General features: G+C 45.3%; 186 protein-coding genes, 9 tRNA genes, 1 other RNA gene and 4 riboswitches. Of the genes, 120 read left to right on the forward strand and 76 right to left on the reverse strand.

The genetic code is table 11. The features are described from left to right. The first annotated feature begins 187 nt into the window (after positions 1-187). Positions 188-1,462, forward strand: coding sequence for a peptide MFS transporter (locus H8K55_RS12570; protein WP_222612464.1), 1,275 nt, complete (start codon positions 188-190; stop codon positions 1,460-1,462). 420 nt (positions 1,463-1,882) lie between these two features. On the opposite strand, the gene H8K55_RS12575 is transcribed toward H8K55_RS12570, so the two are convergent. Beyond that, positions 1,883-2,662, reverse strand: a complete 780-nt coding sequence (locus H8K55_RS12575) for a hypothetical protein (RefSeq protein ID WP_186942426.1) — start codon at positions 2,660-2,662, stop codon at positions 1,883-1,885. Positions 2,663-3,058: 396 nt separating this feature from the next. Here H8K55_RS12575 and H8K55_RS12580 point away from each other — a divergent pair, with 396 nt between their 5' ends. Both H8K55_RS12580 and H8K55_RS12585 read left to right on the forward strand, forming a co-directional pair. Beyond that, a complete protein-coding gene (locus H8K55_RS12580; RefSeq protein WP_186942427.1) occupies positions 3,059-4,648 on the forward strand; it encodes a phage tail sheath family protein in 1,590 nt (529 codons plus the stop codon). 107 nt (positions 4,649-4,755) lie between these two features. After that, positions 4,756-5,334 (forward strand): hypothetical protein, encoded by a 579-nt coding sequence (locus H8K55_RS12585; RefSeq protein WP_186942428.1) that lies wholly within the window; start codon positions 4,756-4,758, stop codon positions 5,332-5,334. A 167-nt stretch (positions 5,335-5,501) separates the two neighbouring features. Here H8K55_RS12585 and H8K55_RS12590 read toward each other — a convergent pair. The 3 genes from H8K55_RS12590 to H8K55_RS12600 form a co-directional block, all read right to left on the reverse strand. Further along, positions 5,502-5,586, reverse strand: a tRNA-Leu gene (locus tag H8K55_RS12590). A 146-nt stretch (positions 5,587-5,732) separates the two neighbouring features. Continuing rightward, on the reverse strand, positions 5,733-7,460 hold the full coding sequence (locus H8K55_RS12595; RefSeq protein ID WP_186942429.1) for an ArnT family glycosyltransferase: 1,728 nt from the start codon (positions 7,458-7,460) through the stop codon (positions 5,733-5,735). 94 nt (positions 7,461-7,554) lie between these two features. After that, entirely contained in the window at positions 7,555-7,824 is a 270-nt protein-coding gene (locus H8K55_RS12600) for a type B 50S ribosomal protein L31 (RefSeq protein WP_186942430.1), read from the reverse strand. Between the two features lie 192 nt (positions 7,825-8,016). On the opposite strand from H8K55_RS12600, the gene H8K55_RS12605 reads away from it, so the two are divergent. After that, positions 8,017-8,649 carry a trimeric intracellular cation channel family protein gene (locus H8K55_RS12605; protein ID WP_230408602.1) on the forward strand — a complete coding sequence of 211 codons (633 nt, stop codon included), beginning with the start codon at positions 8,017-8,019 and terminating at the stop codon, positions 8,647-8,649. Between the two features lie 21 nt (positions 8,650-8,670). Here the strand turns inward: H8K55_RS12605 and H8K55_RS12610 are convergent, their stop codons facing one another. Beyond that, complete coding sequence (locus tag H8K55_RS12610; RefSeq protein WP_186942431.1) at positions 8,671-9,309, reverse strand: TetR family transcriptional regulator; 639 nt, start codon at positions 9,307-9,309, stop codon at positions 8,671-8,673. Between the two features lie 285 nt (positions 9,310-9,594). On the opposite strand from H8K55_RS12610, the gene H8K55_RS12615 reads away from it, so the two are divergent. The 4 genes from H8K55_RS12615 (at position 9,595) to H8K55_RS12630 (ending at position 16,766) form a co-directional block, all read left to right on the forward strand. Beyond that, positions 9,595-10,899, forward strand: coding sequence for an efflux RND transporter periplasmic adaptor subunit (locus H8K55_RS12615; protein ID WP_222612465.1), 1,305 nt, complete (start codon positions 9,595-9,597; stop codon positions 10,897-10,899). Between the two features lie 20 nt (positions 10,900-10,919). Continuing rightward, positions 10,920-14,135, forward strand: coding sequence for an efflux RND transporter permease subunit (locus H8K55_RS12620; protein WP_186942432.1), 3,216 nt, complete (start codon positions 10,920-10,922; stop codon positions 14,133-14,135). Next, complete coding sequence (locus H8K55_RS12625; RefSeq protein ID WP_186942433.1) at positions 14,132-15,574, forward strand: efflux transporter outer membrane subunit; 1,443 nt, start codon at positions 14,132-14,134, stop codon at positions 15,572-15,574. The genes H8K55_RS12620 and H8K55_RS12625 overlap by 4 nt, the downstream gene beginning before the upstream one ends. 994 nt (positions 15,575-16,568) lie before the next feature. After that, positions 16,569-16,766: a hypothetical protein gene (locus tag H8K55_RS12630; RefSeq protein WP_186942434.1), complete on the forward strand. Its 198-nt coding sequence runs from the start codon at positions 16,569-16,571 to the stop codon at positions 16,764-16,766. A gap of 242 nt (positions 16,767-17,008) precedes the next feature. Here the strand turns inward: H8K55_RS12630 and rho are convergent, their stop codons facing one another. Next, positions 17,009-18,271: a transcription termination factor Rho gene (gene rho / locus H8K55_RS12635; protein ID WP_186889913.1), complete on the reverse strand. Its 1,263-nt coding sequence runs from the start codon at positions 18,269-18,271 to the stop codon at positions 17,009-17,011. 379 nt (positions 18,272-18,650) lie between these two features. Further along, positions 18,651-19,073 carry a thioredoxin TrxA gene (gene trxA, locus H8K55_RS12640; RefSeq protein ID WP_268978006.1) on the reverse strand — a complete coding sequence of 141 codons (423 nt, stop codon included), beginning with the start codon at positions 19,071-19,073 and terminating at the stop codon, positions 18,651-18,653. A 190-nt stretch (positions 19,074-19,263) separates the two neighbouring features. Here trxA and H8K55_RS12645 point away from each other — a divergent pair, with 190 nt between their 5' ends. The 17 genes from H8K55_RS12645 to H8K55_RS12725 all read left to right on the forward strand — a co-directional run bounded on the left by H8K55_RS12645 (position 19,264) and on the right by H8K55_RS12725 (position 38,821). Then, on the forward strand, positions 19,264-22,158 hold the full coding sequence (locus H8K55_RS12645) for a PD-(D/E)XK nuclease family protein (protein ID WP_186942436.1): 2,895 nt from the start codon (positions 19,264-19,266) through the stop codon (positions 22,156-22,158). Further along, positions 22,158-25,565: a UvrD-helicase domain-containing protein gene (locus tag H8K55_RS12650; protein ID WP_230408603.1), complete on the forward strand. Its 3,408-nt coding sequence runs from the start codon at positions 22,158-22,160 to the stop codon at positions 25,563-25,565. The genes H8K55_RS12645 and H8K55_RS12650 overlap by 1 nt, the downstream gene beginning before the upstream one ends. 218 nt (positions 25,566-25,783) lie before the next feature. Beyond that, entirely contained in the window at positions 25,784-25,996 is a 213-nt protein-coding gene (locus H8K55_RS12655) for a DUF904 domain-containing protein (RefSeq protein ID WP_186942438.1), read from the forward strand. Then, complete coding sequence (locus H8K55_RS12660; protein ID WP_186942439.1) at positions 25,993-26,319, forward strand: cell division protein ZapA; 327 nt, start codon at positions 25,993-25,995, stop codon at positions 26,317-26,319. The genes H8K55_RS12655 and H8K55_RS12660 overlap by 4 nt, the downstream gene beginning before the upstream one ends. 87 nt (positions 26,320-26,406) lie before the next feature. Continuing rightward, positions 26,407-26,585, forward strand: a non-coding RNA gene (ssrS, locus tag H8K55_RS12665) — 6S RNA. Between the two features lie 280 nt (positions 26,586-26,865). Continuing rightward, positions 26,866-27,107: riboswitch (cobalamin riboswitch) on the forward strand. A 327-nt stretch (positions 27,108-27,434) separates the two neighbouring features. Continuing rightward, positions 27,435-29,339, forward strand: coding sequence for a TonB-dependent receptor domain-containing protein (locus H8K55_RS12670; protein ID WP_186942440.1), 1,905 nt, complete (start codon positions 27,435-27,437; stop codon positions 29,337-29,339). 5 nt (positions 29,340-29,344) lie between these two features. Then, entirely contained in the window at positions 29,345-29,935 is a 591-nt protein-coding gene (locus tag H8K55_RS12675) for a bifunctional adenosylcobinamide kinase/adenosylcobinamide-phosphate guanylyltransferase (RefSeq protein WP_186942441.1), read from the forward strand. 16 nt (positions 29,936-29,951) lie between these two features. Then, positions 29,952-30,851: an ABC transporter substrate-binding protein gene (locus H8K55_RS12680; protein WP_186942442.1), complete on the forward strand. Its 900-nt coding sequence runs from the start codon at positions 29,952-29,954 to the stop codon at positions 30,849-30,851. Positions 30,852-30,973: 122 nt separating this feature from the next. Continuing rightward, a complete protein-coding gene (locus tag H8K55_RS12685) occupies positions 30,974-31,945 on the forward strand; it encodes a FecCD family ABC transporter permease (protein WP_230408610.1) in 972 nt (323 codons plus the stop codon). A gap of 31 nt (positions 31,946-31,976) precedes the next feature. Then, a complete protein-coding gene (locus H8K55_RS12690; protein WP_186942443.1) occupies positions 31,977-32,747 on the forward strand; it encodes an ABC transporter ATP-binding protein in 771 nt (256 codons plus the stop codon). A 172-nt stretch (positions 32,748-32,919) separates the two neighbouring features. Beyond that, entirely contained in the window at positions 32,920-33,489 is a 570-nt protein-coding gene (gene cobO / locus H8K55_RS12695) for a cob(I)yrinic acid a,c-diamide adenosyltransferase (protein ID WP_186942444.1), read from the forward strand. Positions 33,490-33,504: 15 nt separating this feature from the next. Beyond that, positions 33,505-34,509: an adenosylcobinamide-phosphate synthase CbiB gene (gene cbiB, locus H8K55_RS12700; RefSeq protein ID WP_186942445.1), complete on the forward strand. Its 1,005-nt coding sequence runs from the start codon at positions 33,505-33,507 to the stop codon at positions 34,507-34,509. Next, positions 34,502-35,593 (forward strand): aminotransferase class I/II-fold pyridoxal phosphate-dependent enzyme, encoded by a 1,092-nt coding sequence (locus H8K55_RS12705; protein ID WP_230408604.1) that lies wholly within the window; start codon positions 34,502-34,504, stop codon positions 35,591-35,593. Before cbiB ends, H8K55_RS12705 begins: the two co-directional genes overlap by 8 nt. A gap of 38 nt (positions 35,594-35,631) precedes the next feature. Continuing rightward, positions 35,632-36,678 carry a nicotinate-nucleotide--dimethylbenzimidazole phosphoribosyltransferase gene (gene cobT, locus H8K55_RS12710; protein WP_186942446.1) on the forward strand — a complete coding sequence of 349 codons (1,047 nt, stop codon included), beginning with the start codon at positions 35,632-35,634 and terminating at the stop codon, positions 36,676-36,678. A gap of 30 nt (positions 36,679-36,708) precedes the next feature. Next, positions 36,709-37,518, forward strand: coding sequence for an adenosylcobinamide-GDP ribazoletransferase (gene cobS, locus H8K55_RS12715; protein ID WP_186942447.1), 810 nt, complete (start codon positions 36,709-36,711; stop codon positions 37,516-37,518). Positions 37,519-37,534: 16 nt separating this feature from the next. Further along, positions 37,535-38,134: a histidine phosphatase family protein gene (locus H8K55_RS12720; RefSeq protein WP_186942448.1), complete on the forward strand. Its 600-nt coding sequence runs from the start codon at positions 37,535-37,537 to the stop codon at positions 38,132-38,134. A 90-nt stretch (positions 38,135-38,224) separates the two neighbouring features. Beyond that, positions 38,225-38,821: an acyl carrier protein phosphodiesterase gene (locus H8K55_RS12725; protein WP_186942449.1), complete on the forward strand. Its 597-nt coding sequence runs from the start codon at positions 38,225-38,227 to the stop codon at positions 38,819-38,821. Positions 38,822-38,978: 157 nt separating this feature from the next. Here H8K55_RS12725 and H8K55_RS12730 read toward each other — a convergent pair whose 3' ends face one another. Further along, a complete protein-coding gene (locus H8K55_RS12730) occupies positions 38,979-39,944 on the reverse strand; it encodes an IS110 family RNA-guided transposase (RefSeq protein ID WP_186942450.1) in 966 nt (321 codons plus the stop codon). 491 nt (positions 39,945-40,435) lie between these two features. Here H8K55_RS12730 and H8K55_RS12735 point away from each other — a divergent pair, with 491 nt between their 5' ends. The 7 genes from H8K55_RS12735 (at position 40,436) to H8K55_RS12760 (ending at position 49,198) form a co-directional block, all read left to right on the forward strand. Next, positions 40,436-41,668: an MFS transporter gene (locus tag H8K55_RS12735; RefSeq protein ID WP_186942451.1), complete on the forward strand. Its 1,233-nt coding sequence runs from the start codon at positions 40,436-40,438 to the stop codon at positions 41,666-41,668. A gap of 440 nt (positions 41,669-42,108) precedes the next feature. Further along, positions 42,109-42,474 (forward strand): hypothetical protein, encoded by a 366-nt coding sequence (locus H8K55_RS12740; protein ID WP_186942452.1) that lies wholly within the window; start codon positions 42,109-42,111, stop codon positions 42,472-42,474. 4 nt (positions 42,475-42,478) lie between these two features. Next, positions 42,479-42,607 carry a hypothetical protein gene (locus tag H8K55_RS22050; RefSeq protein ID WP_268978007.1) on the forward strand — a complete coding sequence of 43 codons (129 nt, stop codon included), beginning with the start codon at positions 42,479-42,481 and terminating at the stop codon, positions 42,605-42,607. Positions 42,608-42,640: 33 nt separating this feature from the next. Further along, complete coding sequence (locus H8K55_RS12745; protein ID WP_186942453.1) at positions 42,641-43,003, forward strand: hypothetical protein; 363 nt, start codon at positions 42,641-42,643, stop codon at positions 43,001-43,003. 153 nt (positions 43,004-43,156) lie between these two features. Beyond that, positions 43,157-43,738: a dihydrofolate reductase family protein gene (locus tag H8K55_RS12750; RefSeq protein WP_186942454.1), complete on the forward strand. Its 582-nt coding sequence runs from the start codon at positions 43,157-43,159 to the stop codon at positions 43,736-43,738. Positions 43,739-44,258: 520 nt separating this feature from the next. Further along, positions 44,259-48,248, forward strand: a complete 3,990-nt coding sequence (locus tag H8K55_RS12755; protein WP_186942455.1) for an FAD-dependent oxidoreductase — start codon at positions 44,259-44,261, stop codon at positions 48,246-48,248. A gap of 167 nt (positions 48,249-48,415) precedes the next feature. Further along, a complete protein-coding gene (locus H8K55_RS12760; protein ID WP_186942456.1) occupies positions 48,416-49,198 on the forward strand; it encodes an HNH endonuclease in 783 nt (260 codons plus the stop codon). 136 nt (positions 49,199-49,334) lie between these two features. Here H8K55_RS12760 and H8K55_RS12765 read toward each other — a convergent pair whose 3' ends face one another. The 8 genes from H8K55_RS12765 to H8K55_RS12800 all read right to left on the reverse strand — a co-directional run bounded on the left by H8K55_RS12765 (position 49,335) and on the right by H8K55_RS12800 (position 59,092). Next, positions 49,335-49,922, reverse strand: coding sequence for a hypothetical protein (locus H8K55_RS12765; RefSeq protein WP_186942457.1), 588 nt, complete (start codon positions 49,920-49,922; stop codon positions 49,335-49,337). Positions 49,923-50,022: 100 nt separating this feature from the next. After that, positions 50,023-50,736, reverse strand: coding sequence for an RES family NAD+ phosphorylase (locus tag H8K55_RS12770; RefSeq protein WP_186942458.1), 714 nt, complete (start codon positions 50,734-50,736; stop codon positions 50,023-50,025). A gap of 75 nt (positions 50,737-50,811) precedes the next feature. Beyond that, the gene (locus tag H8K55_RS12775) at positions 50,812-51,216 is read right to left on the reverse strand and encodes an MbcA/ParS/Xre antitoxin family protein (protein ID WP_186942459.1); all 405 of its coding nucleotides are present in this window, start codon (positions 51,214-51,216) and stop codon (positions 50,812-50,814) included. Positions 51,217-51,412: 196 nt separating this feature from the next. Next, positions 51,413-52,564, reverse strand: a complete 1,152-nt coding sequence (locus H8K55_RS12780) for a VWA domain-containing protein (protein WP_186942460.1) — start codon at positions 52,562-52,564, stop codon at positions 51,413-51,415. Then, positions 52,561-54,918: a DUF5682 family protein gene (locus H8K55_RS12785; RefSeq protein WP_186942461.1), complete on the reverse strand. Its 2,358-nt coding sequence runs from the start codon at positions 54,916-54,918 to the stop codon at positions 52,561-52,563. The genes H8K55_RS12780 and H8K55_RS12785 overlap by 4 nt, the downstream gene beginning before the upstream one ends. Before the next feature lie 10 nt (positions 54,919-54,928). Then, positions 54,929-56,023, reverse strand: a complete 1,095-nt coding sequence (locus H8K55_RS12790; RefSeq protein WP_186942462.1) for an ATP-binding protein — start codon at positions 56,021-56,023, stop codon at positions 54,929-54,931. Further along, on the reverse strand, positions 56,020-57,708 hold the full coding sequence (locus H8K55_RS12795; RefSeq protein ID WP_186942463.1) for a DUF5691 domain-containing protein: 1,689 nt from the start codon (positions 57,706-57,708) through the stop codon (positions 56,020-56,022). Before H8K55_RS12795 ends, H8K55_RS12790 begins: the two co-directional genes overlap by 4 nt. 4 nt (positions 57,709-57,712) lie before the next feature. Further along, positions 57,713-59,092: an SWIM zinc finger family protein gene (locus H8K55_RS12800; protein WP_186942464.1), complete on the reverse strand. Its 1,380-nt coding sequence runs from the start codon at positions 59,090-59,092 to the stop codon at positions 57,713-57,715. Between the two features lie 232 nt (positions 59,093-59,324). On the opposite strand from H8K55_RS12800, the gene H8K55_RS12805 reads away from it, so the two are divergent. The 8 genes from H8K55_RS12805 to H8K55_RS12840 all read left to right on the forward strand — a co-directional run bounded on the left by H8K55_RS12805 (position 59,325) and on the right by H8K55_RS12840 (position 72,356). Further along, the gene (locus H8K55_RS12805) at positions 59,325-61,043 is read left to right on the forward strand and encodes a molecular chaperone HscC (protein WP_186942465.1); all 1,719 of its coding nucleotides are present in this window, start codon (positions 59,325-59,327) and stop codon (positions 61,041-61,043) included. A gap of 14 nt (positions 61,044-61,057) precedes the next feature. Then, on the forward strand, positions 61,058-62,452 hold the full coding sequence (locus H8K55_RS12810; RefSeq protein ID WP_186942466.1) for a sel1 repeat family protein: 1,395 nt from the start codon (positions 61,058-61,060) through the stop codon (positions 62,450-62,452). Between the two features lie 152 nt (positions 62,453-62,604). Further along, complete coding sequence (locus tag H8K55_RS12815) at positions 62,605-63,063, forward strand: EVE domain-containing protein (RefSeq protein ID WP_186942467.1); 459 nt, start codon at positions 62,605-62,607, stop codon at positions 63,061-63,063. A 347-nt stretch (positions 63,064-63,410) separates the two neighbouring features. Further along, positions 63,411-63,508: riboswitch (glycine riboswitch) on the forward strand. An 11-nt stretch (positions 63,509-63,519) separates the two neighbouring features. After that, positions 63,520-63,660, forward strand: a riboswitch (glycine riboswitch). A gap of 206 nt (positions 63,661-63,866) precedes the next feature. Then, on the forward strand, positions 63,867-64,991 hold the full coding sequence (gcvT, locus tag H8K55_RS12820; protein ID WP_186942468.1) for a glycine cleavage system aminomethyltransferase GcvT: 1,125 nt from the start codon (positions 63,867-63,869) through the stop codon (positions 64,989-64,991). A gap of 184 nt (positions 64,992-65,175) precedes the next feature. Further along, positions 65,176-65,553 (forward strand): glycine cleavage system protein GcvH, encoded by a 378-nt coding sequence (gene gcvH, locus H8K55_RS12825; RefSeq protein WP_186889835.1) that lies wholly within the window; start codon positions 65,176-65,178, stop codon positions 65,551-65,553. Between the two features lie 249 nt (positions 65,554-65,802). Further along, positions 65,803-68,682 (forward strand): aminomethyl-transferring glycine dehydrogenase, encoded by a 2,880-nt coding sequence (gcvP, locus tag H8K55_RS12830; RefSeq protein ID WP_186942469.1) that lies wholly within the window; start codon positions 65,803-65,805, stop codon positions 68,680-68,682. Between the two features lie 750 nt (positions 68,683-69,432). Then, positions 69,433-71,715: a M9 family metallopeptidase gene (locus H8K55_RS12835; RefSeq protein WP_186942470.1), complete on the forward strand. Its 2,283-nt coding sequence runs from the start codon at positions 69,433-69,435 to the stop codon at positions 71,713-71,715. A 308-nt stretch (positions 71,716-72,023) separates the two neighbouring features. After that, positions 72,024-72,356: an energy transducer TonB gene (locus H8K55_RS12840; RefSeq protein ID WP_186942471.1), complete on the forward strand. Its 333-nt coding sequence runs from the start codon at positions 72,024-72,026 to the stop codon at positions 72,354-72,356. Positions 72,357-72,486: 130 nt separating this feature from the next. Here the strand turns inward: H8K55_RS12840 and H8K55_RS12845 are convergent, their stop codons facing one another. The 4 genes from H8K55_RS12845 to H8K55_RS12860 all read right to left on the reverse strand — a co-directional run bounded on the left by H8K55_RS12845 (position 72,487) and on the right by H8K55_RS12860 (position 78,521). Next, complete coding sequence (locus H8K55_RS12845) at positions 72,487-72,957, reverse strand: Mpo1 family 2-hydroxy fatty acid dioxygenase (RefSeq protein ID WP_186942472.1); 471 nt, start codon at positions 72,955-72,957, stop codon at positions 72,487-72,489. Between the two features lie 165 nt (positions 72,958-73,122). Further along, a complete protein-coding gene (locus H8K55_RS12850; RefSeq protein WP_186942473.1) occupies positions 73,123-74,463 on the reverse strand; it encodes a cyanophycinase in 1,341 nt (446 codons plus the stop codon). A gap of 233 nt (positions 74,464-74,696) precedes the next feature. After that, the gene (locus H8K55_RS12855; protein WP_186942474.1) at positions 74,697-77,399 is read right to left on the reverse strand and encodes a TonB-dependent receptor plug domain-containing protein; all 2,703 of its coding nucleotides are present in this window, start codon (positions 77,397-77,399) and stop codon (positions 74,697-74,699) included. Positions 77,400-77,567: 168 nt separating this feature from the next. Beyond that, on the reverse strand, positions 77,568-78,521 hold the full coding sequence (locus H8K55_RS12860; RefSeq protein WP_186942475.1) for a MurR/RpiR family transcriptional regulator: 954 nt from the start codon (positions 78,519-78,521) through the stop codon (positions 77,568-77,570). A gap of 361 nt (positions 78,522-78,882) precedes the next feature. Here H8K55_RS12860 and H8K55_RS12865 point away from each other — a divergent pair, with 361 nt between their 5' ends. Continuing rightward, complete coding sequence (locus H8K55_RS12865; protein ID WP_186942476.1) at positions 78,883-80,001, forward strand: succinylglutamate desuccinylase/aspartoacylase family protein; 1,119 nt, start codon at positions 78,883-78,885, stop codon at positions 79,999-80,001. Between the two features lie 33 nt (positions 80,002-80,034). Next, on the forward strand, positions 80,035-81,426 hold the full coding sequence (locus H8K55_RS12870) for a YfcC family protein (RefSeq protein ID WP_186942477.1): 1,392 nt from the start codon (positions 80,035-80,037) through the stop codon (positions 81,424-81,426). A 120-nt stretch (positions 81,427-81,546) separates the two neighbouring features. Here the strand turns inward: H8K55_RS12870 and H8K55_RS12875 are convergent, their stop codons facing one another. Then, positions 81,547-83,958 carry a S8 family serine peptidase gene (locus H8K55_RS12875; RefSeq protein ID WP_222612466.1) on the reverse strand — a complete coding sequence of 804 codons (2,412 nt, stop codon included), beginning with the start codon at positions 83,956-83,958 and terminating at the stop codon, positions 81,547-81,549. Positions 83,959-84,100: 142 nt separating this feature from the next. Here H8K55_RS12875 and H8K55_RS12880 point away from each other — a divergent pair, with 142 nt between their 5' ends. Further along, on the forward strand, positions 84,101-84,238 hold the full coding sequence (locus tag H8K55_RS12880) for a hypothetical protein (protein ID WP_186942479.1): 138 nt from the start codon (positions 84,101-84,103) through the stop codon (positions 84,236-84,238). Positions 84,239-84,807: 569 nt separating this feature from the next. Here H8K55_RS12880 and H8K55_RS12885 read toward each other — a convergent pair. The 5 genes from H8K55_RS12885 to moaA all read right to left on the reverse strand — a co-directional run bounded on the left by H8K55_RS12885 (position 84,808) and on the right by moaA (position 90,001). Beyond that, a complete protein-coding gene (locus H8K55_RS12885; protein WP_230408605.1) occupies positions 84,808-85,650 on the reverse strand; it encodes a peptidylprolyl isomerase in 843 nt (280 codons plus the stop codon). A gap of 128 nt (positions 85,651-85,778) precedes the next feature. Further along, entirely contained in the window at positions 85,779-86,474 is a 696-nt protein-coding gene (locus H8K55_RS12890; RefSeq protein ID WP_186942480.1) for a substrate-binding periplasmic protein, read from the reverse strand. A gap of 340 nt (positions 86,475-86,814) precedes the next feature. After that, entirely contained in the window at positions 86,815-88,092 is a 1,278-nt protein-coding gene (moeA, locus tag H8K55_RS12895) for a molybdopterin molybdotransferase MoeA (protein WP_186942481.1), read from the reverse strand. 61 nt (positions 88,093-88,153) lie between these two features. After that, positions 88,154-88,801 carry a molybdenum cofactor guanylyltransferase MobA gene (mobA, locus tag H8K55_RS12900; RefSeq protein WP_186942482.1) on the reverse strand — a complete coding sequence of 216 codons (648 nt, stop codon included), beginning with the start codon at positions 88,799-88,801 and terminating at the stop codon, positions 88,154-88,156. A gap of 42 nt (positions 88,802-88,843) precedes the next feature. Further along, positions 88,844-90,001: a GTP 3',8-cyclase MoaA gene (gene moaA, locus H8K55_RS12905; RefSeq protein ID WP_186942483.1), complete on the reverse strand. Its 1,158-nt coding sequence runs from the start codon at positions 89,999-90,001 to the stop codon at positions 88,844-88,846. Positions 90,002-90,030: 29 nt separating this feature from the next. Here moaA and H8K55_RS12910 point away from each other — a divergent pair, with 29 nt between their 5' ends. Continuing rightward, complete coding sequence (locus H8K55_RS12910; protein ID WP_186942484.1) at positions 90,031-90,186, forward strand: hypothetical protein; 156 nt, start codon at positions 90,031-90,033, stop codon at positions 90,184-90,186. 33 nt (positions 90,187-90,219) lie between these two features. Here the strand turns inward: H8K55_RS12910 and H8K55_RS12915 are convergent, their stop codons facing one another. Further along, positions 90,220-93,390 (reverse strand): Rne/Rng family ribonuclease, encoded by a 3,171-nt coding sequence (locus H8K55_RS12915; RefSeq protein ID WP_186942485.1) that lies wholly within the window; start codon positions 93,388-93,390, stop codon positions 90,220-90,222. Positions 93,391-94,097: 707 nt separating this feature from the next. Here H8K55_RS12915 and H8K55_RS12920 point away from each other — a divergent pair. The 6 genes from H8K55_RS12920 (at position 94,098) to ccoS (ending at position 99,501) form a co-directional block, all read left to right on the forward strand. After that, entirely contained in the window at positions 94,098-95,084 is a 987-nt protein-coding gene (locus tag H8K55_RS12920; RefSeq protein WP_408057974.1) for an RluA family pseudouridine synthase, read from the forward strand. 109 nt (positions 95,085-95,193) lie between these two features. Continuing rightward, entirely contained in the window at positions 95,194-95,853 is a 660-nt protein-coding gene (locus tag H8K55_RS12925; protein ID WP_186942487.1) for an HAD-IIIA family hydrolase, read from the forward strand. Positions 95,854-95,936: 83 nt separating this feature from the next. Beyond that, positions 95,937-96,329, forward strand: coding sequence for a Rieske (2Fe-2S) protein (locus tag H8K55_RS12930; RefSeq protein ID WP_186942488.1), 393 nt, complete (start codon positions 95,937-95,939; stop codon positions 96,327-96,329). A gap of 463 nt (positions 96,330-96,792) precedes the next feature. Next, positions 96,793-97,041, forward strand: coding sequence for a heavy metal translocating P-type ATPase metal-binding domain-containing protein (locus H8K55_RS22055; RefSeq protein ID WP_268978008.1), 249 nt, complete (start codon positions 96,793-96,795; stop codon positions 97,039-97,041). Then, entirely contained in the window at positions 97,038-99,338 is a 2,301-nt protein-coding gene (locus tag H8K55_RS12940) for a heavy metal translocating P-type ATPase (protein WP_186942490.1), read from the forward strand. Before H8K55_RS22055 ends, H8K55_RS12940 begins: the two co-directional genes overlap by 4 nt. 19 nt (positions 99,339-99,357) lie before the next feature. Then, positions 99,358-99,501, forward strand: a complete 144-nt coding sequence (gene ccoS, locus H8K55_RS12945) for a cbb3-type cytochrome oxidase assembly protein CcoS (RefSeq protein ID WP_186942491.1) — start codon at positions 99,358-99,360, stop codon at positions 99,499-99,501. 22 nt (positions 99,502-99,523) lie between these two features. Here the strand turns inward: ccoS and mnmH are convergent, their stop codons facing one another. Continuing rightward, entirely contained in the window at positions 99,524-100,585 is a 1,062-nt protein-coding gene (mnmH, locus tag H8K55_RS12950) for a tRNA 2-selenouridine(34) synthase MnmH (RefSeq protein WP_186942492.1), read from the reverse strand. Next, positions 100,582-101,211 carry an arylesterase gene (locus H8K55_RS12955; RefSeq protein ID WP_186942493.1) on the reverse strand — a complete coding sequence of 210 codons (630 nt, stop codon included), beginning with the start codon at positions 101,209-101,211 and terminating at the stop codon, positions 100,582-100,584. Before H8K55_RS12955 ends, mnmH begins: the two co-directional genes overlap by 4 nt. Positions 101,212-101,235: 24 nt before the next feature. Here H8K55_RS12955 and H8K55_RS12960 point away from each other — a divergent pair, with 24 nt between their 5' ends. Continuing rightward, a complete protein-coding gene (locus H8K55_RS12960; protein ID WP_186942494.1) occupies positions 101,236-101,937 on the forward strand; it encodes an ABC transporter ATP-binding protein in 702 nt (233 codons plus the stop codon). Positions 101,938-102,040: 103 nt separating this feature from the next. Here the strand turns inward: H8K55_RS12960 and H8K55_RS12965 are convergent, their stop codons facing one another. From H8K55_RS12965 to fumC, 16 genes are all read right to left on the reverse strand, one after another. Continuing rightward, the gene (locus H8K55_RS12965) at positions 102,041-102,880 is read right to left on the reverse strand and encodes a hypothetical protein (protein ID WP_186942495.1); all 840 of its coding nucleotides are present in this window, start codon (positions 102,878-102,880) and stop codon (positions 102,041-102,043) included. 14 nt (positions 102,881-102,894) lie between these two features. Then, positions 102,895-103,464: a DUF4337 domain-containing protein gene (locus tag H8K55_RS12970; RefSeq protein ID WP_186942496.1), complete on the reverse strand. Its 570-nt coding sequence runs from the start codon at positions 103,462-103,464 to the stop codon at positions 102,895-102,897. An 8-nt stretch (positions 103,465-103,472) separates the two neighbouring features. Next, positions 103,473-103,955: a dihydrofolate reductase gene (locus H8K55_RS12975; protein WP_186942497.1), complete on the reverse strand. Its 483-nt coding sequence runs from the start codon at positions 103,953-103,955 to the stop codon at positions 103,473-103,475. An 11-nt stretch (positions 103,956-103,966) separates the two neighbouring features. Further along, positions 103,967-104,761, reverse strand: coding sequence for a thymidylate synthase (locus tag H8K55_RS12980; RefSeq protein ID WP_186942498.1), 795 nt, complete (start codon positions 104,759-104,761; stop codon positions 103,967-103,969). 117 nt (positions 104,762-104,878) lie between these two features. Next, positions 104,879-106,486 (reverse strand): sensor histidine kinase, encoded by a 1,608-nt coding sequence (locus H8K55_RS12985; protein WP_186942499.1) that lies wholly within the window; start codon positions 106,484-106,486, stop codon positions 104,879-104,881. Between the two features lie 291 nt (positions 106,487-106,777). Further along, positions 106,778-107,116 carry an ISC system 2Fe-2S type ferredoxin gene (fdx, locus tag H8K55_RS12990; RefSeq protein WP_186942500.1) on the reverse strand — a complete coding sequence of 113 codons (339 nt, stop codon included), beginning with the start codon at positions 107,114-107,116 and terminating at the stop codon, positions 106,778-106,780. 20 nt (positions 107,117-107,136) lie between these two features. Next, positions 107,137-109,002, reverse strand: a complete 1,866-nt coding sequence (gene hscA / locus H8K55_RS12995; protein ID WP_186942501.1) for a Fe-S protein assembly chaperone HscA — start codon at positions 109,000-109,002, stop codon at positions 107,137-107,139. 81 nt (positions 109,003-109,083) lie between these two features. After that, positions 109,084-109,587: a Fe-S protein assembly co-chaperone HscB gene (gene hscB, locus H8K55_RS13000; protein ID WP_186942593.1), complete on the reverse strand. Its 504-nt coding sequence runs from the start codon at positions 109,585-109,587 to the stop codon at positions 109,084-109,086. A gap of 36 nt (positions 109,588-109,623) precedes the next feature. Further along, complete coding sequence (gene iscA / locus H8K55_RS13005; protein ID WP_186889176.1) at positions 109,624-109,947, reverse strand: iron-sulfur cluster assembly protein IscA; 324 nt, start codon at positions 109,945-109,947, stop codon at positions 109,624-109,626. 49 nt (positions 109,948-109,996) lie between these two features. Continuing rightward, positions 109,997-110,383, reverse strand: coding sequence for a Fe-S cluster assembly scaffold IscU (gene iscU / locus H8K55_RS13010; protein ID WP_186889177.1), 387 nt, complete (start codon positions 110,381-110,383; stop codon positions 109,997-109,999). Positions 110,384-110,408: 25 nt separating this feature from the next. Continuing rightward, positions 110,409-111,677, reverse strand: coding sequence for an IscS subfamily cysteine desulfurase (locus tag H8K55_RS13015; RefSeq protein ID WP_186942502.1), 1,269 nt, complete (start codon positions 111,675-111,677; stop codon positions 110,409-110,411). 15 nt (positions 111,678-111,692) lie between these two features. Further along, positions 111,693-112,175, reverse strand: a complete 483-nt coding sequence (gene iscR / locus H8K55_RS13020; RefSeq protein ID WP_186889179.1) for a Fe-S cluster assembly transcriptional regulator IscR — start codon at positions 112,173-112,175, stop codon at positions 111,693-111,695. Between the two features lie 186 nt (positions 112,176-112,361). Next, on the reverse strand, positions 112,362-114,488 hold the full coding sequence (locus H8K55_RS13025; protein ID WP_186942503.1) for a TonB-dependent siderophore receptor: 2,127 nt from the start codon (positions 114,486-114,488) through the stop codon (positions 112,362-112,364). A gap of 59 nt (positions 114,489-114,547) precedes the next feature. Continuing rightward, positions 114,548-114,645, reverse strand: a riboswitch (TPP riboswitch). Positions 114,646-114,775: 130 nt separating this feature from the next. After that, positions 114,776-114,851: transfer RNA gene (locus tag H8K55_RS13030), tRNA-Asn, on the reverse strand. A gap of 64 nt (positions 114,852-114,915) precedes the next feature. Next, positions 114,916-114,991: transfer RNA gene (locus H8K55_RS13035), tRNA-Asn, on the reverse strand. Between the two features lie 174 nt (positions 114,992-115,165). After that, on the reverse strand, positions 115,166-116,560 hold the full coding sequence (gene fumC / locus H8K55_RS13040; protein ID WP_186942504.1) for a class II fumarate hydratase: 1,395 nt from the start codon (positions 116,558-116,560) through the stop codon (positions 115,166-115,168). A gap of 174 nt (positions 116,561-116,734) precedes the next feature. Here fumC and H8K55_RS13045 point away from each other — a divergent pair, with 174 nt between their 5' ends. The 3 genes from H8K55_RS13045 (at position 116,735) to uvrB (ending at position 120,438) form a co-directional block, all read left to right on the forward strand. After that, positions 116,735-116,893, forward strand: a complete 159-nt coding sequence (locus H8K55_RS13045) for a DUF3309 domain-containing protein (protein ID WP_186942505.1) — start codon at positions 116,735-116,737, stop codon at positions 116,891-116,893. Between the two features lie 46 nt (positions 116,894-116,939). Then, entirely contained in the window at positions 116,940-118,136 is a 1,197-nt protein-coding gene (locus H8K55_RS13050; protein ID WP_230408606.1) for an AI-2E family transporter, read from the forward strand. A gap of 208 nt (positions 118,137-118,344) precedes the next feature. Continuing rightward, positions 118,345-120,438 (forward strand): excinuclease ABC subunit UvrB, encoded by a 2,094-nt coding sequence (gene uvrB / locus H8K55_RS13055; RefSeq protein WP_186942506.1) that lies wholly within the window; start codon positions 118,345-118,347, stop codon positions 120,436-120,438. A gap of 76 nt (positions 120,439-120,514) precedes the next feature. On the opposite strand, the gene cphA is transcribed toward uvrB, so the two are convergent. From cphA to H8K55_RS13070, 3 genes are all read right to left on the reverse strand, one after another. Beyond that, on the reverse strand, positions 120,515-123,085 hold the full coding sequence (gene cphA, locus H8K55_RS13060; protein WP_186942507.1) for a cyanophycin synthetase: 2,571 nt from the start codon (positions 123,083-123,085) through the stop codon (positions 120,515-120,517). A 90-nt stretch (positions 123,086-123,175) separates the two neighbouring features. Then, complete coding sequence (locus H8K55_RS13065; protein WP_186942508.1) at positions 123,176-125,356, reverse strand: cyanophycin synthetase; 2,181 nt, start codon at positions 125,354-125,356, stop codon at positions 123,176-123,178. Positions 125,357-125,478: 122 nt separating this feature from the next. Beyond that, positions 125,479-125,778, reverse strand: coding sequence for a hypothetical protein (locus H8K55_RS13070; RefSeq protein ID WP_186942509.1), 300 nt, complete (start codon positions 125,776-125,778; stop codon positions 125,479-125,481). A 19-nt stretch (positions 125,779-125,797) separates the two neighbouring features. Here H8K55_RS13070 and H8K55_RS13075 point away from each other — a divergent pair, with 19 nt between their 5' ends. Beyond that, the gene (locus H8K55_RS13075; RefSeq protein WP_186942510.1) at positions 125,798-128,062 is read left to right on the forward strand and encodes a cyanophycin metabolism-associated ABC transporter; all 2,265 of its coding nucleotides are present in this window, start codon (positions 125,798-125,800) and stop codon (positions 128,060-128,062) included. A 3-nt stretch (positions 128,063-128,065) separates the two neighbouring features. After that, a complete protein-coding gene (locus H8K55_RS13080; protein WP_186942511.1) occupies positions 128,066-128,533 on the forward strand; it encodes a cyanophycin metabolism-associated DUF1854 family protein in 468 nt (155 codons plus the stop codon). Positions 128,534-128,586: 53 nt separating this feature from the next. Here H8K55_RS13080 and H8K55_RS13085 read toward each other — a convergent pair whose 3' ends face one another. Both H8K55_RS13085 and H8K55_RS22185 read right to left on the reverse strand, forming a co-directional pair. Then, entirely contained in the window at positions 128,587-129,105 is a 519-nt protein-coding gene (locus H8K55_RS13085) for a GNAT family N-acetyltransferase (protein WP_329605040.1), read from the reverse strand. A gap of 94 nt (positions 129,106-129,199) precedes the next feature. Continuing rightward, entirely contained in the window at positions 129,200-130,798 is a 1,599-nt protein-coding gene (locus tag H8K55_RS22185; protein ID WP_186942512.1) for a methyl-accepting chemotaxis protein, read from the reverse strand. A gap of 215 nt (positions 130,799-131,013) precedes the next feature. Here H8K55_RS22185 and H8K55_RS13095 point away from each other — a divergent pair, with 215 nt between their 5' ends. From H8K55_RS13095 to H8K55_RS13115, 5 genes are all read left to right on the forward strand, one after another. Next, entirely contained in the window at positions 131,014-132,003 is a 990-nt protein-coding gene (locus tag H8K55_RS13095) for a fumarylacetoacetate hydrolase family protein (protein ID WP_186942513.1), read from the forward strand. A 229-nt stretch (positions 132,004-132,232) separates the two neighbouring features. Continuing rightward, a complete protein-coding gene (locus tag H8K55_RS13100) occupies positions 132,233-133,174 on the forward strand; it encodes a CysB family HTH-type transcriptional regulator (RefSeq protein ID WP_186942514.1) in 942 nt (313 codons plus the stop codon). 98 nt (positions 133,175-133,272) lie between these two features. After that, positions 133,273-133,926: a class I SAM-dependent methyltransferase gene (locus tag H8K55_RS13105; RefSeq protein WP_186942515.1), complete on the forward strand. Its 654-nt coding sequence runs from the start codon at positions 133,273-133,275 to the stop codon at positions 133,924-133,926. A 33-nt stretch (positions 133,927-133,959) separates the two neighbouring features. Next, positions 133,960-134,256, forward strand: a complete 297-nt coding sequence (locus H8K55_RS13110) for an SCP2 sterol-binding domain-containing protein (RefSeq protein WP_186942516.1) — start codon at positions 133,960-133,962, stop codon at positions 134,254-134,256. Positions 134,257-134,303: 47 nt separating this feature from the next. Continuing rightward, a complete protein-coding gene (locus tag H8K55_RS13115) occupies positions 134,304-134,606 on the forward strand; it encodes a 2Fe-2S iron-sulfur cluster-binding protein (protein ID WP_329605041.1) in 303 nt (100 codons plus the stop codon). A gap of 102 nt (positions 134,607-134,708) precedes the next feature. Here the strand turns inward: H8K55_RS13115 and H8K55_RS13120 are convergent, their stop codons facing one another. Together H8K55_RS13120 and H8K55_RS13125 are read right to left on the reverse strand one after the other, a co-directional pair. Further along, positions 134,709-135,731: a CapA family protein gene (locus H8K55_RS13120; protein ID WP_186942517.1), complete on the reverse strand. Its 1,023-nt coding sequence runs from the start codon at positions 135,729-135,731 to the stop codon at positions 134,709-134,711. Beyond that, entirely contained in the window at positions 135,728-136,186 is a 459-nt protein-coding gene (locus tag H8K55_RS13125) for a hypothetical protein (protein ID WP_230408607.1), read from the reverse strand. Before H8K55_RS13125 ends, H8K55_RS13120 begins: the two co-directional genes overlap by 4 nt. Positions 136,187-136,515: 329 nt before the next feature. Between H8K55_RS13125 and H8K55_RS13130 the strand changes: the two genes are divergently transcribed. Together H8K55_RS13130 and H8K55_RS22190 are read left to right on the forward strand one after the other, a co-directional pair. Continuing rightward, positions 136,516-136,719, forward strand: a complete 204-nt coding sequence (locus tag H8K55_RS13130) for a cold-shock protein (RefSeq protein WP_186916917.1) — start codon at positions 136,516-136,518, stop codon at positions 136,717-136,719. Positions 136,720-136,964: 245 nt separating this feature from the next. Further along, a complete protein-coding gene (locus H8K55_RS22190) occupies positions 136,965-138,674 on the forward strand; it encodes a methyl-accepting chemotaxis protein (protein ID WP_186942518.1) in 1,710 nt (569 codons plus the stop codon). 155 nt (positions 138,675-138,829) lie between these two features. Here H8K55_RS22190 and H8K55_RS13140 read toward each other — a convergent pair whose 3' ends face one another. Further along, on the reverse strand, positions 138,830-139,738 hold the full coding sequence (locus H8K55_RS13140) for a LysR family transcriptional regulator (protein WP_186942519.1): 909 nt from the start codon (positions 139,736-139,738) through the stop codon (positions 138,830-138,832). Positions 139,739-140,179: 441 nt separating this feature from the next. Between H8K55_RS13140 and aceB the strand changes: the two genes are divergently transcribed. After that, complete coding sequence (gene aceB / locus H8K55_RS13145) at positions 140,180-141,766, forward strand: malate synthase A (protein ID WP_186942520.1); 1,587 nt, start codon at positions 140,180-140,182, stop codon at positions 141,764-141,766. 393 nt (positions 141,767-142,159) lie between these two features. On the opposite strand, the gene H8K55_RS13150 is transcribed toward aceB, so the two are convergent. Together H8K55_RS13150 and argA are read right to left on the reverse strand one after the other, a co-directional pair. After that, complete coding sequence (locus H8K55_RS13150) at positions 142,160-142,432, reverse strand: oxidative damage protection protein (protein WP_186942521.1); 273 nt, start codon at positions 142,430-142,432, stop codon at positions 142,160-142,162. Positions 142,433-142,643: 211 nt separating this feature from the next. After that, positions 142,644-143,954 (reverse strand): amino-acid N-acetyltransferase, encoded by a 1,311-nt coding sequence (gene argA, locus H8K55_RS13155; protein ID WP_186942522.1) that lies wholly within the window; start codon positions 143,952-143,954, stop codon positions 142,644-142,646. Positions 143,955-144,209: 255 nt separating this feature from the next. On the opposite strand from argA, the gene hrpA reads away from it, so the two are divergent. Further along, on the forward strand, positions 144,210-148,088 hold the full coding sequence (gene hrpA / locus H8K55_RS13160) for an ATP-dependent RNA helicase HrpA (protein ID WP_186942598.1): 3,879 nt from the start codon (positions 144,210-144,212) through the stop codon (positions 148,086-148,088). A 124-nt stretch (positions 148,089-148,212) separates the two neighbouring features. After that, entirely contained in the window at positions 148,213-149,331 is a 1,119-nt protein-coding gene (locus H8K55_RS13165; RefSeq protein ID WP_186942523.1) for a PIN domain-containing protein, read from the forward strand. An 831-nt stretch (positions 149,332-150,162) separates the two neighbouring features. Here H8K55_RS13165 and H8K55_RS13170 read toward each other — a convergent pair. Continuing rightward, positions 150,163-151,545, reverse strand: coding sequence for a hypothetical protein (locus H8K55_RS13170; RefSeq protein WP_186942524.1), 1,383 nt, complete (start codon positions 151,543-151,545; stop codon positions 150,163-150,165). A gap of 182 nt (positions 151,546-151,727) precedes the next feature. After that, positions 151,728-151,931: a hypothetical protein gene (locus tag H8K55_RS13175; protein ID WP_186942525.1), complete on the reverse strand. Its 204-nt coding sequence runs from the start codon at positions 151,929-151,931 to the stop codon at positions 151,728-151,730. Positions 151,932-152,458: 527 nt separating this feature from the next. On the opposite strand from H8K55_RS13175, the gene H8K55_RS13180 reads away from it, so the two are divergent. The 4 genes from H8K55_RS13180 to H8K55_RS13195 all read left to right on the forward strand — a co-directional run bounded on the left by H8K55_RS13180 (position 152,459) and on the right by H8K55_RS13195 (position 154,831). Beyond that, entirely contained in the window at positions 152,459-152,812 is a 354-nt protein-coding gene (locus H8K55_RS13180; RefSeq protein WP_186942526.1) for a hypothetical protein, read from the forward strand. Positions 152,813-152,866: 54 nt separating this feature from the next. Beyond that, a complete protein-coding gene (locus tag H8K55_RS13185; protein WP_186942527.1) occupies positions 152,867-153,607 on the forward strand; it encodes a TMEM175 family protein in 741 nt (246 codons plus the stop codon). Positions 153,608-153,737: 130 nt separating this feature from the next. Then, positions 153,738-154,367, forward strand: coding sequence for a class I SAM-dependent methyltransferase (locus H8K55_RS13190; RefSeq protein WP_186942528.1), 630 nt, complete (start codon positions 153,738-153,740; stop codon positions 154,365-154,367). Positions 154,368-154,399: 32 nt separating this feature from the next. After that, a complete protein-coding gene (locus H8K55_RS13195) occupies positions 154,400-154,831 on the forward strand; it encodes an ACT domain-containing protein (protein WP_186942529.1) in 432 nt (143 codons plus the stop codon). A 437-nt stretch (positions 154,832-155,268) separates the two neighbouring features. Here H8K55_RS13195 and H8K55_RS22060 read toward each other — a convergent pair whose 3' ends face one another. Further along, on the reverse strand, positions 155,269-155,403 hold the full coding sequence (locus H8K55_RS22060) for a hypothetical protein (RefSeq protein WP_268978010.1): 135 nt from the start codon (positions 155,401-155,403) through the stop codon (positions 155,269-155,271). A gap of 459 nt (positions 155,404-155,862) precedes the next feature. On the opposite strand from H8K55_RS22060, the gene H8K55_RS13200 reads away from it, so the two are divergent. Next, on the forward strand, positions 155,863-157,272 hold the full coding sequence (locus tag H8K55_RS13200; RefSeq protein ID WP_186942530.1) for an AAA family ATPase: 1,410 nt from the start codon (positions 155,863-155,865) through the stop codon (positions 157,270-157,272). Then, on the forward strand, positions 157,273-157,854 hold the full coding sequence (locus H8K55_RS13205; protein WP_186942531.1) for a hypothetical protein: 582 nt from the start codon (positions 157,273-157,275) through the stop codon (positions 157,852-157,854). It begins immediately after the preceding gene. A gap of 218 nt (positions 157,855-158,072) precedes the next feature. Here the strand turns inward: H8K55_RS13205 and H8K55_RS13210 are convergent, their stop codons facing one another. The 6 genes from H8K55_RS13210 to H8K55_RS13235 form a co-directional block, all read right to left on the reverse strand. After that, entirely contained in the window at positions 158,073-159,107 is a 1,035-nt protein-coding gene (locus tag H8K55_RS13210; RefSeq protein WP_186942532.1) for a cytochrome d ubiquinol oxidase subunit II, read from the reverse strand. Between the two features lie 9 nt (positions 159,108-159,116). Further along, positions 159,117-160,457 (reverse strand): cytochrome ubiquinol oxidase subunit I, encoded by a 1,341-nt coding sequence (locus H8K55_RS13215; protein ID WP_186942533.1) that lies wholly within the window; start codon positions 160,455-160,457, stop codon positions 159,117-159,119. 50 nt (positions 160,458-160,507) lie between these two features. Further along, positions 160,508-161,065 carry a GbsR/MarR family transcriptional regulator gene (locus H8K55_RS13220; RefSeq protein ID WP_230408608.1) on the reverse strand — a complete coding sequence of 186 codons (558 nt, stop codon included), beginning with the start codon at positions 161,063-161,065 and terminating at the stop codon, positions 160,508-160,510. A gap of 276 nt (positions 161,066-161,341) precedes the next feature. Then, positions 161,342-161,920, reverse strand: a complete 579-nt coding sequence (locus H8K55_RS13225) for an SAM-dependent methyltransferase (protein WP_186942535.1) — start codon at positions 161,918-161,920, stop codon at positions 161,342-161,344. 85 nt (positions 161,921-162,005) lie between these two features. Then, on the reverse strand, positions 162,006-162,614 hold the full coding sequence (locus H8K55_RS13230; RefSeq protein WP_186942536.1) for a DUF6882 domain-containing protein: 609 nt from the start codon (positions 162,612-162,614) through the stop codon (positions 162,006-162,008). Between the two features lie 139 nt (positions 162,615-162,753). After that, on the reverse strand, positions 162,754-163,974 hold the full coding sequence (locus H8K55_RS13235; protein ID WP_186942537.1) for a DUF5009 domain-containing protein: 1,221 nt from the start codon (positions 163,972-163,974) through the stop codon (positions 162,754-162,756). A gap of 428 nt (positions 163,975-164,402) precedes the next feature. Here H8K55_RS13235 and H8K55_RS13240 point away from each other — a divergent pair, with 428 nt between their 5' ends. Next, a complete protein-coding gene (locus tag H8K55_RS13240) occupies positions 164,403-165,689 on the forward strand; it encodes a sugar ABC transporter substrate-binding protein (protein ID WP_186942538.1) in 1,287 nt (428 codons plus the stop codon). A gap of 346 nt (positions 165,690-166,035) precedes the next feature. On the opposite strand, the gene H8K55_RS13245 is transcribed toward H8K55_RS13240, so the two are convergent. From H8K55_RS13245 to hpnD, 5 genes are all read right to left on the reverse strand, one after another. Then, positions 166,036-166,695, reverse strand: a complete 660-nt coding sequence (locus H8K55_RS13245) for a response regulator transcription factor (protein ID WP_186942539.1) — start codon at positions 166,693-166,695, stop codon at positions 166,036-166,038. 34 nt (positions 166,696-166,729) lie between these two features. Then, positions 166,730-168,481 carry a sensor histidine kinase gene (locus H8K55_RS13250; RefSeq protein WP_186942540.1) on the reverse strand — a complete coding sequence of 584 codons (1,752 nt, stop codon included), beginning with the start codon at positions 168,479-168,481 and terminating at the stop codon, positions 166,730-166,732. 421 nt (positions 168,482-168,902) lie between these two features. Then, positions 168,903-171,581, reverse strand: coding sequence for a TonB-dependent receptor (locus H8K55_RS13255; RefSeq protein WP_230408609.1), 2,679 nt, complete (start codon positions 171,579-171,581; stop codon positions 168,903-168,905). Between the two features lie 300 nt (positions 171,582-171,881). Then, on the reverse strand, positions 171,882-173,270 hold the full coding sequence (hpnE, locus tag H8K55_RS13260; protein WP_186942541.1) for a hydroxysqualene dehydroxylase HpnE: 1,389 nt from the start codon (positions 173,268-173,270) through the stop codon (positions 171,882-171,884). 4 nt (positions 173,271-173,274) lie between these two features. Beyond that, positions 173,275-174,108 (reverse strand): presqualene diphosphate synthase HpnD, encoded by an 834-nt coding sequence (gene hpnD, locus H8K55_RS13265; protein WP_186942542.1) that lies wholly within the window; start codon positions 174,106-174,108, stop codon positions 173,275-173,277. Positions 174,109-174,347: 239 nt separating this feature from the next. On the opposite strand from hpnD, the gene H8K55_RS13270 reads away from it, so the two are divergent. Then, on the forward strand, positions 174,348-175,202 hold the full coding sequence (locus H8K55_RS13270; RefSeq protein ID WP_186942543.1) for a hypothetical protein: 855 nt from the start codon (positions 174,348-174,350) through the stop codon (positions 175,200-175,202). A gap of 67 nt (positions 175,203-175,269) precedes the next feature. Here the strand turns inward: H8K55_RS13270 and H8K55_RS13275 are convergent, their stop codons facing one another. After that, entirely contained in the window at positions 175,270-175,974 is a 705-nt protein-coding gene (locus H8K55_RS13275) for a M24 family metallopeptidase (RefSeq protein WP_186942544.1), read from the reverse strand. A gap of 29 nt (positions 175,975-176,003) precedes the next feature. Continuing rightward, positions 176,004-176,822: a squalene synthase HpnC gene (gene hpnC / locus H8K55_RS13280; protein ID WP_186942545.1), complete on the reverse strand. Its 819-nt coding sequence runs from the start codon at positions 176,820-176,822 to the stop codon at positions 176,004-176,006. A gap of 399 nt (positions 176,823-177,221) precedes the next feature. Between hpnC and H8K55_RS13285 the strand changes: the two genes are divergently transcribed. The 7 genes from H8K55_RS13285 to lon all read left to right on the forward strand — a co-directional run bounded on the left by H8K55_RS13285 (position 177,222) and on the right by lon (position 187,973). Beyond that, positions 177,222-178,409 carry an efflux RND transporter periplasmic adaptor subunit gene (locus H8K55_RS13285; protein ID WP_186942546.1) on the forward strand — a complete coding sequence of 396 codons (1,188 nt, stop codon included), beginning with the start codon at positions 177,222-177,224 and terminating at the stop codon, positions 178,407-178,409. Then, positions 178,406-181,516: an efflux RND transporter permease subunit gene (locus H8K55_RS13290; RefSeq protein WP_186942547.1), complete on the forward strand. Its 3,111-nt coding sequence runs from the start codon at positions 178,406-178,408 to the stop codon at positions 181,514-181,516. Before H8K55_RS13285 ends, H8K55_RS13290 begins: the two co-directional genes overlap by 4 nt. A 262-nt stretch (positions 181,517-181,778) precedes the next feature. Next, positions 181,779-181,865: transfer RNA gene (locus H8K55_RS13295), tRNA-Leu, on the forward strand. Positions 181,866-181,892: 27 nt separating this feature from the next. After that, on the forward strand, positions 181,893-183,236 hold the full coding sequence (gene tig, locus H8K55_RS13300; protein WP_186942548.1) for a trigger factor: 1,344 nt from the start codon (positions 181,893-181,895) through the stop codon (positions 183,234-183,236). A 13-nt stretch (positions 183,237-183,249) separates the two neighbouring features. Continuing rightward, positions 183,250-183,876 carry an ATP-dependent Clp endopeptidase proteolytic subunit ClpP gene (clpP, locus tag H8K55_RS13305; RefSeq protein WP_329605042.1) on the forward strand — a complete coding sequence of 209 codons (627 nt, stop codon included), beginning with the start codon at positions 183,250-183,252 and terminating at the stop codon, positions 183,874-183,876. A gap of 188 nt (positions 183,877-184,064) precedes the next feature. Then, positions 184,065-185,330, forward strand: a complete 1,266-nt coding sequence (gene clpX, locus H8K55_RS13310; RefSeq protein ID WP_186942549.1) for an ATP-dependent Clp protease ATP-binding subunit ClpX — start codon at positions 184,065-184,067, stop codon at positions 185,328-185,330. A gap of 234 nt (positions 185,331-185,564) precedes the next feature. Further along, the gene (gene lon / locus H8K55_RS13315; protein WP_186942550.1) at positions 185,565-187,973 is read left to right on the forward strand and encodes an endopeptidase La; all 2,409 of its coding nucleotides are present in this window, start codon (positions 185,565-185,567) and stop codon (positions 187,971-187,973) included. Between the two features lie 152 nt (positions 187,974-188,125). Here the strand turns inward: lon and lexA are convergent, their stop codons facing one another. After that, positions 188,126-188,779 (reverse strand): transcriptional repressor LexA, encoded by a 654-nt coding sequence (lexA, locus tag H8K55_RS13320; protein ID WP_186942551.1) that lies wholly within the window; start codon positions 188,777-188,779, stop codon positions 188,126-188,128. A gap of 345 nt (positions 188,780-189,124) precedes the next feature. Here lexA and rpsF point away from each other — a divergent pair, with 345 nt between their 5' ends. The 7 genes from rpsF (at position 189,125) to H8K55_RS13355 (ending at position 194,044) form a co-directional block, all read left to right on the forward strand. Next, a complete protein-coding gene (gene rpsF / locus H8K55_RS13325; RefSeq protein WP_186942552.1) occupies positions 189,125-189,493 on the forward strand; it encodes a 30S ribosomal protein S6 in 369 nt (122 codons plus the stop codon). Between the two features lie 54 nt (positions 189,494-189,547). Then, entirely contained in the window at positions 189,548-189,874 is a 327-nt protein-coding gene (priB, locus tag H8K55_RS13330) for a primosomal replication protein N (protein WP_186942553.1), read from the forward strand. Between the two features lie 9 nt (positions 189,875-189,883). Beyond that, the gene (gene rpsR, locus H8K55_RS13335; protein ID WP_186889822.1) at positions 189,884-190,168 is read left to right on the forward strand and encodes a 30S ribosomal protein S18; all 285 of its coding nucleotides are present in this window, start codon (positions 189,884-189,886) and stop codon (positions 190,166-190,168) included. Between the two features lie 37 nt (positions 190,169-190,205). Then, positions 190,206-190,658, forward strand: coding sequence for a 50S ribosomal protein L9 (gene rplI, locus H8K55_RS13340; RefSeq protein WP_186942554.1), 453 nt, complete (start codon positions 190,206-190,208; stop codon positions 190,656-190,658). Positions 190,659-190,837: 179 nt separating this feature from the next. Then, positions 190,838-192,226, forward strand: a complete 1,389-nt coding sequence (locus H8K55_RS13345; protein WP_408057975.1) for a replicative DNA helicase — start codon at positions 190,838-190,840, stop codon at positions 192,224-192,226. A gap of 121 nt (positions 192,227-192,347) precedes the next feature. Further along, positions 192,348-192,974 carry a DUF47 domain-containing protein gene (locus H8K55_RS13350; RefSeq protein WP_186942556.1) on the forward strand — a complete coding sequence of 209 codons (627 nt, stop codon included), beginning with the start codon at positions 192,348-192,350 and terminating at the stop codon, positions 192,972-192,974. Positions 192,975-193,048: 74 nt separating this feature from the next. Beyond that, positions 193,049-194,044: an inorganic phosphate transporter gene (locus H8K55_RS13355; protein WP_186942601.1), complete on the forward strand. Its 996-nt coding sequence runs from the start codon at positions 193,049-193,051 to the stop codon at positions 194,042-194,044. Between the two features lie 66 nt (positions 194,045-194,110). Here H8K55_RS13355 and H8K55_RS13360 read toward each other — a convergent pair whose 3' ends face one another. The 4 genes from H8K55_RS13360 to H8K55_RS13375 form a co-directional block, all read right to left on the reverse strand. After that, positions 194,111-194,809: a hypothetical protein gene (locus H8K55_RS13360; RefSeq protein WP_186942557.1), complete on the reverse strand. Its 699-nt coding sequence runs from the start codon at positions 194,807-194,809 to the stop codon at positions 194,111-194,113. Between the two features lie 46 nt (positions 194,810-194,855). Continuing rightward, positions 194,856-195,614: a LytR/AlgR family response regulator transcription factor gene (locus tag H8K55_RS13365; protein ID WP_186942558.1), complete on the reverse strand. Its 759-nt coding sequence runs from the start codon at positions 195,612-195,614 to the stop codon at positions 194,856-194,858. A 35-nt stretch (positions 195,615-195,649) separates the two neighbouring features. Next, positions 195,650-196,972, reverse strand: coding sequence for a sensor histidine kinase (locus H8K55_RS13370; protein ID WP_186942559.1), 1,323 nt, complete (start codon positions 196,970-196,972; stop codon positions 195,650-195,652). Between the two features lie 315 nt (positions 196,973-197,287). Continuing rightward, complete coding sequence (locus H8K55_RS13375; RefSeq protein WP_329605043.1) at positions 197,288-199,519, reverse strand: bifunctional diguanylate cyclase/phosphodiesterase; 2,232 nt, start codon at positions 199,517-199,519, stop codon at positions 197,288-197,290. Positions 199,520-199,770: 251 nt separating this feature from the next. On the opposite strand from H8K55_RS13375, the gene aroC reads away from it, so the two are divergent. The 32 genes from aroC to nadC all read left to right on the forward strand — a co-directional run bounded on the left by aroC (position 199,771) and on the right by nadC (position 227,491). After that, entirely contained in the window at positions 199,771-200,850 is a 1,080-nt protein-coding gene (gene aroC / locus H8K55_RS13380) for a chorismate synthase (protein WP_186942560.1), read from the forward strand. Between the two features lie 276 nt (positions 200,851-201,126). Beyond that, positions 201,127-202,530, forward strand: a complete 1,404-nt coding sequence (gene leuC, locus H8K55_RS13385; RefSeq protein WP_186942561.1) for a 3-isopropylmalate dehydratase large subunit — start codon at positions 201,127-201,129, stop codon at positions 202,528-202,530. Between the two features lie 24 nt (positions 202,531-202,554). Further along, on the forward strand, positions 202,555-202,686 hold the full coding sequence (locus tag H8K55_RS13390) for an entericidin A/B family lipoprotein (RefSeq protein ID WP_186942562.1): 132 nt from the start codon (positions 202,555-202,557) through the stop codon (positions 202,684-202,686). Positions 202,687-202,688: 2 nt separating this feature from the next. Beyond that, positions 202,689-203,336: a 3-isopropylmalate dehydratase small subunit gene (leuD, locus tag H8K55_RS13395; protein ID WP_186942563.1), complete on the forward strand. Its 648-nt coding sequence runs from the start codon at positions 202,689-202,691 to the stop codon at positions 203,334-203,336. 34 nt (positions 203,337-203,370) lie between these two features. Further along, positions 203,371-204,441, forward strand: a complete 1,071-nt coding sequence (gene leuB / locus H8K55_RS13400) for a 3-isopropylmalate dehydrogenase (protein ID WP_186942564.1) — start codon at positions 203,371-203,373, stop codon at positions 204,439-204,441. Between the two features lie 54 nt (positions 204,442-204,495). Then, on the forward strand, positions 204,496-205,623 hold the full coding sequence (gene asd / locus H8K55_RS13405) for an aspartate-semialdehyde dehydrogenase (RefSeq protein WP_186942565.1): 1,128 nt from the start codon (positions 204,496-204,498) through the stop codon (positions 205,621-205,623). Positions 205,624-205,905: 282 nt separating this feature from the next. Continuing rightward, the gene (locus H8K55_RS13410; protein ID WP_186942566.1) at positions 205,906-208,707 is read left to right on the forward strand and encodes a motility hub landmark protein FimV; all 2,802 of its coding nucleotides are present in this window, start codon (positions 205,906-205,908) and stop codon (positions 208,705-208,707) included. Positions 208,708-208,798: 91 nt separating this feature from the next. Then, positions 208,799-209,617 (forward strand): tRNA pseudouridine(38-40) synthase TruA, encoded by an 819-nt coding sequence (gene truA, locus H8K55_RS13415; protein ID WP_186942567.1) that lies wholly within the window; start codon positions 208,799-208,801, stop codon positions 209,615-209,617. 199 nt (positions 209,618-209,816) lie between these two features. Then, positions 209,817-211,610: a translation elongation factor 4 gene (gene lepA / locus H8K55_RS13420; RefSeq protein ID WP_186942568.1), complete on the forward strand. Its 1,794-nt coding sequence runs from the start codon at positions 209,817-209,819 to the stop codon at positions 211,608-211,610. Continuing rightward, on the forward strand, positions 211,607-212,503 hold the full coding sequence (lepB, locus tag H8K55_RS13425; RefSeq protein WP_186942569.1) for a signal peptidase I: 897 nt from the start codon (positions 211,607-211,609) through the stop codon (positions 212,501-212,503). Before lepA ends, lepB begins: the two co-directional genes overlap by 4 nt. Before the next feature lie 15 nt (positions 212,504-212,518). Next, positions 212,519-212,917: a DUF4845 domain-containing protein gene (locus H8K55_RS13430; RefSeq protein WP_186942570.1), complete on the forward strand. Its 399-nt coding sequence runs from the start codon at positions 212,519-212,521 to the stop codon at positions 212,915-212,917. A 9-nt stretch (positions 212,918-212,926) separates the two neighbouring features. After that, the gene (gene rnc, locus H8K55_RS13435; protein WP_186942571.1) at positions 212,927-213,775 is read left to right on the forward strand and encodes a ribonuclease III; all 849 of its coding nucleotides are present in this window, start codon (positions 212,927-212,929) and stop codon (positions 213,773-213,775) included. A 6-nt stretch (positions 213,776-213,781) separates the two neighbouring features. Beyond that, positions 213,782-214,684, forward strand: coding sequence for a GTPase Era (era, locus tag H8K55_RS13440; RefSeq protein ID WP_186942572.1), 903 nt, complete (start codon positions 213,782-213,784; stop codon positions 214,682-214,684). A gap of 22 nt (positions 214,685-214,706) precedes the next feature. After that, positions 214,707-215,528 (forward strand): DNA repair protein RecO, encoded by an 822-nt coding sequence (gene recO, locus H8K55_RS13445; RefSeq protein WP_186942573.1) that lies wholly within the window; start codon positions 214,707-214,709, stop codon positions 215,526-215,528. Continuing rightward, entirely contained in the window at positions 215,525-216,283 is a 759-nt protein-coding gene (gene pdxJ, locus H8K55_RS13450; protein WP_186942574.1) for a pyridoxine 5'-phosphate synthase, read from the forward strand. The genes recO and pdxJ overlap by 4 nt, the downstream gene beginning before the upstream one ends. Then, entirely contained in the window at positions 216,280-216,693 is a 414-nt protein-coding gene (acpS, locus tag H8K55_RS13455; protein ID WP_186942575.1) for a holo-ACP synthase, read from the forward strand. Before pdxJ ends, acpS begins: the two co-directional genes overlap by 4 nt. After that, positions 216,686-218,578, forward strand: coding sequence for an excinuclease ABC subunit UvrC (gene uvrC / locus H8K55_RS13460; protein WP_186942576.1), 1,893 nt, complete (start codon positions 216,686-216,688; stop codon positions 218,576-218,578). The genes acpS and uvrC overlap by 8 nt, the downstream gene beginning before the upstream one ends. A gap of 100 nt (positions 218,579-218,678) precedes the next feature. Continuing rightward, positions 218,679-219,275, forward strand: a complete 597-nt coding sequence (gene pgsA / locus H8K55_RS13465) for a CDP-diacylglycerol--glycerol-3-phosphate 3-phosphatidyltransferase (protein ID WP_186942577.1) — start codon at positions 218,679-218,681, stop codon at positions 219,273-219,275. A 43-nt stretch (positions 219,276-219,318) separates the two neighbouring features. After that, positions 219,319-219,394: transfer RNA gene (locus H8K55_RS13470), tRNA-Gly, on the forward strand. A 40-nt stretch (positions 219,395-219,434) separates the two neighbouring features. Then, positions 219,435-219,510: transfer RNA gene (locus tag H8K55_RS13475), tRNA-Gly, on the forward strand. Between the two features lie 36 nt (positions 219,511-219,546). After that, a tRNA-Gly gene (locus H8K55_RS13480) sits at positions 219,547-219,622 on the forward strand. A 103-nt stretch (positions 219,623-219,725) separates the two neighbouring features. After that, a tRNA-Cys gene (locus tag H8K55_RS13485) sits at positions 219,726-219,799 on the forward strand. Positions 219,800-219,869: 70 nt separating this feature from the next. Further along, a tRNA-Leu gene (locus tag H8K55_RS13490) sits at positions 219,870-219,962 on the forward strand. Positions 219,963-220,148: 186 nt separating this feature from the next. Beyond that, entirely contained in the window at positions 220,149-221,372 is a 1,224-nt protein-coding gene (locus tag H8K55_RS13495) for a tyrosine-type recombinase/integrase (RefSeq protein ID WP_186942578.1), read from the forward strand. Continuing rightward, positions 221,372-221,929, forward strand: coding sequence for a hypothetical protein (locus tag H8K55_RS13500; protein WP_186942579.1), 558 nt, complete (start codon positions 221,372-221,374; stop codon positions 221,927-221,929). Before H8K55_RS13495 ends, H8K55_RS13500 begins: the two co-directional genes overlap by 1 nt. A gap of 97 nt (positions 221,930-222,026) precedes the next feature. Then, positions 222,027-222,281 (forward strand): helix-turn-helix transcriptional regulator, encoded by a 255-nt coding sequence (locus H8K55_RS13505; protein WP_186942580.1) that lies wholly within the window; start codon positions 222,027-222,029, stop codon positions 222,279-222,281. Further along, positions 222,281-222,478: a hypothetical protein gene (locus H8K55_RS13510; RefSeq protein ID WP_186942581.1), complete on the forward strand. Its 198-nt coding sequence runs from the start codon at positions 222,281-222,283 to the stop codon at positions 222,476-222,478. Before H8K55_RS13505 ends, H8K55_RS13510 begins: the two co-directional genes overlap by 1 nt. Before the next feature lie 256 nt (positions 222,479-222,734). After that, positions 222,735-223,067, forward strand: coding sequence for a hypothetical protein (locus H8K55_RS13515; RefSeq protein WP_186942582.1), 333 nt, complete (start codon positions 222,735-222,737; stop codon positions 223,065-223,067). Further along, positions 223,068-223,880 carry a hypothetical protein gene (locus H8K55_RS13520; RefSeq protein ID WP_186942583.1) on the forward strand — a complete coding sequence of 271 codons (813 nt, stop codon included), beginning with the start codon at positions 223,068-223,070 and terminating at the stop codon, positions 223,878-223,880. 688 nt (positions 223,881-224,568) lie between these two features. After that, on the forward strand, positions 224,569-225,087 hold the full coding sequence (locus H8K55_RS13525; protein WP_186942584.1) for a hypothetical protein: 519 nt from the start codon (positions 224,569-224,571) through the stop codon (positions 225,085-225,087). Positions 225,088-225,458: 371 nt separating this feature from the next. Continuing rightward, on the forward strand, positions 225,459-226,592 hold the full coding sequence (gene nadA, locus H8K55_RS13530) for a quinolinate synthase NadA (RefSeq protein ID WP_186942585.1): 1,134 nt from the start codon (positions 225,459-225,461) through the stop codon (positions 226,590-226,592). A 2-nt stretch (positions 226,593-226,594) separates the two neighbouring features. Continuing rightward, on the forward strand, positions 226,595-227,491 hold the full coding sequence (nadC, locus tag H8K55_RS13535) for a carboxylating nicotinate-nucleotide diphosphorylase (RefSeq protein ID WP_186942586.1): 897 nt from the start codon (positions 226,595-226,597) through the stop codon (positions 227,489-227,491). Positions 227,492-227,997 lie beyond the last annotated feature (506 nt).

Genomic DNA, 227,997 nt, shown 5'->3' on the forward strand with positions numbered 1-227,997 from the left:
GTCATCTTAGCGCGCAGCGCATGCAGAATTAGGCTGGTCGAAAACGCCAGCGGATAGAAGGTGGTGAAACCTAAGTTTCACGAGCCAATGACCAGAGACTTATTACGACTAGTGAACGTACTACACAGCGAAGCAGGAGTGAGAAATGATGAATGAAAATTGAATACATTTCATTTGCAAGTCGTACTTGACATGCTTCATAGAAGGTGGGTACATCGCAGATCGAATTTTGGGTTATCAGCATTCAATTTTGTTGGGTGCTGTTTTTATGTCAATAGGACTATTTTTAATTGCCTATCCAGATCCCAAAATATTTAAGTTAGGTTTGGCAACTATCATTATTGGTAACGGCTTATTCAAACCAAATATCTCCACACTAGTGGGTAAACTTTATGACGCGACAGATTCGCGTCGAGATATTGGCTTCACGATTTTTTATATGGGTATCAATACAGGCGGCTGCATTGCACCACTTTTTACAGGCTTATTAGCAGAGAAAATATTCGGTTCTAGTGCGATGCCTGCATATAAGGCTGTTTTCATTGCTGGTGGCTTTGGGATGGTGATGTGCTTGGTGTGGTTTTCTATTGGCAGGCGGATGCTAAAGGGAATCGGTAGACCAATGGTAGAAGCTGGGAATTTATTGCGACTCTTTGGCGTAACTGTCGGTGTACTCATTGCGATACCAGTGACCTATGCGTTGCTTTCCTACAGTGCCGGAACAATACAATGGGTATTGGGTGGAATGTTCATCGCCTTGTCTGTGGCATTACTGGTAGAGGGATTTCGCAATGGTAAGGTTGCTAGAGACAAAGTTTTGGCGATGCTTTGTATTTTTACTTTTAACATTATTTTCTTTATGTTTTTTGAGCAGGCGGGAAGCTCCTTTACCTTTTTAGCGAGTGATATTGTTGATCGAAACCTGAATGGATTTATTTTCCCAACTGGTTGGTTTCAAAGCGTCAATTCCTTAGTCATCGTTTTATTGGCACCGGTGGTCGCTGGTATTTGGATTTTTCTGACGCGCCGCAAAATGGAAGTATCAGTGCCGCAGAAATTCGCATTAGGATTAATAGGCAATGCCTTGGCATTTGGGTTATTGATGTTTGTATTATCAAGCCTGGTTGATGCCAATAATAAGATACCGTTTTGGTCTTTGATTATGGTGTACGTTTTTCAATCAATTGGTGAGTTATGTCTTTCGCCAATTGGATTATCTATGGTGACAAAATTAGCGCCGGTACGTTTAGTTGGACTTGGTATGGGAGGGTGGTTTCTTTCGACAGGTATAGGTAATAATCTATCGGGAATTTTCGCGGGTTATGTGAGTGGTACAAATGGTTTGTCTATTGCTTCAGCATTACAGGGATACACTTTTGGTTTCTATTCTTTACTTGGCGCAGGAATATTCTTATTGCTGATCGCACATTTGGTACAAAAATTAATGCACGGAGTAAAGTGAACCGTTGTCGTCGGTTCTCTTTTCTAAATGGGGTTTTTTGTCGATACTTTGATCGAATGAAAACTCAATCCTCATCCCTTATCTACATAGATCCAATCAAAAAATAAGGGCTCGCCTTGGATCATTTTGTCTGCATGGCGAGTCGTTATTTGCGAATGAATCCCTGTAATGAATCGGCAGGATTGCTCTCTGCGCACATTTTTAACATGAAATTGTTTTCGATGACGACACCGTCTTTTAATGCATAGATTGAGTGTCCATTCATTTTAAGGTTGTGGGAATATACGCGAGTAGTTGTCCGGAAGTCGTTCTGCGATTTGTTCAGGATGGATGATGGAGTTCTAGCCTAGCCAATTGGGTATACAAAGGATTGACGTAGTATTGTCCGTTCTTTTTCAGAGTATTGCCCTCATTGCATTCTCATCGTGCACCAGCGCATTTCGACCATTCAGCCGATGTTTGTGACATTGAAGTTGATATGAGATTCGACATTTCAGCAAGTACAATAGCTTGCATTTCTGATCTGGTTTTTTCATCTGGGCCGTTAGCCATATCGATAGTCCAGTCTGAGTAAATTGCTGGAATTTTTTTTCGAGTGACTGGATTTAATTGGGTGCAGAGACTGATTGAGGTTAATGAATATATTTCGACGCGGGGCATTGTGAAAATATAAGTCGCCTTGTCAATGCCAAACATCCCGATTTTTGTCATAACCGCCAATCCTTCTAGGAATCGTTCTGAAGAAGTTTTTCCTGGACTGACAATAATAACTATGTCTGCCAACTCTTGAGATTTAAGGTTGGAGAGCAGCGGTGCCATTTTTTCGGCGACAGATGGGGAGAAAAACTTCCGTGGTTGTGGCTTCACAATATCAGCTCGCGCCTGAATAAAATCTCGCGGTGCATCAACAAAGAGAATATTTAAGCCTTGACTGGCGAACTCTCGATTGATCGAGGTTTTTGTGGTTTCAGCAATTGAGGTATCTATTACAGGGATCAGTTTTTTTTCACGGATAAAATCACCAAATCCTTGGTCATAATAGGTAATTCCTTCCGGTAGTTCAGAAAGAAATATTACTCTTAATTCGTTTGGATTGGTATTCATGTTTTGTGCTTGCAGGTTGCCGAAGGAACTGGCGAAAAATACGAGCAACAAAGGAAATGATAGCCTGCCAACTTTACTTATGAACTTAAATGTCATTTATTTTCTTTCTTGATTAGGCAAATATTTATGGTTGGAAATAACAGTTATAAGTGCGATGAGTAGTTTAAAGTGATGCACTTGGTGCTCGCGCTATTTGATTAAGTAATGTTTCTTTTCTTGTCGCTCAATCAGCTAATAATACAATTTGGATCAATTTTTTAGTGTAATACTTGTTGAACAGGATGAAAATATTGTTGTCGAACATGTGATTTTGTTTGATCCGAATACGCTATTTTATCTATACAGCAACGTGCATTTGTTTTTTAAATCGTGGTGTTTGGGGATGCAGGGGAATGACTCTTAACTCGATATATTCGGACACTAATGTAAAGCAGTCAATATGAAACTTGGATCAAATGCTTGACTTAGTACGCACATTGAAACGGAAAAACTATGACCCAACAATACCAAACCCCAGGCGTCTACATCAGCGAGATCAACGCCTTCCCCAATTCCGTAACCCCAGTCCCCACCGCCATACCAGCCTTTATCGGCTACACCCCCAAAGCAGAATATCAAGGCAAGTCCTATCTCAACACGCCGCAAAAGATATCTTCATTTGCTGAGTTTGCGGCGATTTATTTGTTGGATAATCCTGCGCCGCCCGCTGATCCAGTGAAGCAATATAGCCCTGAATATTATCTGGTGGCACAAACATCGCAAGCTAGTGTTGGGCTGTATGTGAATATTGATGGTGTGGATTATGCGATCTTGCCTGATCCGAATACGCTCTATTATTTGTACAACAGTGTGCGTTTGTTTTATCAAAATGGTGGCGGTGATGCTTACATCGTTTCTGTCGGCACCTATGGTGCGCCGAGTAAAACGTCGTTGACTGATCCTACTGTGCAGGTGGTGAATCCGAATGTGCGTTTGAATGATTTGACTGTGGGTTTGGCTGTATTAAAGAATGAGCCAGAACCGACGATGATGATCTTTCCCGAGGCGACTTTGTTGTCTTTGTCAGACAATGCGACCTTGATGCAAGCGGCTTTGTTGCAAGCATCGACGATGCAGACGGCGGTGTGTATTTTCGATGTGATTGGTGGTGCCGATGTTTACACTGCGGTTCATCCTGTTCTGAATACGGCAGATATAGAAAATTTTCGGAATGCGACTGGCAATCAAGGTTTGGATTATGGTGTTTGCTATTATCCGTTCATCGGTACTACGATCATGCAAAACAGTGATATCAATTTTACGAACTTGTTTGGTGGCGACATCCCACAGCTTGGCGCGCTCTTGAATCCCACCAACAATCCTAACCCCGCTGCGGCACAGATTTTGGATGTGATACAAAATCCGCCAGCTAACCCACTAGCGAATAGTCAGTTACAAGCAGCTTTGCTGATAGCAAGTCCGACTTATCAGCAAATCGTCAATGGGGTGTTAGCCTGCGCGAATATTCTGCCCACTAGCGGCGCGATGGCGGGTGTCTACACTGTCAACGATAATCAAAATGGCGTATGGAATGCGCCAGCCAATACCAGTATCGTGGGTGCGGTGTCATTGCCGATTAATTTAACGGATGCGCAGCAAGCGAATTTGAATGTAGATGCGGTGTCCGGTAAATCCATCAATGCGATTCGGTTTTTTAATGGACAAGGAATTTTGATCTGGGGAGCTCGTACGCTTGATGGTAACAGTCAAGATTGGCGCTACATATCTGTTCGTCGTACAGCAACTTACATTGAACAATCTATTCGTTCAACGATGGGAGCCTATGTCTTTGAGGCAAATGACGCTAACACCTGGAGTACATTGACAGCCATGATAGACAATTTCTTGAGAAGTATTTGGCAGGCAGGCGGCCTTCAGGGAGCCACCCCTGCTGATGCGTATGACGTGAAATGTGGACTTGGAGTGACGATGACAGCAGACGATATCTTGAATGGCATTATCAAAGCTACAGTCATGCTAGCGGTAGTAAGGCCTGCCGAATTTATTATTCTAAATTTCCAGCAACAGCAAGCAATAAGTTAACATGAATCACGATACATCCTCAGTCGAATGTGGAAATATCTTTTTATGCAGCATGAACAAGAATCAGCGCAATCACAAGCAAAAGCTATCTCAAAGGATTTCTCATCATGACTAAATTAATTATTTTGACTTCTCTGGTGGCTCAATTTTGTGTTGCTAGCGCATCCGGCGCTTCCACGGCGCCAATGAAACCTGCAATGCTCGCGGAAACTGCATTGGTCGCGGAGCAGAGTGCAGTCGCCCAAAACAGTAATCGTATTCTGGTCGAAGACATGCAAAAAATTGCTGGGACACTTTGGCGTGGTAAATTAACTTATCTAGACTACAGTGCGAACGTGTTACGTAGTATTCCATCCAATTTATTAGTTGCTGAGTCTAAAGACGACTCTTCGATTTGGCTATGGAGTTATGGCTACGACGATGAGCCGCATGCGAATGCGAAGGATGGTATCAAATTGAGTGCAGATGGCCGTCAACTAGGCGATGAGAATCTGATTGAACGACGTGTCACCGAGGATGGCACATTAATTTTAGTCACCAGTATGTCAGGGCAGGATGACAAGCGACAGGCACAATTTCGTTTCACCTACACCATCACGAAGAATGCATTCACGCGCCAAAAAGAAGTGAAGCTAGAGAGCGGTGGGGATTATTTTGTGCGACACACTTACGCTTGGACGCGATAATCGAATTCAAACATTGAATTGCCTAAGCTCCTGAAAATCTCAAGCATTTGTCGACTCCTTGATTTACAAGATTGTTGAGTATCTCCAACAAAGAAGCTTCTAACAACGAAGTTTCAAACGTCACAAAGCAAAAAGCCTCTTGATTTCTCAAGAGGCTTGAATACTTTTGGTGCCGAGAGCCGGAATCGAACCGGCACGCCTTGCGGCGCTGGATTTTGAGTCCAGTGCGTCTACCAGTTCCGCCATCTCGGCAACGCATGAACAGAATTATGACAGGCTGATCCGATTATTGCAAGCACCTGATCGAAATTGCTGTTATATTTTATGGTTTCGCTCTTCAAAAATGCCTGTTTGCTTAATTCTTCAGCAAAATCGGTATTTTTACTTTCCTGCCGTTTTTATCTTTTCTCTATCTTGCGATACAGGGTAAAAAATTCATCTTTATCGGCTGCGCGTTGGCCTTCCCAGATCATTTCCCAATTGCCTGGAAAATCTTTATCGATAGGCTCTTTGGTTTTACCTTGAAAGCGTCGATTGCCTTGAGTCAGTAATAAGTCACAGTTTTGTTCGTTAAATCCGGCAAAATGTACTTTGCTGAAATAGGCGAAAGATGCGCGTTGTGATGCGCCGAGTTTGCTATCGATACAGCGGTAAGGCGCAGTAATTTTTGCGGCCATGTCTTCGGCGACGACCGAGTAACTCACACGGTGATTGACTAGGGGCAGCCAAAGAGACATCAGTAAGAACCAGCATAAGATAACGCCGCCGCTAGATAACACGACTGCCCGCCACAGAACGGATGGCTGACGTGAAATGCGCCAGTACACGATCCGAAACCAGATGACGGTAATGACCAGTGCGATGATGAAGGTGAAAGCATTAAATGTTGGCATGTAGCCAGGTGCCCAACTTAATACTTTGTGACTGGTGCGAATTGGCCAGCCCGATTGAAACGCAATCCAGCCGAACCAGAATAAACCTGCAGCGCCCGTCATGACCATGACCGCGAACCAATCAACCGCGTTAATTGCACTACGCTTCATGGTTGGTAAGCCAAAGGCGGCAAGGGTTGCCAGCGGCGGCAGGAGTGGTAATAAATAGCCTTCTTCGTGGGTGCGATTAAGTAGCGCTAACAGCGTGACGCAGGCGAGAAAGCATAGCGGTAATGAAATGTGCAATGTGCGCTCTTGTTTACGCCAGGCGTAAATCGCCCATGCAGCAAACGGCCAGGCTGGCCATGCGAACCAGATCCCGTAACGGAAAAAGTGAATAATATTTTCAAGGATGGGGAAGCCGATTTGATGATAGTTCCACTCCATCCAGCCTTGATAGGGAGAACTGGAAAACGGCTGCACAGTTTGTATGCTCATGACCCATAAGCCAGCCGTTATCAGCGTTAAAGGTAGGCTGATTAACAGTAATTGTGCAGCTAATTTTTGTTGTCGGTAGGTGTTAAGCATGAGCAGTGATAGCAAGATTCCAAGTGGGATCACCCAGCCGCGCGTTAAGATTAATAGCCCTAGGGTGATGCCAATTTTTACCGCATTGATTTTTGTTGGAGTATCGAAAAATCTTACGCACAAGTAGAGACAATAAGCGATCAGGGCGATGTGCAGTGGGCCGCTACTAGTTGTGTGGCTTGGCAATAATAAGCCCAGGCAGCCCAGATAAATGAGTAGCGCACCATCTGCCAGCGTGCGGCCGAAATCGCGTGGTTCGGGTTGACCGCCAAAGGCGAGTTTGAGTGGTTGTGCTTCAGCACGACGACCTAATAGATAGGTCGTGTACCAAACGGAGATAGATCCCAGTAAAAATGCGAGACCAGTAGAAATTCGTGCCGCCATCGGATCGCCTATCAGGCCACCAAATAATTTAATGCAGAGCGCGCCTAACCAAAATGCGAGAGGACCTTCTTCAGGGACAGGTAGTCCGACTACATGTGGCCATAACCAGTCATTTAGTGTGCCATGCGCCATTGTCCACATCACGCCAAAGCCTGCGGCATCAGCACCTTTCCAAGGATCGCGACCGATTAAACCTGGCAGAATATAGAGTAAGCAGAGCGCGAAAATGCTCCAGCGGGGAAGGGCAAGCGTAGCAGCGGCGGGGAGTCGGACTGGCTTCATAGTTTTTTTATTAGATAAAACTCGGTAAAACTTGATGATACAAAAAAGGCAGCCTGAGCTGCCTTTTTTCTTACTGCTGATGCGAATAAACCGATTATTGGTTAGAAATGGCTGTCTTAGAACCAACAGTACCAAATTTCTTACGGAATTTATCAACGCGACCTGCAGTATCAACAATTTTGTGTTTACCAGTGTAGAAAGGATGAGATTCAGCAGAAACCTCGATCTTTACTAATGGGTAAGTTGCGCCTTCGAATTCGATCGTGTCACGTGTGTTGATAGTAGAACGTGTGATGAATTTGAAATCGTTAGATACGTCGTGGAACAAAACTTCACGATAGTTTGGGTGGATACCGTCTTTCATGCTTGCCTCAAAATTAGTTTGGTAGCCAATACGCACTTCGGCGGTCGTCCTGCTTCTTGACCCGATTGCTTATCACTTGCCAGGGTTTAAATCATATAAAAAGTTTCTTAGCGTCAAGCTAAGCCGACAATTATACAATAAAATCATAGGATTGCACGATTTTGAGCGTGTCAGCGGACTTCTGGGAAGAGTATGTCAACAAATATCCATGCAGGAATGAGTACCGTGCTTCATGTGGTCGAAGTAATCGGTGTGTTTGTATTTGCCAGTTCTGGCTTGGTCGAGGCTAGGCGTAAGAAGATGGATCTGGTGGGCGTGTTCACGGTGGCCTTTATTACAGCATTTGGTGGCGGAACAGTGCGCGACATTTTGTTGGATAGGCGTCCTCTGTTTTGGATAGAAAACTATGAATATCCGACCTTGGTATTTATATTTTGTATTTTAGTGTCGCCATTTTTCCGGCAATTGCGTCAGGTCGTGACTGAGCGCGTCATTCTGTATGCAGATGCTTTAGGGCTGGGGCTATTTAGTGTTGGCGGTGCTTCATTGGCTTATGGTATGAACATGCCTTTGTTTGTATGTGTGATGATGGGTGTGATTACAGGCATATTCGGCGGTGTTCTGCGCGATATGATTTGTAATGAAATCCCTATGGTATTTCGTCGCGGTCAGCTCTATGCGACCTGCGCGTTTCTCGGTTGTTGGGCTTATCTGGGACTGACCTTGCTAGGCACGACAGAATTGTTTGCCGTTCTTTGTGGCATTGCCATGACTGTATTGCTGCGCTTGATGGCAGTAAGATTTGACTGGAAATTGCCTGGTTAATCCGTAAGTATGATCTTCAAATTAGCTTGATATTTTCTTGCGCGGCGGTTTATTTACCAATCCAAATAAAACTGCATCGATCATGACTTCTGCATGCGCCGCTAAATCATAAGCACTGGGGTCAATCAACCATTCGTGTACTAAGCCAATCAGGAAAGCATGATTGATTTGAACCGCTATTTGAATATCGGTATCTGGGGGGAGTACGCCTTTGACCACAGCAGCGCGGAAAATGTCCCCAATCTTATCCATGCATTCATTACGGCTCTCGCGCTCTTGTATGAAAGATTGCATCTCTGCAGTTTTCTCGCAGCGATGAAAAATAATATCAAAGACTTTCGTTTGCCTTGTATTTGCGGTAACTTGCGCTATAAAGTGTAAGTTCAATTGGCGAATTGCCGCCAGGGGATCGTCTATCGAGCTACTGGTGATTTCATTGAGCAGAATTTCTATAGGTAAAAAAGCGCGATCGCACAAAGCATGGAATAATTCTTTTTTGTCTTTGAAGTGCCAGTAAATAGCACCGCGCGTCATGCCTGCAGCGCACGCAACATCATTTAAAGTTGTATTCGCAACACCTTTTTCACAGAACACATATTCCGCCGCATTGAGCAGGGCTTCATAGGTTTGCTGGGTGTCTTCTTTGGTTTTTCTGACCATGATGGAACTCCTCTATGTCGCGATGCTTACGCGATCTATTTGTCTATTAAATTTACTTTTTTATAGGGCTGGCGCAAACTTTTCTGGCATTTTTGAATCTATCCGACGTTCTGCACGATGAGTTACTTGAAGTGTCAGTGTACTCCGAGCAGCCAAGCGACTAGTTGGAAAAATTTTGCGAGTGCCTTGTTTTATATTTTTCAAAAATTTTACAATTCAGAACTATACAAACATTCGTGAATGTATATAATAGCATACTGCGACCATCATTTAAAGAGGAAATTCATGAGCAAGACATTTAAGCAAAGTAAAGAGAATCGCCAGGGAATGATGGCTTTTCCTTTTAAATTCAATAAATTAGCAATAGTATTGGCTTTGGTATTGCCAGTTTTTGGCTTAACCGCCTGCAATAAACAAGGTGCTGCCGGACCGCAAGCGGGCGGGGCAATGCCACCACCCGAAGTTAATGTAGTGACCTTGCAGGGACGTGATTTGCCGATTGATTTTGAATTTGTCGGACAAACAGCAGGTATTCGTGAAACCGAAGTGCGAGCGCGTATCAGTGGCATTTTGGAGCAACGTGTTTATGAAGAAGGCACGAAAGTAAAAGCAGGTCAGGTTTTATTTCAAATTGATCCGGGTGCTTATCAAACGCAATTGGCTTCAGCAGAAGCTGCATTAGGCGTGAGCGAAGCCAAGTTAAATCAGGCTAAGCGTGAATACGCACGCCTGACGCCGTTAGCGAATGAAAAAGCGATTAGCCAACGTGAATACGATGATGCGAAATCAGCCTTAGAAATGGCAGAAGCCAGCTATAAACAAGTACGTGCACAAGTTAATGAAGCCAAACTGAATCTGAGCTATACCAAAGTAGTCGCGCCAATTTCAGGTGTCACTGGTGTGGCAAGCAAACCGAATGGCAGTTTAGTGACGCCTGCAGATAGCTTGTTAACGACTATCGTGCAAACCGATCCTATCTATGTCAATTTCAGTGTCAGTGAAGCCGATTATTTGAAGCTGAATGCTGATTTAGCGAACGGTAAATTACATCTGCCTGGCAAGCGTGCAGCGAATGGCGGTATGAATTTCGACGTGAAATTGAAGATGGCCAACGGCGAGATTTTCCCGACTTCTGGCAAGATGAATTTCTTGAGCGAAAAGGTGAATACGACGACAGGTGGTTTTGATGCCCGTGCTCAAATCGCTAATCCAGACGGCGCTTTACGTCCAGGCCAATTTGTTCGCGTGATGTTGCAAGGTGCAACCCGTCAGGCAGCTATCGCCGTTCCACAACGCGCGGTGATCGATAGCCCCATGGGCAAATTGGTGTTTGGCGTTTCCCCAGATAATAAGCTCGTGCCACGTCCGGTTGAACTGGATGGTTGGTCACGCGGTGAATGGATAGTGACGAAGGGTTTGCAAGCTGGTGAGCGCGTGTTGGTCGATGGTTTTATCAAAGCACATGACCCGGGAATGACAGTCAAACCAGTGGCGATTGATGCGAAAGCGGCGGTCAATCCTGCACCCGCAATGCCAACTGCGGCGTCTGCTGCAGGCTCGGCATCCGCATCTGCTAAGGCTGCACACTAATTCGATTTTAAGGAACAAATATGTTTTCCAAATTTTTTATTAATCGACCGATATTCGCGACCGTTGTGTCGTTGATTATCGTGATCGCCGGATTGGCCGCCTTGCGCGTGTTGCCAATCTCGCGCTATCCCGAAATTTCGCCACCAGTGGTGAACGTGGTAGCGTTTTATCCAGGTGCGTCTGCCGAAGTATTGGAACGCACAGTTGCTGCGCCAATTGAAGAGCAGATCAATGGCGTTGAACACATGCTGTACATGGATTCGGTGTCTGCTGCCGATGGTCGCGTTTCCATCAACGTGACTTTCGAAGTGGGCACGGATCTGGATATTGCAGCGGTCAACGTCAACAACCGCGTGCGTCAGGCAGAAGCTAAATTGCCACAAGAAGTACGACGTCAAGGTGTGACTGTTTCTAAGAGCTCAGCCAATTTCTTGGTCGTTGCTGCCTTCTATTCTGAAGACAATCGCTACGATAGTTTGTATTTGTCCAATTACGTGACACAAAATGTACTCGATGCGATTAAACGTATTCCTGGAACGACGAATGTCCAAGTGTTCGGTGCCAAAGATTACGCAATGCGTATTTGGATGCGTCCTGATCGTATGGCGCAACTGGGTGTGACGGTTAGCGATATCGCCAGTGCAGTAGGTGAGCAAAACGCGCAATACGCTGCCGGTAAAATCGGTGCGCCGCCGAATAACACCGAAGAATTAACCATGACCGTGACGGCGAAGGGACGTTTGTTAGAGCCTTCTGAATTCGCCAATATCATCGTTAAGGCAGCGAAAGGTGGTAGCACGATACGCTTGAGTGATGTGGCGCGGGTTGAATTGGGTTCCAAAGATTACAACTTGTATGGCCGTATTAATGGTCACCCATCAGCCAACATCGGTATCTTCTTGCAGACAGGTGCGAATGCACTTGATACACGTAAAGCAGTTGAAAACACTTTGCAAGAATTGAAAGCGAAGTTCCCAGAAGGTATGACGTACAAAACACCGTATGACACGACGCCATTTGTGACTGAATCGATTTATGAAGTGTTGAAGACTTTGGCGGAAGCGATGATCTTGGTATTCATCGTCGTCTATGTATTCTTGCAAAGCTGGCGCGCTACGATCATTCCTACATTGGCGGTTCCTGTATCGCTGATCGGTACGATGGCTGGTTTGCATATGCTTGGTTACAGTATCAACACCTTGACGCTATTCGGTATGGTGCTGGCAATTGGTATCGTGGTCGATGATGCGATTGTGGTGTTGGAAAACGTTGAACGCTTGATGAATGAAGAAGGCATGTCACCGAAAGATGCGGCGATCGAAGCGATGCATGAAGTGACCGGTCCGGTCATTGCGATTGTGTTGGTGCTGGTGGCTGCGTTTGGCCCGATTGCATTCTTGGGCGGTTTGGCTGGCGAGTTGTATCGTCAATTCTCCGTGACGATTTCTATCGCTGTGATCTTGTCCGGTATCGTTGCTTTGACTCTGACACCAGCGTTATGCGCGATTTTATTGAAGCCAGGTGCGGAAAACCATAATCGTTTCTTCGATTGGTTTAACCACGCATTCGCCCATTTGACCAAGCGCTACACTGCCGGTGTTACTTTCTTCTTGAAACGTGCGGTACTCGGTGTGAGTTTGTTCGTCGGCATGATTGCCTTGGCAGGATTGTTGTGGAAAACCGTTCCTGGCGGCTTAGTGCCAGATGAAGATCAAGGTTATTTCATTGGTGCTGCGATCTTGCCCGAAGGTGCTTCTTTAGAGCGCACCAATATGATGGTCAAGCAAATGGAAACCGCCTTAGAGTCAAATAAAAACATCGATACGCGTTTTGCTTTGATTGGCCTGGATTTCTTGGGCGGTGGCGGATTGAAATCCTCTGCGGCGACAATGTTCTTTCCATTGCGTCCTTGGGATGAGCGCGATAAATCTGCCAAAGAATTGGTAGGCGAATCCTTTATGCGCACTGGCAATATCAAAGAAGGCTTGCCATTATTTTTCAGTCCACCTGCCATTCAAGGATTGGGACAAACTGGTGGTTTTGAATTCTATTTGCAAAACAAGGGCGAGGGCGGTGTTAAGCGTTTGGCGGGATTATTGCCAGCCTTGATTGCCGAAGCGAACAAGCAACCTGAGTTGGCCGGCGTGAAGACCTTATGGCAAGCCAATTCTCCACAACTGTTTGTCGATGTCGATAATGAAAAAGCGCGTTCTATGGGCGTGGTTTTATCCGATGTCTACAATACTTTGGCTGCGACTTTGGGTAGCTACTATGTGAACGATTTCAATAAGAATGGTCGTGTCTACACAGTGCAATTGCAAGCCGAAGGACAATATCGCGCTAAACCTGAAGATATTGGTAATTTGTATGTGCGTTCAACGACGGGGCAGATGATTCCTATCCGTGCTTTCACAACGACCAAGTTCATCACGGGTCCTGATTCTGTACAGCGTTTCAACGCTTTGCCTGCGATTAAATTGCTGGGTGATGCCAAACCTGGTTTCAGCTCAGGTCAGGCGATTGCCGCAATGGAGCGCGCTGCAAAAGCAGTATTGCCAGCGGATGTCACTTACGATTGGGGCGGCGCATCGTTCCAAGAAAAACGTAGTAGCAATGCTGGTGGTCTCGCATTGGGCGCTGGTGTCTTGATGATTTTCTTGATCTTGGCAGCGCAGTACGAAAAATGGTCATTGCCGTTCTCAGTCTTGTTGGCGATGCCATTCGGTATTTTCGGCGCCTTGATGGCGGTGTATTTGCGTCACTTTAATAATGACGTGTACTTCCAGATTGGTCTGGTTACCTTGCTGGGATTATCCGCGAAGAATGCGATTTTGATTGTGGAATTTGCCGTCATGAAAGTGCAGGAAGGCTATGCACCAGTGGCAGCAGCATTGGAAGCAGCACGCTTGCGCTTCCGTCCGATTCTGATGACGTCATTGGCATTTATTTTGGGCGTGGTACCGTTGGCATTCTCAAGCGGTGCAGGTGCGGCAGCGCGTCAATCTTTGGGTACTGGTGTATTGGGCGGCATGATCGCCGCGACTTTCTTAGCGATTTTCTTAGTGCCTTTGTTCTTCAAATTGATTTACGACCGCCGCTTCAAAACGCTGGAAAGTGACTTCGATCATCCTGAACATCACTATGCGAATAATCCATTTGAAAATCCGTTCCGAAAAGTGGAAAAGGATGTGAAAAGTACAGATGCAGCTAAAGAAAATAATGAGGTGAAATCATGAAATTAGGGAAGATTTTTCCTCAAGCATCAAGCGTGAAGTTGTTGCCATTGGTGTTGAGTCTGAGCCTCGCAGGTTGTATTTCCGTCGGCCCAGATTACCAGCGCCCACAGTTAGAGTTGCCAAAAGCGGAACAGAGTTCTCATGCTCAGCTTAATACTCAGCAGGCGGCATTAAAAGATTGGTGGAAAGGCTTAAAAGATCCTGTTCTTGATCAATTGATCGCTGACGCGCTCAAGCAAAATCAAGATTTGCTGATCGCCACAGCACGTATTGATGAAGCCAAAGCAAATGCAGGAATGTCGATGTCAAATCGCTTTCCTACGGTCGATGCGACCTTGGCTGCAAGTCGGTCTCGCACTAGCGAAAACTCAGGGAAATTGCCGTCAAATGCTAATCCAGTCGCGAAGGATTATCAATTCGGATTGAGTGCGGCTTACGAATTAGATTTGTTTGGCAAATTAAGTCGTGCCGATGAAGCCGCCAAAGCACGTTTGTTTGCGCAGCAGTCAACGCGTGATGCGGTGCAAATCAGTTTGATCGCCAACGTTGCACAAACTTACTTTTCACTACGTGCTTTCGATGCGCAATTAGCCTTTGCCGAAACGACTTTAAAGAGCCGTCAAGAAAATCTCACACTGCAACGCAAACGTCACGCAGCGGGATCTATCGGCGATATCGATTTGCACTACGCAGAGTCGGAGCTGGCGGCTGGTGAGATCGCATTTTCACAGGCAAAACAAGCACTGCGTAATGTGGAATCCGCACTGGCGGTCTTAGTCGGACAAACGCCACAGCAAGTGATGAATCCAAACTTGCCACGTGGTTTGACGATACAAGAATTGGTGAAAAATATGCCAGCAGCGGCAGAGTTGCCATCGGATTTGTTAGCGCGTCGTCCAGACCTCATCGCTGCAGAACAAAACTTGGTTGCTGCGAATGCCGATGTTGGACAAGCAAAGTCGGCTTACTACCCAAGCTTACGTTTGACTACATCCTTAGGTCGTGAATCACGCGTACTAGAAGACTTGTTCAGCCCAGCATCGATGTTGTGGAATGTTGCAGCGAGCTTAGTGCAACCAGTATTTCGCGCTGGCGCAGTTGGAGCCGTGGTTGAAGGTGCTGAATCCCGCAAGCGTCAGGCACTGGGGCAATATGTACAAACCGTACAAAATGCTTTCCGCGACGTGCATGATAGTTTGAATAATGCAGCGAGCAATGCAGAAATCGATGCTTCCACGCAGGCACGTTTAACCGCAGTGCGTGAAACCTTTCGCTTATCGAATCTGCGCTATCAAAGTGGCTACAGTGCCTATGTTGAAGTTTTGAATGCTCAAAGAGATTTGATGCAGGCAGAGATTGCTGCTATCGATAGTCAACGTGCGAAGCTGAGTTCGGGTGTGGCTTTGTATAAGGCTGTTGGGGGTGGTTGGGGGCAGTAGTTTTTTTATTTGATTGTATTTTTTGGAAAGCCGGACTGTAATAGGTTCGGCTTTTTTGTTTTTGTGGAGTGATTGTTCGTTGCTGATTTGTTTTTTTTGCTTAATTTACGTGCTCTGGTCGGGTGTGGCCCGACAGCCAATTACCTTTTTTGCTTCGCCAAAAAAGGTAATCCAAAAAAGGCGACCGTAGACTCGCCCCTTCGGGGTGCTTACGCTACGCTTCAGCATAATTTGTGCATCACAAAAAATGGGAAAGTGTTGAAACTCGCTGCGCTCAGACAACAACACTTTCTTATCCATTTTCTGTGAGGCACAAATTACATCGTCTCAAACGGGGGTAGGTCAAAAGCAAAGTCAAAAACAATGACCTTCAACCGTCATTTGAAAAATGGGTGTCTGTTGATACTGATTGTTTTGATGTTGGGGTTGTTGTTGGTTTTGATTTTGTGCCGTTCCACTTCTGACACTGCCAATTGTGCAGGACAGAAAATGGATAAAGAAAGTGGCGTTGTTTGAGCGAAGCGAGTTTCGACACTTTCCCATTTTTTGTCCTGCACAATTGGGAACCCGAAGGGCAGTGGCAGCGTGGTCGCCTTTCTTTGCTTACTTTCTTTGGCGAAGCAAAGAAAGGAATTTGTTGGACTATAGTTCAACCTATCGAGCCACACCCGACCTGTGAACGAAGGGTACGCGTGCAAGTAGTTTTAACAAACGATTTTATGATGATTAGATATGCTACATATAATTAGCCTTTTCACACATGCAATTAAGCTTGGCTAATCGTATCTGACTATGGCGCCGTAGAATCGGATTCAATTTCCGTAGTGTTATTTTGACTAAATTTATTTGAGATGGTAGTGTGTAAGAAAATTTTTAGAAAGGCTGATCAGAAATTTACATGATCATTTTTTGCTTGAAATTGGCGTTCGTTGTGTAGCACGCGCTCTAAAAAATGGCGAATAGAATTCATATTGTTTATAGTGGAAATTAAGAAATGAAAATATTAGGTTTTATATATAGGAGCTTAGTTTTTGGTGGACTCATGTTGCTTTTAAATGCCCTGTTTCCAAGTCACGGTGTTTGGAATGCCATTGGCCTTGCTTGTATTGGTGGTTTTGGTCTGATTTTTGCGGTATTTTCTTGGGCATTTATCGAGAAATTTTTTGCTAATTCAAAGGCTCAAAATAAGTAGAGTCAGTAGGTGCGATTAGCAAAGCGTAATCGCACGCATGGGTGTGCATGATATTGAATTCATTCGCTATTTTGAAGAGCGATATTTTTTAGATTTGATGTTTTAGGGTTGAAGCTATTAATCATGGGTGCGATTACGCTACGCTAATCGCACCCATAAAACCAAATCAAAAACAAAAACAAAAAAGCCAGACACACAGTCTGGCTTTTTCACATGAAGCTTACCAACAAGGAATAATTTAATTACCCACCACGACGCATCATCTCAAAAAACTCTGCGTTGTTTTTAGTAGCCTTCATCTTATCCAAGATGAATTCCATCGCCTCGATTTCGTCCATGCCGTATAAGAGCTTACGCAAGATCCAGATTTTTTGGAGTTGATCAGGTTTAATCAACAACTCTTCGCGACGTGTGCCGGACTTATTGAGGTTGATCGCAGGGTAAGTACGTTTCTCTGCTAGGCGACGTTCCAAATGCACTTCCATGTTACCTGTGCCTTTGAATTCTTCGTAAATGACGTCATCCATACGGCTGCCAGTTTCGATCAGGGCAGTCGCGATAATCGTTAAGGAACCGCCTTCTTCTACATTACGTGCTGCGCCGAAGAAGCGTTTTGGGCGTTGCAGAGCGTTAGCATCCACACCACCAGTCAAGACTTTGCCGGATGCAGGAATGACCGTGTTGTAAGCGCGGGCTAAACGCGTGATTGAATCCAACAAAATCACTACGTCTTTTTTCATTTCAACTAAACGCTTGGCTTTTTCCAAGACCATTTCAGCGACTTGTACGTGACGGGTTGCAGGCTCATCGAAAGTCGAGGCAACTACTTCACCGCGTACTGAACGCTGCATTTCAGTTACTTCTTCTGGGCGTTCGTCAATCAGCAAAACGATCATCGTCACATCTGGATGGTTGGTCGTAATCGCATGAGCGATGTGTTGCAACATTACAGACTTACCGGATTTTGGTGAGGCGACTAACAAACCGCGCTGACCTTTACCGATAGGCGCGATCAAATCAATGATGCGACCCGTGGTGTTCTCTTCGCCGCGCATATCGCGCTCTAGTTGTAAGAGTTTGTTCGGGTGCAGTGGTGTTAAGTTTTCAAACAGAATGCGGTGCTTGGACATTTCTGGCGCTTCGCCGTTGACCTTGTCCACTTTCACCAGGGCGAAATAACGTTCGCCGTCTTTTGGTGTTCTTACTTCACCTTCAATCGAGTCGCCAGTATGTAAATTGAAGCGACGGATTTGAGAGGGGGAGATATAAATATCATCGGTGGATGCCATATAGCTGGCATCGGGCGAGCGCAAAAAGCCAAAGCCGTCAGGCAAGACTTCGAGTGCACCATCGCCAAAAATTTGTTCGCCGCCTTTAGCGCGCTTTTTCAAAATCGCGAACATCAATTCTTGCTTACGCATACGCGCAGCATTATCGATATCGAGACCAATGGCCATTTCTAACAGTGCGGAGACGTGTAAGGCCTTTAATTCAGATAAATGCATGTTGTGAGTGTCCCGAGATGGGAAAGTGTGGTGGGGGAGTGAACAGAAGTGAAAAAACGAACTACTCGGTGTTTAGGTCAATACAGCTCGATTTCAAGAATCGGTCACTGCAGTATTTTATTACCTGCTTAGTTACTAGCTCAATTACTTGCTTAGTTACTCGCTTAATCAGGTACGCAATTTTAAGCGTTAATTCCGCTAATTGGGTGCTTATTGTAAGACTTAATTCAGGCGCTGTAAAAATATTTTTGTTACAGCGCCTGATTTACTGACGATTCAGGGGTATTAGCCTGTTCAAATCGGTCAGGCGTGAGCCTAAGTTTTGCTTAGCTTTCGCTCTAAATTTTGCTCTGAATTTCGCTCTGAATTAGTTCGGAGATTAGATGTTGGCGTCAATAAACGTCGTCAATTGACCTTTTGCCAGTGCGCCGACTTTTTGTGCTGCCGCTGCGCCATTTTTGAATAAGATCAAAGTTGGAATGCCACGGATACCGAATTGTGCAGGTACGGCTTGATTTGCATCAACGTCCATCTTGGCGATAGTGATTTTGCCATCATATTCTTTTGCAACTTCTTCCAAAATCGGCGCGATCATCTTGCAAGGGCCACACCATTCAGCCCAGAAGTCTACCAAGACTGGTTTGTCAGATTTCAATACATCGGCTTCGAAAGATGCATCGCTTACATAAATGATATTTGCGCTCATAGAATTCTCGTTATTCTGGTTAATCTCTGAAAGAGGGGGATTTAAATAATTATTAAAGCAGGTTTTTGAATTTTGGGATGTTTTTGCGTATTTCAAGTGCCATTTGGGATTACGCTGGCATTAGCAAACATGACATCAACAGCGGTAAATAATACCCTATTTTTAAAAAAGTGGCTTATTTACTGTTTTTTGTGAAAAATTCCCCGAATTTGATGGATCTCGGTCAATTTTGCCAACGCGCTCGCATAAAATGCCTGCTTACTTTGATTTCGATTGAAACTTCACTATGGCGCGAACAATTCATCTGATTCCTGCATCATCGCAATTTTGGACGCAGGTCGCGAAACAGTTTTTGGCATTGCAAAAGCAAAATGAGATGCCGATAGATTTGTTCGCCGCGGCTGCAGCCAATTCAAATCGGGATTTTTCGCATCTGCGGGTCATCGTGCCGACTTTTGAACATGCGCATTTACTGACTCGCGCCCTGAGTGCCGAAATTGGCGGGCATTTCATTCCACCAAAAATTCAAACCATGTTTGACTGGCTGGGAATGCAGATTCCGTTGCCAGCTTCCATATCTGCCAATAGTGAACGTTTAATGAGTTTGTATGCAGAATTGCGTCAACACGCTTGGTTGAAGACATTATTCGGCGCGCGACGTAATACAGACCTACTGCCGTTGGCACAGACATTATTAACGTTGTCGGATGAATTGACGCAAGTCTGGTTGCCGCAAGCCGTGGGCGAGGGAAATACTCATCAGCTAGAGCCACAAAAGATGCAGGCGACCTGGCACGAAGCCCTGGCGCAATTGGCGCTACCGTTGCAAAAGATCGTATCGGATGAAACTCAGTTAGTCTGGACCTTATGGCAAAGTCAGCTCGATCAACACGATAAGACCGTGCAAGAATTTCAGCAAATGATGCGGCTGGCGGCGACTGCAAGTATGGAATTGTTTTGGGTTGCCCCGACCATGCCAAACGCGATTGAACATGCGTTTTTACAGGCGTATGAACGAACACAGCCTGTACATATTTTTGGCATAGATTGGCGCAGCGAGGCGTTGCCGCACGCGATGCGGAAAGCTTGGAGTACATTGCCCGAGGCTTTGGCTGAAAGCAAAATCACATTGCAAGCGCCTGCGTTTGACTGGAGTCGCCTACATCTCTGCGAGGTCAGTAGTTTAGAGGAAGAAGCTGAACAGGCTGCGCAATGCATTATTGAATGGCTGCAGGCGGGCAAACAAAAAATTGCAGTGATTGCGCAAGACCGCGTGATTTCACGTCGTTTGCGCGCTTTGCTTGAGCGTGCGCAGATTTATGTGGCGGACGAAACAGGTTGGAAATTATCCACAACACGCGCCGCAGCCTGTCTGAGTGCCTGGTTTGAAATGGTGGCAACACGTGCCGACACCATGGCATTGTTGGATTTTCTCAAGTCGCCATTTTTGCCCGTGTTGACCTTGAATTCCTTGATGGCTGAGGTGACGGACAGTGACGACATTCCGGATAAAGCTGAGCTGGTGATGGAAATAGAACTAGCTTTGCGCAGGAATAATGTGGTCGGAGGCTGGGATGCTGTGCTGTCGATCTTGGAGCGTTTGCCTCAGGCGAGAATCTGGATTGCACAAATATCTCGCTTGGCACATAGCTACGGCAGTAGTGCCAGCGCTTCACGTCGTAGCCTGAAAGAATGGACGCAAATCAGTATCCAAACCTTGACTGAGTTGGGAATGCTCACGGCATTACAGGATGATCGAGCTGGTGCACAATTGGTGCAAATGTTGCAGGCACTTGGCACAGATTGTCATGCCTTGGATATGCATTTCAGTTTTTCCGAATGGCGCGCATTCATTAATTTGCAAATGGAAAGTACACCGTTTAAACAGGAGCAAATTGATCAGCGCGTTTTGATGTTGCCTCTAAATGGCGCTCGATTGCGTAGTTTTGATGCCGTGTATTTGATCGGAGGAGATGCAAAACATCTGCCGTCTAAGCCGCAAGAAACTCTATTTTTTACCAATGCGGTGCGACGCGAATGTGGATTAGTCACGCGTGAAGAAAGGCAGTTACAGCAATTACGTGATTTCGCGGAAGTGATTTTATCGAATAATGAAGTCGTGCTGTCGTGGCAGTCGCAAATTAATGGCGAACTGAACGCATTGAGTCCGTGGATAGAACAAGTCAAACTCTACTTGGCGCGCCAAGATCACGCCGCACTTGCTTCGACTAAACGTGCCATGACCATGCATCAACTCAGCGTTGAAAGATTGGTGCAGCCGCGACCAGCTGCAGCGGAATTAATGCCAGCGACTTTATCCGCAAGCGGTTTAAGTAGTTTGATTGCTTGTCCTTATCAATTTTTCGCAGGGCGTATGCTGAAGCTGTCGGCGATTGATGAGTTATCCGACATGCCAGAAAAGCGTGATTATGGGGACTGGTTACACGCGATTTTAAAGACTTACCACGATCGATTGCTATCCGATCAATTGTCATTAACTGCGGATCGTATCGGCTTACTCCATACGATTTCCGATACATGGTTTGCCCGTGTTTTAAAACATAGTCCCGCCGCTTTAGGTTATAGCATGCGCTGGCGCAAGGTGATTCCTGCGTATGTCGCATGGGCCAATCAGCGTGAGGCGGATGGTTGGCAATTCGCATTTGGCGAGGTTTGGGCAGAGGCGCAATTGGCTTGGGATGATGGAGGAATTACGCTGCGCGGCCGTATCGACAGAATAGATGAACGTCAGTTGGAAAGTGGTGAGGTCGAGCGTGCAGTATTGGATTACAAAACGAAAAATAGAACGTCGTTGAAAGCTCGTCTGAAAAATTTTGAAGATCATCAATTAGCATTTTATGGATTATTGCAAGCCAAAATTGAGCACGCAGATAGCGATCTAGGTGAGCACCTAGATAAGCACGCAAGTGAGCACAACAGCCCGATAATTCAAATATTAGAACCAGTAGATACCGCGAATTACGTTGCATTAGAAATCGAACGCGAAAAAACTGGCGATGTCGAAGCTGAAGATTATTCTCGCTGGAAGAATGAACTCGAATTGGCGATACGAAAAAACATGCAGGCAATCCAACACGGTGCAGGACTACCAGCGCAAGGCGTAGAAAGCGTTTGTCAGTATTGCGAAGTGCGTGGCTTATGCAGGAAAGGAGCCTGGTGATGATTTCACAAACTTTAGCTCAGGCGTATGAACTGAATGGTCAAGTAGTTGATGCGAGTAGTTTTACCGCAGCAGCCTGCGATCCGCATCGATCTGTCGTCGTGGAGGCGTGTGCGGGTAGCGGAAAAACTTGGTTGCTGGTCGCCCGTATGCTACGCCTCTTGCTGGATGGCGCAGAACCCGCTGAGCTTTTGGCGATTACATTTACGCGCAAAGCTGCACAAGAAATGCGCCATCGTTTGATGGAATTGCTAACTGAGTTGGCATTAGCAGATGACGTAGCCGCCAGTAATTTATTGCGAGAGCGCGGCGTACCTGAGCATCAACTGGCAGCGAGTTTGCCGCGCGCGCGGCAGCTATACGAAAACCTATTAAACAATCCGCAAGGCTTGTCTATGGATACCTTCCATAGTTGGTTTGGACGTTTATTGCAATTAGCGCCCTTAGCGTCGGGCGTGCCGCATGGTTTTAATTTGCTCGAATCGACTAGCAGTTTGCAACGTGAGGCTTGGGGCCAGTTGATGCAAAAAGCTGGCTTGCAGAATGATCTTGATGATCGTCATCAGGATGGGAATGAAAATAATGACGGCAATTCGCTCAAGCAAGAGCTGCTCTACTTGTATGATGAATTGGGTGATTTCAATACGCAGTTGATGTTGGATGCTTTCTTAGATAAGCGCGCCGAATGGTGGGCGGTGAATCAGGATGCGTCTTCACAATTCGATGGACCTTTAGCGCAATTACGCGGCTTGATGGGCGACGATGCAAGCAGTGATGCACGTTTAGCTCTGTGGAAAGATACGGCTCTCATAGAGCGCATCCAAAATATTGGCATTTGCTTGGGAAAAGGTAGCCCAGAAAATCAAAAACGTGGCGTTGCGATAGAAACTGCGTTGACGAATGCCAAGCTGGCGATGCAAACGAACGCTGACCTAGGTGTTGATCATCTTGTCGATCATTTTGTCGATATTTTCGGCGCAGTCGCCAATGAATTCTATGGCAGTGATGGTACAAATCGGAAGAATCGTAAAACCAAGGCTTTGACGGTCGCAATTGCTGCTTGGTTAGGTGAAAACAATGAATCGGCTTTTCACGATGAATGCAATGCCATCGCTGAGACTTTGAAAGTATTCGAACGGCGCAGCAAAGAAGCTACGGTATTGCGCTTGAATCAAGCATTGTTCGTAGTTGGGCAAGCCTACGTGGAGTGCTATCAGACTTTGAAATCTGAGCAGCGTATGCTCGATTTTGCCGATCTTGAATGGCAGGCTTATCGTTTGTTATCGAACGAAGAATTCGCCGCTTATTTGCATGGTCGTCTTGATGCACGTTACAAGCATATCTTGCTCGACGAATTTCAAGATACCAATCCCTTACAATGGAATATTGTGCGTGCCTGGCTCGATGCCTATGGTGCAGATGCCAGCAGACCTACTGTGTTTATCGTCGGCGACCCTAAGCAATCGATTTACCGCTTCCGGCGCGCCGACCCGCGGGTATTCACCGCCGCGCGTCAGTTATTAGCGGAGCAGGGGGCGGTCGTTTTGCGCACCAATCAAACTCGTCGTAATGCGCCTGCGATTGTCGATGCATTAAACAAGGCTATGGTCGGTAATGCGATTTACACCGACCAGACAACTGCTGCAACTTCACAGGGACGAGTTTTGCGCTTGCCTTTGATTCGCGGAACAGCAGATGCGGAAAGTGGATCTGAAGTGAATGAAGGACCGTTTCCATTGCGTGATCCCTTGACTACACCAGCGCTGGAACAAGACGATCTACGTCGGTATCAAGAAGGGCAACAGTTAGCACAAGTTTTATTGCAGATGCGCAATGAAGCGGCACAAGCATTTAGCTGGTCAGATGTCATGTTGCTGGTAAGACGACGTAGTAATTTGACGGCCTACGAAAACGCTTTGCGTGAAGCAGGGATTCCATTCGTATCGAACCGACGCGGTGGCTTGCTACAGACTTTAGAAATTGCAGACTTGATTGCTTTGCTCAATTTTTTAATGACGCCGGGCGATAACCGTTCCTTAGCACATATTCTTAAATCACCCATGTTTGGTGCTAGTGATCAGGATTTGATTGCACTGGCGCAGCGAGAAGAAAATGCTTGGTGGAAGCGATTGCAGGCGCTCGATAAATCAAGCTTGCCGCATTTGCAAAGAGCCACAGATTTATTGATGAGTTGGATGCAGGCAGCGCACGATTTGCCGGTACATGATTTGCTCGATCAGGTTTTACATCAAGGTGAATTGATATGCCGTTATGCACAAACGTCGTCGGCAACCAATCGCCAACAGATAATTGGCAACATCACCGCATTCACAGAATTGGCTCTCAATATGGATGGCGGACGTTATCCTAGCTTGCCCAAATTTATCGCTGCATTGAAAGAATTCGATCGTGGCGCCGAAACTGACTCTCCCGATGAATCCAGCGTTGCCAGTGGATTAGACGCTGTCAGAATATTGACGATTCATAGCGCGAAAGGCTTGGAAGCGAAAATTGTGGTGATGTTGGACAGTAATCATAGCGACGCGGCGAAAGACAATATTGGCGTATTGTGTGCATGGCCTTTACGGCCAGGCGAACAAAAACATTTCTCTGTTTTTGGCAAAAAAGATGAGAGAGGCGTCGCGCGCGATGCTCTATTTGCGGCCGAAGAAGAACAAGCCAAACAAGAGAATTGGAATCTATTGTATGTCGCCGCAACGCGTGCAAAACAGGTTTTGATTGTCAGTGGAATTGCCAGTGATAAAGCTGCCGATGAAACTGGTGTGCAAACGGCTAGCTGGTATCAACGGTTTTATTACTTGGATGAGAGCGAGGTGTTAGCGCAGACGAATTCCGTTGAAGCTGCCAACGGCCATGCGCAAGAGAGATTTGTTTTGCATACCTTTAATCCTCCAAACATGGCATTGCCTGAGTTGAAAACTGCACCACCCATGTCGGCGGAGCAAGTTGAGGGTGTAGCCTTGCATACTTTAATGGAGAGATTAACGAATAGAGTGATTGATTGGCCGATTCATATTCCATCGGTTGATGTGATTGCCAATTGGTTGCCATGCGCGCCTAGCGTGGCGAAAGTTGTGCGTGAGCAGGCGACTGCGATTTTGCAAGCGAGTTCATTGAAGCGCTTCTTTCATCCGCAAGAGTTTGATTTTGCACACAATGAAATGGAAGTCGTTTATCAAGAGCAATTAATGCGACTCGATCGCATGGTTGTTTCGGATGAAGAGGTATGGATTTTGGATTACAAACGACAGTTATTGGCGTCTGAAAAAAACGACTATTTGCAACAATTGAACACTTATGCGACAGCATTGGCGCCGCTTTATCCTATGAAACAAGTGAAGATGGCGCTAATCTTAGCCGACGGGCAATTTATTCCTATGAATTAATCCCATGAATTAATCTAAAGATGCCGTGTAAATGGCGAGAAATTCCCTTTATAATTAAAGAGTTTCCCTGTAGAGTTCAGACTCTTCTTCATGCAGCTTATTCGACGATCAGATACCATGTGTGATCAACATGATGATGAGACGGGACGACTAAAGTTCATAATGAAGTTCATAATGAAGTTCACAGATACAGTTAATAAGTTTTATAGATAGCCAAGATGATTTCCGAATTTGAATTACTCGCTGATAAGCTCAATCGCCTCGCTGAAATGGCACAAACTTTGCGTTTGGAAAATGCTGCGTTGCGTCGTACGGCAGTCGACCTGGCATCTGAAAACAAAGATTTGCGTGAACGTGTACAAGAAGCTCACGATAAAGTCGAAGCTATACTTGCCGCTCTACCCAATGACGATGAGAAGGACGAAGCATGAGTGAATCGAAGTCTATTCAGATTGATGTGGCGATCATGGGGCAATCTTACAAGCTTGCCTGTAAAGAAGGTGAAGATCGTGCACTGCAAGAAGCCGCAGCATTTTTGAATGAGAAAATGTGTGCGATTCGTGATGCTTCTAAAGTCAAAGGCACTGACAGGATTGCGGTGATGGCAGCACTTGGTATGGCAATCGATTTGTTATCAACCAAGGCGCATGATGGACCGTTATCGGGCTTGAGCATGGGTGAAGTCAAACAAAAAATTCAAAGCATGAATGACACTTTGGATCAGGCATTAACACCGCAAGAAAATCTATTTTAAATTTACTCCTTATTGTTTAAAACAATCAAAACAAGCAAAAAAATCTGCAAAAACTAATGTGATTTTTTTGCGGAAGGAGTAAACTACGAACTCCTACCGTGTTCGCCAGTGCCATATATTCCTTGAACCATTTATGTGCATAGGCTTTGGAAATTGTTCAATGGTGTGAGCGTCGCTTATGTCCGATGAACCCGATTTGAACTGACCTTGGCCGACTTGAACCGCCGGGTTCAGGATGCCGGCATAGCGGCACTGGTGGGAACTTATTCTTAAAAAGCACTTATTGTTAATCGCGATAAGTGCTTTTTTTTCGATTTTATTTCCGTGGGTTATTTTTAAAAGTAGTTTTCAAAATGGTTTGAGTTATTTGTGTCAGGTTCCGACCACGTAAAATTATATGGCGTATCGAAGTGCCGTCTATGTTTTTTATTTAAAGTACATGTTTGGAATGAGCTTGTTTGATATCAAGAAAATTAAACTTCCCCTAGGTTTCCTATCGACAATCACCGCCTTCAATATTAAGTCGTGTAAAAAAAGACCTTAAACTGTTAAAATGACGAAGTTGGTGCTCGCGATATGGTTCACATCTCGCAGTTCTACGGGAAGCAGGAGGTGTTTTGCTCAGACAAAATTGCCCACCTGCGCTGCCCCCGCAACGGTCAAGCGGACGAGTCTTTATTGACTCCGCTTCTGTCACACAAGCCACTGGTCGCCTTGAACAAGCGACTGGGAAGGCGACAGAGGTAGTCTCCGCCAGCCCGGATACCGGCCAACGAGGTTGTATTAGTTTGCGCGTTTTTGCGCAATCGTAATACGTTGTTGCTTTCAGACTGTCGGGGATGACAGAGAAAGCTGATCAAAATCTTTCGTTTCAATTCTTAACTTGGTTTTTTCGCAGTGCTTGGCTAGTGTTAATGCGTCCAGTGATATCGACACGGGGGCGCAGCTAATAGCGTTGTGCTTTAACAGTTCGCTTTGTATGCACACATTGAACAACCTGTTTGTTGTTTCTGGTGAGCCTGCGCGCCTGTTTTAGTCCAGATTTCTTGCGAGCAAACTGAGCCTTTAGAAGCAAACGAACAAAAGATTTTTCTCTCGTAATTTTTGCAAAAATAATGAAAAAATCTGTTCTACACGCACGTGTTGTCGCCCTTGGTTTGACTGCATCGACTGGTTTACTGACACAACTCGCACAAACTGCGCAAGCACAAGCACAAACACAAACTCAAACTCAAACATCCACGAGCTTGCAAGATGTTGTGATTACCGCCAATCGCCTTCCGACAAAAATCACTGACGTACTAGCCGATGTCACGGTCATTGATCGCAGTGAACTTGACTTGGTTGGCCAAGGTTCTTTGATGGATGTACTGGCGACTTTACCTGGCGTGCAAATTTCTCGGAATGGTAGCTATCGTTCATCCAGCGGCGTGTTTTTACGTGGCGCGACCTCGTCACAAACCGTCATCTTGGTCGATGGTGTGCGCATAGGTTCTGCTACCTCAGGCACACCAGCCTTAGAAAATCTTCCCTTGGATAGAATCGAACGTATCGAAGTATTACGTGGCGCAGCATCGGCACTGTACGGCTCGGATGCGGTCGGTGGCGTCATTCAGATTTTTACGCGTGATGTTGAAAATAAACCTGTATTCAGTGCGAATGCCGGTGTTGGTGGTGCTGGGCAAAAGCAGCTAGGTTTAGCTGTGCGTGGACGTGCCGGTGATCTTGGATATAGTTTGGGTTGGTCGCGTGAAAAAGCGGATGGTATTTCCGTCGTAGAGAATCCTTTAGCCTCTTCATTTAATCCTGATCGTGATGGTTTTAGTGCGACTAGTGTCGATGCCAAATTGCGCTACACCATTAACCCACAACACCAATTGCAACTCAGTGCATTGCACAGCGATACCGATTATCAATTCGACGGTTCAGCTTCACCGAATCCTTTGAAATTGAACAAAACGAATACTGATGCGCGCGCGTATTCGACTTTACATAATCTGTCACTTAGTTGGCAGGCGCAATTTTTACCAATCTGGACCTCAACCTTGACAGCCGGTGTGGCAGAAGACCAATCGTTGAGCAAATATTTCCGCACGACGGACGGTGCGTTCGGTGGTAGCAATACGTTTAACACGCGTCGTGATCAAGCTAGCTGGCAGAACGACGTTAGCTTGGGCAAAGATGTTTTGTCAGTTTTGTTGGAGCAGCGTCGTGACGAAGTTGATAGTAGTACCAATTATGCGGTAAAAGCACGTGACATTAGTGCCGCCTTAGTATCGTATGCATTGCGTGCCGATGACTGGAGCGCTTTAGCTGTTTTACGCCATGATAAAAATTCTCAGTTTGGTGGCTTTACCAATTGGTCTTTATCCGCAGCTTATTCTTTAACACCAGCATGGCGTGCAGTGGCTAGTTCAGGCACAAGTTTTCAGGCACCTAGCTTTAATCAATTGTACTTCCCAGGTTTTGGTAATCCTGCCTTAACACCACAGCAAAATCGTTCGAATGAAATTGGTGTGAAATTTCACCAAGATGTCTGGCATGCGGAAGCTACCGTGTATCAGAACGATGTACGCGGGTTTATTAATCCATCTAACAACGTACAAAGTGCCTTGGCGATTTTGCGCGGCGTGACTCTAAGTGCGGGCTGGAAGTTGGGTGCTGATCAAATCAGCGCTTCGTACGATTATGCTGACCCACGCACGAAGCCGAACAATTTGCGCCTGCTGCGGATTGCCCGTCATGTTTTCAATTTGCGCGCACAGCATCAATGGAATGAAGTTTCTTTCTTCACCGAATTGAAATATTCCAGTGATCGCGAAGACAATAATCTGAGTTTTAGTGGGCGCGATACTTTGGCTGCGTATAGTTTGTTGAATGTCGGTGCGAACTGGCAATTGAGCCCACAGTTGGCACTCTTAGTCCGCGTCAATAACCTGACCGATAAGCACTATGTACTGGCAAATACCTACTCCACGCCAGGCCGTAATGCCTTTGCTTCTTTGTCTTGGAAATATTGAAAATTATGCCGGCTTCCATCTCCATTGCTCCTAGTGAATTAAGGTCTACTGAATTAATACTCGGCGGCCAAAAGAGCGGTAAATCGGCACGGGCGGAAACGCTGGCTGTTCACTGGTTGCAAGCCAGTGAACAGCATCAGGCTGTATTTATTGCGACGGCGCAGGCTTGGGATGCCGAAATGCAAGCGCGGATTGCACGCCACCAAGCGGATCGTGCCTTGCGTTTGCCGCAAATGCGCACGCTGGAAGAACCACGTGCAATTGCCGCCTTAATCCGAGAGCACAGCAGGGCAGATACCTTAATCGTGCTCGATTGCATCACGCTATGGCTTAACAATTGCATGATGCCGGTCGACGATGCCCCTTTAGGTGCCGAGGAATTGAATGCTGCGCTGATGGAATTGCTGGTCGCATTGCAAAGTGCGCAGGGACCTATTGTGTTGGTGAGTAATGAGATAGGGCTAGGTGTGATTCCACTCGGAGCCGAAGTGCGCGCCTATGTCGATCAGCTAGGTAAGTTTAATCAGGCACTTGCGGCGCAGGTAGCACGGGTCAGTTGGATGCTTGCGGGCTTGCCCGTCATTGTAAAAGAGTAGGTGTGAAGGAAAATCTATGAATGTATTTTTGAATTGTCGCGTTTTGAATTATCGCGTTTTGGTTTGCGTTCTTTGGGCATCATTTTTTTCCGCAAATTTTTTTGCAAATGCGGCGCAGACGATAGAGATTATCGATGATAGAAACGTCAGTGTGCAGTTCAAGCAGGCACCTCTGCGTATCGTCAGCGTGTTGCCTTCATTGACGGAATCAGTGTGTGCATTAGGGCACTGTCAGCGATTGGTAGGAGTTGACCGCTATTCAAATTTTCCAACAAGTCTTGCCAGCTTGCCACGCGTGGGTGGCAGCCTTGATCCAAGCATTGAAGCGATCGCCGCTTTGAAGCCTGATGTCGTACTAATGTCGGTGGCGTCTCGTGCCGCTGAACGTTTGCAGGCACTGGGCATTAAGGTGTTGGCGATGGAACCCAAAAATCAAGCTGATGTCCATCGTATTTTGTTGAAGCTAGGGCAGTTACTTGAGGTGAATGAAGTCGATACGATTTGGCAAGAGATGAATAAAGGCATAGACGCTGCAGCAAAGAGCTTGCCCGCATCAGTCAAAAAAATGCGTGTGTATTTTGAAGTAAGTAACGCACCGTTTGCGGCAGGAGAAAGCAGTTTTATCGGCGAAACTTTACAACGCTTGGGTGCGGGCAATATTGTCCCCGCGGCCTTAGGACCTTTCCCCAAACTCAATCCAGAATTTATTGTGCGCGCTAATCCTGATGTAATCATGATCAGTGAACGCGGTTTTTCTGCATTAGCGGCGCGTCCGGGTTGGAGTGCGATTCGTGCCTTACGTGAAAATCGGGTATGTGTTTTCACTGCGGCGGAATCTGATGTCTTGGTACGCCCGGGACCACGCATGGCAGATGCTGCCTGGATTATGGCGAAGTGTTTGAAGAGTAAAGCATGATGATGGCCGGTCGCGTCATGCCTGCAATTGGTGTCGCACAGAACCCCGAAGTTGGGTTGGCAGTGCAGAACGATGATGCCATCGTAGTGCCACAGCAGCGCGGGAAACTTTTATTAGCGGTGATGATCTTGTTGTGTTTGAGCGCTGGCTTAGTGCTGCTCGGCTTAGGTGTAGGCAGTAATGGCTGGGAAAGTTTGGCATCGATGTGGCAACAATCATTAGCGATGCAAATCGTTTGGGATATCCGTTTACCTAGGACTTTAGGTGCATGGGCGGCTGGTGCTTTACTCGGTTTATCGGGTGCAGTCGCGCAAGGTTTATTTCGTAATCCTTTGGCCGACCCCTATTTGTTGGGTAGCGCTTCCGGCGCTGCGCTTGGTGTTTCTACCGCCTTGGTTTTATTTGGCGGGTCACCCTTTGCGACGGCATGGGTAGTCAGAATGGGCTTAACTGGCGCGGCTTTTGCGGGGGCGGTATTGGCCGTGTTCCTCACTTTGTTATTGGCGCGCGGCGTGCAACATAGTTTGCGCTTGTTATTGGCAGGTGTGATTGTTGGAGTCGTACTGGGCGCGATCGGTTCTCTGGTGACGATGTTGCGTCCCGATATTGTGCAATCCATGCAGGCCTTTATGCTTGGTAGTTCTGGCTATGTAGGATGGTCGGGTTGTGGTCTGATGTTGGTGGTGTGGTTGATCTGCCTGGTGATCAGCGTAGCTTTGAGCCAAGTTTTGGATGGCTTATCCCTGGGCGAGGCGACTGCTGCTAGTCTGGGTTTGCCCTTGGCGCAGATGCGCTTGGCCTTGGTCGTGATGATTGCTTTAAGTGCGGGCACGGCAGTCGCACAGACGGGTTTGATCGTGTTCGTTGGCTTGGCTGCGCCGCATTTGGTGCGCTCAGTATTAAAAACCACGCATGCGGGTTTGATCATGCTGTCTAGCTTGGCTGGTGGTGTCTTGCTCAGCGCTGCAGATATTTTGAGTCGTTGGATGATTGCTCCGCAAGAATTGCCAGTAGGTGTGGTGACCGCAATTTTGGGTGGCGCTTATTTGCTGCGCTTGATGCATAAGCAACGGCGGTATAGTGAACATGTTTAGCAAACTCGATACAACAGGAGAAACGCGAACGATGAACTCCACACAGGTCGCGATGCAAGCGGAAGGCTTGAGTGCAGAGTTGGATGGTTCGTCGATACTGCGTGACGTTAGCGTGCAGATTCCGCGTGCTGCTTGGACTAGTATCGTCGGTCCGAACGGTGCGGGTAAATCTAGTTTACTTAAAGCATTAGCCGGTCTGTTAGCACACCGCGGTAGCATCCATTTGTTAGGGCAACTGGCGAGTAGCATGCCACGACGTGAACGCGCGCGCTGCCTTTCGTGGTTAGGCCAAAGTCAGACAGCTCCAGAAGATTTGCGTGTCTGGGATGTGGTTATGTTAGGGCGCTTACCACATCAAGCTTGGCTCGCGGCACCTGATGCTGAAGACCACGCAGCAGTCCAACAGGCGCTGCATGCGACTCAAGCCTGGGAATGGCGCGAACGCAGCTTAGGGCAATTATCTGGTGGCGAACGTCAGCGTGTTTTACTGGCACGCGCTTTAGCTGTGCAAGCGGATATTTTTCTGATGGATGAACCCTTAGCTAATCTCGATCCACCGCATCAAGCCGATTGGATGGCTTTGGTACGGCAATTAGTTGCACAAGGCAAAACCGTGGTCAGTGTATTGCATGAAATCTCGTTTGCCTTGCAGGCCGACTATCTGCTGATCATGCAACAGGGGCAGTTGTATCATCATGGTGCGTGTGATGAGCTCAGTAGCCATCAGGCTTTACGCGAAGTGTTTGATCATCGGATTGCCATACATGAAGTGCAAGGACAGTGGATAGCATTGCCCCAATAAATTAGGACTCACGCAAAACAGACGCTGACGTCGTTGTGTTCGCCTCGCCCCCTGCCTTCGCAGGGGCAGGCCAAGCAACCGTACTGTCTTCGGCTCCACGCCTAGTCAGCGCAATTTTGCGTAAGTCCTATGAATAATTTCAAATGTAAGAATTATAGAAAGAAATGACATCATGCAGATAGAAACGCCACCAGCAGAAAAACCTTATGAGAAGCCACAAGGCGAACGTCGTGGTTTGATTATCGTAAATACCGGCGACGGTAAAGGCAAAAGTACCGCCGCCTTTGGCCTGGCTCTGCGGGCGCATGGTCGGGGCAAAGCGGTCAAAATTTTCCAGTTCATGAAAGTACCAACCGCACGCTTCGGTGAGCATCGTATGTTTGAACAATTAGGCTTGGTAGTTGAAGGTCTAGGTGATGGTTTTAGTTGGAAAAGTCAGGATCTTGATCACTCGGCACAGTTAGCCCGTGATGGCTGGCAGAAAGCCAAAGTCGCGATCTTGAGTGGCGACTATTTTATGGTGACTTTGGATGAAATCACTTATCCCTTAATTTATGGCTGGTTGCCGCTGGAGGATGTATTGGAAACTTTGCGTGCTCGTCCGATCGATGTGCATGTAGTGTTGACAGGGCGTCGTGCACCACCTGAATTGATAGAACTGGCGGATACCGTGACTGAAATGACCTTGATCAAACATGCGTTCCGCGCTGGTATTCCGGCGCAGCGTGGTATAGAAGATTAAGCTCAGACAAACAGCATGCTGCTTGATCTTATTCATCCTATTCCGCATCTGTACCTGATCTTGGTGCCGGCGATTTTGCTTAGCCTAATCGTGGATCAGGTATTCGGTGAACCCGTCGCAGCGCTACATCCTGTGGTGTGGATGGGATATTACTTGCATCACTGCGGATTATTTTTGGCACCTAAAACAGATCAGAGATCTCAGCGACCAGCGATCAATTTCGTTGCTGGCGTAATCGCAATTTTGTTACCGATGTTGCTACTAGGATGGTTTGCTTGGTATTTGCAAAATTCGATCAGTTTGTTTGCCTGGTATTGGCAAGCTTTAATACTTGGCTGTCTGTTAAAACCCTGCTTAAGCTGGCGCATGTTGCTCGATGAGGTGAGGGCGGTGGAGGCTGCTTTGCGCTTATCTTTGGATGCTGGCAGAAATCAACTTGCCCGTTTGGTTAGTCGCGACGTACGTTCATTGGAGGCACATCAAGTGCGTGAAAGTGCGATAGAAACTTTGGCCGAGAATTTGAATGATTCAGTAATCTCGCCCTTGTTTTGGTTTGCTTTATTGGGTTTGCCTGGAGCACTGATGTACCGCTTTGCCAATACGGCAGATGCTATGTGGGGCTATCGTGGCGAGCGTGCTGGTCGCATCTGGACTTGGTTTGGTAAATGCTCGGCGCGTACCGATGACGTTTTATCGTGGCCGGGGGCGCGTATCACCGCACTGTTGATGTATGTGGCCCTCTGGCGTTGTCCTGATAGCCGTTTAATGAAAGAGGCTGGTGCAACAACCTCACCGAATGGCGGTTGGCCTATGGGTGCGATGGCATTGTTATTAGATGTGCGTTTGAGTAAGCCGGAGGTGTATGTTTTGCATGCGAATGGCGCGCAGGTTGAATCCCATCATACAGAGAAGGCGTTGGAAATTTGCCAGCGTATCGTGTGGTTGATTGCACTTGCTTGCCTTGGTGTTGCGATTGTTGTCTTGAGCTTCGCGAAAAATTCAGGTGCGTATGATGTTTGACAGCACAGCGACGATGAACACCAAACCCGCAGCGGCACGGCGCATACATGGTGGTACGGATGCGCAAGGTAAACCCTTGTTTGATTTTTCGACGAATAGCAATGCGCTCGGCCCTTGTGCCGCGGCCATGCGACAGATACAAAAAGCAGATTGTGCTGGTTATCCCGATCCAGAATACCAAGCTTTACGTGAGTCTTTAGCTGTCTGGCACGATGTCGCGCCGCACAGAATATTATTTGCGGCCAGTGCCAGCGAATTTATCTATCGCATGTCTATAGTGTTTGCACTGCGATCAACACAAAACTACAAAAAGAATGACAAACAAATCCGAACTAAAACGGTGTGGATTCCACCGCATAGTTATGGCGATTACGCTTTAGCCGCACGTGCTGCTGGTTTAGATTTAAGCGACGATATCAGTACCGCCGGTTTGATTTGGGCTTGCGAACCTGGCAGCCCCTTGGGCCAAAATCAAGAAGGCTTGGCACAGATATTAAGTGCCTTGCCTGCAACTAGCCAATTAGTGCTCGATTGCGCTTATCAACCGTTACGATTGTCAGGACAAGCCAGCGCCAATGCTGAACAGCTAGAGCGTTGCTGGCAAATGTTCACCCCGAATAAAGCATTGGGTCTGACCGGAATACGCGGTGCATACGTGATTGCGCCTGTGCATGGCGAAGAATGGCAACTCGGCTTAGAACAATTGGCACCATCCTGGGTTTTAGGCAGTCATGCGGTGGCGATGTTGGCAAGCTGGAACAGTGTTCCGGTGCAAGAATGGCTGAGTAATAGTCTCGTCATCTTGCGTGAATGGAAGCACAGACAGATTGCAATTTGTCAGGATCTGGGGTGGCAAGTTTTACCCAGTCACGCAAATTTTTTTTGTGCGATGCCGAGTGCATCGATACAAGAAAATCGCCGGGATTTCTTACATGATTTACGCAGTCAGGGAATCAAATTGCGTCATGCAGAATCCTTTGGTTTGCCCGCCTGTTTTCGACTCGGCGTATTACATCCGCAAGCGCAAGATGTTTTGCAGCGCGCAGTCAAAGAATTCTCTCCACGATTTTTTTTATCTTACTGAATTTTTATATCACCACGGTTTCACCGAAAGGACACAATATGAGTGTAGTGCATGAAAATACTTATCCTATGGACGATCTTGAGCAAGCTGAACTGCGGGCGCGTTTGCAGCACAAAATCGACAATAAGACCAAGCCCCTAGGTTCCTTAGGCAGGCTAGAAAAACTGGCAGTACAGTTAGGTTTGATTTTGAAAACTGAATCGCCTCGTTTGCAGCATCCACAAATGCTGGTCTGTGCGGGTGATCATGGCATCGTGGCGCATGGCGTATCGGCTTTTCCTAGCGATGTGACATGGCAAATGGTGGCGAATTTTCTTGCTGGTGGTGCGGCAGTCAGCGTACTCGCACGTCAACATGGTATCGCTTTGAATGTGCTTGATTGCGGGGTCAAGTATGATTTTCAAGACATGCCGGGCTTGATCAAACGTAAAGTTGCGTATGGTACGGCAGATTCGGTGACGCAGTCCGCCATGAGCGATGCGCAGTGCCAAGAAGCGATCAACAATGGACGCGAAGTGTTGAAGTCTTTGCCGGGTAATGTTGTACTCATCGGTGAAATGGGTATAGGAAATACTTCGTCAGCGGCATTGTTATTGTCCAGATTGGGCAATCTCGATATCGCCGATTGTACTGGTGCTGGCACTGGTCTCGATCATTTTGCTGTCGCGCGTAAAGTGGAAACGTTGCGACTCGCGTTGAAACAACATGCAGGCGTCAATGATCCTATCGAAGTATTAGCACGTCTTGGTGGATTTGAAATTGCGACCATGGTCGGCATCGTCTTGCAGGCCGCCACCGAAAATCGCGTAATTATTGTCGATGGTTTTATCGCCAGCTCGGCCGTGTTAGTCGCCAGTTTGTTGGCACCTAAAGTTAAACAGCGTTGCGTGTATGCGCATTGCTCCGCCGAGAGTGGACATCGCTTAATGCTCGATTTGTTGCAAGGGCAGGCACTGCTAGATTTAGGTTTGCGTTTGGGCGAAGGTTCTGGTGCTGCTTTGGCGTGGCCGCTGCTGCAATCTGCTAGTGATATTTTGTGTGATATGGCGAGCTTTGAAAGTGCGGGTGTGGCGCGTCGTGATTGAGATAATCTAAGACTGAAATGAGGAAATAAGTTGAACCCTATTCGCCATTATCTGTTAGCGCTGCAATTTTTCACAAGAATTCCCGTGACTGGAAAGTTGGCGGCGTGGATAGGCTATAGCCCTGAACTATTGCGTGCTAGTGCCGCGCATTTCCCTGGTATTGGCGTTTTAGTCGGGGCATGTACGGCATTGTGTTTTTGGCTGATAGTTCAATTACTGCCAACACATAGCGCCAGTATTTTGATTGCAGCAGTACTGAGTACAGTGATGAGTGCGATGCTGACTGGAGCGTTTCACGAAGATGGCCTGGCAGATTTGGCGGATGGCTTAGGTGGACACGTAAGTCGCGAAAAATCTTTGGAAATCATGAAAGATTCACGTATCGGTAGTTACGGTGTGGTCGCCTTAATACTGGCGCTGAGCATGAAATTGGCGTTGCTGAATTTGCTCGGGCAACTCAATTTGCATTGCACGCTGATGGCGATATTTCTTGCTCACGTGGTGTCGCGTTGTATGCCTTTATTCATCATTCGATCTTTACCGCATGTGGGTGATACGCCGCAGTCCAAATCCAAACCTTTGGCCGATGCAATCAGCATCTCTTCCTTATGCATCGCGCTGATCTGGTGTTTGAGTGCATTTGTTTTAGTCGCGAATTTATATCCCGCCTGGCGTTGGTTGGGGGGATTGGCTGGCAGCGTGTTGGCTTTGGCGTGGATGCTGAATTTTCTGAAACGGCGCTTAGGCGGTTTTACCGGTGATGCTCTCGGCGCTACTCAGCAGTTGAGTGAAATCGCCTTCTATCTTGGTGTGCTATTCGTCTGGCGCTTTGATCTTTGATGTAAGAATATCCTCAATGACATATAAACTGTGGCTGGTACGTCATGCGCGACCAGAAGTGGATGAAGGAATTTGCTACGGGCAGACTGATTTGCCTGCGCAGTCACAAGCAAATTACACTGCAGCGCAAAATTTAGCACATGCCTTAGATGTGCAAAGTAGCGCAGGTTATTTGGTCTATACCTCAGGCTTACTAAGAACCCGACAATTAGCGCAAGCTCTGCAAGACTTTGTGCCGGGTCTCGATCTTCAACATGACGCACGTTTAAAAGAAATGCATTTTGGTAATTGGGAAATGCAGGCGTGGAATGAGATCCCGAAAGAGAATATCGATGCCTGGACTAATGATTTTGCCCAACATCGTTTCGGCGGCATAGAAAGTTGTCAGGATGTGCTGACACGGGTGATCGCGGCTTATCAAGATATGCTGACTGAATTGAAAGCCCGCGCTAAACCCGACGAAAAATGTCAGATTATCTGGATCACGCATGCCGGAGTGATTCGTGCCTTGAATTACTATCTTGCTACAGGGAATTCAACGATAGAACATGTAGATCAATGGCCAAAAACTGCACCGGGTTTTGGTGAATGGGTTCAACATACAATTGAGGTCTAGTCAGTGCCGAAGTCAAAGTTTCGCTACAATGCAAGATAGTGATCCTTAGCGATCCTTAGTTATCAATAGCAAATAAGACCGGAAAACTCCATGAACTATCTAGCCCACATCTATCTGGCGCGCCATAGCCACGACGCGATGCTTGGTGCTTTATTGGGCGATTTTGTCAAAATGGATGGCGCGTCGCAGTATCAATCAGAGATCGCACTAGAAATTTTGTTGCATCGTAAGATAGACAGTTACACCGATCAACATGCGATCACGCAGCAAGCGCGCAGTTTGTTTTCCGCGCAGCGTCGTCGCTATGCCGGGATCGCCTTAGACATCTTTTACGATCATTTGCTAGCCCAGCACTGGCGGCGCTATTCAGAACAAAATTTACAGATTTTCATTCAAGATTTTTATCGTGAGTTGCTAACGCGCAGCGCATTATTTCCCGCTAATCTGAGCTATGCGGCACCGCGCATGGTGGCACAAGACTGGCTAGGTTCGTACACCGAGTTTGATGGCGTTAAACTGGCAATTGATAGAGTCTCGACACGCCTATCGCGTAATGGTCATCTATTACGCGAAACCTTCATCGATCTACAACAAAATTACGGCGAATTAAGTCAAGGCTTCTCCGCCTTCTTTCCAGAGTTGCAAAAATTTGCCGCTGAACAGCGTGCCGAAATGTTAAATCTTTGACTCAAGAACGTACCCACGGCAAATATAACTAAGCTGGGGGCTTTTGCAAAATGGAACAGATATAGTTGTCTTCGCTTGCAGGGTGCGATAAAGGTGTAAGTCGTATTGTGGCTTCAGGAATTAAGTAAATGGAGTAAGGTAGATACTGTTATCCGAGTCAAGCAGAATGCAAGCTTGCATCGAAAGGCTTGCCGGATTTTAGTACGCCAAATGCGACATGAATGAGTTTTCTCATCATTGCCCCAATGATGACCATGGGCGGTTTTCCCGATGCCGTAAGGCGCTGGCGGAAAGCCGTTCCCCATGTGGTTCGATATAAAGCAACCATGGCAGGCATGTAGAGCGCTTTGCGAATAAAAGTATGCCCCACTTTTGACATACGAGTCTTGCTCCGCACACTACTGCCAGATTCATGATGACGTGGGTCGAGTCCTGCAAATGCAATTGCTTTCTTCACTGAAGTAAATCGCTCTGTATCAGAATAGTAGGAAAGCAAAATTGCGATGGTGCGTTCTCCTAAACCAGGTATGCTATCCAATAATTTCTGCTTATCTTTTAAGTCCGGATCGTTCCGAGTATGGTCGTTAATTAAACGAATCAGTGCTTTAATTTCTTTATCCAACCAGTCAATGTGATCAGTAATGCCTTGTCGAATAGCCTCACGTGCCACATCGAGCCTATTCAACTCTTGCGTACGCATGTTCTGCAAGGCATCTAAGCGCAGAACCAAAGCACGTAAGGTTTGTTCAGCCATGGAGGGAGCGATCCATAGTTCTGGACGACGTTCAAAGCCAAATTCTGCGATCAGTTGTGCATCGACTTTATCTGTCTTTGTTCGAACTAAGCGTGAAGCACCGAAAGCCTTAATCTGTGCTGGGTTGATGACACTGACGGGAAACTTTTGTTCTGCAAAGTAGTGCGCAACCGCTTCCCAATAAATGCCTGTCGCTTCCATGCAAACATGCGCGATAGAAGCGCCTTGTTTGCCGAGCCAAATACTCAATTCCTTGAATCCTTGCTGGTTATTTTGAATCACTTTATGGCGAAATTTTCCAGTTGTGAGGCGTAAAGTGCAATCCAATTTAGCCTTTGCAACATCAATTCCCAAATAAAATTCCTGCATACAAATCCTCTGATAATCTACCTTGTGAATACGGGCTGCCAGCATGCTGGGCCAAAGATACTGTCCGATTTTTAGACGAGGGGTGAGCAACTGGTGCAAAATCTACGTCACTGATTTTTAACCAAAGGGTGCGCACGGCATCCAGTTGCTCGTTTCTGATATGCCTATCAAAAACTGTTAAAACATCGAGTCAATCAAAATATCGACTCTTCATTCATAATACAAGGGTGCGCCGTGCGCACCTAAGTCTCTATGTGTGTGTGGTGCGCACGGCGCACCCTACGCGATAATGCTCTCGTCAGCGCAATTTTGCTCAAGTCTTATAAGAGATATTTTTTTGTTACAAAATAATGATTTACGGTTAATCTAATGATTGACGATCAAGCAAAAAAACACTCATCAAAAACAGTCATTTTGAAATTCGGCTACACTGCCTGCTTAGTTCATTTTTCCAATGTGCATACCTTGGAAGTTCAGCCCGAAAGTTTTCCATGACGACGATTTCTACTCCTCGCAACCACCCCAGTTTGACCACCGTCTTGCTCGCAAGCGGATTTGTTCTGACACTGTCAATGGGTGTACGCCACGGTTTTGGATTTTGGTTACAGCCGATTTCACAAGAATATCACTGGACGCGCGAAACTTTTTCGATGGCGATCGCGATTCAAAATCTGATGTGGGGTGTGTTTGGCCCATTCGCAGGGATGGCCGCAGATAAACTAGGTACCGCCAAAGTCATCGTCTTGGGTGCGATCTTATTTGCGGTTGGTCTGTTGTGGATGGCATTGGTAAATCAGCCATTCGCATTTATCGCTGGCTCCGGCATCTTGATTGGCGCTGCGCTCGCTTGTACGACATTTGGCGCGGTGAGTGGCATCATAGGCCGTACTGCACCTGAGGCAAAACGTTCATGGGCTTTTGGTATGTCTTCGGCCGCTAGCTCTTTTGGCCAATTTTTTATGATGCCAGTCGATCAGCAATTGATACAACATGCAGGCTGGCAAAATGCCTTATATGTGTTGGCGGCGTTGATGCTGATCGTGATGTTGCCGATGGCCTGGAAGTTGCGCGAACCAGTTCGTGTAGCGGATACCGGACCACAACAAAGCACGATGGAAGCTGTACGTGAAGCGTTCTCCCATAAGCCATTTTTGCTGTTACTCGCGGGCTATTTTGTGTGTGGATTTCAATTGGTTTTTATCGGCATGAACATGCCTGCGTATTTAAAAGATAAAGGTATTACCGATCCTAGCGTGGCCGTGATTGCTTTATCTTTGATTGGCCTATTCAATATTTTCGGATCGTATGGCGCGGGAAAACTGGGTGGATTATTTCCTAAGCGTTATCTCCTATCCAGCATTTATCTCAGCCGCAGCATTGTGATCGCTTTGTTTGTACTTGCGCCGCTGAGTACCTACAGCGTGTATATATTTGCTGCAGCAATCGGCTTGTTGTGGCTATCGACTGTGCCGCTGACAAACGGTGTGATCGCGGGTATTTTTGGTTTGAAATATCTTTCTATGTTATCTGGGTTTGTGTTCTTCTCACATCAGTTAGGCAGCTTCATCGGTGCCTGGTTGGGTGGTTATATGTACACCAAAAATGGTAACTATGATGCGGTTTGGGTGGTCATTGTTGGGCTGGGTATCTTCGCCACCTTGATCAATCTACCGATCAATGAAGCTGCGATTGAACGAGATACTAAGTTACCGCTCGCCGCATAAATTTTGAGAATTCGCCGCTATATCCACACATATGAAACCAATCGTGACGATGCGCCAATTACTGATATCGCTATTAATAGCGGTGATATTGGTTTTGGTGTTTTGGGCGTATTTGCAGCCCGCGTTTATTGTGGATCTGGCTAACCGATATGTGTTTTGTTAGCTTGAGTCAGACTCAGACTTTGTTAAGTGTTCGCGCTGTATCCCTGAGGATTAAATTGTATTTTCCAAATTAATCCGCTATCTTTGCTATCTGGTAGGAACTAAGGTTACAACAGACGAGTAAGGATGACATGCAATTGCACGCCACTATCACAACATCTATATCTAAAATTCTTACTGCTCTTGGGATTCTTGCGGTGCTTGCGTGCGCCGCGTGCGATCGACATCAATCTGAGTCTTCTTCCACATCCAAATTGCTTCTTGATACACAAGAGGACATGCGCGCCTATCTTGCAAGCCCAGAATACAAAAAGAAAGTGCAAGAAAGACTCGCACTGATGCAAAAGGAAGAGCAAGTTGTAGAAGAAGCCGAATGGTTCGGCAAGACCGGATTATCGGATTCGATAGAGCGAGAACTACCACGTTATCTCAGACGCGAATATGGCATGTCTATCTTCGATAAAGGGGCATTAAAAGCAGGCGATCTGGAATATCTTGGCGTGTTTCCCGAAGGGATAAATTCCATTCATTTTTGGCGTATTCAAGATGGTGCCAATGAAGCGCATTTCGCATACGTGACGATCTCGTCCAACGGCACAGAGTCACTAGGCTGGGGAGACCGCCGACCGCCAGCGCAGAAGTGATGAAATGCCTGATGAAATGCCTGATGAAATGCCTGATGAAATGCCTGATGAAATACCTGATGAAATACTTGATGGAACACCTGATGCAAGACCTGTTTCCCTAATCATCCCTTCGCCTACATCAATGTTATAAGCCTAGTTTCGACAAACACAAATTCAGGCAAATATGAAACAGAATTTGACCCCTTGGAAATCTTTATTAATTGCGCCACTGGCTAGCATTCCCATGGTTGTCATTGCCGGCATCGGTAGTTCTGATGCTGGCGTCGCGTCAGATTTAACGTGGGGAGTCATCTTCGCGATTACTGTCGGACTTCCAATGGCGTATCTTGCAATAGTGATCGTCGGTGCACCCATCTATTTCATACTTCTTAAGTTCGGCTTGCTGCGGCCATGGCTTTTTTGTGCCTTCGGTGCCTTGCTACCGCTGATCCTATTTGGTAATTCCGCACCATTTCGTACTAGCTTGATGGCGGTTCTTGCTGGCGCAGCGGTTGGTATTACGGCCTATTTTCTGCTACCTGAATAAGTTAAATTTACGAGAATACGCAAAGTTGATACTGATGTTTGAGTCGGCGTTCTCGGCGATTTGACGCAATAATTAACTAGATAGTTGGTGATAGAAGTTTGATGCGGATTCAATTACATAATGAGATTTTTTACTCAAACCAAGGAGTGTCATATGAGAAAACTGAAGATCATCGAACACATTTCACTCGACGGTGTGATTCAGCATTCTGCTGATGGTGACGATTTCGCCTATAGTGATTGGACTGCGCCGTACCGCACTCCAGCTGGGAGAGAGGCAATGCTTGCAGCTTATGGCGACAAATTTGATCTGCTACTTGGTCGTCGTACCTACGATATTTGGTCGGGTTTTTGGCCTCAGGCACCCAGTAATCCTATGGGCGACCTCTTAAATGCGGCTACAAAATACGTTGTAACGCATCATCCTGAAACTCTTGAATGGGGACCATGCGTAGCAGTCGGGCCAAACCTTATCGCAGATGTTCTGCGCATCAAATCGCAAGATGATCCAGACCTGGTTTTGTCAGGGAGCTCTACGCTGACTTCAAACTTGCTCGAACACGGCTTGGTGGATGAAGTTCTGTTAGCCGTCTATCCTGTGTTATTGGGTACAGGTAAACGTTTCTTCGCTGAAGGTAGTACGGCACGTGCATTTAAACTGATCAACACTCAGGCATTTCCGTCGGGCATCATCTTCACCACCTATGAATTTGCCGGATCTTTGGCGACCGGATAATATTTACCCGCTTTTTTCCGCGGGAGTTCTCAATTTTTACGTCGCATGGTGATTGCGACGTAATAGCTGTTACCTATTTTTTGAACGCATTTCCATTCGCGTCTGTCGCTATCGTTGACATGTCATCTGCCTTCACTACGTGTTGATTACACGTCGCTTTCATGTCGATTTCATGTAAAGCACCAACGTTCAAGCCTAGCCTTTACAGGCACAAGCACCAATAATTTATGAATTAAAAATATTTACTCCTGTTTAATATTGTGCAGGTGGTTTCTGCCGCTTATTTTTCTCCAAAAAAAGCACAATGGCACGTAACTTGCAAAGCGCTTGTTAGTGCTCTGCGTTTCTCCCTTAGCTGACTGTTAGTTGGCTGGTGGCTTAGCAGCTGAACTTACCCAGCTGAAATGTCCAGAACCTGAGCGCTAAACCCTTTTTTTGAATTCACGTTTGTTCCGTAACCGACCTGCATAGGGCGCGGTTTTTATTGCATCGTTTTGAACCTCTACTTTTGGATGACATCATGAGCTTTCTTTCATTTAAGCCTACTGCGGCGGCGGTACCCGCAAAAGCCGGTACTTTGCGTACAGCATTTTCTCAATGGTTATTGACCAATCACGGTGCTAATTATCGCGCCAATATCCAACAGCAAAGAACGCGCGCGCAGGCACAGCGATTCAAAACAGAAATAAATGCCAGTAGCCCAGAGCATCCGAGTCACTTCCCACTGGTGGGCATTATTGGTGGCGGTTTCGCTGGTTTATTTTCTGGCTTAATTCTGCAATCGCTGGGTATTGAATGCGAAGTATTTGAAAGCTCGGAACGCGTGGGTGGTCGCATACGTACTTGGTATTCCACGCATTACCACAGCGATGAGCGCAATCAACATGGTTTGTATGGTGAAATCGGTGGCATGCGTTTGCCACAATTTTCTGCTGATATGCTGCCGGTTCAACAATTGGCTTTGGCGGTCAACACAGTGTTGGCGCGCAATGGCCGTGAGAAAGAGCAAGTCTTCTGGCGCAAGTTCTATTACAGCTCCCCGGAGCAAAGACTGCGCTTTAATAATATGCCGAATGCCATTACCAATACGCCGGAATATGCGTTAAATGATTTGAATTTTGGCGAGAGAAATGGTGGAGATATTCCTGATTTTTGGGTTACACCCAAACAGGATGCGAATGGTAATTCCTACCTGCCGGTTAATATGGTGCTTGATCAAGTCAACGGTCCTTTCTTGGCTGCATTTGATCAATCATTCGCGAATGGTTTTGAACTCTTGATGCAGTTTGATCAGTATTCGATGTGGGATTATTTGACCACGCAATTCAGGCTTGGTGATATGGGCGAGTATTACGATCCTGCCATGGGACCAAAGAATGCTTTGCTACCATGGTCGATTGCTAGCTACCTCGAAACGACCAATGTTGGCAGCGGTATGTATGCGGTATCCTTTGTAGAAATGGTGATCGCCGTGTATGACTGGGGCGGCAGTAAAGATCCGTATCGCCCAAGTGACCCTGGTGTGTATATGCTGACGGTAGACAAAGGCATGCAGCATTTTCCGGATGCTTGTCGTGCGGTATTGGACTTAGAAAAAGGCGTGCACCCAAAAGATGGACTCATCGCACAAATCCAAATCGGTATGTTGCCTTCACCTGAGACTGGCACTTACATTTACAACCCGCCAAATCTCACGCAAGATGCGCAGCCTTTACCGCCAACTTTGGCGCAAAGCTCTGTGCAAACATCGACGCACATTGCGGATACCAAATTGGATCGCAGTCGTGAAAAGCGTCGTGTGCATTTAAAGCATAAAGCGATAGAACTCAAACACGATAAAAGTCTATTCGACGGGCACGGCGGCATGCGCCTTAAGTTGCAGCATCATGATGAGCACGGATGCGCAAAAACGATTGATAAAGCCTATCCTTACGTTATCACCACCTTGCCTATGGGTGCCTACTTAAACGGTGCAGATAAACTTAATTTATTAAACGATGTTTCATTCTCTAAGGCGCAAGCCATACGTGAATGCAATTACATGTCTTCATTCAAAGCCTTCCTCACTTTTAAAACGCAGTTCTGGACTAAAGTGGGCGAACGTCAAGAGGGCGGCTATGGTGCCGCATCGACGGACAGACCGAATCGTCAAATCATTTATCCTTCTTATGCCTACGACAGCAAGCCCGGGGTTTTACAAGTGTATTGCTGGGCTGGTGACGCGCGTAAGTTGGGCGCATTAGGCGATAAAGAGCGTGTTGAGGAATGCCTGAAAGGTATTCAATATCTCTATCCCGATGTTGATGTCTATCATGAGTTTGCCGGATACGATGATGGCAGAACGACTAAAACATGGTTCTGGGATGAACATGCAGGTGGCGGTGCTTTCGCACTATTTAACCCAGGTCAATTCAAAAATCTGTACCCGACTTTGCTGACACCAGAATTTGATGGTTGTTTGAATTTTGCGGGTGAATGTAGTTCAGTGCACCATGGTTGGATCGTCGGCGCGCTTGATTCTGCTTACAACGCCGTGCTCAATATTTTGCAACAGGCGGGCGCAACGGACAAAATTCAACAGATGCGCGCAACTTGGGGCAGCTTTACTTCACCGGATGTGGAAGGCGACCCAGCTACAGCTAATCAACTGCAATACGCCTATCTTTACAATCAGGTTGATCGCGAAGCGGCTGCGTTGGCACCTAATGCCAGCACCAGTATTTACGGCGATTCCACCTATGTTTTTGACGGTAATGTGCCAGCCTTTATCGCTGATTACAGCAAAGTGCCGCAATCCATGAAAGCAACTGATCAAGATAAGCAAGTCTTGCAAATGCTGAATGAACAATGGGATGACAATGTAGCACAACGCGCCAAATTACCACCCGTTCCTGTGGACATGACAAATGCGGTCACTATGCTGGAAGATATTTATTACGGCAATAATTTCCAAACGATACCCGCACCCGCTTTTTGGCTGAAAGACGATGATGAATTCGCCCGACAACAATTGGCAGGCTTTATGCCCAACTTACTGAGCAGCGTGAATCAAAGTCAGTTAAGGGATTTGCTGACTACCGCAGGTCTCGCGGGCAATAGCACATTAAGTCAGCTTAACATTCAATATGTCGCCGACTATCGTCAATATTTACAAGCTTGTACCGTTATTCCAAGCGGCTATTATTTGGCGCAACCGATAGTCTTTTTCACCGTGAGTGATCAACAGGAATTATTACCGGTCGCGATTCAATTAGAGCAGGGCGGTGAAGTTTTTACGCCAACCATGGACAATGCGGACAACGCCTGGTTACTCGCCAAAATGCAAACCAATTGCGCAGGGCAAACACTGCACGATGTCGGTTTCCATCAATTACTAACGCATCAAATCGCCGCCATGGTGTCGATTGCCTTGTTCTCGGAAGAGGTGTTTAATCCATTCACTGAGCCACACAGCACCACGCCGTTCCAGCAACATCCTGTCTTTAAATTACTGAGCCCGCACGTTTCCAAAACCGCGGAATTCCAACAAACAATTTATGACAGCAGCTACAACCCCAATGCCAAAGGCTTCCCAGATTCACGCGAGGTCAATGGCAAGCCCGGCGTGTACAACATCGGCTTCATTTATGACTTGATTTTCTCTTGCGGTCGTATTGGTAACTACCAGTTGCAAGACAAAATGTACAACGATGACGGCAAGTTCCGCTTCCTCGATTTAGCAATTCCAAAAGACGCACAAAAACGCGGCGTCACCAACACACCATTCTCTTATGCCTACGTGAATGATGCGACACTTTGGTACGATGCCATGAACCGTTTCGTCGGTAATTTTGTCGATACTTATTACCCGAACGGTGACAGCGATGTCGCGAGTGATGTGCAATTGCAGCGCTTCTTTAGTAAATTAATTCCCGCGTTTAATTACGTCGATGGCGTCAAACAAGCGCAACGCTTCCCTGCCAGCGTCACCACCGCAGCGTTATTGAAAGAAGTGTTAACCATGTTTGTCTGGCAGTTCTCAGTACAGCACACGGTCATCAATGACGGCGCTTACAATCAGGCAGCCTTTGTCCCGAACGCATCCACCCTGATGTATGCACCACCAGCAAATAAAACATCCAGCCAGTGGACACCAGCCGACATACTCGCCTGTCTGCCATCACAAACTTACACCTATCCAGAAGTAGGAGGAATGAATTTCTTAGACATACAACTCAACGCCTCAGTCACAGGCCAAGGCCCTTACCCAGAAACCGTATTCGGCCGCGGCGTATTAGAACCCTCCAGCGATTTCTTACAAGACACCTACGGCTTTACGGACAACGCTCTGCGCAATGTCGTCGATCAGTATTACCAAGACGTACGCAAGATTGCACAGGCAATTCAACTACGTCAGGCAAAAGACATCGCCAAATACTTTTCTTTGTATCCGAATAGTGACGCGGTACCTAGGACTGTGGTGTTTAATTTGATTACGCCGATTAATGTTATGAATACTATTCAGACTTAGGTGGTGGTTTCACGGTTGTTTTGTAGTTAGCTTTATTAAAGGTCTTTGCTGGTAATTCGGTAAAGACCTTTTTTGCTACTTGATGAAAATATGTTAGTAACAATTTGTATTTTTTTGAGTAGTCGGATATCTTTTCGTTCTTAAATTAAAACAAGTTAGGCTTTTGTATGGCGCTTGAGCACTACGTATTGAATCTTTGTGGTGACGAGCTTACAACATGTCTGCATCAACTTAAAGCTTTGGAGGAAAAACCAAAAGGTACTGTTGGAATTCAAGTTATAGATGGAAGGTTGATGATTGAGCGACGAGTTGGCAAAAAGAACATTGCGACCATAGAATTAAAGGCAAGTGGGCATTGGCCATTTTCTTTGACTTTAAAGTGGACGACCTTTGAACGCTTACTACTAAAAGAACATGCGCCAATGGTTAAGCTTCAACTGTTTATCGATTCATCTACAGGTAAGTCTAGATTCGTAGCAGACGGTATGCACTTACCTCCCGATCAGATATCAACTCAGCTAAGCCTTGAATTGCTTACGGATGTCCCATTACGCACCTTAATGACAGGCGGGTTTTCTCACGAAAGCTTAATGTTGGAACGCATTCATACTTTGGATGCGATCAATGCCGCAATGGGTATTACAATAAAGGAGCTTCTCGCTAAGTCTTATGAAAGAGATCAAGAGCTGAGTAAGTTAATTAAACTTGTGCGCGGAGAGGCGTGTCAAATATGTGGACACTATTTTTTGACCCTTGACGGTAGAAAGTATGTTGAGTGTCATCACTTGGAACATCTAGCTAACGAAGGTTTAGATTGTTCGAAGAATATTTTGGTAGTTTGTGCAAACCATCATAGACAACTTCATTATGGTTTAGCAAAAATCTTGAGTCATACCAATGAATCTGTGGTTATCGAAATTGATGGTGTGTCTCATACCTGTAAGCTTTGACAGATAAATGGAGTGTGGTAATTCAAATATTTCTCATGAACCATGATGTTGAATTAGTATATCACTCCATATAGTGCAAATTCTCATTGGTATATACTTTTCCATTCTCAAAATAATTATCGCTTAAATGGGAATTCTATTCATATTTCTTGTCGATTTTATGAGACTTCGGTAGAGATGCCGTGCACTCGTTCAGTGACCTATAGAACGTCCATACTTGAGATTTTCCATTTCCAATTTCAATTTCTACTTCTACCGCGTCATTCGGAAGATCTCGTGTAATGGGGACTTGTCCAAATTCCTGAAAATTTCTAATTTTGTCAGCTGGTGATGAACTTGTGACGCAATCTGAGTGATTTATGTCATGAGCATACCATTGGCGTTTTGGCGCGCGAGCAGGATCGTCGTTGCATTTTATCCAGTTTTTTTGAGATCCAGGTGCTTCTTCTGGCCCCCAACACCAACCAGCTCTCTCGACCTTCAACATTAATTCGTCTCTCTTTTCGCAAGCAGTTTTACCTTCGACAGAATCGCCAGGTAAACCACGACACTTATTGTTGACTTCATTAATATCATGGATGATTTGCTTAATTGAAGGTTGAAAGCTATCGGTCGTACCTGAGGCTGAAGTGTTTTCACTTTTTGGGTTATCAGGGATTTGATTACCACAGCCGGTGGAAATCATAACCGTAATTAAAAGTAGTAGAGTTGCGTATATTTTCATAATGCTTTGAGTTGTAGAGGAAATATTACGAGTGTTATTGTATGATCGTTTTATAACATAGTGAACTTTTAATTTGAGATACGTACTGACGAAATTTCAATCATAATCCAGAAACCGAAATACTCATCCAAGCAGCCCCAATCTGTTTTTCAACATAAATCGTATCGCCCTCAACACGATAAGATAATTGACAGCAGTGTCGCGGGTCTGATAACACATCCGGATTCAAAATCACATAGCAATGACCGGATGGATTACGCACTGAGTGTGTGATTAAACCGGGGTGACCTTCGCGGTGTAAGCGAGTGCCTATTGCTTGTGTGTAGCTATAGTCAGTCTTGTGTATCAGACCAGTTTGGCTTTTATTGAAGGGGCGTAGATCGAGTAGTGCTGCGTCACAAGCGACGGTATACACCTTGCGTTCAATTCGCACATCTTTTTCTTGAAAACCGGCATCCGCCAATAAGCCGTAATACCAGTGGTAAGCGGTTTCGTATGTGGTGGTTTCAATCGACTCTGCACCGTACCAGACACCAAATTGACCATCGGAATAACGACTCGCTTGCCAATGTTGAAAAGGCCAGGTGATCGCATTGAACCAATGGGCATCTTCGAAAGGACGGTGGATGATAGGCGTCGCCGATATGAAAGTTGGTGGTTTTACTTCATCTTCCACTTGTTGCGCTAATGCCCAATCCTCAGGTGCCTCGCTTAGGTCATCAAACAAGTCTTGTGAGATTTGTAGTGAGACGATATTTCGAAAGACGTTTTCATGAACATCATGGAGTTTTACTTTAGAAAATAGAGATTGCATGCGAGGGCTATGCTAAAAGGGAAATGGCGAGTGAGATTCGGCGGAGCTGTATGAAATTGAAGTTGAAATTGAAATCTAAACACCACGAGCGCGATCAAGATAGGAGCGCACCATCAACAGTCCAGTAAATCCCCATTCCCTCACAACCTGGACAGGGGAAAGATTATCGAAAGCGCGGTTGCGGGTCGTCATCCAACAATAGGCCAGCTCACGGTTTTGTGGGAACAAGAGGCGTAAATTTTTGTGAATGCCGAGCAGATGGCCGACTCGTTCATATTGATCGCGATTCGTGCCAATCGCTTCGCCTTTGCGATAACGCGTCAAGGTCGCGCGATTACTGGCAGCAATACCCAATAAAGCCGCTTGATCTTCCGTAGACAATTGCCAGTGATCCATCAGCGTCATCACCATCTTAGCCAAAGCACCACGATCTTCTGACGCGGGAATATGCGTTTCTGGATGACGTAACAGCGTAGACATTGATGTGCTCCTGTCTCAAAAAGAGGACGAAGATCGAAAATGGAAATAGATAAGTGACTATAGCACTTCGTTTTAATGAAAACAAATTTTGTTGCAATAAAAACGGTTTGCGTACACTTTTTTATTGCTTATTAGATATTTTTCCATTAGGGCCGACTAAATCTGATATCTCATTTTTGTTCTTGCTTATGCTCGCTTACTTCACGTTGGCCTGACTAGCAGCCCAAGCAGCCACATCCTGTTTTTGTATCGCCATCGCCATTAACGTTGGGAATTGATCTGGCGTGCAAGCAAAGCAGGGGATACCCATGGTTGCCATGACACTCGCATGGTGGCGGTCATAACTAGGTGCACCTTGATCATCGAGGGCAAGTAGGGCAATGACTTGTACGCCGCTATCGACCAGTGCTTGCGCTCGGGCTAGCATTTGATTGGCGTTGCCGCCTTCATATAAATCGCTGATCAATACAAAAATCGTATCCTGCGGTTTTTGTATCAAACCTTGGCAATAGGCCAGGGCACTATTGATATCGGTGCCTCCGCCGAGTTGGGTGCCGAATAGGACTTCGATCGGGTCTGCTAGCAAGTGACTTAAATCCACCACAGCGGTATCAAAGACCACCACTTGAGTGCTGACCGCTTTGATACTAGCGAGTACGGCGGCAAAGACGCTGGCATACACCACCGATGGTGCCATGGAACCACTTTGGTCTATACATAAAACGATATCGCGCAGGCTTTGTCCTTTGCGTGCAAAACCTATGCGACGCTCTGGGATGATGGTTTGGTAATCGACTTGGTAGTGCTTGAGATTGGCGCGGATGGTGCGTACCCAATCAATCTCATTGTGCCGAGGTCGGAAATTGCGGGCAGCTCGGTTTAAGCTACCAGAAACGGCCTGCCGCAGCGGGTTGGCTAATTTTCTCTCTAACTCTTCAACTACTTTTCGTACCACCAGTCTTGCCGTCTGCTTAGTTTTGTTAGGCATGATGCGATTGAGGGAAAGTAAAGTCGCCACCAGATGAACATCAGCCTGTACCGTTTGTAATAGTTCAGGTTCCATGAGCATTTGTTGCAGACCAAGACGATCCATGGCGTCTTTTTGCATGACTTGCACCACGCTGCTGGGGAAGTATTCACGTATATCACCCAGCCAGCGTGCCACCGTCGGCGCTGAACTTTGTAAGCCACCTTTACGATTTTTATCCTCAGGTTCATATAGTGCTTGAAGTGCACGATCGATACCTATATCAGTGGAAGCTAACGGCAGATTATCGGCTTCGCTTCCGAGTATCAATCGCCAGCGACGATCGCTTTGATCCTTAATTGGGGGAATACTTATGCTCATAGTGTGTCTGTCAGCGATTTATCTTGCGCGGGTTTTAGGTTTGCATTTTTCTCAGCACTTTGAGCTGTCTGGAGTTCATTCACTGGTGCGAGAATTTTGGATAGTATGGGGAGTACTAAAGCGGCGCGCTGTTCGTGAATAACAAATTGATGATCTTGCTTGTTTTGTAGCAGCACTTTGCCAGTGGCGACTTTTTGGCCGAGTTGACGGCGTTCAGCCACTTCAAAGTGACAGAAACCTCGCCGCAGTAATGGCAGTAATTCAGTAAATATCTCTTCTGATAAACTGGCTACCCAATCCTGCAAAATTTGCCACAATTGATCATTCATGATCAATAGTAAACCGCTGCCTTGTAAAAATCCTTCTAGCCATTCTGCGCTGGCGAGTGGGTTAATCGGATTACTGCAAGCAAGTGATAATGCACGTGCACATTGTTCTAGATTCCAGGCCTCATGATCGATAAGAAGGCGCACTGCGCGACCAGCGATCAGTGCATGATTGTGCGGCGAACTGGCCAATTGCAGTGCCGCTAACCATTCATTTTTAAATTCTTCTTGCTGTAATAATTGTAGAGCCTGATCCGCTAAATTAATTTGACTGAGTAGCGTCTGTGCTGCGTCACTATTAATGCCATGCGCTGCAAGCGGTAGTGCGATGCAGGCACGTTGTACCAAACCTGCGAACACATCTGCCACCATGTTCAGATCAGTGCCTCGTGTGTTGCCATAGCGTAGGATATTGGCCAACGCGGGTAGAGCTTCCAATAAAATACCTGCGTCGTTCGTGCTGGCACTGAGTTTTTGCATGGACTCCATCAGCATTGGTACCGCGGTTTTGATATCCGCCAACAGCATTTCTTCGACCAACTTCGAGAGTTCTGGTAGTTGTTTGCAGTGTTGTGCCTGATGGCGAAGTTTGGCATCACAGGCACTCTCCAGCGTGGCACCCCAGACATTGGCTTCGATTAAACGCAATTCAAATTCTGCTTGCCAACTTAAACGCCAATGCTCATGAAAACTACCGCTCTTACCCTGAACTCTAAGCGTTTTTCCCCAATAGATGCCAAGCAGATTTAAGCGATGCAAGAAACCACTTTTTTCTAGATGAGTAACTTGGCGCAGATCGAGTTCTAAATCGATATGCTCGATTTTAGGCTGCAAGCGCAGGCGTTTTTGCAGTGCTCTCACATCGGCAACCAAGGGCAGCGTCGGTGTTTCAGCAGGTATGCTTCCTAGTCTGTCACTGATGAGTAATTGGTTTTCAATTAAACGCATCGGTGTCTGACTATTCCCGAATAAGACGCTTTGCAATGACTCTAAAAGTTCGTCTAGGCCAGCGCGAGAACGATCGCGTAAGCTGGCGAGTGAATCTGCCAGACGTAGTACTTCTATTAAATGTGCAGAGGACGCATCCAGATCATTTTTTCTGAGCAGACGCATGGCATCCGTCAGCCAATATAAGGCCGCTTTTTCCGGCGTATTCCAACAGTGATGATACCAACCTGGCGCTTGTACACCCGCACCATAACCACTGGCAGCGCACAGCCGACCATATGTCCATGGTGTCCAGGTGGCAGCAACTTTGGCTTTGTTCAAATTTTTGAGAATATCCGTATCCGATTTGGCACTAGGCATGTTGCGTAAGGCAGGCACATGCCAGGCGCCGCACACCACGGCGATTCTTTCGTGGCCTTGTTTCATCGCTTGTCGTATGGTTTGCCGCATGTAGGCTTCGCGCTGCGCTTCACGTAGACTGAGTTTTTCGCTACTTTCAGATTCTGCGCTTAATTCGTTACGAGCGACGACCATGATTTCTTCAATGGCAGCGAATAGATCGAGACTATCTTGGCGTTGTTCCACCAGATGATCCCACCAGGTTTCGCTATCGCTGAAACCTGCAGCTTGTGCCAACCAAAGCAATGGATCGGCGCGCAATGGGATTGCCTTTACAGCTTCATCAGATGACGCATTTGCTTCCTGTAAAGTACTGTCTAAAGTTTTAGTTTCGGCTACCGGCTCAGCATCTAGACTCATCTCTTCTGCCAGACGATAGGCTTGTGGCAGATCCATGAATCGTGTTTCGACATTGTGTTGCTGTCCATAGAGAATTGCCTGCCATTCTGGTGAAAATTCGGCGAAAGGGTAATACACTGCATGCTGCGGCATGGCAGGTGCGTACACCAAAATGGCGACAGGTGTTTGCATACCATCCGCACTCACTAGCGGCAGCAGCGCATCGGCTTCCGGTGGGCCTTCGATCAAAATGCAGTCTGGTTGTAATTCGTGTAGGGCTTTGACCAGACTGCGGGCGCAGCCAGGGCCGTGATGACGAATGCCGAAGAGATGAACCGCCATGGTGCCTCGCTTAGATCACTTCGCGACAAGCGCGGTATAAGTCTTTCCAACCATCGCGTTCCTTGACGACGGTTTCAAGATATTCGAGCATGACTACGCGATCTTGCACTGGATCTTTGATGACAGCACCAATCACACTACTGGCTAAGTCCGCACCACGCAAACTGCCATCACCAAAATGCGCGGCGAGTGCCATGCCATTGGTGACGACCGAAATCGCCTCAGCCGTACTCATGCTTGCGCTTGGTGATTTGAGTTTGATTTTGCCATCTTCAGTTTGGCCAGCACGCAATTCGCGGAATAAAGTGACGATCCGGCGTATCTCTTGTAAGGCTGGTTTTTCAGCAGGTAATTCCAATGACTTGCCAAGGCTGGCAACACGTGACTCAACGATTCTGACTTCTTCTTCTGCTGTCTCCGGTAGCGGTAAAACGACGGTGTTAAAGCGACGTTTTAAGGCGCTCGATAGTTCATTCACGCCGCGATCGCGGTCATTTGCGGTGGCGATCACATTGAAGCCTTTGCTTGCTTGAATGTAATCGTCTAATTCAGCAATCGGTAAAAACTTCTCAGACAGCAAACTGATAAAACTATCTTGCACTTCGGCAGGAATCCGGGTTAACTCTTCAACCCGTGCTATTTTTCCTTGTTGCATGGCACGCATAATCGGGCTGGCGACCACCGCTTCCATACTTGGTCCTTTGGCTAAGAGTTGCGCGTAATTCCAGCCATAACGTATGCTTTCTTCAGAAGTGCCGGCAGTGCCTTGCACGATTAAATTGGAATTGCCACAGATTGCCGCTGCCAGATGCTCGGATACCCAAGATTTTGCGGTGCCTGGCACGCCTAGCAATAAAAGTGCTCGGTCAGTTGCCAGCGTAGAGATGGCGATCTCTATGACGCGACGATTACCTATGTATTTTGCACTGACCTCAACGCCATTGTCGAGTGTGCCACCGAGTAGATAAGTCGATACCGCCCAAGGCGATAATTGCCAATTGGGTGGACGTTGGCGTTGATCGACTTCTTTTAGCGCTGTCAGTTCGTGCGCATATTGTTGTTCTGCTTGTTGGCGTATCACTTGCTCAGTGCTTGTTTGCGTCATATCGAGGTCTCCATAAAACTGTGTTTAAGTTGGTGGCGAAATTGAAAGGTATCGCGAAATTCATGAACTGCTTCACGCCAAAATGACCAGTGTTCCCAGTCATCAGCTGGCCAGGATTGTGTTGTGTATGACAAGTCGCTGACATCCAACCAATAGGCAATTTGTTTTAAATGCTGTCGCAAATCCCATGCGGTTTGTTTGCTTTGTGCGATTTGCCTTTGTACATGCTGGAGCCAGGCTTGCGACAGCACTTGAGATACGGGAGTGGCGTGCTCGGATGCTGCGCTTTGCAGTTGGCTCCAAGCGTAGAGTATGTGAAGATCTTGGCGTGAATAATTATCCATGCACGCAATTAATAGTTTGTCTTGCATTGCTGGCGCCAAATTTCGCAATCGTCGTACTAGTGCATGGATGAGATTGAGATCGACATGGATTTTGTCTTTGCTGATGTGCTCAATCAGAAGCGCAATCCAATCAGCATAACAATCAGCAAGAGTTGGATCTGCGGTTGTATCGGTAGCTTGTTCTGTAATTGAACTTAGTAATCCCTGAAGCAATGCATCTTTAAATTCATGTTGCGACAGTAGTTGCAAAATTTGTGATGGTGTTAGCTGCCAAGTTGTCACCCAATGCTGGGCGGGAGTACTGCGCATTAAGTCACGTAGCCAAGAAGCTTTCTCTCCTAAACCTGGATAGCTTTGTAATCCTATGCCATCACGTTTCATGCTCTTGTCTACGCTTTCTGGTAACTTGATCTGCAGACTCGCCTGCACGTTATTCGCGCCAAGTTTGGCGAGAAAAGAGCCTAAAGCTGCATTGATACCTGTCGATTTTTCTATGCTAAAGATGTGACTCAGACGTTCTTGACAGCGTTGGACCAATTGCGAATCTGGTAATCGACGTAAGAGTTCCTGTGCCACCGTACGTACCTCTTTACGCTTATCTTCTAGGGCGCGCTCTAGAAAATCTTCATCGGTGATGGATAATTCGATATTCAGACACGCCAGTAAAGTAGCACGATTTTCAGGGGATTCGTTTGCCCAATCTTGCTGCAATAATTCTCTAGCATTTTGTGGATTGCGCACTCGCAAGATACGCAGAATCTCTTCACGTTGTTGCGAGCTCGCTAGGTGCCACTGTTCAGTTAAGGCCTCATCTGACTCGTGCTTATCGCTGTCTAAGCTGTATTGCGTACGCCACTCAGGATGTTGTTGAACTAACCAATGACCGCGTGCTCCAAGCAAGGGTTTGAGCAGTTTTTGCATGGACAGATCTTTGTCGGCTTTATTCAGTAATGGAACCAGAAAACGTGCTGGTAAGGTGGCGTTTCTGGCGTGTGCATGCTGCAACCATTGGGCCAATAATTCGGCATGAATATCACGTAGAATTAAATGTAAGAGTTCTTGTGCCGCTAAAGGGCAATGTTCGATTTCGTCGTTTTTGCTAGCGGATACAAGCGCCATTTTTTCGGTACTGGCATCGCTCCACAAACCGGGTGTGTAACCAGCTCGTAACCACAAATCATTCGCCGCAATCGTTTGCCATAATCGTAAATTTGGCATGGCGGCATCGCGCAACAACGAGTCGAGTTCGGATGCACTACTCAATTCATCTTGTTGCGGATGAATCGCAGAACGTGAAGTCCCTACCAGCACAGCCTTATGAATTTTTTCTGGAAGTAGCATCGTCTTATTCCGTATCGAAACTATGGATTTGCTGATGGTCTGGTAGTCCCTTTGCTGCTAGCAAACTGAGTGGCATCAATTCTATGCCATTCCAGAGACCAAAAAGCGTACAAGCTTCACCACCAGTTAAAGCGTGTAAGTGCCAGGCATGCTTGAATTCAGGAGTAGTCTTAATTTGAAGATTTTCAGGCGTAATGAGAGAACACTCTGGTTCTGTGCTCGTCGTCAAGTGTGAGCACACATTGCGTAGTATGAGTGGCAGCGCATCGATAAATGGATTGGCCGCTAATTGTTCAGCAAACCATCGCAATTGATCTGAAAATAAAGAGTCATGCAATCTGTGTGATTGAGCGTCTACACGCTGTAATTCACCATATGCCTGCGCCCGTAATGGCGTCGCAGATGGATAAAAGTGCAGGCGTCCTTGATACAAACTACCCGTGAGATAAGGACTTGCAAGTGTTTGTCCACCTGCGGCAAACTGCAATATCATTGCAGTTTTCTGTGAGCGCATATTTAGCAAGTAGCAGGCGCGGCGGCTAAGGCGTGCTTCATGTTGGGTTTCGTTGCCTAAGACTAACCAGATATCATCGTGCGCAACTTGATTAAATGCATCGTCCTGATTGGCGACCCATCCAATCGCAGTGCGGATATCCGCTTGTTGTTCAGGGCTGAACAAGTCCGGCGTTTGTAACATATTCTTGTAGGCTTGCAGCAGCAGGCTGAGCTTACCAAGTTCATTTGCCACCGGCATTTCCCACCCGGCTTGGCTGGAGCCGTAAATCATCATGCCGATTTCTCGTATCCGTGCCGCGAGTCCGCCAGCCTGTGCATCAATCATTCGGGCTGCCATCGCTTCCCATGCTTTCGCTGGCTTACTACGTAATCCCGCCAGGCCGTCGCTAGCTAAGTCGCTCAACCATGTTTCTAAAAGTGCGAGGCCTTGCGCAACATTGGTTTCGCGTTTGTCTTGTCGCTTTTGCGCCGATTTTTCACGACTGGCGAGTTCTTCAACGGATAGCTCTTGGGATTCTTCAAGCTTATTGATTTTTTTCTCTTGACGTTGCTCGCGACCACGCAGCCATTCAGTCACCCATTCTTCTAGCTCGTGCTGAAACTTGTCAGCGTGTTTGGCGTATAAGAGATATAAGCCCAAACCGTGTTTGCAGGGGAACTTGCGACTGGGGCAGGAGCATTTGAAAGCCGGCGTCGCTAGCTCAATTTGCGTGCGGTAGGGTTCTTTGCCGCTACCCTGACAAAGCCCCCACAAGGCCTGCTCGTTAGCACCGAGTTTTGACCAGTATGTAAGATTGGCCTGTCCGCTCCCAGCTTTTGCGGATGCCGCATCCGGTGCCAGAGCTAAAATTTGTTCCGTCGTTAACATGTTTTGACGAGATAAAAAAGCAAGCAGCTTATCAGACGCCTAGAACTTATTGTTGAAAAATATTGTCCAAGGCTAAATATTTTAGCGCGTGCTTAGACATGTAAAAATTGTCAGGGCATCTGAATCCTTTTACAATGCTTTAGATTCATCAACACGTAAATAGGAAGTGCAAAATATCTGCGATGAAGGATATTTTGCACTTATTTTTTTGTTCAGGAAAAAGGTTGGAAGCATGATAATCGGTATTGATTTAGGTACGACCAATAGTTTGGTAGCGATCTGGCGTGATGGGAAATCGCAATTGATACCGAATAGTCTGGGCGACACCTTGACGCCGTCTTGTGTCAGTGTCGATGACGACGGCAGTATCTTGGTCGGGCGTGCCGCTAAAGAGCGTTTGCAAACACATCCTGAAGTGACGGCTGCGGTTTTTAAGCGTTACATGGGCAGCGATAAAAAGATTAAATTGGGCAAGCGCGAATTTCGCGCCGAAGAATTGTCGTCGTTTGTCTTAAAGAGTTTGAAAGCGGATGCTGAAGCGTTTCTTGGAGAAGTTGTGACGGAGGCCGTCATTACTGTCCCGGCTTATTTCTCCGATGCACAACGCAAAGCAACGCGCACTGCTGGGCAATTGGCAGGACTGAAGGTTGAGCGCTTGGTCAATGAACCAACCGCTGCGGCTTTGGCCTATGGCATGCATGAATTTAAAGACGAATGCCGTTTCCTGGTCTTCGATTTGGGCGGTGGCACATTTGACGTCTCGATTTTGGAAATGTTCGATGGCGTGATGGAAGTACGTGCTTCTGCTGGCGATAATTATTTAGGTGGCGAAGATATCACCAAGATCATGGTTGATGCGTTTATTGAAAAGCATGCGTTTCCAGCTAAGGTGAGGAACGATCCACGTTTTATGCAACAGCTGTTTGCCGCAGCAGAAAAAGCTAAACGCGATCTGTCGTCCGAAGAAAAAGCGAAGATGGAAGTGCAGACCAAAGATCAAACTTTGGAACTTGAATTCGACGAAGAGAGCTTGTCCAAATTAGCTGCGCCATTGATTAAGCGTTTACGTGAACCTGTTGAACGCGCACTACGTGATACAAATTTACGCAGCAATCAACTTGATAGTATCGTGCTAGCTGGTGGTGCTACACGTATGCCGATTGTTAAACGTCTGGTGACTTTGATGTTTGGACGTTTTCCTGCTAGCGAGATTAATCCTGATGAAGTGGTGGCGATGGGTGCTGCGGTTCAGGCTGGCTTAAAGATGAAAGACGCTGCGCTCGATGAAGTGGTGATGACGGATGTAGCGCCTTATTCTTTAGGCGTGGAAGTGGCAATGCGTTTGGCAAATAACAAAAATGTGAGTGGACATTTTTCGCCGATTATTGAAAGAAATAGTACGGTGCCTATTAGTCGTGTTGCGCAATATTATCCGATTGAAGACAATCAAAAATTATTGCAACTCGATATTTATCAGGGTGAATCCCGTCTGGTCAAAGATAATATTTTATTGGGCTCATTAGAGTTAAATCTGGAACCCTTGCCGCGTGATCAGAATGGTGTTGATGTGCGTTTTACTTATGATGTGAATGGTTTGTTAGAAGTGCAAGCGACTGTGATTCGTACGCAGAAAATACAAAAGGTGCTCATCCAAGGCAATCCCGGTTTATTAACCGAAGATGAAATTGCCAAGCGACTGGTGGAGTTGGAAAAATTAAAAATGCATCCGCGTGATGCGCTTGAAGTACGCACTTTGCTAGCGCGGGCTGATCGTGTTTATCAGCAATTGAAAGGCGAGTCACGTGATTGGCTAAGCAATCAAATTGCTGAATTCGAACGCGTGATTGAAACTCAAAATACCAAACTGATTACACCAGCGCAGAAGCAATTTTCTGAGGTGCTTGATCAAATTGAACAAGATGTCGTATTACATCCAGACTTCACTGAATAAGCAAAGATTGCACTATGTTTGATATTCCCGCTTTTTTTATCGACCAGCGTATCGATCAAGACGCCGATGAACGTACGATTAAACGCGCCTATGCCAAAGCGCTCAAGCAAATCGATCAGGACAATGACCTAGAAGGTTTTCAAAACCTGCGTGAGAGTTATGAACGTGCATTAGCTTGGGAGCGGAGTAAAGAATGGCGAGCACAATATATAGCTGAGCAGAATGCGGAGTCGGCGCAAATTGAGGATGCGAATTTGGTAGACGATCAGCGTGTTACTCAATCATCTGAAATTGCCCCCGTTGTTGGCGAACTTGATTTGAAATCTGAATCTGCTGCGACGCAAGTAGCAAATGAAAGCACAGTAAACGCAGACGAAGTTATTTCAGAAAGCACTTCGGAAGTAAGCGTTGCGCCTGAACAAAATTCACAATATCAAGCTTCAAACGCAGAAGAGAATGATGAAGAACAGACTGTTTATGCGATTGACATTGCCCGTCACATTTTTCATGAATTCCTGCAACACCTTAATGCGAAATCGGAAGAGGTCGGTCAGACTGAATCGTTATTACGTCTGTATTTAGATGACGAACGTTTGATTAATGTTGAAATCCGCGACTTATTTGAATGGCTGATCGCCGGGCATTTGGCACAAGGCTGGCAAGCCGGAAACGGCGATTTATTTGGGGCTGCCGTGAAGTGTTTTGCTTGGAATCAAGACAAACATCGGTTACTGAGATTCGATGAGTTTGGCTACTATCTTGATCGTGCGCTGGATGAAATGAGTGCCTTCAATCTGCAGGAAGAAGCGCGCAGTAGTCGGCAAGTTGGATTGATACGCCTGGCTAGAAACGACGCGCCACCGACCAAACAATTCTTGCGCGAGAATATTTATTTTATCGACGATATGTTAAGTAGTTATCCCACTTGGCTAGCAATGGTGACCAAATTGGATAATTTGCAAACTTGGCATAAGCGGGCTGAGGAGTATAAGTTTTTTCAACCGCCGAAAATAGATTTCAGTGGTATTAAGAGTAAATTTGATGGTTTTAACATTCCACCTGGCGTCATTGTATTTATCATTTTGATTTTAATAAAAATGATTATTGGATTTTCAGAGCCGAGCAAGCAACCTATAGTTGTTGATTCAAGATCGAGCGAGGCGACCCCTATTATTCTGTCATCAGAAGAACTGTTTAAAAAAGGCGAGTTGTATTTTAGCCCCCAATTTGGTGGAGCTAGAGATATCGATTTGGCAGAAGTATATTGGAAGCGCGCTGCTGAATTAGGCTCAAAGTCTGCGCAGCTTCGTTTGCAGGAGTTATATGCAAATGATCTTTTTGGACGTAAAAATATTCAAGAGTCTCGGCGGTACTCTGATATGGCGGGAGCGAACAAACCTTCGCAATAAATTGTCGGAGGTATTAATTTTTCCGCTAACTGATGGATTAGATAAACTCGTGAGAAAGCAAGATCGATTTGTACAGGAACGGCTGCATTTTCATTGCAGAGACTTTGTATGATGGAAGCATTAATGTAGTTACTTACGAAAGATAGAAATAAATGAAATACTGGCTAATGAAATCGGAACCCAGCGAAGTGAGTATCGATGACGCTTTGCGCATTGGTGCGGCGCCGTGGTTTGGCGTGCGTAATTATCAGGCACGTAATTTTATGCGCGATCAGATGCAAGTCGGTGATGGGGTTTTGTTTTACCACTCCAGTTGTGATGAGCCAGGTGTGGTCGGGATTGCAGAAGTCGCTAGCACGCCATATCCCGATGCAACGCAGTTTGATGCGAAGAGTCACTATTTCGACCCGAAAGCAACACCAGAAAATCCGCGCTGGATTTTGGTGGATGTGAAAGCCATTCGTAAAACGCGTGTATTGAGTCTGGCGGAAATGCGGGCGAATGAAGATTTGGCGAGTATGGTGGTGTTGCAGAAAGGGAGTCGTTTGTCGATTACTCCCGTGACTGTAGCAGAATGGAAGGTAGTGTTAAAACTTTTGGATAAGAAGTAAGTTACTACAAGTGAACCTAGGACTTATGTAAGACTGATGCCGATATCCTTGCGTCTCTTTGTAGTGCGCGATAACAGTGAAAGCCGTACCGGACTCAGAATATACGGGCTAAGGTAGGGGACACCATGCGCGCCGAATAGGAGGCGGTCGTAAGTAAGAAGTGGTTTTAATTGTGGTGGAGAGCGTGAAGTAAGCCACTATTCATTGATTGTTGACGCCCCTGCAAGCTCGAAATAGTGCTTTTTTAGTGCTTATTTGCATAAGACAATTGACACTTTATTACTCAATAAAATGTGAAAAAAAGTGCCTTGATAAGAAATCACCCAGATGTTTCGGGTTATAATCGCGGCACTTGATCGGGAGAGAGCTGTGACTCATAGAGCGAGCAGCCGCCGAAGGGGCTAATACCCAACAAACTCTCAGGCAAAAGGACCGATCAGCGGGGTTGTGTGAAAACTCCCCTACTCTGGAGAGCGGTAGCAGTGTGCTGAACTATCAGACATTGAACTACCCACCGAAGGTGCGACGAGATTCAGTTTAAGCTAAGCTTATATTTGATTCTCGTAATCTCTCAGGTACCAGGACAGAGGGGTAGCGATTTTTGGTCACCTCTATAATCCGATTGTGGGGCGCACTGCGTCGTTGCAAATACTCGCAATACCGACGTATTGCTGCGTTTTGCGCCTAGCATTGCATCCCCAAAATCGAATTCTAGAGATGACCAAGTAGCATACGAAATTAGTTAAATCGTGTGCTTTTTTTCGTCCCTTTTTTATGTCCAAACTTGGTACTGAGGCTCTCACATGACGCAAGCAACTCTTAAAGTAACTCCCTTGAACGCAGCACATCGTGCAGCCGGCGCGAAGATGGTTGATTTCGGTGGCTGGGATATGCCAGTTAACTATGGTTCTCAAATTGAAGAACATCACGCTGTGCGTACTGATGTCGGTATGTTCGACGTTTCCCACATGTGTGTGGTTGATATCAAAGGCGAGAATGTCCGTAGCTTTTTGCGCGGCTTAGTTGCGAACAACGTCGATAAATTACAAGTTTCCGGTAAAGCCCTGTATTCAGCGATGTTAAATCCTGAAGGCACAGTGATCGATGATTTGATCATCTACTTCATGAACGAAAGCTGGTTCCGCCTGGTAGTGAATGCTGGCACAGCAGAAAAAGACGTCGCTTGGATGAATGCGCATAATGCCGCAACTAATGCTGGTGTCACGATTACTCAACGTCGCGATGGTGCAAATTCTTACGGCTTGATCGCAGTACAAGGCCCGAACGCTCGCGCTAAAGCATGGGAAGTACTGCCAGAAACCAAAGCAGTCAGTGCAGAAATGAAACCATTTAATGCTGTGATCGTTGATGGCACAGCATTCGGCGAGGTCATGGTGGCACGCACTGGTTACACTGGTGAAGACGGTTTTGAAATCGCAGTTTCTGCAGAACGCATCACTGACTTGTGGAATGCTCTGGTCGCAGTTGGCGTCAAACCAGCAGGTCTGGGAGCACGCGATACTTTGCGTTTAGAAGCGGGTATGAATCTGTACGGTCAAGATATGGATGAAACTGTTAATCCATTAAATGCTGGTTTGGCATGGACGATCGACTTGGTTGCAGAACGTGACTTCGTCGGCAAAAAAGCTTTGCAAGAACAAGGTCAAACACAACAATTTCTCGGCTTGATTTTGCGTGAAAAAGGCGGCATTTTGCGTGCACATCAAAAAGTTGTTACTCCGCATGGCGATGGCGAAATCACTAGCGGTACTTTCAGCCCAAGTATGCAAGAAGCAATCGCCTTGGCACGTTTGCCTATGGGTGTAGCGATTGGTGACACAGTGCATGTACAGATTCGCGATAAACAATTAGCAGCAACTGTAGTGAAATTGCCGTTTGTCCGTAATGGTAAGGTTTTAGTAGCTTAGGGAGTCACCACAAATCCAATTCTAGAGCGCATTCCGGCGTTGTAAATCCTCGCAATACCGACGTATTGCTCCGGTTTACGTCTTGGACTGCATCTCTATAATTGAATTTTTGGCGATCCCTGATTATGCAGAAGTACAAGAAGAAATTATTTCGAATTATTTTTAAATTTTTTTGGAGAACAACATGACAGTTCCAGCAGATCGTAAATACACAGAATCCCACGAATGGGTACGCGTTGAAGCCGACGGTACAGTGTCCGTTGGTATTACTGATTTCGCACAAGATGCATTGGGCGATATCGTTTTCGTTGAAGTACCAAAAGTCGGTACGGTATTGGCTGCGGGTAAAGATTGCTGCGTGATTGAATCTGTGAAAGCAGCGGGCGATGTGTACGCACCAGTCGCTGGTGAAGTTGTTGCAGTGAATGACGCAGTTGTTGATGCACCAGATTCGATCAATGCAGGTGCATTTGATGCATGGTTGTTCAAATTGAAGCCAGCGAATGCAGCGGATGTTGATGCACTCATGAGTGCAGAAGCTTACCAAAAAAATATCGGCTAATTTTTGACTTTTACCCCTCGCCCGCAAGCGGGAGAGGGGCAGGGGTGAGGGCGGCGTTTATTTGAAGATAGTCCAAGGGACTGTTGTAATACGAATTTGATTTTCGTGGTCGCCTAAGAATCAGCTATCCATGCTGAACGTCCCTCACCCTAACCCTCTCCCGCTTGCGGGAGAGGGGATTAAGCCAGAGTCCTGCAGGACGGCTGCTCCTAATTGTTGAATTTTGTTTTACTATCCCCCACAAATACCATGACACGTACTAGCCTTTCCCAACTTGAGGCACATGATGCCTTTATCGCCCGTCATATCGGCCCATCAGAAGCAGAACAAGCTGCTATGCTCAAAGTGTTGGGCTATGCGAATCGTACCGCGTTAATTGATGCGATTGTTCCGGCGAATATCCGTCGTCACGACGTTTTGCCTTTAGCGGATTTCACTGAAGCAAAATCTGAAACAGAAGCTTTGGCAACATTGAAAGCCTTGGCGAGCAAGAATAAAGTGCTCAAGTCTTTCATCGGTCAAGGCTATTACAATACGCACACGCCAGGCGTGATCTTGCGTAATATTTTTGAAAACCCAGCTTGGTATACGGCATACACGCCATATCAGCCAGAAATTTCTCAAGGTCGCTTAGAAGCGATTTTGAATTTCCAACAAGTCATCATGGATATGACTGGCATGGACATCGCGAACGCGTCTATGTTGGACGAAGGCACAGCCGCGGCTGAAGCGATGACCTTGATCCAACGCGTTGGTAAATCGAATTCCAACGTATTCTATGTAGCGCATGATGTATTGCCACAAACGCGTGAAATCATTGAAACGCGCGCTAAGCCGTTGGGCATAGAAGTGCGTACATTGACCGCGAACGAAGCAGTAGAAAATGACTGCTTCGGCGTACTCTTGCAATATCCAAGTGTAGACGGTGAAATCCGTGATTATCGTGAGTTTGCAACTGCGATTCACGCTAAAGGTGCGATGGTTGTCGCAGCTACTGACTTGTTGGCATTGACATTGATAGAAGCGCCGGGCACTTGGGGGGCAGACGTCGTGGTTGGTAACAGCCAACGCTTTGGTGTACCACTCGGCTTCGGCGGTCCGCACGCTGGTTTCATGGGCACTAAAGACGCGTTCAAGCGCTCTATGCCTGGTCGTTTAGTTGGTGTGACAGTTGATGCACAAGGTAAACAAGCTTATCGCTTGGCATTGCAAACACGCGAACAACATATCCGCCGCGAAAAAGCGACCTCGAATATTTGTACGGCACAAGTGTTGTTGGCAGTAATCGCGTCTATGTATGCGGTGTATCACGGTCCAGCTGGCTTGAAACAAATCGCCCAACGTACACATCGTTTGACTGGCACTTTAGCCGCTGGTTTGAAGCAAATTGGTGTAGCGATTGCGAATACATCTTTCTTCGACACATTGACGATTAATGTTGCTGATGCATCTGCAGTTCACGCAGCAGCGCAAGCAGCGGGTTTCAACTTCCGTCAAATCAGCGCGACACAAGTTGGTGTTTCTTTGGACGAAACAGCGACGCGCGCAGATATCGAAGCTTTGTGGGCTGTATTTGCTCAAGGTAAAGCAACGCCAAATTTCGATGCAACTGAAGCGACAGTAGCGGATGCTTTCCCCGCAGCATTGACGCGTACTACAGCGTATTTGGCGCATCCAACATTTAACCGCTACCACGCAGAACACGAAATGCTGCGCTACTTGCGTACTTTGGCGGACAAAGATTTGGCTTTGGATCGCACCATGATCCCGCTTGGTTCTTGCACGATGAAGTTGAATGCAACGTCCGAAATGATTCCTGTGACATGGCCAGAATTTTCTAACATCCATCCATTCGCGCCTAACGATCAAACCGTTGGCTATCGCGAAATGATTGATCAACTCGAAGCGATGTTGTGCGCAGCGACAGGCTACGATGCTGTTTCTTTACAGCCAAATGCGGGTTCACAAGGTGAATACGCTGGATTGTTGATTATTCAGGCTTACCATCAGTCACGTGGTGATTCACATCGTAATATCGTATTGATCCCATCTTCTGCACACGGTACTAACCCAGCGTCTGCATCAATGGTTGGCATGGAAGTTGTCGTTGTTGCTTGTGATGACAACGGTAACGTTGATTTGGTCGACTTGAAAGCCAAAGCGGAAAAACACAGCGCCAATCTGGCAGCGGCGATGGTGACTTATCCATCCACTCACGGCGTATTCGAAGAAGGTATTCGTGAATTGTGCGACATCGTTCATGCACACGGCGGTCAAGTGTATGTCGACGGTGCGAATATGAATGCATTGGTCGGCGTTGCTGCACCAGGCAAATTCGGTGGCGACGTCAGCCATTTGAACTTGCACAAAACTTTCTGTATCCCTCACGGTGGTGGCGGCCCAGGTGTTGGCCCAGTCGCTGTCGGCGCGCATCTCGCCCCGTTCTTGCCTAACCAACGTTCCAACGGTTATGTTCGTGGCGAGAAGGGTATTTCTGCAGTGAGTGCAGCACCATTCGGTTCCGCTTCCATTTTGCCTATCTCTTGGATGTACATCGCGATGATGGGTGCGGAAGGTTTGAAAGCTGCAACTGAAACGGCCATTTTGGCAGCGAATTACATCGCTAAACGTCTGGCTCCACATTACCCAGTGCTGTACTCTGGTCATGATGGGCTGGTCGCGCATGAATGTATTTTGGACTTGCGCCCATTGACGGATGCGACAGGTATTTCGAATGAAGACGTTGCAAAACGTTTGATCGACTTCGGTTTCCACGCACCCACCATGAGCTTCCCAGTTCCTGGTACTTTGATGATAGAACCGACAGAAAGCGAATCACAAGCTGAGTTGGATCGTTTCATCGATGCGATGATCGCAATTCGTGAAGAAATCGCCAAAGTCGCCAGCGGTGAATTTGATGCCAAAGACAATCCACTCAAAAACGCACCGCATACGGCAGAAGTATTGGTTGCGAATGAATGGAATCATGCTTACGGTCGCGAAGTCGCTGCCTATCCAGTTCCAGCCTTGCGCAAGCAAAAATACTGGGCACCAGTAGGTCGTGCGGATAACGTCTACGGTGATCGTAACTTGTTCTGTGCTTGTGTGCCTATGAGCGATTATGAGTAAATAACGCGAGTAAATAACACGAGTAAATAAGCTAGCGAGTAGGAGATAGGTCTTCGTACCTATTTTCTCTTGTCAGATAACGAAACGGACATGCAATTAATTGCCTGTCCGTTTTTTTATGTCCATCAAAGTTATTAATCGACATGGCCTGAGAATGTGATTGGCTATAGGTTTGGCGAGCATACCTCTTGAAAGCCTTATCCTGTCAGTGTTTGCGCCTGACTTCCAAAATTATTTCTTTAAACTTACAAGTAAATAATGGATGTTTCTTGTAGGAATTAATTCACTTATTCACCACACTATTCCAAATTTAATTTTACTTATATGTTTTTAATATATTTAAAGTTTGGGTTTGGCAATGCCAATTTAAATTTCCTCTGTATTTTGCACAAAATCTTCTTAATCACTCGTTGAATATAAATATACGGTTGATATTTAATAAATATATTTATAAGATGAATTCGCCCCAGAGAATTCACTTACAACTCTTCGGGAGGGGAGTTGCGGAATTCTTAAAGGCCTGGAAATTCTAGTCGTGACGGCAGCAGTTTTTGTCTAGTCATGTATCGGATTGAAAGGCTAGGTCCCTCAATAGTTTGTTAATGATTGATGGAAAAAAAGGGCGAAGCTTCAAAGACGAAGCATGCTTTTTGTTTTGTCTTTGGAAACGAGGGTGACGGGACAGAAGACGGGATAGAAAAAACGTCGACGATGACGTCACCCATAACTACAAATAGAGGAGTCATAGTAATGTCATTCCAACATAAGACCTTAGTGCTCGCCGGTTTAATCGCCGCTAGCTTTTGCAGTGTAAGTCAGGCTGCAAATAAGGATCGTCTTTTTGATGATCCTAAGCACAGTCATGAAAATCAAAAGATCAACCAAGCTCCAATGCCGCATGCTCGTTCAGTGTTGCCACCCAGCGCTGATCAGATCAAATTCAATTTGCCGCCAAGTAAAAAAGACTTGCAGGCATTGTATGCGCAAAGTAAAAACGGCGTTAACACGAAGTCCGCCGCAATGGCTGCGGCACCAACCGCTGCCTGCAAAGATATGGCAACCATGGCTAGCTATAGCGGCACAGCCTTGGCGAATTATCTGGTGTCTTTACCAGACCCAGAATGCACTTATGGATTATTTGCTTTAGGTGCAGCACAAGGCACGACCATTTATTCAGCTGCCAATATGAACGCCGTTGCAGCACGCTTTGCTCAAGAGGCAAACAGCTATAACGCGTCGAATCTTGCTTTAGTCAATTTGACTTTGTATCTACGTGCTGGCTATTACTTAGCGAGTGGTAGCACGATTCCAGCGCCTGCTTCAAGCATCATGACCAATCTGCGTGCTCCAATCAAACAATTGATTGATGGTAATGCCTTGTACGCTCCCAATGCTGCTTGGGGCAACACTGCTAGTGAAGTATTTAGATTGGTGACCAATTTAAATGATGAAGCCTACTATTTGCCTAGCGTGAAAAATCTGTTCGTGCGCTTTACGAATACCAGCGCGAATCCGAATGCAGTCGCTCCCTTGTTGCAACCTTCCGCAGCGGGTGCGTTCACTGGCGCATTGACAGTCATGTTCTACGCACATGGACGTGCAAATGCGGCGAATATTATTCAAGATATTTCTTATCCGACTGCATTGAATAATTTTGTCGTCAACAATAAGGCTGCCTTGTTGAACACTAGCACAGCATATCAACTGAATGATGCAGAAAATGAAGCATTCCGTTTCATGAAGTATCCGACATTATTGCCAAGCGTAAAGCCCATGGTCAAATATCAGTTGGCGACTTCCAGTATGACTGGGGTTGATAGTGATTTGTGGTTGAACGCGGCTACTACCGTGGACTACTATGACAGTGCAAACTGCGCTGAATATGGTACTTGCAACTTCAAAACCCAGCTTGCCAATACTGTGTTGAAAACCAGCTATACCTGTAGTCCGACTGTCAAAATTCGTGCACAGGACATGACGACAGCACAATTGCATGATTCTTGCAATATCTTGGGCGCGGAAGAAACCTACTTCCACAATATGCTGCTCACGAATCAGCAACCGGTAGCGAATGACAATAACAAGTCATTGGAATTAGTGGTGTTTGATGACTACACCAACTATAGCAAATACGCGGGCGTCCTGTTTGGTATCAGCACGGACAACGGTGGTATGTATCTGGAAGGTGATCCTGCGGATGTGAACAATCAAGCGCGTTTCATCGCGCACGAAGCTTCATGGTTGCGTCCGGCATTTTCAGTCTGGAATCTAGAGCATGAATACGTGCATTACCTTGATGGTCGCTTCGATATGTTAGGTGACTTTACTGCTGGCACTGCACAGCCTACGGTGTGGTGGATTGAAGGTGTGGCGGAATACTTGTCACATAAGAATAACTATCAGGAAGCGATTGATGTTGCTAAGACTGGTACTTACAAGCTCAGCACGATTTTTGGTAACACCTACTCTATGTCTGACTACGTTCCTCGCGCTTATCGTTGGGGATATATGGCGGTACGCTTCATGAACGAAAGACATCGCAGTGATATCGATGCGATTATTCCGAAGTTCCGTGTTGGTGATTACACTGGCTATCAAGCTTATATGACTAATATTGGGACAAAATATGATGCAGAATTTGCCTCATGGGTGCAATCAGCAACTGTCGCAGGTGAACCACCACTCCCAACACCACCAGTCGTGACTTTGCCAGCTTGTTCTTCTAGCTCTCAATTGGGCAAAAACTGCTCGATCAGGAACCTGTCATCCAGTACTCAAGCTTACGCATACATCATGTTGCCTGCTGGTGCTAAAAACTTGAAGTTGTACACCAATGGTGGCACTGGAGACGTTGATTTGTATGTGATGAAGGGATCATATCCAAGTACAACTTCTTACGATGCTGCGTCTTTGAAAGCTGGCAATAATGAAAGTGTGTTCTTCGCTACGCCAACCTCTGGCACTTGGTATTACATCGTCTTGAAAGCTAAACAGCCGTTCACAGGCGTCAATATCAATGCTAGTTATGAATGATTAATCAAACTTAATCATCAGTAAAGACATCAAAGTTTCCCGATGTGATCATTTGCTAGCAACCCTGCAAGTAATGATTTTGCCGAACATGTTGTATGACATGTTCGGTTTTTTTATTATCTTTGCGATACGATACAAGAGAATATATTTACATTCACCTTAAAAAACTGATGAAATTTTGTGCAAACATATTGCCATGTGGAAAAATAATCTTTAGAATGACGGCTGTTTCCATGTGGCAATTTGCAAGTCTTAGTTCGCAATAAAGTTCTCATGGGCTTATCTCAATCTCTTACGGTGATCCGACTATGAAAAAATTTTTATTGGCAGCAGCTTTGTTAAGTTCCGTTTTTGCAGCAAATGCAGCAGAAGTTCCTATGGTAGATAAACAGTCTTGCGAAAAAGCTGTTTACCCAAAATCCTCCTTGATGAATGAAGAGACTGGCACTGTGATGTTGTCCGTATTAGTCGGCGCTGATGGTAGTGTTGTAGATTCTAAAGTAGATCAATCCAGTGGCTCTAAAGCTTTGGATAAAGCAGCGGTGAAAATCTACTCTTCATGCAAATTTAAACCAGCTGTTAAAGATGGCAAAGCACAACAAGCTTGGGCAAAATTAGAACACGTTTGGAGCTTGTCATAATCGGTAAGCCACTGATTTAAGTACGGTCTAAATATCGCTCTTAAATCTAGCCCATAGCTCTAGATCATTGAAAAACGCCAGTACTAAGTTTACTTAGACTGGCGTTTTCTATTGGAGCAATCATCGAAATCTAGTAAGGCAACTTCCAACGTCGATACAAAAAGCTGATTACAAATAACGGTCCTATCAGCAAAAAGCGTAGATCTTCGAAGAATGAGGGTTTTTTACCTTCAATCTTGTGACCGATGAATTGAAAAATCCAGGCAATCACAAACACGATGACGGCGACACGCAATACTAACTCCTGCGGCATCCACCAAAGCACGCCCAGCATCAGTACAGCCATCAGGCACATACCAAGTGCAAATCCTACGGACAAGCTAAAGTAATAAAGTAGGGCGACGACACTGCCAGCGACGGCGACTAATGGATGCACTGCCCATAATAAGGCCAACACTGTCCACATAATTACCGGTACACAAATGAAATGAATGATTTCATTATGTGGATGGCGGTGGCTCTCGGCATATTTGTTCAGTAGCTGCAAAACTTTGCGTTCGTCTTGTGCTTGATTTGATGCTGGTAAATGTTGGTTATCCATTATGTCTCCAAAGCTGCTCTGACGGCAGGTAATAGTTGAGCAGAACATCTTAGTGCAAGCTTGTATAAAACGCTGCTTTGCGGCGAATTAAAACAACAGACGAATTCCTCTAATTTGGCTTAGTTAAATAAATGTGGGGCACTCAGTTGACACTTATTTTGATATCTATTTAATAGGTTCGTAGAGAGGCTGAGCCATTTTGACAGGGCGCACATCTAATCGTAGTCGCATCACCGTAAATGCTTCCGCACCTGTGCTACTAGAGAAATACGCTTTCGTTTCTGGCGTTTTGCTAAACGTAAATTCAAAACCTAGGTCTGGCTTCACCTTGCTGTAGGCATCAAATGCTAAACCTAAGGCTGAATGGCGCGAGCTTTCTGCTAAGCCAGACATCAGCTCTACTACTGTGGTATTGCCCAAGATATTGGGATAAAAGGCGGGTGCCTGATCGCTGTCTTCTGATTCCGTGTTTGTTATTAAAGATTTGTCTGACGCGGGGATAATTTTCTGACTTTGAAATTCAAAGCGATCACCGTGTGATAGATAGGAAATGCTGGCATGTTGCAGATTGAATTCAGGGAGTGCAGCATTCGTTTTTAATGCATTGAAATCTAATAGAATGGCACCTTTGTAGCCGATAATTTCGACATCTCGTTCTGGCCGCACTAACAGGGCGGTATTTTCATCAATGCCGAATCCTAATCGATAATTCTTCTTTAGCATGAGAGGCAGCATACGAGCGAAACGACCGCGAATAATCAGATGCTGGTCGATGAAAATGTCATTGCCAATAAAGCCTAAACCAGGTGCGATCTCATCGCCCTCGGTGACACCTAGCTTTAAAGTCGTCAATACACTCTTGGCATTACTAAACATCGTGCCACTCATAATCGCCGCACCGGCACTGGTGCCAGCGATGACGCCACCACGTTGATAGAGTGACCAGATCGCATTTAACATCGCGCTGGGTTTGCCATCTTCATTCACTAATGCACGGGTAATTTTTGCCTGATCGCCTCCTGTGAAGTACACGCCATCTGCTTGTTCAATTTGGGTGATCCAGTACCGATCTTGATTGATTTGCGAGGTTTTTTTCTGACCATCTTTGGTTTCGTACTTAGCAGAAAGCGGCACGATAAACGCATTCGCACCATATTTTTTTAAAGTCTGTACGACGAAGTCTGCAGCGCGGTCAGGATTGCCTGATGCGGCTGGGATGATGGCGATTTTGCTGTTTTTGCCGCCAGCTTGATCAATCAATTTTTCCCAAACTACAGCGTTGTCATTGCGTAGTGCGCCACCAATAATGAGCAGCGAGCCACGAACTTTGCTTAAGTCTGTGCTGGCTTGCGAGTGCGCGGATAGTAAGCTTAGGCTAAGAAGCAGTAAGCTAAAAATCAGTAAGCAAAGAAGCCGTAAGTGAGAGAAAATGGATAGTCGACGATAAAGAGGGCGGTGAATTTGCGAAGTGAATCGGGAAAACGAGGTAGTCGAATAGTGAGTCATTTTTTATCCAATGTGGATAGTTCGCAGATTGATGAAGAACTTGAAACGAACTATCCGTATTCATAAAAAAAGGGGTAGCCATCCTAAGATGCTACCCCAAATGCGGGAGAAATGCCGCACAAGAAAGTGGTATCAGGAGTAGGGGACGCCGTGCGCACCATCGTTATCGATGTCAATCACACCAATGACGGTCCGCATGGCGCACCCTACTTATTTGCACAAGGCGTTCTTTGTTATTTAAAGGCGTAATTCAAACGAATGTAAAAAGCACGTCCACGCGGATCAACATAAGTCGAATCAAAACCAGCAAAGTAAGTCAAAGTCTGATTCGAGAACGGTGGTTTCGTGTTCAAGAAATTCAAAATACCGCCAGTAATTTTGATATCTTTGAAACCGTAGTAACCGGTTTGTAAATCCCACAAACTGTAAGATGCGACGGTAGGGTGGTGACCTTTAGGATCTAATTGTTGGTCTTCGTGATGTAATTGGAAGCTATTCGCTACCGTGAAACCCCAGTTGCCGATATCCCAATCTGCACTCAAACGATGACGCCATTTCGGTGTCACATATTCAAAACCCCATTTGCCGAGATTGTCGAAGACTTTGGAGTTTGCAGAAAATTGTTGCTCGCTCTTGGTCATCAAAGTGCCAGACAAGCGCGTCGTCAATTTACCCATGTCATCAAACTTGGTGCGATAAGCGAAATTCAAATCGATACCGCTCTTGGTTTCTTTACCCTGATTTTGTGCAGTTAAAGCCCAGTTAGTGATGTAGCCATCGCTGTCACGGGTGATGGATTTTTCGACGAAGGCCGGGTCCGTATCAATCAAAGTTTCCGGAGCAAATTTAATCACATCCGTTTTACGCACACTCCAATAATCGACCGCAGCGGAGAACGCGGCTAAAGGTTCCCATACAAAACCCATAGAGAATTGTTTGGATTTTTCGGGCTTCAGATTTGGATTGCCTGCTTCTGTGGTTGGGATCTGATCGCTATAGCATTGTGAATTGTATTTTGCACAGCCTATAGTGTCGAAGTACAAACCACCGGTGGATGTTTCAACTGCAGATGGATCAAGATCCTTCATCGTCGGTGCGCGGAACCCAGTACCGAAAGATATACGGAACAAGAAATCTTTACTTGGCTGATAACGCAACGCCACTTTAGGATTGGTCGAACTACCAATATTACCGCCGTAGGAGTCGTGACGTAAGGCCATTTGTGCATTCAAATCTTTGGCTAGAGGTACGTCGAATTCAGCGAAGATCGCTTTGACGTCGCGTGATTCAGAAACGCGGCGTGATTTGGATGTGGAGTAGATTGTTCCCGCCAAAATTTCATCGGAAGAATTGTCTTCGAGTTTTTCACGACGAAATTCTATGCCCGTCGCCATACCGACTGCACCAGCGTCGAGTTGTGCGATTTCACGGGTGAAGCGTGCATCAAATACGTCAGTTGTGGATTTGCCTTTGCGACCGTCAATATTGCGTTCTGCTGCGTCCAACAAGGCTTGTCCTTCTTGCGATTGCGCACCGAAAGGATTAATTTTGCCAGTTTTGAAAGCGGCCAATAGTTTCGCTTTATCGTAATAGCCATTGGTCAAAGTTTGCGTATTTTCGGACACGGAATGGGCAAATGCAGTGTTGTAATCCCAGTCGGCGATGACGCCTTCCGCACCCAATAACAGGCGTTGTTGTTCAGATTCTTGACCATTGGTACGGGCGCCACCTGGTGTCATGCGCATGCGAACATTGAAAGCTTTGCCGTCCGTTGCAACGGTTTGTCCAGCGGAATTGACATAGGTCTTAGGATAGAAAGGCCCGCCCGCAGGATAAGTCCATGCACTGCCGCTAGTTCCTTGATTGCCATTCACACCTGTTGGCGATAAGCGATATTTGGCTTCATTTTTGGACGCTGTAAATTCTGCAAAGATCGTGTGATCTGCATCAATCGCAAAAGTACCTCGTGTGATCAAATTGGTTTTTTGGGATTCTGGATACACGTCCGCAGCTGCTTGGTAATCGAAGCGGCAGGCGCCATTGATCAAGATACTCGATGGAGGCGCGCAATCTGGTGCGCTAGGATTGCCCAGGTATTTTTTGCCAGAAACAGCGTACATCCCAGCAGGGAAGGTGTTGGCGGAAGTGAAGTTGTCAGGATAGCCGCGCGCTTCTAATGGACGCCATGCGCTGACCGCGAAATCGCGCTGTGCCGTGCGTAATTGGTCGTTCTTTTTGTGTTGCAGACTGGCGAAAAAGTTGTAGCCATCATTCGCGAGATTGCCAAAGCCACCTAACAAACTAACTGACTTATCTCCGCCGCCACCTTCATCTGTGCGCATGCCACTTACGCTTGCTTCGAAGCCTTTAAAATCTTTGCGCGTGATAAAGTTAATCACGCCACCGACCGCATCGGCACCGTAGACAGCAGAGGCACCATCTTTTAAAACTTCGACTCTATCAATTGCTGAGAGTGGGATGGAATTCAAATCCGTACCTTCACCGCCGAAGGCGAATGCTGCCATACGACGACCATTGAGCAGCACCAAGGTTGAAGAGACGCCCAAACCGCGTAAGTTCGCTCCAGACATGCCGCTAGATCCTGGCTTGTCACTGATACTCGCGGATTCTTGGGTGTAACCTGTATTCGCACTCAAGGTCGTCAGTAATTGCTCTGCGGTCGTTGCGCCTGTTTTAGCGATTTCAACACGACTGATCACTTGCACTGGCAGCGCGGTTTCTGCATTGATACGCTTGATGGAGGATCCCGTGATTTCAATTTTTTGCACGACAAGATCGCTAGTTTTATCTTGTGCAAAAACCGATGCGCTTGATAAACCTAATACTGCCATTGCGCTCAGGGCTGACCAAGTGGCTGCAGTGATTTTCTTGGGTACGATATGCTTATGTTGACGTTGTTGAATTTGATGCTTCATGACATGGTGCTCCTCAAATTTTGAAAAAAGGTAGACTAAAAAAGTTAGATTAAAAAAAGTGAATTAATAAAGTTTGACTACAAATTGGACTAAAAAATGGCGAAAAAGGGCTCCCTATCGAGCACTGTTTAAAGTGCTCGTTGGCTGTAACGAAAGGAAAAGGGGGAGCTACTTTTTCGGCTTGCGACTTTCCAGTTGCGCGGTTCTTGAAGTGTTATCGTTATTGTGTAAATAGCCTGAGAGCGCTTCTGTTAAGCGGATCGCTTTCTCGACATTTTTCTTATTAGAAACCATGATGCTACTGACTAAAGCTTCAATCACGGCGGTGGCCGCAGTCGAGCTACTCGACAATACCGCATGGGAACTAGGTGCTAATAATAAGTAATCGCCAAGTTGCGCGATCGGTGATGCGGATGAATCGGTGATGGCAACGATGCAGGTGGAATGATTGCGTGCAAATTGCGTGAGACGAATGACATCTAAGGCATAACGTGGAAACGAGATGACGATCAGCACATCCTTGTCGGTAATATTTGCCAGATTGCCAGCAGCGACTTCAGTGCCACCATAAGCAACGACTTCCACCACACGATTGCAGTAAGGTTGTAAGTGCAAGGCAAGCATTCCGGCTAGGTGTGAGCTAATACCAAAGCCCATGATGTACACCGTGCCAGCTTTGCTCAGTTGACTGACGATCTGATTCATCTGCTCATCTTCTATTCCTTGACCAGCCGCATTGATATTCGCGGTCGCTGATTGCAGGCTGGCATTCGCTGGAGATGAGTTACCTTTGCGTGCCTCGATGGTATTGCGTAATTTTTCGACAGGGGAAAAAATCTCTTGTACGGTTTCTGCAATTTTGTTTTTCAGTGCGGCGTAGTTAGTAAATCCCAAATCGCGAGCAAAACGGCTGATCGTTGCGGTAGAGACTTCGCAATGTTCTGCCATGTCTTCTATCCCCAATGCGGTGACTTTGACTTGATTGCGCAACAGGTAATCAGCAATCCGCTTGTAAGACGAAGAGCCTTCCTTAAGTTGCTGCATTAAGCTTTCGCCTAGGCTGGATTTGGCAAATACCAGATCAGGCGAGTGCGATTCTGTGGGAGTAAGGCTTTTTTTCATTTTCTCTATTTCTGAAAAAAATTAAACAATGTCGATGGCTGCACTTTAGAACGAATCAAAATAAATTTCAATAGTTATTGTCAGATTTTTTTCATAAAGATAGAATGTGTAAAAAATCAGACAAAATGGATATGGGTAAATTTGAACTATAAGTATTTTTGAAACACCGTTTTGTCAGGATTATTGTTTGCAGGTGTGAGAAAGAGCTTGATAATGCGATGGAATGAAGATCGCTACAAAATTTGTGTGGATGGGGTTGCGAGAGCGGCTTTGAGTGCGTGCCAACCGACCTGCCAAAAAAATAACTGCAATTAACTGAAATTAATGGAAATGAATTTGTAATCTTTTAGAAAGTATTGTTATGCGTATAAAGAAACATGCTCTACCTAGCTTGAGTGCGGGAACCAGTCGAGAAATTACCAGTTACCATTTTGGTAGCATCAACAATGGTAAAAAAGTGTACATCCAGTCGTCCTTACATGCCGACGAAATTCCCGGCATGCTGGTCAGTCATTATTTGCGCCAAAGTTTCACCGCTTTAGAGCAGGCAGGTGCGATTGCTGGAGAAATTGTTTTGGTGCCCATGGCAAACCCAATTGGACTCGCGCAGGATATTCAAGGGAGTGCATTTGGGCGTTTCGATATGGCGACCGGTATCAATTTCAATCGTGGTTATCAATATTTAACGCCAGCATTGAAAGAGCGATTAGCAGGAAAACTTGGTACAGATATCCATGTGAATACCGCATTAATACGTGAGCAGGCTTTGGCACTATTGGCAGAGTGGCAGCCCAATAGCGAGGCGGCGGCGCTCAAGAAAACCCTGCAAACATTGGCGATTGATGCCGACATCGTGCTGGATCTGCATTGTGATAATCAAGCAGTGATGCATCTTTATACCGGTACACCTTTAGCAGATGCGACCATGCCTTTGGTGCGTTATTTGGGGGGGGGCGCCTTGTTGGTATCAGTCTTATCTGGTGATGATCCATTTGATGAATCTTGCTCTCGTCATTGGTGGGAATTAGCTGAAGAATTTGGCGCAGCGACACCGGTCGCATTAGGCTGCCAGTCAGTAACAGTAGAGCTGCGTGGAGAAAGTGATGTAGCACATGACTTCGCACAAAATGACGCGAATGCTATCGTGCAATTTCTCATTCAAGCAGGGCATATACAAGCAGAAGCGCAGGCTATGCCCGATGCTTTATGTCAACCCACGCCTTTAGAAGGCTCAGAGCCTATTGTCGCAGCGCATGCTGGTATTTTGGCATTCACAAAAAATGTTGGTGATGTCATCGTGGCTGGTGAATCGATAGGTGATTTGATAGACCCGATTTCAGGCCAAGTGACACCGATGATTTCTAACGTCGCTGGCGTTTTGTATGCACGGGTAGCACGTCGTTATGCGCAACACGGCATGCGAGTCGCCAAAGTCGCTGGTGCGATTGCCTATCGCAGCGGTAATTTGCTGTCCATGTAAATCGGTAAGACTGAAAAATAATGGAGACTTCGTATGTTTAAAAAAATCAGAATGCCGAATACCTTTGTGCTGCTATTTGCTTTGCTGGCGATACTGGCGATTGCTACTTGGTTTGTACCCGGCGGTAAATATGAAACGCATATAGTGAATGGCAAATCGCTGATCGATCCAGCATCGTTTCACTACGTCGCCAGTAATCCACAAGGCCCGGTGGCGCTGATGATGGCACCGATCAAAGGCTTTGTTGAAGCCGCTTTGATCATAGGTTTTGTGTTGATCGTTGGTGGTGCTTTCGCCGTTTTGCAAAAGACAGAAGCGATAGATTCTATGATCAAATCAGTAGCGCAGGCGCATACCCGTTCTGCCTTTGTGCGTGTCATGATCATTCCGGTTTTCGTCACGCTATTTTCTTTAGGCGGCGCGAGCTTTGGGATGGCGGAAGAGGCAATTCCTTTCGTGATGATATTTATTCCTTTGGCGCTGGCCTTGGGTTACGACTCGATTGTCGGTGTAGCGATTCCTTTTGTCGGTTCACAAGTCGGTTTTGCGGCGGCTTTTTTGAACCCGTTTAATGTCGGGATTGCGCAAGGGATTGCAGGCGTTCCAGTTTTTTCTGGCATAGGTTTTCGCTTGGTGATTTGGGTAATTGCTACTGCTTGTACCATTACATTTTTGATGTGGTACGCCGCGCGTATTAAAAAAAATCCGCAGTTAAGTCCGACTTACTCGATCGATCAAGAGAGACGGCAACACCAAGTTAGCGATGATTTATCGACATTTGTGGGAATGACCAAGACGCATAAATTCGTGTTGTGGATGTTTGTCGCGACTTTGGGTGTGATGGTATTCGGTGTGGTGAAATACGAGTGGTTTATCAATGAAATTGCAGCTTTGTTTTTGGTGATGGCAATCGCAGTAGGAATTGTCGGCAGGCTTAGCACCGATGAATTTGTCGATGCGTTTATTCAAGGTGCGAAAGATCTGATTACCACTGCATTGGTAATTGCCTTAGCACGTGGCACTATGATTTTGGCGCGAGATGCACATATTATCGATACCATGTTGTTTCATCTGATGCCGCTGGTGCAATCTGCTAATCCAATATTTGCAGCGCATAAAATGTTTGTGATTCAGTCGGTGATTAATTTTTTCATTCACTCTGGTAGTGGGCAAGCAGCTTTGACTATGCCTATCATGGCACCATTATCAGATTTGGTCGGCGTGTCACGCCAAACCGCTGTGTTGGCATTTCAATTTGGTGAATTCACCACGCCTATGATTCCCACTTCGGGCATCACGGTCGGTGTGCTGGCATTGGCACGTATTCCGTGGGTGACTTGGGCCAAGTGGATGATTCCTTTGCAGTTGATTTATTTTGTATTGGCTTTGGTGATGTTGGCGATTGCTTGTCAATTTAGTTGGTGAGTTATTGGTCGCTGCTTCACCAAGACAAAACACGGGAATTTCTTCCCGTGTTTTAACATGTCAACACATCCTAATTCATGAAATTAAATCATATTTGAATTAGTGAAATGTCATAAACGCCTAACGTACCGTATGTGGCAAATCGAGGCTGTTATTTGGTAGGAAACTACTTCCTTGAGTTGGAATGTAACGTGCACCTATTTGATAGACACCTGCACCTATTGTCGAGGTTTTCCATACGGCTTGACCACTAGCATCTAATTTCGATAATGGTCCTTCGTCCTTACCATTAATCGTAAATTGAACTAAACCAGTTGGTACCAGACGCTCACGATCAGAGGTATTTCTTTGCACCGTTGCCGTGAATATAGCAAGTTCACCGACTGCTGTCTGAGCTTGATTGTCATTTAAATGTACGACAGTTGATCCAGCTTCTATTAACTGACTTTGCAGATGAGTTTTAGCAAAACCTACTTCGCCAGTTGCAACGACGTCAAAGACGCAATTGGCTTTTCTGGTTTTATCTGTGATCGCTTGACAGGCTTGTTGCGCTGTATTTTCATCCAAAGGCTCAACTGGCTTAACGTCGCTGCGTGGTATCAAGCATGGTGGTTTTTCCAAAGGCCAGCTTGGAACTGTAAAGTCCGCGGTAGAGGTGCCCGATGCATAATCGAATAAACTACTGGTCGATGTTACGCGCCATGCATTGGCAAAGCTACTGTTTAAATCAAGGTAACGTTGGTGTAAGTCAGTTGGCATCGCTCCTAATGAACTGCCGTTTGGTAACGCCGGCAACCAACTTCCAGCAGCGATAGCACCCATAATGCCTTCGTTAGCAGGTGTATGGAAAACACTTACGTTCAAATACCACTTACCTTGTGACGCCCACCATCCTGGCGTTACGATTAGTGTCGTACCATCAGGGAAATTAGCTTCCAAGCCACCAGCTACAGACGTTTTAGCTAAACGGGCTCCGCCGCCAAAATTCAAACCACTGGCACCCAGTGTAGTCAGAACACCATCGACCCTTAATTGCAAACCACTAGGATCAGGAATGCCATTTAAGTTTGGTTGATACGAAATCCTACGATTTCCAAGTTTTGCAGCAACGGCAGTATTTAAGCTGACGCAACTTGCTAAGCCTGTGTAGGGATTAGGTCCTGGATTAAATGTGGTCGCGATTGGTGTTTGACGGGTTTGAATTTGCGTACCATTCCTATCTCTCAAAGCGATAAATTCACCTGCGCTTTGGAAATCGTAATGAATGCCGTCGACCGTCGTAAAATGTGGATCACCGTCATCGTGTCCATCATTCAACGAACCCCAATGTAAAAGTTCATTAGGTGAACCAACACCAGGATTAATCACACCTGGCCAGCCAACTGTCGTCGTCACGTTATCAGCATTGTGAATCGCCGCCCACACTGTCGCAGGACTCGCCGCTGTGTGATTTTGCAAATATAAAGCCGCAACACCTGCGACATGCGGTGCAGCCATTGAGGTACCTGTCATTGACGCCGTTGCAGTGTCATTGGTAATACCTGCCGATAAAATATTAACGCCAGGGCCAAATAAATCCAGGCAAGATCCCCAATTTGAAGTGGGCCAACGTGTATCGTTGGTAGGATTCACATTGCCGACTGTAATAGCGGTGGGAACATTGGCTGGCGATGCTGTGCAAGCATCGGCGTTGCTATTGCCAGCGGCTACCACGTAGGTAACGCCAGAGGCAATCGAATTGGCCACGGACGTGTCCAATGACGGCGATAGGCCGCCTCCCAGGCTCATATTTGCTACTGCAGGATGAGTCGCATTAATCGTCACCCAATCAACCCCAGCGATGACCCCAGATAAGGTCCCCGTGCCGCCGCAATCTAGAACACGAACGGGGTGCAAATTAACCTGTTTAGCAATGCCATAGGTAGTGCCACCGATGGTGCCAGCGACATGTGTTCCATGTCCGTGACAATCATTCGTGCCCCAAGCATCTGCAATTGAGGTAAATCCACCAGTCGCACGTCCACCAAACTGGGTGTGTGTACTACGTATGCCGGTATCAAGTACGTACGCATGAACACCTGTACCTGTTTCGCTATAGGTATAGCGATTGTCTAAAGGTAAAAGACGTTCACTAGTACGATCCAATCCTGTTGGTGGACTCGTTTGTATAGTATCGATAGAAACCTTACTGTCTGCTTCGACATAGGAAACTCCCGATAAGGCGCGCAAGCGATCAACACTGGCTGCTGGTGCTTTAACGCTAAATCCCAATAAACTTCGTGTGTAAGTAAATCCAACACTGGCGCCCAAATTCCTTGCCTCAACTTGAGCCGCTTTAATGGTGCTTGCTGGTGTTCCTTGTTTAAAGACCACAATGTACTGGTCAGGAACGATAGCTTGCGCGGACTTAGTGACGATCGGTGCTAGCGCTGTTTTAGTGCTTGCTGAGTTAGTTTGTTGCGGATTACTAGCTGCCAGAACATTGGTCGCTGTGATACTTAGAGAAAAAATACCGAGTCCAATAATTTTCATTTTTTTTGCTACGGCTCGTAGCGAAAAATAATGGTGTAAATGAGTAGTCATAGTTCTGTTCCTTATTCAATTAATTTTGCTAAATTGACGGGGTACACTACGTTCATTTGTTTGTTCAGCTGCCCTTAATTCTTCCCCAGAAATGAAAAAGGGTAACCTGCCTTGGTATTACCACCTCTTATTTGCAGATGTCATCAACGTCAGAGTGATGAATATTCTCGATCAATACACGCAGTTGATATCAACTGTTGTTCTCATTACCGTCACCATAGAAATGTAGGCAAACATTAGAAATCCGATGAACAAGCATTCCTACTTCGCGGTACTTTTTTAATAAAGCCAATTATGAGATAGCTTCATATAAATATATTTTTGTTTACATAAATAAATAACAAAAAGAGGGAATGTCATTGTAGGCGTTATATTTGTTAATAATCAAAGTTACGCTACTTAATTAATAGATTTTTTAATTATTAAATATGAATAAACAACAAATAATCGAAGAATTCTTTAATTCTATTTCTTTAAGTTATTAATAATGTTGAAAAATAGCAATTGTGACAATGAAAGCACTCTAAGGATTCATTTAGTGGGCTATCACAAACTATCGATAAAAACTAAACGATTTCAATCTTTGTAAGCGAGACTAAATTTCCTGTTTGGATAGATGTACTTTATTAAGGCAGATTTTGAATAGCGCCAGAACGGTGGCGTGTAAGTAGATCGAAAGGACCTATTGGCTTATGTGCAAAAAAAAAGGGCTGGCTATACAGGCCAGCCCCAAGAGGGAGTTTAAAGCTAAAACGGCACTACAATTTCACTACTAGAGATAACAAATTTGGAGATTAATTACTTCGTTTGCAGCATAGTGTTAATCAATACTGTACTTACAGGAACATCGTTCAAGCCGCCACGTGTTGAAGTGGGGACGACCTTAATTTTGTCGACAATGTCTAAACCCGTGACGACCTTGCCAAATACCGCATAACCGCCGCTATTCGTATCAAGGGCCGTGTTGTCGACCACATTGATAAAGAATTGTGATGTCGCGGAGTCGAGAGCACTTGTCCGTGCCATGGCGATACTGCCTCTGATATTACTCAAGCCGTTTCCAGCTTCCAACTTGATCGCTGCCTGTGTCGTGGCCTGAACCAGATCAGCGGTGTAACCACCACCCTGAATCATGAAGTTGCTGATCACGCGGTGAAAAATCTTATTGACGTAAAATCCTGATTCAACATAATTTAAGAAGTTGTCGACCGTGATTGGCGCTTTCGCCGGATTGAGTTCAATCACGATATTACCCAACGATGTGCTCATCGTTACTTGTGGTTGTGCTGCAAGTGGAATTGTTACTGTATTGGTATAGAGCGAATTATTGGCACCATCTGTGATCACAACTGGCACACTGCCCACAGCAACAAGCTTGCAGCTAAATGACTTTTGCGTGGCGCTGCTGCCCGCTAATTCTGTAATCTTTAAACAGCCTTGATGGGTGAGGTTGATGCCAGCGTTTAAATTCTGACCCTTCACGGTAATGATGCTAGTTTTGCGATACACCAATTGATCGCTACTGACTTCAGATACGCTGACTTTGTTTTGCGTGTTCGGTGTGTTTGGTGTTGCACTGTCACTGCCGCCACAGGCCGTGCATAAGGAAACGACACTCATTAATAGGACAACTAATTTCAAGAGATACTCCACAAAAGCTTGATTGCTAAGTCTTGGAGTATAGGCTGGCACACCGTGATGAAAAACTGTTTTCCTGTCGTAATTTTGTAGCAAGATGTACAAAAATGTACGCAGTAGATTATTCGCCTCTAACGGCTTTTTTTCTTAGTGCTTTTCGGCGGTGGGTTGATTCTCTTCAAGGTACGATTGATACCTTCAATCAGTTTTTCGTTTTGCCCACGCAAGATAGCGAAGCGAATGCCATCGCGTAGCACGGGAACTGGCAATACTGCGAAACGCGCTTGAGTTGCAGGAACGGCCTCATTTTCTGTCGGAATTTTGATTGCGTTGACGATTTTTTCGACCTCCTTAGCCTCTGTGATCGGGCTGGAAAAAATGATGGCATCGATTTGTCGATTACTTAATTTTTTCAAGCGCGTCCCATAGGCATCAATGTCATCGTCTGTCTTAAATAGGATATTTTTTTGTTGATCGAATTCGCCGCCATATTTAGATCCTCGGACCACGCCTATGGTTTTACCTTTCAGGTCTTGTAAGGATTTGAATTCAAATTGCGTATCTGAGCGCGTTACCAACCACAAATATTGATAAACCACTGGATCAGAAAAGCTAAATATTTCGGCGCGCTCTGGTGTGATACTGAGTCCAAAAATTAATCCGCCTTCGGTACTCGCAATTTTGACGGCACGATTCCACGGATAAATTTGTAATTGAAATTGAATGGATAAATCTTTTTCTATAGTAGAAAAGACACGCGTAAAGCGTTCTGGAATGGGATTCAGATCACCTTTTTCGTTACGATTTTCGCCAAATAGGAGTGGCACTTTGGTTTGCGCGTTTGCGCTTTGTGTGACGAAGCCGCATATCAGCATTGCAGCTATGAATAGTTGTGCACAGCAGGCGAGGTGCCTGATCCGGAAGCTCCACTTGATTTGCGGTAAGCGATGGGATAAAAAGTGTACGTCGTAAAATTGTCCCATTGCGCTTAAAAGGTGAAAAAATTGCCGTATCGTAATTATAAATCTGAATGTTGTGATTGGTTAAGAACTTGGTCGATTCTTTGGACCAAAACCGCTTTCACTAGGATTTAGTTATCAAAACTGTTGTGTGGTTCAAACTATGCTGTCAAATCAACTCTTCAAACTAAGCTACTAAAGTAAGCTACTAAACTAAGCCATCAAACAGCAAAATATCAACAATTTGCCCTGCGGAGATATCTCCTTGCTCATCATTTAACACAATCATACAGTTCGCTTCAGACATAGAGCGTAACACGCCTGACCCTTGTGAACCCGTAACTTGTACTTCTAGTAAGCCTTGTGCATTGCGACTGGCAATGCCACGTTGGTATTCGGTACGGCCACGGCGTTTGCGGATAGCATGGCGTGAATTGGCTGGGATTAGCAAGCCTTGTTCGCCTTTCTCCCCGACTAACTGTTGCAGCGCTTGTTTGACAAAAAAATAGAATGTGACCATCACCGCGACAGGATTGCCGGGCAGGCCGAATAAGTACGCTGATTTATTTTGTGATTGAATCTGTCCAAATGCCATAGGGCGGCCGGGACGCATACCGATAGTCCAAAAAGAAACCTGCCCTAATTTTGCCATGACTTGTTTCGTGTAATCTGCTGCACCAACGGATACACCACCTGAGGTGATAATCGCATCAGCTCGCGCACAGGCTTCACATAAGGCAATTTCCAATGCCTCGGGATGATCTGCAATCACGCCCAGGTCGATGATCTCGCAATCAAGTCGCGTCAGCATTCCATATACTGTGTAACGATTGCTATCGTAGATGCAGCCTTCATCCAATTTTTCTCCAAGGGAACGAACCTCATCACCTGTGGAAAAATAAGCAATCTTGAGTCGTCGTTTTACGGTCACAAATTCAATCCCAAGAGACGCGATTAACCCCAATTCTGCTGGCTGAATGCGCTTACCCTTGGGCAAAGCAACTTTCCCGTATTGCAGGTCTTCGCCGCACAAGCGCCGATTATCACCTGTCCGCACAGAATTGGCTGGGATTGCGATTGAGTTTTCCTCAGTTTGCTTAATTAACTCTTGTGGTATCACGGTATTGCAAGACACTGGCATCACCGCGCCCGTCATGATACGTACACAAGCTCCCGCAGGAACTATTGAAGTGTAGGGATGGCCGGCAAGTGCCTCACCGATGATTGTTAAATTCAAGGCCTGCCCTTGAGTTAATTGCGTGCTATCAAAAGCGAAACCATCCATGGCGGAGTTGTCGTGCGCGGGTACATTAATTGGCGACAAAATATCTTCCGCCAGCACACGCCCCAGTGCAGAACGCAAGGACACAATCTCAACATCTGAGATTTCGGTTAATTTTTCCTGAATAAACTGCTGCGCTTGAGCAACTGAAAGAAATTGATTGTCGCTCGTGACAATATTGATAGGCGTGGATGAAGTGCTCATTTGGAAATTGTTTGAAAAGTTGATTGTTCCGGTTTCGTTGGCTTAGTTGAACTTGGTTGCGCTAGGTTGGCTTAAGTTCGTTCAAGTTCACATGAGAGCTATTGTATTGTTCAAGCTCTGCACGCGTATTGATATTACGAAAACTTAATGTATCTTCGAAACGCACTTCAACTACTTTCAGCTGTGCGTGCCAGTCACTTACTTTGCGCCCACCATTGCGTAGAAACGCTTCGAGATCTTGCGCTAGGTCGGATTTGACCAAACAAAATACTGGCTGTTGTTGCCAGGTGATATGTCCGTTTTTTTCTTCAGGTGTTACTGCAACCGCTAACTGTGCCCGTGTTTCCCATAATGCTTGTGCCAGCCTATTCACCAGGTCTACGGGTAGGAAAGGGGAATCGCAGGGCGCAGTTACTAGGTAGGTAGTCTTGCAGAGTAGGAGGCCTGCATGCAAACCGGCTAAGGGGCCTGCATAGTCAGGTATCGCATCAGGAATCAGAGGGCAGAGGTACTTGGAATATTGTTCGGTATCTTGATTCACATTGATACTTACTTGAGATACTTGCGGTGATAGACGACGCAATACATGGCTCACCATCGGTTCACCTTGGAAGATTTGCAAACCTTTATTGACTTGCCCCATCCGCATGCCACGACCGCCTGCCAGAATTAAGCCAGAAATTTGTTCGATGGGAATAGTATTTTGCATGCGCGCTATGGAATAGATTAGAAAGTTTTGAAAAACATGGCGTCAGCCACCGATATACGACATCTCAATTTTTTGCTGAAGTGGTGACGCGTGTTTATCGCCAAGGCCGCGCAATTCCGAATAGCGATCCTCACGAGTTTCCCAAATTGATTTTATGAGATTGGATATTTTGAGGTTTGCTAGCTGCAATTCTGGGTTACGCAAATGCTGACGTAAATCGTGTCCCTGAGTGGCAAATAGGCAGGTGTAGAGCATACCTTGAGTTGAGAGTCTGGCGCGACTGCAATCGCGACAGAATGCTTTGCTGACGCTGGAAATAAAACCTATTTCGCCTTTGCCGTTGTCATTGCCTTTGTCATTCGCATGGCGATAGCGGGTCGCGGTTTCGCTACTGCTATTTGGTGCCAGTGCAATCAGGGGCATATCGGCTTGTTCCAGATCTTGCAGGATCTGCTGTGATGTCATTACTTCGTCCATGCGCCATCCATTCGATGAGCCGACATCCATAAATTCAATAAATCGCAAAATGTGAGGAGTGTCTTTAAAGTAGCGCGCCATAGGAATAATTTCTTGCGCATTCACACTTTTCTTGACCACCATATTAATTTTGATTTGATGAAATCCTGCAGCCTCGGCTGCTTGTATTCCTTCTAGTACCTGTTCAACTGGAAAGTCGACGTCATTCATTTGCTTAAATATACGATCGTTGAGCGCATCGAGCGAAACCGTAATTCGACTTAGTCCAGCGTCTTTCAAACTCTGTGCTTTTTTTGCCAGCAAAGCGGCATTGGTCGTTAAGGTCAGATCGATCGCTTGGCCGTCATTCGTCTTTAATGTGCTAAGCATCTGTACCAATTCTTCTAGATTTTTTCTGAGTAAAGGTTCGCCGCCGGTTAGGCGAATTTTATTCACACCGTGAGCAACAAACATGCTGGCGATTCTGAGAATTTCTTCAAAACTAAGTAGATCTGTTTGCGGTAAATAAACGTAATCTTTATTGAAAATTTCTTTCGGCATGCAATAGGTGCAGCGAAAATTGCAGCGGTCGGTGACGGATATTCTCAGGTCATGTAGTGGTCGATGTAAACGGTCTTGTAATAGTCCACTCGGCTCACGTAACGGCGCCAGTGTATCCCAATTGACATGGCGATCATTAGGCGATGACGATGTGGCTTGAATGGGGATAAATTTGTCGCTCATTGGATGCTGGCTCTTTGAAGAGTGACTCTTTGAAAAGAATAGAAAAGAAAAGTAAGAAGGCGATTGCGCAACAATATCATGCCTCGCAATATTTTGTTATGAGCCGATTTGACTGTGCTCAAATTCCTTGGGTGCAAAATGCAAACAGCCCAGTCACATTTTGTGCTGGGCTGTTTTTTGCTTAAGCGACCACGTTGTAGGCGTGGATACTATTTTGCTTAGCGTTTAGTTTCTACCATGACTAAAGGCTCATCTGATACCGCAACTGGCGCTTTGCGTTCACGTACTGGACGTGGCGCAACTTGCGCTTGTGTCGAGGCTTCTTGTGCTGCCTTTAACTTGGCCGGATCTGTGCTCGCCAACACTAATCCAGCTTGTTCTAAGACATTGTTCAGATCAACGACTGGCGTTGCTACTTTGACCGCAGCTTGAGTTGTTACTGGCGCTACTACAGGCTCTTGTGTTGCAGCTTGCACTTGTGCGGTTGCAGATGTTTCAACATGCACCGGAGTCGCGATTGTTGTTTCTACCTGTGCTGATGGACTCACGCTGACAGTTTCCGCAAACATTGGCAATGTTTGATTGATAGCAACAGTCGGTGCCGTTTCAGCTGGTACTGCATCAGCTGGAATCGCTTCTGACATAGCTTCTGTCACCGCAATTGCAGAAGGAATGACTGGCACGGCGGTAGCTGTTTCTTTGTCCGATGAGGAAATGCCAGTATCTTGTACAACTGCATCAGCTTGTACTGGCTCGGCGGCTACGACCTCATTGACTGCGGAAGTAACTGTCGATTCTGTGATTGCAGCTTGCAATTGAATCGACGCGTCTGATTCAGTCACAGTCGTCGTATTTACTGCGACTGCTGGTGCAGCAACCGGTGCGTGAGCTGACTCGACAACCGGAGCAGCAACAGCCACAGCAACAGTTTCAACTGTAGATCCAACCGCAGATTCAGCGGCAGTAGTTGGTGCTAAATCAAAACTCGTTTGAACTGGGGCTGCATCCGTAGTTACAGGTGCATTGATCATCAAATCAGCAACAGGTATGAATGGTGGCGCTGTATCTTGCTTGACCTCACCATTTGCTTCAACTTGTGCGTTGATCTCAGTATTTTCAACACCATTGCGGTCACGACGATTGCGATTGCGACCACCACGACGGCGGCGACGACCTTCTTCTGCTTGTGGCTCCGCACCATCTTGCTCATTTGCGCCAGTTGTGATTTGAGCTTCTTGATTTTTCGGCTTGTTCAACGCAGGTGCAGTGATCGCTGCCGATGCAGTGTTTGCTAACTCTTCGACTTTTACTTCAGTGTTATTGCTGTCTTTCTTTGCATCACGCTGACGTTGTTGACGGTCACGACGACCTTGACCACCTTGCGTTTCCTGTCCTTCTTTTTCTTCACGCGGAGGACGTGCTTGCTTGTTTTGACGTGCCTGTTGATTGGCTTCATTGGCCGCAGGTTTGTTCAAATCTTTTTCAGCACGGTTTTGGTTGCTGTTGGGATTGCTATTAGGGTTAGCTGGACGATCCTCTGTCTCAGAACCGTTCGCATTGCGACCATTGCGACCATTGCGGCCGTTTTGACCACGGTTGCGTTGGCGATTGCGATCATTTCTATCTCGACCGTGTTTTGGTTTTTCTTCTGCGACTGGCGTTTTGCTTTCGCTAGTGCCAAAAATCGAACTGAAGAATTTGGCGATACCAGCAAACAAACCGCCGCCAGAAGCTTCTTTTGCTGTGCTGGCAACAGGCGCAGGTTTGCGCTCAACGATCGGTGCTGTTTCAGGTGTGATGCTCTTTACAACTGCTTCTTGACGCGGTTTTACTTCGTCTTTTTGACGTTTGTTGTAACCGATGTCGGTGTCTGCCTGTTCTGCCATCGCATAGCTGACATGAGCTTCTTCCAGACGTGGATCATCGTGCTTCAAACGATCGAGCTTGTAGTGCGGCGTTTCCAAATGTTTGTTTGGAATCAAAATCGCAGTGACGCGATGACGGTTCTCAATTTTGAGGATTTCGCCACGTTTTTCATTCAATAAGAATGCCGCAACGTCGACCGGTACCTGGACGTGGATTGCTGCTGAATTTTCCTTCATTGCTTCTTCCTGAATAATACGCAGGACTTGCAAAGCGGAGGATTCTGTATCGCGGATGTGACCAGTGCCATTACAACGTGGGCATGTCACATGGCTGCCTTCAGACAGAGAAGGGCGCAGACGTTGACGGGACAATTCCATCAAGCCGAATCGGGAAATTTTGCCCATTTGCACGCGAGCGCGGTCATAGCGCAATGCATCTTTCAAGCGGGTTTCAACTTCGCGTTGATTTTTGGCATTTTCCATGTCGATAAAATCGATCACGATCAAACCGCCCAAATCACGCAAACGCAATTGACGTGCAACTTCTTCTGCTGCTTCGCAGTTCGTATTGAAAGCAGTCGTTTCAATATCGCCACCACGAGTTGCGCGCGCGGAGTTGACGTCGACTGACACCAAGGCTTCAGTATGATCGATCACAATCGCGCCGCCTGATGGCAAAGGCACGGTGCGTGAGTACGCGGTTTCGATCTGATGTTCGATCTGGAAGCGAGAGAACAATGGCACGTCATCGCTGTAGCGTTTTACACGGTGCACCATATCGGGCATCACGTGGCTCATAAACTGCTGGGCTTGTTCGTAGATATCGTCAGTATCGATCAGGATTTCGCCGATATCTGGTTGGAAATAATCGCGAATCGCACGGATCACCAAAGAAGATTCTTGATAGATCAGGAAAGCGCCTTGTGCAGATTTACCAGCGCCATCAATCGCGCGCCAGAGTTGCATCAGGTAGTTGAGATCCCATTGCAATTCATCGACATTGCGGCCAATACCAGCGGTACGTGCGATGACGGACATGCCTTGTGGCAAGTCCAGCTTGTCCATGGTTTCGCGCAATTCTTGACGATCTTCGCCTTCAACGCGACGGGAGACACCACCACCACGTGGGTTGTTTGGCATCAAAACCAGATAACGGCCCGCCAAAGAAATGAAGGAAGTCAAAGCCGCGCCTTTGTTGCCGCGTTCTTCTTTTTCTACTTGAACGATAATTTCTTGGCCTTCGCGCAAAGCATCTTTGATCGATGAATTGCGGACATCTATGCCTTCTTTGAAATAGCTGCGAGCGACTTCTTTGAATGGTAAAAAGCCGTGACGTTCTTCGCCATAGTTGACGAAACAGGCTTCTAAGGATGGTTCGATACGGGTGATAACACCTTTGTAGATATTCGATTTGCGAAGTTCGCGTCCGGTGGTTTCGATATCGATGTCAATCAGTTTTTGCCCATTGACAATCGCTACGCGCAACTCTTCTTGCTGCGTAGCATTAAACAGCATACGTTTCATATTTTTCTCCATGGCATTAAAGCCATATATCACTAGCGTCAGCTCGGCTGAACAATAGTGGCGTGCTTACATTGGATGTATGCGAGAGCGGAGAGTTTGAGGGAGCGGGAAATGCCACTGGCACAAAGAAATATAAAAAATAATCCTAAGAGCGATCAGCATAAAGCTGGAATCATTCTGGGAAATCAATTAATTCACTTGTGCGCTTGGCGCGGATGGTTTTTTACCTGGGGCGAGTGCACATGTCTCCGAGTATTCTGGCTTGCATTCCGCCATCTTTGCAGGCGAAACAGAAGTACATCAAGCTAATAATCATTCAGGCGATGCGCAACTTACTAATATCATTAGTGTCAAATCAGGTGCAGTTCAATTTAACTACATCACGAATGACGAAATCGACCGGTGTTTCTAAAACCATCAACCGGCAAGCCAGCGAATTTATGTCAATTCGCATCTCTTGCCAGACTTATCCTTATTTTTCAAACTTTCTGATCCAAATCGCTTTACATCAATCCGATTGCCACAATTGGTTGCAACCTTGACCTGTAAAACGATGTGCATACACATCTTTTCTATCGAATTTGCAAAATGGCGAGGCCGATAGACACGCCCCTGTGTAGAATAGTCGTCTTTCTTACACATGCTGAAGCTTTGTTAGCTCAAGCCTCAGGGATTATATATTCAAAATGAAGGACTTAGCGATAAATATGGGTGGAATACCTCAAAAACCATCCAAAATTGTTGATGGACAGACCAACGCGCAAACTTTTGCTCAAGTGCAACTCATTACCATCACGGAAGAGGATGCAGGCCAGCGTATCGACAACTTTTTGTTGCGTATCTGCAAAGGCGTGCCAAAAAGTCATGTTTATCGGATTTTGCGGTCTGGTGAGGTCCGGGTTAATAAAGGCCGAATCGATCAGTTATACCGCTTGAAAGAGGGGGATATTGTACGTGTTCCACCGACGCGTATTGCGGAGAAAGAGACGTCGCATGTCCCTGGAGCAGAATTCGCGATTGTGTTTGAAGATAGTCATTTGTTAATTATCGATAAACCTGCTGGCGTGGCCGTGCATGGTGGTTCAGGTGTTAGTTTTGGCGTCATTGAGCAATTACGTGCTTCACGTCCTGATGCGAAGTTCTTGGAGTTGGTTCATAGATTAGATCGCGAAACTTCAGGATTGCTCTTGTTAGCAAAGAAACGTTCCGCATTGGTAAATCTTCATGAGCAAATGCGTGACGGGCATACCGATAAGCGCTATCTGACCTTGGTTGCCGGTGATTGGAAGAACCAACGTCAGCATATCAAGCTACCTTTGCACAAATATACGACAGCGGATGGCGAGCGTCGCGTGCGCGTGCAAGCCGATGGCATGGAATCTCACACGGTTTTTACGCTGAAGAAAAAATATACGGATTTTGCTTTGTTGGAAGCGGAACTAAAAACTGGTCGCACCCATCAGATTCGCGTGCATTTATCATCCAGCGGTTTTGCGATTGCAGGTGATGATAAATATGGTGACTTTGCTTTGAACCGTGCCTTACTCAAAGCGACTGATAGCCGTGGTGCATTAAAACGCATGTTTTTGCATGCGCATCAAATTACATTTACGCATCCGGAAACGGGCAAACAAATGACTTTGAATGCACCATTGCCAAAAGAATGTGAGAAATTTTTGCAAAGCCTGACATAAACGATTCTGGTTAAGCCCAAGTAGAAAAAACAAAAATAAGCAGAGGTCGTAGCCGCACAAGTTAATACTAGCGGCGAGATTGAAGACTTGCTGATAAAAATAGGAAAATATGGCAAAAAAATTATTTGATTTTATCGTGTTTGATTGGGATGGTACTTTGATGGACAGTACGGTCACCATAGTTAAATGCATACAAGCCGCTGCAAAAGATTTGCAACTGCCAGTTCCTGATGATGCAGCGGCAGCTCACGTGATTGGACTAGCCTTGGCTGATGCGATGCAAGCGGTGTTGCCAGATGTCGATCCTAAGTTCTATCCCAAAATGGTCGAGCGTTATCGTTATCATTATTTGGTACGTGACCATGAACTGCCCTTGTTTCCTGGTGTAAGGGAAATGTTGACTGATCTGGCGCAGCAAGGCTATTTCTTAGCGGTTGCGACCGGTAAGAGTCGTGTTGGACTGAACCGTGCGATGAATAGCGTGAATGTCTTGTCGATGTTCGATGCTACACGCTGCGCTGACGAAACTTTTTCCAAGCCACATCCGGCGATGCTGCAAGAATTGACGCGTGAGTTGGGGCAAGATATGCAGCGGACTTTGATGATAGGCGACACTACACATGATTTATTAATGGCGGCCAATGCTGGTGCATCGGCGGTTGCAGTGGAATATGGCGCGCATGAAGCATCTCTACTGGCGACAGTACCAACTTTATATTCGGCAAAAAAAGTGGCGGACTTGCATCAGTGGTTGAACGAAAATGCTTAAGAGTGTAGGTGCCCAAGAGCCAAGTTTTATGTGAAAAGTTGATTGTTGGCAAGCGAATAGAAGCTGATTTAGGAAATTGATTTATGACGGCAATTTTTATTTGTAATTCGAGTGAATTGGAAGAGGGCGGTAAGGGCGTGCGTTTCCCTCTGCTAGCTGGCTTTGATGAAGCGACGGGATTTGTGGTACGGTATGACGGCGGTGCGCATGGCTATTTGAATCGATGCGCGCATGTGCCAGTTGAGTTGGATTGGTCGCCAGGTGAATTTTTCGAAGGCAGTGGTTTGTATATTATGTGTGCAACTCACGGTGCGATTTATGTTCCAGAAACTGGTCATTGCACGGGAGGACCATGCCGCGGAGGGCGTTTGCGCAAAATACATATCACTGAAGTGGATGGAAAAATTTACTGGCAACCTGACGATTACCTGACTGCTAAACCTGATATTGCTGCAGAAAAATCTGCTGAAGTATAAACAGCTAAGTGTTTGCGTATACTTTATTGGGCTTTGATTTCTTTAATCTTACAAATCATTTAGATAGTTAAAATTTTCTTTCTATTGCTCTCTGACTCGTCTATATTGAAGCCGTAACTGGTTCAAACGAGGAGGTCAATATACATAAATATTTTTGTATTTCAGACGAATGGCATTTGAGCTCCGGTGTTGTACTTTTACCGGTTATGTGTGAAGTAGAAAGTCATTTTTGTACGTTGAGTACTATTTATACGAAGAAATCACCGGGTGAATCTTCCTCGGTTTAGAGGCTTCTAATAAGCCCCAATATGATAAAAACGATGGTTGACCGCCATCGTTTTTCATTTTTCCCTTGCAAACAATAGACTTATTGATTTTATTGAATTTGCTTGCGTTAAATCAAGAAAAAAACTGCGTTGTCCTCTATCATGCAAAGAATGATGGTGAGGAAATTCGGTTATTTATGCAATTAGCGCTTTCTCAATTTTATGGCATATATCTTTCGCGTTTTTTTAAGCGTGAGAAATGTCTGTGCTTTCATTGTGGCGATAGTATGCGTAAAGAAGGCGCATTGAAGGCGACTTTTCAACAAGTACAGCAACCAGTTTGCTGCTATGGCTGCCTTGCCGTACTGAACGCGATACAACAAAATGGCTTGATTGACGACTATCTGCAAGCTAAACAACTCAACGAAAGCACGAGCTTCGAATGACGACTGCGAGCGCGCAGCCACCTGCAGGCGAATCGTCTGTATTCAGCGAACAGTTACAAACTGAATTGCTCAGTGTGGCGGGTATTCGTTGCGCTGCCTGTATTCAATTGATTGAATTCAGCGTCACGCAATTGCCTGGTGTCGAATCTTTTCGGATCAATCCGATTTCACAAAAAGCTCAATTGAGTTGGCGCTCTGAGCAACTCAATTTGAAAAAGGTGATTCAGACCATCGTCGATCTGGGCTATGCTGCTTTTCCCGCGAATCAATCTCTAAGTGAGTATCAGGCGAAAGAAAAAAAAGTCGCACTGTGGCGTCTTTTTGTCGCCGGTTTTGCGATGATGCAAGTCATGATGTACGCCTTTCCTGCGTACTTGGTTCCTGTGCCAGAAGTTGATGGAGATCTGAGCCCCGATCTGGATCGTCTATTAAAAATCGCCAGCTTGATTATCACGCTCCCCGTCATAGGCTTCTCAGCTATTCCCTTTTTTCGTGGTGCTTTGCGTGATCTGAAACATCGCACTATCGGGACGGATGTGCCAGTTGCGGTAGGTATCTTGTTGACTTTTTTTGCCAGCTGTTGGGCGACTTTTTTTGGTGGTGCGGTCTATTTTGACTCCGCCATCATGTTCGTTTTTTTGTTGCTGGGTGCGCGCTATATCGAAGAGAATGTGAAACGAAGAACTTCAGCCGCATTATCAGTGCTCACTCAAATTCACGCTAGTGTGGCGCAGAAAATTTTAGCCTACCCGTCTTTGGAGCAAATACAAAATTGTCGCCCGGATGAAATTGTTGTTGGAGATTATTTACTAGTCCCAGCAGGGGAACAAATTCCCTGTGATGGATTAGTAATCGACGGGCACAGTGAGTGCGATGAAGCCTTGATGACAGGAGAGGCAAAGCCAGTCAGCAAAAAGCTTGGCGACCAAGTAATTGCCGGATCGATTAATTTGCACAGCGCATTGGTAATACAGGCTGAACAAGTTGGCAATCAGACTCAATTGGCGAGTTTGATTGCGATGATGGAATCTGCGACTTTAGAAAAACCGCGTTTGCTCGCTTTGGCAGATAAGCATGCCAGTCGTTTTCTATTCGCGATTTTGGTGATTGCGATATTGTCTGGGATCGTCTGGAGTTTTATTGATCCCAGTCGTGCCTTGTGGATTGCCATCAGTGTGGTGGTGGTGACTTGTCCATGTGCTTTGTCATTGGCAACGCCGGGCGTGATGTCGGCAGCGATTGGACAATTAGCTAAATTTGGTATGTTGGTGACGAAAGGAACGGCAATTGAAAATCTTGCAAATTTGACGCATGTGGTTTTCGACAAAACGGGTACCCTGACTTTTGGAAAATTAAAAGTCTTACATACTGTTTATCTACACGACGAAGATATCTCAATTTTTGAGCAACAAAGTATCGCTGCGTTATTGGCCAGCATGTCATTACATCCCGCATCAAGAGCGATTACCGAAGATTTTGTTAAACAGCAAGCCAGTCACGTCACTCAAGTAGTTTTAAGTCCCGATCTAAAGGTTGAAGCAAGCCTTGAACAAGCAGGTGCCGGGATTACAGCAAAATTGAACGGTACTTGGTACCGACTTGGTAAGCTCGATTACGTGAAGGAAATGCTTGAGGACCTTGAGCAACTTGCATGGCAAATTCCTGATGAGTATCGTAGTCAGTCAGTATCTGTACTTGCGAATCAGTCTCGTATCTTGGCGTATTTCGTGATGGAAGATTGCCTGCGTGATGAGGCAATTGCTTGTATCGCCGAATTACAAAAACAAGTAAAGAAAGTGATCTTATTATCGGGTGATCGTAATGAGGTGGCGACTGCTATCGCTACGCAATGTGGCATCACCGAATTTAAGTCTGAACTCAGTCCTGCACAAAAGTATGATTACATTTTGAATCTGCAACAGCAGGGCGCTGTGGTTGCCATGCTGGGCGATGGCATGAACGATGGACCCGCATTATCCTTAGCGCAAGTGTCAGTAGCGATGGGGCAAGGGGCGCCGATTTCTCAGACGCGCAGCGATTGCTTATTGATGTCTAATCGCCTTAGTGATTTTAATTTTAGTATGCAATTGGCAGTGAAAGCCTATCGATTGATTCGGCAGAATTTAGCATGGTCATTGCTTTACAATGTCATTGCAGTACCAGCGGCAGTCCTTGGCTATCTAGAACCTTGGCATGCTGCACTTGGGATGTCACTCAGTTCTTTGATGGTCGTGGTGAATGGCCTGCGCTTGCTCAATCTCAAGCCGATTGATTATGATGTAATGCGATCCACGTAAAATTTTTCTCAAGAAATCTATGGATATTTTGTACTTATTGGTTCCGCTCAGCGTCCTCTTGGTTTTTGCGATAGGTATCGTATTTTGGTGGGCTTTAAATCACCGCCAGTTCGAAGAGCTTGATGAAAAGGGGCAGGGCATTATTGAGGATAAGGATGGTTGAGTCTGTATCTTGATATTGCGCCTTAATATTCTCGGATAATGCGAGCGGCGAGTTCTGCGTATGAGGCATCTGATTTATCTTGTATGGCATAAATCTTCGCTTGTTTCACTTGCTCAAAATTACGGACTATCGCTTTTTGATATGCTGGGTCGTAGTGTTTGAGTAAGAGCTGTTTGACTAGCTCTCTTATCTGATTGGACTCAGCGAGTTCCGACCATAGTCGAATCTGCTCCTTGCCATGTAAATCTACCAGACATGCTAATTGAGTCTTGAGTAGCGCCGTGTTGTCGATGAAATGGCGGTAATCATCGCTGAGCAAAGCAATCCGTTCATCCAAAGATAATTCCAATTTGAGGCATGGCGAGATACGCATTTTTTCCATCATGGCATCTGGCACTCGTAAGTTGCCAACTTTTTTGCTTTCGGCTTCAACATAGATTGGTCTGTCGAAGTCGAAACGATTGAGACAGCGCCAAATTTCTGTTTCAAAAAACTTTTGAGAAGGTTGTCTGTTATCCGGTAATTTTCCAAGCACTGAGCCGCGATGTTGCGCCAATTCTTCCAAGTCGATGACTTGTTCACCTGCGGCATGTAATTGTTGTAGCAAACGACTTTTACCCGTACCAGTTTCCCCACATAACACGACCCAATGTGCTCGCGCTGTCAATTCCGGCAGTTGCTGATTCACGAAACGGCGAAATCCTTTGTAACCACCATCAAGCTGCATCGCATGCCATCCAATTTTTGACATGATATGTGTCATGGCGCCACTGCGATTACCGCCGCGCCAGCAGTAGATCAAAGGTTTCCAGTCTTTGGGTTTATCCAGAAACAATTGTTCAATGTGCGTACCAATATTTTTTGCAACTAATGCTGCGCCAATTTTCTTCGCTTCAAACGGACTGACTTGTTTATAAATTGTGCCGACTTTGATTCTTTCTTCATTGTCTAATACTGGACAATTAATGGCGCCCGGGATGTGATCTTCTGCAAATTCAGCGGGGCTACGCGCATCGATGATGCAATCAAACTCGGATAAATCGGCGTAGGCCTCGGCGAAACTAATCAATCGAGATGCACTCATTTTTTCAGCAGTTTTTGTAAAGGTTCCCAGACGTTTTCCATCATGGTTGGATGTGCTTCTGCAGTCAGATGAATCCGGTCAGGTTGGAACAGCGCAGGTTTGTCTGCGACGCCTTTGAGAAAGAAAGGCACTAAGGCAGATTTATTTTCTTTCGCCAATTTGGCGTACATGGAGAAAAATTTATCGGTATAGGCTTTGCCGTAATTCGGTGGAATTTGCATCGCCACCAGTAGTGGCTTGGCTTTGCTAGCCTGAACCATTTTTAACATGTCACGAAAATTTTGCTCTGATGCGTCTAGATCTAAGCCACGCAAGGCATCATTGCCACCCAGTTCTATAATTACGATATCTGGTCGATGAATTTCCAGTAATGCACCCAGTCGCGCTTTACCTCCGCTACTGGTTTCTCCGCTAATACTGGCATTGATAACGCGTGCCACAATTTTTTTGGACTGCAGCTTATTTTCTAATAATGCTACCCAACCAGTGCCGCGAGCCAGACCATATTCGGCGGATAAACTATCACCAAGCACAAGTATTGTTTTTGGTGCAGAATGCGCATTACTAGAAATGACACACATTAATAGTGCAATAAAAAGTGCGCTGAAGATGTTCAGTGTTTTCATAAAATTTAAACGCATAAATTCAACATGAGCCTTTCTGATCAAAGCAATATTCCTGCAAACAATATTCCAGCAATACATGTAAAAAATTTGAGTAAGCGGGTCGCTGATGCGACTGGTGAGCTAACTATTCTACATAATATCGAGTTTTCTGTTGAAGCGGGTGAGACTCTCGCGGTTGTTGGTGCATCGGGATCAGGAAAATCTACCTTGCTGGGTATCTTAGCTGGCTTGGATACACCCACATCGGGGACCGTTGAGTTAGGCGGCGTTGATATTTTCGCTTTAGACGAAGATGGCCGAGCTTTGTTGCGTAAGAATCAGTTAGGCTTTGTGTTCCAATCATTTCAATTATTAATGCATCTGAATGCTTTGGAAAATGTGATGTTGCCTTTGGAGTTGCGCGGCGACAAAGAGGCAAAGAGTAAAGCAGAGCAGATGTTGGCAAAGGTTGGTCTGTCTAGTCGTTTAAAACACTATCCAAAATATTTATCGGGCGGTGAGCAGCAGCGGGTGGCTTTGGCGCGCGCCTTCGTCACGGAGCCACCGCTGTTATTTGCCGATGAACCGACAGGTAGCCTCGATGCGGCGACTGGCGAATCGGTAATTCAATTAATGTTTGAATTAAACCGCGAACGCGGTTCGAGTCTGGTGTTGGTTACACATGATTTATCGATTGCCGCTCGTTGTGGACGTACGATTTCAATTGCGGCTGGGCGATTGATTTAAGACCCACAAGATGAGTTTGCAATGATGTCGAACTGAAGATCAATGCAAGCAATAAAATAATGGCTCATTCACCGAATGAGCCATTATTGTTTGAACTTTGAACTTAGAAGCGATAAGTCGCGATAGAAAATACGGTTACCGGTGTGCGTTGCGTGAAGAAAGGATTATTCACGGGCGAATTGAGCGAGTGGCGTGCGCTGACACCGGTCGATAAGGACCAGTTGGTATCAATGTTCCAGTTCCAGCTACTACCAATGCGTAACTCAGTACGATTCAAGTTATTGTTGAGCGACAAATAATTCTGTGACTGTTGCCAATCGAGAGCACTGAAAGGATTCTTCGAGGCGCTAGATAAATTACTCCAGTTGACGCTGAATACAGCAGTCAAATTATGGCGTTTACCAAAGACTTTATTCGCTTTTGCGCTGACACTAAGTTGAGTACCACGTTCATAGCCAGTGCCATAACGAATCGATGATCCCAGAGAGTAAGTAGGATTGATTCGATAATTAATAAAAGCTGAAGTCGAAAAATCGGTGCCTGACAATTGATTCTTGCCCGTGCCGATTTGCGTAAGTTCATACGGATCACGCTTGCGATCCAAGCTGAAATCTAAGCCGTAGTCCAATTTATCTGATTTCGAAAAATTCAGTGCCGTTGAATTTGATTGATTCAAAAACAAACCACGGGATGACCCACGCTTACCCTGTTTGCTTGGTGGAATATAGCCAAATTCAAGTGGTGAAGCGAGTGTCAGATCTTGGCTACTGCTAATGCTAGTAATGCCACCAAAACTATTTTTGCCTGTTTGTGACAGGGAATATGTTGGATGCACTTGAGATGCTATGACAGAAGCTTGATTCCAACGAAAATCTTGCGCGTGCACAGCCAAAGGAACTGCACTTACGGCGGCTAAGATCGTCAAGCAAGCAATCTTCTTCATGATATCAACTTTCTTTAAATATGCATCCAGGCTAATGCTGCGATACCCAGTCCGGCGGTTGCAACAGCATAAGAAGCATACTCTAGCCATTTCTTTTTAGTCAATAAGGCAATTGCCGCTAGGGAAATCGCAATTTGTACTGCGGTCATTGCCTGTGCCCAGCGATGGTGTTGATGCAGAGCAGCTTCTGACGATTTTTCTAATTCTACTACCTGTTGCTCTAAAGCCTCAGCTTCTTTTTTAATTTGTTCTTTTTCTGTCTTATAACGAGCAACTTCAGATTTGTATTTTTCTACATCGCTACCAGGAATAATCATGGCAAGTTCAGCCAAATTTTGTTTGCCCGACTTAGCCTGGTAGTAACTCCAACGGTCTGATGCTTCGGTTTTCTTGATTGCAGCACTATTTTTATGCATGGCCGCTTCGTTTTGCGTAGCGCCGCCCTCGTAGCCTAGCAAAGCCCCGACGGTTGCCATGATTGCCGTCATTACAGCGATTTTGCTGGAAAATTCGTCATTGCTATGAGCTGCATGCTCTACTTCATGATCGTGTGGACCATGTACGTGAAAACCGTGACCTGACATTGAATATCCTATTTTCTTGTGTATGTAACAATTGCATAGTGTAACTGATTAGTCGCACTAATAAAGCTTTCTCGTTGGCTTTCTTGCCAGATATTTTTATCTATGCTTGGAAAAAAAGCATCGCATTCGAATTCATCTTGAATTTCGGTGACGATCAGTTTTTGTGCTAAATGCAAGGCTTGATCATAAATTTGTGCGCCGCCGATGACAAAGGCTTCCGAGTCTTTAAGCGATTTTAGGGCATCTTCAATAGAAGAATAGCAATGCACATTGTCGTGCTGCCATTCTGTATTGCGGCTGATTACTACATTGTGGCGGTTTGGCAAAGCGCGACCGATAGAGTCAAAAGTCTTTCTGCCCATAATAATTGTATGACCAGATGTGGTGCGCTTGAAATGCGCTAAATCCTCCGGTAAGTGCCAAGGCAATTGGTTGTTAATACCAATGCCGTTTTTTTTGTCAGTGGCGACAATAATGCTTAAATTGGTCATGAGATTACTAACTATACAGCGACAGGTGCTTTGATATGTGGGTGAAACTCGTAATTTGCAATCTCAAAATCTTCAAATTTGTAATCAAAGATTGAATCAGGTTTGCGCAAAATATTGAGCTTAGGTAAGGGATGAGGTTGACGTGATAATTGCTCTTTGACTTGATCTAAATGATTGCTGTACAAGTGACAGTCACCACCGGTCCAGATGAAGTCACCAACGTCCAAATTGGTTTGTTGAGCTACCATGTGAGTCAATAGCGCGTACGAGGCAATATTGAAGGGAACTCCCAAAAAGATATCGGCACTGCGTTGATATAACTGGCAAGAAAGTCGTCCATCCGCCACGTAAAATTGGAAAAATGCATGGCAAGGAGGTAGCTTCATATGGGGAATCTCGGCGACATTCCAGGCTGAAACTATCAGACGACGCGAATCAGGGTTCGTTTTGATTTGTTCAATTAACTGTGCAATTTGGTCAATGTGCCCACCATCAGGCAAAGGCCAGCTACGCCATTGAGAGCCATAGACTGGGCCGAGATTTCCATTTTCATCGGCCCAATCGTCCCAAATGGATACGCCATTATCTTTTAGGTAGCCGATATTTGTAGATCCAGCCAAGAACCAAATTAACTCATGAATGATTGATTTTAGATGGAGTTTTTTGGTTGTCACCAGAGGAAAGCCTTTGCTTAGGTCAAAGCGCATCTGATAACCAAAAACAGAAAGTGTTCCGGTGCCGGTTCGGTCGGTTTTGACGTGGCCATGATCTTGTACATGACGCATGAAGTCGAGATATTCTTGCATTTTTCGCAGCTTTGAAAAGTGGTGGTCAGGGTGCCAATTGACGGATCAATTTAATTCAGTATCTTGTCTCTAAATGGGCAAGATACTGAAATAATTTCAGGCCATAGTATAACAGCCTTAGGCGTCGATCATTTGTCCCGTATGTTCAGGATTGCCTGGTGCGATGAGTGGAATTGACATTTCAAAGCGAGCGCCTTGATTGGGCTCACTAGTCACTTTAATCTCTCCACCAAGTACATTTGTGATGATGTTGAACGTGATACTCAAACCTAAACCACTGCCGCCTTTGCCGAACTTGGTTGTGAAGAATGGTTCAAAGATACGCTTGATGATGTTAGGAGGAATCCCCTTACCAGAGTCTTCAAATACAATTAAGACATGGTCGCCCTGGAGCCTCGCCATGCAGCGCATATAGCCTTGACTCATGCCGTCTAACCCATGCACTACTGCATTATTTACCAAATTGCTAAATACTTGACCGAGCGGACCAGGATAACTATCCAATTCGATATCATCTGGAATATCGAGTTCTAGGTTAAATGGAGTTTTGCGTAAGCTAGAATGCAACAAAGCAGCTAACTCCTGGAATACCACCATTAAGGTGAATTTCCGACGTTGAGCGCTCGATTGATCAACTGCAACCTGTTTGAAATCGCCGACTAATTGCGCTGCTTGTTGTAAACCACGCATTAGTAACTTGCTAGATTCTGTCGCCGCTTCTACATAGTGGGACAAATCAGAGCGACGCATCGTGCCTTCGGTCATCGCTTTGCCGATTTGGCGGGTTTCATCACTGAGCGTGCTAGCGACTAACAAACAATTTCCGAGTGGTGTGTTTAATTCGTGTGCGACACCCGCCACCATAGATCCTAAGGCGGCCATACGCTCAATCCTGGCTAATTCGTTTTGCGCACTATTCACGCTGGCAAGAGCTGCCTCTAAATGATGATTGGCATTCTCTAATTCCTGAGTACGCTGGCGAACTTTTGATTCCAAGGTGCCTGAGTATTCAAGTAATTGTTGATTCTTAATTTCAAGCTCATTAAACGAGCGCTGAAGGGCTTGCCGAGTCGCTTCCAAGCTAACCGCAAGGTGTCCAATTTCATCTTTACGATCAAATGAAATGACTTCATTTAATTCGCCATTAGCGAGCAAATCTGATTTTTCGATGAGATCTTTGATCGGTCGCACCAATCGCCACTGCAAAACAATATAAATACAGATCACCGAAAGCAAAAATGAAGTCGCTGTCACAAGAATCGCACGATAGAAGTTCGAGTTGATTTCTTCTTGCATGATCTCTTCAGTAAACGTCAGGTGTACTTCACCAATGACTTGCTCACCGTGAGAAATCGGGCGCGACTGAGTTCGGAAGGGACCTTTTTGCGTATTTTTGCGCGAATTGGTAATAAAGGTTTTCTTGTCCGGCAGGGTGATGACGTGAATTTCTGAAACATTTGGGTTAGAGAAAACCACTTCACTCGATAATTTGGCGATTTCTGGGGTAATTTGCCATACAGGTTCGCTCAAAATGACCGCAAGAATAGCGGCAGAGCGCAGGTGATCGTCTTCGAGTTTCTTTAAGCTATCCTCAGAAATAGTACGTAGCTGGATAGGAATCAGAACGAGAGAGGTAACAAGTAAGCCAAAAAAAACCGCGAGAACGACGGCAAGGCGTAAAGTAATGCGACTGAAAATGGAAGCAATCAAAGACGGTGTCTTCATTACTTATGCTCCTTCTTTTTCTTGTACTGACTCAGTAGCATACGTCGTCTTTCGTTGCACAAACATTCAGCAAAGTAATTGCTAAAGCTGTGTTATTTGTAGGAAGGCGGATTGGGTCTTCGTTTATACAAAGCAATTATTTCTGATGGTAGAAGGTTTTGACAATTTGCACAAGTGACAGTGTTGAACTTGTGCAAATTCTATTCTCAGAGAGAGCAAAAACAGACATATTGACGTGCAAGCATTTGATTAAGTGAAAAAATAATAATCTCTGCTGCAGATCGATAGGTATTAGTGATTTTCACGAGCGTGATTAATTGTGTATTTGGGAATTTCTATCGTGATGTCTTGTTTGCCTAACTTCACTTGACAAGACAGGCGTGAAGTCGCTTCCAGGCCCCATGCTGCATCTAACAAGTCCTCTTCGTCATCTGTTGACTCATTGAGAGAGTTGAAACCCTGGCGAACAACCACGTGGCAAGTCGTGCATGCGCAAGACATTTCGCAAGCGTGCTCAATTTCGACTTCATTTTCAACCAGTGCTTCGCACAAAGATTTGCCTTCTTCGATTTCAATAGTCTTGCCCTCGGGGCAAAGTTGGGCATGTGGCAGGATAGTAATGATAGGCATGATATTTTTTATCGTGAAAATTATTCAAACTCGTTCAGGTTTTTACCTGCGAGCGCGCTGCGAACGCTTTGATCCATGCGGCGTGCGGCAAATTCTTCTGTGCCATCGGCGAGTGCGGTGATAGCGGTTTTGATTGCATCGTGATCACTAGCTTGTTTGGTTTGGCGCAGATTTTCAATCAATGTTTCGATTTCTTGTAATTCTTCTGTGCTGAGCAATTGTTTATCGCTGGCTAAGGCTGATGCTATGGCTAACAGTAAGCGATCAGCTTCAACTTGTTCTTCACGCAAAGCACGAGCTTGCATGTCACTGTCGGAAGAGCTAAATGAGTCTTGTAACATGCGTGCGATTTCGTCGTCGGCCAGGCCATACGATGGTTTTACAACGATGGAAGACTCTACGCCTGAACGCATTTCTCGTGCAGAAACTGACAGTAAGCCATCGGCATCGACTTGATAGGTGATGCGGATGCGCGCTGCACCGGCCGCCATTGGCGGAATGCCGCGTAATTCAAATTTTGCCAAAGAGCGACAGTCGCTGACCAACTCGCGTTCGCCTTGTACAACGTGAATAGCAAGGGCGGTTTGACTGTCTTTGAACGTCGTAAACTCTTGCGCACGGGCGCAAGGAATGGTGGAGTTGCGTGGAATAACTTTTTCAGATAATCCACCCATAGTCTCTATGCCCAAAGACAAAGGAATTACATCCAATAACAACCAGTCGTCACCCGCAGCGCGATTACCTGCTAATAAATTCGCTTGAATCGCAGCGCCAAGTGCAACGACTTTATCCGGGTCGATATTCGCTAATGGCGTGGTTTGGAAAAACTCCCCAACCGCTTTGCGTACATGTGGCATGCGTGTTGCGCCGCCAACCAGAACGACGCCATCAATATCATCCACCGTTAACTTGGCATCGCGCAAAACCTTGCGGCAAGGGGTGATGGTTTTGATGACCAGGTTTTCTGTAATTTCGGTAAAAATGCTCTTGGTAATTTGCAGATGTACGACTTCGCCATTCGAGAGTTTGGCGTCAATATAGGTTGAAGTCTGCGTTGATAGGATTTCTTTGGCTTCACGTGCTTTGACCATCAAGACTCGTGTGTCTGCATCATTCAATAAAGACAAACCTGCTTGCTGCAAAATCCAGCAAAATAGACGGTGATCAAAATCGTCGCCGCCGAGAGCAGAGTCGCCGCCAGTAGATAAGACTTCGAACACACCTTTACTCATGCGCAAAATCGAAATGTCAAAAGTGCCGCCGCCCAAATCGTAAACTGCGTATACACCTTCGGAACCATTATCCAAGCCGTAAGCAATCGCTGCGGCGGTTGGTTCGTTTAACAAGCGCAGTACATTTAAGCCGGCCAGTTTCGCCGCATCTTTAGTGGCTTGACGTTGCGCATCATCGAAATAAGCCGGAACAGTAATGACCGCGCCTACTAAATCATCGCCCAACGCGTCTTCGGCTTGTTGGCGTAAAGTGGCGAGAATTTGTGCTGAGACTTCGACTGGGCTTTTGATCCCTGCAACGGTCTTCAATTGCACCATGCCAGGCTCATCATGAAAATCGTAAGGTAGATTTTCAGCATGGGCGATATCTTTTAATCCACGTCCCATTAAACGCTTCACAGAAACGATGGTATTTTTAGGATCCGTTGTTTGCTCTGCTTGTGCTTTAAAGCCGATGTGCGCGTGACCATTCGGTAAATATCTGACCACCGACGGTAATAATGAGCGACCTTCTTCATCATTGAGAATTTCAGGAATACTATTGCGCACTGTGGCAACTAAGGAATTGGTCGTACCCAAATCAATGCCAACAGCCAAACGATGTTGGTGCGGGGCAGTGGACATGCCAGGTTCTGAAATTTGCAGTAATGCCATAATCTTGTCGTGAGGATGACGCGGTGCGTCGTCGGTCTAAATTAATCGGTTTTATGGAGCTGACGTTAGCGTCAGAATGACTTAGTCATCATAGGCAGCGATATCGGCCAGGAATTTCTCTAAAAATAAACAAGCGCGAATGTCTAGTGCCGCTGCTTGGAAATCCCCATCAGCTATCGCCGCCCCCGCTTTTGTCGTTTGCGTTCTCAAACCCGCTTGCACTTCTTTTTCTAGCTGCATCATGGCAGTCATATCGTTACTGTGCCGGGCATCATCGAAGGCTTCGCGCCATTCCATTTGCTGCATTAAAAAACTCGCAGGCATGCTGGTGTTCGATTCCGTTTGTAAATCAACGCCATGTAAATGACACAAATAGGTCGCGCGTTTGAGTGGATCTTTTAAAGTTTGATAAGCTTCATTGGCTTGCGTCGCCCATTGCATCGCCACACGCTTTTCTGCATCGCCCGCTTGTACAAATTTATCCGGGTGGACAGTGGACTGCACTTCGCGATATGCGGTATCGAGTTTTGTACGGTCTAGTTCGAAGCTGGTCGGTAAATTGAACAGCGCGAAATGATTCTGCATGGGATTTTGCATGGTCATGAATATCGTCAAGCCTGCTTAAATACGGAAGCTCTCGCCACAACCGCATTCGTCTTTGACATTAGGATTGTAGAACTTAAAGCCTTCGTTCAAGCCTTCGCGCGCGAAGTCTAATTCCGTGCCGTCAATGTAAGGCAAACTCTTAGGATCGACGAACACTTTTACGCCGTGGGTCTCGAAGATTTGATCTTCGTTACCGACTTCGTCGACATATTCCAATTTATACGCCATGCCTGAGCAACCCGTGGTACGAACGCCGAAGCGCAAGCCTATGCCTTTGCCGCGACGTTCCATATAACGAATGACGTGTTTTGCTGCTTTTTCTGTCAGAGTAATCGCCATGATCTATCCAAATTGCGCTAAAACTGCGCGAAAAATAAGTTGAATAAAATTATTCAGCGCTATGTTTGTTTTTGTAATCGAGTACAGCTGCTTTGATCGCATCTTCTGCCAAAATAGAGCAGTGGATTTTGACCGGTGGCAATGCCAATTCTTCAGCGATTTCGGTGTTCTTGATGCTCAAAGCTTGATCTAAAGTTTTACCTTTAACCCATTCTGTGACCAAAGAAGATGAAGCAATCGCGGAGCCGCAGCCATAGGTTTTAAACTTGGCATCTTGAATCACGCCATCTGCGCCAACTTTAATCTGCAATTTCATCACGTCGCCGCAAGCAGGTGCACCAACCATGCCAGTACCGACAGTGTCATCACCTTTTTCAAACGCGCCAACATTACGTGGATTCTCGTAGTGATCCAATACTTTTTCTGAATATGCCATGATGTTTCCCTCTTAAATTAGTTAATTAATGCGCAGCCCATTGGATGGTAGAAATATCGATGCCATCTTTATACATGTCCCACAATGGTGACAATTCGCGCAATTTGCCGACTTTGGATTTCAAGAGTTCTATCGTGAAATCGATGTCTTCTTCTGTCGTAAAACGACCAATGGTAAAGCGAATCGAGCTATGCGCTAATTCATCGCTACGACCCAAAGCACGTAAAACGTAAGACGGTTCCAAACTGGCAGAGGTACATGCTGAGCCAGACGATACCGCAATATCTTTAATCGCCATGATCAAAGATTCGCCTTCGACATAATTGAAACTCACATTCAAATTATGTGGAACGCGGTGATCCATGTCGCCATTGATGTAAGTTTCTTCGATCTCGCTTAAACCTTTTGCTAAGCGATCACGCATAGCGCGAACGTGGGCTAATTCGCTAGTCATTTCTTCTTTAGCGATGCGGAAGGCTTCGCCCATGCCTGCGATTTGATGCGTCGCCAAAGTGCCTGAGCGCAAGCCGCGTTCATGACCGCCACCGTGCATTTGCGCTTCTAAACGTACGCGTGGTTTGCGACGTACATACAAAGCACCTACGCCTTTCGGACCATAAGATTTGTGAGCAGAGAAAGAGACTAAATCGACTTTGACTTTTTCCAAGTCGATGTCAACTTTGCCCGTTGCTTGTGCTGCGTCTGAATGGAAAATAATGCCTTTTTCGCGACACAATTCACCGATTTCGGCAATCGGTTGAATCACGCCAATTTCATTATTGACCCACATGACAGAAACCAAAATCGTATCAGGACGAATAGCTTCTTTTAATTGCTCGATTGAGATCAAACCATTGTCTTGTGGTTGCAGATAAGTCGCTTCAAAACCTTGACGCTCTAATTCACGCACTGTGTCCAACACTGCTTTGTGCTCGGTCTTCACGGTAATGATGTGCTTGCCTTTGCCTTTGTAAAACTGTGCCGCGCCTTTTAAGGCGAGGTTATTACTTTCTGTCGCGCCAGAGGTCCAGATGATTTCACGGGAATCCGCATTCACCAGTGCAGCAACATGACCACGTGCCGCTTCAACAGCTGCCTCCGCATCCCAGCCGTACGCATGACTGCGTGAAGCAGGGTTACCAAATTGCGCGCGCAAATACGGGATCATCACGTCGGCAACGCGTGGATCAACCGGGGTCGTCGCGGAATAATCCATGTAGATAGGAAAATGCGGTGCTTTCAGCGTGTCGATCAAAGTTTTTGTTAATGGTACGGATGTAGTTGCGGCAGTCATTCAAAACTCCAAATTTTAGGAAATGGTGCGTTCGGCGTGTCCGTGACGAACGATAACAATAGGTTTATCTTGGGCTTTTTGTTTTTGTTGGTTGACCAAGTCTTGCAGAGAAACAGAGTCTAAATAATCGACCATCTTGGCGTTCAAAGTCGCCCACAAGTCATGTGTCATGCAGTGGATGCCATTGTCGTGATCACTGCCATGGCAATTGCCTTTGCTGCCGCATTGAGTTGCATCAAGTGGTTCATCGACCGCGATAATAATATCCGCCACCGTCACATTTTGCGCTTTGCGGGCGAGATTGTAACCGCCGCCTGGGCCTCGTACGGATTCGACGATTTCATGGCGACGCAATTTGCCGAATAATTGCTCAAGATACGATAAGGAAATATCCTGGCGTTGGCTAATGCCTGCCAGCGTGACCGGTCCATTGTCTTGACGTAAGGCAAGATCGATCATGGCTGTGACAGCAAATCGGCCTTTAGTGGTTAGACGCATGAGTCAATACTCCAAACTTGTTTAGTGATGCTGGGTAAGAGTGATGAATAAACTTTAATCCCGAGCATTTGACTCAAGTATAGCAAACTTGAGTAATCTTGTCAGGTACTACCTGTTTTTACAAAAGTGAAGGACTGTGCGGGAGGGGAGGCGAACTTGTTGGTTCGCCTCTATGGGAAATATGGCTTAGAAGTCGAACTGTGCTGAGATTTTATAAGTACGCGGTGCGCCTGGGAATAAATAGCCACCCAAACTTTGCGTTACATCACGCCAGTAGAATTTATTGAAAGCATTGTTGATATCGAAGCGGAAAGTGCTGACGATGCCGTTAACTTGTGTTGTGTAGCGCGAGCCAAGATTAACGACGTTATAGCCAGGCACCGTGACTTTGTTATCAGGGCTAAACGATTTGCTGCCTGAATATTGCCAGGATGCGGTCAAGTGCGCGCCATTTAAGATGCTTGGTGCGTAATCGGTGTAGATCGTGGATTTGAAACTCGGCACATTGGTCACGCGTTTGCCGTCTATTGTCGCATCGCCCGTATTATTTTGACGCGCATTAATTACAGTCGCACTGGCGCCAAGTGTCCAGTCTTTGCTTAAATTGCCTTGTGCTGATAACTCCAGTCCGCGATGCTCGGCTTCTCCTGCGCTCACATAATAATTGGCAGCGTTGGTGTATTCCAAAGGTTTGGTGATACGGAATAGTGCGCCAGAGAAATTGAAGTCACGGTTTAATGCTGCTTTGAAGCCGACTTCAACTTGCTTGGATTTGCTGGCGTCGAGCATAAGATTTTCATTTTTGGTGCCAAATGGCGCTACGCCGCCATGCTCTAAGCCCTCGCTTGCGCTGATATACGTGCTCATCGCATTGCTAAGTTTAAATACTAATGCCAGGTTGGGTAAGTTATAGCTTTGCTCAAAGTCGGGGCTGCCTGCTTGCGCGCGATCCACCTTGACGTGGCGCAGTCCTACATGTAAATCGAATTCCTTGCTTAAGCTGATAATGTCTTGTGCGAAGAGCGAGGCTTCTTTGTCGGTGCGGCGCAAAGAAACAGCTCCCGTTTTGCCATTCGTTGCTGGTACTGCGGCGGGGTGAAATAAATTGCTGCTACCAGCGTAGTCGTACACATAGTCACCAAAATAATCGCGACGTTGAGAGTTGCTTAAGCCGATTGCCAACTTATGCTGAACATCGCCAATGCTGAATTTGCCGTTGAGTAGAGCTTGCGCACCACGTAATGATTTGGACTCGTTCAAACTGCGGTAGTCGTACACGTCGTAATCACCATTGGCGCAATAGCCAGGATACAGGTCTTGCGCGCCGCAGCCGTAAGGAAATGCCGTGTAATCATCGCGCTTGAATTCGTGATGATTGCCAGAGATAGCGGCGGTCCAGTCACTGTTGAGTTGATACTCAAAGCGCAAACCGATATTGCGATTGGTCGTATCAACTGGTTTTGCCCATTTTTGATCGTTCAACATCAAGTCGGCGGAAATGCCACGTGGCAGATCGGTGCCATTAAATAATTGAAATCCCGGCACAGATAATTGTGATTTATGTTGATGGTCGAGATCGATCTGGAATAGGGCTTGCGGGCTAATTTGCCAGTCAAATGCGGCGGACACAAATTGACGTTCACCATCGGCGCCTTTGACGTAAGAGCGTAATTTTTCACCTGCCGCGTTGATGCGATAACCGAATTGTTTGTCATCGGATTTGCCGCCGAGATCGACCGCGCCATACAAAGTGCCGCGTTCGCTGGCTTCCAAAGTGATGGTGCGCACTGCAGTATTGCTAGGGCGTTTCGTTACATAATTTAAGATGCCGCCAGGCGTCGTAAAGCCTGCTTGCAAGCCGCTGATGCCTTTTAGAATTTCCAAGCGCTCTTTATTTTCTAAAGGGATGGAGGCGTCGCCCGGAATTGCAAATCCATCTTTGCGATAACTCGATGCATTGTCGAGCGCAAAACCGCGAATGGAAAATTGTTCTGCATAGCCGATAGCGTTGTAAGCTTCATTTACGCTAGCATCGAATTTCATGGCGTCGGTGGTTTGGCGGATTCGCAAATCTTGCAATTGGTTTGCCGAAAAAACCGTGATGGAGAGTGGGGTGTCTTGCAACGCAGTTTCAATAAATCCACCGACTTTGCTTGTGTCTGCTTTGCTGCTTCGACTGCCGCTAATCACTACTTCTTGCAAAGTCTGCTCTTTGCTTTGGGCGTGGGCTGCAGAGGAAATGGTAAGCACCTGCGCGACTGCGCTGGCAATTAGACTGAGTTTGAAATAGATGCGAAAACGTGGATTCGACATGATGTGCTTTTCTACTTGGTTACGTCTGGATGAACCGAGCAAAAAAGAGGGCGGATGAGCAGAGTCATCTTGCGCTTCCCTTCGCTGGCATTATCCAGATCAGGTTCAAGGGACTATCTCACCCATACCGAAACGTACAGGACCCCTAGCGAAGGCGCGACTTTAACATAAAACCGCTTTGAGCGCCTTGTGTTGGAAGGTGCAATGACATGCGATGTTTATATAGTGTATTTGCGATGTATTTGCGGAAATGAAAAAAGCCTTGTATTTCTACAAGGCTTCTTATTTGGCTCCTCGACCTGGACTCGAACCAGGGACCTGCGGATTAACAGTCCGTCGCTCTACCAACTGAGCTATCAAGGAATAGAAGGTTCGCTTCTAAACTTTTATTGCACTACATCTCTATTTCTAGAGCTACAAAATTCTGTGGCTCCTCGACCTGGACTCGAACCAGGGACCTGCGGATTAACAGTCCGTCGCTCTACCAACTGAGCTATCAAGGAACAGAGACAAACATTATAGGGATGTTTCCTAAACTTGTCAAAAGTTTTTGCGCTAAATGCGCTTTTTTACCTTGAATTTTGGCTTCGTAATTTAAGGTGACTTATACGCAAATGCTTTGCGGGTGGGCTTTTCCTGCAATCATCTTTTAATTTTAAGGATTGAAGATTTTTGACTCAAGCTTTTGGCGCCAGCATTAATTGTGGGTCAACCCAGCGCTCAAAGTCGATTTCCGTCACAAAACCTAAAATCATCGCAGCTTCACGTAAAGAACATTGGTGGCTATGTGCATATTTTGCAATTTGTGCCGCTTTGTCGTAACCGATATGGGGTGTTAGTGCTGTCACGAGCATGAGCGAATTGTTGAGTAATTTATTAATACGTTCTGATTTAACTTGAATGTTAATTAGGCAATGTGTGGTAAAACTATGCATGGCGTCGCTGAGCAGGCGTATGCTATCTAAGCTATTAAGTGCGATTAGAGGCTTATATACATTCAGCTCAAAGTGCCCTTGACTTGCAGCAAAACCAATCGCCACATCGTGTCCCATTATTTGAGCACATACCATGCTGAGCGCTTCTATTTGTGTCGGGTTCACCTTGCCCGGCATGATAGAGCTGCCTGGTTCATTCTCCGGTAATTGCAGTTCGCCCAGACCTGCACGTGGACCGCTAGCCATTAATCGTATGTCGTTTCCGATTTTGGTCAACGCGATCGCTAACATTTTTAACGCCCCATGAAAAGCAACAATCCCTTCATGTCCGGCCATAGCGGCGAATAAATTGTTGGCTGGAGTGAAAGGCAGCGAAAATTTTTCGGTTAATAATTGTGCGACTTTGGTTCCAAATTCAGGATGCGTATTTAATCCGGTGCCCACAGCAGTCCCACCAATTGCCAGTTTATAAATGCCTGGTAATGATTGAAGCAAAGTGTTTTTGCACGAGTCTATTTGTGCTACATAGCCGCTGAATTCTTGCCCTAAGGTGATGGGGGTCGCGTCTTGTAAATGGGTGCGACCTATTTTGATGACGTCTTTGAATTCAACAGATTTATTCTGCAAATTTTTATGCAAATATTCTAAAGCGGGAATCAATTTTTGTTGGGTTTGAAGCGCGATCGCGACGTGCATGGCGCTAGGAAAGACATCATTTGAAGACTGCCCTAAATTGACTTCGTCATTCGGATGTATTTTTTTCGCGTTCACATCTATTTTCTGCAGTGCCGTGCTTGCGAGATGGGCGACTACTTCGTTGACATTCATATTGCTTTGCGTGCCAGATCCAGTTTGCCAAACAGAAAGCGGAAATTCTTGATCATGCTGCCCATTCGCGATTTGCAAAGCTGCTGTCGCAATGGCTATTGAGCGCACCAGAGAAATCCGTTGTACATCGTGATTGGCGCCCGCTGCGGCCCATTTGATTACCGCTAAAGCGTGGATGATTTCGAGAGGCATACGTTGCTCGCCGATGGCAAAAAAATGCAGGCTACGTGCGGTCTGTGCACCCCATAAAACATCGCTGGGCACTTCAATATTTCCAAAGCTATCTGTTTCAATACGCGTTGTTTGCATGGTGACTCCTTTGGATGGGTGTCTTGGGCTATGAGTGGGTTTTTGCAACGCTAACTTATATTATCGTTCGATATTAAACATCTCGAGTTAAGGTCTTATGTGCGTTAGGGCACCGACCACAAACTTTACTTCAGCTTTAATGACGCTACATTGACTTTTGTGAAGGAAATTATCGTGAGTATTGTCACTATTTTATTAATTGTTTTAATCCTGATGTTGGTCGGTGCATTTCCCCGATGGCCGCATAGTCGTGATTGGGGTTATGGGCCTAGCGGCGGATTGGGGTTGATTTTTGTGATTTTGTTGATCTTGTTGTTGATGGGGCGTATCTAAGTGCCAGACCTGTATGCGTTCACACATAAAAATGGATGAGTAGTTTATGTTGCCAATGTTACCTTTAGAGACTGTTGTTAGTGAAAATAGCAACGGTGTTTCAGATGCTGAGATTGCCAGTACTATTCTGACCTCAGATAAAACACCAGAAACTTTACCAATTCATGTGAATGCGCGAGGTCTCGCGTTGGGCTTGATCGCAAGTGTTACTTTTATTTTCGCGCTCCAATGGGCGCAAAAATTTTTAGTGCCACTTATCTTGGCAATCTTCATTGCTTACACAATTAATCCATTAGTGAAGGCCTTGCAAAAACTGAAATTGCCGCGTTTGCTGAGTACGGTATTGGTCACCATCGGCTTGCTATCGAGCGGAATTGGAATTGCCATTGCCTTGCAGGGCGAATTTGTCTCGATAATTGAAGCCTTGCCCGAAGTTAGTCATAAATTATCCCGTTTGATAGAAACCGCGCCCAATGGACAACCGGGTGCATTGGAACAAATGCAAAGTGCTGCTACCGAAATTGTGCGTGCTGCGAATTCTGGATCGAGCCCTGTTCGGCCTGTGAAGAAAGCAGTGGTGGCTGAGGTTGCCGGTTTTAAAGTCATCGATTGGGTATGGGCAGGCTCATTAGGTATGCTGGGCTTTATTGGTCAAGCCACCATGGTGATATTCCTCGTGTTTTTTCTATTGGTATCGGGCGATACATTCAAACGAAAATTGGTGAAGCTTACGGGACCATCTTTGCATCAAAAGAAAATTACGGTTCATATTTTGGATGAGATCAATACGTCGATCCAAAATTATATGTTCATGTTGTTAGTGACGAATCTGATGCTGGCCTTGTGTATGTGGCTGATGTTACATCTGCTAGGAGTAGAAAATGCAGGCGCGTGGGCAGTCGCCGCAGGCTTGTTACATATCATGCCTTATTTCGGCTCCTTAATTGCCACAGCGGTCATAGGCTTGGCGGCATTTTTGCAATTTGAATCTCTACAAATGCTTTTGTTGGTCGCCGGATTGACGATAGGTATTGCTAGCTTGATCGGTACTGTGGTCACGACGTGGATGACAGGTCGTATTGCCAAAATGAATTCTGTTGCAGTATTTGTCAGCCTTTTGTTTGGAGCCTGGCTGTGGGGCGTGTGGGGGATGTTGCTAGGAGTGCCTATGATAGTGATTTTGAAGGTGGTGGCTGAACGTCTGGAAGGCTTGGAGTTCGTCGCAGAATTGCTGGCAGAATAGCTGAGATAAAACATTTTACTGATTAAATGTACAGTATAATATTCTGGCGCGCTGCACACCTAAAAAGTGAACGCGGTTGTGATGCCATCAACCCCGGGTGATTTGCCAATCCATCTATCATTTCCATTGAAGCGCCTTGTTTTGAGCTCGTGTTAAGATAGTTGGCTATTGGCATTTCCTCCCGTTTGCCTTATTCAAAGGTTTTTTCATGAGTGATTTACTCTCTGTAGTTCAGGATGAAGTAGAGGCGAAGTTCGTCACCTTTCCTGATTCGCCTTTTCAACTTTGTCAGATATTTCAGCCTGCGGGTGATCAGCCAACTGCTATTGCGCAACTGGTTGAAGGTATCAACGATGGTTTGTTTTTCCAGACTTTGCTTGGGGTAACTGGTTCTGGTAAGACTTACACGATGGCGAATGTCATTGCGCGTACAGGGCGACCTGCGATCATTTTTGCGCCGAACAAGACTTTGGCGGCGCAGTTATATAGTGAGTTCAAAGAATTCTTTCCACGTAATGCCGTTGAGTATTTCGTCAGTTACTACGATTACTATCAGCCAGAAGCTTATGTGCCGCAGCGTGATTTGTTTATTGAAAAAGATTCGGCAATCAATGAACACATAGAGCAGATGCGCTTGTCATGTACTAAGTCGTTGATGGAGCGCCGTGACGTGATTATCGTGGCGACGGTATCGGCGATCTATGGTATTGGTAATCCAAACGAATATCATAAAATGATTTTGACCTTGCGCGCCAAGGATAAATTAAGCCAACGTGATGTGATTGCGCGTTTGATACAGATGCAATACACACGTAATGAAGTCGATTTCGGACGCGGTACTTTCCGGGTGCGTGGCGATACGATTGATATTTTTCCTGCAGAACACGCTGAACTCGCCGTGCGTTTGGAAATGTTTGATGATGAAGTTGAAAGTATCGCTTTGTTCGATCCATTGACAGGGCGGGTCAAGCAAAAAATTCCGCGCTTTACCGTGTATCCAGGTTCTCATTATGTGACGCCACGTGAAACCGTCTTGCGGGCGATAGAAACGATCAAAGAAGAGTTGCGTGAGCGCTTGGATTTTTATCGTCGTGAAAATAAATTGATTGAAGAACAGCGTATAGAGCAGCGTACACGTTTTGATTTGGAAATGATGGCGGAGATCGGTTTTACCAAAGGTATTGAAAACTATTCACGTCATTTGAGTGGCGCAAAACCTGGCGATCCACCACCGACGCTAGTCGACTATTTGCCCGCTGATGCATTAATGTTTTTGGATGAATCGCATGTCCTCACCGGTCAGCTCAATGCGATGTATAACGGTGACCGTTCACGTAAAACTAATCTGGTCGATTATGGATTCCGCCTGCCTTCTGCTTTGGATAATCGTCCGCTGAAATTTGAAGAATTTGAAAGCAAGATGCGGCAAACAGTGTTCGTCTCTGCCACTCCAGCAGAGTACGAAAAACAGCATTCGGATCAAGTGGTTGAGCAAGTCGTACGTCCGACGGGTTTGGTGGACCCGCGTATAGAAGTGCGTCCAGCCTTATCGCAAGTTGATGATTTGATGAATGAAATTACCTTGCGTGTGAAGCTTAATGAGCGTGTCTTGGTAACGACCTTAACCAAGCGCATGTCCGAGCAATTGACGGAATTCTTAGGCGATAATGGTGTCAAGGTGCGCTACTTACATAGCGATATTGATACGGTCGAACGGGTTGAGATTTTACGCGATTTGCGGCTCGGTGCTTTTGATGTGCTGGTCGGGATTAACTTATTGCGCGAAGGTCTGGATTTGCCGGAAGTATCTTTGGTGGCGATTTTGGACGCCGATAAAGAGGGCTTTTTGCGTTCAGAACGCAGCTTGATTCAAACCATAGGTCGTGCGGCACGTAATTTGAATGGTACGGCAATCTTGTATGCAGATCGTGTTACCGATTCTATGCGCCGCGCGATTGATGAAACTGAGCGCCGCCGCGCCAAGCAGATCGCGTTTAATACGGCAAATGATATTACGCCGACCGGCATTAATAAGAAAATCAAAGACATCATCGACGGCGTGTATAACCCGCAAGAAGCGCGTGATGATTTGATGGTGGCGCAAGAACAGGCCAAGTATGAAGCGATGAGCGAGAAGCAGATTAGTAAAGAAATTAAACGACTGGAAAAACTCATGCTCGATCACGCGAAAAATCTGGAGTTTGAACAAGCTGCGAAAGTGCGTGATCAATTGGCTGTTTTGAAAGAACAATTATTTGGTGCTGGTGGACATGATAACGTGGCGTCGATTATTGGTCGTTAAGTTTTTTTAAAAAAGAACAAAAAAGCCGGATCGCTCCGGCTTTTTTATTTCTGTTGAAAACCAAGCTTGAAAAGTCTTAGCCTTCCGCAATTCGCTTGGCAATATGTGCCAAAGCATCTTCTACTTGATCAATCAGAATCAAGCACAGATCACCTTCGCCCAATGTTGATAATGCGGTGTCAATCGCGATGAATTCGCCATTGATTTCTTGGATATCAGTCGTGCGTTTTGCATTCGCCAAACCAGAACGTAATAGAGCGACGACTTCACCATCTGCACGTCCGCGTTGGCATTGATCTTGATACAGAATAACCTGATCAAAAGCATTGCCCAGAATTTCGGTTTGCTGACGAATATCCTGATCGCGTCTGTCACCAGCACCACTAATGACAACCGAGCGACGATTGCCTGGCATGCTTTCTACTGCTTGCACTAAGGCCGTGATCGCATCAGGATTGTGACCGTAGTCAGCAATCAAGGTTGCGCCGCGATAGTTGAATACGTTGAAGCGTCCTGGTGCATTATCACTATCGTTCATAAAAGTTTTTAAACCTTTACGGATGGCATCCCAATTGATGTTTGCCGCCCATGCTGCGGCTACCGAAGCCATGACATTTTCGACTTGGAAGCCTATCGTGCCATTGCGCGTGATTGGCACTTCGGACAGTGGAATTCGCTGAGTCAGTTTGCCTTCAACTGCAACGATTTCATTATTTTCGATGTAGACAACGCGATGACCTTTGACGCGATGCGCAGCCATGATAGGCAATTGACTATCGACGGCGAAGAAGGTGACAGCGCCCGTGCAATTGCTTGCCATTCCCGCGACGATAGGATCGGCTGCGTTCAATACCGCAACACCGTTGTCGGCCACGTTTTGAACGATCACACGCTTCAGTACCGCGAGGTCTTCTACCGTAGTAATGTAATTTAAACCGAGGTGATCGCCAGATCCAATATTGGTAACAACCGCGACTTTGCAGCGGTCATAGGCTAAGCCTTCGCGCAAAACGCCACCGCGTGCTGTTTCAAATACGGCAGCATCGACATCAGGGTGTGACAAGACATTGCGTGCACTGCGTGGGCCGCTGCAATCACCGCTGTCAATTTGACGACCTTCTACATACACGCCGTCAGTGTTCGTCATGCCTGTGCGCAAACCACTGGCTGTCAATAAATGGGCAATCAAACGTACCGTCGTCGTTTTACCATTCGTACCAGTTACCGCGATAATTGGAATCCGGCCGTCGTCACCGTCGGCAAACATGGCAGCAACAATGGCTTCACCGACCGCTCGGCCTTTGCCGAAAGACGGTGAGAGGTGCATACGTAATCCAGGCGCAGCATTTACTTCAACCACGCCGCCATTTTGTTCTTCGATGGGTTTTAGAACGCTATCGCAGACTACGTCCACGCCGCAGATATCTAAACCTACCATTTGTGCTGCGGCGACGGCACGCGCTGCTACTTCTGGGTGAACGTCATCAGTGACATCGGTCGCTGAACCACCAGTCGACAGATTCGCATTATTGCGCAATACCACGCGTGTACCCTTGGTCGGTACTGAGTCTGCGTCATAGCCTTGCTTTGCCAGGCTGGCGAGTGCGATATCGTCGAAACGAATTTTGGTTAAGGAAGTGGCGTGACCGCTGCCGCGACGTGGATCTTTATTCACTTGTTCAACCAATTCGCGTACTGAATGTGTGCCGTCGCCAACGACTTGTGGCGGATCACGACGCGCAGCTGCGACCAATTTGTTGCCAATGACCAGTAAGCGGAAATCATTGCCGGGTAAATAGCGCTCCACCAAAATATCGTCGCGGAATTCACAGGCCGCAGCATAACCTGCCTCTAGCTGTTCGCGCGTAGTAACATTCACTGTCACGCCTTTACCTTGATTGCCATCTTTTGGTTTCACGACGACTGGTAAGCCGATTTCTAAAGCAATATTCCAGGCATCTTCAACGTCTACCGCCGTACGACCCAGAGGTACAGGAACGCCTGCAGCGTCGAGTAATTTTTTGGTGAGTTCTTTATCTTGTGCGATAGCTTCGGCGATGGCGCTGGTGCCATCCATTTCCGCTGCCTGGATTTTGCGTTGTTTGCTGCCCCAACCGAAAGTGACGAGACTGCCGCTCGTTAATCGACGATAAGGAATGTTGCGGGCAACGGCAGCGTAGACGATAGAGCCAGTTGAAGGTCCAAGGCGCAGGTCTTCGTCTAATTCGCGTAATTCATTGAGTGCGGAGCTTAAGTCAAAACTGGTATTGGATAAAGCGGCATTGCACAGTTTTTCTGCTAATTCAAAAGCAAGGCGACCAACGTCTTCTTCTGAATATTCCACGACGACTTGAAAAATGCCGGCTTCTAAAGTTTGGGTGCTACGGCTAAATGTGACTGGGCAACCAGCCTGTGCTTGCAAGGCCAGTGTTGCTAATTCGAACACGCGTGCTAGCGGAATTGCGTCGTCATGACCAGTCGCTTGCAGCGGGCCAATTTCCGGAAACAAAGCGCGCAAGCGTGCTTCAAATTCCGGAATATCATTGATTGATAGCTCCTCAGGTGTGCAACGGACGATGGCTTCGACCGCCGTATGATGACTCCAGAGGTTAGGGCCACGTAAAGCCCTGATTCGTGAAACTTCCATAAACCTTTATCCTATCTAGTGGCGTAAGCGCCCAAAATATCTGTTGTCTGACTCAACGGATTTTTCCGCGATGTAGTTCAGCTCAGGGTTTTAATAGTGTTTTTTTGGTGGATTAGAATCGAAATTTCTCAATGCTGCAGCAATCAGGTCTGGCTGAATGTCCAGAGCCCATGCTGCTGCCACCGCCGCCATGATTGTCTCCGGCTGTTCCGCCTTGCTGGTTTTTAATGCAGACAATGCAAGCAAATTAATTTCTTGGTTGCCAGTCGCCAGAATAATTTGTTGATCGCGCATAAACACTGCACGTTTTCCTAATTGCAGATGTTTGCAAATCGCCGCATTGTGAGTGCTTAAGCCGTAGTAAATAACTTCGCCATCGGACAATTCGGCGAGTTCTTCTGCTTGCGGGATTTCGGCATTAATTACGGCGCAACCATGTGGCAGGACGACATCGACCTGAGCACGCATCACTTTAAACATTTGTTCGGCTTCAGTGATATAAAACTCAGCCAAATCTTGATGCCCATCCAAGTCGGTAATCACGCCCACGGTACATTTGTCGTAAGCTAAACCGTCTTTCAGAATATTGCGTGCGTTAGTTTCGAAAACGGCACTTTGCACGTTACGATTGAGAAGCAAGCGTTGACCAGCTTCCCAACTGGTGCAGTTGGTTTTCACCACCTGACGTTGATCCAGATACAAACCATCGCTGCACGCTACGCCGGAATATTGACCACTCATGCTGAGCATGCTGGACACCAAGCGGGCAATTAAGCTGCATCCTTTGCTGCCAGCGACGCCGACGATAGGCATGCGTCCATTATCTTCTTCGCCAAATAAATGCTGAATGATGGCTGCGCCGATATCGCGCGGTTTTCCCTGTGCGGGTTTGAGATGCGACAATAAACCTGGGCTAGCGTTGACTTCAATAATCGCACCACGTTGTTCTTGTAGGGGACGTGAAATATCTTCACACACCAGATCAATGCCTGCGATATCTAAGCCAACAATGCGGGTCGCTAAGGCAACCAAGCGGGCGTTTTCTGGATGAACTTCATCAGTCACGTCGATAGCGACATTGCCATTAATCTGAATCAAAACGTTTTGACCTTGCGCTGGTACCGATGTCGCATCCATGCCTTGGCGTTTTAGTTCCAAAATCACTTCTGCGCTGACATCGGCCATGATCAAGCCCAGAGGGAATTCTTCTGTGGTGCCGCGACGGGGGTCAATATTGATTTGCTGTTCAACTAATTCGTTAATCGTCGATTTGCCGTCACCGATGACGGAAAGAGATTCTCCTTTGGCGGCAGCGACCAACTTATTCCCAACGACCAATAGACGATGTTCATTGCCGGTAATATAGCGTTCAACTAACACACTTTTACTATCGCCTTTACGAGAAGCTAGTGCGTACGCCGCGTGAATTTCTGCTTCTTCTTTCAGGTTTAACGTGACACCACGACCATGATTGCCATCATAAGGCTTGATCACGACTGGTAAGCCAATATCCTGTGCTTCTTCCCAGGCTTCTTCCGCACTGCGCACTAGGCTGCCTTCAGGTACGGGAACACCGCAGGCTTTAAGTAAGGATTTCGTCATATCCTTATCGCTGGCAATGCTCTCTGCAATCGCGCTGGTGCGGTCGGTTTCTGCGGTCCAGATGCGGCGTTGCGAGCTACCATGGCCCAATTGAACCAGATTGCCTTCTGTTAAACGGATGGAGGGAATAGTGCGATCTGTTGCAGCATCAACGATATGTGCCGTACTTGGGCCTAGGCAAAGTGCGTCGACCATGTCGCGCAATTTTTCTAGTTCAGTATCGAAGTCGTAGGCTTGATCTTCGATCAGAGACATTAATAAATCACGTCCCATAGTGAGCGCTGCGCGACCGACGTGCTCTTGACGTGTACGGAAAGCCATTTTATACACGCCTTCAATATGAGTAGAGCGGGTTTGACCAAAGCCAGTGCGCATACCTGCCATATTTTGCAATTCAAGAACGACGTGTTCAAGAATATGACCAACCCAAGTGCCTTCTTTCAATCTTTCTAAAAAGCCACCCACTTCGCCCACGCCGCAGCGATGTTGCAATAGACCCGGCAATCTTGCAGTTAGACGTTCGTACAGGCCAGGCAATTTATTGGAGGGGAGTTCTTCGAATTCGCCAATGTCTAGCCAAACTTCAATGACTGGGCGATACGTCCATATGTTCGGTCCGCGTAGATGAGTAATGCGCAGCGGGGTGATGTCTTTCTTTTTTGTAGTCATGAATGTCAATTTTATTATTGAATAGTGATATCGCTATTCGCTTCAATTTTGTTGGAACTCAATCTATTAATTTTTTGGTAAGCAAGTGACGCAGCTTAACGGCTAGACCAATGCACCAGTGTTTAACGTGCTGAAAGGTCTACAAGCTGACAAGGCATTGTTAAATTCAGCAAATTTGAAAATATCTCGCCTGAGCTTGCTGGTATACTTCTTACCAAAGATAAAAACAGATAATCTCCATGATCTTGTTTCCCTGTCGACAGAATACCGTAATTTGTCGTTTCAGTCATACAGCTTGATGCAATCTCCCGTAGTTTTATGGGGCTTTCTTGATGATTCTCGCCCTTATTTGCCTGTCTTAACAAAAAAAATGCGGTTTTTTTAATTTTTGTTGAGTTTCTTGATTTGTTCAGAATACTCATCTTTGGAGTTCATTTTACGATGACAACAGCACCAATAGCTATCACCAGCTCAATGCCGAATTTGCCTGAAAAGTGGAGTCAAGAATTAAGTTTGCAATTAGTGCAAGATGAAATAGTAATTAATGCTGTCGAGACGGATCTCGATGCCAATCTGCGTTTCGAGCAAGGATTAATTGTCGTCACAAATCAACGCTTGTTATCGAAATCTCCGAATGATACACAATGGCAGAGCTGGTCGTATTCTGCCGGCCTGCAAATACGCCATCACGATCATGCTGGCGTTGGTCATCTGGAATTGCTGGATGACGCAAAACTATTAGCACACTGGCGCTTTACGCTGGGACAGAATCTGTTGGTCATTCGCTTGATGGATGCGTTTCGTGAAAAGCTGCAAGAAACGCTGACGGGTAAACCAGTTGAAAAAGCTGAACAAAATATTTGTCCGAGTTGTAAGGCAATTTTGGAGCCTGAGCAAGAAGAGTGTCCAGTCTGTACCAAAGTTATTCATACTCCACCATCGACCTGGACCTTGTTCCGATTGTGGCGTTTTGCTCGTCCTTACCGCGTGTCTCTATTCATAGGCTTTACTCTGATGTTGCTGGGTACGGCAGCACATATGATTCCGCGTTATCTGACCAAGCCTTTAACCGATGAAGTGTTGATCCCTTATCAAAACGGCCAACACGTTGATCCTGCTTTGGTCGCTACTTATATCGGCGGTTTGTTTGGCGCAGCGGTATTGGCGTGGCTATTAAGTTGGGGGAAAACTTATATTCTCGCCTTGGTGTCCGAGCGCATAGGTGCTGATCTGCGCACGGCAACTTATGAACATTTGCTGAAGCTTTCACTCGAATACTTTGGTAGCAAACGTACTGGCGATTTAATGTCGCGTATCGGTAGTGAAAGCGACCGGATTTGTGTTTACTTGTCCTTGCACTTATTAGATTTCGCAACCGATGTGTTGATGTTTATTATGACCGCTGCATTTTTGCTGCAGATTAATACTAAATTGGCTTTGGTAACCTTGTTGCCTTTGCCTTTAATTGCTTGGGCTATCCATTTGGTTCGTGATCGTTTGCGTACCGGCTTTGAAAAAATTGACAGAGTTTGGGGTGAGGTTACGAATGTACTAGCAGATACCATTCCAGGAATTCGTGTGGTGAAAGCATTCGCACAAGAGAAGCGCGAAGCGACGCGTTTCCGTGAAGCGAATAAGCACAACTTGGCCGTCAACGACAAGTTGAACAAAGTTTGGTCTTTGTTTTCACCTATCGTTTCTTTCTTGACCGATATCGGTATTCTGGTGGTGTGGGGCTTCGGTATCTGGCAGGTGTCACACAATGAAATTACGGTCGGTGCCTTGGTATCTGCGGTGGCGTTCATCAGCAACTTTTACGGTCGTATCGATTCTATGAGCCGTATCGTCTCAGTGACGCAAAAATCAGCATCTGCTGCTAAGCGTATTTTCGATATTCTTGATCACGTTTCCAGCGTACCAGAACCACAAAATCCGGTAAAAATCAAAGAAGTCAAAGGCCAGATTGAACTACGTGAAGTGGGTTTTCGTTACGGCAATCGAGCCGTGAATCGGAATGTGAGTTTGAACATTCAACCAGGTGAAATGATCGGTTTGGTTGGACACAGCGGTTCTGGTAAGAGCACTTTGGTGAATTTGATTTGCCGTTTTTATGATGTTGCCGAAGGTGCGATTTTGCTCGATGGCGTAGATATCCGTTCATTTGCGGTGGCTGACTATCGCAGCAATATTGGTTTGGTGTTGCAAGAGCCATTCTTATTCTTCGGAACGATTGCTGACAATATTGCTTACGGTAAGCCTGATGCAACGCGGGAAGAAATTATTGCAGCAGCCCGTGCAGCACATGCGCATGAATTTATTTTGCGCTTGCCGCAAGGGTATGACTCTATGGTCGGCGAACGTGGTCAAGGATTGTCAGGCGGTGAACGTCAAAGGATTTCCATCGCGCGTGCATTGCTGATTGATCCACGTATTTTGATCATGGATGAAGCGACTTCCTCAGTGGATTCTGAAACAGAAAAAGAAATCCAAAAAGCCTTGGATAATCTGGTGAAAGGCCGCACTACTATTGCGATTGCCCATCGCCTTTCTACCTTGCATAAAGCAGATCGACTGGTTGTGCTCGACAGAGGTGAAGTGGTTGAAGTTGGTAGTCATGATGATTTGATGGCGAAGCAGGGCGCTTATTTTAAATTGTACGAAGCACAGGCGCGTAACGCTGCGGCCTTGGCAGTAGCAGGGGAATAAAAAATGACGACGACATTTCAATTACATAGAAATAATTTTCGCCAGTTGGTACTGACCGATGCGCAGGGTGCGGAGCACATTGATGTGCGTCCGGTTCGCGCATTTCCAATTCAATCTCCTGATGCGGGTATTTCTTTAGTCAAAGAAAACGGCGCTGAAGTTGCTTGGATTGATCACTTGAATGATTTGCCAGAAGCGGTACGCAACTTGATTGACGAAGAGTTAGAAGGCCGTGAATTTATGCCTGAAATCGCGAAAATACTCAGTGTCACCAGCTTCGCAACGCCATGCACATGGCATGTGCAAACTGATAGAGGGAATACGCACTTTGTTTTAAAAGGCGATGAGGATATACGCCGCATTGGAAAAGAATCTTTACTGATTGCCGATAATCATGGTATTCATTTTCTGATTCGTAATATGTTTGATATTGATAAACATAGCCGGAAAATTTTGGATCGCTTCCTTTAAATCTTGAAGTAACTAGGCGCTTCCAGATGAAATGGGCATGGAAGTTGCAGTCTTTAATCTAGTAAGCGCTTAAATAATTTGACTGCGCCACCTTCCTTCCACGGAATAGTTTCTTGCAACTGAAAGCCTAACTTTTCTAAGAGATTTGACGAAGCTTGGTTGTGCGGTGAAACGATCGCTAACAATTCAGTTAATTTCAGTTCGGTGCGAGCGTATTTTAGTAATCCTGCATTGGCTTCATAAGCGTATCCCTTGCCCGTATAGGCTGGCAAATAGGCATAGCCGATATCGATTCCTGGCAAATCGTCGCGTTTGACCAAACCACATAAGCCTATCGCTGCCTTATCTTCTTTGCGCTCGGCTAGGTATAAGCTAAAACCCATTTTTTCTTGCACTTCACGATGACCTGTTTGAATTGCCTGTTCTGCTTCGGCAATTTTGCGTATTCCTTTGTCGCGAATATTTTCGATGAAGCTTGGTTCATTCACTAGCTGCAAATAAAATTGGGCATCGTCTGCATCCAAAGTTCTTAGCTTCAGGCGTTCTGTTTCAAAAATGATGGTGGTGGACACGAATGCTTACTCCGCGAGTTATTCTGCAAATTGATTTGACTTGGTTGAAGTCGCTTAAGTTTAGCTAGGCTAAGCTAAGTTAAATTAAATCAAATTAAGTTAAGCGAGATAGTTGTTGTCTAGCCGGTTTCGCCACTTTCATTTGCGCTTGATGCAGTTTGAAAACGGAGACCGCTTGCGATAAGGCCTGCGCCTGTTCTTGCATACTTTCGGCAGCGGCAGCGGCTTGTTCAACCAATGCTGCATTTTGCTGGGTCATTTCATCAATATGCGTAATGGCCAAATTAACCTCTTCAATTCCAGCGCTTTGTTCTTGGCTAGCAGCAGTAATTTCCGCCATGATATCGGCAACATATTTTACGGATGAGACAATTTCACTCATTGTGCGCCCCGCATCGTCGACTAAGCGAGATCCCTCATCAACTTTGGATACCGAATCGTTAATCAATTCTTTGATTTCTTTCGCTGCACTTGCCGAGCGTTGAGCCAGGCTACGCACTTCGGATGCGACCACCGCAAACCCACGACCTTGCTCACCGGCACGGGCGGCTTCTACTGCGGCATTTAAGGCCAAAATGTTAGTCTGAAATGCGATGCCATCAATCACACCTATGATATCGACAATACGTTTGGAACTATCTTTGATCGAATTCATGGTGTGTACGACATTTCCTACAACTTCACCACCTTGACTTGCAACACCAGAAGCTTTTAAAGCTAAAGAGTTGGCTTGACGTGCATTGTCAGCATTCTGTTTGACTGTGGAGGTTAGTTCTTCCATAGACGATGCGGTTTCTTCTAAAGAGCTGGCTTGAGACTCGGTGCGTGCAGATAAATCCGCATTGCCAGCAGCAATTTCTCCGGCTGCAGTTGCGATCGTGGCGACACTAGAGTTGACCTGTTGAATCGTCTGAATCAAATTCTGATTCATATGCGACAGTGCATCAAGTAAGACGCCAGTTTCGTCTTCGGCATTTTTTTCGATCTTGGTGGTTAAGTCGCCATCGGCAACACGTGTTGCAATATCAATCGCAGCATTTAAAGGCGCAGTGATGGAATGTGTGATCCAATAAGCGAGCAATGCACAGACTGCGGTAGCCACTAGGCCAGCAACGATCATCATCTTGATAGAAAAACTCACGTCTTTCTTAATCGACGTATCTTCCAGATTCATTTGCTGTCTTTCGTAATCCACTACAGCCTTCATATCTGCGGTTGCCTTAATCAACGCAGGAAAGACTGCAGTATTCATTTGATTTTCTGCTGCATTAATGTCATCTAACTCTAATGAGTCTGCTGCTTTGATAAATGAGGCGACGAATGCCACACGTGATTTTGTCGCTGTTTCGATCAGTGTTTTTCGCTCAGGGTTGTTTGCTTGCTTGGAAAGTTTTTCCAGTAGTTGGCCTATGCTCTTCTTATTGACGTCAATTGCTTGATAGTGTTCTTTACGTAAATTCTGATCACGTGTCAGAAAGAGTGCAGAAACGCGTCTGCCATTTTCTTGCATCAGACGCGCAACTTCGAGAGAGCTTTCGAGGCCACTGACATTTTGATCTAGCATTGCAGAAGTTTGATTAGCGATGGTATTAAGGCGCGTGGCATTAAAGAGTGCCATCAACAGCATAATGACGAGCAGACTGCCAAAACCTAGCCAGAGTCGCGTGCGGATCATGAGTGAATTTAGATGCATATCTTTGCTCCTAATGTAAATGTCAACAAGCCGCATTAATCATACACGTACTGATTCTCATCAGAAATAATTTATTGCGGCGCACATTGAAAACCAACAGCGGCGGCGCGGTAAAATGCGTGCTCGGTGCTTTTTGGCTTGAATTAGCGCGAGTCGGTTCGATAGTGGCTGTAATTAATTGGTTATTTTGTTAATTTTTTGGCGAAAATAAAGATATGAAATTAGCGACACTCAAAGATGGAACACGGGATGGTCAATTGATCGTCGTTGCACGTGATTTGAAAACTGCTCAAATCGCAGATGGTATTGCTGCGACCTTGCAGCATGCCTTGGATGATTGGAATTTTATTGCACCTCAGCTAAATGAAGTGTATGAACGTTTGAATGCAGGGCGTGGTATCAACAGTTTCGATTTCGACCCTAAAAATTGCATGGCGCCTTTGCCACGTGCTTATCAATGGGCGGACGGTTCTTCGTATGTGAACCATGTTGAATTGGTGCGCAAAGCGCGCAATGCAGAAATGCCCGAAAGTTTTTGGCATGACCCGTTAATGTATCAAGGTGGCAGCGACGATTTTATCGGTCCTATGGATGACATTGCCTTATTGTCGGAAGAGTGGGGCATCGATTTTGAAAGTGAAATTGCAGTCGTGACCGGCGATGTGCCGATGGGCGTGAAAGTTCAGCATGCAAGCGAACATATACGTTTATTGATGCTGGTAAATGATGTGTCTTTGCGTAACTTGATTCCGGCAGAATTGGCGAAAGGTTTTGGTTTTTTTCAATCCAAACCCGCTTCCAGTTTCTCGCCTGTGGCAATCACACCAGATGAATTAGGCGATACATGGAAAGACGGCAAAGTACATTTGCCACTACGTTCAAGCTGGAACGACACGTTGGTTGGACAGCCGAATGCCGGTGTGGATATGGTGTTTTCTTTCCCGCAATTGATCACGCATTTATGTAAGACACGGAATGCCCGTGCGGGGACGATTATTGGTTCGGGTACAGTTTCGAATAAAGATCCGAAAAAGGGATATAGCTGTATCGCTGAAAAGCGTGCGTTGGAAATGATTGCCGATGGTGCAGCGAGCACAGAGTTCATGAAATTTGGCGATAAAATCCGGATTGAGATGCTGGATAAAAACGGCAAATCCCTATTCGGTGCGATTGAACAAAGCGTGGTCGAATACACGAAAAGCTAAAGATTAACGGTTTTTGCGAGTGATTTTTGATTTTTTCTAGAAATTAAGTCCTTGAGTCTATATACTGTTCAGGTTATATAAATCGAACAAAGTTATTCTTTATCGTATAAAGAGATATTTCTCTCAATTCAACTTTTTTCATGAAATTTGCGCTGGCTGTGTACTTGCATCTCATGGAAACTCGGAAATTATCCGATAAAGAACTTTACGCTGACTCAAGGATGCTTGCATGAATCTTCATCAATTGCGCTTCGTTCGCGAAGCGGTCAGACAGAACTTCAATCTTACCGAAGCTGCTAAAGCTTTATTTACTTCACAACCTGGTGTTTCTAAGGCCATTATTGAGTTGGAAGAAGAGCTCGGTGTAGATATTTTTGCGCGTCATGGTAAGCGGATTCGTGGCCTGACCGAGCCTGGTCGCGCGGTGCTGAAGTCAGTAGAAATGATTATGCAAGAAATCGATGGCTTAAAACGCATCGGTAAAGAATTTGCGGCACAGGATAGCGGTAGTTTTACGATTGCCACTACCCATACCCAAGCGCGCTATGCCTTGCCGAAGTTAGTGCAGGCATTTATGCAAAAATACCCGAAAGTTCGGTTGTCGCTGTTACAAGGTAGTCCCAAACAAATCGCAGAAATGGTCATGCGTGATCAAGCCGATATCGCGATCGCGACCGAAGCTATTACCAGCGTTGATGGTTTAGTCTCTATGCCTTGTTATCAATGGGAGCACGTGGTCGTAGTGCCGTTAGACCACCCTTTGTTAAAGTTGAAATCGATTAGCTTGGAAGATATCGCGCGTTATCCATTGATTACTTACGATGCCGCATTTGCCGGACGCAGTAAGATCGACCATGCCTTTGAAGTCCGCCATTTAAAACCCGATGTCTTGTTAGAGGCGATTGATGCCGACGTGATCAAGACCTATGTTGAGTTGGGAATGGGTGTTGGCATTATTGCCGGCATGGCATTTGATCCTGAGCGGGATTTGAATTTGCGCACGATTTCAGTCGGCCATTTATTTGGAATGAATGTGTCGCGTGTCGCCGTTAGGCAGGGAGCGTATTTGCGCACTTATATGTACACCTTTATCGAGATGTTATCGCCAACCATGAATCGTAAATTGATCGATCAGGTGATGCAGGGCGGTAAAGATAATTACGATCTTTAATGATCACTAGTGATTTCTAATGATCTCTAATGATCTCTAAATCGCGCGATAATTCGAGTTGCGCGATGTATGTAATAAAATTTTAGTGAAAGAAGACCATGAAGCGAGAAGCTTTAGCAGAATATTATGCGCACTGCGCCGAGAGCTTTGATGAAAAATATCAAGAGCCAGATTTAGAAGAAGATGCCTATGCTGCCGCTGAACATGTTAGCGATGCGCTGGCAAATAAAGATGTATTGGAGTTAGGTTGTGGCTCAGGATTTTGGACTCAACATATCGCTGAATCCGCTAAATCTGTGTTGGCAACAGACATCAACGAAGTTATGTTGGAAATGGCACAAGACCATGATTATCCGGATGGCAAGGTCGAATTTGCAGTGGCCGATTGGCATGCTTTGAATTTACCTGCCGGGCGTAAATTTACCGCGTGCTTTGCTGCAGGCATGTGGTCACACATACGTCGTGATGAATATGATTCTGCGATGAAAAATATTCAGAAAGCTTTAGGTTCAGGTGGCTTGTTGGTTTTGATTGACGATAATGTAGTAGAAGATTTTACTCGCCCGACTGCACGCACGGATAGTGACGGTAATACTTATCAGATTCGTGAATTACCAGATGGCACGCGAGTTGAAGTTATTAAAAATTTCCCTACCGATAGCTATCTGAAAAAGAAATTCTCTGCGATCGCTCGTGAAGTGAGATTGAGTCGCAATGAGTTTTTCTGGATGCTTACTTGCGTTTTAAAGTAATCAATCACTCGAATTGTCCAAGAAAGAATAGTCATGGATTTACCAGCTTGTACAGAAAAAATACGTCAGAAATTAGGCCAGAATAGTAGTTTGAATGCGACTTTGAAATTTGATTGTGGTGACGATGGTGTGATTTTTGTCGATGCTTTAGTTAATCCTCACGTCGTGAATAATCAAGATGCAGAAGCAAATTGCACAGTGACGCTGGCATTGTCAGATTTAGTGGACTTGCTCGCGGGGCAGCTCAATCCTGTGAACGGATTTATGAGCGGTAAACTCAAATTGGCAGGTGATATGAGCATCGCTATGCGTCTGCAAAAAGTCGTTTAGCCAGTGACCGTGAAACTAGATGTAAGACTTGATGTGAAATTTGAAAAGTGACGACCGATATTCAGCAATTTAAGATTTCTCTGCCGCAAATAGCGGAAGAATTTTTATGTGCGGAAGATGAAACGATATTGGCGGCGGCTTTACGCAATGGTTTAATTTTCGCAAATTCTTGCAGAAATGGCAGTTGCCGCACTTGTCTGTGTCAGATGCAAAGTGGGCAAATAGCCTATACGATAGAGTGGCCGGGCGTCAGTTTTGATGAAAAACTAGATGGTTTTATTTTGCCTTGTGTGGCAAAGCCTCGTAGTGACCTAGTGTTAGTTAATCTGGTTTTAAGTAAGTTTAAGTAAGCCGCTAAGCTAAGCAAAGCTAAGTAATGCTAATAAAAATCCCGATGATGCAGCGAACATGATCGGGATTTTTTTGCTTCGGATTCTTTACTGTAATTGACCTTACTTCAGTTGTGCATTGCTACACAACTTAGTTTGTCCAGTCTTTTTATCCCAGCATGGACTATTTGCATCTGCAACAGGTGTTGGCGTGCCTTGTGGATCTATTTTGATCAAACGCGTATCCCACGCCAGAGCGCCATGTTGATTGACATGCAAACGCACGACCCATCCCAAGGTTTGCGCTTCATTATCTAAGGCATCCATCATGAAGTTACCGATGCTGTAAATAATCGGTTTGCCTTTGTATGTTTCTGTGTCTTGTATTACATGCGGGTGGCCACCGATTACCGCATCTGCCCCAGCATCGATCATAATTCTGGCAAGTTGACGTTGTCGTTTGTTGGCGGTCATTTCATTTTCCCAGCCCCAGTGCATAAAAGGAATCACAATATCGGCATGGTAGATTTTCCGCGCGTTGATGATATCGCGCACCACTTGTTCATCTTCGCTCCAGGCAACACCGGCTTTATTCGTATTCGCTTCAAAACTACGTGGCATGAATTCGTCGTAGCCGAGGAGTGCAATTTTTAGCCCATTTTTTTCTATGATGTGCGGACGATGTGCTTCGCTGACATTGTTGCCTCCACCAAAGTAGGCAAGTTCCTGCGTTTTCAATAGACTCAACATCTCACTAAATGCCTCTGGACCAAAGTCGCCCGAATGGTTGTTAGCGAGAGAGACAGCATCGAAATGTTGCTTGAGTACAGGGATGACTCTGGGATGCGCCCTGAAAGTAAAGTTCTTTTCTGCGGCTTTACCTGTGGTCGCTATCACGCATTCCAGATTGCCTATGCGTAAATCTGCGCTAGCGAAAATATCTTTAAACGCCGCGTAGGGGTCATGTCCTTGCTCGATGGTTTTACCAGGTAAATCGGCGAGCACCATATCACCGGCAAACAAAATGCTTACTTGTTTTGATGGTGCATCAGCGTGTTTTTTCGATGCCTGCTGCGCGAAAGTGGCAATCGGAAATAGCAAGCTCAAAGACAATGTACAGATGAGATGTTTGACGACTTGATTCATTTCTTATCCCATCCTAAGTAACATTGGTATTGCATTTCACGTTCAACTTCACCTGCATATAGATGATTGAACGGCGTTAATGCTCGCATCGTTTTGGCGACGCGAATGGGCGCTTGACGGGTGGCTTGGTAGGTGGCTTGATGAATGGGAATATCAAAATCGCGGCCTTGCAAATACGCATATAGCTTGATGTAGTGTATTGGCTTGTTGGGTTCTCCTATCATCACAGCTTTGAAACTGAAACGTCCTCCTATGTCGTGAATTTGCGCAGTATAGGGATCGTTACTTAGTTGTGTATCGATTTGCTGAGTTGTGCCAGCATAGGTGACTTCACATCGCAACAATGGTGCGTTTGTTGCGTGAGCCTGACTTGTGCTAATTGTGAGACCTGTTAGTAGGCAGCTTATGGGGAGAATTAATGAAACAAATTTGTTCGCGTTCAGTTTTTTATTCATCTTTAAGTTACTTAATTGCTGCGTGGTGAATAGAGTCGCCAGTGTAATGCTGAATACGGAAAAAATTGATGTGAATGTCCTCATCCGGGCGATTAATTGATATATCGCGAAAATTTTTCCAAGGTTTGTCTAAATAACAGGCAAAGTGATTCAAAATGCCACGAATTGCACCACTTTCAATTTAAAATTTACTTTCTTGAGGAATTGTGAGTATAATCGGGGTCATCGTTGAGATTCTAGGTAGTAGTGCAGTATCAGTCTGTCATTTCTTGCTTGGTTGAAACGATCTATCGGGCATCTGCCCACATTAACTGAAATAGGAAATTGTAATGGCAACAGGTATTGTAAAATGGTTTAATGATTCTAAAGGTTTCGGCTTCATTACTCCTGACGAAGGCGGCGAAGATTTGTTCGCACATTTCTCAGCAATCGTTTCTCAAGGCTTCAAGTCTTTGAAAGAAAACCAACGTGTTTCTTTCGACGTGACTACAGGCCCTAAAGGCAAACAAGCATCAAACATTCAAGCTATCTAATTTAGATAATTTGCATGGCTTGTTAAAGTCGCAAAATTAAAAAACCCAGTCAAATGACTGGGTTTTTTTTCGTCTTTTTTTTGCATTTTTGTGCCGTATCGCTAATATTCCTTTCGGATCAATATAAACCTAACTATACTTATCTTGTGCCAAATCAATGTTGATTTTAGGCAACTGCATTATTTTTACGGGTTAGCAAAGCAAGATTTACTTATCGCATTTGAAATCCAGTCGGAGACAACTCTATGTTTAATGTCACAATCAAGTTCAGGTTGATTGCCACTATGGCGGTTATGGGAATTATGTTAACCGTTGGCGGTTTAATGGGGATTTATGGCGTAAGAAATAGTAATGCAAGTTTTAATGAGTTATTTACCAATCAGATGCCTTCACTGGAGTCATTGGGAAATGCTCGTGTTGCATTTTTGCGGGCACGCACGGCGATTGATCGTTCGATTGCTCATCCAGAGGCGAGTGACCAACTGGAAAACCTCAAGCGCGTTGAAGATTTTTTGAAGCAAGCTGACACAAACTGGAAAAAATATTTGGCTTTACCTGCAGATGCTCAAGAAAAACGTCTTAGTGACGACGTTCAAGTTGCTCAGGATAAATTTTTGAAAGACTCTTTTTTGCCAATGTTGGCGGCTCTTAAGACCGGTGATAAAGATGCCGCTGATAATATAAATATGAATGTGCTACCACCATTATTTAGAACTTATTCAGACAAGATGGTGACTTTAAATGAATATCAAAGTAAATCAGCGACAGAAATGCTCAAGGATAATCAGAACGCATTTAAGATTTTTACTTGGGTTGATATCTTTGGTGTTTTGGCTGGGCTGACTGCGGTTGCTATATCCGCCTATTTTTTACTGGCGGCAATTTCGCATCCATTACATTTCACCTTAAAGCAGTTTGATGCAATTGGTAATGGTGATTTATCGCAGCAAATCAAAGCAAAATCGAACGATGAAATGGGGCAGTTGTTAAGTGGCCTTGAAAATATGCGCCAGAATTTGGTGCAAACAGTCACTACGGTGCGACAGGGCAGTTCATCTATCGCTGTGTCTTCCGAAGAAATAGCGACCGGCAATATGGATCTGTCAGCACGTACAGAAAATCAAGCTGCAAGTTTGGAAGAAACTGCTTCGTCTATGGAAGAATTGACTTCAACTGTGCAACAAAATGCAGATAATGCACGCCAAGCAAATACCTTGGCATTGAAAGCTTCTAGTGTTGCAAGCAAAGGCGGACAGGTAGTCGGTGACGTTGTACATACGATGAATTCGATCAAAGATAGCTCGAAAAAAATCGTTGATATTATTGGCGTGATCGATGGCATTGCTTTTCAAACGAATATCCTGGCCTTGAACGCGGCGGTAGAGGCAGCTCGTGCCGGTGAACAAGGGCGTGGATTTGCCGTGGTTGCGTCAGAAGTGCGTAGCTTGGCGCAACGTTCGGCAAGTGCGGCGAAAGAAATCAAAGAGTTGATTAATGACTCGGTTGCTAAAGTGGATACGGGGTCGAAACTAGTCGACGATGCAGGTCACACTATGGATGAAATCGTTATTTCAATTAAGGGTGTCGCTGATATCATGGCAGAAATTACCGCTGCCAGCGTTGAACAAAGTGATGGTATTGCGCAGGTCAATATCGCGATTTCAAAAATGGATGAAGCTGTTCAACAAAATGCTGCTTTGGTCGAAGAAGCCGCGGCAGCCGCAGGTAGTATGCAAGAGCAAGCAAATAATTTAAATCATGCCGTGAGTATTTTTAAATTGAATGCCAATGATAGAAGTCAGCAACAATTAAACGATGCACCGGCTGTTAAGCCAGCTAAGGCAAATAAGCCAGCGGCGAAAAAGGCCGCAGTGAAGTCTATTGCTCATCGCCCTGCAGCGCCTGCCAAGAGTAGCAATCAAGAAACCTCAGGTCAAGATTGGGAAGAATTTTGATTTTAATTTTGATTTAATTTGAAAGAGTAATTTTTGTGAGCGATCTTGGAAGTTGAAAACTGCTTCGCATTGACGTAAAAAAAGCGACCTAGGTCGCTTTTCTTATTGGTTTGTGTAATTGGCTATGTATTTGGTTTGTATATCTAAGAATGTGCTTAGATTTTATGCTGCCAATAATTGGCCTTGCTATAAGAAGCTCTGAGGAAATCGACGAAGGCACGGATGCGCAGTGGCAGATGACGACGTTGCGCGAAGATGGCATAAATGTCGTTGCCGGGCGCATTGTATTCATCTAATACGGTGACCAATTTGCCGGTTTCGATTTCACTGCCAACTTCCCACATGGAGCGCCAAGCCAGACCTTTGCCAGACAAGGCCCAATCATGTAAGACAGCACCATCATTACAAACCATATTTCCTTCAACTTTACGTAAGACGTTTTTACCATGCTCCTTAAAAGTCCAACCGCGCTGACTACCATCGCTACTGAATGTCAGACAATTGTGATGATGCAGGTCTTCTAAAGTTTGCGGGCGGCCATAGCGTTTAATGTAGTCTGGCGAGGCGACTACTACGCGTTTGTTATCCGCCAGTTTGACGCCAATCAGATTTGAATCAGTTAAGGTTGCGATACGGATGGCGACGTCAACGCCTTCACCTATTAGATCAACGACGCGATCATTTAGATTGAGCGTCAATTTGACCTCTTTGTGTTCAGCTAAGAAATTCGGAATTAGAGGCGCGACATGTTGGCGACCAAAGCCCGCTGGCGCGGAAATCGTTAATTGACCACTTGCTTTCGCACTACGCTCAGAGACCGAGGTCTCGGCTTCTTCCAATTCAGCCAATATGCGTTGGCAATCTTCCAAAAAAGCGGCACCTTCTATCGTCAGGGCGATTTTGCGCGTCGTGCGTTGTAAAAGTTTAACGTCGAGTCTTTCTTCTAATGCGTCCAGGCGACGACCTATCATCGCTGGCGCCACGCCTTCGGCACGCGCCGCCGCCGATAAACTGCCACGCGTTGCGACTTCAGCGAAAGTGGAAATTTGTTTGAATTGGTCCATGGTATGTCTCCGCCAAAAAGCGATTCTTCTTTGAGAAATCTAGTTAATTATTCGATGTGTCACATCATTTTTGTCGCTAGCCACATTTGTCTTCACATGTCCTCGCATGCAGCGTGAACCGTGATTCGTTACAAAATGACTTAAGTCTTTTAACTAATAGTACCAATAAAATGTTGATATGGGATTATTTGATATTAAAAGTTAAAAATACTGTGATAAAACGAGATATTATGTACACATAAATGTTGAATATACTTGGATTCAAGTATTCATTTGCATCTAAATTAAGCGCATTTTTTTGTTTTTTAAAAAGAATTTTTGATTTTTTGAATAAATCAGTCGTTTCTACTGCTAGAAATCAACTACAAAGAATAAATTGTGCAGTGCAATGATTGAACCGAATTTTTACTACTTTTTTGATAATTTTTAAGCGAGGCGGCAATGACACAACTAAAGTTACCTGAAGGCATGCAAATTACGGGCGAAATCAAGCCGGGATTTGATCAAATATTGACATTGGATGCTTTGCAATTGGTGGCGAAGCTAAGTCGACAATTTGAAGTGCGTCGCCAAGAATTGCTCGCATCGCGTGTCGCACGTGCGGCGCGGATGGATGCTGGTGAGCGTCCAGATTTCTTAAGTGAAACAGCGCATATTCGAAGCGGTGATTGGACCATCGCTCCTATTCCCAAAGCTTTGGAATGCCGTCGTGTAGAAATTACAGGGCCAGTCGAACGTAAAATGATTATCAATGCTCTCAATTCAGGCGCAGATAGCTATATGACCGACTTCGAGGATTCCAATACGCCAAATTGGGACAATCAAATTACTGGTCAAATTAACTTGCGGGATGCGGTGCGTCGGACTATCAGCCTCGAGCAAAACGGCAAACGCTACCAACTCAATGACAAGATTGCGACCCTGGTAGTACGTCCGCGTGGTTGGCATCTTGATGAGAAGCATGTGCTGGTTGATGGCAAGCGCGTGTCGGGCGGGATCTTTGATTTTGCTTTATTCATGTTCCATAACGCGAAAGAGCAGATCGCCCGTGGCGCGGGGCCATTTTTCTATTTACCAAAAATGGAATCGCATTTGGAAGCGCGTTTGTGGAACGATATTTTCGTCATGACGCAAAATGAATTAGGTCTGCCACAAGGCACCATTAAAGCCACTGTGTTGATCGAAACTATCGTCGCAGCATTTGAGATGGATGAGATTTTGTACGAGCTGAGTGAGCATAGTTCAGGCTTAAATGCTGGTCGTTGGGACTATATTTTTTCTTGCATTAAGAAGTTTAAAAATGATCAGGACTTCTGTCTGGCAGATCGCGCTAAAGTCACGATGACGGCACCTTTCATGCGTTCGTATGCCTTGCTATTGTTGAAGACCTGCCATCAGCGTAACGCACCAGCGATTGGTGGTATGGCGGCTTTGATTCCGATCAAAAACGACCCTGAGAAAAATGAAATCGCCATGGCGGGTGTACGTAATGACAAAGCGCGTGATGCGACGGATGGCTACGACGGTGGTTGGGTTGCGCATCCAGGATTAGTTGATTTAGCGATGGCGGAATTTAAGAAAGTGCTGGGTGATGCGCCAAATCAAATTGCGAAGAAGCGTCCAGATGTTGAGGTCAATGCACAAGACTTGCTGAACTTCCAACCAGAGACGCCGATCACTGAGGCGGGTCTGCGTTATAACATTAATGTCGGTATTCATTATCTTGGTGCTTGGCTGGCGGGCAACGGTTGTGTGCCGATTCATAATTTGATGGAAGATGCCGCGACTGCAGAAATTAGTCGTTCACAAGTATGGCAATGGATACGTTCTGCCAAAGGCACCTTGGAAGATGGTCGCAAAATTACCACAGAAATGGTGCGAGCAATGACGACCGAGGAACTGGTTAAAGTGAAGCAAGCTGTCGGTGATGGCGCAACTTATGACCGGGCGGCACAAATTTTTGAACAGATGTCGACTTCTGCCGAATTTGCCGAATTCTTGACTTTGCCCTTGTATGAAGAGATCTAAGATTTGAAGAATTTTAACCCAGATTTTCCATTAGGATTTGCGATGATGACAGATGCACTTTTCGAGACAGTTTTGATGCGAATGAGGCGCTAATAGCTGGCTATTGGCAACGAAGAGCAACAAAAATGGCCGAAAATGCGCTGTCAGCACGCAAATAGCACCGTAGGTGCGCCTAATGGAAAGTCTGGGTTTAAGCAATGATGCGAGGAGACAGCGCCTGTGAGACAATTCTGGGTAAGATTCTGACGATGAATTTTCCCTCTTATCGTCTCTATTATTTTTTTCTATTAGCAGGCGCACATAGATGACAAAACAAATTACATAGGCGTTATTGTCGACAAAAAAGCGAGCTCAAAAGGCTCGCTTTTTTGTTCATGTTGGCGACTGAATTTCTTAGTCAGCTGGTGGCACATAACCTTGTGCGGCATCTGCGCCGTCACCGAAGAAATGCTTTTCCATTTGTGTCGCTAAATATTTACGGGCACGGGTGTCAGCCAGATTTAAACGGTTTTCATTCACCAACATTGTTTGATGTTTTAACCATGCAGCCCAAGCTTCTTTGGAGACATTTTCAAAAATCTTCTTACCCAATTCACCAGGATAAGTAGGGAAATCCAAGCCTTCAGCTTCTTTATCTAATTTAATGCAGTGGACCATGCGGGCCATAATTGATACTCCTTCAATAATTCAAAATCTGGTTAGAGTCCCATGCACAAGCTACTGTGCTGCCGGATTTTGAGCCTGCGATGCGCACTGTGCTTTAGTACAGCTGCGCTTCTCGACTCAAATTTCGACTGCTCGCTACACTTGTGCGGAGGTCTCTGGACTAATCAGTTGCGATTATACGTTTGAATCCTCATTTACGTACGAACCAGCACTATAACTGCTTGATTAAGACCAAGGATTTACGCTGCCAGTTATACATTTTTTGACGGTCTTTAGGCAAATCATCAACACTGGCTTGGACAAAACCACGTTTTAAAAACCAATGTGCTGTACGGGTCGTTAACACGAATAAAGAGTGGAAGCCAGCTCGGCGCGCGCGCTTCTCCATGTGCTTTAAAATACGTTCGCCATCACCCTGGCTTTGTACGTCGGGATTGACGGTGAGGCATGCCATTTCACCCATTTTGTCGAAAGGGAAAGGATAGAGCGCTGCGCACCCAAAGATGACGCCATCATGCTCAATCACCGAGAAGTAATTGATTTCACGTTCTATCAATTCACGGCCACGTTTCACCAAAGTTCCATCAGCTTCGAGTGGTTCGATCAATTTAATAATACCGCCTACGTCTTCGACGGTAGCTTCACGCAGGCTCTCTAGATTTTCTGTAGAAATCATGGTGCCTACGCCATCATGGGTAAACAATTCCAGCAGCGCCGACCCGTCGATTTTGTACGGCACTATATGTATCCTCGGCACGCCACCACGTGATGCTTTGACGGCATGCTCAAGATAAAAAGCGGAGTCCGAAGGCAAGTAGGCTTTGCCCAATTCAACTTCAGCCTGTTTGTAAGATAGCTCGCGTATTTCATCGCCGTCTTGATCGACTAACATCGGCGTTTCAGAAATAAAAATTAATTTGTCCGCGCGCAGGGCACTGGCAGCGGACACCGCCACGTCTTCCATGGTCAAATTAAATGCTTCTCCCGTCGGTGAAAACCCTAATGGACCTAGTAAAACCAAGCTGCCAGCATCTAAAATTCTATCAATCGTGTCATACGCGACTTTACGGGTGGTTCCGGTCAATTGGAAATCAACACCATCAACTATGCCAATCGGTTTAGCCGTGACGAAATTACCTGAAATAATCCGAATCGCAGCATGTGCCATCGGTGTATTTGGCAAACCTTGACTGAAAGCCGCTTCAATATCCAAGCGCAATTCACCAGCAGCTTCTTTCGAGCACTCGAGCGCAGCCGTATCGGTAATGCGTATGCCATTATGAAAGCGGCCTTCGACATTTCGCAGCGCGAGTTGCTCAGCAACCTGTGGACGTGAACCATGCACGATCACAATTTTGATCCCGAGCGCATGTAATAGCGATAAATCCTGCGCCAAAACGGGCAGGGCGCCAGCCACTACGAGCTCCCCCGGAAAGGCGACCACGAAGGTCTTTCCACGGAAGGCATGAATATATGGCGCGACCGAGCGCAACCAGTGAACGAATTGAACAGAATTTTCCATGGACGAATTATAATCGCAGGTACTATGTCATCTAACAAAACAAATACAAATTCTCCGGAAAAAGTCGCTTCAGACCTACGTCAATTGCGCGATAAGCTGCGTCAGGCAGGCCAACAACCAACAAAACCCGCTAATTTCCCGAAAAAGGAAAAGCTTGGTACACCTGCGAAGCCGCAAAATCATACTGAAAATGCTAGTCAGTCAGGAAATAAACCTCCTGCGGTGAAAGCAGTTAAGCAGCCACACGCACGACCCATGCAGCCGAAAAAGCCAGAAACCCGACCTGAGCCTGCATTGCCTTTCCGTAATCCACCGCCTGTTATTACTTATCCTGAAGAATTACCCGTCTCAGGCAGGCGTGATGAAATCGCCGAAGCGCTGCAGAAAAATCAGGTCATCATCGTTTGCGGTGAAACCGGTTCAGGTAAGACCACGCAATTGCCTAAAATTTGTTTGGAACTGGGTCGCGGCCAAAAAGGCTTGATCGGTCACACGCAGCCCCGTCGTATTGCAGCGTCTTCTACAGCCAAGCGGATTGCACAAGAATTGAATTCGCCTTTGGGTGAACACGTCGGCTTTAAAGTTCGCTTTACCGATACCTTGACCAAAGGCGCGTCAGTCAAGCTAATGACTGACGGTATTTTGCTGGCAGAAACGCAGACCGATCCGCTCCTACGTCAATACGACACCATCATCATTGACGAAGCGCATGAACGCAGTTTGAATATTGATTTTTTGCTCGGCTACTTGAAACAAATTTTGCCCAAACGTCGTGACCTCAAAGTCATCATTACCTCTGCGACGATTGACGCCCAACGCTTCGCCAATCACTTTGGTGAGAATGGTAAGGCCGCACCGGTGATAGAAGTGTCGGGCCGTTTGTATCCGGTAGAAGTGCGCTATCGCCCAATTCAAGCGGATGAAAAAGATAAAGAACGTGATCTGATGGTCGCGATCACGGACGCCGTCGATGAATTATGTCGTTTGGGATCTGGCGATGTGCTTGTGTTTTTGCCGGGTGAGCGTGAAATTCGCGATGCCGCAGAAGCACTGCGCAAGCATCATCCACCGCATGTAGAAATTTTGCCTTTGTTCGCACGTTTATCGGCGCAAGAGCAAGAACGCGTTTTTAAAATTTCAAATGCACGTCGTATCGTATTAGCGACCAATGTAGCAGAAACATCCTTGACCGTACCTGGCATACGTTATGTGGTCGATGCTGGTTTAGCACGTGTGAAGCGTTATAGCTATCGCAATAAGGTCGAGCAATTACAAGTCGAAGCCATCGCCCAATCCGCAGCCAATCAACGCGCAGGTCGTTGCGGTCGTGTCGCTGCTGGCGTGTGTATTCGTCTTTACGATGAACAAGAATTCAAGCAACGTACAGCATTTACCGAACCCGAAATCCTGCGTTCATCCTTAGCCGCCGTTATTTTGCGAATGAAATCTTTGCGCCTGACCGACGTAGAGAGTTTCCCCTTTATCGAGCCACCGCCAGGCCGTGCGATTGCCGATGGCTACCAACTCTTGCAAGAGTTGGGCGCGATGGATGACAGCAATCAATTGACCGCAGTCGGTAAAGAGCTCGCAAAGTTGCCGTTAGACCCCCGCGTAGGCCGCATGATTTTAGCCGCACGAGATAATCAAGCTTTAAGTGAAGTCTTGATTATTGCCGCCGCATTGTCGGTACAAGATCCGCGTGATCGACCGATGGATGCGCAGACTGCAGCGGACCTAGCACACAAAAAGTTTGCCGATGAAAAATCTGAATTCACGTCTTATCTCAAAATCTGGAAATGGTTTGAAGACGCGATAGAGCATAAGAAAACCAACCGCCAATTACAAGACAATTGCCGCACTAATTTCTTAAGTCAAATGCGCCTGCGCGAATGGCGTGAAGTGCATTCGCAATTGCTGACTATCGTCAAAGAACAGGGCTGGCGTATCAATGAAACACCGGCGACGTATGAGCAATTACACCTCGCCTTATTGACGGGTTTGTTAGGCAATATTGGATTTAAATCCGAAGAAGATTCGCATTATTTAGGCGCACGCGGCATCAAGTTTTATATCTGGCCAGGCTCTTACATGGCGAAAAAAGCCGGTAAGTGGATTATGGCAGCAGAGCTGGTTGATACCACGCGCTTATATGGCCGTTGCCTCGCGCAGATACAACCAGAGTGGCTAGAAAAAGTCGGCGGACATTTACTCAAAAAATCCTACGGTGAACCACGTTGGGAAAAACGCACGGGCCAAGTGTCGGGTTTTGAACGCGCGACTTTATATGGCCTCGTCGTGTACAGCCAAAGACGCATACAGTACGGCTTAACGCATCCTAAAGAGGCTCGTGAAATTTTCATTCGTGATGCGCTGGTCGAAGGCGACTTCGACACCCGTGCGCCGTTCTTAGCTTTCAATCAAAAACTGATACGCGAAATTGAAAACATCGAACACAAGTCACGCCGCCAAGACGTGCTGGTCGATGATCATTTGATCGCTGCTTTCTACGACAAACATTTACCCGCCGATGTCTACAGCGCAGTCTTATTTGAACAATGGCACAAAGAAGCGACTAAGGGCAATCCTAAATTACTCTACTTAAACAAAGACGAGTTAATGCGCCACGAAGCGGCGGGTATTACCACCGACGTGTTTCCTAAGACTATGCAAGTCTCAGGCGTGGGTTTGCAGCTCTCGTATCATTTTGAACCGGGCAGTCCACGCGATGGCGTCACACTCTGGATACCTTTGTTCTCACTCAATCAAGTTTCCAGTGATCGTTGCGAATGGTTAGTGCCAGGCATGCTCAAAGAAAAAGTGCAGCTATTGCTGAAATCACTACCACAAAAAATCCGTCGTCATTGTGTGCCGCTACCTGATTATGCAGCGGGATTTTGTGAACGCAATGACTTCGGCACAGGCAATTTCTTAGAAACTTTGATCGCCGATATCCGCGAGCAAAAAGGCTTGCAATGCCTGAGCACCGATTTCAAATTTGAACAGCTACCCGCGCATCTGACGATGAACTTTAAAATCGTTGATGAGCACGGACGCCAATTAGAAATGGGGCGAAACCTCGCCACACTACGCGCTGAGTTCGGATCACAAGCGCGTGAGAGTTTCCAAAAGATTGCAAGCGCCGACAAATTGGCGTTGTTAGATAACTCAAAACATTCAGCAACAACGAACAATATTGACCGTCATTCCCGCGAAGGCGGGAACCCAGCGTCGTCAAGTTCAGCAACGCTCACAAGCAAAGCAGAAACAAAAGCCCCATCAATCCAACAAGAAAACCTAACCGCGTGGACCTTCGACGAACTACCAGAACTACTAGAAGTCCAACAAGGCAAACAAACCTTAATCGGCTATCCAGCCCTAGTCGACAAACAAAGCCACTGCCACATCGAAGTCTTCGACGACCCCGATGAAGCTGCACGCGTTCATCACTCAGGATTACGTCGTCTGTTCGCCTTGCAGATGAAAGAGCAAGTTAAGTTCTTAGAAAAAAACATCCCAGGCCTACAGCAAATGGGCATGCAATTTATGTCGCTAGGCTCGCAAGAAGAACTACGCGAACAAATTGTCACCACTGCTTTAGATCGCGCTTTCATGCAATCGCCCTTACCGAAAAATTCCGGCGAATTCAATAAACGCCGCGATGAAGGTAAGGCAAGACTCAATTTGTTGGCCAACGAAATTGCCCGCTTAGCGGGATTAATTTTGGCCGAATATTACGGCCTGCCGAAAAAACTACAGGGACTAAAAGCCCATGCGCAAGCGGCAGCCGACATGCAACAACAACTGCAAAATCTGGTCACAAAACGCTTCATCGCTGAAGTCGATTTCGCTCAGTTGGCGCATTACCCACGCTACCTCAAAGCGATCACAGTACGCATGGACAAACTACGCGTCGATCCCGCGCGCGATGCGAAGTTGCTCGCCGAGTGGAACAGTGTTGCGCAAGCGTGGCAACGCACGCCGCGTCGATCGGGTGTGGATGCTGATCCTAAATTGGTTGAGTTTCGTTGGTTGTTAGAGGAGTTGCGGGTGTCTTTGTTTGCGCAGGAATTGAAGACACCCATGCCTGTGTCGGTTAAGCGTTTGCAAAAGGTTTGGGAGAGTTTGTTGCGGTGACCAATTAAAATTGAAAATGGATTGTGTGATTGGCTCGCAGTGAAGTATTGGTGCTTCTTATTTTTATGACCACGTTATTCATGATTTACGTAGCCAGTTAAATGTTATTTATAGGAATTTGAAAATGAGAAACGATCTCCAAAGTAGAATGATTTTTCTCGATACAAATACATACGAAGCAAAAAATTTTCAGTTTGAGACACATGAACTTGCTAGGTTAAAAGAATTCATTCTGTCAGATCATGCATATCTCTTGGTGACGGATGTCACCGTTCGTGAAGTGAAAAAGCATCTTTCGGCGAAAGCTTTAGCTTCTATATCAGCGATAAAGGAGGCGTCAAAGAAGGCGATGATACTAAGGAATATTCCTGATCTGCCATGGTCTGGAATTTTTGAACGTGTCGCTGTAGAAGATATAACTGCGCGACTCTTAAGTCAGTTTGATAAATATATTTCTGGTCCGAACGTTGAAATTGCTACTGTATCAGGTGCTGATATTGCTACGATTTTTGACGCATATTTTTCTGAAGCTCCGCCATTTGACGGCCCTGGTAAGAAAGCGGAATTTCCAGATGCCTTTGTTCTTGATACTCTTAACAGAATCAGTAAACATAGAGGGCATAAGATCTACATCGTTAGCAACGATGGAGACTTTAAGAGATATTGTTCATTTCATGACAATCTTATTTCGATAAGTACTGTAAGTGAAATGATTGATCTTATAGTTCGCAACAGTGAAGAATTAAGTGAACCTGCAAAGTTCGCGGATGGGATATACGAAATTCTCAGAGAAGATATTAATGCTAGGGTATTAGAAGCGTTCCGAGAGGTAGAGTTTTCCGACGATGAAATGGATGATGTTGAGTTTGAGGTAACTGGTATTGAAATTGAAACGTGCGAGATTCTCGAAAAGAGAGTCGAAGACGTCTCAAAAGACTTTGTCGTATATGCAGTTGACGTAACGCTGAAAATGGTTATGGTCTATGACATTACTGACTATGAACGATCCCCTTGGGATCCAGAAGACAAAGCTTATATGTTTTTGTTGACAAACAGAGTAATGAAGCGATATGTGACTACCCGTCAAATTCATGTTTCTATTGAATACGATGATGGGATTAAAGAGAAAGCCGTCGTAGCAGAAATAGATATCGAGGCGTTTTTGGATTTGTCGGAGGCGAAGACTGAAATAGTGTCGTATCGAGAAATGGATTTATCTGATGATTTCGATGATATTAGCTAGGGTAGCTCCGATTAGCGTCAGAATAACCAATTTTATTCGTGAACAAGTCACCTATTTTTACTCAAATTTTCGTTTGCAAACAATCTCATCGTTCGCAGGTCGGTGGTAGACCGACAGCTACTCACTTTCTTTGCTTCGCCAAAGAAAGTAAGCAAAGAAAGGCGACCACGCTGCCACTGGCCTTCGGCTTCCCAATTGTGCAGGACAAAAAATGGGAAAGTGTCGAAACTCGCTTCGCTCAAACAACGCCACTTTCTTTATCCATTTTCTGTCCTGCACAATTGGCAGTGTCAGAAGTGGAACCGCGTTAAAGTCAAATGCAACAACAATCCCAACTTCAAAACAATCAGCAACGACGGACAAGCAATTTTCTAATGTTAGTTGTAGGTCGTTGTTTTTGACTTTGCTGTTGACTTACCCCCGTTTGAGACGATGTAATTTGTGCGTCACAGAAAATGGATAAGAAAGTGTTGTTGTTTGAGGTGTAGCAGGGAATTCGAGGCGCACGCGCCTCGCCTGCGGAACGGTGTTCGCTTGCAAGCGAACATTCCTAAGAACAGTTTCGACACTTTCCCATTTTTTGTGATGCACAAATTATGCTGGAGCGTAGCGTAAGCACCCGTAGGGCGAGTCTACGGTCGCCTTTTTTGGATTACCTTTTTTGGCGAAGCAAAAAAGGTGATTGGCTGTCGGGCCACACCCGACCTGCACACTCAGAGTATGCGTGGCAGCAATTTCAGCCCGCGTAGCTCCGATTAGCGTCAGCGTAATCGGAGTGTTTTGAGTATCAAAACATGCAATGGCTCACCATCGAAATCGATTGAACGCGAGTTATAACGGCAATTGCACTCGATAAATTTTTTCATTTTGAAAGCCTTGCTTAAACGGTTGGCGCAATTCAAATAGCAATTGCTGTTTTTCTGCATCCCAAAGGATAGGTCTTCCATCGAGTTGGATCGCTTGTTGTGCTGGATGATTTTTCACAAATTGTGGAATTTCAGATTTGGAAATACCTCGCTCGAGTATTTCGAGCTTGATTGCTAGAATATGGGCTTGTGCAATCACGTCATCATGCCGTTCAAAATGCACGCCATATCCCTCGTCATGTAAAAACAGTAATATTTTAGAAACGGGATTACGCAAATAAATATTTTCAATACCAAATCCTAATAGTGTTTTTCTTTGTTCTTCTATGCGTAATTTAGTTTGTGAATAGCTGACACGTGGTTCTTTTAATCCATTAATCCAGAGCGATTTCCAGTCGTAGAGCGTATTAAGTGTCGCATTTGGCAATTGAAAGTAGCTTAGAATCTTGTCTTCCCAACGGTCTAGCTCATTTTCGGATTGTGATTCATAGATCTTCATCCATATCTGCAAGCCATATTGACGCTCGAATTTAAATACCTTGGCGATACCTACTGGATCTTGAGAAAGTTCCTTCAGGTATTTAGCAATGTTCTTTCTGTCCGAATTCAGTTCAGGGAATCGCCGCAAAACTTCTTCCAAAATGCGCAAATCTTTCTGCAAATTGGCTAGTGCGATCGTGTGCAGAATCAAGGTGTCAGCATGCTCCAAAATATTCTGTGTTAATACCGCTATTTGCAAAAGATCGTTGATGCCCTCGGATGGTTTTCCATTCGCAATTAATCGAATAGCCTGCATACGTGCCAATTCTGCTGCGTACATATAGGGGGCATAGTTTGGGCTGCTTGCAGAGATAGTTGGTGGATGAATTTCTCGAAAATTGGAACTTACTTTCAAACGCTCAAAATTCTTTAATAAAGTCTTGTGCGAATTGATAATCTCGCGTTCTTTCTCAATACTGCGCGCCAAATAAAAGGCGACGCAATCAGGAGTATTGGTGTGGTCACAGACTTCGAGCTTTGGCTTTAGGATTTCGATTTCATCAGGATCCGCAACACGCTCACTGTACTCGGGCGCTATCACCCCATTTTTTTCATAATCTTGTATTTGCTGAATTAACTTTCGTTTACCCAGAATAAGAGGATCAACTGTGTCCCTTGCGTTTAGCCCCAAAAGCAGCAAATAGGCATTGTCATCTTCGATGATTTTTGGGGCTTGCCATTGCATCGCCTCCCGCACTTCTGGTCGTAAAGTGTCGTCGCGCCAATTCGCAATCAAAAACAGTAGTACTAGCGAGACAATCAGCACGACTAAGCCCAAAACACTGCGCAACAAAATTTTTCTTAACATCGTCTTCCTTAGATGCTGGAAATTAAATAAACAATCTATAAGCAAAAACGATACAAGAATAAATGTTTGCTGACAAGCCAAGTAGGGGGGGCAAGTTTTTTTGCGCACGCGGGAATAGTCAATTATTTGCAAACAAGTTACCTACTCTTATCCAATTTTTCGTTTGCAAACAATCTCATCGTTCACAGGTCGGTGGTAGACCGACAACTACTCACTTTCTTTGCTTCGCCAAAGAAAGTAAGCAAAGAAAGGCGACCACGCTGCCACTGGCCTTCGGCTTCCCAATTGAGCAAGACAAAAAATGGGAAAGTGTCGAAACTCGCTCCCCTTGCAGGGCGCATCTTCGCTTGCAAGCGAAGACCGTAACGCAGGCGATGTGCATGCACATCGAAACCCCTGCTAAACCTCAAACAACGCCACTTTCTTTATCCATTTTCTGTCTTGCACAATTGGCAGTGTCAGAAGTGGATGAAGGTCAAAGTCAAAAACAACCCCAACATCAAAACAAACAGTATCAATCGTATTGGCACTCAGTTAAGCTCAAAAAATCGAGATGTCATCCCTGCGTAGGCGGGGATCCAGCGGCGTTTGGTTTGTACCCCGCTGGATTCCCGTCTTCGCGGGGATGGCGATACGTAGAACTAGGTTTAGCTCGCGTAGCGCCGATTAGCCTTAGTGTAATCGGCGTGTTTTGAATATCAAAACATGAAAGAAATGTCATTGGAAGCTATCGAATATATTCAATAGAATAGGGGTTTTTATTCGTACGTTAACTCCGATTACGCTGAGGCTAACCGATGCTATGACGGCGAATTTTTAATTTTAGAAAGTTTTACTATGATCAAATATTGGGGAACGTTGATAGCATTAGCCGCGGCACTCGATTCGCCAATGGCTTGCGCACAAAATCAAAATGAAATACCGCGCCTTAGTTTGCGTAACATTGATGCCAAGTTTGTGGCCGGAATTGGAACTGCAACTGACAAAAATGAGCGGCATGCCGGAAGAGATTGTGACTTTAATTCGCGCTGGTATGAAAGAGCTGCATTTTTCTTTGGCGAGCGGAAATGAAGCAAAGGCATCGACGATGACTTATGTTGGTCATGGTATGGCGATGATACCGACAGCGTATGCAATTTATCGAAAAAATCAGCAAAGCTTGTACGTACAAGCCTTTACCGATCCAAACAAGCCACGTCTATTGAGTCAAGCGATGAAGCAACTCTTGTTGGCGCTTGATGGGAAAATAATTCAAATCCCTCTATAATCCCCGTCAATTGTCAATAATTATTTCAATCCTGACCTCGAGTGGAGTTTAACGATGCATGCACAAAATCAAGATTTAAACGCGCACGGATTATTATCGAAGCACAGACTGGAAGCACTTACCGATGGTGTGTATGCGGTGGCCTTGACTATTTTAGTGTTGGAGATGAAGGTGCCGGAAGCTTTGCATGGGGCAGCAAATAATGCCGCTTTGTTGGAAGCATTGTGGGAAATATTTCCTAAGTTTTTAAGTTGGTTTATTAGCTTTTTTGTGTTGGCAATATTTTGGTTGGCACATCATCGTTTGTTTCACTATGCACCCTGCATCAATGTGCGCTTGGTGTTTTTGAATTTTATTTCGCTGTTTTTTGCCAGCATGATTCCATTTTCAAGTGCCTTGATAGGGCAGCATAGTAGTTTGGCACTTGGGCATACGGTGTATGCCGGGAATATGATTATGCTAGCGCTTTTGGCCTGGTTGCAGTTACTGGCAGTGCGCGATTTGAATACGCAGCTCGGGAGCAGTTTACCGCCGGGCTTTTTTGCAGCATCACGGTTTCGTTTAATGGGTTTGGTGGCGTGTTCTTTATGTGCCATCGGAATCGCTTTCGTTGCACCTATCTTCAGTAGCAATGCATTTTTGGGAATGATCATCTTTGGTCGCTTGTCGCGTCGTATGCAAACAAGAGCCAAGCAGGAATTTGAGCGAGAAGTTGAGCACGCTGCTGAAGTTCATAAAGTAGAAGTAAAACAATCGACATCTGTTACGCCTGCACTTAGTGAACCTGCTCAGTGAAACCGCTCAGTAAGACAGCTCAGTGAGACAGCTCAGTGAGACAGCTCAGTGGGCGTGGTTGATCTAGTCTGATTAACTTCGTCAATCTCGCGAAAATAAAGTACACCATCATTTCTAGGATATCAAAACTTTGTTTCAAAAATTTATAGCACAACAGTTGGCCAAACCCAGTGGTTGGTTTGGTCGCATTTTTACCGCACGCTGGTTAGAAAAAAATAATGCTGGAATGAATGCCCTGACTTTGCAATGCCTGCATCTGCAATCTGAAGCTCATCTTCTGGAAGTCGGATTTGGTAGCGGTTATTTATTAGAAAAAGTGTTGCGCGATGGTCTATGTGCAAGGGTTGCTGGTGTTGATATTTCACACGAAATGGTAGCTTATGCGACGGCCAGATTTAAGTCATACATCGATGCGGGCAGAGCACACATACAATATGCAGATGTTGAGGCGCTACCGTTTTCGGATGCTAACTTCACTGCAGTCTGTAGCGTGAATACCCTGTATTTTTGGCCGTCTGCTATTGCAGGATTAAAAGAATGTCGCCGTGTTTTGCAGCCAGGCGGGCGGCTAGTCTTGTGCATTAATTCCAAAGAAGATCTGGCACTATGGCCGGGACATGCGCATGGTTTTGCTCTGTATAGTTTGGAAGACGTCACGCAATTTTTGCATGATGCCGATTTCGATGATGTACAGATTAGTCGTGAGCGAGATAAAAAACAGGGCGTGTTTTATTGTTTGACAGCTTCGGTGAAAGCGTAATTGCTTACAAATGATGCTATTTTTAGAATCCTATGAGCACTCCAATTACTAATTTATCCGACATCCTCCGTTCCATGCACCCAGTTTTAAATCCGGGCGTTTATGTTTATGCGTTGGTACCGGGCGGACGCGATGTCACAGAGCTGAATCCTATCGTTACGGTGCGTGAGAAAGAGGGTTTGACTGTTGTGCTAGAAGAATCCACAGCGCAAAACGCGGGGCTTGAGATGATATTTCGCTCAGCGTGGATTACTTTGAATGTTCATTCTGATCTGCAAGCTGTGGGGTTGACCGCGGCTTTTTCTACCGCGCTTGGTGAGGCGAATATTAGTTGTAATGTGGTTGCTGGCGTGTTTCATGATCATATTTTTGTGCCAGTGGAACAGGCGCAAGCGGCGATGGCAGTTTTGCAGTTGATGCAAAGCACTCCATATTGCCGATCAGCGCCGATCAGAGTTGATTAACGTCAGCGTAATCGGCGTGTCTTGAGCATTGAAATTCAGCATCGAAATTGAACATTTAGGCCAAGCAAAAATTCCCATTTCCAAAGTAAGAAATCAATATTCAAGCAAAGTCACTTTGCCCCAAAAAATTCTGTAAGACATTGTCGTGTATCTGGTGATGCCACCCGTTGCGCCGCTAATAGAGGCAAACCAAGAAGCCCAAGCCAAAACTAAACGATCGCCAGTAAGTTACCTATCGGCGAAACTGATCGCGCGAATTTACTAGGTTTTTTCTTTGCTATACCTGCACTGCGGTGGTTAAATCTGCCTCATCGCACTCATCAAATGTCGGTGCAGAAATCCGTAAAATCCTTGGTCATATCGGAGTAGAGTCCAGCCCACCAAAAATCAGCTAAGCCCGTGGTCTATCCTTGTGGGATAACTGTGGCTAGGCTACCCTAGAGGACTACTTTGATGATGGCACAAACGACGATCTCGGGCAGCATGGGTTCGATGGCGATGTCGATCAGATTGTGATTTGGCAGGGACGTTTTAATCATCTCATTGATGTGGATGCGCGTAGTTTGGCGCATCGGGACTCGTTGTGTGTCTGAGCTTCATAGGGAACTATTTTTGGGCGATTAATGCTGCGATTTTGGGTGGATATGAGACTGCGCGCGGTAAAGTGTTGTGTCATCCAATCTAATTGGATCGAAACTTGCACTTATGCTCACGGGGTTAAGGTAGAATACTTTGATTAGGTGGCTTGAATTTCTTATCCGTAAAATAGTTTTTACATTTTTTCTTTCAGACGGGAAATTTGAATCTAATGAATAAAGTACTATCGACGCAAAATCATAACGAGATTTTTATTAATGTTCAATTATTACTATAAACATCTGAAATTAAAAATTTATTTGCATTGATTTTTAATTAAATTAATCAATTTTTTAAATTAAAAAATTAAATTTATATTTAAAATTATTTTAAATAAATGTATGTGCAAGAAATGGCATATTTCGGCTGGAACAATTTTACTAAAAGTAAGCAAGATGAAACTAAATATTAAAGTGTCGGATTTTGGAAAAATAAAAAAGGCTGATCTTCAAATCAGGCCTTTTACTGTCATTGCTGGGACTAATTCATCTGGAAAAAGCTTCATAACTAAGGCGTTATATAGTTTTTTTAGTACTATAAACAAAGATTTTGTTACTGCAGAGGCGATAAGAAACGTATCAGGAATTAATGCAAGAATACAGGTTGTCTTTAATTCAACCAAATTGAGCATGCAAGAAACAACCTTAATCTCAAACTTATTGGAAGATGGTGCCTCCCTGCATGAAATGGTACTTCAAAGATATGGCGAAAATACCTTCACAAGCCAACTCGAAGGTTCTGTTTTTCTCATTAAATCCACTCAAAACTTAAGAGAAAAATTACAGCTTGTAGTTAATATAATGTCGGCCAAGAAAAAATATGAAAAAATCCGCGCTGACGTAGATCAAATATTATTCTCTTTGAAGGGATTAGAGCAAATTTTTGAAAAACCTATGGTCATGATGGTCTCAAAAATACAAAAAGAGTTTACAGAATCTTTAAAAGAAAACTTTCAAATGACATCTTTGTCGAGCCTCAGAAATTTTGACTGTCCACCTGAAAGAAATCCGACATTCGAAATCGATACCATAGGAATGATTAGTATCGAAGGCGACACCGTCAACTTCAAGCTAAAATCGAATGGTATCGATTTACTTCAAGATTTTTCAAATATAGTTTATCTTGAGTCACCTATTTATTGGCGTCTCAAAAGTACTCTTGAACGCGCAAGAGAATTTTCAAAGATAAATTATCTTATGCGCTTCAAGAAACAAGATAGTTTACTCGGTGTTCCAAGGCACTTTTACGATCTTGTGGAACTTCTCCAAGAACGACTGAAGAGCAATCTTCGTTCTGATTCTTTCAAAGAAGTAATAGATAAGATAAATATCTCGATTGATGGGGAAATGTTGATCACCCAATCCGGAGATATTAACTTTCGCGATAACCAATCGGGGAAAGAGTTAAATTTACACACTACTGCCACGGGAATTATCAACCTAGGAATTATAAGCCTCTTAATAGAGAGGAACGTTATTTCGAAGGGGAGCTACATATTTATTGATGAACCTGAAGTTAATCTCCATCCTGCTTGGCAGAAAATTATGGTGGAGGCTCTATATGAACTCAGTCGAAGCGGCATAAATATTGTCATAGCTACTCATAGTATAGATATGATGAAATGCATCGAAGGAATTGTGAATTCGCTTCCACATGATGAGGCCTTTGAGCATTTTGGTATAAATCAATTATCATCAGAAGGCACATCAATTAACGCTGGGGACTATCCTCCAAAAAGAATCGCAAGTATTAAAAGTGACTTAGGTAAATCATTTTTTGACATGCAGATGAATGGATCTTGGTAAATGAAAATTAAAGATCATTATAAAAAAATGGATCATGAGTTTGCTCGAGTTACCACTCCCCTAGAAAAATACGGTTATAAAATGGATGGCGAGAATGGAATTAAACAAAGATGTGCTTTGGATAAATTGAAAGCTGCAGATTACATTGATGACGAGACGACAAAAATTGCTTTTGTTGAGTTTTCAGATATTGCAAGACAGTTTCACAACCTGCTTGGCGAAAATGAAATCTTAGAAAAATTGGTAGTTTCAAAAAAGACCGAAGAAGCGAAGGTTTGCCGAACATTATGCAAGAACAATTTAGATTCTGTCATTGATGAAATAAAACAGAAATTTAAAGATAGTTTGCATATTCTTGGTGAGGTAAAAGTACGATATGTAGATATCCCGTTGTCATTTACCAATAAACCCTTTGCCTTATTAGTAATAGCACCACACTCAAATGATGACCAGCCATGTAGGAAAGATGAAATAGCGAGACTATTGGACAATTTAAATAATCGACTAACATTGAGTTTACCGGAGAATCTTTTTTCTGGATTTCGCATGTTGACCATAGAAAGATACTTCCCAGTCCAGTAGGTTAAGCGCAACCCGCGCTGAAAATTTTTTGAAGAGTGTATAGTTCAAATGTTTTTTCAAACATCCAATAACCTTTCGGTTTTTTTTAGCATGTTGACGGCGCGGGTTGTTCCCGCTCTACAAAATTTTCCTTGAATTGCACCCGATAAAGTCACTCCTCCCAAATTAAAAAAACCTATTCAAACGAATAGGTTTCTTCAAACACGGCGCCAACAAACTTAATATTCAAGCAGGGTCGCTTTACCCCAAAAAATTCTGTAGGCCATTACTGTGTATCCGATGATGACAGGTAATACCACGCAGGCACCAATAAAGATAATCATTAAAGATTCTGGCGCACTAGCTGCTTGCCAGATGGTGATTTTATCGATGATGAGGTAGGGGAATAAGCTATACGCCAAGCCGTGAAATGCCAACAAAAAGATACCCACCGTGCAGGCGAAAGGTGTCCAAATCCAGCGATGGTTGTCTTGTACTAATTGTGCTGGCAGACGTTTTAGAATTCTATCGATCCACCAGAATAAGAGTGCGGTGATGAGTGGGATGGGAAATAGCAATATAAAGTTGGGAAAGCTAAACCATTTTTCGGCGATGCTGGGACTGGCGAATGGTGTGACGATGGAGATGGTAGCAATACCGATGCCTGCTAACCATAAACTGTGTCTTGCCCAGGTCGCGGCTTTGATTTGCAGTTGTCCTTCTGATTTCATCAATAACCAGCTTGCCCCAAGCAGGCTATAGGCCGCCATCAAGCACAGACCTATCAATGCAGCAAATGCGTAACTCCACAAACTCGATTTAAATCCTATGACTAGCATGCCCAACATGTAGCCTTGTGAAAAGGCGGCGAGTATGGAGCCAAGATGGAAGGCGAGATTCCATGCGGGCTTGTTTTGCGCTTGTGCTTTTACCCTAAAGTCGAAAGCGACTCCGCGCAGAATTAAACCCAGTAGCATGATCGCGACCGGCAAATATAGCGCACCAAGTATTTGTCCGTAGGCCGTAGGAAAGGCAACTAATAAAATGCCGACACCTAGTACCAACCAGGTTTCATTGGCATCCCAAAATGGACCTATGGAAGCGATCATCATGTCTTTTTCTGCGTCTTCTGCATGGCGCATCAGAATGCCGACGCCGAGATCATAGCCATCTAGGATTACATAGGCCAACATCGCTAAGCCCATGACGATCAGAAAGGCTAGCGGTAACCAACCAGCCGGTTGGGATAAATCGGGGTGAAGTGAAGTTATCATGGTTAATCCTCAAGATATGGCAACTGTCGGCGAGCTATCCGCTTTTCGGGCTAAATAAAACACCACCGAAATGTAGGAAACGATCAGAAATACATACAGCGTCAAATACATCGCTAAGGAACTAGCTAGCATAGGCACGGGTACTTTGGCCGCTGCTTCTGCCGTGGTCAGAACACCTTGCACCAGATAGGGTTGGCGGCCAATTTCGGTGGTGTACCAACCAGCCAGCAAGGCAATCCAACCAGAAAAACTCATGGCAACTAATGCGCGTGAAATTAAGCGCGGTATGGCTGTGGCTCGCCATACGAACCATGACGCTGACCAAGAAATACCTAGCATCAAAAGACCTACGCCCACCATGATGCGAAAGGCAAAGAAGACTGGTGCTACTGGTGGATGTTTGCCATCAAAATCATTGAGTCCTTTGATCTCACCGTTCGCATCATGCGTGAGGTAAAGCGAGGCTAATTTGGGTATGGCGATTTCCGCTTTGTTTGTTCTTTCTTTTTGATCAGGGAGTGCAAATAGAACTGCAGGCGCGCCTTTTTGAGTTTCCCAGATTCCTTCCATCGCTGCGATTTTTGCGGGTTGATGTTGTAGGGTATTGAGTCCGTGCAAATCGCCAAGCAAAATTTGTAATGGAATCAACACAGCTGCAAGCGTGACACCAGTTTTGATCCCGATCAGTATGTCGCTGCTGCGACCACCACGCAGATAGCGATAACTACTAATGCCCGCGATCAGGAAGGATACGGTCAAACCAGAGGCCAGCATCATGTGCGTAAAGCGATACGGCATGGACGGATTGAAAATGATTTGCAGCCAGTTGGTAGCGTGTGCCTGACCATTGATCATTTCAAATCCTACTGGCGTGTGCATCCAAGAATTCAAAGCAATGATCCAAAACACAGATAGTGTCGTGCCGCCAGCGACGAGCACTGTGGCGATGGTGTGCAGGCGTTCACCTACGCGTTTTTGACCGAACAGCATAATGCCGAGAAAAGTCGCTTCTAAGAAAAATGCCGTCAAGATTTCATAGGCGAGTAAGGGGCCAGCGATGTTTCCAACTTTTTCCATATAGCCGGGCCAGTTTGTGCCGAATTGAAAACTCATGGTGATGCCACTCACCACACCTAAGGCAAAACTCAAGGCAAATACTTTGATCCAAAAATAGTAGGCGCGTTGCCAATGTTCTGCCTTAGTGCGGTTATAGCGCCATTTGAAAAAAACCAGTACCCAACCAAGTGCGATACTGATGCTAGGGAAAAGAATGTGGAAGCTGATATTGGCGGCAAACTGTATGCGTGCCAATAACATCGGGTCTAAGCTGCTTGCGAGTTCTGCTGACATGATGAGTTCTTGGTGGGTGTTTATGTATGTATGTTTTTGTGTGCTTACAGCTAGTTTTTGGATTTGCCGTCGAAGCGAAGACGATCAGTAAATTCGATCAGCTTGACCACCTTAGAGCCCATTTTCATCAAGGTTTGCAAAGTTTCTGGGGAGAGTTTTTCGACGTCGTCAAACCATGCGCTGGTGAGTTCTATCAAGTCGTGCATTTGTTGAATGCGACCTAAAGCGTATTGCTCATCTTCTGTCGCATCGTTTTTGAGTAAGGCTTCGCGCAACATGGAGAGCGTCGGTTCGACTTCACGACGGCGACGTTCTTCCACTAAGTTGCGAAAAATTTCCCACACATCTTTGGGGGCTTCAAAAAATTCTCTGCGCTCGCCTGGAATGTGCACTAACTTAACCAGGCGCCATGCTTGTAATTCTTTTAAGCTCATCCCTACATTGGAGCGGGAGAAAGTCAATTGTTCGGCGATCTCGTCGGCACACAGGGGGTTTTCACTCAGAAAGATGAGGGCATAAATTTGACCGACGGTGCGATTAATGCCCCAGCGGCTGCCCATTTCACCAAAATGGGAGATGAATTTTTCTTTTGTTGAATTGATAGCCATCATTTTTCCTTGTTTGAATTTCCAGTATTTTCAGGAAATATAGCACGAATATTTTTTCCTTGTTTTTTTGTGCGTGATTTTGAAGTTAAATCCGATTTGCGCAGTCTTCTGCGCTACCTAAGTTCATCAGGATGTTGGCGACGGTGCTGGAAATGCGCTTGATGCGCACTCTGCGAGATGAAATCGCAGAGTGAAAAACCGCTGGATGTAATGTCGGAATAATGAAGGTGAGGCGATCAGTTGTTGTACTAAGGTAACTGTCTGTTTTGTGAGTGCTTAGCGGATGCTCGATAAATCCGCTGGTGGCTCATCGCCTGCGAGTACACCAGCGCCACCCGACAAACCTTCTGCTTTGCGCATCAGATAATCGGTATGTTCATACACATTCGGACAGCCAGTTTCGGCGATCAGGGTTTTGACGATGGCGACTTTCCAGGCGTCGACACCCGCAGCTTGAAATTGGCAAGCCAGGAAGCCGTCGTGTATGGCGTGGTATTCCACTACTAAGCCGGGCAGATGATCCTCTTCAGCATTGATTAAACGCTGCGGCTTACCTAGTTTGGCATTGAGCGGCAAGCGCTTTGCAAGTGCAGCTTGAATCCGACGTTTAAACATCGCATGATCGACCGCTTCAGATTCATCAAAGCTCCAGACCCGCGCACGGATTTGTGATTTTGGACTCCAGCCTGCACGGGCTAAAAATTCTCCTTTGGATGAACGTACTAAGCAGGTCGCTCCGAATTTCATTTTTTCATGAAACTTACCATCGACGCGTTCGATCGCTGAGAGATAAATCCAGGGATCTTTGTCGAGTAAAGATTTTTCTTTGCCTTGTTTGATGGTAATGATGAGCATGTGGGGAATCGCGGTAAAGGCTAAGGGCCAAATAATTGGGTGCTAACTGTATGCTAATGGCATGATTTGCTAAGGTGGAGCGGTCTTACCATTTGTTCTGCTGCCGACCTTTGGCCCAATGTGTTTGAGTTGGATTATTGTTGACTGTTGCCGTGGTCGGGCTGACATTTGTAGTCGACTTGACGTCAATCTGGACTTCATCCGTGGTCATGAAAAAGTAGCAGCTGCCAACGCGGCCACGATAAACACTCGCAGCACCTGCAAGCTTGCGAGTGACTGCCGCAAAATTCCAAGCATCTTCCATACTGCACTGTACGCTGTGCGTTTGAAAAGACGGGTGTTGCTCGGTTTTTCCCCATTGCTTCGCGAGGACGGCATGTGATCGCAAACTCAAGGGAATGGAATTTTGCGCCCAACCCCAACTGAAAATCTTATCGGCTTCGTTATACACGCCGATGACTTGAAAGTGTGTGGTGCCAGTCTGTTCACCAGAAAATTGAAACACGATGATGCCGGCTTCCATGTCAGCGCTCCAGCCTTTTTCTTTGCCATATTTCCAATTTGCCGCATGCTGCAAATGCTGCGCGAGCATTTCTTCGTGTGCCTTGGCGACAAAGCTCATGGCCTGGCTACTTGGCGTAGTTTGCCTTGGGCGATGGAAAATTTTGCGAAAAAAATCGGTGAATGTATTCATGGGTGCTAATAAAAAACCTAGACAAATCAAAAACTTACAATTAAGTAAATGATTTTGGACGTCGAGTGTCTATGGTTATCTATTATAGCAGTTCGACTTTTCTGGTTTTTTTGAATTAGCGTACCGATTCAAACGCGTATCAAAATTTCATTTTGAAATTAATTTTATTCAGCATCGCGACGACCAAGATGATGATGAACGCGTAGACCACTGCAGCCATCATTCCCATCCCACCTGCGAAAAAATGGACGGGGGAGGAGAGCTTGAAAAGTTTGAGTAGTGCTTCGATCACAAACGGAATCAAATAACAAATTAATGGATTGATAGCGGCAGGCGCGACCAGCTTGACCCAAGATTGCATGCGTTTGAGATCGATGATCCAGTACAGCAATGAAAAGACAGCGATACAAATTGCGGCAGAATACAAGCACCAGGATGGTGTCGCATAGATTTTGGAGATTTTAAAATATGGTCGTAATACGCTGGCAATCACGATCAAACTCACTGTGAATAAGAGTGCGCGGCTAAACCGTTGTCGAAGTTGAAGCGGTTGTTGCAGTGGTTGCTGTAATGGTTGCTGTAAGGGATCAATAGTTTGATTCTCTTCGAAAAAAATCAGGCTGCAGACTATGCCGCAGAGAACGATCGAACTGTGTGCAGCATGGGCATCCAAGCTCAGCAACAGTCTTAATGCGAAGTTAGCTTGACCAGCGAGTTGAGTATTAATGCTTTGAATGAGGGCATACAATGCAATACATGTGGCGATAGAGAGCACAAGCAAATTTTGTTTTTCGCGGCACAGTTGATAGACCCAGCACGATATTAAGTAAGCCCAGCCAATGAGTCCTAAAATTCCCCACCATTGTGGTGACATAGTTTGACTTCCATCTGCGCCACCACGATACAGAATCGCGATTGCGATTAAGATGGCGATGCCCAGACCGACTAAGGCACGATTGAGGATGATGGACTTGAATTGGTAAACACCCCAGATGAGCATAAAGCCAAGATAAGACATTAGCGCCCAGCTATGTATCAAGATTGGCATAGATGCCTGGTGAAAACCATCTTCTGCATTCACCATGAAGAAGCCCATCACAATCAAAGCAAATGCGCGTAGCAGAATGTGGATGTTCATAGACCAAAAACTATCACCTTTGAGCAGGCGATGATTTAAGCCGAAGGGTATCGACATACCAACGATAAATAAAAAAGCTGGAAATACGATATCCGGAAAACTCATCGCATCGGCGTCGGCTGGCATGTGTTTTAGCCAGATAGAAATCCCATTGACACCGGCAATTTCATTGACGATGATCATCATCAAAAATGTGATGCCACGAAACGCGTCGATGGACATGACCCTTTGATTTTTCAGAACATTAATGGGATTGAGCATAAAGCGACTTTCGATAGGCGAATAGGTGATGGGTAAAAGATGAACAAGCGATGTGCGGTTGATGTTTGGCTGATGCGTGGTTGATGCGCCACTAATGCACAAGCTATGCACGTTGCCAGATGGAATTTACCTTGATCGCGTCAAAACGACAATGCATAGAACTACTTTCCTATCTAGGTAAATTTACTTACTCATCATTAACTTCTCCTATGACGTTAAAAAGGTGTGCAGAAAATTATTGAAAAACACATTCCTTTCAAAAAAGAATTGAGGCACACTGCAAATCCCTATGCTGTTTGACTTAGACCTAGATCTCGATGCGTATGCCAAGCAATCAACTAATTTTTTCGCGCCGTGTGTTTCGGATAATGTGTTTTGCCATTGCCTGCATGAGCAATGCTGTGTGTGCACCTACCTTGCAAGCGGCTGAATTGAATATTTGGGTGATGTCCACCACGGCACAGCCACAACAAGATATGCGTGAGATTTTGCGTCCCTATCTCGCAAGCAATCCTGACCTGCGTGTGAATGTCACAGTATTGAATTGGGAAAGTGCATTGAACAAGATAAAAGCTGCAGCGGCATCAGGGCAGGGACCTGATTTGGTTGAGTTGGGAAGCACCTGGGTTGCTGCTATTTCTGCACAAGATGCGTTGGAGCCAATCAGCCTTGCGCAGCAAAATGAATTGGGCGGTGAACGTGCATTTTTTCCAGCATTGTGGGTCACTACGCATCGACACAATCAGGGAAAAGTTTTTGCGATTCCTTGGTATGCCGGAGCACGCGTCGCATTTTATCGCACTGATTTATTTCAGAAGGCAGGTATAAAGGCGAGCGAAGCCTTCGCGAATTGGAGTAGCTTTAAACAAGCAATGCAAAAAATTAATGGCATCAGCTTTGATGGAAAGAAAGTTGCGGCATTGGGGTATCCAGGGAAAAGTGATTCGGATATTTTGCACAATTTAGCACCATGGATTTGGAATGCGGGTGGTGATTTCTTAAGCCCTGATCGTCGCTCTGCCAGTATTTATTCGCCCGAAACATTTCAGGCGGTAAGGTATTACACCAGTTTTGCAGAAGAGGGCTTGGTACCAGCTTCTGCTTTGGACAAGGATTCGGTACAAATAGAATCGGGCTTTTTTGCGAATCAATATGCGGTGATTTTTAGCGGACCGTGGGTGCTGAAGATGATGAATACGCCCAAGGCCAAAGGGGGACAAATGGAATCGGCGGCTGCACAAAATTTTGGTGTGGCGTCTTATCCAGCGGGTATCAAGGGGAATCAGACTTTTTTCTCAGGATCTGATTTGGCTCTGATGAAATCATCGAAAAATAAAGACGAAGCCTGGAAGTTATTGAAATTTTTGGTGGGGCGTGAAGCGCAAGTGAAGTTCAGTAAATTGTCGGGTATGCTGCCAGCGCGTTTGGATGCGGTGAATGATCCTTCCTTACTAAAAGATCCGCACTACGCAGAATTTATCGAGCAGGTAAAGTTAGGCCGGCATTACCCTGTTGTCGCCGCTTGGGCACAGCTAGAACATGTATTTCGCAGTCACATCGCAAGAATTGTGGCGGTCGTCAATGGCGAGAAAGATACCTTAACCAGCGCGGCAATTAAGAAAAACTTAGAGCAGGCTTCTCAACAAGCGAATACGATCTTGGCTGCCGAGCAGTGAGGAATTCAGATGTAAGAACAGATCGGAAATGTTGATATTGTGAAAGAAGGAAAAAAAGCGAAATTACAGCACAGCATGTCATTCCTGCGTAGGCAGGAATCTAGCGGCGTTCGTCGATCAACTGACGACACTGGGCTCCTGCCTACGCAGGAGCGACAGTTTGTAGGGCGGGTGTAACCCGCGCCGCCAGGACGTAGTGTAACCCAGCTGATCCTATATGCGGCGCGGGTTGCACCCGCCCTACTAAATCCCCTGAGTTACTATTCTCTTTAATTCAAGTGTGATTTGTTCTTACCAATTGCACTTATTCATTACCATCATTAGTCACACTGTTTAGTCATGCTAATCACTGCCACAAACTAGGTGGAATATCACGCAGTTTGGCGGCTAATTCCATACTCGTTCTGACATTTAATTTTTGGCAGATATGTAGTCTATGTGCCTCCACCGTCTTGGGGCTGATAGCGAGATGGTCTGCAATTTGTTTTCCTAAGTAACCAGCGACAATCTCCGTTAGTACCATTCTTTCTCTCTGTGTCAGCTCGGCGATTTCTTTTAAAATATCGGCTTGACCCAAAAAATCAGCGCGAGCTTTTTCGTCGGTATGGATGGCGCGCGCGATGGCGTCTATCAGGCTGCGATGGTCGGCTGGTTTTTCTAAGAAATCGACAGCACCTTGTTTTAATACGCGAACGACTAAGGGGATATCACCATGACCACTGAGAAAAATAACAGGAGGTAGATAAGTATTGTGGTGTTTGCTGCGACGAATGAGTTCATCGAATAGCTCCAGACCATTGACCCCAGGTATCCGAACATCGATTAATACGCAATTAAATTCTAGCGGGTTGGCGGTCTCTAAAAAATCTTGGGCGCGTTCAAATTCTGTCGTTAGCCATTGACGTGTTTCCAGCAACATCACCAGTGAACTGCGTACACTGGCGTCGTCGTCAATGATCGCGATGCGCGGTGAATTTTTGATCGAATTAGATGGTGCAGAGCTCATGAATTTCTCATCGTTGATATTGGTGGAAATGAAATTAGCTTAGTAGGTTTTGAGTCGCTGGTACAGGCAATGGCAGTCGAAAATGAAAACTGGCTCCTGAGTCAGGATTGTTTTCTGCCCAAATTTTTCCACCATGGTTTTCAATCACGGTTCTGCAGATCGCTAAACCCAGACCCATGCCTTCCGATTTTGTCGTATAAAAAGCTTGAAATAATTTGTCTATGTCATGAATTCCATGACCATCATCAACGATACTGATGTGCACATAGTCCTCAACTTTCTGAACGATGATTTGCAAGCAATGTCGCAATTGCTGCCCTAACTGAGGTGGCAAGTGATGTGGTAAGTGAACTTCAGATTCGTTAGCTTCTGTCGCAATAGAATTAGATGGTATAGAATCTGGCGTCATTGCATCTAGTGCATTTCGCATCAGGTTAAATAACACTTGCTTTAGCATCACCGCATCGCAAGCTAACATCACATCTGGAATGTGTGATTCGAGTTGTATCGATACGCGCTGGCGTTGCGCTTGAGCTTCTATCAGTTCGATAGATTCGTTGATCAGACGGAGCAAAGAATAGGGCTCATGAGGAGTAGCATTTTTCTGAATAAGATTGCGCATGCTACGCATAATTTTGCCGGCGCGACGAGATTCTTCTCCCATTTTTTCAATTGCTAATTTTACTTTCGGCGATTGCACCTGATCGTTTTGTAATAGGCATTCGGCGGCTGCCGCGTAGTTGGCAATTGCGGCCAGTGGCTGATTGAGTTCATGTGCCATGCCTGAAGCGAATTCCGCTAAGCTTGAAAGTCTCGCGGTATGCTGCAATAGTTCGTCACGTTCACGTAAAGCTTGTTGCGCGGTTTGTCGCTCGATTAGCCAACGGCGCAGCAGTCGCAATAACCAAACGATGAGCAGACCAAATAGCAGTACCGCGAACGCCAGTGAAATCAACAAGGTATCAAAATTTTGGACAACACGCACACTGGTTTTTAAGGAAAGGCCGCTGGTTGCTGGGCCGAAATCAAGTCGATTTAATTCTTGGGTGTGACTGACTAGTCCACCTTCGCTAGGCGATAATTGTTTATCATTTTTGTCGACCAAACTGAGGTCGTAGCGCTGCACAAACCACCAAGGAACTTCTTGGGTTAATAGTTTATCGAGATCGTAAGTAATGAGCAGGCTGCTATCTTTGATGAACTCATTGTCCGACGGCAGCGCTAACACCCAGAGTGGTGCAAATTGTTCGATGACACGACTGTAGGCGATATTTTTCAGACTGCGGCTTTGATTGATCGTTTCGCTCACTAATGGGTCATTGAGTGGCGGAAGATTACCAGGGCGTTGTTCGTACTCAGGTAAGCCAATCAGATGTTGCTGATTTTGATCTAGAAATTCGATGGAGAGAATGGCGCGATTCTCTTTCATCAAGTTGTCGATTCTATGCAGAAATTCTTCACGTGATTTTTTTGAATCAGGCTGTAGATCGATAGCCCAATTTTGCAACATCACCTGATGTGTTTCTAGTTTATTAGTGATGATTTGTTCCATCCACAATAAATCAAGTGAAGACTGACGCGCCGCAGTCGCGCGTTTTTCTGCATACCAAAGCCATCCAAGAGTGCTCGCGACAAATAGACCGACCGTCAGGAACAGCATCATGCCTATCCAGGTCCAGCGGTTATTGAATAAACTTTGTCGGGCAAATCGCATCGTATGTCCTGATTGCGGCGCTATATTGCCGAGGTCGAATTGCGTGATGATGGAAATTTCACGGCTCTGCATAATCTATCATCGGAATAGTAGTTTTGTAAAACACAGTTGGATCAGATTAAGCGTGAATGCAAAACGAAGAAACGAATAAGGAATAATTGATCATCAGTAGTGAACGCTTGGTGATAGTTTAGTGTTAGCTTAGTGATAGCTCGGTGATAGTTTAGTGAGCGGCTAGGATTTATTCAGTGCGTCGAGTTCGGTGAGTGTATTTATTCGACATAGTAAAAAACGGCAAAAAAACGGCAAATTTCCGTCGAAATTTGCCGTGTAAAGCCAGTTCGCTATACTTGTTTAGTCCTGTTTGAAAATCGGTGCTGCCATATCCGATTATCTTTGCTGATGTAGTGGGGGAGACTCAGCAAATTGCACTAAACGGTAAAACGTCCTGGGGGAAGTCTGTAGCTACCATTTGATATTGATTGCGGTTCATTTAATAATCAAAGCCAAGTCGTATGCCGTAAGTGCGTGGATCATTCCAAGTTGCCTTAATAAATCCTCCTGCGTCGCCCGCACTATTTTTTGAGCGCGTATCACTCAAATTGAGCACATAGGCTTCTGCATACCAACTACGATTTGGTGAGCTGAGTTTGATCGATGCATCGACCTTGCTATAGGCTTTTTGTGCATCTGAGATATGCGCATTGTCGAGATTTCTCAAAGTGAAATACATCTTGTCTTGCCATTTGATTGCGACCCAAGGTGTTAAGGTGTAACCACTATCGAGCGCGAAATCTTGTGAGAAGTTGAGTCCCAGCGTGAATTTAGGTGACAACGGTAAGCGATGGCCTGTGATGTCGTAAAGTCTGCGGCCTGCCATTGTGCGGTCTGAGCCTGTATACATTTCAGGGCAGGGAACCGCGCCATATTCTTCACGCACACCGCATCCCCAGTTATCGCTAAACGAAGGATAGTCTCGCATTTTTGTGTCAAGGTAAGAGAAGAAGCCACCAATACGGGCACCCGCCCAAGGTTTGTAGTCGAGTTCTAACTCCAAGCCTTTGATGTCGACCACACCTACATTCGCTGTTTGCCATTTGATGACAACGTCGCAATTGGGGTTGCTATCAGTACAGGGACTTTCCGGGATAATTTTTGATGCAAAAAAATCGCCTGTCACTTGCATGTCTTTGTATTGACTATAAAACGCTGTCATCGAAAAACTGAGACGTTTATCGAGTAGCTTGCCTTTATAACCGAGTTCAAGATTGGTGACGGTTTCTGGTTTGTAAGGGAAAAAACTATATTGCGGTCCTGCAGGGCCTTCTGCACAGCGCTTGCCGTTGCAAATATCATCTTTATCCCCAAAACCACCTGATTTGTAGCCTGTCGATAAAGAGCTGTAAATCATTTCATTGTTATTGAGTTCTTTCATCAAACCGATGCGGTAGGTCAACTTGTTCCAACTTTGGGCATGATCGTTTTGAGCAGGCGGGCCATATTCACCATAGGCATTCGGTCCAGCAAAAGCACCCATCTGGTTTGTCAGGTCTGCGCTGTTATGGGCGCGGAACCCTGGCGTACCCGGTGTTCCTGCATGATATAGGCTGTTGTAGTAAGAAGGTTCTTCGCTCTTCCAGTTACCATAGACTTTGCCGCCTTTATCATCTTTCTTATCTTGACTAAAACGGGCACCAAAAGTCGCTGTCCAGCTCGGTACCGGCTTCCAATCGGCTTGTGCATAGACCGCTTTAGCATCAATTTGACGATTCGGCTGCGCATAGTATTGGCTGATAGGGTAACCAAACGGCGCATTTACCAGATATTCTTGCGCATAATTGATCTGGTTTTTTTCATGCATCCAAAATGCACCTGCCACATATTGCAGCGTGGTGTCCCTGTGCTTGAATTGTACGTCATGTACTGTGGAGACATATTTGGAGTCCAGCGTGAGTGACGAGTTATCGACTACCGGCCAATTTGACCAATCACCTTCTTCACCGACGGGTAAGGTCACTACACCTTGGCGACCTAATGGGTGATATCCAGAGTCATCATCACTTTGTTGCTTGCGTCTTTGGTCGGCATAGGCGAATCCATATTCTATGCTGTTGTTGGGACTCAGATTCCAACTGAGTGCCGAGCGTATAGTGTCAATCGACATATCGATTTTGCCCGGCACATTGATTTTCAAGTCCCACTGTCCACCTGTGCAGGCAAAGCGAGTTCCAGCTGCTTGTTTGCAATCCTTTAAGCCGATATCACCGGCACCGTTGTTCTGAAATTTTTCATACGAGAGTTGCCAGTCTACGTCGGGTGTTACTTTAAGACGTGCAGATAAGCGAGCAGCCCATTCATTTTTATTGTTGTAAAAGTCTTTTTTTGCGACTTTAGTGTTGTGGCGTTGATCGACATCGGGAATGCCATCTCCGATGAAGCCATGCTCAGGAAGATTGACATCGGTGAAGTCTTGCATTTGATTGACCCAACCGTCACGTTTGACATTCATGATGGTCGCGCGTAAGGCAAAGTTATCGCTGACCGCAATATTTTGTATCAGATTAATTTGTCGTTGATTGTAGTTGCCGAGATCAAAGACTGTGCTTCCATAGCTGGAGCCGAACTCAGGTTTTGCTGGAATCAGATTGATACTACCGGCGGTAGAATTGCGTCCAAATAATGTGCCTTGTGGGCCGCGCAAAACTTCTACCTGATCGAGATCAAACATCAAGGCCAAAGCACCCTGCGGCCGTGGTGAATACAGGCCTGCCACATGTAGCCCCACTGCTGGATCGCCGATTTCAGTAAAGTTATTTGAACTGACACCGCGTATGCTAATTTGGACGCCAGAATCGGCACCGGTGGAAAGTTGTAAGTTAGGGACATTACCTGAGAGACCGCGCACATCGGTAATACCTTCGCGGCTCAAGCTCTCCTGAGTGATGGCGGTGACTGCGACAGGTGTTTTTAATAAAGAGGTCGCTAGCCGGGTTGCACTGACGGTGACTTCCTGAATGACGTCTTTGTTATTGTCGTCGGCGGTGTTGTTTGGTTTGCTGACTGATTTTTTATTACTGGTCGCTTCTTGCGCATCTGCTTGAAACGCCAGCATTGCACAGGCGCTGGCGATAGCAAGATGCATGATGGATCGTGAAGTTCTGAGACGGGGCATTTTAGCTCTCTCGAAAATGGTAGATGTTGACATGTGTATCGAGTCGTCCATACTCCCCCGTACGCTCGATGCGAAGCTCAACGCGAATTTAATTGCATTCAATTTATTAGCGTTGAGGCTAGACGTAGTTTTATCTCTGCCTCATTTTCGGGCAATTCAGAAATATACTCTTGTATCTAAGTGAATTTACTTAGAGCGGCATTATTAGCGTGTATGCCTGATTGTTTGCGTAAGCTATCTTGCTAGGGACGCCTAGCGTAATCGGCTTAGCCAATAAATATTAATGGAGATTAATGGAGATCAGTTCAATGCCGCAGCTGCTAGCAAACCGCTGCGCACCGCTGCTTCCAGCGTTGCAGGATAGTCGCATGCGGTGTAATCGCCAGCGATTACCAAATTAGCGATGGCGGTGTGATTCTGCGGACGTTGCAAATCAGGCTTGCAGGAAAACGTCGCACGTTTTTCAGTGATCACTTGCGTCCACAGTGGGTGGGCTAAGTGGGGCATTTGTAATTGCTGCGATAATTGTTGGCATATCGCCTGAGTGAGCTGGGCATGTGAGTCAGCAATAGCCGCAGTCGACGCACTGACGACAACCGCCATTAATCCTGCCTGCTGAGAATTGAGTTGCCCACGATCAAAAATAAATTGTGCCCAATGTGATTGCGCTGGATTATCTGCTAACGCATAAAAAGGTCGATCCAATTGTAGCGAGTCAGCGTATTGCAAATAACAGGTGGTGATTGGTTCGTAGTCAAACTGAGTTTCGAAAGCTAACTGCTTTAGCAAATCGGGTGAAGCAGTTTGCTCTTCTTCAGCTTGCACCTGCGCTAACAGTTTGTGGCATTGTTCGGCATTCGTAGCAACCACAAGTCCATCGAATTCGCACTCTTGATTCAAATGGTCTGACGAAGCCGATTGCGGTAATGCTGAGCTTAATTCAGGCAAGCACCATTTTCCATTCGACAATAAAGTCAACTGATGAATCGTCGTGCCGAGAATGATTTGACCCGCATGACGCGTCACAAATTCCGCCGCAGCATTTGGTAACAAGCTACTTAGGTCCTGGCGCGGAATCAACATATCCGATGCCGCTCGACGTGCTCCTAAGCTATCGCGCAAGACGTTGAGAAACACTTGCGCCGAGGCACGTTCTGGCGGCGTGTTTAAAGCGGCAATGCAGAGCGGATTCCACATTAAACGACAAAGACGTTCGGTTTGATCGTAGCGTTGTAGTAGTTCGCTGACGCTACAGTCTTGATTAAGCTGCCAATCAATCCAGCGCGCAGTGGTAGAAAAACGTGCTAAAGCGAGCTTGTCTTCACGGGCTAAACCTTTTGCCTGCCATAAAGCGAACAGTAAATGGAGTGGGGCTGGCAGTTTTGGTGCAATAAATTGCATGCCAGTTTGGTGCGGATACACCATTTGCAAAGGCAAACGCAGGAAATTTTGTTGCTGATCGATGTTCAGCAGGCGCATTAAATCTAAGCACGCGGTATAGGCGCCAAGCAAAATGTGTTGTCCGTTATCCAGACGCTTGCCATGAATTTCTACTGCGCGGGCGCGCCCCCCCAGCGTTCTGGCGGCTTCAATCAAGGTCACCCGGTGACCGTTTTGACTTAATTTTACTGCCGCAGCACAACCCGCCCAGCCAGCACCAACTACTGCTATGTGCTTAGATTTTGACATCAATTTAGCCACGGATATAGGTCTTCCACGCTAACCACAATTTGCGAATGGGCGTGAGTGAAATTCGTTGTTTTAATACCTGAAAATGATCTTGTTGAATTTCCACTAGCAAGGCGCGATAGATTGCCGCCATGATTAATCCCGTGCGTTGTGTGCGACGGTCTTCTGCAGGCAATAAGGCAAACGCTTCGTCATACAAATTTTGTGTGCGCTCATATTGGAACTGCATCAGCGCGACAAACTGTTCGCTATGACGTGCATTGAGAATATCACTGGCAGGAACATTAAATTGTTGCAGTTCGTTTACTGGTAAATAAATCCGGCCTTTACGCGCATCTTCGCCGACATCGCGAATGATATTGGTCATTTGAAATGCGAGCCCGAGCTTTTCTGCAAACAGTTTGGTTTGTGGATTTTTGATGCCGAAAATGCTGGCAGACATAATGCCAACGACACCAGCTACATGCCAGCAATATTTTTGCAAGGCGATAAAGTCGAGGTAGCGGTTTTGATTCAAATCCATTTCCATACCGTCGATGACTGCCAGTAAATGTGCACCATCAAGCTGGTAAGTCTCCAGATGAGGTAACAGTGCTTTGGTGACAGGGTGGGTTGGCGCTTGCTGCAACATGGCTCTTATTTCTTGACGCCACCAGATCAGCTTGTTGCGGGCGACCGATTCGTCTGTGCAATCATCCACGACATCATCAACTTCGCGGCAAAATGCATAGAGCGCGGTAATCGCGCGACGCTTTTCTTGCGGTAAGAATAGAAAACTATAATAAAAACTGGAGCCACTCTGCGCGGCTTTTTCTTGGCAATATTCGTCTGGGGACATGCTGGATTCGAGGAGTTGGACTATGAAGTAAGGCGTAATCCTAACCGACTGAGCGTCTTAGCACAAACTCTTACTTATCTCGCTGACGTGCAAATATGTGCTGCCCCCGACAAAATACTTACACGATTCTTACAATTGATAGACGAAAAAATGCCGCGCGCATGTTGTACAATGCCGGACTATTGTGCAATGGTCTTGGCGACCACTTCGACGCCGACTCGTTTAAAGGTAGATTGATCTTGATTAAATTAAATAAAAAAGTAACCGCAATAAGTGCATTATTGGCTGGCGTACTGGTTGGATGTGGTGGTTTTGTCTACACGACGGTAGGTGGAACGGTGAAAGGCTTGACTGAAACAGGTAGTACTTTGGTCTTGGTGAACGAAGTTGGGTACACCAAAACATTGATTGTTGACGATAGTTTTTCATTCCGTGTCGCGAGTAATGCTTCTTACAATATCACGGTTGGGCAGCAACCGAATCCTGTCAATTGCACCGTAAGTAACGGTAGTGGAAAGATGACCGGCGAAACGCCAATTAATAATATCGCGGTGACTTGTGTGCCGAATGTGAAAATGGTGGGAGCCTTGACTGGTCTTGCTTCTGGTGGGTCATTAACTTTAAGCTTGAACGATAAAGTGCAGACAGCATTGGCTGCGGATGGTGCCTTCACATTCCAGACCTATGTTGTGAATAGCGGTACATACGCGGTTAAAGTAAGTTTGCCACCTGTCGGTCAAGTTTGTAGTATTCAAAATGCAACAGGTACTGCCAACTTAGCGAGTCCACCAAGTAATATTGCGGTGAGTTGCGTTACAGGTGTGCCAATCGGTGGAACTCTCACCGGTTTAAAGTCGGGTACTTTTTTAAACTTGACGAATACTTTGCCAGATGGGACCAAAGATGTTCGTAGTTTGTTCGCGGATGGCGTCTACAATTTTAACTTTAGTTTGGCTGACGGTCAGACATACAGCGTGGAAGTGACAACGCAACCGACAGGTCAAAAATGTACTTTGGCAAATGCCACTGGTAAGGCATCGCTCGCCGCACCAACTACTGCTAGCAGTATCGCGGTAACCTGTGTGGCTGCATAACTGGAAACGTGAGTAGCCGAGATAGATGCGTTGAGATAGTTAAAAAGCCAGGTTAGCCTGGCTTTTTTCATAAGCAAACTAGACGCTCACTATCATCGAAATAAAAGATGTCTTCATGCTTAAAACCCCAAAGACCACCTTTCACTCGGACAAAGGGTTCAAAACTAAAGAAATCGACACTTGCTAGCGTATGTGTATTGTTCGCTTGTATATATTGACGATTTTCTCGTTCGATTTCGAGACTGTGTCCGACATTTGAGCGAAAATCTAAATTAACAAAACCACTTTCACGGATTCGTACATTCGCCCATTGAAATAATTGATGAAAGCTAGTGTCAGGCCTCACCCAAGTCAACATTTCCTCATGTAAGTTTTTGAGAAAATTCAATCCGTTTTGATATTCCAATGTTTTTGCCTGCTCTACGTAAGTGCCGAACTCGAAGGCAAAACTACGCGAATAATCGCCCCATACACCATTTTTGCTAGGGCTTAGATCTATGCTGATCAGATTCTTGCCTCCCAATTTTTCATGGTTGGCTTGGTATTCTTTTCCTGAAATCGACAAGCAACTGCGTGATCCCGCTAACACCAGAGCAGGGCAGTTGTAATACCAAGTTTCTGTCAATCCTTGTTCGCACAAAAGTTGGTAGGCTTTTTCTGCAATACTATGTTCGCTATCTTCGGTGGAAAATAACAAAGGAAGTTGAGACATCACCAATTTGGTGCGGTCTTGAATGTCGCGATAGGCCTGGATTTTCTGTTGATCAGGCATGATATCGATTTGTATGGTTGAACATAAATTTACATCCTCGCGGCGCGCCAAAATAGCAGCAAACCGTCACTTGATTTGATGGTCGGACGCTGATGAAAAACATCCATATTCACTTGCTCAATTTTTTCCAAAATACGCAATCCGCCTTGCACTACCAAGCGTAATTCAAACCCAAAACGTCCTGGTAGCTTCTTGCAGAGTGGACTACCTGCCAGCATTAAGCTTCGTGCTCTATCAATTTGAAATTGCATCATTGCATGCCAGCCCGCATCATACTTGCCCGAAGCAATTTGTGCGATGTCAAGCTGATAGCGAAGTAAGTCTTCTTGAGGTAAATAAGTCCGCTTTTTTTGCCAATCTATCGCGACGTCCTGCCAAAAGTTAATCAGTTGTAGAGCCGTGCATATTTGGTCGGACAGCACTAAGTTCTCTGCATTATTCGCTCGATACAGATGCAGCATGATGCGTCCGACTGGATTCGCTGAGCGTTTGCAGTAATCGAGTAATTGTGCGAAGTCGGCATATTGCTTGCAGACGATATCTTGTTTGAATGCGGAGATTAAATCGAAGAAATGGGCGATAGGTAACTGAAACTCGTCGATGACCTTGGCCAAATCGCGAAAAAGTGGGTCTAGTGTTGACTCTTGAATCGCACCTTCTTGGATCTTGCTGAGCTGGGCTTCGTAATGCGACAAGGCCTCTAGTCTTTGAGCATCGCTGGCATCACCTTCATCCGCAATGTCATCTGCGCTACGAGCAAACGCATAGATCGTTTTTACGGCCGGGCGTAGATGTGCAGGCATCAGCCAAGATGCCACCGGAAAATTTTCGTAGTGCTCTACACTCATGGATGTCAATATAGCAATTAAAAATAAATGACTCGAAAGTCATTGGCAAGTAAAAGATTCGTCATTATAATTAATAACTCGCGAGTCAGTAATTTAAGTTAATTAATCTTTCTAAATAAAAAGTTAATATTTAAATTTTTTTACTGGCGTTTTTATGTTGAAATAAGAGTGAATTGAGATCTTATTCTTCAGGCGTGCAGTGTAACCCAGTTAATTCAATTATTTGGGTTGTAAAGATAGTTCAAAGCGTACAAGTCGAGGCAATATATTTTGATATTGTTGAATTTGCAGACTCGTAGACTTGTGGGCTATTGCAACTTTCATTTAGTTTGTGCTCGTTTTATTGTCTTCATTTGAGCTCCTATTGCCTCAATGATGGAATCGTAAAGGAAAATTCACGTGTCAATCTCACTCTCTCGCACGCGCCGTAATTTTGCGCTTTCTACTCTGTCTTCGTCCCACTTTGTGCGACTCATATCAATATTGAGTTTGTTCGGATTACTTAGTATTTCTGGATGTTCAAAGAAGGTGGAAAAAACCGAAGACATACGACCGGTTCGAGCAGTTCAGGCCAAATTGGAAGGCAGTGAAATCTTTAGTGAGTTTTCCGGTGAGGTTAGAGCACGGGTTGAATCTCGTTTGGGCTTTCGTGTCGCTGGAAAGATTGTCGCACGCAAAGTTGAATTGGGAACTATCGTTAAACGTGGACAAGTGCTGATGCAATTAGACCCACAAGATTTATTATTGGCGCAAGCGCAGTCTAAGGCCGGACTAACAGCAGCAGAAAGCAATCGTGACTTGGCAAAAGCAGAATTGAAACGCTACCAAGAATTACGCGATAAAAATTTTGTGGCGCAAGCGGTATTGGAATCAAAAGAAACTGCTTACAAAGCGGCTCAAGCTAGTTATGAACAGGCTAAAGCGGGATTTTCGAATCAATCGAATCAGGCTGGATACACTAGCTTGATTGCTGATGTGGACGGCGTAGTGACGGCGATTGAGGCAGAGGTCGGACAAGTGGTCGCTGCAGGTACGCCAGTTGTGCGCGTAGCAAAAACGGGTGACATGGATGTCGTTGTCGGTATTCCTGAAGACAAAATTAATGCTATCCGCCGTATGACCGACGTTAATGTGCGCTTATGGGCAAATGATAAAGACACTTACACTGCAAAATTGCGCGAATTATCACCGATAGCAGATCCGGTAACGCGCACGTATCTCGCCAAAGTTTCTCTACCTGATAATGCCAAAGACGTACGCTTGGGAATGACGGCGACAGTGTCTTTTGGTATGAAGAATCCGCTGGCAATGATACGTTTGCCAATGACGGCTTTGTTCCAGGAAAAAAATGTGAGTTCTGTATGGATCGTGGAATCTGGCGCCGTGAAATTAGTGCCTGTTCAATTGGGAGCTAGTAGTGGTGAAGACATTCTGGTCGCTGCCGGGATTCAACCTGGACAAACTGTGGTGACAGCCGGTGTTAACTTACTTAAAGTTGGTCAGAAAGTCAGCATTCTCGGCGTGGAAGCAGAGCATCAATCCAGCGCCGCAGTTGCCGCATCTGCAGTCTCAGGAGCTGCTAAATGAGTCAAGAAAATAAAGATAAAGGCGGATTTAATCTGTCGCGTTGGGCATTGGAGCATATTCCACTGACCCGCTATTTAATGGTCGCTTTATTATTGGGCGGCATCTTTAGTTTTGCTCGTTTAGGTCAAGATGAAGATCCACCTTTCACTTTCCGTGCGATGGTGGTGCGCGCTGTGTGGCCAGGTGCAACGGCTTTGCAAATGGCGGAGCAAGTGACGGATAAGCTGGAAAAGAAGTTGCAAGAAGCGCCCTATGTCGACAAAATTCGTAGCTACTCCAAACCCGGAGAAACCCTAATTATTCTGCAGTTGCGTGAGTCAACACCACCGAAAGAAACGGCGCAAACTTGGTATCAAGTTCGTAAAAAAATTGGTGACATCAAAGGAACTTTACCAGCAGGTGTTGTAGGCCCATTTTTTAACGATGAATTTGGCGATACTTACGGTTCAATATTCGCTATTTCCGCAGATGGTTTTAGCTATGAAGAAATGCGTGAATATGCGGATTTTGTCCGCCAACAATTCTTGCGTATTCCTAAAGTCGCCAAAGTAGAAATGTTTGGTGTACAGGAAGAGAAAATCAATATTGAATTTTCTCAGAAAAAATTCTCCCAACTTGGCGTGCCATTTGAAACTATCGTTGCACAAATCAATTCGCAAAATCAGATTGAAGCGACCGGTGTTTTAACGACCTCATCGAGCAATTTGCAGGTGCGAATTTCGGGGGGCCTATTGACGGTAAAAGATTTGGAGAATTTGCAACTGCGCGCAAATGGTACGACTTTCCGCTTGGGTGATTTTGCGGTGATTAAGCGCGAGTACAAGAATCCACCAGGCGACAAAATGCGCTTTAATGGCAAAGAAGTGATTGGTCTTGGCATCTCAATGGAGAAGGGCGGCAATATTATTGAGCTAGGCAAGCATTTACAAGCCGAAGTGACGACGATCAAATCAAAGTTGCCTGTCGGTATTCAGCTAGAGCGCGTATCTGATCAACCTAAGATTGTGGCGTCGTCGGTCGGAGAGTTTGTGAATACGCTGATCGAAGCGGTGGTGATTGTATTGGCGGTGAGCTTCCTTTCGCTTGGTTTGCATACTAAGCCGTGGCGACTTGATATCTGGCCGGGCTTGGTCGTTGGTCTGACTATTCCTCTGGTGTTGGCGGTCACCTTTTTGTTCATGCGTATCCTAAATATCGATTTGCACAAAATTTCGCTAGGTGCTTTGATTATTGCCTTGGGATTATTAGTCGATGATGCGATCATCGCGGTCGAGATGATGGTACGTAAGATGGAGGAAGGCTTCTCCCGTTTTGATGCCGCAACTTTTGCTTATACATCGACAGCAATGCCAATGTTGACAGGTACCTTGATTACGGCTGCCGGTTTCTTGCCTATCGGTTTGGCGGAGTCGGCTGCTGGTGAATATACCTTCTCGATGTTTTCAGTCAATGCATTGGCTTTATTGATTTCATGGTTGGCAGCGGTGTTGTTCACGCCTTACCTCGGATATTTGTTATTGCATGTGAAGCCGCATGCTGGTGCTGATGGCCATCACGAATTATTTGATACGCCGTTTTATACGCGCTTTAGAGCATTGGTGAACTGGTGCGTCACTTGGCGTAAGACAACCATCGCAATCACCTTGGGTGTGTTTGCACTAGGTGTGTTTGGATTTAAATTTATTGAGCAGCAATTCTTTCCAGATTCTAGTCGCCCTGAGTTGATGGTGGAACTGTGGTTGCCAGAAGGCTCGTCTTTTGCAGCAACTGAAGCACAGGCGAAAAAATTTGAGAGCTTTATTCAAAAACAGCAAGGTGTAGAGAGTGTCACTAGTTATGTAGGTACTGGTAGCCCCCGTTTCTATTTGCCGCTCGATCAGATTTTCCCGCAAACCAACGTGACGCAAATTGTCGTGTTGCCGAAAGATTTGAAATCGCGTGAAGCCTTGCGTCTGAAGATTAATCAAGCGTTTAAAGAAGATTTTCCAGAAGTTCGTGGCCGCGTGAAATTATTGCCAAACGGACCTCCAGTGCCATATCCAGTCCAGTTCCGTGTAACGGGATTGGAAGTAGAGAAGGTGCGGGAAATTGCCGATCGCGTGAAGGCAGTGATGCGTGCGAATCCGAATGCCATCGGTGTAAATGACAATTGGAATGAGTCCGTAAAAACGATTCGTATCGATATGGATCAAGACAAATTGCGCGCCTTGGGTATTACTTCGCAGAGTGTGATGCGGGCTGCCAATACGATCTTGACGGGTACCACAGTTGGTCAATTTAGAGAGTCGAATAAGTTGATTGATATCGTTGTGCGTCAACCTGTGAATGAACGTTCAACTGTACAGGCCTTGAGTGATGCGAATGTTCCGACCGCGAGTGGAAAAACGGTTCCGTTGTCCCAGGTAGCGAAAATTTCCTTGGCTTGGGAGCCTGGTGTAGTTTGGCGTGAAGGACGTGAATGGGCGGTGACGGTGCAATCGGATGTTGTCGATGGCATACAAGGACCGACAGTTTCTGGTCAAATTAATCCTAAGCTGGATGCAATTCGCGCCACCTTATTGCCTGGTTATAAGATTGAATTGGCGGGTGCGGCGGCAGATAGTGGTAAAGCACAAGAGTCAATTGCGGCAAATGTACCTTTGGTAATTTTCATTATCTTTACGTTGCTGATGTTGCAATTGCATAGCTTCTCACGTGCAGTGCTGGTGTTTTTGACTGGTCCTTTGGGTGTCGCTGGTGCAGCAATGGCTTTGCTGATTTTGCAGCGTCCTTTCGGATTTGTGGCGCAACTTGGTGTGATTGCCTTGTTCGGCATGATTATCCGTAACTCTGTGATTTTGATCGACCAGATTGAGCAAGACCGTGACGCCGGTGTGCCTGCATGGGATGCCATCGTTGAGGCTGCAGTGCGTCGATTCCGTCCGATTATTTTGACCGCCGCTGCGGCAGTGTTGGCGATGATCCCATTGTCGCGTTCTGTATTCTGGGGGCCGATGGCAGTAGCAATTATGGGCGGTTTGATTATCGCTACAGCATTAACTTTGTTATTCTTGCCAGCTTTGTACGCCGCTTGGTTCAGAATTAGAAAACCGTTGACACCAATTTAAACGGAAAGTAAGCGGAAAGCGCGCTTGTAGCTTTCGGTTCGTCAGTGATTTTGTTGTTGAAAAATCCTGATGAATCGAAAAGCTGTAAATAAAATGCAGTAGTTTCCATTTCAACATAAAAAATTCGAGACAAGTCTGGATAAAATCTAGTAGAATAGTTGGTTGAAGTTGAAATGCCACAGCACTAGTCATGGGCGACAATGCAATTAAAGTCGCCCTTTGCTTTTGTGCCGGTCTTTCTACCGGAAGGTGTTTTCATCCCGCGAGGATGGCGAAATTGGTAGACGCACCAGGTTTAGGTCCTGACGCCAGCAATGGTGTGGGGGTTCGAGTCCCCCTTCTCGCACCACAGATTCTTTATATTTGGACGATTTTCATGGCAACTGCAGTCGAAACTTTAGAAAAATTAGAACGCCGTATCACGATCACATTTCCAATCGCAGAAATGCAACCGGAGATTGAAAAGCGTTTGAAAGTACGTGCCCGTACAGCAAAAGCGCCTGGCTTCCGTCCAGGTAAAGTGCCGATGAAAATGGTCGCGGCACAATATGGTTATCAAATTGAGAATGAAGTTCTCAACGACAAAGTCGGTATCGCCTTCTCTGAAGCAGTTAAAGAAAATAACTTGCGCGTTGCAGGCTTCCCACGCATCGAGCCTAAGAAAAGCTACTCTGATAACTACCTGACTTTTGATGCTACTTTTGAAGTGTATCCAGAAGTCGTTATAGGCGAATTGTCAGGTGTTGAAGTGACTCAGGTTAAAACTGATGTGACTGATGCTGAGATTGATAAAACTATCGATATTTTGCGAAAACAACGTGTGCATTTCCACGTTAAGGGTGAGCAAGGTGAACATGGCGATGGCGGTGCTGATTTGTCTGCACAAACTGGTGATCGTGCCACAGTTGATTTTACCGGCACTTTGGATGGTGTTGAATTTGCAGGTGGCAAAGCAGAAGGTTTCGCATTCGTATTGGGCGAAGGTCGTATGTTGCCAGAATTCGAAGCCGCAACTTTGGGCTTAAAAGTTGGAGAGACTAAAGTCTTCCCATTGGCATTCCCAGAAGATTATCATAGCAAAGATGTAGCTGGTAAGATAGCAGAGTTCACTGTGACTTTAGCGAAGTTGGAATGGGCACATTTGCCAGAAGTTGATGCTGAATTTGCGAAAATGTTGGGCGTAGAGGATGGTGATTTGTCCAAAATGCGCAATGACATCAAAGAAAACCTTGAGCGTGAAGTTAAGGGTCGCGTCAAAGCAAAAACTAAAGACAGTGTGATGGATGCTTTGGTGAAAGCAGTTGAATTTGATGCACCAAAAGCGTTGATCGAACAAGATGCTGAACGCTTGGCTGACATGACGCGTCAAGATATGGCACAGCGCGGTATGAATGTACAAGGTGTACCATTTCCAACTGAATTGTTCACAGCGCAAGCTGAGCGTCGCGTACGCTTAGGTTTGATTTTGGCTGAATTGGTCAAAGCAAATCAATTGCAAGCAACTGCAGAACAAATCAAAGCGCAAGTTGAAGATTTTGCACAAAGCTATGAAGATCCACAGCAAGTTGTGAAGTACTACTACAGTGATCGTAATCGTTTAGCTGAAGTTGAAGCCCTTGTATTAGAAGAAAACGTCGTTAACTATGTGTTAGGTAAGGCAAAAGTGAGTGATTCAGTTTTGCCATTCGACGAACTGATGGGTAATAACGCAGCACAATAAGATAGGAAATTTCATGACAGGCATCATTCATAACTCTGGTTTAGAAGCAAATATGCTTGGCATGGTGCCAATGGTCGTTGAGCAAAGCGGGCGTGGAGAGCGTGCGTATGATATTTACTCCCGTTTGCTCAAGGAACGTGTGATCTTTCTGGTTGGCCCAGTTAATGATCAGGCAGCAAATTTAATCGTGGCACAGTTGTTGTTTTTGGAAAGTGAAAATCCAGATAAGGATATTTCTCTTTACATTAACTCTCCGGGTGGTTCGGTTTCTGCAGGTATGGCAATTTTTGATACGATGCAGTTCATCAAACCTGATGTGTCTACATTGTGTACTGGTTTGGCTGCTTCTATGGGAGCATTTTTGCTCGCTGCTGGTGCAAAAGGAAAACGCTTTTCTTTGCCAAATTCACGCATCATGATTCATCAACCTTTGGGTGGCGCACAAGGTCAGGCATCTGATATTGAAATTCAGGCACGTGAAATTTTGTATTTGCGTGAGCGTTTGAACGGTATTTTGGCTGAAAAAACTGGTCAAAGTATTGAGCAAATTGCGAAAGATACTGATCGCGACAATTTTATGTCTGCAGATTCCGCTGCTGAGTACGGTTTGATTGATAAAGTATTGACGCATCGCGTTTAATGCTTTTATCTAGTTTCATTGAAAACGCTCGCATCTATTTAGTGCGGGCGTTTTTTATTTCTACGCAATAAATTGACGGCTGTGTGTGAAAAAACCTTCGCTTTATAGAGTGTATTGCAGTGAGGTTTCGTTTTTTTGCAGTAATATAACGGTCATAGACTACTTCGTTAAAATTATTAAAAAGTATTATGTCAGATAAGAAAAACACCTCAGGCGAAAAATTACTTTATTGCTCATTTTGCGGTAAGAGTCAGCATGAAGTAAAAAAATTAATTGCCGGTCCCTCAGTTTTTATTTGCGATGAGTGTATCGACCTTTGTAACGATATTATTCGCGATGAAATGAATGCGCTTGAGCCAATCGCTTCTGCAAAAAGTGATTTGCCTACTCCCGTGGAAATTACTGAGTTGCTTGACCAGTATGTAATTGGCCAGGAAAAAGCCAAGCGTATATTGGCAGTCGCCGTATATAACCACTATAAGCGCCTCAAGCATCTCGGAAAGAAAGATGACGTCGAATTAGCCAAGAGTAATATCTTGCTAGTAGGCCCTACTGGCTCTGGTAAGACATTGTTGGCACAGACTTTGGCTCGTATGTTGAATGTGCCATTTGTAATCGCTGATGCAACAACCTTGACTGAGGCTGGATACGTTGGTGAGGACGTGGAAAACATCATTCAAAAATTGTTGCAAAATTGCAATTATGAAGTTGAACGTGCACAAAAAGGTATTGTGTATATTGATGAAATCGACAAAATTTCACGCAAAGCGGAAAATCCTTCTATTACTCGTGATGTGTCGGGCGAAGGTGTACAACAAGCATTGTTGAAATTGATTGAAGGCACAATGGCCTCTGTTCCGCCTCAAGGTGGGCGTAAGCATCCAAATCAAGATTTTATTCAAATTGACACAACCAACATTATGTTTATTTGTGGTGGTGCATTTGATGGTTTGGCTAAAATTATTTCTGATCGCTCTGAGAAGAGTGGAATTGGTTTTTCTGCTAGCGTAAAGAGCGAGAGTCAGAAGAGTGCGAGTGAAGTGATTTTGGATGCGGAGCCGCAAGATTTGATCAAGTTTGGGATTATTCCTGAATTGGTTGGACGTTTGCCTGTGATTGCAACTTTAATGGAGTTGGACGAAGCAGCTTTAATTCAAATCTTGGTCGAACCTAAAAATGCATTGATTAAGCAATACGCAAAATTGCTTGAAATGGAAGGTTGTGAGCTGGAAATTCGTCCTTCTGCATTACAGGCGATTGCTAAGAAGGCGATAGCGCGTAAAACTGGTGCACGTGGTTTGCGATCCATTCTAGAGCATGCTTTGTTGGATATCATGTTTGAATTGCCAAGTGAAAAAAATGTTTCCAAGGTGGTAATTGACGAAAATACGATTAATAATGGTGGCAAGCCGCTATTAATTTACGATGAGCAACCAAAAGTTGCAGGTGCTTAAGTTGCATCGCTGCAAATTTTCGGAAAGTTTTTGTGAATCGTTGGGTTTTCTCTGTGATTCACAAAAATAAGCAGTACAATTTATCGAAACAATAGAGATTTTTAGCTTCAATCGAAAAGCTACCCAGGGAATTTCTCTGCGTGGCTTTTTTTATTGTTTTTTTTAGGATGACGGGCTTGAGTTTTAGCCTAGTGCGCCAATCTAGTTACTGAAAGTTTTTTTTAAAGGTGCGCCATGACAACTTCCACAATTACTGAACGTATAGAATTACCATTATTGCCGTTGCGCGATGTCGTGGTATTCCCACACATGGTGATCCCATTATTTGTCGGTCGTCCAAAATCTATCAAGGCATTAGAGGCTGCGATGGAGCAGGGCAAGAGCATTATGCTGGCAGCACAAAAGGCAGCGGCTAAAGATGAGCCATCTGCGGAAGACATTTATGAAATTGGTTGTATAGCCAATATTTTGCAGATGCTGAAATTGCCTGATGGCACTGTAAAAGTATTGGTAGAAGGCGCGCAGCGCGCGCGGATTCATAAGATTACTGATTCTGAATCGCATTTCATTGCAGATCTCACTCCAATTGCGCCAGAAGATGGTGAAGATGCAGAAGTTGAAGCAATGCGTCGTGCGATCGTCCAGCAGTTTGATCAATACGTCAAATTAAACAAGAAAATCCCGCCTGAAATTTTAGCCTCGTTGTCTGGTATTGATGATGCTGGCCGCTTGGCTGATACTATTGCTGCTCACTTGCCTTTGAAGCTGGAGCAGAAGCAAGTTATTTTAGAGATTTTTAGTGTCGCCAAGCGTCTTGAACATTTACTTGGTCAGCTCGAAGGTGAATTAGATATTCTCCAAGTTGAGAAGCGTATTCGTGGTCGTGTTAAGCGTCAGATGGAAAAGTCTCAGCGCGAATACTATTTGAACGAGCAAGTTAAGGCGATTCAAAAAGAGCTTGGTGAGGGCGAGGACGGCGCAGATATCGATGAACTCGAGAAAAAAATCACTGCCGCAAAAATGCCAAAAGAAGCACGCGATAAGGCAATGAATGAGCTGAAAAAACTCAAGATGATGTCTCCGATGTCAGCTGAGGCTACCGTCGTGCGCAACTACATTGATACCATCGTGAATTTACCTTGGAAGAAAAAATCCAAAGTGAATAATGATTTGAGCAATGCAGAAAAAGTATTGAGTGATGATCACTATGGTTTGGATAAAGTCAAAGAACGTATTTTGGAATATCTTGCCGTTCAACAACGTGTTGATAAATTGAAGGCACCGATTTTGTGTCTGGTTGGCCCTCCAGGTGTGGGTAAGACATCGCTCGGTCAATCAATTGCGCGGGCAACAAACCGTAAGTTTGTTCGTATGGCCTTGGGTGGCGTGCGTGATGAGGCAGAAATTCGCGGGCATCGTCGTACTTATATTGGATCTATGCCAGGGAAAATTTTGCAGAGTTTGTCAAAGGCTGGCGTACGTAATCCCTTATTCTTGCTCGATGAAGTGGATAAGATGGGCGCTGATTTCCGTGGTGACCCATCGTCTGCTTTGTTGGAAGTTCTAGATCCAGAACAAAATCACACTTTCTCCGATCATTATATTGAAGTCGATTTTGATCTGTCTGATGTGATGTTTGTAGCCACTTCGAACTCATACAATATTCCAGCGCCACTACTGGACCGAATGGAAGTGATTCGTTTATCGGGTTATACCGAAGACGAAAAAGCTAGCATTGCACAGCGTTATTTATTGCCTAAACAGGTAAAAAATAACGGATTGAAAGAAGAAGAGATTTCGGTTTCTGAGTCTGCAATTCGCGACATCATTCGTTATTACACACGTGAAGCTGGCGTGCGTTCACTTGAGCGTGAAATTTCCAAGATTTGCCGTAAAGTGGTGAAGATGTTACTGCTCAAGAAGAGTGAGAAGAAAGCCACGATTACTTCGAAAAATCTGGATAAATTTTTAGGTGTGCGCCGGTATGATTTCGGTGTTGCGACAAAAGAAAACCAAGTCGGTCAGGTGGTCGGATTAGCATGGACCGAGGTTGGTGGCGATTTGTTGACAATCGAAGCGGTTTCAATGCCAGGTAAGGGGGCTACGATTCGCACGGGTACACTTGGTGACGTGATGAAGGAGTCAATTGAGGCTGCGCGAACTGTGGTTCGTAGTCGTGCTGCGCGTTTGGGTATCAGAGCTGATATTTTCGAAAAAACTGACGTGCACATTCATGTTCCAGAAGGAGCGACGCCAAAAGATGGTCCGTCGGCTGGTATTGCGATGACTACGGCAATGGTATCGATTTTTACTGGAATTCCTGTGCGTGCTGATGTGGCGATGACTGGCGAAATTACCTTGCGCGGTGAGGTGTTACCAATCGGTGGCTTGAAAGAAAAATTGTTGGCGGCACATCGTGGTGGAATTAAGACGGTATTGATTCCAGAAGAAAACGCAAAGGATTTGACAGAGATTCCTGATAACGTCAAAAACAAACTGGAAATTATTCCAGTGCGTTGGATTGATAAAGTCTTGGAAATTGCCTTGGAACGTCAACCTGTCGCTTTGACTGAGGAAGAATTGGCGGTACCTGCTGTTGCGAAATCAGATGCCAATGCGGACACTTCGACCATTAAGCACTGATAAGTAACTTGTATTTCTTTTTGTGTTGTAAAAAAATGCCCGATAAGATTTCATCGGGCATTTTTTTTGGTGCATCGAAGTTCTAGTATTTTGTTATTAAGTTGCTGAGTGGGGTCGAGGTAGGATGAGATTGCTTAAGCAATCTAGTAGATTCACCAGCTGCGCATTAATCCTACAGCAAGACCTTCCAAGGCGAAATCGGGTTCATTTTCATTGACGATGATAGGTGAAAAATCAGGGTTTTCTGGTAGAAGTTCTACACCATCCGCTGTTTTCATATATCGTTTAACTGTAACCTCTTCGCCAATTCGTGCAACGACAATTTGACCATTTCTGGCGCTATCTGCCTTTTTGACCGCAAGTAAGTCGCCGTCCATGATTCCTATGTCGCGCATAGATAATCCCCGCACTCGAAGTAAGAAATCTGGTTTGGCGGAAAATAAAGAAGGATCTACTTGATAGGTTGCCTCTACATGTTCTGTCGCCAGTATCGGTGATCCAGCCGCGACACGTCCAACTAACGGCAAACTTAGTTGCATAAATGCTGGATGTGGGAGTGCCATTTGCATACCAGGCATTGAGTTCGATAGTTCTGATTCCAATAAACGAATGCCGCGCGACGTACCTGCTGCAATTTCAATTACACCTTTGCGTGCTAAGGCTTGTAAGTGTTCTTCTGCGGCATTGGTAGATCGAAAACCTAATTCATTGGCAATTTCGGCTCGGGTCGGAGGGAAGCCGGTATTTTGAATGGCATCTCGAATGAGATTGAGAATTTGTTCCTGGCGCGCGGTGAGCTTGAGCATGTTAGTCCCGAGTGATACTTGATTTTGGCATGGTTGGTGTTTGGTAAATCTTAGTCGTGGCTTTGTTACGACATAGATGCGCTGTATATATAAGCAGACTGTATTTTTATACAGTAAATGACTGAATGCAAGATATTTTGTATTTGTTTTGCATTTAATTTGTAAATTTGCAGCAATCTACATGTGGCTCTGATCGGGGCGGAGCGTGAAAAAAGTCATTGGCATCGATATTCAAGCTAATTACTTGATTATGAAGGGGAAGTACGTTATCATCGCGGGCTGTCCTCTTCCTGCACTCGTCTTGACGCCGAGGCAGGCTTTATTTTTTGTCCACAAGGAGAAATTATGCGTCATTATGAAATCGTATTTATCGTACATCCCGATCAAAGCGAGCAAGTTCCTGCAATGATCGAACGCTACAAAGCTAGCGTAACTACACGTGGCGGCCAAGTGCACCGCGTTGAAGACTGGGGCCGTCGTCAATTGGCTTACATGATTCAAAAATTGGCTAAAGCTCACTATGTTTGCATGAACATTGAGTGTGACGCTGAAACTTTGCTTGAGTTGGAAACAGCATTCAAATTTAATGATGCCGTATTGCGCCACCTCACAGTTAAATTGAAAAAAGCAGAAACAGCTCCTTCTCCAATGATGAAGTCTGTGCAGAAAGAAGATTCTGCTAAGACACAACGTGTTGAAGCTCCAGCAGCTTAATAGTTTTAACTAAGAGCGTGTAAGAAGTTGTAAAAACATAGTAAAAATAAACTTGTGAATCAACTTAAAGTCGTCGCCACAGTTGTAGAAAAATCGGTGTTGCGTTATACCCCTGCGGGAATACCCATCGCCACTGCAACTTTGATACATGATTCTAAGCAGGAACAAGCAGGCGGTCAGCGCCAGGTTGATTTTGAAGTTCCAGCTATTGCAGCGGGCGAAATTTCAAAACGATTTTTGGAGATTGAATTGGGCGTCTCTATGATTTTTACAGGATTCTTGGCACGCAAGAACCGCAACAGCAAAAGTCTCGTTTTTCATGTTACCGACTTTCAACAGTCTGCAATCAAAGTGGAAAACGAAACAAATTTACTAGATTAGGAGCCAAAAATGGCATTCGGTAAAAAATTTGATAAAAGCAAATTGAAACAAAAGCGTCAGCAACAAAACCCTTTGTTCAAACGTAAAAAATTCTGCCGCTTCTCAGCGGGTCACGTAGCTGCAGTTGACTACAAAGACATCGATACATTAAAAGATTTCATCCAAGAAAACGGCAAAATTATGCCTGCACGTTTGACTGGTACTAAAGCTTTGTATCAACGTCAAGTTGACACAGCAGTGAAGCGCGCACGCTACTTAGCGTTGTTGCCGTACACTGATTTGCACACAGCGTAATTCATCGAATAACGCAGACAGAAATTAGGAGAAAAATATGCAAGTTATTTTGATGGATAAAGTCGTTAATCTCGGCAACTTGGGTGATGTAGTTCGTGTTAAAGATGGTTACGCTCGTAACTTCTTGATCCCACAACGTATCGCTCGTCGTGCAACAGCAGCTGCGATCGCTGAATTTGAAGCGAAACGCGCTGAGTTGGAAAAAGCAGCAGCAGCTAAATTGGCTGAAGCACAAGCTCAAGGTGAAAAATTGAACGGTTTGACAGTTCAAATTTCTCAAAAAGCGGGTGTGGATGGTCGTTTGTTTGGTTCTGTAACAAACTTCGATATCGCTGAAGCGTTGACGAAACAAGGTTTCGCGGTTGAGAAAGCGCAAGTTCGCTTGCCAGCAGGTCCTTTGAAAACAACAGGTGATCATTCCGTTTCAGTGGCATTGCACACTGATGTCGTAGTTGATGTCATCGTTGCAGTATTGGGCGAGCACGCTTAAGTTTTAGTTCTCTCGAGAGCAAAAAAAGCCGGGTTTTCCCGGCTTTTTTTATGGGTGGATCGATGTTGTTAAAATAACTTATGTATCCATTATCTACTCTAAAGAATCATCAATTCGAATGCGACGATAGCCACACTTCTTCTTTTTTTGCGTTCGAATAAAAAGGTATAATGCGCACCATGAAACATGCACCCGATCCTCAGTTAGACTCACTCCGCGTTCCTCCACATTCCATCGAAGCAGAACAGTCTGTTTTGGGTGGTTTGCTGCTGGATAATGCTGCTTGGGATAGGATTGCTGACTTTATTAGTGAAGAAGATTTTTATCGCTTTGATCATCGCTTAATTTTCCAAGCTATCGTTAAATTAATTAACTCATCACGTCCAGCCGATGTGATTACGGTGTTCGATTATTTGAACGCTGCGGGTAAAGCGGATGATGCTGGTGGCTTAACTTACCTGAATGCGCTGGCGCAGAATACGCCATCGGCAGCGAATATTCGCCGCTATGCGGAAATTGTCCGGGATCGTGGTGTGCTGCGTAAGTTGATTACGGCTGCCGATGAGATTGCAGGGCAGGCCTTGAACCCTCAAGGTAAAGAAGTGAAGCAAATGCTAGACGAGGCCGAGGCAAAAATTTTTGCGATTGCGGAGGAGGGGTCTCGTGGTGCACAAGGCTTTCAGGCAATTCAACCCTTGCTTACACAAGTAGTCGAACGCATCGATGAGCTGTATAACCGTGACCATACCAGTGACATTACCGGCGTTCCAACAGGTTTTATCGATTTGGATCGCATGACTTCTGGCTTGCAACCTGGTGATTTGATCATTGTTGCAGGTCGTCCATCGATGGGTAAAACGGCGTTCTCTATCAATATCGGTGAGAACGTGGCAATTGATAGTGGGTTGCCGGTAGCAGTGTTCTCCATGGAAATGGGCGGCGCTCAGTTGGCTATGCGTATGCTGGGTTCGGTTGGTAAGTTGGATCAACATCGTTTGCGTACTGGTCGTTTGATTGATGAGGACTGGCCGCGTTTGACCTACGCCATTCAAAAGATGAACGAAGCGCAGTTTTATATCGATGAAACGCCTGCTTTAAGTTCTATCGAATTGCGCGCACGTTCACGTAGATTGTCGCGTCAATGTGGCAAATTAGGATTGATTATTATCGATTACTTGCAGTTGATGGCCGGTAATTCTGGTGGCGAAAATCGTGCTACAGAGATCTCGGAAATTTCGCGGAGCATGAAGGGATTGGCAAAAGAATTGGGCTGTCCTGTCATCGCTTTATCGCAGTTAAATCGCTCGCTAGAACAGCGTCCAAATAAACGCCCGGTTATGTCCGATTTGCGTGAATCTGGTGCGATTGAGCAAGATGCTGACGTGATTTTATTTATTTATCGCGACCAGGTTTATAACCCTGACTCGCCAGATAAAGGCACAGCTGAAATTATTATTGGTAAGCAGCGTAATGGTCCAATCGGTAGTGTGCGCTTAAGCTTCTTGGGTGAATATACCAAGTTTGATAACTACATCGGATCCTTGTCTGTTTATGGTGACAATGAATAGTTTGAATAATTGTTTTCGTAGTTCTTTTTTGCAGTAACCACTAAGTCAGATGATCTCCACGCTCCACTCTACGGTGTGCGGAGGCTTATTATAAAAATTTTCTATTTTCAGGGAAATAAAAATGTTTGGACGATTAATGCCCACCGAGGGTAAATTTTTTGACCTCTTTAATCAACATGCGGAATTGTGCGTGAAGGGTTCAAAAGAGATGGTCGCTTTGATGACCAATTTTGATGACTTGGAAATTCGTGTGCATGCTATTGAAGGTATTGAAAAGCAAGCTGATGCAGTCACTTATGCAGCGATTGAACTGTTGCATAAGACTTTTATTACGCCGATTGATCGTGATGACATCCACAAATTAATTACTAGAATGGACGATATTCTGGATTTGTTGGAAGATGCAGCGCAAACGATTTCTTTATACGATATTCGTGAAATTACCCCAGAAGCTCAACGACTCGCGGAATTGTGCCTGGCCTGTGCGTTGAAAGTAAAAGAAGCGGTTGCGCTTTTACATAACATGGATAACTCACGCCAAATTTTGACGATTTGCGAAGAAATTGATCGCCTCGAATCAGATGCTGATCATGTAATGCGCGCAGCAATGTCAAAGCTGTTCCGCGATGAGCCAGACGTTCGTAATTTGATTAAACTAAAAGCGATTTACGAAATTCTCGAAACTGTGACCGACCGCTGTGAAGATGTTGCGAACATTATCGAAGGAATTATTGTTGAAAATGCCTAAGTGGTGTTTCATCCCTTCATATTGATTGCTTCTTTTTTCTATAGAAGAAACTCACGAGAGAATTTACTATGCATATGAGTCTATATGTCATCATTTTATTGGTGGTATTAGCATTATTGTTTGATTTCATGAACGGCTTTCATGATGCCGCGAATGCTATTGCGACTGTGGTATCAACAGGCGTGTTGAAACCGAGTCAAGCCGTGGCCATGGCTGCTTTGTTTAATGTTTTAGCCTTTTTTGTTTTTAACCTTTCGGTCGCAAAAACGATTGGTAAAGGTACGATCGATCCTCACATCATTGATCATTATGTGATTTTTGGTGCATTGGTTGGTGCGATTTTTTGGAATTTGGTTACTTGGTATTTCGGAATTCCATCTTCTTCTTCACATGCATTGATTGGCGGTTTGATCGGTGCTGCTGTAGCGAAAGAAGGTACAGATGCACTGATCGCCGCAGGCCTGTATAAAATTATCTTGTTCATCGTATTGTCGCCCTTGTTAGGATTCGTATTGGGTTCACTGATGATGTTGATTGTGTCGTGGATTTTCGTTAAATCAACCCCTTTAAAGGTTGATAAATGGTTCCGTAGACTGCAATTGGTCTCAGCTTCGGTGTTTAGTCTCGGTCATGGTGGTAACGATGCGCAAAAGACCATGGGTATTATCTGGATGCTTTTGATTGCGGCAGGGTATTCAAATGCGAGTGACTTGGCACCACCTACATGGGTTGTTTATTCTTGTTATGCGGCGATTGGCGCTGGAACATTGTTCGGCGGGTGGCGCATTGTGAAGACGATGGGGCAAAAAATCACAAAATTAAAACCTGTAGGGGGATTCTGTGCTGAAACAGGTGGTGCCGCGACATTAATCATGGCCACCGTATTTGGTATCCCGGTATCGACTACGCATACCATTACTGGTGCGATTGTTGGCGTTGGTTCCTCACAAAAAATGTCTGCTGTACGTTGGGGGGTTGCGGGCAATATTGTCTGGGCGTGGATTTTGACGATCCCAGCTTCTGCGTTTGTTGCCGCGGTCGCTTGGTGGATTGGTACAAAAATACTCTAGTTCGTACCATCTTAGAGATAAAAAAACCGAGATCAAAATCTCGGTTTTTTTATACTTACTGATGATTTATTTGTAGCGATATCCGAATTTACTTTGTATTTCTCCTAAGCATGACCATGTGACTTTGTTGATATTTTCTTCTGAATCCAATTCTTTCTGCAGCATTTGTACTTTTGCGAATTCAGCTTTAATTAATGGACGCCATATTTCATCAATTTCCGCTTCAAGCATTTGTCTGGCTGAATTGTTATTTGCATAAATTGGTTTCCCAAGAAAGCGTCTCTCCATCAGATCTTTGATCGTATTTCCAATAAGCTGTAAGCTATTTTGATGAAGTACAACGTGTTGCATTTCATGTTCAAGTATAGAGTTGTAAGAGCAAGAGCCTTCGGCAAACTCATTTCCTATGTAAACCTGTATCGGCTCGTAGCTAAGTTGAATTTTTATTTTCGCTGCGAAACACTCTCCTTCTTTGGTCAAGTCTTCCCACACAGGGCCAGCGATATCGATGGCAGTTTTTGATTCAAGTGAAGTTAGACCAACAACAAAATCACCAGCTAATGAGCTTCGGCTTTTAATATTCAAAGTTCTGCTGGAATATTGAGTACTTACTAAAAAGCCACGTTCATTTGTAGTAACAAAAATTTCGGTCTTTTCATTATTTGATTCACAGCGATTCAGTGAGGTCTTGCTGTTGTCGGCAAAAGCGGTCGAAATTGTTAAAAAAAATAAAATCCAGGATGTAGTGAGTGCTTTTATTATCATGGTAATTCCATTGTAATTTTCTCTTGACTAGCGATGCCCTGTATATTCACATCTGTTTAAATAAATGCACAAAACTGCGGCTGACTTCGAGTTTTTCAGTTAAGCCCTTAATTTGTACTAAATGGCGACCGCGCATATCGCGCACAACGCCTGAAATTGCTTTTGAATTGACTAAGGTTGAACGATGAATTTGCCAGAACAAGTGTGGGTCTAATTCCTCTGCCAGATCGCGCACTGGCTTACGAATTAAAGCTTCATAGGTTGCAGTTTGTACGCGCGTATATTTTTCGTCTGATTGGAAAAAAAGTATGTCCTCGACTGGAATCAGGCGCAACTCTTGACCGATAGAAGCTTGTATCCACTGCAGATAATTCGGTTTCGGCGCTATTCCTAATTGTTTGGCTAATTGTGCCAACATGTTGCTCATGTCATTCGGTTCGGTCGCCGTATTTAAACGTGTTTTTAGACGCTCGACTGTTTTTGTCAGACGTTCGGTATCGGCAGGTTTTAATACATAGTCGACCGCGCCCTGATCGAAGGCTTCGACAGCGTATTGATCGTAGGCGGTAATGAATACGATATGCGCTTTGGTGCCGATTTCTTTAGCTGCCTCTAAACCTGTTTTAGCGGGCATACGAATGTCTAAGAAAGCTAAATCTGGTTTGAGCGTTTCAACTAACTGAATGGCTTCTTCGCCATTTTTGGCTTCATCCAATATTTCTAATTCTGGCCAGACTTGTTGTAGTCTCAGGCGTAACTGATCACGCATCAGTCTTTCATCGTCGGCGATAATTGCGGTCGGCATATTTCTCTTTCAAATAGTATTGTTCTACAACTCTATCATTTGGCAATTTCGTAAGGTATCTCTATGGTAACGCAGACACCACTTGGTTGGTTAGGGGAAATTACCATTTGTGCTTTATCTTTGTAAATTAATTTGAGTCGTTCGCGAATATTTTGCAAGCCTAAACCTGTGCCGTTACTTGGTACTGCACCAAATCCTAAGCCATCATCACTTACAGTCACCCGCAATTTGTCCTGTAGATGCTCTGCGCGAAATTGCAAAGTGCCACCTTCTGTTTTTACTTCTAAACCATGTTTGATGGAGTTTTCTACCAGCGATTGCAACATCATTGGTGGGAAGCTAGCTTTGCGTAAGTCGTCAGGCATGATGAAATCAATATTCAGGCGTTCTTCCATGCGCATTTTTAGCAGTTCAAGGTAGGCTTTGACCATATCCGCTTCACGCCCCAGATTTGTTTTTGCGGCGTTCTCGCGCATTTGCGGTAGCACCGCACGCAGGTAGGCAATCAGGCTTCTTTGCATTTTTGCTGCTCGTGGGGGATCGGTTTCGATGAGAAATTCGACTGAAGCTAAAGTATTGAATAAAAAATGTGGTTCAACCTGCGCTTGCATCATTTGCATTTGTGCTTCGCTGACCTGACGTAATAAAGATTCGCGTTCGGCCGTCGCGTTGGCTTGTTTGGCTTGTTCTTCTGCGCGTACCTTGCCACCGAGCAGCGCTTTCATCCCAAAGAGACCAAAGACCAATAGGAGTACAAAATTTTGAAACCAGCGCGATGATTTGGTTTTTTCTTCGTCAGTTGCTTCGGCCGCTGCATCTGCCGCGGCGCGTTCCATCTCAGCACGAATTTCTCTCGCTACCTCTTTAGGAAGTTTGATGTGGACATCGTCTTTGCCAAAAGTGATTCCTGGTAACTCGGAGTTCTTAGTTGTTTCCGGCAGACTGCTCACTGCCGATTCGACTTTTGAGGCGATTTTTTCTTGGTTTTCATCGACCACTTGCCAACCCGAGCCATCAATGTCGACGCGTTTTTGACTGCCAAGTTTTTCGGGTGTCTTAATGCGAATGCCCGTATTGTCAATTTCAAATTTCTTGTCATCAATCGCAATGCTGCTGCTTGAGGCTGGTGTGGCTTTCTTGCTGGCCTTTGAGACTTTTTTGACCTGTTTGGCCTCATCTGATGAGAAGAAGGTATTTTGAATAATGTCCGCAGACGCTAAGAGCAATACTGCGAATAGAAAGAACTTCCACCACGATAATTTACTTACCCAGGTTGCGGTTTTGTCAAAGGCAATATTAAGCCAAGTCAAGGTGTTGCGAATGACGAGCTTGAGGGTTTCAATAGTTTTTGGATCCATGATGGTCGATCATTTGGGTTGTAGCGTATGTCAGTAGAAGTGCATCGCCGCATCGTAATTTTTTGCGTCGTAAGTCCACTGTAATGGAAAGAGGGTGGTACTTGAGGGAAATTGCGATGACCTGCCAGATTCTAGGTATAGACCGAAAAATAGACGATCTTTATAGGTCGTTGGAGCAGTGAATTGTGCTTACGCCATAATTACCGTGATATTGGAATAATATTCATTGTCGTCATGGTGTGTAATAGTTTGTCATGGTTTTATCACTGCCTGGTTGTCATTGTAAATTGTTGGCATGCAGGATCTCACCTCCAATTATTTTTTTGCAAGCCAAACTCGTAAATCCTCTTTCGTTAGTGGCCTTGCATAGAGGTAGCCTTGTGCAAGATGGCAGCCGTAGGACATCAATGTGTCTGCTTGCTGTTCAGTTTCTACACCTTCTGCAATAACCTTGATGTTGAGACTTTGACTTAATTGGACAATCATTTTTGCGATGCTGCCATCACCAGACTTATCGCCGATTTCATTAACAAAAGCGCGATCAATTTTTAGTTTATCAACATTTAATTTTTGCAGATGACTAAGAGATGAAAAGCCAGTGCCAAAATCATCAATGGAGACTTGCGCGCCAAGACGTTTTATATGATGCAGCGTACGGATCAAGAGCTCGGGATCGGTCATTGCCATTGATTCAGTAATCTCAAGTTCTACGCATTGCGCAGGTGCTTGTGTGTCAAGTAACGCACGCTCTAGGCTTTGCAAAAATAAAGGATGAGAGAATTGCGCTTGCGATACATTGATCGCCATTTTGAAATCCGTAAACCCTGCTTTGTGCAAGTCAACCAATTCAAAACAGGCGCTACGCAAAACCCATTCGCCAATATCAACGATTAATCCAGAGTATTCGGCAATCGGGATGAATTGATCGGGCGGTACAAACTGGCCATCTTCTGTCTTCCAGCGCAATAAAGCTTCGGCACCCACTGCACGTTCAGTGCGCATATCAATTTGCGGTTGATAGACAACAAATAATCTTTCGTTCTCAAATGCTGCCCGCAAGGCATGCATCATCCGTACGCGTTCACGAATTTCAACACCCATATCTACCGTAAAGTAGCTATATGACGAACGTTGGTGTGATTTCGCTCGCTTTAAGGCAATGTTGGTGTCTTTGAGGGCGTCTGAGCTGCCGCCATCATAATTTCCCAGTCGTACTAATCCTATCGTTGAGGATAGTTGCACGTCTTGCTGATCTACATTAAACGGTAATTGAAATACGCTAGAGATATTGTCTGGATTTACCAATGATTCATCACCGAGTAATGCAAACGTATCACCGCCGACGCGAGCCAAATGACAGGATGTGCCGAAGTGCGCTAACAGTTTCTTGGCGACTGCACAAAGGAGTAAATCGCCAAATTGATGCCCCAATGCGTCATTTGTCTCTGCGAAGTGATCAATATCAATTAAAGAAAGGACGGTCTTTTCTCTACCGGGAGAAATAAGTGTTTCATTTAATGTTTGTAGCAACTTCAGGCGATTTGCTAATCCTGTCAAAGGATCGAAGTAGGCGTACTTATGTAGCCGGGAAGTTAACATTACATTGTTGAGCCCAACTGCAACGTTACTGCAAAATACATCAATCAGACGTTTGTCTAGTTCATTCAACGGAGTTTGAAGATATACACAAACACTTCGTTGCCCCAAATTTTCAAAAAATAAAACGGTAGAAGTAAGGGCGTAAATATTTTTCTTGGCGAGAAGACTTTCTTGAATAATTTCACGAATCTCAGGATTGTCGATCTTCGCTATTTTCTGCTCAATCAGTGGAGTGAAGCTGTGGCTGCCGGCAATAATGTTGAAATCAGCGCTGTCATGTGAGTCACCATCATCGCTTGAATTGCACACCAAGCCTTCAATTTTTCTGCCCAGTAAATTGACTATTTGTTGCAAAACGCCGGCTGCGAAATTTTGCATACCTTTTTGCGACATCAATTCTGTGCTGGCGTTGACGATGAGTTCTAACCCGCGTTGATTAGCAGTGATTGAGCAAATTTGTTCGTATGAGCGAATTGCCGAAGTGACCGTGGTGTAAAGTTTGGTGCGAGTCAGTTCAGACTTGGTTTTGTAATCGTTAATGTCGTAATCGCGGATTGCGTCTATTTCTGGCGCATAGCCAGGTTGACCTGTACGTAGAATAATGCGAACGTCGTGCAGCCCTAAAGTCTTACGCACATAATTGACGAGTGTGAGACCTGCGTCTTCTTGCTCCATTACCACATCGAGCAAAATAACAGCAATATTGGACTCATGAGCCAGAATTTCTCTGGCCTCAGTAGCGGAATAGGCGTGTAAGAAACTTAATGACCGATTTTGAATTTCAAGATTGCCTAGTGCAAACATAGTCGCAGAGTGGACATCTGGATCATCGTCAATAATCATTACGCGCCAATTTGGCTGCGGCGTATGGCTATCGGCTAAGTGATCCCCACTTAGTTCATCCATGAAGACTAGAGCATCGTCATTGGCATGATTCATTTCGCTCATCTGTGTTCAAGCTCCAGTGGAGGTGGTAATGTTTTTATTGTAAATTTTTTGCATTTTTCATCGATTAGTCGTGATGAGTGTTTCTCCAGTATAAAACAACTAGTGATAAATAAACTGTTGGTTTGGTGCAAATGTTCAGTTTAATTTGTTTTTTTCATGGATTCACTCGGAGTTTATGTTGTTGATCTCTGAAGATTCGAGTTAAGGCTGATAAAATGTGCTTAATTTTTATATTTTTATAGTGAAAAGACATGTCTGGAAATACCTTTGGTACCTTGTTTACAGTAACAACTTTCGGTGAGTCTCACGGGCCAGCGATAGGTTGCATCATTGACGGTTGTCCTCCTGGTCTGGAATTGAGTGAAGCGGATATTCAGCCCGAACTCGATAGACGAAAACCTGGTACTTCCCGCCACGTGACACAGCGTCAAGAAGCTGATCGAGTTGAGATATTGTCCGGTGTGTATGAGGGTAAGACGACAGGTACGCCGATCGCGTTACTTATTCGCAACGAAGATCAACGCAGCAAAGATTACGGAAATATTGTTGAAACCTTTCGGCCAGGTCATGCCGATTTCACCTATTGGAATAAATACGGTATTCGTGATCCTCGTGGTGGTGGTCGTTCTTCTGCCAGATTGACGGCGCCCGTCGTAGGTGCGGCTGCCATTGCAAAAAAATGGCTGTTTCAGAAGTTTGGTACTACCTTTAATGGTGGTATGACTCAGCTCGGCGACATTGCGATTCCATTTTCTTCGTGGGAGTTTACCGCGCAAAATCCTTTTTTTGCGCCGACTAATGATGCTGAAGTTATCGCAAACTTAGAAGCCTACATGGATAATTTGCGCAAAGATGGTGACTCCATTGGTGCGCGTATTGACGTTGTTGCAAATAATGTACCGGTTGGTCTGGGTGAGCCTATCTACGATAAATTAGACGCTGAGATCGCTTATGCGATGATGGGTATTAATGCTGTCAAAGGTGTAGAGATTGGCGCGGGTTTTGCCTCAATTGCGCAGCGCGGCTCTGAGCATGGCGATGAAATTACTGCAGAAGGATTTCAAACGAATAATTCCGGTGGCATCTTGGGTGGGATTTCAACCGGCCAAGAGATTCGTGTTTCGATGGCGATCAAGCCAACTTCATCGATACGAACTCCTAAGCGCTCGATAGATAAGCTCGGTAATCCTGTCATGGTAGAGACCTTTGGTCGCCACGACCCTTGTGTTGGTATTCGAGCGACGCCAATCGCTGAGGCAATGTTGGCCTTAGTATTAATGGATCATGCTCTACGTCATCGCGCGCAATGTGCAGATGTGCGGATAAATTAACTTATCAAACTCAGCTGCTTTTCAAAAGGCTAATGAATGAAGTGAAATTTCCATTTTCACTTCATTTTTGAGAAAAATTTCCCAAATAATAAGCGGCGATCTGTCTGGATAATGATAATTTTTGGATTTATGTTTTGTAAAATTCAAAATTATTGAATTTTATTTTGGTAATTTGCTTCTGAAAAAAATGGTTTAGACGGTTTTGCGTTGCACAATTGTGGCATAATCAAAAGCTGCTTTTCAGCTTTATGAATTCTTTAATTTCAGGCACCGATTATGGCCAAAACGCTTTACGATAAACTTTGGGAATCCCACGTAGTTCACACCGAAGATGACGGAACATCGATACTCTATATCGATCGTCATTTACTGCACGAAGTCACCAGCCCACAGGCATTTGAAGGCCTGAAACTAGCAGGGCGCCAACCATGGCGAGTTTCCGCAAATCTCGTTGTAGCGGATCACAATGTCCCAACTACTAATCGTCTTGGTGGCATAGCCGATCCTACTTCGCGCTTGCAGGTGGAAACCTTGGATGCAAACGCTAAGCAATATGGTTTAACTTATTTCGCCATGAATGATTTGCGTCAGGGAATCGTGCATGTGATCGGCCCTGAGCAAGGCGCGACATTGCCAGGTATGACGGTAGTTTGTGGCGACTCACATACTTCTACACACGGCGCATTTGCCTGTCTGGCGCATGGTATCGGCACTTCTGAAGTTGAGCATGTCTTGGCGACGCAAACTTTATTGGCAAAAAAATCGAAAGCGATGCTGATTCGCGTCGATGGTGATACACCATCTGGTGTGACTGCGAAAGATATCGTGTTGGCGATAATCGGCAAAATTGGCACGGCAGGTGGTACTGGTTACGCGATTGAATTTGCAGGTGCAGCAATTGAGCGACTCTCGATGGAAGGTCGAATGACTGTCTGCAATATGGCAATTGAAGCCGGAGCGCGCGCTGGCATGATAGCTGTAGATCAAACCACGATAGATTACGTTAAAGGGCGTCCATTTAGTCCGGCCGGTTCGGATTGGGATACTGCACTTGCTTACTGGAGTACTTTGCATTCCGATGCAGGTGCGCAGTTTGATACGGTGGTAACTTTATCTGCCGAAGAGATACAACCTCAAGTCACTTGGGGAACGTCGCCCGAAATGGTGGTGGCAATTGACGGACAAACGCCAGATCCATTGTCCGAACAAGATGCTGTGAAACGTGATGCAATCGAGAAGGCCTTAGCGTATATGGATTTGCGCCCAAATATGCCGATCAGCGAAATCCAAATTGATAAAGTGTTTATCGGCTCTTGTACCAATTCGCGGATCGAAGATTTACGGGCGGCGGCAAAAGTGGTCGCGGGTAAAATGCGCGCAGCAAATGTCAAACTAGCGATGGTCGTGCCAGGTTCGGGTTTGGTAAAGCAGCAGGCCGAACAAGAAGGATTGGATAAGATTTTTACCGCTGCAGGGTTTGAATGGCGTGAGCCTGGTTGCTCTATGTGTTTGGCGATGAATGCAGATCGTCTGGAGCCTGGCGAACGTTGTGCTTCAACATCGAATCGTAATTTTGAAGGTCGTCAAGGGCAAGGTGGTCGTACTCACTTAGTATCCCCTGAAATGGCAGCTGCGGCAGGGATTGCGGGACATTTTGTGGATGTGCGTACCTTTGCATAATTCACTCATGAATGGAAAATGAAAATGAAAAAATTAGCTGCACTTTTTACTTTGTCCATAATTCTGCTGGGATTAGTGGGTTGCAACACCATTCAAGGTATCGGTAAAGACGTGAAAAAAGCCGGTGAAGTTGTCGAAAGCGCAGGGAAAAAATAGACATGAATAAATTTACTTTGCTCAATGGATTGGTCGCGCCTTTGGATCGTGCCAATGTCGATACCGATGCGATCATTCCTAAGCAATTTTTGAAGTCCATCAAACGTACTGGTTTTGGTCCTAACTTATTCGATGAATGGCGTTATTTGGATCACGGTGAACCTGGTGTTGATAATAGTGGGCGTCCATTGAATCCGGATTTTGTGTTGAATCAGGCTCGTTACCAAGGTGCTTCTATCTTATTAACCCGCAAAAATTTTGGCTGTGGGTCTTCGCGTGAACATGCTCCTTGGGCGCTCGATCAATTTGGATTTCGTGTCATTATCGCGCCAAGTTTTGCCGATATTTTTTTCAATAATTGTTTCAAAAACGGATTGTTACCTATCGTTTTGAGTGAAGAAATTATCGATAACTTGTTTAATCAAGTGCGTGCTAGCGAAGGATTTACACTGACTGTTGATTTGAACTCGCAACAAGTTATTTCAAAAAGCACAGGTGAATCGTTTGCTTTCGACGTTGATGCATTCCGCAAATACTGTTTGCTCAATGGCTTGGATGATATCGGCTTGACTTTGGTTCATGCTGAGAAAATCAAGGCATTTGAAAGCGCGCATATTGCGGCACAGCCTTGGCTGGCCGCAGTTATTTAATTGTTGATCTGATTAACTCATAAAAAGTTTAAGCATGAAAATTGCAATTTTGCCGGGTGATGGTATTGGCCCTGAAATCGTTGAACAAGCCGTTAAAGTTTTGAAAGTCTTGGGTGAGTCCTTTGAAATGGAATTTGCACCTGTTGGGGGAGCAGGCTATGAAGCTGCAGGGCATCCACTTCCGGAAGCAACACTGAAATTGGCGCAAGATGCCGACGCTGTTTTGTTTGGTGCGGTCGGTGATTGGAAGTACGATAGCCTCGACCGCCCATTACGCCCTGAGCAGGCGATTTTAGGTTTGCGTAAAAATCTGAATTTATTTGCGAATCTGCGTCCAGCGATTTTGTATCCGGAATTGGCAGGTGCATCTACTTTGAAACCGGAGGTGGTTTCTGGTTTGGATATTTTGATTATCCGTGAATTGACCGGTGATATTTATTTTGGTCAGCCACGCGGTGTGCGTGAATGCCCTGATGGACCATTCAAAGGTCAGCGCGAAGGTTTTGATACCATGCGCTATGCAGAAGGTGAAATTCGCCGCATTGCACATGTCGCGTTTCAAGCGGCCCGTAAGCGCGATAAACGTTTAACTAGTGTGGATAAAGCGAACGTATTAGAGACTTTCCAGTTTTGGAAGGACATTATGATTGATGTCCATAAGGAATATCCTGACGTCGCTTTGGATCACATGTATGTTGATAATGCCGCTATGCAGTTAGTGCGCGCGCCAAAGAAATTTGACGTGATGGTGACTGGTAATATGTTTGGTGATATTTTGTCTGATGCTGCAGCGATGTTGACTGGCTCTATCGGCATGTTGCCTTCTGCTTCGCTTGATGCCAACAATAAAGGCTTGTATGAGCCCTCACACGGTTCGGCACCAGACATCGCTGGAAAAGGTATCGCCAATCCATTGGCAACAATATTGTCAGCTGCCATGATGTTGCGTTACTCACTTGGAAAAGCGGAGCAGGCGGATCGTATTGAAACTGCTGTAAAAAATGTATTGACACAAGGTTTGCGTACGCCAGATATTTTTGCAGAGGGCTGCACGAAAATCGGCACCTCAGCGATGGGGGATGCGGTGGTGAAAGCTTTGAGTTAATGTTAGGGTGATTTTTGTGTAAACAGGGAGACCTGTAATTTTTAGGGAAAGATGATGAAACTAGTTGGTTTGGTCGGTTGGCGTGGAATGGTTGGCTCAGTCCTCATGCAGCGTATGCAGGAAGAGGGGGATTTTGCTCATATAGAACCAGTGTTTTTTTCAACTTCAAATACGGGTGGCGCAGCGCCAACGATGGCGAAGAATGAAAAAACATTGAAAGACGCAAATGATATTGAGGCATTGAAGAAGTGCGACATTATTATTACCTGCCAAGGCGGCGACTACACCTCTGACATTTTCCCTAAGTTACGTGCTGCAGGTTGGAATGGTTTTTGGATTGATGCAGCATCCACATTGCGCATGGAAAACGATGCAGTGATCGTACTCGATCCGGTCAATTTAGATGTAATTAAGAATGCATTAAGCCGTGGTGTGAAAAATTATGTCGGTGGTAATTGCACTGTATCTTGTATGTTGATGGGCTTGGGTGGTTTGTTTCAGCATGGCTTGGTAGAGTGGATGTCTTCTATGACTTATCAAGCGGCATCTGGAGGTGGTGCGCAGCATATGCGTGAATTGTTAACCCAGTTTGGCTCGATTAATGCTGAAGTGAAAGCTTTGCTTGACGATCCTGCTGCGGCTATCTTGGAAATTGATCGCAAGGTTTTGGCAAAACAGCATAATTTTAGTGCAGATGAGACCAAACAATTTGGCGCACCTTTGGCTGGCAATTTGATTCCTTGGATCGATAAAGATTTGCATAATGGTGTTTCCAAAGAGGAATGGAAAGCTGGCGTTGAGACCAATAAAATTCTTGGTTTAGGTGAGGCATTTGGCTCTAAAGCGATTCCAGTTGATGGCTTGTGTGTACGTATTGGTGCAATGCGCTGCCATTCGCAGGCTTTGACAATCAAATTGACCAAAGATGTGCCTCTCGATGAAATTACCGATATGCTCGCGCAAAATAATCCATGGGCGAAAGTTGTGCCAAATACGCGTGAAGACTCTATGCGTGATTTGACGCCGGCTGCGGTCACTGGTGGATTGACAATCCCTGTTGGACGTTTGCGTAAGATGCAAATGGGCGGTGATTACTTGTCAGCATTTACTGTTGGCGATCAATTATTGTGGGGCGCAGCAGAGCCATTGCGCCGCATGTTACGTATTTTGATCGAGAAATAAACTCTATTTAAATGGATCGATAATAAAAAAAGGAATGAATTTCATTCCTTTTTTTTATCTATTCATTTGTGAATCGAAGAAATTGTCTAGTGGTAACAACGAAATGACTGTGAAAGTCATATTTCGGCTCTTAATGTATTTACCATATCTAGAATTCACGTTAAGCTTGCGCGACAAGTTGGGTAATGTTATCTTGGATTAACATACCTTTCGTTTGTGCAATTTTCCATCGATGTGTTGCGAAAATTGTATTGACTAAATTTCCCAGGAAATGTTCTAAAAATGCATAATTACAAACGCTTACCGATAAGTTTTTTGGGACGTAACGTGCTGAAAGCCGCCGCCTTATCTTCCTTACTTGTCTTCTCAAATGCATATGCGACTGGGCTAGGTAAACTAACAGTGCTCTCGTCGCTTGGTCAGCCCTTAAGAGCTGAGATTGAACTGACTTCACCAAATAAAGAAGAAATTAATTCTTTAGTGCCGAAAATTGCTTCAATCGAAGCCTTTCGACAAGCGAATATTGAGTTTAATCCAGCATTGTTGTCCTTGAGATTTGCGGTAGAGCAACGTGGCAGTTCTTATATTATTCGCGTTACTTCGACTCAGGCTATGAACGAGCCTTGGGTTGATTTCCTACTGGAAATGAACGCAAGTAACGGTAAGTTAGTTCGTGAATATACATTCTTACTCGATCCTGCAGAGTTGGCTAATAGTCAATCGGCACAAATCGCTAATCCAAGTGTAGCTGCGGTAAAGCAGGTAATTCAAACGCAAGCACTACAACAAGAATCAAAACCGAAAATCACAGCTACTAATGCTGAGGTAAAGGCAAGTAAACGTTCGCCAGAAAAAAGCCCTGCTGCGACAAATACTGCAAACAGTGAAGGTCGTCAATACCAGGTAAGACCTGGAGATACATTGATGCGAATTGCATCCGCTAATCTTAGCGGCGTTTCTTTGGATCAGATGCTGGTAAGTATCTATCGTGCAAATCCGCAGGCGTTTGTTGGCGACAATATGAATCGCCTGAAGGCGGGTCAAATCTTGACGATACCTGATGCGGAAACTGCCAGAACGAGTGCTGGCAGTGATGCGCACGCAGTGGTGCAAACACATTCAGCCAACTTTAACGCTTATCGCAATAAATTGGCCGGTCAAGTGTTAACCGCCCCATCTGAATCTGTTGCTCAAAAAAAACAAGCTGCTAGCGGTGCGATTACTGCAAAAGTTAAGGAAGTTCCAACGGCGGCCAACGAGTCACTGGATAAGTTGAAACTTTCCAAAGTGGCAGATGCGAACGCAAAAAAATCCCCAGCTAAAGGCTTAACTGAAGAAGATAGAATTGCAAAAGACAAAGCCTTAGCAGAAGCGAATGCGAGAATAAAAGAATTAGAAAGAAATGCCAGTGAGATGAATAAACTTTTGGCGATGCCCGCTAAGAGTGCAGCCGCACAAACTCCTGTAGCAAGTGCCAGTGCGGCGGCGTCGAAAGTTGTTCTTAAGCCTGTTGAGGCTCCAGTCGCGTCTAAGCCTACTGTTGCATCTGCAGTGGCAAGTGTTTCAGCATCTGCATCAGCTTCTACTCCTACTGTGGCAAGTGCAAGTACGCCAAAGGCAGAAATGGCTTCGGCGAGTGTAAAAGCCTCAGCCTCGGCAAGTGTTGAGGCTGCGAGTGCAGCGAGCGTGGCCAGTGCTTCTAAACCGAAACGACCACCACCACCGCCTGCACCGATAGAAGAGGAGTCTAGTTGGTTTGACTCTAAGTATCTGATTGCGGCTGGATTGTTAGCCGCAATTGGTGGCGCCATCGGTGTGTATTCTTCACGCAAGAAAAAAGTATCACATCAATTCGAAGATAGTATTTTGACGGGCTCTAGCTTGAAGGCAAACTCGATGTTTGGTTCAACTGGCGGTCAAAGTGTTGATACCAATAATAGTGTCTTTAACTCAAATTTCGCCCCATCGGCTAGCCAATTAGATGCGAATGAGGTTGATCCTGTTGCGGAAGCAGACGTGTATATTGCCTATGGTCGCGATTCGCAAGCTGAAGAGATCTTGAAAGAAGCTTTGCGGACACAACCCGATCGCCATGCTGTGCGCCTGAAACTGTTGGAGATCTATTTTGGACGTAAAGATTTGCGTTCGTTTGAATTGTTTGCTGGTGAGTTATATGGAATGACGCGCGGCGAGGGCGAAGAGTGGGGGCAAGCTGCTTCCATGGGTATTTCTCTTGATCCAAATAATCCTTTATATGCTGGAGCAAGTGCTCAAGTTGAAGCCTTTGCTGGCGGTGGATTGGGGCAACCAACTCAGCCTTTGGAAGATTTAGATCCGGAAGCCTTGTTAGAAAATTCGCTTTCAGAGGATATGTTGGATTCGATAAGCATTATCGACACTGCCTCAGCTATGTCAGATGATACTTTTGGAAGCTCGGAAAAACAAAAAACTGAAACGGGCTTGACGCCACAAGCTGATTTTTCACTTGATGATGGCTTAGATTTCGATTTGGATATTTCGGAGAAAACAGAGGAACAAGAGGAATTTCCCTTAACTCTTCCGGAAATGGATGTGGTTAGTTCTATTAAGCCAGTGCAAGAAGAGCCTATGCCAACCATTGATTTTGGCTCGATAGACTTTGATTTGGGCACAGATGAGAAAAAAGAAGGTGCGGCAGTTGTGCCGGACGTTGCTGCAACTGAGCTCGCTACGCAAGGTGTAGAGACAAGTGTTCCGCCAGTGGTTGAGGATGAATTCGATATTGGCTCACTGGACTTTGATATGGGTGATGATGAACCTCCATCAGTTGTCGAAGCTCCCTTGTTAGCGAATGATGAAGTTGAGTTGAATTTTGGTTTGGACGTGGAAGAGTCTGCAAACGCTTCTTCGACCGAATCAGCGCCGGCAGATGTTGAAGAAATTTCGCCGTACAACGCGGAAATGGCAACTAAGTTAGATCTGGCAGTTGCTTATAGAGAGATCGGCGATAAAGAAGGCGCACGTGAATTGCTTGATGAGGTGATTAAGGGCGGTTCAAACGAACAAATCGAGAAAGCAAGGAAGATGCTTGAGCAATTGGGGTAAAATCTAGCTTGTCAGGCTAAATGGGCGCTGCAATTTGCTGCGCCCATTTTTATTTTTGTTTGCAGTAATTGTTGATGCTGAATGATGTGAAATGACCTTAAATCGAGTTATCTTGGGAGTTGAGTATCAAGGCACCCACTATCAAGGCTGGCAAACACAGCCAAATGGTAATACGGTGCAAGATACCTTGGAGTTGGCGCTAAACAAGTTTGCGAAGCATCCAATTCAAACCGTTTGTGCTGGTCGAACCGATGCTGGCGTGCATGCGCTCGAACAAGTAGTCCATTTTGACACTGACCTCAATCGCGAGATGTATTCTTGGGTAAATGGGGTAAATGCATTTTTACCAGCCGACATAGCAGTTCGTTGGGCAAAGCAAATATCGCTAGACGAACAAGATCAAAATGCCTTTCACGCACGCTTTAGTGCATATTCCCGCACCTATCATTACTTGCTCTACAATGCAAAGATCAGATCACCATTGTGGGCTAATCGTGCGGGTTGGTTTTTCAGGCCTTTGCAAGTTGAGGCAATGCAAGAAGCTGCAAGTTACCTGATCGGTGAGCATGATTTTACAGTTTTTAGAGCCGCCGGTTGCCAGGCGAAAACACCGGTGAAGCATATGTACGAGGTTAAGATCAGACAGCAAGGCGAGTTAATTGTGTTCAGCTTGAGAGCAAACGCTTTCTTGCATCATATGGTAAGAAATATTGTTGGTTCTTTGATATTCGTGGGGATGGGAAAACGTGATCCCGCTTGGATAGCAAGTTTGATGTTGGCTAAAGATAGAAGTTTGTCCGCGCCAACTTTCATGCCCGATGGTTTGTACTTAGCAAAGATCGATTATGAAGATCAATGGGATTTGCCAAAAGCAGTGAATGAAAACCTTCCGTATAGTATTAATTTTTAGTCTCGCTTGTGAATCGCCTATGGGATGATTGCTGATAGTGGTCAATTTGGTGTGTTTTTGGTATTGCTTGAAGGAATTTAGGACAGCCAGAGGTGAAATCCGGTAAAATGTCGTTTTTGCATAACCCAAATATGAGGCGCTCGCCTGGGAATTTGCCCGGTTGTAGGCGCCTTTTTTGTAATCGGTTTTAGTATATCTAATGAATAATATTCGTAATTTTTCTATCATTGCCCATATTGACCATGGCAAATCTACCTTGGCGGATCGTATTATCCAATTGTGTGGTGGTTTGTCCGATCGCGAAATGGAGGCGCAAGTTCTAGACTCTATGGATATTGAGCGTGAACGCGGTATTACGATCAAGGCGCAGACGGCAGCCTTGAACTATAAAGCATTAGATGGTCAGATATATAATTTAAATCTGATTGATACGCCAGGTCACGTTGATTTTAGTTATGAAGTTAGCCGCTCCTTATCCGCATGTGAGGGGGCTTTGTTGGTGGTTGACGCTTCTCAAGGTGTCGAAGCGCAAACCGTGGCAAATTGTTATACCGCGATTGATTTGGGTGTGGAAGTTGTGCCGGTCTTGAACAAAATCGATTTACCTTCTGCGGATCCGGAAAACGCGATCAGCGAAATTGAAGAAGTGATTGGCATTGATGCTACTGACGCTGTGCACTGTTCCGCAAAAACAGGCTTGGGTGTCAGGGATATTTTGGAGTCTTTGATTGTCAAAGTTCCGCCACCAAAAGGCGATCCAGAAGCGCCTTTGCAAGCCTTGATTATCGATTCGTGGTTTGATAATTATGTCGGTGTGGTCATGTTGGTGCGTATCGTCAATGGCACATTGCGCCCGAAAGAAAAAATTCTTTTCATGGCAACCGAAGCGCAACATTTGGTGGAAAGTGTTGGTGTCTTTACGCCAAAATCCTTGAGTCGGACAGAATTGTCGGCTGGTCAGGTGGGATTTATTATCGCTGGCATCAAAGAACTGAAGGCAGCGAAAGTCGGAGACACGATTACGACAGTTTCTCGCCCTGCAAAAGAGCCATTGCCTGGTTTTAAAGAGGTGCAGCCACAAGTATTTGCAGGCCTGTTCCCAGTAGAAGCAAACCAGTACGACGCGTTGCGCGATTCACTTGAAAAATTGAAATTAAATGATGCTGCGTTGATGTACGAACCTGAAGTTTCCCAAGCTTTGGGTTTTGGGTTCCGTTGTGGTTTCTTAGGTTTGTTGCATATGGAAATTGTGCAGGAGCGCCTGGAACGAGAATTCGATATGGATCTCATCACGACTGCGCCGACGGTTATTTATGAAGTGATCATGGGAGACGGTACTATTTTGATGGTGGATAATCCATCTAAGATGCCTGATCCATCCAAAATTGAAGAAATACGTGAGCCTATCGTCACAGTGAATCTCTATATGCCGCAGGAGTATGTGGGATCTGTTATTACCCTGTGTACGTCGAAGCGAGGCGTACAGCTTGATATGAACTACCATGGTCGTCAGGTCAAACTGACTTACGAAATGCCAATGGCGGAGATTGTTTTGGACTTCTTTGATCGATTGAAGTCGACTTCGCGTGGTTATGCGTCTATGGATTATGAATTCAAAGAGTATCGCGCTGCAGACGTAGTCAAAGTAGATATGCTCATTAATAGCGAAAAAGTTGATGCGCTCGCGATTATTGTCCATCGTGCTAATGCGCATTATCGTGGTCGTGCCGTTGCTGCGAAAATGCGTGAATTAATTCCACGCCAAATGTTCGATGTAGCGATTCAAGCGGCGATTGGCGCGAACATTATTTCTCGTGAAAACGTTAAAGCTCTGCGTAAGAACGTTTTGGCGAAATGTTACGGTGGTGATATTAGCCGTAAGCGTAAATTGTTGGAAAAACAAAAAGCTGGTAAGAAGCGCATGAAACAAGTTGGCTCAGTAGAAATCCCGCAAGAAGCATTTTTGGCAATTTTACAAGTGGAAGAAAAATGAGTTTGCAATCTTTGATAGGTAATTTCGCCCTGATTCTTTTTATTCTTCTTGCTGTTACTGGTCTAATTTGGGCATTGGATCGGTTCGTTTTGGCGCCTAAACGTCAAGCTAATGCACAGCAGGCTTTGAAAGAATTTGACCAAAAAGCACATCCAGATCAAGGTGCACGAGCGGCCCTGGAAGCACAGTTGCTGAGGCAGCCAGCTTGGGTTGAGTACTCAGGAAGCTTTTTTCCTGTCATTGCCCTTGTGTTCGTGCTCCGGTCATTCTTATTTGAACCATTTAAGATCCCATCCGGATCAATGTTGCCAACGTTGTTTATTGGTGATTTTATTCTGGTAAATAAATTTACCTACGGGATTCGACTGCCGATAATAGACAAGAAAATTATCTCTATCAATGAACCGCAACGTGGTGAAGTGATGGTCTTCAAGTTCCCGAAAGATCCTACCCAGAACTATATTAAACGAATCGTCGGTGTTCCAGGTGATACGGTAATTTATAAGAACAAGAAGTTGACGGTGAATGGAATCGTTAGTCATTATGAAAGCCTCCCAGATTTTCTGCATGATGGAAGTCAATTAAGTTACTCCAAGCAATTTAATGAAAAATCTGGCAGCTTCACGCATAGAGTCTTAAACGATGAGGATAGACCTGCGGGTATTTACTTGTTTGGGGAGGCAGATTTTCCGCATGCAGATCGATGCATATATGATGCAGAAGGTGTTAGTTGCAAAGTGCCTGCGGGGTATTATTTTATGATGGGCGATAATCGCGATAACAGCCAAGATAGTCGTTATTGGGGCTTTGTTCCCGATCAAAATATTGTAGGGAAAGCTTTTTTCATTTGGATGAACTTTGGTGATTTGAAGAGAATTGGCAGTTTTCAATAATATTGGAGAGAGATTATGCGTGCACATCGTCAGTTTTTAGCAAATAAGAATCGTGGTATGTCCTTGATTGGATTGATTTTTGTATTAGGTCTGCTGTCATTAGTGGTGGTGCTAGCCTCAAAAGTTGCGCCGACTGTAATTGAATATGTATCGATTAAGAAAGCTATTCAAACGGCAAAATTGGCAGGTGGAAATTCAGCAAAAGAAATTCAGCAAGCCTTCAATAGGCAGGCTGATGTTGGATATATCACTTCGGTTGCAGGAAATGATTTGATTATAGAAAAGACTGAAACAGGGCTTGAAGTTGGCTTTGCTTATACAAAGAAAATTCCGTTGTTTGGGCCTGCGAGTCTATTACTCGAATATGAGGGAAGTACTGCAAAAAGCCCAACAGTTAAAAAGAAACAGGAATAAGTCGGATTTATGAACGAACAGTTGCTGCAAAAGCGTTTGGGGCACCAATTTAATGATGTTGCACTTCTGCAGCAAGCATTGACGCACCGAAGTCATAGTGTCTCACACAATGAACGCTTGGAATTCCTCGGTGATTCCATACTGAATTGTGTGGTTGCCTCCATTTTGTTTGATACTTTTGAAAGTATTGATGAAGGAGATTTGTCGCGCGTTCGTGCAAATCTGGTGAAGCAGCAATCGCTGTTTGAAATCGCTCAAAAAATGGAGCTTTCTCAATTCTTGCGTTTAGGTGAAGGGGAATTAAAGTCGGGTGGTTTCCGTCGTCCTTCTATCTTGGCTGATACGCTCGAAGCGTTATTTGGAGCCATTTACTTGGATGCTGGTTTTGATGCCGCAAAAAAAGTAATTCAATCTCTGTACGAGCCAATCTTAACGTCGGTAGATCCGACTACCTTGGGTAAAGATGCGAAGACTTTATTGCAGGAGTTTTTGCAAAGTAAGAAAATCGCTTTACCTCTATACAATGTTGTGGCAACGCACGGCGCGGCTCATAACCAAGAATTTGAAATCGAGTGTTTGGTACCTAAATTGGAAATTCAGGTATTCGGTACCGGTGGAAGTCGTCGCGCTGGTGAACAAGCTGCGGCGAAATTGGCGTTGGAAACGGCAGTGAAGCTGCTGTCAAAAACACCCAATAGTAAAAAAACTAAGTCGCGTACTTCGCAATTAAAATTGGCCGGAATTGCGACGATTCAATCCACCGCCAAGGCCAGTGAAGCGAAATCTTTTCATTCACCTGATGTCAGTGACGAGCAGCTCTCTTTGGATGTATCCCTACCAGAGACTACACAAAAGTAAATAAAGATGAATGATATGTTAGAAAACTCAGAGTATCGTTGCGGTTATATCGCGATTGTTGGCCGTCCTAATGTCGGCAAATCGACTCTGATGAATGCCTTGATTGGTGCAAAAGTCAGCATTACATCACGCAAAGCACAGACTACACGTCATCGCATTACTGGAATCCAGACTAAAGATCAGACACAGTATGTCTATGTCGATACCCCGGGTTTTCAGACGCGTCATTCGAATCCGCTGAACCGGACGCTCAATCGCACGGTGACAAATACGTTAATGGCGTCAGACGTCATTCTCTATATTATTGAAGCAGGCACGTTTGGGCAGGCAGATCAACAAGTCATCGATTTGTTGCCGAAAAATGTTCCATGCATCTTGGTAATCAATAAATCTGATCGCGTCAAAGACAAAGCAATCTTGATGCCTTTTGCGCAAAAAATAATGTCTTTATTTCCGTTTGCGGCCGTGGTGCCAGTATCGGCGACATTGAAGTTTCAATTAGATAATTTAGAGCGTGAAACTCGAAAATATTTGCCGCTGAATCCACCTGTGTTCGGAGAGGATGATATTACTGACCGCAGCGAAAAATTCTTAGCGACAGAAATTGTTCGCGAAAAATTATTCCGGTTTGTCGGTGACGAATTGCCATACACGAGTACCGTGTTGATTGAAAAGTTTGAACAAGAAGGTAATTTGCGTCGCGTATTCGTTGCGATTTTGGTTGATCGTGATGGTCACAAGTCCATGGTAATTGGTAATAAAGGCGCGCGCCTTAAAGATATCTCTACGCAATCTCGACAAGATATGGAAAAGCTTTTTGGCGGTCCAGTTTATTTGGAAATTTGGGTAAAGGTAAAATCTGGTTGGGCAGATAATGAAGCTGGCTTGCGTGCCTACGGCTATGAATAAATTGCGTGCAGCAGGAGTCTGATTGGATAAAGATCCGAATTCTGCGCTAGCGCTGCCTAAGCGTAGAGCGCGCACGAATGAATCTAGCGTAAGTAGCACGCTTGCTTTTAGTTCCCCCAAACGCTCATCTAAAGAAGTCCGTATTTTGCATCAACCGGGCTTTGTTCTACACTCCTATCCTTACAAAGAGACTAGTTTGATTGTCGATGTGTTTAGTCGGGAATTTGGCCGCTTATCTTTGGTGGCAAAAGGCGCCAAACGGCCAACCTCAGCACTGCGCAGCGTACTACAGACTTTTCAACCCTTAAATATTTCATGGACAGGTAAATCCGAAGTCCGAACTTTGACCGCAGCCGAATGGGTAGGCGGTATGCTCCCTTTAGAAAAATCTGCTTTGCTGTGCGGCTTTTATTTGAATGAATTGTTAGTCAAATTTTTGCTGCGAGACGAAGCAAATGCGACATTGTTTGATCTGTATGTATCAAGCTTAAATCAACTGGCGCATAATGAATCGGCGGCTATTGTCTTACGCAAATTTGAGCTTATACTTTTACAACAAGCGGGCTTGCTCGGAGATCTGACGTATTGCGCTAGCTCTCGTGGTCGCATCCAAGCTGATGAAGTCTACGTGTTGGAGCCAGGTATTGGTGTGCGCCTTGCGGGACTGGCGGAAAGCGTGCCACAAGTGAGTGGCAAGACTTTGTTGGATATGTCGATTGGGAGTTATATCGATCCACAGACACAGGTTCAAAGCAAGCAACTGATGCGTTTCTTACTCAGTTTCCACTTGCATGGAGCGCCACTCAATACTCGTCAAATTTTAATTGATCTACAAAAATTATGAACATACACGGACAAACACAATGCATCGATCTCGGTATCAATATTGATCATGTTGCGACAGTGAGAAATGCGCGGGGCACTATTTATCCCGAACCATTAAAGGCCGCATTGTTGGCGGAAGAGGCGGGTGCAGACTGTATAACTTTGCATTTGCGTGAAGATAGACGTCACATCAAAGATCGCGATGTCGAAGAAATTCGCCCGCGCCTATTGACGCGTATGAATTTGGAAGCTGCAGTGACGCAGGAAATGATCGATTTTGCCTGTCGAATTAAGCCACATGACGCGTGTCTGGTGCCAGAGCGTCGTGAAGAGGTAACTACAGAAGGGGGCTTGGACGTAGTGCGATTTTATACGCAAGTAGAAGCTGCGACCAAGCAATTGCAGCGAGAAAATATTCGCGTAAGTTTGTTTATCGATGCGGACCGCCAACAAATTCAGGCGGCGAAAGATCTTGGTGCTCCGGTCATAGAATTGCATACCGGGCGTTATGCCGATGCGACGAATGCTGATGAACAACAACGAGAATTGGCAAGAATTGCAGAAGGCGTTGATTTTGCTTTGAGCTTAGGTTTAAAGGTGAACGCTGGGCATGGTTTGCATTACACAAATACGCAGGCAATCGCCGCCATTCGCGGAATTTCAGAACTGAACATCGGTCATGCCATCGTGGCGCAAGCCATCTTTGTTGGCTGGCAAAAAGCGATTGCGGATATGAAAGCCTTGATGGTGAAAGCAAGACTGGGCGCGAAATGATTTTTGGAGTTGGCACTGATATCGTCAAAATTTCGCGTATTCACGCGGCATTGATGCGCCATCCACAACGATTTGCGGCAAAGATTCTAGGGCCAGATGAGCAACTGGTTTATCAGCAACGTGCTGCACAGTCATTACGTCGCGCTGTCTTATTTTTATCGACGCGATTTGCAGCTAAAGAAGCATTTTCCAAGGCGATCGGGCTCGGTGTGCGTCACCCTATGAATTGGCATTCATTGCAAATTTTGAGCGATGACATTGGCAGACCTCAATTATGTTGGCAAGGTGAGTTAGCCGAATGGATGTTGGCACGTAATTTGACAGCGCATTTGTCAATGTCCGATGAAGACGAATTTGCAATCGCCTATGTCATTGTTGAGCAACAAATTGCAGGTGACCCTCATGAGTAAGGGGAATGATCCGGATGCAACGCCGGATGCAACACCGGTTGCAGTATTGGAGCTGGTTGCTGCGCTTCCCAATCTTCCTGGCGTTTATCGCTATTTCGATGCCAATGATCAAGTTTTATATGTTGGGAAAGCACGTGATTTAAAAAAACGTGTTTCTAGTTATTTTCAAAAAAATCTAAGTAGTCCACGCATTGCCATGATGGTGGCAAAAATTGCGCGCCTCGAAACCACGGTTACACGCAGCGAAGCCGAGGCACTGATATTAGAAAATAATCTGATCAAAGCCTTAAAGCCGCGCTACAACATTTTATTTCGTGACGATAAGTCCTATCCTTATTTGAAAATCACGCAAGAAAAGACGCCGCGTATGACCTATTTCCGTGGCGCGATCGATAAAAAGCATCAATACTTTGGTCCTTTTCCATCTGCTTGGGCAGTCAAAGAATCTATGCAGTTGCTGCAGAAAATTTTTTTATTGCGTAGCTGCGAGGATAGTGTATTCGCGAATCGTACTCGTCCATGCTTACTGCATCAAATTCAGCGTTGTAGCGCTCCCTGTGTCGATTTTATTTCCTCTCAGGACTATCAGTCTGACGTAGCCGATGCTTCTGATTTTCTGCGAGGCAGGCAGTCAGAAGTATTGGCCAAATTAGAGCAAAAAATGTTGACGTTTGCCCAGAATCTAGAATTCGAAAAAGCTGCTGTGGTACGTAATCAAATGTCAGCTTTATCAAAAGTATTGCATCAACAAAGTATGGAGCTGGCCGGCGACGCGGATATTGATATCGTTGCCGTTGTCTTAGAAGGAGGGCGTGCCTGCGTCAATTTGGCGATGGTAAGAGGAGGGCGTCACTTGGGCGATCGATCTTACTTCCCAAGTCATATAGAGTTGGCGCAAGCTGCACTGAATGAAGAGATAGAAAAAGAAGTCATGATCGCCTTCATTGCGCAGCACTATATTGATCAATTTATTCCTAGCCAAATTATCTTAAATGTTGAAATTGACGCTCCAGAATTGATGCTGGCTTTGATGGAGCAATGTAGGCACAAGATTTACCTCAGTTTTCAACCGCAAGAGACGAAGCGTGCTTGGCTAGAGATGGCGGAAAAAGGCGCGCGTTTGGCACTGGCTAGGGCGTTGTCAGAGCAAGGCGCGCAGCAGTTGCGTACGAAAGCCTTAATCGATGCATTGGAGCTTGATGTGGTCGATATGGAGCAATTTAGGGTTGAGTGCTTCGATATCAGTCATACCCAAGGCGAAGCCACTCAGGCATCTTGCGTGGTCTTTCATCACCATGCTATGCAAAATGGTGAATATCGTCGTTTTAATATCAATGACATTACACCTGGTGATGACTATGCAGCAATGCGGCAAGTGATTTATCGCCGTTTCGAAAAATTTGCGATCACCAACGATGAAGTTCCGGATATTCAAGCTGTGATGCCAGACATGATCTTGATCGATGGAGGAAAAGGTCAGGTTGAAGTCGCACGTCAGGTTTTTGTTGAGCTTGGACTTGATACCAGCTTAATTGTCGGCGTCGCAAAAGGCGAGGGACGCAAAGTGGGTTTGGAAACTTTGGTGTTCGTTGATGGGCGTCCATCCAAGGAATTGGGAAAAGAATCTGCAGCCTTGATGCTGATCGCTCAGATCAGGGATGAGGCTCATCGATTCGCGATTACCGGTATGCGAGCAAAACGAGCGAAGGCTAGGCAGTCTTCAAAATTGGAAGAAATTGATGGGGTTGGGCCTAAGCGACGTCAAAGACTGCTCACCCGTTTCGGTGGAATTAAAGGCGTAGAAGATGCCAGCGTCGAAGATTTGATGGCCGTAGAGGGAATATCTCGCGCATTGGCTGAGGAAATTTATCAGCGCCTTCGATAGTTTGCGGTTTCGTTGCTTTCCAAGATGAATTTTGAAATTATTTGCATGTGTGTACCTCAGGCAAAATATAATGCAATAAATTCTCAATCAATCCATCAACATGCCTTTTAATTTCCCTATCTTATTGACCTGGTTGCGGGTTGCCCTGATTCCTCTGGTAGTCGGAGTCTTTTATTTGCCCGACTCTATGTTGAGTCCATTTGAAAAAAATGTGGCATCGACTCTCATTTTCATCGTAGCCGCTGTAACAGATTGGTTTGATGGATTTCTAGCCAGGCGTTGGAATCAAACTTCCGCCTTTGGCGCCTTTCTTGATCCGGTCGCAGATAAATTAATGGTCGCTGGTGCTTTGTTAGTTTTAGTAGAGTGGAATCGTGTAAATGCGGTGATCGCGTTTATTATCATTGGACGCGAAATCACTATTTCGGCTTTGCGCGAGTGGATGGCGCAATTAGGCGCATCAAAGTCGGTGGCAGTTAGCTCATTGGGCAAGATTAAAACAGCAGCCCAAATGCTTGCGATCCCCATGCTACTTTTTTATGGTGATCTGTTTGGCGTGATCGATACGATTTTGTGGGGCAGGCTATTGCTGTTAGTGGCAGCTGTATTGACCGTGTGGTCGATGTTTTATTATTTGCAGAAGGCATGGCCACTAATAAAAGAAAAAGCTGGCAATCTTCTAGATCATAATTCTTGACAACTTTTGCAGGTGCTATATAATGCACGGCTGTTGTCGCAATGCGGGAGTAGCTCAGTTGGTAGAGCGCAACCTTGCCAAGGTTGAGGTCGAGAGTTCGAGACTCTTCTCCCGCTCCAAATTTTTTTGGTGTGGCAATGTAGTAGTAAGAAATTTAATGCGGGAGTAGCTCAGTTGGTAGAGCGCAACCTTGCCAAGGTTGAGGTCGAGAGTTCGAGACTCTTCTCCCGCTCCAGTTTCTTGCTTCGATATGGTAGTTAAGTAGTGCAATGCGGGAATAGCTCAGTTGGTAGAGCGCAACCTTGCCAAGGTTGAGGTCGAGAGTTCGAGACTCTTTTCCCGCTCCAGATTCCGAAGGGAAGCACAGCTTCCCTTTTTTGTTCATAAGTTGTTCCGCTCTTTGCTTGAGTATTGTTTGAAAAATAATGCGCAGACAAAATAGCAACCCTTGGCGGGGTAGCAAAGTGGTTATGCAGCGGCCTGCAAAGCCGTAGACGCCGGTTCGATCCCGACCCCCGCCTCCAAGAATTTTGATAGTTAAGTTTCGAACTGTCATCAAGTAACAAGCTAGCAAACGCTAGACGCAAGTTGAGTGCCCGAGTGGTGAAACTGGTAGACACATCGGACTTAAAATCCGCCGCTTTCCGTAAAAGGGGCGTGCCGGTTCAATTCCGGCCTCGGGCACCATTAGTTTGTTTTAAGTAGTTCAAAGAAGTCCATTAACCCGCCTTACTCACTATGAGAACGCGGGTTTTTTGTCGCCTAAAGGTTTTTAGCGTCCATTTACATCCAGCGAATTGTGGGGGTATTATCGGGGGTATATTTACATACCCCGACAACTCTTATAAAAAGATACCCCCAAAGAGGCGCTAAATGCTAACCGATACCTCAGTAAAAAATGTAAAGCAAAGTGACAAGCCTTTTAAGCTGTATGACGAGGGTGGTCTATTTCTTTTGGTTACACCTACAAGCGGTAAGGGTGGGAAGCGGTGGCGGTTCAAGTATCGTTTTGACGGTAAGGAAAAGTTGCTTGCTTTTGGAACGTATCCCGATGTGTCTCTTAAGGATGCGCGAAATCAGCGAGACGCTGCTAGAAAATTGCTCGCGATTGGCAAAGATCCAAGTGAAGAGAAAAAGGCTACAGAGGCCGCAATTCAAGTATTGAATGAGAATACGTTTGAAGCTGTTGCGCGTGAATGGTTTGATTTGAAAATTAAACCTTTGTCTGCCAGTCATAGTAATAGGGCGCTTGCATACTTAAACAACGATTTAATTCCATATCTGGGTAGGCTACCAATTGCGGAAATTAAAGCGCCCGATTTGCTTGAGTGTCTGCGACGAATTGCTGCAAGAAAAAATAAGCAAGGTAAGCCCGTAACGGAAACTGCCAATCGTGTACGAGAACAAATGGGACAGCTTTGGCGCTACGCCATTGCAACTGGGAAGGCTGAGCGTGACATTGCCGCAGATTTGCGGGGTGCGTTGGAGCCACATGTACAAAAAAATTATTCACACATTACTGATCCTTTGTTGCTTGGGCAATTGATGCGAGACATAGAGGGGTATGGTGGGGCACCAGTGACAGTGGCTGCATTACGAATGTTGCCTTTAGTCTTCACTCGACCAATGGAGTTAAGAACGGCGAAATGGGCAGACATCGATTTTGATGCGAAGCAATGGCGTTACTTTAGTTCCAAGACAAAAATTGATCATATTGTACCTTTGGCTACGCAAGTAGTTGACCTACTGCGGGGATTGCTGCCGCTTACAGGTTCTGGGGAATATGTGTTTGGTGTACGTGATGGCAAACGACCTCTTTCAGAGATAACTATAAACCAAGCTTTGAAATCGTTGGGTTATGGTAACGACATCATTCATCCGCATGGTTTCAGACACACAGCGGCGACAATGCTCGCAGAGATGGGGGGGGACGAAAATGCCATTGATCGGCAACTGTCGCACTTGGCACAGGGTGTGAAAGGTGTATATCAGAAAGCGAAATACATTAAGGATCGGACATTAATGATGCAAGCGTGGGCGGACTACCTTGAGCAATTAAAGCTCGGTGCTAAGGTAATACATATTGGGTGTGCGTAATGGATGACATTCAACTTGTTGAGGAAGCTTTGGACGATAAATCATTACTCGCGCGAATAAAGAACATAGTAATGGGTGATGTGCAGCGTGACTTGGAAGGGGAAACAGTAGAAGAGCAATCGAAATTTGTTATCGAAACTATTGCTCGTCAATTGAGTTCCAATACTCTTTCACGTGAGGCAATTGGTTACCTTGTGCATTGTTTCGAACGCAGTCTAGATCCATCTATCGATACTTTGGATGAGGCATTCTATTTGCGCACGAAAAAATCAGCGGGCGGTCAAAAGGTGGCAGCGCATGTTCAAAGAGCCGTTGTGCGTGCATATCTATCATTCATTCGAAAAGCAACATACGGAATTGAGGTCGACTCTTTAACAGGGGAGGAAATGGAAATTGCTGAAGTGCCCTCTAGAAGTGTGTTAAAACAAGCTGAATTTGCTGCATTTATTGCATATCGGGAAGCTGTTGGAAAGGATGACGATAGCTATGGTGACTCAGATAAGAAAATCAATCAGACTATTAAGCCTATGTTAAAGGAGTTACTGGTCTTGCGGTGAGTTTATGTCGAAACGAATAAATTTCATTTCGATTTTTTTTGTTTCTATGTAAGCCGAAAATTAGAACCTCCTAATACTTAACAAGGAGTTCTTAAACATGAAGATAGTATTACATCCTAAAAATTTGTCTTTTGGTGATGCTGGCGTAAATTCAAATTGTGAACAGATATTACGCCTCCCTCTAGTCATTGCACTTACCGGTTTGAGTAAATCAAGTATCTATGCTGCGATGATTCAGAATCGGTTTCCTATGTCAGTTGCAATCGGCGTCAGGGCGGTTGGCTGGAAACGCAAAGACATAACGAATTGGCTCGAGTCTCGCAAGCCCTCCAATCTAAAGGAGGCTGCATAATGTTCAAATTAGACTTTTGCGCCATTGATGCGGTTATCACAAAGCAAACTATTGAAGAGTCAATTATTGAATACTCCATTGACATGGGAGCGTTCGTTATTCATCACGGGACAAGAGACAAGCGCCCAATTATCATTGCCGAACACAAAAATCAGCGAGAGGATGAACTGTCTGGCGTCTGGTATTCAGAAAGCTGAATGGAAAGCAGATCCGACCGCCCGAAGATAGAGCCAGATACTCACCCACTACTGCCACTCAGATCAAAGCTAAATGATCATGAGTTGGCAGCACTTCGATACAGCGGCATCATTTTCTGGCATCAAGACTTTGGAAATTATGCGATTACCTTCTGCACTGACAAAGAGCATCGCCCAATTTTCTTAGTCGAAAACAAGAGCAACGACACAAGCAAAGTTCATTTTGCTTTGATATGCAGCAATGAAAGGAATAAAGATGATTGAATTTTCAAAGTTAGATCCTCATGAAAAAAGGATTGTTTGGAAGTTGTCTGAAACTATCGGAACAACAACGCCCATTCTTTTTGCCTCGATCAATCATACAGGCGAACTTTGGGCGGCAAGTGAGATTTTAAAGCTAACACCAAATAAGGACAGCGAGACACACAAGCGGGTTTGCACTGCACTCAAACGTGGCAGCACAAAAGGAGAAAACGTTTTAGACATCATTAAAGAGCTGCATCCTGAATATGCATTATTTGAGACGTGTTTCGATTGTGAGCTAGAAGACCTACTGCCGGAATCAAAAGTCGCCACTGAAGTTCATTAAATGACTTCCAGCCACACATTAACCGCGTCAGAGTCGGGCGCGGTTTTTTTATCCACAAGCGACATTCTCAAGCGTGCCGATTCAGGCAAAGTGCAACAGGCGACCGCCACCGCTAAAAGATTGGATCGCAATGAATTGATTATTCGCTTTCAGAACGCATTTGAAGAGCGTAAGCGCCTAGCAACTCATGTGCTGGCAACTGGGCTGGTGTGGCAAGGTGTGCCGCCCTTTGCATGGCATTATCCGACATTGACGGCAAAAGCAGACCTTACTGTAGAGGAGCGCTATGACCTGTTCAATTACGATCTGCTTTGGCTTCGCCGTCATCACAGACAGCACGCTAAAAACATCAGCTATCAGCGATATAAGGCACTTCTCACTGAAGTGTCAGATTCAAAGGTTTTCGCTGCAGTTGACTATGCTTTTTACAGTGGCAAACGCCCAGCTTGGCAGATAGTTAAATCAATGCGACTGACGGATGAACAACAGCGTCAATGTTTTTGGATTCGCAGTCATCCGGTAAGAACTCAGCTCTTGGCAATCACTGTAAATCAAAAGCGTGTTTTCAATGTTCTGCAAGAAGCAATAAGTAAGGTTAGGCGTACAAAAACTTTTACTCCTGAAGACGCACTAATAACACTGGATCGAAGGCGCAATCTTTGGGTTTGCAAGCAGTTGACTGACGACGGAACCGCTACTGAAATCGCGCGCAAGTATTGTGAGCTTACAGGTGTCGTAATTGACCGAACAATTGCACATCGACAGCTTAAGATTATTGAAGACATTTTGAGAAAGGAGAAAGCTACTTTTTGAGATGGTTTCGTCGATACGTACTCGTTTTCGGGGATGGAATCCCCGATTATTCCGGTAACAAGTCAAACCCTACTGCCTATCAGGTTCGCGACCTGTTACGAAACTTGATACGCAAGCCCCTTTTTCTGCAAAGGTCGCGTAACAGGTCAATCTTATATTTTTGTAACAGGTCAATCCTATAGTTTTATTGTTGTTTTTGCCTCATTTTTTTGAAACGTAATGCGACTGAAACGCTTACACAATGCTTACATAAAGTACACTTACTTTCCTATTAATAACCTTGCATGAAAGGAATACAGTCAATGCAAACAATTTCACTTGAGCAGCTCGCGGAACATTTCAGTGTTGGAGTAATTGAGCAGACAATAGATTTAGGTCACACAATTACTCATGTGACCAATGTCGGAACAAAAGCAAGTCCTTGCCGCTACATAGTCGTAAATGACATATACGGTAATACAACCATCAGCCCATCTTTCTTTAACTAAGCAGGGTAACAACGAAAGAATTCTTTTTTTTTTTTCGTTGTTGTCTTGAATAAGTAAGTCACGACTGACTTACTTTAACCAAAAAGTCAAAGTCCTAGAAAAAATGAAGTCTTCGGATGGGGCTGTATTCATCAACTTTGGTTTGTGAGCGCAAAACCTTATACATTATCATAATATAAACAAATATTAACCGACAACCTATGAGCGATTTAAAAATGAGAGCTAAAGTCCAAGCAGTGATCATAGTTTCTGTATTTTCTTTAAGTGCTATGGAATCAAATGCGTATCAAAGATTAACTTCAGATCAAATCAAAGACAATCAGTTAGAGTTTATTAGGCAAACAAAATCACTATTGTCCGAGTGTGGGAATGCCTATCAAAATTATCTGGCAACAGAACGACTGAGTGATCTGGCATTAGAGGCTAAACAAAGTGCAAACGACGCAAAGGCGCGCTTATCAAATAAGTCTCCGGAAACAGCCCAAAAAGCGCCTACCACGCCATTTCATCTAGAATGCATTAATAGAAATAAACCAAAAATTTTGGATAAATCAAAAGTATTTATCTCGTCGTTCAAAGCGAATGAGATGAAAATGAATCCAAAATCATTGATTGCACAATGGATGACTGCGTTAGACTCGATTGACAAACAAGTGGCGCAAGGCGAACGGGCGAAGTTTGAAACAATAGCCAACAATATAATCATTGAATTGCAATAGGTTGCTCATAGTGATAAGCGGCAAATCTAATTAGGGGGTATTTTTGGGGGTATCTTCTAATATTGAAAAATAGAATCCCATTGTGATAAATGGTTTACAGACTATTTTCAATTCCGGCCTCGGCACCATTAGTTTGTTTTAAGTAGTTCAAAGAAGTCCAATAACCCGTCTTACTCAATATGAGAACGCGGGTTTTTGTTTTAGGGCGTGGCCAATGATCCCTTGGTAGCTCAGATTTTTGACGGTGTTCGTGAGATTCTTGTGTGGCATTGGCTACGATTGTTTGAAATAAAAAGGAAAACCCGCCTTTCATGAGAAGTGCGGGTTTTTTTATTGCTGTTAAACTAGCGGTTTTTACTTTGAGACTTGAAATGGAAGCGACCAAAGTTATTGAATTTGAGCGTCCTCAGATGGATGTTGGAAGCAGTTGTACTGCTTCTGCGTGGGCGCGTGTGCCTGATGCGCCGAGTTTGGATGAAAAAATCCAGCTGAAAAAACGTATTGCTGAGCTGCTAAAAGAAAAGCAGGCCGTCTTGGTGGCGCATTATTATGTTGATTCTGATTTGCAGGATCTGGCGGAAGAGACGGGCGGTTGCGTTTCTGATTCTCTTGAAATGGCGCGTTTTGGGCGCGATCATGCAGCGAAGACTTTGATTGTTGCTGGTGTTAAGTTTATGGGGGAGACTGCAAAAATCCTTAGTCCTGAAAAGACGATCTTGATGCCAGATTTGGATGCGACCTGTTCTTTGGATCTGGGCTGTGATCCAGAAGAATTTGCGGCTTTTTGTGATGCTCATCCTGATCGTACTGTGGTCGTTTATGCGAATACTAGTGCGGCAGTAAAGGCACGAGCTGATTGGATGGTGACCTCTAGTGTGGGTTTGGATATCGTGGCGCATCTGCATGCGCAGGGTAAAAAAATTCTTTGGGCACCGGATAAGCACTTAGGTGGCTATATTCAAAAACAAACTGGTGCTGACATGTTGTTGTGGCAGGGTTCGTGTCTTGTGCATGACGAATTTAAAGGAATTGAATTAGAAATTCTGAAAGAGTCTCATCCTGAAGCTAAAATTTTGGTGCATCCGGAATCGCCTGCAGCAGTTGTGGCTTTAGCGGATGTGGTTGGGTCTACATCGCAATTAATCAATGCTGCGAAAACTATGGATGCGCAAGAATTTATTGTAGCAACCGATAACGGTATTCTTCATAAAATGCAAATGGCTGCACCCGGCAAAAAATTTATTGTGGCACCAACGGCTGGTAATAGTGCGACTTGTAAGAGTTGTGCGCATTGTCCATGGATGGCAATGAATGGTTTGCGAAATCTCTTGCACGTGTTGGAAACTGGCGAGAACCAAATTCAAGTTGATCCTGTTGTTGGGAAAGAGGCGAAGCGCTCAATCGATAGGATGCTGGATTTTGCTGCGGCTCGTAAGGCTAATGTAAAAGCGAGTGGTGATTTGGCGCAAGATGGAAAATTATTTTCTGGTATTGGCCCAGCGTAAGGATGACTATGAGTTTTCAAAATACAAATTTAAAAAATATTTTTGCTCCATCTGATTTGGATTTGTCGAATGCGTTGAATGCTAGCGTCAAACTTGCTTTGCTTGAGGATGTTGGTAGTGGTGACTTGACGGGTGAGTTGGTGCCATCTGATGCGAAGGTTATTGCACATGTCGTTGTGCGCGAAGAGGCTGTGCTTTGCGGTGCCCCTTGGTTTGATGCGGTAATGTTTGCGCTTGATAGTTCTATTGTGATTGATTGGCAATATGCTGAGGGTGCCTTAATGAGTGCTAACACTATTGTATGTAAAATCCATGCGCCAGCACGTAGCTTATTAACTGCTGAGCGTAGCGCGCTTAATTTTATGCAGCTTTTGTCGGGTGTAGCGACCGCAGCCCGTCGCTATGTAAAATTAATTGAAGGAACATCTGCTTCAATTTTGGATACGCGCAAGACCTTGCCAGGTATGCGTCTTGCTCAAAAATATGCAGTACGTGTTGGTGGTGGAAAAAATCAACGCCTAGCTTTGTATGATGGCATTCTGATTAAAGAGAATCATATTGCGGCGGCGGGTGGCATTGTTCCTTCGTTGTTGAATGCTAATAAGGTCATTGCTAAATATGATCGTCCAATTAGCGTACAGATAGAAGTCGAGTCATTGGAGCAATTGCAGCAGGCTTTGGATGCTGGTGCAACTTCAATTTTGCTGGATAATTTTGATACTTCTATGATGCGTGAAGCTGTAGGCGTTAATGCTGGCCGCGCTTTATTGGAGGCTTCTGGCGGTGTGGATTTGACGACGGTTCGTGCGATTGCTGAGACTGGTGTTGATCGCATCTCTATTGGAGCGCTAACTAAGGATGTGAAGTCGGTGGATTTTTCTCTGAGGATTCAAGAATAGTTTTAGTGCAGTCAAATGTCTAAAATGCTCCGTTTGCGGAGCATTTTTCTTTTGTGGTTGAATTTTTTTGCGGCAAGTAATGGTTGGTGTTAAGGATCAAAACGATTTATTCAGTTTATCCAAATAAACCTTGCCAAAGAGAAGTAATGCTTGCTATAGTTCGCCTCCCGCAGAAATGCGGGGCTGAAATAAGTAGGTGTGCAAGCGGTAATGCGTTGATTTCCTGATGTTTAAATTAAGTTGAAGAAACTAAAATTTAAACGGTAGTTAAAACAGGGGGTTGACGGAAATTTAGAAGTGCTGCATAATCTCGTTTCTCTGCTGCTGACGAACACAACGCTTCGTAGCAAAAACAAAATCCTTCGGGTGAGTTTGAGTAGAAAAGAATAAGATCTTTAACAATTAACAGTCAATAAATGTGGGCACTTGATAATGAGGCGACTAGCTACTTCGGTAGTTAGGAAACTTAAAAAATATCAAATGTTCACAAGAAGTAAAGATAAGAC

It is taken from the genome of Affinundibacterium flavidum (assembly GCF_014284175.1).
Lineage (GTDB): Bacteria > Pseudomonadota > Gammaproteobacteria > Burkholderiales > Burkholderiaceae_D > Undibacterium > Undibacterium flavidum.

Coding starts and splice junctions, on each gene's coding strand:
- H8K55_RS12575 (WP_186942426.1), bottom strand. CDS start 2,662: ATGACATTTAAGTTCATAAGTAAAGTTGGCAGGCTATCATTTCCTTTG.
- H8K55_RS12580 (WP_186942427.1), top strand. CDS start 3,059: ATGACCCAACAATACCAAACCCCAGGCGTCTACATCAGCGAGATCAAC.
- H8K55_RS12585 (WP_186942428.1), top strand. CDS start 4,756: ATGACTAAATTAATTATTTTGACTTCTCTGGTGGCTCAATTTTGTGTT.
- H8K55_RS12595 (WP_186942429.1), bottom strand. CDS start 7,460: ATGAAGCCAGTCCGACTCCCCGCCGCTGCTACGCTTGCCCTTCCCCGC.
- H8K55_RS12600 (WP_186942430.1), bottom strand. CDS start 7,824: ATGAAAGACGGTATCCACCCAAACTATCGTGAAGTTTTGTTCCACGAC.
- H8K55_RS12605 (WP_230408602.1), top strand. CDS start 8,017: ATGTCAACAAATATCCATGCAGGAATGAGTACCGTGCTTCATGTGGTC.
- H8K55_RS12610 (WP_186942431.1), bottom strand. CDS start 9,309: ATGGTCAGAAAAACCAAAGAAGACACCCAGCAAACCTATGAAGCCCTG.
- H8K55_RS12615 (WP_222612465.1), top strand. CDS start 9,595: ATGAGCAAGACATTTAAGCAAAGTAAAGAGAATCGCCAGGGAATGATG.
- H8K55_RS12620 (WP_186942432.1), top strand. CDS start 10,920: ATGTTTTCCAAATTTTTTATTAATCGACCGATATTCGCGACCGTTGTG.
- H8K55_RS12625 (WP_186942433.1), top strand. CDS start 14,132: ATGAAATTAGGGAAGATTTTTCCTCAAGCATCAAGCGTGAAGTTGTTG.
- H8K55_RS12630 (WP_186942434.1), top strand. CDS start 16,569: ATGAAAATATTAGGTTTTATATATAGGAGCTTAGTTTTTGGTGGACTC.
- rho (WP_186889913.1), bottom strand. CDS start 18,271: ATGCATTTATCTGAATTAAAGGCCTTACACGTCTCCGCACTGTTAGAA.
- H8K55_RS12645 (WP_186942436.1), top strand. CDS start 19,264: ATGGCGCGAACAATTCATCTGATTCCTGCATCATCGCAATTTTGGACG.
- H8K55_RS12650 (WP_230408603.1), top strand. CDS start 22,158: ATGATTTCACAAACTTTAGCTCAGGCGTATGAACTGAATGGTCAAGTA.
- H8K55_RS12655 (WP_186942438.1), top strand. CDS start 25,784: ATGATTTCCGAATTTGAATTACTCGCTGATAAGCTCAATCGCCTCGCT.
- H8K55_RS12660 (WP_186942439.1), top strand. CDS start 25,993: ATGAGTGAATCGAAGTCTATTCAGATTGATGTGGCGATCATGGGGCAA.
- H8K55_RS12670 (WP_186942440.1), top strand. CDS start 27,435: ATGAAAAAATCTGTTCTACACGCACGTGTTGTCGCCCTTGGTTTGACT.
- H8K55_RS12675 (WP_186942441.1), top strand. CDS start 29,345: ATGCCGGCTTCCATCTCCATTGCTCCTAGTGAATTAAGGTCTACTGAA.
- H8K55_RS12680 (WP_186942442.1), top strand. CDS start 29,952: ATGAATGTATTTTTGAATTGTCGCGTTTTGAATTATCGCGTTTTGGTT.
- H8K55_RS12685 (WP_230408610.1), top strand. CDS start 30,974: ATGATCTTGTTGTGTTTGAGCGCTGGCTTAGTGCTGCTCGGCTTAGGT.
- H8K55_RS12690 (WP_186942443.1), top strand. CDS start 31,977: ATGAACTCCACACAGGTCGCGATGCAAGCGGAAGGCTTGAGTGCAGAG.
- cobO (WP_186942444.1), top strand. CDS start 32,920: ATGCAGATAGAAACGCCACCAGCAGAAAAACCTTATGAGAAGCCACAA.
- cbiB (WP_186942445.1), top strand. CDS start 33,505: ATGCTGCTTGATCTTATTCATCCTATTCCGCATCTGTACCTGATCTTG.
- H8K55_RS12705 (WP_230408604.1), top strand. CDS start 34,502: ATGTTTGACAGCACAGCGACGATGAACACCAAACCCGCAGCGGCACGG.
- cobT (WP_186942446.1), top strand. CDS start 35,632: ATGAGTGTAGTGCATGAAAATACTTATCCTATGGACGATCTTGAGCAA.
- H8K55_RS12720 (WP_186942448.1), top strand. CDS start 37,535: ATGACATATAAACTGTGGCTGGTACGTCATGCGCGACCAGAAGTGGAT.
- H8K55_RS12725 (WP_186942449.1), top strand. CDS start 38,225: ATGAACTATCTAGCCCACATCTATCTGGCGCGCCATAGCCACGACGCG.
- H8K55_RS12730 (WP_186942450.1), bottom strand. CDS start 39,944: ATGCAGGAATTTTATTTGGGAATTGATGTTGCAAAGGCTAAATTGGAT.
- H8K55_RS12735 (WP_186942451.1), top strand. CDS start 40,436: ATGACGACGATTTCTACTCCTCGCAACCACCCCAGTTTGACCACCGTC.
- H8K55_RS12740 (WP_186942452.1), top strand. CDS start 42,109: ATGCGCGCCTATCTTGCAAGCCCAGAATACAAAAAGAAAGTGCAAGAA.
- H8K55_RS22050 (WP_268978007.1), top strand. CDS start 42,479: ATGCCTGATGAAATGCCTGATGAAATGCCTGATGAAATGCCTGATGAA.
- H8K55_RS12745 (WP_186942453.1), top strand. CDS start 42,641: ATGAAACAGAATTTGACCCCTTGGAAATCTTTATTAATTGCGCCACTG.
- H8K55_RS12750 (WP_186942454.1), top strand. CDS start 43,157: ATGAGAAAACTGAAGATCATCGAACACATTTCACTCGACGGTGTGATT.
- H8K55_RS12755 (WP_186942455.1), top strand. CDS start 44,259: ATGAGCTTTCTTTCATTTAAGCCTACTGCGGCGGCGGTACCCGCAAAA.
- H8K55_RS12760 (WP_186942456.1), top strand. CDS start 48,416: ATGGCGCTTGAGCACTACGTATTGAATCTTTGTGGTGACGAGCTTACA.
- H8K55_RS12765 (WP_186942457.1), bottom strand. CDS start 49,922: ATGAAAATATACGCAACTCTACTACTTTTAATTACGGTTATGATTTCC.
- H8K55_RS12770 (WP_186942458.1), bottom strand. CDS start 50,736: ATGCAATCTCTATTTTCTAAAGTAAAACTCCATGATGTTCATGAAAAC.
- H8K55_RS12775 (WP_186942459.1), bottom strand. CDS start 51,216: ATGTCTACGCTGTTACGTCATCCAGAAACGCATATTCCCGCGTCAGAA.
- H8K55_RS12780 (WP_186942460.1), bottom strand. CDS start 52,564: ATGAGCATAAGTATTCCCCCAATTAAGGATCAAAGCGATCGTCGCTGG.
- H8K55_RS12785 (WP_186942461.1), bottom strand. CDS start 54,918: ATGGCGGTTCATCTCTTCGGCATTCGTCATCACGGCCCTGGCTGCGCC.
- H8K55_RS12790 (WP_186942462.1), bottom strand. CDS start 56,023: ATGACGCAAACAAGCACTGAGCAAGTGATACGCCAACAAGCAGAACAA.
- H8K55_RS12795 (WP_186942463.1), bottom strand. CDS start 57,708: ATGCTACTTCCAGAAAAAATTCATAAGGCTGTGCTGGTAGGGACTTCA.
- H8K55_RS12800 (WP_186942464.1), bottom strand. CDS start 59,092: ATGTTAACGACGGAACAAATTTTAGCTCTGGCACCGGATGCGGCATCC.
- H8K55_RS12805 (WP_186942465.1), top strand. CDS start 59,325: ATGATAATCGGTATTGATTTAGGTACGACCAATAGTTTGGTAGCGATC.
- H8K55_RS12810 (WP_186942466.1), top strand. CDS start 61,058: ATGTTTGATATTCCCGCTTTTTTTATCGACCAGCGTATCGATCAAGAC.
- H8K55_RS12815 (WP_186942467.1), top strand. CDS start 62,605: ATGAAATACTGGCTAATGAAATCGGAACCCAGCGAAGTGAGTATCGAT.
- gcvT (WP_186942468.1), top strand. CDS start 63,867: ATGACGCAAGCAACTCTTAAAGTAACTCCCTTGAACGCAGCACATCGT.
- gcvH (WP_186889835.1), top strand. CDS start 65,176: ATGACAGTTCCAGCAGATCGTAAATACACAGAATCCCACGAATGGGTA.
- gcvP (WP_186942469.1), top strand. CDS start 65,803: ATGACACGTACTAGCCTTTCCCAACTTGAGGCACATGATGCCTTTATC.
- H8K55_RS12835 (WP_186942470.1), top strand. CDS start 69,433: ATGTCATTCCAACATAAGACCTTAGTGCTCGCCGGTTTAATCGCCGCT.
- H8K55_RS12840 (WP_186942471.1), top strand. CDS start 72,024: ATGAAAAAATTTTTATTGGCAGCAGCTTTGTTAAGTTCCGTTTTTGCA.
- H8K55_RS12845 (WP_186942472.1), bottom strand. CDS start 72,957: ATGGATAACCAACATTTACCAGCATCAAATCAAGCACAAGACGAACGC.
- H8K55_RS12850 (WP_186942473.1), bottom strand. CDS start 74,463: ATGACTCACTATTCGACTACCTCGTTTTCCCGATTCACTTCGCAAATT.
- H8K55_RS12855 (WP_186942474.1), bottom strand. CDS start 77,399: ATGAAGCATCAAATTCAACAACGTCAACATAAGCATATCGTACCCAAG.
- H8K55_RS12860 (WP_186942475.1), bottom strand. CDS start 78,521: ATGAAAAAAAGCCTTACTCCCACAGAATCGCACTCGCCTGATCTGGTA.
- H8K55_RS12865 (WP_186942476.1), top strand. CDS start 78,883: ATGCGTATAAAGAAACATGCTCTACCTAGCTTGAGTGCGGGAACCAGT.
- H8K55_RS12870 (WP_186942477.1), top strand. CDS start 80,035: ATGTTTAAAAAAATCAGAATGCCGAATACCTTTGTGCTGCTATTTGCT.
- H8K55_RS12875 (WP_222612466.1), bottom strand. CDS start 83,958: ATGAAAATTATTGGACTCGGTATTTTTTCTCTAAGTATCACAGCGACC.
- H8K55_RS12880 (WP_186942479.1), top strand. CDS start 84,101: ATGAAAAAGGGTAACCTGCCTTGGTATTACCACCTCTTATTTGCAGAT.
- moeA (WP_186942481.1), bottom strand. CDS start 88,092: ATGAGCACTTCATCCACGCCTATCAATATTGTCACGAGCGACAATCAA.
- mobA (WP_186942482.1), bottom strand. CDS start 88,801: ATGCAAAATACTATTCCCATCGAACAAATTTCTGGCTTAATTCTGGCA.
- moaA (WP_186942483.1), bottom strand. CDS start 90,001: ATGAGCGACAAATTTATCCCCATTCAAGCCACATCGTCATCGCCTAAT.
- H8K55_RS12915 (WP_186942485.1), bottom strand. CDS start 93,390: ATGAAACGTATGCTGTTTAATGCTACGCAGCAAGAAGAGTTGCGCGTA.
- H8K55_RS12920 (WP_408057974.1), top strand. CDS start 94,098: ATGGGTGGAATACCTCAAAAACCATCCAAAATTGTTGATGGACAGACC.
- H8K55_RS12925 (WP_186942487.1), top strand. CDS start 95,194: ATGGCAAAAAAATTATTTGATTTTATCGTGTTTGATTGGGATGGTACT.
- H8K55_RS12930 (WP_186942488.1), top strand. CDS start 95,937: ATGACGGCAATTTTTATTTGTAATTCGAGTGAATTGGAAGAGGGCGGT.
- H8K55_RS22055 (WP_268978008.1), top strand. CDS start 96,793: ATGCAATTAGCGCTTTCTCAATTTTATGGCATATATCTTTCGCGTTTT.
- H8K55_RS12940 (WP_186942490.1), top strand. CDS start 97,038: ATGACGACTGCGAGCGCGCAGCCACCTGCAGGCGAATCGTCTGTATTC.
- ccoS (WP_186942491.1), top strand. CDS start 99,358: ATGGATATTTTGTACTTATTGGTTCCGCTCAGCGTCCTCTTGGTTTTT.
- mnmH (WP_186942492.1), bottom strand. CDS start 100,585: ATGAGTGCATCTCGATTGATTAGTTTCGCCGAGGCCTACGCCGATTTA.
- H8K55_RS12955 (WP_186942493.1), bottom strand. CDS start 101,211: ATGAAAACACTGAACATCTTCAGCGCACTTTTTATTGCACTATTAATG.
- H8K55_RS12960 (WP_186942494.1), top strand. CDS start 101,236: ATGAGCCTTTCTGATCAAAGCAATATTCCTGCAAACAATATTCCAGCA.
- H8K55_RS12965 (WP_186942495.1), bottom strand. CDS start 102,880: ATGAAGAAGATTGCTTGCTTGACGATCTTAGCCGCCGTAAGTGCAGTT.
- H8K55_RS12970 (WP_186942496.1), bottom strand. CDS start 103,464: ATGTCAGGTCACGGTTTTCACGTACATGGTCCACACGATCATGAAGTA.
- H8K55_RS12975 (WP_186942497.1), bottom strand. CDS start 103,955: ATGACCAATTTAAGCATTATTGTCGCCACTGACAAAAAAAACGGCATT.
- H8K55_RS12980 (WP_186942498.1), bottom strand. CDS start 104,761: ATGCAAGAATATCTCGACTTCATGCGTCATGTACAAGATCATGGCCAC.
- H8K55_RS12985 (WP_186942499.1), bottom strand. CDS start 106,486: ATGAAGACACCGTCTTTGATTGCTTCCATTTTCAGTCGCATTACTTTA.
- fdx (WP_186942500.1), bottom strand. CDS start 107,116: ATGCCTATCATTACTATCCTGCCACATGCCCAACTTTGCCCCGAGGGC.
- hscA (WP_186942501.1), bottom strand. CDS start 109,002: ATGGCATTACTGCAAATTTCAGAACCTGGCATGTCCACTGCCCCGCAC.
- hscB (WP_186942593.1), bottom strand. CDS start 109,587: ATGCAGAATCATTTCGCGCTGTTCAATTTACCGACCAGCTTCGAACTA.
- iscA (WP_186889176.1), bottom strand. CDS start 109,947: ATGGCGATTACTCTGACAGAAAAAGCAGCAAAACACGTCATTCGTTAT.
- iscU (WP_186889177.1), bottom strand. CDS start 110,383: ATGGCATATTCAGAAAAAGTATTGGATCACTACGAGAATCCACGTAAT.
- H8K55_RS13015 (WP_186942502.1), bottom strand. CDS start 111,677: ATGACTGCCGCAACTACATCCGTACCATTAACAAAAACTTTGATCGAC.
- iscR (WP_186889179.1), bottom strand. CDS start 112,175: ATGCGTCTAACCACTAAAGGCCGATTTGCTGTCACAGCCATGATCGAT.
- H8K55_RS13025 (WP_186942503.1), bottom strand. CDS start 114,488: ATGTCGAATCCACGTTTTCGCATCTATTTCAAACTCAGTCTAATTGCC.
- fumC (WP_186942504.1), bottom strand. CDS start 116,560: ATGCAAACAACGCGTATTGAAACAGATAGCTTTGGAAATATTGAAGTG.
- H8K55_RS13050 (WP_230408606.1), top strand. CDS start 116,940: ATGTTGCCAATGTTACCTTTAGAGACTGTTGTTAGTGAAAATAGCAAC.
- uvrB (WP_186942506.1), top strand. CDS start 118,345: ATGAGTGATTTACTCTCTGTAGTTCAGGATGAAGTAGAGGCGAAGTTC.
- cphA (WP_186942507.1), bottom strand. CDS start 123,085: ATGGAAGTTTCACGAATCAGGGCTTTACGTGGCCCTAACCTCTGGAGT.
- H8K55_RS13065 (WP_186942508.1), bottom strand. CDS start 125,356: ATGACTACAAAAAAGAAAGACATCACCCCGCTGCGCATTACTCATCTA.
- H8K55_RS13070 (WP_186942509.1), bottom strand. CDS start 125,778: ATGAGTATTCTGAACAAATCAAGAAACTCAACAAAAATTAAAAAAACC.
- H8K55_RS13075 (WP_186942510.1), top strand. CDS start 125,798: ATGACAACAGCACCAATAGCTATCACCAGCTCAATGCCGAATTTGCCT.
- H8K55_RS13080 (WP_186942511.1), top strand. CDS start 128,066: ATGACGACGACATTTCAATTACATAGAAATAATTTTCGCCAGTTGGTA.
- H8K55_RS22185 (WP_186942512.1), bottom strand. CDS start 130,798: ATGCATCTAAATTCACTCATGATCCGCACGCGACTCTGGCTAGGTTTT.
- H8K55_RS13095 (WP_186942513.1), top strand. CDS start 131,014: ATGAAATTAGCGACACTCAAAGATGGAACACGGGATGGTCAATTGATC.
- H8K55_RS13100 (WP_186942514.1), top strand. CDS start 132,233: ATGAATCTTCATCAATTGCGCTTCGTTCGCGAAGCGGTCAGACAGAAC.
- H8K55_RS13105 (WP_186942515.1), top strand. CDS start 133,273: ATGAAGCGAGAAGCTTTAGCAGAATATTATGCGCACTGCGCCGAGAGC.
- H8K55_RS13110 (WP_186942516.1), top strand. CDS start 133,960: ATGGATTTACCAGCTTGTACAGAAAAAATACGTCAGAAATTAGGCCAG.
- H8K55_RS13120 (WP_186942517.1), bottom strand. CDS start 135,731: ATGAATCAAGTCGTCAAACATCTCATCTGTACATTGTCTTTGAGCTTG.
- H8K55_RS13125 (WP_230408607.1), bottom strand. CDS start 136,186: ATGAATAAAAAACTGAACGCGAACAAATTTGTTTCATTAATTCTCCCC.
- H8K55_RS13130 (WP_186916917.1), top strand. CDS start 136,516: ATGGCAACAGGTATTGTAAAATGGTTTAATGATTCTAAAGGTTTCGGC.
- H8K55_RS22190 (WP_186942518.1), top strand. CDS start 136,965: ATGTTTAATGTCACAATCAAGTTCAGGTTGATTGCCACTATGGCGGTT.
- H8K55_RS13140 (WP_186942519.1), bottom strand. CDS start 139,738: ATGGACCAATTCAAACAAATTTCCACTTTCGCTGAAGTCGCAACGCGT.
- aceB (WP_186942520.1), top strand. CDS start 140,180: ATGACACAACTAAAGTTACCTGAAGGCATGCAAATTACGGGCGAAATC.
- H8K55_RS13150 (WP_186942521.1), bottom strand. CDS start 142,432: ATGGCCCGCATGGTCCACTGCATTAAATTAGATAAAGAAGCTGAAGGC.
- argA (WP_186942522.1), bottom strand. CDS start 143,954: ATGGAAAATTCTGTTCAATTCGTTCACTGGTTGCGCTCGGTCGCGCCA.
- hrpA (WP_186942598.1), top strand. CDS start 144,210: ATGCAGCCGAAAAAGCCAGAAACCCGACCTGAGCCTGCATTGCCTTTC.
- H8K55_RS13165 (WP_186942523.1), top strand. CDS start 148,213: ATGAGAAACGATCTCCAAAGTAGAATGATTTTTCTCGATACAAATACA.
- H8K55_RS13170 (WP_186942524.1), bottom strand. CDS start 151,545: ATGTTAAGAAAAATTTTGTTGCGCAGTGTTTTGGGCTTAGTCGTGCTG.
- H8K55_RS13180 (WP_186942526.1), top strand. CDS start 152,459: ATGAAATACCGCGCCTTAGTTTGCGTAACATTGATGCCAAGTTTGTGG.
- H8K55_RS13185 (WP_186942527.1), top strand. CDS start 152,867: ATGCATGCACAAAATCAAGATTTAAACGCGCACGGATTATTATCGAAG.
- H8K55_RS13195 (WP_186942529.1), top strand. CDS start 154,400: ATGAGCACTCCAATTACTAATTTATCCGACATCCTCCGTTCCATGCAC.
- H8K55_RS22060 (WP_268978010.1), bottom strand. CDS start 155,403: ATGCGCCAAACTACGCGCATCCACATCAATGAGATGATTAAAACGTCC.
- H8K55_RS13200 (WP_186942530.1), top strand. CDS start 155,863: ATGAAACTAAATATTAAAGTGTCGGATTTTGGAAAAATAAAAAAGGCT.
- H8K55_RS13205 (WP_186942531.1), top strand. CDS start 157,273: ATGAAAATTAAAGATCATTATAAAAAAATGGATCATGAGTTTGCTCGA.
- H8K55_RS13210 (WP_186942532.1), bottom strand. CDS start 159,107: ATGATAACTTCACTTCACCCCGATTTATCCCAACCGGCTGGTTGGTTA.
- H8K55_RS13215 (WP_186942533.1), bottom strand. CDS start 160,457: ATGTCAGCAGAACTCGCAAGCAGCTTAGACCCGATGTTATTGGCACGC.
- H8K55_RS13220 (WP_230408608.1), bottom strand. CDS start 161,065: ATGGCTATCAATTCAACAAAAGAAAAATTCATCTCCCATTTTGGTGAA.
- H8K55_RS13225 (WP_186942535.1), bottom strand. CDS start 161,920: ATGCTCATCATTACCATCAAACAAGGCAAAGAAAAATCTTTACTCGAC.
- H8K55_RS13230 (WP_186942536.1), bottom strand. CDS start 162,614: ATGAATACATTCACCGATTTTTTTCGCAAAATTTTCCATCGCCCAAGG.
- H8K55_RS13235 (WP_186942537.1), bottom strand. CDS start 163,974: ATGTCCATCGACGCGTTTCGTGGCATCACATTTTTGATGATGATCATC.
- H8K55_RS13240 (WP_186942538.1), top strand. CDS start 164,403: ATGAGCAATGCTGTGTGTGCACCTACCTTGCAAGCGGCTGAATTGAAT.
- H8K55_RS13245 (WP_186942539.1), bottom strand. CDS start 166,695: ATGAGCTCTGCACCATCTAATTCGATCAAAAATTCACCGCGCATCGCG.
- H8K55_RS13250 (WP_186942540.1), bottom strand. CDS start 168,481: ATGCAGAGCCGTGAAATTTCCATCATCACGCAATTCGACCTCGGCAAT.
- H8K55_RS13255 (WP_230408609.1), bottom strand. CDS start 171,581: ATGCCCCGTCTCAGAACTTCACGATCCATCATGCATCTTGCTATCGCC.
- hpnE (WP_186942541.1), bottom strand. CDS start 173,270: ATGTCAAAATCTAAGCACATAGCAGTAGTTGGTGCTGGCTGGGCGGGT.
- hpnD (WP_186942542.1), bottom strand. CDS start 174,108: ATGTCCCCAGACGAATATTGCCAAGAAAAAGCCGCGCAGAGTGGCTCC.
- H8K55_RS13275 (WP_186942544.1), bottom strand. CDS start 175,974: ATGCCTGATCAACAGAAAATCCAGGCCTATCGCGACATTCAAGACCGC.
- hpnC (WP_186942545.1), bottom strand. CDS start 176,822: ATGAGTGTAGAGCACTACGAAAATTTTCCGGTGGCATCTTGGCTGATG.
- H8K55_RS13290 (WP_186942547.1), top strand. CDS start 178,406: ATGAGTCAAGAAAATAAAGATAAAGGCGGATTTAATCTGTCGCGTTGG.
- tig (WP_186942548.1), top strand. CDS start 181,893: ATGGCAACTGCAGTCGAAACTTTAGAAAAATTAGAACGCCGTATCACG.
- clpP (WP_329605042.1), top strand. CDS start 183,250: ATGACAGGCATCATTCATAACTCTGGTTTAGAAGCAAATATGCTTGGC.
- clpX (WP_186942549.1), top strand. CDS start 184,065: ATGTCAGATAAGAAAAACACCTCAGGCGAAAAATTACTTTATTGCTCA.
- lon (WP_186942550.1), top strand. CDS start 185,565: ATGACAACTTCCACAATTACTGAACGTATAGAATTACCATTATTGCCG.
- lexA (WP_186942551.1), bottom strand. CDS start 188,779: ATGCTCAAGCTCACCGCGCGCCAGGAACAAATTCTCAATCTCATTCGA.
- rpsF (WP_186942552.1), top strand. CDS start 189,125: ATGCGTCATTATGAAATCGTATTTATCGTACATCCCGATCAAAGCGAG.
- rpsR (WP_186889822.1), top strand. CDS start 189,884: ATGGCATTCGGTAAAAAATTTGATAAAAGCAAATTGAAACAAAAGCGT.
- rplI (WP_186942554.1), top strand. CDS start 190,206: ATGCAAGTTATTTTGATGGATAAAGTCGTTAATCTCGGCAACTTGGGT.
- H8K55_RS13345 (WP_408057975.1), top strand. CDS start 190,838: ATGAAACATGCACCCGATCCTCAGTTAGACTCACTCCGCGTTCCTCCA.
- H8K55_RS13350 (WP_186942556.1), top strand. CDS start 192,348: ATGTTTGGACGATTAATGCCCACCGAGGGTAAATTTTTTGACCTCTTT.
- H8K55_RS13355 (WP_186942601.1), top strand. CDS start 193,049: ATGAGTCTATATGTCATCATTTTATTGGTGGTATTAGCATTATTGTTT.
- H8K55_RS13360 (WP_186942557.1), bottom strand. CDS start 194,809: ATGATAATAAAAGCACTCACTACATCCTGGATTTTATTTTTTTTAACA.
- H8K55_RS13365 (WP_186942558.1), bottom strand. CDS start 195,614: ATGCCGACCGCAATTATCGCCGACGATGAAAGACTGATGCGTGATCAG.
- H8K55_RS13370 (WP_186942559.1), bottom strand. CDS start 196,972: ATGGATCCAAAAACTATTGAAACCCTCAAGCTCGTCATTCGCAACACC.
- H8K55_RS13375 (WP_329605043.1), bottom strand. CDS start 199,519: ATGAGCGAAATGAATCATGCCAATGACGATGCTCTAGTCTTCATGGAT.
- aroC (WP_186942560.1), top strand. CDS start 199,771: ATGTCTGGAAATACCTTTGGTACCTTGTTTACAGTAACAACTTTCGGT.
- leuC (WP_186942561.1), top strand. CDS start 201,127: ATGGCCAAAACGCTTTACGATAAACTTTGGGAATCCCACGTAGTTCAC.
- H8K55_RS13390 (WP_186942562.1), top strand. CDS start 202,555: ATGAAAAAATTAGCTGCACTTTTTACTTTGTCCATAATTCTGCTGGGA.
- leuD (WP_186942563.1), top strand. CDS start 202,689: ATGAATAAATTTACTTTGCTCAATGGATTGGTCGCGCCTTTGGATCGT.
- leuB (WP_186942564.1), top strand. CDS start 203,371: ATGAAAATTGCAATTTTGCCGGGTGATGGTATTGGCCCTGAAATCGTT.
- asd (WP_186942565.1), top strand. CDS start 204,496: ATGAAACTAGTTGGTTTGGTCGGTTGGCGTGGAATGGTTGGCTCAGTC.
- H8K55_RS13410 (WP_186942566.1), top strand. CDS start 205,906: ATGCATAATTACAAACGCTTACCGATAAGTTTTTTGGGACGTAACGTG.
- truA (WP_186942567.1), top strand. CDS start 208,799: ATGACCTTAAATCGAGTTATCTTGGGAGTTGAGTATCAAGGCACCCAC.
- lepA (WP_186942568.1), top strand. CDS start 209,817: ATGAATAATATTCGTAATTTTTCTATCATTGCCCATATTGACCATGGC.
- lepB (WP_186942569.1), top strand. CDS start 211,607: ATGAGTTTGCAATCTTTGATAGGTAATTTCGCCCTGATTCTTTTTATT.
- H8K55_RS13430 (WP_186942570.1), top strand. CDS start 212,519: ATGCGTGCACATCGTCAGTTTTTAGCAAATAAGAATCGTGGTATGTCC.
- rnc (WP_186942571.1), top strand. CDS start 212,927: ATGAACGAACAGTTGCTGCAAAAGCGTTTGGGGCACCAATTTAATGAT.
- era (WP_186942572.1), top strand. CDS start 213,782: ATGAATGATATGTTAGAAAACTCAGAGTATCGTTGCGGTTATATCGCG.
- pdxJ (WP_186942574.1), top strand. CDS start 215,525: ATGAACATACACGGACAAACACAATGCATCGATCTCGGTATCAATATT.
- acpS (WP_186942575.1), top strand. CDS start 216,280: ATGATTTTTGGAGTTGGCACTGATATCGTCAAAATTTCGCGTATTCAC.
- uvrC (WP_186942576.1), top strand. CDS start 216,686: ATGAGTAAGGGGAATGATCCGGATGCAACGCCGGATGCAACACCGGTT.
- pgsA (WP_186942577.1), top strand. CDS start 218,679: ATGCCTTTTAATTTCCCTATCTTATTGACCTGGTTGCGGGTTGCCCTG.
- H8K55_RS13495 (WP_186942578.1), top strand. CDS start 220,149: ATGCTAACCGATACCTCAGTAAAAAATGTAAAGCAAAGTGACAAGCCT.
- H8K55_RS13500 (WP_186942579.1), top strand. CDS start 221,372: ATGGATGACATTCAACTTGTTGAGGAAGCTTTGGACGATAAATCATTA.
- H8K55_RS13505 (WP_186942580.1), top strand. CDS start 222,027: ATGAAGATAGTATTACATCCTAAAAATTTGTCTTTTGGTGATGCTGGC.
- H8K55_RS13510 (WP_186942581.1), top strand. CDS start 222,281: ATGTTCAAATTAGACTTTTGCGCCATTGATGCGGTTATCACAAAGCAA.
- H8K55_RS13515 (WP_186942582.1), top strand. CDS start 222,735: ATGATTGAATTTTCAAAGTTAGATCCTCATGAAAAAAGGATTGTTTGG.
- H8K55_RS13520 (WP_186942583.1), top strand. CDS start 223,068: ATGACTTCCAGCCACACATTAACCGCGTCAGAGTCGGGCGCGGTTTTT.
- H8K55_RS13525 (WP_186942584.1), top strand. CDS start 224,569: ATGAGCGATTTAAAAATGAGAGCTAAAGTCCAAGCAGTGATCATAGTT.
- nadA (WP_186942585.1), top strand. CDS start 225,459: ATGGAAGCGACCAAAGTTATTGAATTTGAGCGTCCTCAGATGGATGTT.
- nadC (WP_186942586.1), top strand. CDS start 226,595: ATGACTATGAGTTTTCAAAATACAAATTTAAAAAATATTTTTGCTCCA.